Annotated in this window: 195 protein-coding genes, 10 tRNA genes and 1 riboswitch (2 of these 206 cut by a window edge); of the genes, 179 read left to right on the plus strand and 26 right to left on the minus strand. The window is 39.2% G+C overall.

The genetic code is table 11. The annotated features are described in order from the left end of the window. The 54 genes from Epro_RS01370 to Epro_RS01635 all read left to right on the plus strand — a co-directional run. Positions 1 to 2421 carry the 3' end of a hypothetical protein gene (locus Epro_RS01370; RefSeq protein WP_052569874.1) on the plus strand. The gene continues 18726 nt to the left of window position 1, outside the view, so only the last 2421 of its 21147 coding nucleotides appear in the window; its start codon lies off the left edge, out of view; the stop codon is at positions 2419 to 2421. 13 nt (positions 2422 to 2434) lie between these two features. Next, positions 2435 to 3250 carry an OmpA family protein gene (locus Epro_RS01375; RefSeq protein ID WP_052569875.1) on the plus strand — a complete coding sequence of 272 codons (816 nt, stop codon included), beginning with the start codon at positions 2435 to 2437 and terminating at the stop codon, positions 3248 to 3250. Positions 3251 to 3562: 312 nt separating this feature from the next. Then, positions 3563 to 4351, plus strand: coding sequence for a 30S ribosomal protein S2 (rpsB, locus tag Epro_RS01380; RefSeq protein ID WP_052569877.1), 789 nt, complete (start codon positions 3563 to 3565; stop codon positions 4349 to 4351). Further along, on the plus strand, positions 4351 to 4947 hold the full coding sequence (tsf, locus tag Epro_RS01385) for a translation elongation factor Ts (RefSeq protein WP_052569879.1): 597 nt from the start codon (positions 4351 to 4353) through the stop codon (positions 4945 to 4947). Before rpsB ends, tsf begins: the two co-directional genes overlap by 1 nt. Before the next feature lie 80 nt (positions 4948 to 5027). After that, a complete protein-coding gene (pyrH, locus tag Epro_RS01390; protein ID WP_052569881.1) occupies positions 5028 to 5732 on the plus strand; it encodes a UMP kinase in 705 nt (234 codons plus the stop codon). A gap of 29 nt (positions 5733 to 5761) precedes the next feature. After that, positions 5762 to 6322 carry a ribosome recycling factor gene (gene frr, locus Epro_RS01395; protein ID WP_052569882.1) on the plus strand — a complete coding sequence of 187 codons (561 nt, stop codon included), beginning with the start codon at positions 5762 to 5764 and terminating at the stop codon, positions 6320 to 6322. Between the two features lie 50 nt (positions 6323 to 6372). Further along, positions 6373 to 6546, plus strand: coding sequence for an indolepyruvate ferredoxin oxidoreductase subunit alpha (locus tag Epro_RS01400; protein WP_052569884.1), 174 nt, complete (start codon positions 6373 to 6375; stop codon positions 6544 to 6546). Between the two features lie 41 nt (positions 6547 to 6587). Then, the gene (locus Epro_RS01405) at positions 6588 to 7268 is read left to right on the plus strand and encodes an isoprenyl transferase (protein WP_082121536.1); all 681 of its coding nucleotides are present in this window, start codon (positions 6588 to 6590) and stop codon (positions 7266 to 7268) included. A 148-nt stretch (positions 7269 to 7416) separates the two neighbouring features. Further along, positions 7417 to 8208 (plus strand): phosphatidate cytidylyltransferase, encoded by a 792-nt coding sequence (locus Epro_RS01410; RefSeq protein WP_052569887.1) that lies wholly within the window; start codon positions 7417 to 7419, stop codon positions 8206 to 8208. A 26-nt stretch (positions 8209 to 8234) separates the two neighbouring features. Next, positions 8235 to 9401, plus strand: coding sequence for a 1-deoxy-D-xylulose-5-phosphate reductoisomerase (locus Epro_RS01415; RefSeq protein ID WP_052569892.1), 1167 nt, complete (start codon positions 8235 to 8237; stop codon positions 9399 to 9401). After that, the gene (locus Epro_RS01420; RefSeq protein WP_052569894.1) at positions 9398 to 10435 is read left to right on the plus strand and encodes a M50 family metallopeptidase; all 1038 of its coding nucleotides are present in this window, start codon (positions 9398 to 9400) and stop codon (positions 10433 to 10435) included. Before Epro_RS01415 ends, Epro_RS01420 begins: the two co-directional genes overlap by 4 nt. A 32-nt stretch (positions 10436 to 10467) precedes the next feature. Further along, positions 10468 to 11556 (plus strand): flavodoxin-dependent (E)-4-hydroxy-3-methylbut-2-enyl-diphosphate synthase, encoded by a 1089-nt coding sequence (ispG, locus tag Epro_RS01425; RefSeq protein ID WP_052569896.1) that lies wholly within the window; start codon positions 10468 to 10470, stop codon positions 11554 to 11556. A gap of 49 nt (positions 11557 to 11605) precedes the next feature. Beyond that, complete coding sequence (gene greA, locus Epro_RS01430) at positions 11606 to 12067, plus strand: transcription elongation factor GreA (RefSeq protein WP_052569900.1); 462 nt, start codon at positions 11606 to 11608, stop codon at positions 12065 to 12067. A gap of 273 nt (positions 12068 to 12340) precedes the next feature. Continuing rightward, complete coding sequence (locus Epro_RS01435; RefSeq protein ID WP_052569902.1) at positions 12341 to 14050, plus strand: proline--tRNA ligase; 1710 nt, start codon at positions 12341 to 12343, stop codon at positions 14048 to 14050. Positions 14051 to 14053: 3 nt separating this feature from the next. Beyond that, positions 14054 to 15469 (plus strand): NCS2 family permease, encoded by a 1416-nt coding sequence (locus Epro_RS01440; RefSeq protein ID WP_052569903.1) that lies wholly within the window; start codon positions 14054 to 14056, stop codon positions 15467 to 15469. After that, a complete protein-coding gene (locus tag Epro_RS01445; RefSeq protein ID WP_052569905.1) occupies positions 15470 to 16819 on the plus strand; it encodes a dihydrolipoyl dehydrogenase family protein in 1350 nt (449 codons plus the stop codon). It abuts the gene before it with no gap. 8 nt (positions 16820 to 16827) lie between these two features. Then, on the plus strand, positions 16828 to 17892 hold the full coding sequence (gene gcvT, locus Epro_RS01450) for a glycine cleavage system aminomethyltransferase GcvT (RefSeq protein ID WP_052569906.1): 1065 nt from the start codon (positions 16828 to 16830) through the stop codon (positions 17890 to 17892). A 16-nt stretch (positions 17893 to 17908) separates the two neighbouring features. Further along, positions 17909 to 18604, plus strand: coding sequence for a type II and III secretion system protein family protein (locus Epro_RS01455; RefSeq protein WP_052569907.1), 696 nt, complete (start codon positions 17909 to 17911; stop codon positions 18602 to 18604). Continuing rightward, complete coding sequence (locus tag Epro_RS01460) at positions 18601 to 18795, plus strand: hypothetical protein (RefSeq protein WP_052569909.1); 195 nt, start codon at positions 18601 to 18603, stop codon at positions 18793 to 18795. The genes Epro_RS01455 and Epro_RS01460 overlap by 4 nt, the downstream gene beginning before the upstream one ends. Continuing rightward, entirely contained in the window at positions 18792 to 19445 is a 654-nt protein-coding gene (locus Epro_RS01465) for a hypothetical protein (protein WP_144412021.1), read from the plus strand. Before Epro_RS01460 ends, Epro_RS01465 begins: the two co-directional genes overlap by 4 nt. Next, positions 19438 to 20541 carry a hypothetical protein gene (locus Epro_RS01470; RefSeq protein WP_052569914.1) on the plus strand — a complete coding sequence of 368 codons (1104 nt, stop codon included), beginning with the start codon at positions 19438 to 19440 and terminating at the stop codon, positions 20539 to 20541. The genes Epro_RS01465 and Epro_RS01470 overlap by 8 nt, the downstream gene beginning before the upstream one ends. 45 nt (positions 20542 to 20586) lie before the next feature. Then, positions 20587 to 21453: a glucose-1-phosphate thymidylyltransferase RfbA gene (gene rfbA, locus Epro_RS01475; protein WP_052569916.1), complete on the plus strand. Its 867-nt coding sequence runs from the start codon at positions 20587 to 20589 to the stop codon at positions 21451 to 21453. A 136-nt stretch (positions 21454 to 21589) separates the two neighbouring features. Next, positions 21590 to 21976, plus strand: a complete 387-nt coding sequence (locus tag Epro_RS07130) for a hypothetical protein (RefSeq protein WP_162488593.1) — start codon at positions 21590 to 21592, stop codon at positions 21974 to 21976. A gap of 72 nt (positions 21977 to 22048) precedes the next feature. Then, positions 22049 to 22594 (plus strand): hypothetical protein, encoded by a 546-nt coding sequence (locus Epro_RS07045; RefSeq protein ID WP_144412022.1) that lies wholly within the window; start codon positions 22049 to 22051, stop codon positions 22592 to 22594. Continuing rightward, the gene (locus tag Epro_RS01490) at positions 22591 to 32436 is read left to right on the plus strand and encodes an OmpA family protein (RefSeq protein WP_052569921.1); all 9846 of its coding nucleotides are present in this window, start codon (positions 22591 to 22593) and stop codon (positions 32434 to 32436) included. Before Epro_RS07045 ends, Epro_RS01490 begins: the two co-directional genes overlap by 4 nt. Before the next feature lie 147 nt (positions 32437 to 32583). After that, positions 32584 to 32657, plus strand: a tRNA-Ile gene (locus Epro_RS01495). 102 nt (positions 32658 to 32759) lie between these two features. Then, positions 32760 to 32831: transfer RNA gene (locus Epro_RS01500), tRNA-Val, on the plus strand. A 124-nt stretch (positions 32832 to 32955) separates the two neighbouring features. Next, positions 32956 to 33666: a zinc ribbon domain-containing protein gene (locus Epro_RS01505; RefSeq protein ID WP_052569923.1), complete on the plus strand. Its 711-nt coding sequence runs from the start codon at positions 32956 to 32958 to the stop codon at positions 33664 to 33666. Positions 33667 to 34110: 444 nt separating this feature from the next. Beyond that, positions 34111 to 34464 (plus strand): sulfite exporter TauE/SafE family protein, encoded by a 354-nt coding sequence (locus Epro_RS01510; protein WP_082121457.1) that lies wholly within the window; start codon positions 34111 to 34113, stop codon positions 34462 to 34464. A 1-nt stretch (position 34465) separates the two neighbouring features. Next, positions 34466 to 35335, plus strand: coding sequence for a 16S rRNA (cytosine(1402)-N(4))-methyltransferase RsmH (gene rsmH, locus Epro_RS01515; protein ID WP_052569928.1), 870 nt, complete (start codon positions 34466 to 34468; stop codon positions 35333 to 35335). Next, positions 35335 to 35586 (plus strand): hypothetical protein, encoded by a 252-nt coding sequence (locus tag Epro_RS01520; protein ID WP_052569930.1) that lies wholly within the window; start codon positions 35335 to 35337, stop codon positions 35584 to 35586. The genes rsmH and Epro_RS01520 overlap by 1 nt, the downstream gene beginning before the upstream one ends. A gap of 1 nt (position 35587) precedes the next feature. Then, positions 35588 to 37309 (plus strand): peptidoglycan D,D-transpeptidase FtsI family protein, encoded by a 1722-nt coding sequence (locus Epro_RS01525; RefSeq protein WP_052569932.1) that lies wholly within the window; start codon positions 35588 to 35590, stop codon positions 37307 to 37309. Next, entirely contained in the window at positions 37309 to 38838 is a 1530-nt protein-coding gene (locus Epro_RS01530) for a UDP-N-acetylmuramoyl-L-alanyl-D-glutamate--2,6-diaminopimelate ligase (RefSeq protein WP_052569934.1), read from the plus strand. The genes Epro_RS01525 and Epro_RS01530 overlap by 1 nt, the downstream gene beginning before the upstream one ends. Next, a complete protein-coding gene (locus tag Epro_RS01535) occupies positions 38838 to 40238 on the plus strand; it encodes a UDP-N-acetylmuramoyl-tripeptide--D-alanyl-D-alanine ligase (RefSeq protein ID WP_052569936.1) in 1401 nt (466 codons plus the stop codon). Before Epro_RS01530 ends, Epro_RS01535 begins: the two co-directional genes overlap by 1 nt. After that, complete coding sequence (gene mraY, locus Epro_RS01540; protein WP_052569937.1) at positions 40238 to 41323, plus strand: phospho-N-acetylmuramoyl-pentapeptide-transferase; 1086 nt, start codon at positions 40238 to 40240, stop codon at positions 41321 to 41323. The genes Epro_RS01535 and mraY overlap by 1 nt, the downstream gene beginning before the upstream one ends. Positions 41324 to 41347: 24 nt before the next feature. Next, positions 41348 to 42652 (plus strand): UDP-N-acetylmuramoyl-L-alanine--D-glutamate ligase, encoded by a 1305-nt coding sequence (gene murD / locus Epro_RS01545; protein WP_052569939.1) that lies wholly within the window; start codon positions 41348 to 41350, stop codon positions 42650 to 42652. Positions 42653 to 42656: 4 nt separating this feature from the next. After that, the gene (ftsW, locus tag Epro_RS01550; RefSeq protein WP_052569940.1) at positions 42657 to 43763 is read left to right on the plus strand and encodes a putative lipid II flippase FtsW; all 1107 of its coding nucleotides are present in this window, start codon (positions 42657 to 42659) and stop codon (positions 43761 to 43763) included. Next, positions 43760 to 44833 carry an undecaprenyldiphospho-muramoylpentapeptide beta-N-acetylglucosaminyltransferase gene (murG, locus tag Epro_RS01555; protein ID WP_052569942.1) on the plus strand — a complete coding sequence of 358 codons (1074 nt, stop codon included), beginning with the start codon at positions 43760 to 43762 and terminating at the stop codon, positions 44831 to 44833. Before ftsW ends, murG begins: the two co-directional genes overlap by 4 nt. Beyond that, complete coding sequence (surE, locus tag Epro_RS01560; RefSeq protein WP_052569943.1) at positions 44826 to 45554, plus strand: 5'/3'-nucleotidase SurE; 729 nt, start codon at positions 44826 to 44828, stop codon at positions 45552 to 45554. Before murG ends, surE begins: the two co-directional genes overlap by 8 nt. 11 nt (positions 45555 to 45565) lie before the next feature. Continuing rightward, positions 45566 to 47584, plus strand: coding sequence for an excinuclease ABC subunit UvrB (gene uvrB, locus Epro_RS01565; RefSeq protein ID WP_052569945.1), 2019 nt, complete (start codon positions 45566 to 45568; stop codon positions 47582 to 47584). 50 nt (positions 47585 to 47634) lie between these two features. Then, positions 47635 to 47985 (plus strand): hydrogenase maturation nickel metallochaperone HypA/HybF, encoded by a 351-nt coding sequence (locus Epro_RS01570; RefSeq protein ID WP_052569947.1) that lies wholly within the window; start codon positions 47635 to 47637, stop codon positions 47983 to 47985. 36 nt (positions 47986 to 48021) lie between these two features. Next, the gene (gene hypF / locus Epro_RS01575) at positions 48022 to 50262 is read left to right on the plus strand and encodes a carbamoyltransferase HypF (RefSeq protein WP_052569949.1); all 2241 of its coding nucleotides are present in this window, start codon (positions 48022 to 48024) and stop codon (positions 50260 to 50262) included. A gap of 19 nt (positions 50263 to 50281) precedes the next feature. Beyond that, positions 50282 to 50500, plus strand: a complete 219-nt coding sequence (locus tag Epro_RS01580) for a HypC/HybG/HupF family hydrogenase formation chaperone (protein ID WP_052571552.1) — start codon at positions 50282 to 50284, stop codon at positions 50498 to 50500. Continuing rightward, positions 50500 to 51054, plus strand: a complete 555-nt coding sequence (locus Epro_RS01585) for an LOG family protein (RefSeq protein ID WP_052569951.1) — start codon at positions 50500 to 50502, stop codon at positions 51052 to 51054. The genes Epro_RS01580 and Epro_RS01585 overlap by 1 nt, the downstream gene beginning before the upstream one ends. Before the next feature lie 5 nt (positions 51055 to 51059). Further along, positions 51060 to 52043, plus strand: a complete 984-nt coding sequence (gene hypD / locus Epro_RS01590) for a hydrogenase formation protein HypD (protein WP_237754518.1) — start codon at positions 51060 to 51062, stop codon at positions 52041 to 52043. A 9-nt stretch (positions 52044 to 52052) separates the two neighbouring features. Continuing rightward, positions 52053 to 53054 (plus strand): hydrogenase expression/formation protein HypE, encoded by a 1002-nt coding sequence (hypE, locus tag Epro_RS01595; protein WP_052569955.1) that lies wholly within the window; start codon positions 52053 to 52055, stop codon positions 53052 to 53054. A 74-nt stretch (positions 53055 to 53128) separates the two neighbouring features. Further along, complete coding sequence (locus tag Epro_RS01600; RefSeq protein ID WP_052569957.1) at positions 53129 to 54106, plus strand: NAD-dependent epimerase/dehydratase family protein; 978 nt, start codon at positions 53129 to 53131, stop codon at positions 54104 to 54106. Between the two features lie 26 nt (positions 54107 to 54132). After that, on the plus strand, positions 54133 to 55320 hold the full coding sequence (locus tag Epro_RS01605) for an aminotransferase class I/II-fold pyridoxal phosphate-dependent enzyme (RefSeq protein ID WP_420314975.1): 1188 nt from the start codon (positions 54133 to 54135) through the stop codon (positions 55318 to 55320). A gap of 46 nt (positions 55321 to 55366) precedes the next feature. After that, the gene (locus Epro_RS01610) at positions 55367 to 56488 is read left to right on the plus strand and encodes a hypothetical protein (protein ID WP_052569961.1); all 1122 of its coding nucleotides are present in this window, start codon (positions 55367 to 55369) and stop codon (positions 56486 to 56488) included. An 86-nt stretch (positions 56489 to 56574) separates the two neighbouring features. Beyond that, complete coding sequence (locus tag Epro_RS01615) at positions 56575 to 56985, plus strand: hypothetical protein (protein ID WP_052569963.1); 411 nt, start codon at positions 56575 to 56577, stop codon at positions 56983 to 56985. Further along, positions 56975 to 57166 carry a hypothetical protein gene (locus Epro_RS01620; protein WP_052569965.1) on the plus strand — a complete coding sequence of 64 codons (192 nt, stop codon included), beginning with the start codon at positions 56975 to 56977 and terminating at the stop codon, positions 57164 to 57166. The genes Epro_RS01615 and Epro_RS01620 overlap by 11 nt, the downstream gene beginning before the upstream one ends. A 34-nt stretch (positions 57167 to 57200) precedes the next feature. Further along, the gene (gene smc / locus Epro_RS01625) at positions 57201 to 60680 is read left to right on the plus strand and encodes a chromosome segregation protein SMC (RefSeq protein ID WP_052569967.1); all 3480 of its coding nucleotides are present in this window, start codon (positions 57201 to 57203) and stop codon (positions 60678 to 60680) included. Between the two features lie 92 nt (positions 60681 to 60772). After that, complete coding sequence (locus tag Epro_RS01630) at positions 60773 to 61903, plus strand: DUF362 domain-containing protein (RefSeq protein WP_052569968.1); 1131 nt, start codon at positions 60773 to 60775, stop codon at positions 61901 to 61903. A gap of 3 nt (positions 61904 to 61906) precedes the next feature. Next, positions 61907 to 62815, plus strand: a complete 909-nt coding sequence (locus tag Epro_RS01635; protein ID WP_052569969.1) for a lysophospholipid acyltransferase family protein — start codon at positions 61907 to 61909, stop codon at positions 62813 to 62815. Positions 62816 to 62941: 126 nt separating this feature from the next. Here Epro_RS01635 and Epro_RS01640 read toward each other — a convergent pair whose 3' ends face one another. After that, on the minus strand, positions 62942 to 63760 hold the full coding sequence (locus tag Epro_RS01640) for a transposase (protein WP_158408978.1): 819 nt from the start codon (positions 63758 to 63760) through the stop codon (positions 62942 to 62944). A 421-nt stretch (positions 63761 to 64181) separates the two neighbouring features. Here Epro_RS01640 and Epro_RS01645 point away from each other — a divergent pair, with 421 nt between their 5' ends. After that, positions 64182 to 64658: a nucleoside deaminase gene (locus Epro_RS01645; RefSeq protein ID WP_052569973.1), complete on the plus strand. Its 477-nt coding sequence runs from the start codon at positions 64182 to 64184 to the stop codon at positions 64656 to 64658. 687 nt (positions 64659 to 65345) lie between these two features. Then, positions 65346 to 71186, plus strand: a complete 5841-nt coding sequence (locus tag Epro_RS01650) for an OmpA family protein (protein ID WP_052569974.1) — start codon at positions 65346 to 65348, stop codon at positions 71184 to 71186. 272 nt (positions 71187 to 71458) lie between these two features. Here the strand turns inward: Epro_RS01650 and Epro_RS01655 are convergent, their stop codons facing one another. The 20 genes from Epro_RS01655 to Epro_RS01750 form a co-directional block, all read right to left on the minus strand. Beyond that, entirely contained in the window at positions 71459 to 72613 is a 1155-nt protein-coding gene (locus Epro_RS01655) for a glycosyltransferase family 9 protein (RefSeq protein WP_052569976.1), read from the minus strand. Next, the gene (locus Epro_RS01660) at positions 72610 to 73695 is read right to left on the minus strand and encodes a glycosyltransferase family 9 protein (protein WP_052569979.1); all 1086 of its coding nucleotides are present in this window, start codon (positions 73693 to 73695) and stop codon (positions 72610 to 72612) included. The genes Epro_RS01655 and Epro_RS01660 overlap by 4 nt, the downstream gene beginning before the upstream one ends. Beyond that, positions 73692 to 74777 (minus strand): glycosyltransferase family 9 protein, encoded by a 1086-nt coding sequence (locus Epro_RS01665; RefSeq protein WP_052569980.1) that lies wholly within the window; start codon positions 74775 to 74777, stop codon positions 73692 to 73694. Before Epro_RS01665 ends, Epro_RS01660 begins: the two co-directional genes overlap by 4 nt. Positions 74778 to 74976: 199 nt before the next feature. Then, complete coding sequence (locus tag Epro_RS01670; RefSeq protein ID WP_052569982.1) at positions 74977 to 75678, minus strand: FkbM family methyltransferase; 702 nt, start codon at positions 75676 to 75678, stop codon at positions 74977 to 74979. A 24-nt stretch (positions 75679 to 75702) separates the two neighbouring features. Next, positions 75703 to 76590 (minus strand): glycosyltransferase family 8 protein, encoded by an 888-nt coding sequence (locus tag Epro_RS01675; RefSeq protein ID WP_052569984.1) that lies wholly within the window; start codon positions 76588 to 76590, stop codon positions 75703 to 75705. Beyond that, positions 76583 to 77902 (minus strand): MATE family efflux transporter, encoded by a 1320-nt coding sequence (locus tag Epro_RS01680; RefSeq protein ID WP_144412025.1) that lies wholly within the window; start codon positions 77900 to 77902, stop codon positions 76583 to 76585. Before Epro_RS01680 ends, Epro_RS01675 begins: the two co-directional genes overlap by 8 nt. Further along, the gene (locus Epro_RS01685) at positions 77886 to 78899 is read right to left on the minus strand and encodes a glycosyltransferase family 2 protein (protein ID WP_052569988.1); all 1014 of its coding nucleotides are present in this window, start codon (positions 78897 to 78899) and stop codon (positions 77886 to 77888) included. The genes Epro_RS01680 and Epro_RS01685 overlap by 17 nt, the downstream gene beginning before the upstream one ends. Positions 78900 to 78902: 3 nt before the next feature. Then, positions 78903 to 79790, minus strand: coding sequence for an SDR family oxidoreductase (locus tag Epro_RS01690; protein WP_052569989.1), 888 nt, complete (start codon positions 79788 to 79790; stop codon positions 78903 to 78905). Beyond that, positions 79787 to 80515 carry a glycosyltransferase family 2 protein gene (locus Epro_RS01695; protein ID WP_052569990.1) on the minus strand — a complete coding sequence of 243 codons (729 nt, stop codon included), beginning with the start codon at positions 80513 to 80515 and terminating at the stop codon, positions 79787 to 79789. Before Epro_RS01695 ends, Epro_RS01690 begins: the two co-directional genes overlap by 4 nt. Beyond that, a complete protein-coding gene (locus Epro_RS01700) occupies positions 80512 to 81774 on the minus strand; it encodes a glycosyltransferase 87 family protein (protein WP_052569992.1) in 1263 nt (420 codons plus the stop codon). The genes Epro_RS01695 and Epro_RS01700 overlap by 4 nt, the downstream gene beginning before the upstream one ends. Then, on the minus strand, positions 81774 to 82802 hold the full coding sequence (locus tag Epro_RS01705) for an NAD-dependent epimerase/dehydratase family protein (protein WP_052569994.1): 1029 nt from the start codon (positions 82800 to 82802) through the stop codon (positions 81774 to 81776). The genes Epro_RS01700 and Epro_RS01705 overlap by 1 nt, the downstream gene beginning before the upstream one ends. Continuing rightward, complete coding sequence (locus Epro_RS01710) at positions 82799 to 83668, minus strand: SDR family oxidoreductase (RefSeq protein WP_052569996.1); 870 nt, start codon at positions 83666 to 83668, stop codon at positions 82799 to 82801. Before Epro_RS01710 ends, Epro_RS01705 begins: the two co-directional genes overlap by 4 nt. Continuing rightward, positions 83665 to 84555 (minus strand): NAD-dependent epimerase/dehydratase family protein, encoded by an 891-nt coding sequence (locus Epro_RS01715; protein WP_158408980.1) that lies wholly within the window; start codon positions 84553 to 84555, stop codon positions 83665 to 83667. Before Epro_RS01715 ends, Epro_RS01710 begins: the two co-directional genes overlap by 4 nt. Then, positions 84549 to 85322 carry a glucose-1-phosphate cytidylyltransferase gene (rfbF, locus tag Epro_RS01720; RefSeq protein ID WP_052569999.1) on the minus strand — a complete coding sequence of 258 codons (774 nt, stop codon included), beginning with the start codon at positions 85320 to 85322 and terminating at the stop codon, positions 84549 to 84551. Before rfbF ends, Epro_RS01715 begins: the two co-directional genes overlap by 7 nt. Before the next feature lie 186 nt (positions 85323 to 85508). Further along, positions 85509 to 85967 carry an N-acetyltransferase gene (locus Epro_RS01725; RefSeq protein ID WP_052570001.1) on the minus strand — a complete coding sequence of 153 codons (459 nt, stop codon included), beginning with the start codon at positions 85965 to 85967 and terminating at the stop codon, positions 85509 to 85511. A 43-nt stretch (positions 85968 to 86010) separates the two neighbouring features. Then, complete coding sequence (locus Epro_RS01730; RefSeq protein WP_052570003.1) at positions 86011 to 86586, minus strand: 2-oxoacid:acceptor oxidoreductase family protein; 576 nt, start codon at positions 86584 to 86586, stop codon at positions 86011 to 86013. Positions 86587 to 86646: 60 nt separating this feature from the next. Continuing rightward, the gene (locus Epro_RS01735) at positions 86647 to 86994 is read right to left on the minus strand and encodes a four helix bundle protein (RefSeq protein WP_052570005.1); all 348 of its coding nucleotides are present in this window, start codon (positions 86992 to 86994) and stop codon (positions 86647 to 86649) included. 44 nt (positions 86995 to 87038) lie between these two features. Beyond that, positions 87039 to 87782: a thiamine pyrophosphate-dependent enzyme gene (locus Epro_RS01740; protein ID WP_052570007.1), complete on the minus strand. Its 744-nt coding sequence runs from the start codon at positions 87780 to 87782 to the stop codon at positions 87039 to 87041. Between the two features lie 56 nt (positions 87783 to 87838). Continuing rightward, the gene (locus Epro_RS01745) at positions 87839 to 88894 is read right to left on the minus strand and encodes a 3-methyl-2-oxobutanoate dehydrogenase subunit VorB (protein WP_052570009.1); all 1056 of its coding nucleotides are present in this window, start codon (positions 88892 to 88894) and stop codon (positions 87839 to 87841) included. Further along, positions 88894 to 89097 carry a 4Fe-4S dicluster domain-containing protein gene (locus Epro_RS01750; protein ID WP_052570012.1) on the minus strand — a complete coding sequence of 68 codons (204 nt, stop codon included), beginning with the start codon at positions 89095 to 89097 and terminating at the stop codon, positions 88894 to 88896. Before Epro_RS01750 ends, Epro_RS01745 begins: the two co-directional genes overlap by 1 nt. A 119-nt stretch (positions 89098 to 89216) precedes the next feature. On the opposite strand from Epro_RS01750, the gene Epro_RS01755 reads away from it, so the two are divergent. The 62 genes from Epro_RS01755 to Epro_RS02060 all read left to right on the plus strand — a co-directional run bounded on the left by Epro_RS01755 (position 89217) and on the right by Epro_RS02060 (position 165552). After that, positions 89217 to 89302: transfer RNA gene (locus tag Epro_RS01755), tRNA-Leu, on the plus strand. Between the two features lie 555 nt (positions 89303 to 89857). Then, positions 89858 to 90724, plus strand: coding sequence for a DUF4032 domain-containing protein (locus tag Epro_RS01760; protein ID WP_052570014.1), 867 nt, complete (start codon positions 89858 to 89860; stop codon positions 90722 to 90724). After that, a complete protein-coding gene (locus Epro_RS01765; protein ID WP_052570016.1) occupies positions 90724 to 91452 on the plus strand; it encodes a metallophosphoesterase family protein in 729 nt (242 codons plus the stop codon). Before Epro_RS01760 ends, Epro_RS01765 begins: the two co-directional genes overlap by 1 nt. Positions 91453 to 91549: 97 nt before the next feature. Beyond that, positions 91550 to 91622, plus strand: a tRNA-Lys gene (locus tag Epro_RS01770). A 153-nt stretch (positions 91623 to 91775) separates the two neighbouring features. Then, positions 91776 to 91857 (plus strand) — tRNA-Leu (locus tag Epro_RS01775). A 182-nt stretch (positions 91858 to 92039) separates the two neighbouring features. Next, positions 92040 to 93368, plus strand: coding sequence for a trigger factor (gene tig, locus Epro_RS01780; RefSeq protein ID WP_052570018.1), 1329 nt, complete (start codon positions 92040 to 92042; stop codon positions 93366 to 93368). Positions 93369 to 93401: 33 nt separating this feature from the next. Further along, entirely contained in the window at positions 93402 to 95849 is a 2448-nt protein-coding gene (gene lon, locus Epro_RS01785) for an endopeptidase La (protein WP_202812881.1), read from the plus strand. Beyond that, complete coding sequence (locus Epro_RS01790) at positions 95846 to 96979, plus strand: pyridoxal-phosphate-dependent aminotransferase family protein (RefSeq protein ID WP_052570020.1); 1134 nt, start codon at positions 95846 to 95848, stop codon at positions 96977 to 96979. Before lon ends, Epro_RS01790 begins: the two co-directional genes overlap by 4 nt. Before the next feature lie 2 nt (positions 96980 to 96981). After that, positions 96982 to 98562, plus strand: a complete 1581-nt coding sequence (serA, locus tag Epro_RS01795) for a phosphoglycerate dehydrogenase (RefSeq protein WP_052570021.1) — start codon at positions 96982 to 96984, stop codon at positions 98560 to 98562. Positions 98563 to 98741: 179 nt separating this feature from the next. Next, positions 98742 to 99794: an isocitrate/isopropylmalate dehydrogenase family protein gene (locus tag Epro_RS01800; protein ID WP_052570024.1), complete on the plus strand. Its 1053-nt coding sequence runs from the start codon at positions 98742 to 98744 to the stop codon at positions 99792 to 99794. Positions 99795 to 99903: 109 nt separating this feature from the next. Continuing rightward, on the plus strand, positions 99904 to 101112 hold the full coding sequence (locus Epro_RS01805) for an acetate/propionate family kinase (RefSeq protein WP_052570026.1): 1209 nt from the start codon (positions 99904 to 99906) through the stop codon (positions 101110 to 101112). Between the two features lie 82 nt (positions 101113 to 101194). Next, entirely contained in the window at positions 101195 to 101668 is a 474-nt protein-coding gene (locus tag Epro_RS01810; protein WP_052570028.1) for a YceD family protein, read from the plus strand. A 21-nt stretch (positions 101669 to 101689) separates the two neighbouring features. Continuing rightward, complete coding sequence (gene rpmF, locus Epro_RS01815; RefSeq protein WP_052570030.1) at positions 101690 to 101914, plus strand: 50S ribosomal protein L32; 225 nt, start codon at positions 101690 to 101692, stop codon at positions 101912 to 101914. Continuing rightward, entirely contained in the window at positions 101914 to 102948 is a 1035-nt protein-coding gene (gene plsX, locus Epro_RS01820) for a phosphate acyltransferase PlsX (protein ID WP_052570032.1), read from the plus strand. The genes rpmF and plsX overlap by 1 nt, the downstream gene beginning before the upstream one ends. Continuing rightward, entirely contained in the window at positions 102941 to 103930 is a 990-nt protein-coding gene (locus tag Epro_RS01825; protein WP_052571556.1) for a beta-ketoacyl-ACP synthase III, read from the plus strand. The genes plsX and Epro_RS01825 overlap by 8 nt, the downstream gene beginning before the upstream one ends. Positions 103931 to 104035: 105 nt before the next feature. Beyond that, positions 104036 to 104965 carry an ACP S-malonyltransferase gene (gene fabD / locus Epro_RS01830; RefSeq protein WP_052570034.1) on the plus strand — a complete coding sequence of 310 codons (930 nt, stop codon included), beginning with the start codon at positions 104036 to 104038 and terminating at the stop codon, positions 104963 to 104965. Between the two features lie 51 nt (positions 104966 to 105016). After that, positions 105017 to 105760, plus strand: a complete 744-nt coding sequence (gene fabG / locus Epro_RS01835) for a 3-oxoacyl-[acyl-carrier-protein] reductase (protein ID WP_052570036.1) — start codon at positions 105017 to 105019, stop codon at positions 105758 to 105760. Between the two features lie 60 nt (positions 105761 to 105820). Continuing rightward, the gene (gene acpP, locus Epro_RS01840) at positions 105821 to 106060 is read left to right on the plus strand and encodes an acyl carrier protein (RefSeq protein ID WP_052570037.1); all 240 of its coding nucleotides are present in this window, start codon (positions 105821 to 105823) and stop codon (positions 106058 to 106060) included. A gap of 21 nt (positions 106061 to 106081) precedes the next feature. Further along, positions 106082 to 107323: a beta-ketoacyl-ACP synthase II gene (fabF, locus tag Epro_RS01845; protein WP_052570039.1), complete on the plus strand. Its 1242-nt coding sequence runs from the start codon at positions 106082 to 106084 to the stop codon at positions 107321 to 107323. Beyond that, positions 107313 to 108002 carry a ribonuclease III gene (rnc, locus tag Epro_RS01850; protein WP_052570041.1) on the plus strand — a complete coding sequence of 230 codons (690 nt, stop codon included), beginning with the start codon at positions 107313 to 107315 and terminating at the stop codon, positions 108000 to 108002. Before fabF ends, rnc begins: the two co-directional genes overlap by 11 nt. A gap of 67 nt (positions 108003 to 108069) precedes the next feature. Beyond that, on the plus strand, positions 108070 to 109233 hold the full coding sequence (locus tag Epro_RS01855) for an acyl-CoA dehydrogenase family protein (RefSeq protein WP_052571558.1): 1164 nt from the start codon (positions 108070 to 108072) through the stop codon (positions 109231 to 109233). Positions 109234 to 109358: 125 nt separating this feature from the next. Beyond that, entirely contained in the window at positions 109359 to 110144 is a 786-nt protein-coding gene (locus tag Epro_RS01860) for an electron transfer flavoprotein subunit beta/FixA family protein (RefSeq protein ID WP_052570043.1), read from the plus strand. A 30-nt stretch (positions 110145 to 110174) separates the two neighbouring features. Further along, positions 110175 to 111380, plus strand: a complete 1206-nt coding sequence (locus Epro_RS01865; RefSeq protein ID WP_052570045.1) for an electron transfer flavoprotein subunit alpha — start codon at positions 110175 to 110177, stop codon at positions 111378 to 111380. Positions 111381 to 111476: 96 nt separating this feature from the next. Then, positions 111477 to 112427 carry an autotransporter outer membrane beta-barrel domain-containing protein gene (locus tag Epro_RS01870; protein WP_052570047.1) on the plus strand — a complete coding sequence of 317 codons (951 nt, stop codon included), beginning with the start codon at positions 111477 to 111479 and terminating at the stop codon, positions 112425 to 112427. Positions 112428 to 112596: 169 nt separating this feature from the next. Further along, entirely contained in the window at positions 112597 to 113688 is a 1092-nt protein-coding gene (locus Epro_RS01875; protein WP_052570049.1) for a class II glutamine amidotransferase, read from the plus strand. Further along, on the plus strand, positions 113685 to 115190 hold the full coding sequence (locus tag Epro_RS01880; RefSeq protein WP_052570051.1) for a glutamate synthase-related protein: 1506 nt from the start codon (positions 113685 to 113687) through the stop codon (positions 115188 to 115190). Before Epro_RS01875 ends, Epro_RS01880 begins: the two co-directional genes overlap by 4 nt. Positions 115191 to 115195: 5 nt before the next feature. Beyond that, positions 115196 to 115657: a 4Fe-4S dicluster domain-containing protein gene (locus Epro_RS01885; protein WP_052570054.1), complete on the plus strand. Its 462-nt coding sequence runs from the start codon at positions 115196 to 115198 to the stop codon at positions 115655 to 115657. Then, positions 115654 to 116910, plus strand: a complete 1257-nt coding sequence (locus Epro_RS01890) for an NAD(P)/FAD-dependent oxidoreductase (protein ID WP_052570056.1) — start codon at positions 115654 to 115656, stop codon at positions 116908 to 116910. The genes Epro_RS01885 and Epro_RS01890 overlap by 4 nt, the downstream gene beginning before the upstream one ends. Beyond that, positions 116907 to 117641 (plus strand): GltB/FmdC/FwdC-like GXGXG domain-containing protein, encoded by a 735-nt coding sequence (locus Epro_RS01895; RefSeq protein ID WP_052570058.1) that lies wholly within the window; start codon positions 116907 to 116909, stop codon positions 117639 to 117641. The genes Epro_RS01890 and Epro_RS01895 overlap by 4 nt, the downstream gene beginning before the upstream one ends. Positions 117642 to 117908: 267 nt before the next feature. Continuing rightward, entirely contained in the window at positions 117909 to 119237 is a 1329-nt protein-coding gene (glnA, locus tag Epro_RS01900; RefSeq protein WP_052570060.1) for a type I glutamate--ammonia ligase, read from the plus strand. Between the two features lie 77 nt (positions 119238 to 119314). Further along, on the plus strand, positions 119315 to 119899 hold the full coding sequence (locus Epro_RS01905) for an ANTAR domain-containing response regulator (protein ID WP_052570062.1): 585 nt from the start codon (positions 119315 to 119317) through the stop codon (positions 119897 to 119899). 62 nt (positions 119900 to 119961) lie between these two features. Next, positions 119962 to 121113: a glutamine-hydrolyzing carbamoyl-phosphate synthase small subunit gene (carA, locus tag Epro_RS01910; RefSeq protein WP_052570064.1), complete on the plus strand. Its 1152-nt coding sequence runs from the start codon at positions 119962 to 119964 to the stop codon at positions 121111 to 121113. Positions 121114 to 121136: 23 nt separating this feature from the next. Beyond that, complete coding sequence (gene carB / locus Epro_RS01915) at positions 121137 to 124448, plus strand: carbamoyl-phosphate synthase (glutamine-hydrolyzing) large subunit (RefSeq protein ID WP_052570066.1); 3312 nt, start codon at positions 121137 to 121139, stop codon at positions 124446 to 124448. Between the two features lie 20 nt (positions 124449 to 124468). After that, the gene (purF, locus tag Epro_RS01920) at positions 124469 to 125839 is read left to right on the plus strand and encodes an amidophosphoribosyltransferase (RefSeq protein ID WP_052570068.1); all 1371 of its coding nucleotides are present in this window, start codon (positions 124469 to 124471) and stop codon (positions 125837 to 125839) included. Positions 125840 to 125910: 71 nt separating this feature from the next. Next, a complete protein-coding gene (locus tag Epro_RS01925; protein ID WP_052570070.1) occupies positions 125911 to 127500 on the plus strand; it encodes a CTP synthase in 1590 nt (529 codons plus the stop codon). A gap of 190 nt (positions 127501 to 127690) precedes the next feature. Continuing rightward, positions 127691 to 131764, plus strand: a complete 4074-nt coding sequence (locus Epro_RS01930) for an autotransporter outer membrane beta-barrel domain-containing protein (RefSeq protein WP_052570072.1) — start codon at positions 127691 to 127693, stop codon at positions 131762 to 131764. Between the two features lie 300 nt (positions 131765 to 132064). Continuing rightward, positions 132065 to 138982, plus strand: a complete 6918-nt coding sequence (locus tag Epro_RS01935) for an OmpA family protein (RefSeq protein ID WP_144412026.1) — start codon at positions 132065 to 132067, stop codon at positions 138980 to 138982. A gap of 251 nt (positions 138983 to 139233) precedes the next feature. Then, on the plus strand, positions 139234 to 140538 hold the full coding sequence (locus tag Epro_RS01940; protein ID WP_052570076.1) for a PhoH family protein: 1305 nt from the start codon (positions 139234 to 139236) through the stop codon (positions 140536 to 140538). A gap of 87 nt (positions 140539 to 140625) precedes the next feature. Next, entirely contained in the window at positions 140626 to 141480 is an 855-nt protein-coding gene (locus tag Epro_RS01945; protein ID WP_052570078.1) for a PHP domain-containing protein, read from the plus strand. After that, entirely contained in the window at positions 141477 to 142937 is a 1461-nt protein-coding gene (locus tag Epro_RS01950; RefSeq protein WP_052570080.1) for a DUF2779 domain-containing protein, read from the plus strand. The genes Epro_RS01945 and Epro_RS01950 overlap by 4 nt, the downstream gene beginning before the upstream one ends. A gap of 107 nt (positions 142938 to 143044) precedes the next feature. Next, the gene (gene recA, locus Epro_RS01955; protein ID WP_052570082.1) at positions 143045 to 144133 is read left to right on the plus strand and encodes a recombinase RecA; all 1089 of its coding nucleotides are present in this window, start codon (positions 143045 to 143047) and stop codon (positions 144131 to 144133) included. 2 nt (positions 144134 to 144135) lie between these two features. Continuing rightward, the gene (locus Epro_RS01960) at positions 144136 to 146163 is read left to right on the plus strand and encodes an LTA synthase family protein (RefSeq protein WP_052570085.1); all 2028 of its coding nucleotides are present in this window, start codon (positions 144136 to 144138) and stop codon (positions 146161 to 146163) included. After that, the gene (locus Epro_RS01965; RefSeq protein WP_052570087.1) at positions 146160 to 147098 is read left to right on the plus strand and encodes an NAD-dependent epimerase/dehydratase family protein; all 939 of its coding nucleotides are present in this window, start codon (positions 146160 to 146162) and stop codon (positions 147096 to 147098) included. Before Epro_RS01960 ends, Epro_RS01965 begins: the two co-directional genes overlap by 4 nt. Continuing rightward, the gene (locus tag Epro_RS01970; RefSeq protein WP_052570089.1) at positions 147095 to 148111 is read left to right on the plus strand and encodes a nucleotidyltransferase family protein; all 1017 of its coding nucleotides are present in this window, start codon (positions 147095 to 147097) and stop codon (positions 148109 to 148111) included. Before Epro_RS01965 ends, Epro_RS01970 begins: the two co-directional genes overlap by 4 nt. A 20-nt stretch (positions 148112 to 148131) precedes the next feature. Continuing rightward, positions 148132 to 149301: a methionine adenosyltransferase gene (gene metK, locus Epro_RS01975; RefSeq protein WP_052570091.1), complete on the plus strand. Its 1170-nt coding sequence runs from the start codon at positions 148132 to 148134 to the stop codon at positions 149299 to 149301. A 24-nt stretch (positions 149302 to 149325) separates the two neighbouring features. Further along, complete coding sequence (locus Epro_RS01980) at positions 149326 to 150489, plus strand: S-ribosylhomocysteine lyase (protein ID WP_052570093.1); 1164 nt, start codon at positions 149326 to 149328, stop codon at positions 150487 to 150489. 23 nt (positions 150490 to 150512) lie between these two features. Continuing rightward, the gene (gene gcvH, locus Epro_RS01985; RefSeq protein WP_052570095.1) at positions 150513 to 150887 is read left to right on the plus strand and encodes a glycine cleavage system protein GcvH; all 375 of its coding nucleotides are present in this window, start codon (positions 150513 to 150515) and stop codon (positions 150885 to 150887) included. 71 nt (positions 150888 to 150958) lie between these two features. After that, positions 150959 to 152290 (plus strand): aminomethyl-transferring glycine dehydrogenase subunit GcvPA, encoded by a 1332-nt coding sequence (gene gcvPA / locus Epro_RS01990; protein ID WP_052570097.1) that lies wholly within the window; start codon positions 150959 to 150961, stop codon positions 152288 to 152290. A gap of 19 nt (positions 152291 to 152309) precedes the next feature. Then, on the plus strand, positions 152310 to 152882 hold the full coding sequence (locus Epro_RS01995; protein ID WP_082121463.1) for a hypothetical protein: 573 nt from the start codon (positions 152310 to 152312) through the stop codon (positions 152880 to 152882). 57 nt (positions 152883 to 152939) lie between these two features. Further along, the gene (gene gcvPB / locus Epro_RS02000; protein ID WP_237754514.1) at positions 152940 to 154376 is read left to right on the plus strand and encodes an aminomethyl-transferring glycine dehydrogenase subunit GcvPB; all 1437 of its coding nucleotides are present in this window, start codon (positions 152940 to 152942) and stop codon (positions 154374 to 154376) included. Positions 154377 to 154463: 87 nt separating this feature from the next. Continuing rightward, positions 154464 to 155762 carry an ABC transporter substrate-binding protein gene (locus tag Epro_RS02005; protein ID WP_052570101.1) on the plus strand — a complete coding sequence of 433 codons (1299 nt, stop codon included), beginning with the start codon at positions 154464 to 154466 and terminating at the stop codon, positions 155760 to 155762. A 1-nt stretch (position 155763) separates the two neighbouring features. After that, the gene (locus Epro_RS02010) at positions 155764 to 156654 is read left to right on the plus strand and encodes a carbohydrate ABC transporter permease (protein WP_052570103.1); all 891 of its coding nucleotides are present in this window, start codon (positions 155764 to 155766) and stop codon (positions 156652 to 156654) included. Between the two features lie 19 nt (positions 156655 to 156673). Then, entirely contained in the window at positions 156674 to 157513 is an 840-nt protein-coding gene (locus Epro_RS02015) for a carbohydrate ABC transporter permease (RefSeq protein ID WP_052570105.1), read from the plus strand. A gap of 80 nt (positions 157514 to 157593) precedes the next feature. After that, positions 157594 to 158004 carry a peptide chain release factor family protein gene (locus Epro_RS02020; RefSeq protein WP_052571560.1) on the plus strand — a complete coding sequence of 137 codons (411 nt, stop codon included), beginning with the start codon at positions 157594 to 157596 and terminating at the stop codon, positions 158002 to 158004. Positions 158005 to 158090: 86 nt separating this feature from the next. After that, positions 158091 to 158780, plus strand: coding sequence for a RadC family protein (radC, locus tag Epro_RS02025; RefSeq protein WP_052570109.1), 690 nt, complete (start codon positions 158091 to 158093; stop codon positions 158778 to 158780). Between the two features lie 128 nt (positions 158781 to 158908). Beyond that, positions 158909 to 159190 carry a glutaredoxin family protein gene (locus Epro_RS02030; protein ID WP_052570111.1) on the plus strand — a complete coding sequence of 94 codons (282 nt, stop codon included), beginning with the start codon at positions 158909 to 158911 and terminating at the stop codon, positions 159188 to 159190. Beyond that, positions 159187 to 159795, plus strand: coding sequence for a rubredoxin-like domain-containing protein (locus tag Epro_RS02035; protein ID WP_052570113.1), 609 nt, complete (start codon positions 159187 to 159189; stop codon positions 159793 to 159795). The genes Epro_RS02030 and Epro_RS02035 overlap by 4 nt, the downstream gene beginning before the upstream one ends. Before the next feature lie 298 nt (positions 159796 to 160093). After that, a complete protein-coding gene (locus tag Epro_RS02040; protein ID WP_052570115.1) occupies positions 160094 to 160609 on the plus strand; it encodes a cob(I)yrinic acid a,c-diamide adenosyltransferase in 516 nt (171 codons plus the stop codon). A gap of 337 nt (positions 160610 to 160946) precedes the next feature. Beyond that, entirely contained in the window at positions 160947 to 161783 is an 837-nt protein-coding gene (locus Epro_RS02045) for an ABC transporter substrate-binding protein (RefSeq protein ID WP_052570117.1), read from the plus strand. Beyond that, positions 161773 to 162738 carry a FecCD family ABC transporter permease gene (locus tag Epro_RS02050; protein ID WP_052570119.1) on the plus strand — a complete coding sequence of 322 codons (966 nt, stop codon included), beginning with the start codon at positions 161773 to 161775 and terminating at the stop codon, positions 162736 to 162738. Before Epro_RS02045 ends, Epro_RS02050 begins: the two co-directional genes overlap by 11 nt. Continuing rightward, positions 162735 to 163532 (plus strand): ABC transporter ATP-binding protein, encoded by a 798-nt coding sequence (locus Epro_RS02055; protein ID WP_052570121.1) that lies wholly within the window; start codon positions 162735 to 162737, stop codon positions 163530 to 163532. The genes Epro_RS02050 and Epro_RS02055 overlap by 4 nt, the downstream gene beginning before the upstream one ends. A gap of 56 nt (positions 163533 to 163588) precedes the next feature. Further along, a riboswitch (adenosylcobalamin-variant (AdoCbl-variant) riboswitch) is annotated at positions 163589 to 163687 on the plus strand. A gap of 23 nt (positions 163688 to 163710) precedes the next feature. After that, complete coding sequence (locus Epro_RS02060; protein WP_052570123.1) at positions 163711 to 165552, plus strand: TonB-dependent receptor plug domain-containing protein; 1842 nt, start codon at positions 163711 to 163713, stop codon at positions 165550 to 165552. 59 nt (positions 165553 to 165611) lie between these two features. Here the strand turns inward: Epro_RS02060 and Epro_RS02065 are convergent, their stop codons facing one another. From Epro_RS02065 to Epro_RS02075, 3 genes are read right to left on the minus strand one after another with little or no spacing between them, the layout of a single operon-like run. Then, a complete protein-coding gene (locus Epro_RS02065; protein ID WP_052570126.1) occupies positions 165612 to 167741 on the minus strand; it encodes a glycosyltransferase family 39 protein in 2130 nt (709 codons plus the stop codon). A gap of 1 nt (position 167742) precedes the next feature. After that, a complete protein-coding gene (locus tag Epro_RS02070; protein ID WP_052570129.1) occupies positions 167743 to 168438 on the minus strand; it encodes a polyprenol monophosphomannose synthase in 696 nt (231 codons plus the stop codon). Beyond that, positions 168435 to 169580, minus strand: a complete 1146-nt coding sequence (locus Epro_RS02075) for a glycosyltransferase family 9 protein (RefSeq protein ID WP_082121465.1) — start codon at positions 169578 to 169580, stop codon at positions 168435 to 168437. The genes Epro_RS02070 and Epro_RS02075 overlap by 4 nt, the downstream gene beginning before the upstream one ends. Before the next feature lie 93 nt (positions 169581 to 169673). Here Epro_RS02075 and Epro_RS02080 point away from each other — a divergent pair. The 20 genes from Epro_RS02080 to Epro_RS02165 all read left to right on the plus strand — a co-directional run bounded on the left by Epro_RS02080 (position 169674) and on the right by Epro_RS02165 (position 184098). Then, positions 169674 to 169747: transfer RNA gene (locus Epro_RS02080), tRNA-Met, on the plus strand. Positions 169748 to 169813: 66 nt separating this feature from the next. Further along, complete coding sequence (locus Epro_RS06960) at positions 169814 to 170263, plus strand: NanQ anomerase/TabA/YiaL family protein (RefSeq protein ID WP_082121466.1); 450 nt, start codon at positions 169814 to 169816, stop codon at positions 170261 to 170263. Next, on the plus strand, positions 170260 to 171834 hold the full coding sequence (locus Epro_RS02085) for a PorV/PorQ family protein (RefSeq protein WP_158408982.1): 1575 nt from the start codon (positions 170260 to 170262) through the stop codon (positions 171832 to 171834). The genes Epro_RS06960 and Epro_RS02085 overlap by 4 nt, the downstream gene beginning before the upstream one ends. 63 nt (positions 171835 to 171897) lie before the next feature. Continuing rightward, positions 171898 to 172458, plus strand: coding sequence for an AAA family ATPase (locus tag Epro_RS02090; protein ID WP_052570135.1), 561 nt, complete (start codon positions 171898 to 171900; stop codon positions 172456 to 172458). Then, positions 172451 to 173680 carry a BaiN/RdsA family NAD(P)/FAD-dependent oxidoreductase gene (locus tag Epro_RS02095; protein ID WP_052570136.1) on the plus strand — a complete coding sequence of 410 codons (1230 nt, stop codon included), beginning with the start codon at positions 172451 to 172453 and terminating at the stop codon, positions 173678 to 173680. Before Epro_RS02090 ends, Epro_RS02095 begins: the two co-directional genes overlap by 8 nt. Beyond that, on the plus strand, positions 173677 to 173946 hold the full coding sequence (locus Epro_RS02100) for a hypothetical protein (RefSeq protein WP_052570139.1): 270 nt from the start codon (positions 173677 to 173679) through the stop codon (positions 173944 to 173946). Before Epro_RS02095 ends, Epro_RS02100 begins: the two co-directional genes overlap by 4 nt. Before the next feature lie 206 nt (positions 173947 to 174152). Continuing rightward, on the plus strand, positions 174153 to 174860 hold the full coding sequence (locus tag Epro_RS02105) for an outer membrane beta-barrel protein (RefSeq protein WP_052570141.1): 708 nt from the start codon (positions 174153 to 174155) through the stop codon (positions 174858 to 174860). Positions 174861 to 175003: 143 nt separating this feature from the next. Further along, entirely contained in the window at positions 175004 to 177670 is a 2667-nt protein-coding gene (locus tag Epro_RS02110; protein WP_052570142.1) for a GH36-type glycosyl hydrolase domain-containing protein, read from the plus strand. Positions 177671 to 177681: 11 nt separating this feature from the next. Then, positions 177682 to 178212 (plus strand): hypothetical protein, encoded by a 531-nt coding sequence (locus Epro_RS02115; protein ID WP_052570144.1) that lies wholly within the window; start codon positions 177682 to 177684, stop codon positions 178210 to 178212. A 12-nt stretch (positions 178213 to 178224) separates the two neighbouring features. Next, the gene (gene rfbC / locus Epro_RS02120; RefSeq protein WP_052570146.1) at positions 178225 to 178764 is read left to right on the plus strand and encodes a dTDP-4-dehydrorhamnose 3,5-epimerase; all 540 of its coding nucleotides are present in this window, start codon (positions 178225 to 178227) and stop codon (positions 178762 to 178764) included. Between the two features lie 51 nt (positions 178765 to 178815). Beyond that, positions 178816 to 178887, plus strand: a tRNA-Cys gene (locus Epro_RS02125). A 113-nt stretch (positions 178888 to 179000) separates the two neighbouring features. After that, positions 179001 to 179074, plus strand: a tRNA-Val gene (locus Epro_RS02130). Positions 179075 to 179105: 31 nt separating this feature from the next. Beyond that, complete coding sequence (locus Epro_RS06965; RefSeq protein ID WP_082121467.1) at positions 179106 to 180608, plus strand: aminotransferase class I/II-fold pyridoxal phosphate-dependent enzyme; 1503 nt, start codon at positions 179106 to 179108, stop codon at positions 180606 to 180608. Between the two features lie 23 nt (positions 180609 to 180631). Next, entirely contained in the window at positions 180632 to 180985 is a 354-nt protein-coding gene (locus tag Epro_RS02135) for a TraR/DksA family transcriptional regulator (RefSeq protein ID WP_052570149.1), read from the plus strand. A 1-nt stretch (position 180986) separates the two neighbouring features. Then, on the plus strand, positions 180987 to 182012 hold the full coding sequence (locus Epro_RS02140) for a mechanosensitive ion channel family protein (RefSeq protein WP_052570151.1): 1026 nt from the start codon (positions 180987 to 180989) through the stop codon (positions 182010 to 182012). A gap of 12 nt (positions 182013 to 182024) precedes the next feature. Further along, positions 182025 to 182375, plus strand: coding sequence for an aspartate 1-decarboxylase (gene panD, locus Epro_RS02145; RefSeq protein ID WP_052570152.1), 351 nt, complete (start codon positions 182025 to 182027; stop codon positions 182373 to 182375). 13 nt (positions 182376 to 182388) lie between these two features. After that, a tRNA-Pro gene (locus tag Epro_RS02150) sits at positions 182389 to 182462 on the plus strand. 23 nt (positions 182463 to 182485) lie between these two features. Further along, positions 182486 to 183436, plus strand: coding sequence for a sigma-70 family RNA polymerase sigma factor (locus Epro_RS02155; protein WP_052570154.1), 951 nt, complete (start codon positions 182486 to 182488; stop codon positions 183434 to 183436). 1 nt (position 183437) lies between these two features. Continuing rightward, positions 183438 to 183971, plus strand: coding sequence for an adenine phosphoribosyltransferase (gene apt, locus Epro_RS02160; protein ID WP_052570156.1), 534 nt, complete (start codon positions 183438 to 183440; stop codon positions 183969 to 183971). Positions 183972 to 184024: 53 nt separating this feature from the next. Continuing rightward, positions 184025 to 184098, plus strand: a tRNA-Arg gene (locus Epro_RS02165). Between the two features lie 83 nt (positions 184099 to 184181). Here the strand turns inward: Epro_RS02165 and Epro_RS02170 are convergent. Further along, positions 184182 to 184712, minus strand: coding sequence for a hypothetical protein (locus tag Epro_RS02170; RefSeq protein WP_052570158.1), 531 nt, complete (start codon positions 184710 to 184712; stop codon positions 184182 to 184184). 47 nt (positions 184713 to 184759) lie between these two features. On the opposite strand from Epro_RS02170, the gene Epro_RS02175 reads away from it, so the two are divergent. The 22 genes from Epro_RS02175 (at position 184760) to Epro_RS02275 (ending at position 206502) form a co-directional block, all read left to right on the plus strand. After that, positions 184760 to 186601, plus strand: a complete 1842-nt coding sequence (locus tag Epro_RS02175) for an ABC-F family ATP-binding cassette domain-containing protein (RefSeq protein ID WP_052570161.1) — start codon at positions 184760 to 184762, stop codon at positions 186599 to 186601. 45 nt (positions 186602 to 186646) lie between these two features. Further along, on the plus strand, positions 186647 to 187816 hold the full coding sequence (hisD, locus tag Epro_RS02180) for a histidinol dehydrogenase (RefSeq protein ID WP_052571562.1): 1170 nt from the start codon (positions 186647 to 186649) through the stop codon (positions 187814 to 187816). After that, on the plus strand, positions 187813 to 188397 hold the full coding sequence (gene hisB / locus Epro_RS02185; RefSeq protein WP_052570163.1) for an imidazoleglycerol-phosphate dehydratase HisB: 585 nt from the start codon (positions 187813 to 187815) through the stop codon (positions 188395 to 188397). The genes hisD and hisB overlap by 4 nt, the downstream gene beginning before the upstream one ends. A 39-nt stretch (positions 188398 to 188436) precedes the next feature. After that, positions 188437 to 189066 (plus strand): imidazole glycerol phosphate synthase subunit HisH, encoded by a 630-nt coding sequence (gene hisH / locus Epro_RS02190; protein WP_052570165.1) that lies wholly within the window; start codon positions 188437 to 188439, stop codon positions 189064 to 189066. Beyond that, positions 189067 to 189804, plus strand: coding sequence for a 1-(5-phosphoribosyl)-5-[(5-phosphoribosylamino)methylideneamino]imidazole-4-carboxamide isomerase (gene hisA, locus Epro_RS02195; RefSeq protein ID WP_052570166.1), 738 nt, complete (start codon positions 189067 to 189069; stop codon positions 189802 to 189804). 8 nt (positions 189805 to 189812) lie between these two features. After that, a complete protein-coding gene (hisF, locus tag Epro_RS02200; protein ID WP_052570168.1) occupies positions 189813 to 190613 on the plus strand; it encodes an imidazole glycerol phosphate synthase subunit HisF in 801 nt (266 codons plus the stop codon). 2 nt (positions 190614 to 190615) lie between these two features. Continuing rightward, complete coding sequence (hisI, locus tag Epro_RS02205) at positions 190616 to 191011, plus strand: phosphoribosyl-AMP cyclohydrolase (RefSeq protein WP_052570169.1); 396 nt, start codon at positions 190616 to 190618, stop codon at positions 191009 to 191011. A gap of 26 nt (positions 191012 to 191037) precedes the next feature. After that, positions 191038 to 191664, plus strand: a complete 627-nt coding sequence (locus Epro_RS02210; protein WP_052570170.1) for a phosphoribosylanthranilate isomerase — start codon at positions 191038 to 191040, stop codon at positions 191662 to 191664. A gap of 161 nt (positions 191665 to 191825) precedes the next feature. Further along, positions 191826 to 192788 (plus strand): KpsF/GutQ family sugar-phosphate isomerase, encoded by a 963-nt coding sequence (locus Epro_RS02215; protein WP_052570172.1) that lies wholly within the window; start codon positions 191826 to 191828, stop codon positions 192786 to 192788. A 21-nt stretch (positions 192789 to 192809) separates the two neighbouring features. Then, complete coding sequence (gene accD / locus Epro_RS02220; RefSeq protein WP_052570173.1) at positions 192810 to 193619, plus strand: acetyl-CoA carboxylase, carboxyltransferase subunit beta; 810 nt, start codon at positions 192810 to 192812, stop codon at positions 193617 to 193619. Further along, positions 193619 to 194851 carry a bifunctional folylpolyglutamate synthase/dihydrofolate synthase gene (locus Epro_RS02225; RefSeq protein WP_052570175.1) on the plus strand — a complete coding sequence of 411 codons (1233 nt, stop codon included), beginning with the start codon at positions 193619 to 193621 and terminating at the stop codon, positions 194849 to 194851. The genes accD and Epro_RS02225 overlap by 1 nt, the downstream gene beginning before the upstream one ends. Then, positions 194851 to 195813, plus strand: a complete 963-nt coding sequence (locus Epro_RS02230) for an ROK family protein (protein WP_052570176.1) — start codon at positions 194851 to 194853, stop codon at positions 195811 to 195813. Before Epro_RS02225 ends, Epro_RS02230 begins: the two co-directional genes overlap by 1 nt. Positions 195814 to 195820: 7 nt before the next feature. Beyond that, positions 195821 to 197905, plus strand: coding sequence for an LPS-assembly protein LptD (locus tag Epro_RS02235; protein ID WP_052570178.1), 2085 nt, complete (start codon positions 195821 to 195823; stop codon positions 197903 to 197905). Positions 197906 to 197970: 65 nt separating this feature from the next. Beyond that, positions 197971 to 198903, plus strand: a complete 933-nt coding sequence (rfbB, locus tag Epro_RS02240; protein ID WP_052570179.1) for a dTDP-glucose 4,6-dehydratase — start codon at positions 197971 to 197973, stop codon at positions 198901 to 198903. A 129-nt stretch (positions 198904 to 199032) separates the two neighbouring features. Continuing rightward, complete coding sequence (locus Epro_RS02245) at positions 199033 to 199575, plus strand: TadE family protein (RefSeq protein ID WP_052570181.1); 543 nt, start codon at positions 199033 to 199035, stop codon at positions 199573 to 199575. Between the two features lie 10 nt (positions 199576 to 199585). Next, positions 199586 to 199759 carry a Flp family type IVb pilin gene (locus Epro_RS07085; RefSeq protein ID WP_158408986.1) on the plus strand — a complete coding sequence of 58 codons (174 nt, stop codon included), beginning with the start codon at positions 199586 to 199588 and terminating at the stop codon, positions 199757 to 199759. Between the two features lie 59 nt (positions 199760 to 199818). Continuing rightward, positions 199819 to 200580, plus strand: a complete 762-nt coding sequence (locus Epro_RS02250) for a hypothetical protein (RefSeq protein ID WP_052570182.1) — start codon at positions 199819 to 199821, stop codon at positions 200578 to 200580. Positions 200581 to 200596: 16 nt separating this feature from the next. Continuing rightward, positions 200597 to 201418 carry a Flp pilus assembly protein CpaB gene (cpaB, locus tag Epro_RS02255; RefSeq protein WP_052570184.1) on the plus strand — a complete coding sequence of 274 codons (822 nt, stop codon included), beginning with the start codon at positions 200597 to 200599 and terminating at the stop codon, positions 201416 to 201418. Between the two features lie 2 nt (positions 201419 to 201420). Continuing rightward, a complete protein-coding gene (locus Epro_RS02260; protein WP_052570186.1) occupies positions 201421 to 203421 on the plus strand; it encodes a TadA family conjugal transfer-associated ATPase in 2001 nt (666 codons plus the stop codon). Continuing rightward, positions 203418 to 204260 (plus strand): type II secretion system F family protein, encoded by an 843-nt coding sequence (locus Epro_RS02265; protein WP_052570187.1) that lies wholly within the window; start codon positions 203418 to 203420, stop codon positions 204258 to 204260. The genes Epro_RS02260 and Epro_RS02265 overlap by 4 nt, the downstream gene beginning before the upstream one ends. Continuing rightward, the gene (locus Epro_RS02270) at positions 204261 to 205145 is read left to right on the plus strand and encodes a type II secretion system F family protein (protein ID WP_052570190.1); all 885 of its coding nucleotides are present in this window, start codon (positions 204261 to 204263) and stop codon (positions 205143 to 205145) included. A 58-nt stretch (positions 205146 to 205203) separates the two neighbouring features. Then, positions 205204 to 206502, plus strand: coding sequence for an OmpP1/FadL family transporter (locus Epro_RS02275; protein ID WP_052570192.1), 1299 nt, complete (start codon positions 205204 to 205206; stop codon positions 206500 to 206502). Positions 206503 to 206561: 59 nt separating this feature from the next. Here the strand turns inward: Epro_RS02275 and Epro_RS02280 are convergent, their stop codons facing one another. After that, positions 206562 to 207566, minus strand: coding sequence for a hypothetical protein (locus tag Epro_RS02280; RefSeq protein ID WP_052570194.1), 1005 nt, complete (start codon positions 207564 to 207566; stop codon positions 206562 to 206564). Positions 207567 to 207626: 60 nt separating this feature from the next. Between Epro_RS02280 and Epro_RS02285 the strand changes: the two genes are divergently transcribed. The 19 genes from Epro_RS02285 to Epro_RS02375 all read left to right on the plus strand — a co-directional run. Beyond that, a complete protein-coding gene (locus Epro_RS02285) occupies positions 207627 to 207956 on the plus strand; it encodes a DUF192 domain-containing protein (RefSeq protein ID WP_052570196.1) in 330 nt (109 codons plus the stop codon). Between the two features lie 41 nt (positions 207957 to 207997). After that, positions 207998 to 209467, plus strand: a complete 1470-nt coding sequence (gene lysS, locus Epro_RS02290) for a lysine--tRNA ligase (protein WP_052570199.1) — start codon at positions 207998 to 208000, stop codon at positions 209465 to 209467. Between the two features lie 99 nt (positions 209468 to 209566). Beyond that, entirely contained in the window at positions 209567 to 210787 is a 1221-nt protein-coding gene (locus Epro_RS02295; protein ID WP_052570200.1) for an ABC transporter permease, read from the plus strand. Positions 210788 to 210792: 5 nt separating this feature from the next. Beyond that, positions 210793 to 211464, plus strand: a complete 672-nt coding sequence (locus Epro_RS02300) for an ABC transporter ATP-binding protein (RefSeq protein ID WP_052570202.1) — start codon at positions 210793 to 210795, stop codon at positions 211462 to 211464. A 75-nt stretch (positions 211465 to 211539) separates the two neighbouring features. After that, on the plus strand, positions 211540 to 212415 hold the full coding sequence (ilvE, locus tag Epro_RS02305; RefSeq protein WP_052570206.1) for a branched-chain-amino-acid transaminase: 876 nt from the start codon (positions 211540 to 211542) through the stop codon (positions 212413 to 212415). Between the two features lie 123 nt (positions 212416 to 212538). Next, positions 212539 to 217176, plus strand: coding sequence for a translocation/assembly module TamB domain-containing protein (locus Epro_RS02310; RefSeq protein ID WP_052570208.1), 4638 nt, complete (start codon positions 212539 to 212541; stop codon positions 217174 to 217176). An 87-nt stretch (positions 217177 to 217263) separates the two neighbouring features. Continuing rightward, positions 217264 to 219522: an outer membrane protein assembly factor BamA gene (bamA, locus tag Epro_RS02315; protein ID WP_052570210.1), complete on the plus strand. Its 2259-nt coding sequence runs from the start codon at positions 217264 to 217266 to the stop codon at positions 219520 to 219522. Beyond that, positions 219512 to 220105, plus strand: coding sequence for an OmpH/Skp family outer membrane protein (locus Epro_RS02320; protein WP_052570212.1), 594 nt, complete (start codon positions 219512 to 219514; stop codon positions 220103 to 220105). Before bamA ends, Epro_RS02320 begins: the two co-directional genes overlap by 11 nt. Beyond that, positions 220106 to 221146: a UDP-3-O-(3-hydroxymyristoyl)glucosamine N-acyltransferase gene (gene lpxD, locus Epro_RS02325; RefSeq protein ID WP_052570214.1), complete on the plus strand. Its 1041-nt coding sequence runs from the start codon at positions 220106 to 220108 to the stop codon at positions 221144 to 221146. After that, complete coding sequence (locus tag Epro_RS02330) at positions 221139 to 222476, plus strand: bifunctional UDP-3-O-[3-hydroxymyristoyl] N-acetylglucosamine deacetylase/3-hydroxyacyl-ACP dehydratase (protein ID WP_052570216.1); 1338 nt, start codon at positions 221139 to 221141, stop codon at positions 222474 to 222476. Before lpxD ends, Epro_RS02330 begins: the two co-directional genes overlap by 8 nt. Before the next feature lie 4 nt (positions 222477 to 222480). Then, entirely contained in the window at positions 222481 to 223251 is a 771-nt protein-coding gene (gene lpxA, locus Epro_RS02335) for an acyl-ACP--UDP-N-acetylglucosamine O-acyltransferase (RefSeq protein ID WP_052570218.1), read from the plus strand. A gap of 1 nt (position 223252) precedes the next feature. Further along, the gene (lpxA, locus tag Epro_RS02340; protein ID WP_052570220.1) at positions 223253 to 224017 is read left to right on the plus strand and encodes an acyl-ACP--UDP-N-acetylglucosamine O-acyltransferase; all 765 of its coding nucleotides are present in this window, start codon (positions 223253 to 223255) and stop codon (positions 224015 to 224017) included. A 5-nt stretch (positions 224018 to 224022) separates the two neighbouring features. Next, entirely contained in the window at positions 224023 to 224823 is an 801-nt protein-coding gene (locus Epro_RS02345; protein ID WP_052570221.1) for an LpxI family protein, read from the plus strand. 2 nt (positions 224824 to 224825) lie between these two features. Continuing rightward, positions 224826 to 225377: a GNAT family N-acetyltransferase gene (locus Epro_RS02350; protein WP_052570224.1), complete on the plus strand. Its 552-nt coding sequence runs from the start codon at positions 224826 to 224828 to the stop codon at positions 225375 to 225377. 8 nt (positions 225378 to 225385) lie between these two features. After that, a complete protein-coding gene (locus Epro_RS02355) occupies positions 225386 to 226480 on the plus strand; it encodes a DegT/DnrJ/EryC1/StrS family aminotransferase (RefSeq protein ID WP_052570225.1) in 1095 nt (364 codons plus the stop codon). After that, the gene (locus tag Epro_RS02360) at positions 226477 to 227415 is read left to right on the plus strand and encodes a Gfo/Idh/MocA family protein (protein WP_052570227.1); all 939 of its coding nucleotides are present in this window, start codon (positions 226477 to 226479) and stop codon (positions 227413 to 227415) included. The genes Epro_RS02355 and Epro_RS02360 overlap by 4 nt, the downstream gene beginning before the upstream one ends. Continuing rightward, positions 227415 to 228503, plus strand: coding sequence for a lipid-A-disaccharide synthase (lpxB, locus tag Epro_RS02365; RefSeq protein ID WP_052570229.1), 1089 nt, complete (start codon positions 227415 to 227417; stop codon positions 228501 to 228503). Before Epro_RS02360 ends, lpxB begins: the two co-directional genes overlap by 1 nt. 4 nt (positions 228504 to 228507) lie before the next feature. After that, complete coding sequence (locus tag Epro_RS02370; RefSeq protein WP_052570230.1) at positions 228508 to 230241, plus strand: ABC transporter ATP-binding protein; 1734 nt, start codon at positions 228508 to 228510, stop codon at positions 230239 to 230241. An 8-nt stretch (positions 230242 to 230249) separates the two neighbouring features. After that, positions 230250 to 230686, plus strand: partial view of an ABC transporter ATP-binding protein gene (locus tag Epro_RS02375; protein WP_052570232.1) — the beginning only. Its footprint extends 1300 nt past the window's final position; the window shows 437 of its 1737 coding nt (coding positions 1-437); the start codon lies at positions 230250 to 230252; its stop codon lies beyond the right edge, outside the window.

Genomic DNA, 230686 nt, shown 5'->3' on the forward strand with positions numbered 1-230686 from the left:
ATAACATTTACAGCAGCGCCGGTAATATTTGATAATAACATAGCCGCAGTAAGCGGAGGAGCAATCTACAGTAACTTGGCGAACATAACATTTAACAACGGCAACGCAACGTTTACAAACAACAAAGCGTTAACGGGAAGCGGAGGAGCAATCTACGCGGTGGACGATTTGGTCTTTGACGGAGCAAACGTAGATTTCACCGGAAACGAAGCGTTAGCTGGAAACGGAGGAGCAATATTTGCCGACGACACAATACTAACAATAAAGAACGCAGTGATGACGTTCATGAATAATAAATCGTTGCTTGGCGGAGCAGTTTACGCAAGCAACAATTCAAACATAACATTGTCGGGTCGTGGAAGTTTTACAGGAAATGAGGCGAATGCCTCAGGAGCAGCGGTTTACGTAACAGGCGGCAGCACAGTAACAATAGAAGCCGCAAACGGCGATATAATATTTAGCGGCAACAAAGCCGCCGGAACGCCAAACGACATATACGCGGACAACAATAGCCGACTAAATTTAATAACCTCCGGAACCAACACAATAAGTATAGCAGGAGGAATATTAAGCAACACAGCCGGCACGGGAGTAGCAGTAAACAAAACCGGAACAGGAACGCTCTTGCTTGGCGGGGATAACGAAGTCTGGGGCAGCTTCACAGCGACAGCGGGAAAAGTAGAATTGTTAGGAGCAGCAAGCTACAAAGGAAACAGTTTAATGTTAAATAACACAATATTTAACATGACCGACGACATAGACTTTGACGGCAGCTACTTAAACACAGTAAATGTCAAAACGTTTGAAAGCGACACGCAAATGTTGATGGACGTGTTTGAAAATGGAACAAGCGACCAAGTGTTTGCCGACAGCGCCACAATAGGCGGTGACTTAACGTTGAAAGTAGAAACGGGCAACTACAATAACGATACGTATTACGATTTAATAATATCAACGGTAAACCAAATATACGGAGCGTTCACAAGCTCGCAAATAGTAACAAACGGATTAACAAACCTGCAAAGCAAAATATATTACGAACAGTTTACATCGTCGGAAGTAATAAGATTGTGGCTGAGAGGCGTGTATAATTCAAATTTTGAAAGTATTGGTAACGCAACGTTTAACCAAACGGAAGTAGCAAAAGCGTTTGACAAGTTGTCGGTAGATAACACAGTAGCGGTGCATCAGTTTATAAGCAACCTGTGGAACAGCGGCGCATATACAAACGAAGAAAAAAAGAGCATATTGTCGGAAATATCGCCGTATTTCATAACAAACGTAATAGAAAGCGCAGCGCAAGACAGCGACAATAACGAGCTGTATGACAGAATAAAAAACCACAGCAGAAGGGAACACACAAACAGCGCAATATGGGCGCAAGTAACGGGAGGAAACACAAAGTTAGGCGGCGATGAAAACAGCCTTGGCGAATACAAAGATAACCGATACGGGGTAATGGCAGGGTTTGACATATACTTTGGAAGCATGAGCAGCATAAACAAAACGATGTTGGGAATATATGTAAATTATAAAGACCACAGCATAACCCAGCAGGAAAGCAAAGCAACGCTAAATAAAATGGGATTAGGCTTCTACGGCGGATATATAGAAGAAAGCTACGAAATAAAAGCAATGATAAGCGGAAGTAAAGACAGCTACGAAACAACAAGAGCAATAAAGCTGAACGGATTTGCAGCCGACAGAACGGCAAGCGGAAAGTTTGACGGATTAACGTTAGGAGCGGACGTAGAAGGCGCATTGAAATACAAAATAGGAAACAACACAAACTTCAGACCATACGCAGGAGCAGAATTAAAGAACGTGAGCTACGACGGCTTCACAGAAACCGGAGCAAGCGAACTAAATCTAAAAGTAGAAGCAGGCAACTATTTAAGAACAACCGCAAGGTTAGGAGCGGGAGTAAACTACGACGATAAGACATGGGCAGGATATGTAAACTTGGAAGGAAAATACTTATTAACAGGAAAGAAATACGAAATAGAAAGCGTATTTGAAGGAACGGATGTGAAGTTCTTAAGCCGAGGCTACGAAGAAAACGGGTTGATATTAGGAGCAACATTAGGCGGAAGCGTGAGAATAACCGAAGGCCTAAAATTCTTCATAAACGCCAACGCCCACACAGCCGAAAAGTTCACAAACCTCTACGCCAACGCAGGCTTAAGATACAACTTCTGCGGCATAACGCACAAAGAGCCGACAAAAGTATATGTAGTAACATATAACGACAAAAACTTCTATTTCAGGGACACGCAGGCAGCGCAAGATTTCATAGCAAAAATGAATAAAGCGGGAGCGGAGATAAGCACAACGTCAATAAAAGAAAAGTTTGTAGCCGATGAAACGGTAGTGCCGGTAAGCTATAACGTGAAAGAAATAATAAAAGTAAAAACAAAATAGGAGCAGATAAATTATGACAAACGGAAAATTCGCAAGAAAAATTGTTTTAAGTCTGTGTCTTATATCTTTGTTTTGCTTGGGGAAATTGGAGTCGCAAGAACTGAACGTTATTGCAGACGAGCATGTAAAAACGGTATGGAAATTAGCCATAACATCGGGGCAAGCGCAAATAGATAAGGAACTGCAAGAGGAACACGAAATAAATCCGGGCGACAGTTTTGATGTAATAGCTTTTTCCGGACGAATATTTATGTTCAAAAACAAAGAGGTATTAAAGGAATTTGAGCAGAGATTTGCAAACGCCGGAGTAAATTTGCAAGACGAGCATAAACGTAAAATAGAAATATCGTCAAGTCTTACGGTAAGCACGCAAGACTTAAAAGAGTTAGCGTTAAACAATAAAGAGCACGCGGTAGTTTTAATAGAGTTTTACAACAAAGCCTTTGAGTTTGAGAAAGTAAAAGATTATAAGATGGATTTAAGAATACCGGCATTTCCGTTAGAAATAGCGCCGTCGTACTTTAGAACAAACAAATATAATTTGTCGGAAAAAGACAAGAAAGCCATAAAAGATTTCGCAGAAGGTTTGAAAACCAGAGAGTATAATACAATAAGAATAGAAGGACACACGGACGCAACGGGCAACGACAGAATAAACATTCCGTTAGCTAAAAACAGAGCCAAAGCGGTTTACAGCGAGCTGATAAAAAACGGCGTGCCAAAAGAGAAACTGACATATAAAGGCTATTCGTCATGGCGCCCTGTAGCCACAAACAAAACAAAAGCCGGAAGAGCAATGAACCGCAGAGCCGAAGTTTTTGTTGAGTAGTTTTAAATTTCCTTTAGTTGTTGCCGCTATCAATAGGACTATGAACGGAAAGTTTTTATCGCGCTAAAAATTCCCGCGTGTTTTAGGTCAGGGGGCGTTCCCCTGGCCTAAATTTGTTTCTGTTATTCGTTGAAAAATAGAAAAATTTTTGATATAATTTTCGCAGTCTTAAGGCTGTTAACAGCCTATAAATCACGCAGGCGGATTTGCCGGAGGTCCCTAACGAATGAGGGTTTCGGAGATAGAAGCTTGCGGGTGTCCCTTCAATCGGAGAAACCGAAAGGGTAAAAAACCAAGGAGAGTAGCAAAGAAATGGCAAACATTACCATGAAAGCTTTACTGGAAGCCGGAGTTCACTTCGGACACCAGACAAGAAGATGGAACCCGAAAATGGCGAAATATATTTTCGGCACAAGAAACAAAATTCACATCATTGACCTTCAGAAAACCCTCAAAGAACTCAAGAAAAATTATAAAGTTGTCCGTGATTACGTTGCGGAAGGCAGAGAAATAATATTTGTAGGAACAAAAAAACAGGCGCAGCAGCCTATTAAAGAAGAAGCGCAGCGCTGCGGAGCTTTTTTCGTTTCCGAAAGATGGCTCGGCGGAACCCTCACAAATTTTGAAACCCTAAAAAAATCCATAGCAAGATACAGAGAAATAGAAAAAATGAAAGAAGAAGGCGTTTTCAAACTTCTTTCTAAAAAAGAACAGTCTCAAATTGAAAAAGAGAGAATTAAACTTAACAAATCTTTGGAAGGTCTTAGAGACATGGTGAAACTTCCGGGGTTAATGTTTATTATAGATCCGCACGAAGAATCTACAGCGGTTTCGGAAGCAAGAAAACTTAATATTCCAATAGTTGCGGTTTGCGACACTAACTGCGACCCTGATGTAATTGACCACGTTATTCCCGGAAACGATGACGCTATAAGAGCCGTAAAACTTTTCTGCTCTATAGTTGCCGACGCAGTTTTGGAAGGTAAGGGCGTAACCGAGAAAAAAGAAGAAGGCGAAGACGGTGCGGCGGCTCCTGCCGCTCAAGCAGTATCTTCCGACGCAGTTCAGTCTGAAACAAAAACCGAAGGAGAAGCGAAATAATGTCACTTGAACTTATAACAAAATTAAGAGAAATGACCGGCGCCGGCATAGGCGATTGTAATAAAGCTTTAAAAGAAACAAGCAACGATTTAGACAAAGCATGTCAGTGGCTTAGAGAAAAAGGCATGGCGTCAGCGATTAAAAGAGCTGGGAAAAGCGCAAAGCAGGGCGTTGTTTATTCATACATTCACGGCAACGGCGTTCTCGGCGTTTTGGTTGAAGTAAACTGCGAAACAGACTTTGTTGCAAAAACCGACGATTTCCAATCTTTGGCAAAAGAAGTTGCAATGCAGATTGCGGCAATGTCTCCTTTATACGTTAACAGAGACGCTGTTCCCGCGGAAATTTTGGAAGCTGAAAAATCGGTTTACAAAGCGCAGCTTAAAGAAGAAGGAAAACCGGAAAAAGTTTGGGATAAAATTATTGAAGGTAAAATTGAAAAATTTTACGGCACAATTTGCTTATACGACCAGCTTTACATGAAAGACACAACCGGCAAAGTAACAATAAAAGATTTGGTTAACGAAAAAATCGGCAAGATCGGCGAGAATATAGTAATTAAGAGATTTGCAAGATTTAAACTCGGCGAAGAATAGCGTTTGGAAGTTGGGATGTTGGGAAGATGGGAAGTTGAGCAACGACAAAACAGCATAACGACATAAAAAAGGCAAATACAATGGCAATAAAGAGAGTTTTGCTTAAACTTTCCGGAGAATCTTTGTCTTACGACAAAGTTTCAATAAGCGTTGAGGCGCTCAAAAGAACTGTTTCCGAAATTAAGACTGTTGCAGGCAAAAATATTCAGCTTGCAGTAGTTATTGGAGCGGGAAATATTTGGCGCGGCTGCGGCAAATTTATTGAAAGAGTTACCGCGGATAAAATGGGTATGCTTGCGACCGTTATGAACTCTTTAGCATTAAGCGACGCTCTCAAAAAAGCAGGTTTAAAAACCAAAGTATTTTCTGCCTCGGGCGTAACCGGTTTTGCAGAAATCTTTAACAGAGACAAAGCTATAAACGCTTTAAATAAAGGTTATACGGTTGTATTTGCCGGCGGAACGGGCAATCCGTTTTTTACTACCGACACCACCGCGGCTTTAAGAGCTGCTGAAATCGGCGCGGATATTTTGCTGAAAGCTACGCAGGTTGACGGCGTTTACAGCGCAGACCCTAAAAAAGATAAAAATGCCGTCCGATATAATTCATTAACTTTTCAGGAAGCGTTAGATAAAAAATTAAAAATTATGGATCAAGAAGCTTTTTCGCTGTGCAGAGAATCTAACATATCCATATCCGTTTTTGATTTTTATAAAAACGGAAACCTGAAAAAAATTTTAAGCGGTAAAAAAATAGGAACGGTTATAACGGCAGGCGGCAAGTAAGCGGCAGACAGTAAAAGGAGAGCCTTTGTATGCAACTTCAAAATTTGTTTTCCGCGTCTGAAAACGCGATGCAAAAAACTATAGAAAAAGTAAAACACGAACTTGCTTCTGTGCGCACCGGAAGAGCAAGCAGCTCAATAGTAGAAGGTATCAAGGTTGAAAGTTACGGTTCACTTTTGCCTATTAACCAAGTTGCCGGCGTAAGCGTTCCCGACGCAAAAACTATAGAAATAAGACCTTGGGACATATCCCAGCTTGGCGCAATAGAAAAAGCCATAATAAAAGCGGATATCGGCATTACTCCGGTTAACGACGGTAAAGTTGTCCGCATTTCAGTGCCGCCTCTTACGGAAGAAAGAAGAAAAGAAATTGCTAAATCAATAGGCAAAACCGCGGAAGAATACAGGGTTGCAGTCCGAAACGAAAGAAGAATTTTAGTTGACGGCATAAAAAAAGCCGAAAAAGATAAAGTTATCACCGAAGACGACAGAAAAAAAGATGAAGCCGAAGCTCAAAAACTTACCGACGGCTACATCAAAAAAATAGACGAACTGATTGCGCAGAAAGAAAAAGAAATAATGCAAATTTAAAACGGCAATTTCTAAAGTTTAAATTTTGCCGTTAAAAACGGGGGCTTAAAATGGCTTACAAAATTGATGCTGATACTTGCGTAGGGTGCGGAGCTTGCGAAGGAACTTGTCCGGCTACTGCTATTTCTCCTAACGACGGAAAATATGTTATAGACCCGGCTGTTTGCGTAGATTGCGGAGCATGTGAAGGTTCTTGCCCGGTAAGCGCTATTTCTAAAGCGTAAATTAAAGGTTTAATAATTTGGGCAAAATAAATAATTCTAAGATGTCGGTTCCGTTGCATGTTGCAATAATTATGGACGGAAACGGCAGATGGGCTAAGCGCAGAGCCTTACCCAGAGTTTTTGGTCATAAGCAGGGGGTCAAAACCGTTAAAAATATTGTCAAAGCGGCGGACGCGCTTGGCATAAAGGTTTTGACCCTGTATGCTTTTTCAACCGAAAATTGGAAAAGACCGCAAAAAGAAATAGGCGCTCTTTTTTCTTTGCTTAAACAATTTATAAAAATAGATTTTAAAGAGTTTGCCGACGCAGGCATTCGTTTAAGAATTTTGGGAGATTTAAAAAAGTTTCCTAAAGATTTACAAAAAGAAATTATTGAAGTCGTTAAAACTACGTCGCGAAATAAAGGTTTGCAGTTAAACATAGCTTTAAATTACGGCGCAAGACAAGAGCTTGCGCGCGCTTTTAATTTGGCAATTAAAAAAGGCGTTAAGAAAGTTTCGGATAAAATAATATCGTCGTTTCTTTATACTGCGGGACAGCCCGACCCTGATTTGCTTATAAGAACTTCCGGCGAGCAGCGAATTTCAAATTTTTTGCTTTGGCAAATAGCTTACAGCGAAATTTACGTTACAAAAAAACTTTGGCCTGATTTTTCAGACAAAGATTTAAAAGAAGCCATAAAAGAGTATCAAAAAAGAGAAAGAAGATTCGGCGGAATTTAAAACGGCAAAGAATAGGTAATAAGCAAAAGATAACAAGTTTTGTCGTCATTGCAAGCCGGCAAAGTCGGCGCAGCAATCAAGAGTAGGAGTTGTTGCTCAGCTGCTCAACTTTACAGCTTCTCAACTTCTAAAATATCGGAGATATTTTATGTTATTAAAAAGAATACTTACAGCCGTCGTCGGAATTCCTATAATTTTTACTTGTATTTATTTCGGCGGGCTGCTGTTTTTTATATTGATGTTTGCGGTAAGTTTTTTCTGCGTGCTTGAATATTTAACGATATTAAAAAAATATAATCCTCATAAAATTTTGTCGCTTATAATGGGCGCGTTATTTTTTGCATTTTTGTGCTACGGGCAGTACGGCGATAAAGTTGCAATTTCGGCTTTATGCATGCTTCTAATTTTATTTGCGCTGGAAGTTTTTAAAGGTAAAGTTAACATGTGCCTTACAAGAATTTCCGTTTCTTTTTTAGGCGCGTTTTTTCTTCCGCTTTCCCTTGCATACATGTTTTATTTAAGAGAATTATATTACGGTTTGGAATTAATATTTGCAATTTTTGTAACCGTTTGGATTTTAGATACCGCTGCTTTTGCCGCAGGGAAAAATTTCGGCAAACATAAACTTTCTAAAAACGTCAGTCCCAAGAAAACCGTGGAAGGCGCAATTGCCGGAGTAGTTTTTGGAATTATAACTTTTACTGCGTGCAGATATATTTTTATGTCTTATTACTTAACCGTTTCGCAGGCGGTTGTTTTGGGCGCGGTTATTTCTGTTGTCGGTCAGTTTTCGGATCTTGCGGAATCGCTCATTAAAAGAGACGGCAAAATAAAAGATTCAGGAAAAACCATTCCGGGTCACGGCGGGTTTTTGGACAGATTTGATTCGTATATTTTCATAGCTCCTGCCGTTTATTATTGTTTATACTTTTTCAAATAAATTAAACTTTGCGCTTAACTTCTAAAATGAAAAAAATAATTGTTTTAGGCTCAAGCGGGTCAATAGGCACTCAAACTCTTGATATAGCTGCTAATATGAAAGACTCTATTTCTATAGCGGGACTTTCCGTACACTCAAATATAGAACTTTTGAAAAAGCAGATAATAAAATTTAAACCAACAGCCGTGTGCGTAGGCGAACTTTTCGGCGCGCAAAAGCTTCAGGCGTGGCTTAAAGAAAAAAACTTAAAAACAAAAGTTTTCTTTGGGCATGAAGGGCTTAATAAACTTGTCGCGATTTACGAAGCGGATACTGTCGTTGTTGCAATTGTCGGCGCTGCGGGGCTTGACTGCACAATTAAGGCAATTAAGGCAAAAAAAAATATTGCCGTTGCAAATAAAGAAACTTTAGTTGTTGCCGGGCGTGAAATAATGAAACTTGCGGTAAAGAATAAAGTTTCGGTTTTGCCAGTGGACAGCGAGCATTCCGCTATTTTTCAGTGTTTAAACTGCGGTAAAAAATCCGAAGTAAAAAGAATTTTGCTTACGGCTTCCGGCGGCCCGTTTTACAAATACAACAAAGATTTTTCAAAAATTACCGTTGAAGACGCTCTTGCCCACCCCACATGGAAAATGGGTAAAAAAATCACTATAGACAGCGCCACTCTTATGAATAAAGGTCTTGAAGCTATTGAAGCGTCTGTTCTTTTTGATGTGCCTATAGATAAAATAGAAATAGTTATACATCCTCAATCTATAGTTCATTCAATGGTAGAGTTTGCCGACGGTTCCGTTATAGCGCAGCTTTCAAACCCCGATATGAGGCTTCCTATTCAGTATGCGTTAACTTATCCCGACAGAAAAAAAACAGAAGTTAAAGCTTTAGATCTTGCGCAGACGGGAAAACTTGAATTCTTGAAACCAAATTTTAAAAAATTCCCTTGTTTAAATATTGCCTACAAAGCTGCAAAAAAAGGATTAACGTATCCCGCCGCTTTAAACGGCGCAAATGAAGAAGCCGTCGCCGCATTTTTAGATAAAAAAATAAAATTCACAGATATTGCAAAAATAGTAGAAAAAACCGTTAACGCCCACAAGCCTGCAAAAAAAGTAAGTATTGACGCATGTATAGCCGCAAACGCATGGGCAAGAGTTTATTCAAGAAATTTGATACATAAAGGAAAAAATAAATGATTATAGCGTTACAAATTTTAGCGGTTGTTTTTGGATTAGGGCTTTTAATTTTTATTCATGAATTGGGACATTTTGCGGCTGCAAGATTTTTTAAAGTAAAAGTGTTAACTTTTGCTTTCGGCTTTGGTCCGGATATAATAAAATATAAATACAAAGGGACAAAATATGCCGTTAAAGCCATACCTCTCGGCGGATTTGTTTCTATGGCGGGAGACAATCCCGATGAGGCTACGGGCGCGGCGGGCGAATATCTGTCTCTTGCGTGGTATAAAAAAATAATTATATCTTTTACCGGCCCTTTTTCAAATTATTTATTGGCGGCAGTTTTATTTGTTTTCATATTTAATGTTTGGGGAATGATTCGTCCCGTAAACATTCCAAAAATAGCGGAATTGGCGGAAAGTTATCCTGCGCAAAAAGCGGGACTGTTGCCGGGAGATGTAATAAAATCAATTGACGGCGCCAGTATAAAAACTTGGAACGAATTGTCTGAAAATATAAAAAAAAGAGCCGATAAAAAAACTTCATTTGTGGTTTTAAGAGGCACTTCCACTTTCAGAACCACGCTTACGGTAAATTCAAACGGACTTATCGGAATTTCTCCGGAGTATGTTGCCGTTAAAATCGGATTTAAAAAGTCATTAAAGCAAGGGCTGAAAGCTCCCGTTGCATATACGCTAAACACGGTTTCTTACTTGTACGGCGCGGCAAAAAATAAAGTTAAACCGGAACTTTCAGGGCCGATAGGCGTTATGAAAGTTATGGCAAGCGCGGCAAAGTCAGGGCTTCAGGACTATCTGTTTTTACTTGCGGTTATTTCCGTGGCATTAGGACTTTTTAACTTGTTTCCTATTCCGTTTGTTGACGGAGGAATGATAGTTTTATTTTTCGCGGAAGGTATAATAAGAAAAAAAATAAACACTAAAATTATTGCAATATATAATACAATAGGGCTTATAATTATCGCCGGAATTTTTATTTTTGCCACCTACAGCGATTTGGTAAGATTGGGCGTTGATAAACTTTTTAAATAGCGGAAAATGCTTTGCCGGTTGATAAATAAAATATGAAATTTTATAAAAGAAGCCAGACCAGAAAAATAAATGTCGGAAAAGTTGCAATAGGCGGCGGCGCTCCCGTAAGCGTGCAGTCTATGACAAATACCGATACGCGCGATTGGAAATCTACGGTTCGCCAGATAAAAAATCTTGAAGAAGCTGGCTGTGAAATTATAAGAGTTTCTTTGCCGGATATGGAATCCGCGCAAGTTGTAAGTAAAATTAAAAAAAATATAAAAATTCCTTTGGTGGCGGACATTCATTTTGATTACCGCATAGCTCTTGAAGCAATTAAGCAGGGCGTTGATAAATTAAGAATTAATCCGGGCAACATCGGCGCTAAAGACAGAGTTGAAGCTGTTGTTAAAGAAGCAAAAAAAGCGCATATACCTATAAGAATAGGCGTTAACGCGGGCTCATTAAAATCCGTTCATAATTTCCATGACAATATTTCGCGGGCTAAAGAACTTGTTAAAGCCGCAATGGAACACGTCAATATTTTAGAAAAACTTAAATTTTACGATATTGCCGTTTCGCTTAAAGCGTCTAATATTGCTACGACAGTTGAAGCGTATAAACTTTTTGCGTCAAAAAGAAATTATCCGCTGCACTTGGGAGTTACGGAAGCAGGTTCAATTTTTTCAGGAACCATAAAATCTTCCGCAGGTCTTGGCATAATGCTCAATGAAGGCATTGGCGATACGGTAAGAGTTTCGCTTACCGCCGACCCTGTTGAAGAAGTAAAAGTTGCCTATAGTCTTTTGCAGTCTTTAGAACTGCGAAGCGCGGGGATAGAAATAATTTCGTGCCCGACTTGTTCTCGCACTCAAGTAGATTTAATAAAAATAGTAGCGGAAGTAGAAAACGCTGCCGCTAAAATGAAAGAACTTAAAAAGTTAAAGAAACCCGTTAAGGTTGCGTTAATGGGCTGCATAGTAAACGGGCCGGGAGAAGCCAAAGATGCGGATTTTGGAATTGCCGGCGGAAAAAACGAAGGAATAGTTTTTGAAAACGGTAAAATTATAAAACGAGTCAAACCGAATATGTGGGTTGCCGCTTTGCTGCAAATGCTTAAGAAGAAAATATCAGAGAAATAAAATTTCGGGGAAATAAAATTTCAGGGAAATAAGATTTCGGGGAAATAAAATGGCTATATATTTGACAAAAGCGGGAAAAGAAAAATTGTGGGCAGAGCTTGACGCTTTGCAGAAAAGAAAACCTCTTGTTCAGGAAGAAATTGCCAGAGCCAGAGAGCACGGCGATTTGAAAGAAAACGCAGAATATCACGCGGCAAAAGAAACTCTTACAAATATTATGCGCAGAATTGAAGAGCTTGATACAAAAATTAACAGCGCAAAAATTCTTGAAGATTTGGATATTGAACCGGATAAAGTTTTTATCGGCGTAACCGTAAATTTGCAAGATGAAGACGGCGACGATTATGAATATATGATTGTTGACCTTGAAGAAGCAAACCCGGCCGAAAATAAAATTTCAGTTCAATCGCCTCTTGTTCAGGGACTATTGGGTCATAAAACCGGCGAAACGGTTGAAGTAGAGCTTCCGGCAAGGAAAGCAAAATTTAAAATTTTAAAAATAACAAGATAAAAAAGATAAAGTGAAAAGTGGAAAGTGAAAAGTGAAATTAACGGCAAAGACAACAACATATTTTAGATTTAAGCCTTAAGTGTTTACGTATGGCATGTCTGTCATTATGAACTCGTTTCAGAATCTGATATCTATGCCGTTTCCGTTAATTTCACTTTTCACTTTAAAAAATGTAATGCATACATCTAATATTTAGCAAACGTGGATCCCGGATTAAGACATTCCGGGATGACACTTCGTGTCACTTTTCACTTTGTCGTTAAAGAGGATATTATGTTTTATTCAAAATTGTATGCGCCTACGCTTCGTGAAGCTCCTTCCGATGCGGATATAATTTCCGCAAAACTTATGATACGTTCGGGCATGATACGCAAAGTTGCTTCGGGACTTTACGAATTTTTACCTTTAGGTCTGCGCGCTTTAAGGAAAGTTGAAAACATAATTCGTCGGGAAATGAATGCGGCGGGCGGTCAGGAAGTGGTTTTGCCGTTAATTTTTCCGAAAGAACTTTGGATTGAAACCGGCAGGTGGAACGTTTACGGTAAAGAGCTTTTCCGTCTTAAAGACAGAAAAGACGCGGAGTTTTGTTTGGCGCCTACCGCCGAAGAAGGCATAACGGATTTGGTGAGAAAAGACGTAAAATCTTACAAGCAGCTTCCCGTTATGTTTTATCAGTTCGGCACAAAATTCAGAGATGAAATACGCCCGAGATTCGGCATAATGCGCGCCCGAGAATTTTTAATGAAAGACGCATATTCTTTTCACGCTGACGACGCGGATTTAGAAAAATATTATAAAACAATGTTTGACGCTTACACTAATATATGCTCGCGCTGCGGATTTAAATTCCGCGCCGTTGAAGCTGCAAGCGGAGCCATCGGCGGATCTTTTTCTCACGAATTTATGGTTCTTGCGGAAGCCGGCGAAGAAGAAATTGCGCATTGCGAATGCGGCTACGGGGCTAATACCGAAAAAGCCGAATGTTTGGAAATAAAATATCCTAAAGAAACGGAAAATGCCGCGGCTGAAGTTTACACTCCGTCAATAGGTTCTGTTGAAGAAGTTTCAAAATTTTTGAAAATTTCCGCGGAAAAATTTATAAAAACGCTTATATATGTTTCAGACGGTCAGCCTGCGGCGGTTTTAGTAAGGGGAGATTTTGAAGTTAACGAAATTAAACTTCAAAGCCTGCTTGGCAGCATTGAACTTTCTCTTGCCGACGATAAAACCATAGAAGAAGCTACCGGAGCGCCGTGCGGCTTTGCAGGACCTGTAAACTTAAAGAAAAAAATTAAAGTGATAGCGGATTTGTCGGTTATAAATTTACAAAATGCCGTGGTCGGCGCAAATAAAAAAGATTATCATCTCAAAGACGTTAACGTTAACAGAGATTTTAAATACGATATTGCCGCCGATGTGCGAAAAATTATAAAAGGCGACGCTTGTCCTAAATGTAAAACAGGGAAAATAGATTTTGCTCGCGGAATAGAGATAGGTCATTGCTTTAAACTCGGAACAAAATATTCCAAGTCTATGAACGCTACTTATCTTGATACAAACGGCAAAGAAAATCTTATGGTTATGGGCTGTTACGGCATAGGCGTTACAAGAATTCTCGCCGCAACAATAGAACAATCTCACGACGACAACGGAATAATCTGGCCGGATAATATCGCGCCTTTTGAAGTTATTATAGTTCCCGTAAATTTTGCGGACGCTAAAACAAAAGAGGCAACCGAGAAAATCTACAAAGAGCTTTCATCAAAAGGCATTGACGTGTTAATAGACGACAGAGACGAACGCGCCGGCATAAAATTTAAAGACGCCGATTTAATAGGGATACCTTACAGAATAACCATAGGCGAAAAAAATCTTGCAAACGGCAACGTAGAATTTAAAGCCAGAAAAAATTCCAAAGAAGCCGTTGAACTTCTTAAGCCTCAAGAAGCCGTAAATAAAATAATCTCAATTTATAAGAGGTAGCAAATGAAAGATTTTTTTAAGCTGAAGGATAACAAAACTAATTTTTTTACCGAGCTTCTTGCGGGTGTTACTACTTTTTTTACGATGGCTTATATTATTTTTGTTAACCCTGCTATTTTATCGCTGAATGCCGGCATGGGCTGGCAGGCGGTTTTTGTGGCTACTGTTTTAGCGTGCGTCGCCGGGACTTTAATAATGGCTCTCTACGCAAACGTTCCTTTTGCTCTTGCTCCGGGCATGGGTTTAAACGCTTTCTTTACTTATACGCTGTGCAAACAGTTCGGTCTTGCGTGGCAGGAAGCTCTCGGTATTGTTGTTATATGCGGCGTGGTAGTGGTTATTGTTACAGTTACAAAATTCAGAAAAGTTATAGTGGCGGCAATTCCGCCGTTTCTTAAAGATTCAATAACGTGCGCTATAGGTTTTTTTATAGCGTATCTTGGCTTTAAAAACGCGTCTTTCTTTACTTTTCTTTTTGACTCCGGAAGTTATTCCGTTTTAGAAAACGGCAGTGCAATTTCAAACAGTTCTGCGATGCCGGCGTTGGCTGTGTTTAACGACCCCGGAGTAATTTTAGGATTACTGGGAATTATCATTATGATTATTCTTGCGGCGCGCCAAATAAAAGGCGGACTTTTTATAGGCATAGTTGTAATTACCGTTTTAGGAATACCTCTTGGCGTTGTAGATATATCAAAAATAAAATTATTAGATTTTCATGCCATCGCGTCGGTAAAAGACGTTGCTTTTGCGGCTTTCGGCAATCAGGGGTTTGAATCGCTATTTTCAGATTTTAATAAAATTATTCTTACAATTACAGCGTCGCTGGCTTTGTTTTTGTCTATAACTTTTGACGCCATAGGCACGTTTATAGGCGCCGGAAGAGTAAGCGGAATTTTTGACGAGAAAGACGCAAAAAATATGTCGCAAAAAGGCGTTAAGTCTAAGTTTGAAAAAGCTTTGTTTGCAGACGGAATAGCCTCTTGCGTAGGAGGGTTCCTCGGAACTTCCAGCGTTACAACTTACGTTGAAAGCACTGCGGGAATATCCGTAGGAGGAAGAACGGGTCTTACGGGCGTTGTTGTTGCGGTATTATTTTTGTTGTGTTTGCCTTTTGCCGGAATTGTTTCAATTGTTCCCGCGCAAGCTACGGCCCCCGTTCTTATAATAGTAGGCGTTATGATGATGTCTTCAATTACAAAAATAAAATGGACAAATTTTCAGGAAGCGGTTCCGGCATTTTTTACAATAAGCATTATGGCGTTTGCTTTTAATATCAGCTACGGAATAGCGGCAGGTTTTATACTTTACTGCATAATAAAACTTGTAACGGGAAAAGTAAAAGAAATTCACCCTGTGTTGGCGGCTGTTGCCGTTTTATTTTTAATAAACTTTGCGATTATTGCTTTAAGAGGCTAAATGAGCTTTACGAAATACGATGTTGCGGTTATCGGTTCCGGTCCCGGAGGTTTTTCTGCGGCAGTGCGCGCGGCGCAGTTAGGCGCAAAAGTTGCGCTTATTGAAAAATCTTTAATCGGCGGAACATGTTTAAACTGCGGCTGTATGCCGACGAAATTTTTGTGGCAGTCTTTGAATGCAAAACAAAAAATCCGCAAGGCGGACGCATACGGTTTTAAAGCAAATTTAGAGGTCTTTAATTTTTCGGATATTATCGCTAAAAAAGATAAAACTATAGCTAACTTGCGCAAAGGTATGGAGTTGATACTGTCTTCATATGGCATTGATATTATAAAAGGCAGCGCAACGTTTAAATCTAAAGATGCGTTAGAAGTTTTGGATGAAAATAATAAAACGGACGAAGTCCGAGCGGAAAAAATTATCATTGCCTCCGGAAGTAAGCCTGCCGTAATAAAAGGTTTTGCTTTTGACGGCAAAAAAATTATAAGTTCTACGGATGTTTTAAACCTTAAAGAATTGCCGAAAACTATTTTAATTGTAGGCGGCGGCGCTATAGGCGTTGAAATGGCTGCAATTTTTGCCGGTTTTGGAAGTCAGGTAACAATTGCGGAATATGCAGCGTGCCTTATGCCAAGCGAAGATTCGGAAATATCCGCTGAAATAAATAAAAATTTGCAAAGAGCAGGCGTTGAAGTTTTAACTGCGTGCACGGACGCTTTAAACAATATTGATAAATATGAGAAAGTTTTAATTGTAACGGGCAGAGCGCCAAACGACAGTTTAGAAATAGAAAATGCAGGAATCAAAACAGATAAAAAAGGTTTTATTAAAACCGATAGTTATTGTAAAACAAATGTTGATAATATTTATGCTGTCGGCGATATAGCCGGAAAAAACCTTTTAGCATACACGGCTCAAAGCGAAGGCGAAGTTGCAGCCGAAAATGCAGTTAAGGGAAGCTTATTGGAAAACAGCTGTGTTGCTATCCCTCAAGTTGTGTTTTCTGCGCCTCCTGCGGCTTGCGTGAAAATAAAAGATTTTGAAAGTTACAAAAATATTGTTTACGGAAAAATTCCGTTTACTGCAAGCGGCAGAGCTTTTATTGAAAATGAAAGGACAGGCTTTGTAAAATGTGCGGTTGATGCGGACAGTAAAAAAACTTTAGCTTTTTGGATTGTCGGCGCGCATGCCGACGAGCTTATAAATACGGCGGCGCAAATTATAAAAAGCGGCAAGATTCCGTCAAGAGAAGATTTTTTTCATCCGTCTTTGAGCGAAAGTTTATACAACGCTTATGAAGACGCGTTTGGAAAAAGCACGGAAACGGCAAAAATATCAGGTAACAGGTAAAAGGTAATATGAAACGGACGGTTTTATTTGACGAGCATAAAAAGTTAAATGCGAAGTTTACTGAATTTTCCGGTTGGGAAATGCCGGTTCAATATTCTTCAATTATTGACGAACATAATGCGGTTAGAAATGCTTGCGGCGTTTTTGATACGTCGCACATGGGAACTTTTTTGGTTTCAGGCGGTGAGTGTGAAAAATTTTTAAATTATGTTACTTTGGGAAATATTTCAGGACTTCCTGAAAATAAAGCCCGCTACTCAATGATTTTAAATGAAGACGGCGGAATTAAAGACGATATAATAGTTTACAAAACCGGCGGCGGATACATGGTTGTTGTAAACGCCGGAAATTTAGATAAAGATTGGCAGTGGCTAAATGTTTATAAGCCCGGCGGCGTTGAACTAAAAAATATTTCGTCAGAAATTGCGCTGCTTGCAATACAAGGTCCTAAATCTTTAGAAATTTTGCAAGGCATTTGCGAAACCGATATTAAAAACATGAAATATTTTACGGTTTCAGATTTGAAATTAAAAAATATAAACGCGAAATTTTCACGCATAGCAAGAACCGGTTACACAGGCGAAGACGGTTTTGAAATTTTTATTTCGTCGCATCATGCGGCGCAGTTGTGGAATAAACTTATAGAACTTAATGTAAAACCTTGCGGGCTCGGCTGTCGCGACACTCTTCGTCTTGAAGCGTGCATGCCTTTGCACGGTCACGAGATAGACGAAAATATTAACCCCATAGAAGCCGGATTTCATAATACAATTAATTGGGATAATAATTTTATAGGGAAAGCCGCTTTAATAAAAATTAAAGATAACCCCAAAAGAAAATCTATAGCTTTTGAGTGTTTGTCGGCAATAGCAAGAAATGCAAATATAATATATGCCGGCGAAAAAAACGCAGGATATGTTACAAGCGGAACCTTTTCTCCTACGTTAAAAAAAGCCATAGGCATGGCTCTTGTAAACGCGTCGGCAAATACGGATAATTTAGAAGCGGAAATTCACTCTAACAGGAGGAAGATAAAAGAAGTAGCGAAACCTTTTTACAAACGTAAAAAATAATATAAGAGAGCGCAAAATGAAAAAATTTCTTGCACTCGCCATTTTATTTTTTTCAACTTTGGGATACTGCGAACAAATGGTAGAGATTTCCGTAGAGATTACGGAAATAAACGAAAACAAATCTTTAGAATTAGGCGTAAAATTTCCGGACGCAATAACTGCCGTTGAAACGTCTATACCTTCCATAATAGAATCCGGCGCTTGGCAACGAGTGACTGAATTCTCCGCAACTTTGAAAGCCCTTGAAGCAAACGGCGCAGCGAAAGTTTTATCAAAGCCGAAGCTTGTAACTAAATCCGGAACCACCGCCAAGTTTATGGTAGGCGGGGAATTTCCGGTAGTGGCAACGGCTATCGGCACATCTCAAATAGAGTGGAAAGAATACGGGATAATGATGTCTATAACTCCCGTTGTAAAAGACAATAAAATAGATATTAAACTTGAAACGGAGCTTTCAAGACTTGATTACAATGCTCCCGTGGCGGGTTATCCGTCGGTGGCAAAAAGGAAAGCGTCGTCTAACCTGCAGATTAAAGACGGCGAAACAATGGTTCTTGCAGGGCTTATTGAAACCACAAAAGGAAATACCGTTGAGGGCATACCTCTTTTGTGCGACATACCTATTTTGGGCGCTTTGTTTAGCTATACAAAACATTACGAAACAAAAACAAACGTTTTAATTTTTGTGACTACAAAAATAATACAGCAATGAATAATAAAGGACAAACTTTAACCGAATTTATGTTGGTTTTTGTCGTGCTGCTTATTGCCACGACGGGCGTTTTTGCTTTATATAAAAGTTTTTGGAAAACGCGTTACGACAAAACAGCCGCAAAATCCGGCGTTGCCGCTGCGGCGGTAAATGTTGTGTCCGACAATAAATATACTTCTTACGTAAAATGAAAAATAATAGCGGACAATCTATGATAGAAGCGCTTTTTACGGTTGTTTTTACAACCGTAATAATGTTTTGCTTTTTGCAGCTTTGCATTATGATTGTTGACGACATGACTGCAAACGAAGCCGCTTTTGTGGCAATGCGTTCGGCGGCGGTTACAAAAGGGACTGCAGGCGTTGCAAATAATGAAAAAGCAAAAGAAGCCAAAGAGAGAGTGGAAAACTATATGATGTTTTTTTATCCTCTTTCAAAAGCGGGAAAGAGCGGAGGTAATCCGTCAAAGTTTGTTTATTCGGATATAAATACCGTAAAGCCGTATTTTCAAAGCTCTGACAGAGATGAAGATGCCGGTGACGGAGATGAAGATGCTGACGACGGGGAAGACGAAACCGGAGAGTCTGTAAAAATATACGTAAATAAGGATTCCGGACACAACGCAAAAGATTATTCCGGACACCGCATTCGTTCTCACACAACAAAAATTTACTATTTTACAAGAATTATGTTCGGCTCTATCGTTGCAAAAACGGTGTCTGTAAAAGATCGTTTTTTCAGCGGTTCAAAAAGATATGCTTCTGCGCGCAGCAGAATGGTTCCGTCGCCGGACGCTGCGTATTATAATAAAGCTTACCCCGGAGCGCAAAATTTTGAATAATAATCGCGGACAAACTTTATATTATTTTTTAATATTTACAATGATTCTTGTAATAAGCTGGGCTATGATGCTAAACATTGCAAAACTTATCCGCGACAGAATGGTAATGCAAAATGAAGCTGACAGCATTGCGTTAAATATTGCCACGCATAAAGCGAGAACTTACAATTTTGTAGGAAGCATGAATTATCTTATAGGCGTTGTTTTATCTCTCGGAATGGAATCCCTTGGTATTCAATTTCCATCGTATTCCACAGATCATATCGGCGGATTTCCGGATGTAGCTATGGCATTAGGCAGAGAACACCCTCTTTCCGATTTCAAACATAATACTCTTGGCGGAAAAAAAGATAACACGGTAAGCGCTATCAAAAAAACCGTTGACGTTCTTTCAGGTCTGCAGGATATAGCTATAATATCTCATAAAGCGTATCATGCCGGCATAATGGCTGAAAATTTTTCAAACAAGTATAATATAGTAACTTCGCCGCTGCTTGCTAATATGGGCATAAAACGCAACAGTAAAGGCATAAAATATTATAAAACTTTAAATGCTTGCGCTTATATAAGTTCTACTTTGCATTTTCATACTGTTTTTGAATCTGAATATGATCAAAGCCAATATTCTTGGTTTGTTGAAGATGAAGATTTATATAAACAAAAAATAAAGGTTACGTTAAGAAAAAAACCTAATTCAAATAATACTCCGTTATTTGCAAGATTATTAAATATCAAATATCCTGAAATAATAGTTTATTCAGCGGCGGCTCCTTATAACACAAAAGGTTCTTTGTTCCCTAAAACAGAAACTACTTATACAGGTAATACTCTTGCTACTTCCGCGCTAAATGAAGCTGCATTTTTAGAACAGCTTACCCTGCTTAATATTGCAGGGTTAAGAAGTATAAAATTTTCAGCAATTCTTGGTCCTGAAGCGCCTATAATTGTTGCTGCCGCAGTTGCTTTTGTGGACGTGTGTATTGCCGCGAAAAGAATAATGAATGTTAAACAAGACAACCCCATAGACGCATACGACAACGCAAAAGCCGGAGGGTGGGGCGCGCATTTGGTGCCTTACGTTACCGAACGGGAATAAATTTGATAGAATATAGCGCAAACATCTTACATCATGAGGTTTCAAATGAAAACTAAAGGAATTATTTTAGCCGGCGGAAAAGCTACAAGACTTTACCCAATAACAAAAGCCGTAAGCAAGCAGCTTTTGCCTGTTTATAACAAGCCGTTAGTGTATTATCCTCTTTCTGTTTTAATGCTTTCGGGAATAAAAGATATTCTTATAATTTCAAATGCGCAAACGCTTATCAGCCTTAAAAAATTATTTTCCGACGGAAAAAAATACGGATTAAACATAGAATACGCTCTTCAGGAACAGCCCAACGGCATAGCTGAAGCGTTTTTAATAGGCGAAAAATTTATAGGTAAAGATAACGTAGCGCTTGTTTTGGGCGATAATATTTTTTACGGACACGGATTGTCCGACGTGTTACAAAAAGCGGCGCGTAAAAAAGACGGCGCAACCGTTTTCGGATATTATGTAAAAGATCCGCATCGTTACGGAATAGTGGAAATGGGTAAAGCGGGAAAAGCTCTTTCCATAGAAGAGAAACCGAAAAATCCTAAATCAAACTGGGCTGTTACGGGATTATATTTTTACGATAACGCCGTGGTAAAAATTGCAAAAAATATAAAACCTTCAAAACGCGGCGAACTTGAAATAACCGACGTTAACGCCGTATATCTTAAAAAAAGAAAATTAAATGTTGAAATGCTCGGCAGAGGTTACAGCTGGCTTGACGCAGGCACATACGAATCTCTTCTTGACTCATCGCTGTTTATAAAAACGCTTGAAGAAAGACAAGGCGTAATGATTTCTTCCATTGAGGAAATTGCATATAAAAAAGGATACATAACAAAACAGCAGCTGCTGAACCTTGCAAAAGAGCTTCCGTCGCAATATAGCGAATATCTCGTAAGAATTTCAAAATAATAACAGAGATATACGGCAGGAAGTTTGGAAGATAAGAAGGTAAGTAAGGCAGTAGCAATAGATTTCGGTTTTCATTGCAATGGCAAAACGGGTATTCAAATTTTTAATAAAATGTTGTATAATACCAATCAACAATATGAATTATAAAAGCGACGGCTACTATTTTTCTTCTAATATAATTTGCACAAACGTGTTTGTCTGCCTGCCGGCAGACAGACAGACAGACAGACAGACAGACAGACAGACAGACAGACAGACAGACAGACAGACAGACAGACAGACAGACAGACAGACAGACAGACAGACAGACAGACAGACAGACAGACAGACAGACAGACAGACAGACGGACAGACAGACAGACAGACAGACAGACAGACAGACAGACAGACAGACAGACAGACAGACAGACAGACAGACAGACAGACAGACAGACAGACAGATACTCTTCGCATATTAACGTTTGTTATAAAGAGCGAAGTAAACAATATATTTTATTTAAAACCTGCTTGGTTATTTAATTAACCGAGCGGGTTTTTTTCGTTTGAAAATAATTAAACGCAGTAAAAGTTAATTTTCTTTAAAAAGAGGGCGAGAGTGCAACAAATAAGAAGCACAAACCACCAGCAAGCGCAAAATGCGAACGCCGCCGTTAAATTCCCCTTTTGCAAAAAGAGTGCGAGTGCGCAACAAATAAAAAACATAAGCTACCAGCAAGCACAAAACGTGAGCGCCGCCGTTAAATTTCCCTTTTGCAAAAAGAGTGCGAGTGCGCAACAAATAAAAAACATAAGCTACCAACAAGCACAAAACGTGAGCGCCGCCGTTAAATTCCCCTTTTACAAAAAGAGTGCGAGAGTGCAACAAATAAAAAACATAAGCTACCAACAAGCACAAAATGCGAGCGCCGCCGTTAAATTCCCCTTTTGCAAAAGGGGTGGCAAGGTCAACAACCTTGACGGGGTATTTTCGTTGTTGTCTTTGCCGTTAATTCCAAACTCCTCATTTCTAATTCCTAATTGTATTCCAAATTATCAATATACCTGTAATTCAAACCCTCGTAACCCTAAATACATTGCGGGGTTTTTTTATATTTCTTTACAGTTAAATAAAATACCAAACAAAACAGAGAGGAAAAAATGAAAAAACTATTTTTGTTGCTCATTCCATTGCTTGTGCTGTTGTTTACATTAAAAGCGAACGCTCAAACAAACGTTTCAAGTTTTACATATTTAAATGCCCTTATTATGCAAAACAGCGCGCAAAATATAAGATTAAATGGAACTATTCTCTCTGCCGCAGATTATGGGACTACAGGTACCGGTATAAAAAATATTGATGGAAACAATGCTACTCTTAATGGAAACGGTTTTACAGGGTTTAGGCTTGGCTTATCAAGAAATATTGCATTTACAAATAATATTACAATGCGAAACTTTGTAAGCACATCTACGTTGTATGGCGCAGCAATGGGTGTGTTCGGCAGTACAGTTACATTTACAAACAGTAATGCCAATATCAGCAGCAATACAGCAGCGCAAAGCGGCGGGGCAATATATCTTGAGGGTTCAATGCTCTCAGTTTCATTAAGTACGATAACTTTTATAAATAACAAAGCGGAAAGCTCCTATGGAGGAGCAATTTACGGCTATAATAACAGTAGCATCACGTTCATAAACAGTAATGTGCAATTTTTAAATAATACTGCCACAAATATTAACGGCGGAGCCGTACGCACTGATGCATCAAATTTAAACTTTACCGGCAGCATGGTTTTATTTTCAAGTAACCAAGCTAAATATGGCGGCGGGCTAAGCGTTATCAGAACTACAATGACAGTTGCGGGCAGCACAATAAATTTTATAAATAATACGACTTCCTTAAATGACGGAGGTTTAGACGTAAATGCTTCAAATGTAATTATTAAAAATAGCCTGCTAAACTTCACGCGCAACAGGGCAGATTTACAACAAGCAGGAGGCGCAGGGATTTATTATACTAAAATAGATGTAATAGCAAGCCAAATGATATTTTCAAGTAATACTACTGGTGGGATAGGCGGAGCATCGCTGATAGTAAACACAACAGCAAATTTTATTGACAGTACATTAGCGTTTACAAGTAATACATCTGGCGGTTATGGCAGCGCAATGGCTGTAGTTACTACCGCTACTGTAGTATTTGCAAATTCAAATGTAAAGTTTATTGATAATGCCTCATTATCATCAGATGGAGCAGAAGGCGGAGCATTGTATATTAAAAATGGTTCGCGGGTTACTTTCTCATCTGGGGCAGTAGAATTTAAAGGTAATACCGCCAATAGCAGAGGCGGCGCTCTGTTTCTTTACACAGGTAGCATGCTACAGTTTATAAATGAAGAAGTAAAATTTGAGAATAATAAAACAGTAGTTAATGGAGGAGTGTCACAGCTTGTTCAACACTCAACTATAAGTTTTAGCAATAGTAATGTAGTTGCAAGTAGTAATGTGGCAGGAGATCATGGCGGAGTATTCTCAATGGGTCTATATGGATTTCTTTCGGTTAACAACAGCACAATGGAATATGTAAATAATCAGGCTGACTTTGCTGGCGCATTAAATTTAGATACTAATGCAAGTGCGGTATTTAATAATAGCTATATAAGTTTTACAAGCAATACAGTGGCTACTTTTGGAGGCGCTATATATAATGCCTACAGCAGCGCCGGTATTACATTTACAAACAGCAAGGTAGAATATATCGGCAACAAAGCGGGAATAAACGGCGGAGCAATATACAATACAGGGTTATTAACATTAAATGCGACAGGAGCCGGCGATATAAGATTTACGTCAAACACAGCAAACGGAATATTGAATGATATATATATGACCGGCAGCAGCGCAACGTTGCGTATGTCCGCAAGCGGCGGCAGAGCAATAAAAATGGAAAGCGGGCTTGTGGCGGTTGCAGGCAGCACAGTGGCGTGGACAAGCGCGGCAAATTGGTATTTAGGCGGGGTAAATGAATTTAATAATTTAGGATATTTTAATCTTCCGCAAAACAGTTTTGTTGCAGTAGCCAACGCAACGTTCACATGGACAAATAATACAACGGTAAACAACAATTTTACTCTTACAAATTCTACGCTTAGTTTTACAAACAGCGAAGTGAATTTTAGTAACAATTTGCGCAGCAATGGAGATGGCGGAGCAATATATGCCTATGACAGCAGCGTAAATTTCATTGGCAGCAGTATAACATTTGCAAATAATATAGTTTCCGGTAATCGCTACGGTACCTTAATGATAGACTATAATTCAACCCTTAATGTTAGCAGCAGCGTCATTTTGTATTATGGTAATGAAGCTTATATCGCTTCAGGGTTATTTATATCAAGTAGTGCAATGACAATTACAGACAGCACAATGAATTTTATAAATAATGAATCTTCATACAATAGCACTTGGGATACATGGAGATCAAGTGTAAGTGTAAAAAACAGTGTGTTAAACTTTGTAAATAACAAAGCGGCAAATGTCGGCGGCGGAATTGGAGCTTTTGACTTAGCTGATAATATGATTATTAGCGACAGTCAATTAATGTTTTCAAGCAATACGGCAACTGCAGGAGGAGCAATATTTCTTGGAGGAAGTTTCTTGCCTGATATGTTAATAATTGCAAATAGTACAACAACTTTTTCAAAGAACACTTCCACCGGAGCGGAAAAAGCTATGGTGTATGTAGATGCGACAAATGGAGCAAAAATAAGTTTTACCGGCGGAACGGTAATTTTTTCCAGTCATGTAGGACAGTTTAAATTTATAAATTCAACGGCAGCGTTGGTGTGGAATCCGGACGAAGTGGATTTTATGTATAACTATAATGCAGGCACCGGCGGCGTAAATATGGTGGATATAGAGCCGCTGTTTTCTGAGAATTCAACAAGCAGCATAAATGTTAGAGCGATAGGGAATACAGCGGTAAACAGAAACGGTTTTTTAAATATCGGTAACAACAAGCATTTAGCATTTAATGGGGATGTAGAAATATCAAGTAATCAAAGCGGGGGCGCAGGCGGAGCGATAGATGTTGATTTAAACAGCACGCTATTGTTTTCAGGGGCAAAAGTAATATTTAGCGTTAACAAAAGCACGGGGTATGAAGCAGGAGCGATGAGAATACTTAACAATTCAACGGTAACATTTAACAACAATACGGAAGTAGTATTTGACGCAAATATCGCCGGCGGTACGCAAGCGGGAGCAGTGTATATATTGAGAGATTCAAAGTTAATATTTAACAACAGCGCAGTAAGTTTTACAAATAATAAGGCGCAAACAAATGGCGGAGCGGTGGTATTAAATAGCGGAGGGGAAGCAATATTTAATAATAGCAAGGTAATTTTTGCAAGTAATACGGCAAATTTAGGAGGAGCAATATCGCAAAATTATTATAATCCGCTTGGTGTAGCTTACAGCAGCGTAATATTTAACGGCAGTGAAGTTGAATTCAAATATAACAAAGCGCAAGTAGCTGGCGGCGGAGCGATATGGATTACATCGTCAGGAGCGACAATGTCCATAGCAAGCAAAGCGCTGTTTGAAGGTAATGAAGCGGTAACGGGAAACGGCGGAGCAATATACAACGAGGGGTTATTGGTTTTAGATTTAAGCGGGGGCGCAATAGTATTTAAAGGCAACAAAGCAGGCGGCTTGGGAAATGACATATATAATACAGGATTAATAAACATCACAGGAACAGGGGACATAACAATAAGCAGCGGAATAGCGGGAACGGCAACATCAACAATAACAAAAACCAGCGCAGGGCAAATGCTGATGGCAGGCGACAACAGCGGCTACACAGGCTTGTTCAAACAAAGCGCAGGAACAACAGTGGTAAGCGGAGCATACTTCACAGGAACAAGCAGCATAACGACAAGCGTAATAGAATTAGCAAACGGAACAAGCCTAAGCACAGGAAGCATACAGCTGTGGCAGTCAACAATGAACGTAACAAGCAATGGAAATTTAACATTTGCAGGCAACGTAATAGGCAACGGAAACATAAATAAAACGTCGGCATCAACAGGCGCGTTGACATTAAGCGGCAACAACAGCAATTTCACAGGCTTATTTACGCAAAGCGCCGGAAGAGTAATAGTAAGCAGCGGCTACTTCAACGGACAAAGTAATATTAACGGCGGAAAATTAATATTTGCAACCGGCACGGCAATATCGGCAAATACAAAAGTGGCGCTGGCAGCAGCCGGAAGTTTGGAAATAACAACAAACGGCGATTTAACATTTGGAAATAATTTCTTAACCGGAGCCGGCTCAACAACAAAAACAGGAACGGGAATACTAAACATAACAGGCAACAACAGCGGATACACGGGAACATTTACACAAAGCACAGGAAGCGTAATAGTAAGCAGCAACTACTTCAACGGACAAAGCAACATCAACGGCGGAAAATTAGTATTTGCAACAGGCACAGCAATATCGGCAAACACAAAAGTAACATTAGCAGCGGCAGGAAGTTTAGAAATAACAACAAACGGCGATTTAACATTTGGAAATAATTTCCTAACCGGAACAGGCTCAACAACAAAAACAGGAACAGGAATACTAAACATAACGGGCGACAATAGCGGATACACAGGAGTATTCACGCAAAGCGCAGGAAACGTAATAGTAAGCAGCAACTACTTCAACGGACAAAGCAACATCAACGGCGGAAAATTAATATTTGCAACAGGCACAGCAGTATCGGCAAATACAAAAGTGGCGTTAGCAGCGGCAGGAAGTTTAGAAATAACAACAAACGGCGACTTAACATTTGGAAATAATTTCCTAACCGGAACAGGCTCAACAACAAAAACGGGAACGGGAATACTAAACATAACAGGCAACAATAGCGGATACACGGGAACATTTACACAACAAAGCGCAGGAAGCGTAATAGTAAGCAGCAGCTACTTCAACGGACAAAGCAACATCAACGGCGGAAAATTAATATTTGCAACCGGCACAGCAGTATCGGCAAATACAAAAGTAGCGTTAGCAGCAGCCGGAAGTTTGGAAATAACAACAAACGGCGATTTAACATTTGGAAATAATTTCTTAACCGGAGCAGGCTCAACAACAAAAACAGGAACAGGCATACTAAACATAACAGGCAACAATAGCGGATACACGGGAACATTTACACAACAAAGCGCAGGAAGCGTAATAGTAAGCAGTAACTACTTCAGCGGACAAAGCAACATCAACGGCGGAAAATTAGTATTTGCAACCGGCACGTCAGTATCGGCAAATAATACAAAAGTGGCGCTTGCAGCAGCCGGAAGTTTAGACATCACAACAAACGGCACCCTGACATTTGGAAATAATTTCTTAACCGGAGCAGGCTCAACAACAAAAACGGGAACGGGAATACTAAACATAACAGGCAACAACAGCGGATACACAGGACTATTCACGCAAAGCGCAGGAAGCGTAATAGTAAGCAGTAACTACTTCAACGGACAAAGTAATATTAACGGCGGAAAATTAATATTTGCAACCGGCACAGCAATATCGGCAAATACAAAAGTAGCGTTAGCAGCAGCCGGAAGTTTGGAAATAACAACAAACGGCGACTTAACATTTGGAAATAATTTCCTAACCGGAGCCGGCTCAACAACAAAAACAGGAACAGGAATACTAAACATAACAGGCAACAACAGCGGATACGTAGGCTTGTTCAAACAAACGGCAGGAAAAACGTATGTAACCGGCAGCTACTTCGCAGGCGTGTCGTCAATAACAGGCGGGGTAGTAGAACTTTCAACAGGCTCAAGCATAAGCGGAGGAACAATAGGCTTGTGGAATTCCACGGGCACGTTAGAAATAACAACCGACGCAGATTTAGCATTTGCAGGCAGCGTAATAGGAAACGGCTACATAAATAAAGAGCTGTCGTCAACAGGAACGTTGACATTAACCGGCGACAACAGCGCATTCAACGGCAACTTCACGCAAGAAGCGGGAACAACAACGGTAACGTCGGCAGGGAAAATGTTTGCAGGAACAAATACAATAAGCAACAGCCTGTTAGAAGTATATTCAGCCGACGGAGTATATTACGATGTAAACTTAAGCAGCAACGGCGAGTTAAACCACTACGCAACCAGCCTGTCAAGCGGAAACGTAGGCAGCAATATAAAGTTTACGGCAAGCGGAGCAAACGCGGTGTTTGACAGGGACACAAGCCTTGTGCCGTTGCTTGCAAATTATAATTTGACAAACAAAATAGACAACGGACAAATTAATACGGTAACGTTTAATAATTCGTATGTGGTGCTGCAGTCAACGGACTTTGCAGGAGGCACAACATATAAGTTTAACAACGGCGTAATAGACTTAATGAGCGATGTGCCGCTGTTAACAACAATGACATTCACATTCGGCAGCCTGCAGGTAACAAACGAGGCGTTAAATTTCGCAGTAATATTTAGTTCTGGCGTTGCGCAAAGCGATATGTTAAAAGCAATAAGTTCAACAGGAACGTTAGATTTAGGATTAGTGAGAATTCGCGACGACAAAGACGCGGGGTTAAACGTAGAGCATAGAATAGAAGTGTTAGACGGAATAGAGTTCAACGGCGGCGAAAGCGAAAACATAGCGACAAGCGCGTATGAATACGTAGTAAAAGTAGCGACGGATGATTATCATTATATAGTGTTAACGGCAAGCGCGGCGGCGAACGAATATTCGTTAGACAGCATGAACGTAAAAAATGATCAAAGAGCATTTTTGTATTCGCTGTTAACGGGCACGGCAGTAGTATATCAGGCAGGAAACAGCCTGCACAAAATGAGCAGCGGAACGTTTACGGTAGCAGGATACGATAATGACGCAACAAAGAGCATATTGTCTGGAACGCTGTATTGGAGCACAAACACAACAACGGGAAGAGGAACATTCTTTAATATAGAAAATAACACAAACGTAAACTTCACATTGCAAGATTTAGCAATAGAAAACGCGCAAGCCAACGGCGATTACGCAAGCGACCCAACAATAGGAAGAACAGACACAAACGGATCAGTATTAAGAATGTTAGACGCAGCGTCAACGGCAACAATACAGAATGTAATAATAAGGAATAACCAAGCCAACGGAGCAGGAGGGGCAATATGGTTAAGCGCGGGAAAAGTAAACATGTCAAGCGTAGTAATAACAAATAACGAAGCGGCAGGAAACGGAGGAGCAATAGCGGCGTTAGGCGCAATAATAAACGCAGTCGGGAATATAAATATAACAAGCAACAAAACAACAGCAGGAAGCGGAGGAGCGCTATACGCAGGAGCAGGAAGCACAATAACGTTTAATAACGGCGTAATATTTGAATACAATGAAGCGCAAATAAACGGAGGAGCAATAAACAGCAACTTGGCGGATATAGCGTTTAACGGAAACGCAACGTTTACAAACAACAAAGCGTTAACGGGAAGCGGAGGAGCAATCTACGCAGTGGACGATTTAGTCTTTGACGGAGCAAACGTAGATTTCACCGGAAACGAAGCGTTGAGCGGAAACGGCGGAGCAATATTTGCCGACGACACAATACTAACAATAAAGAACGCAGTGATGACGTTCATGAATAATAAATCGTTGCTTGGCGGAGCAGTTTACGCAAGCAACAATTCAAACATAACATTGTCGGGTCGTGGAAGTTTTACAGGAAATGAAGCAACAACAAATGGGGCAGCGGTTTACGTAACAGGCGGCAGCACAGTAACAATAGAAGCCGCAAACGGCGATATAATATTTAGCGGCAACAAAGCCGCCGGAACGCCAAACGACATATACGCGGACAACAATAGCCGACTAAATTTAATAACCTCCGGAACCAACACAATAAGTATAGCAGGAGGAATATTAAGCAACACAGCCGGCACGGGAGTAGCAGTAAACAAAACCGGAACAGGAACGCTCTTGCTTGGCGGGGATAACGAAGTCTGGGGCAGCTTCACAGCGACAGCGGGAAAAGTAGAATTGTTAGGAGCAGCAAGCTACAAAGGAAACAGTTTAATGTTAAATAACACAATATTTAACATGACCGACGACATAGACTTTGACGGCAGCTACTTAAACACAGTAAATGTCAAAACGTTTGAAAGCGACACGCAAATGTTGATGGACGTGTTTGAAAATGGAACAAGCGACCAAGTGTTTGCCGACAGCGCCACAATAGGCGGTGACTTAACGTTGAAAGTAGAAACGGGCAACTACAATAACGATACGTATTACGATTTAATAATATCAACGGTAAACCAAATATACGGAGCGTTCACAAGCTCGCAAATAGTAACAAACGGATTAACAAACCTGCAAAGCAAAATATATTACGAACAGTTTACATCGTCGGAAGTAATAAGATTGTGGCTGAGAGGCGTGTATAATTCAAATTTTGAAAGTATTGGTAACGCAACGTTTAACCAAACGGAAGTAGCAAAAGCGTTTGACAAGTTGTCGGTAGATAACACAGTAGCGGTGCATCAGTTTATAAGCAACCTGTGGAACAGCGGCGCATATACAAACGAAGAAAAAAAGAGCATATTGTCGGAAATATCGCCGTATTTCATAACAAACGTAATAGAAAGCGCAGCGCAAGACAGCGACAATAACGAGCTGTATGACAGAATAAAAAACCACAGCAGAAGGGAACACACAAACAGCGCAATATGGGCGCAAGTAACGGGAGGAAACACAAAGTTAGGCGGCGATGAAAACAGCCTTGGCGAATACAAAGATAACCGATACGGGGTAATGGCAGGGTTTGACATATACTTTGGAAGCATGAGCAGCATAAACAAAACGATGTTGGGAATATATGTAAATTATAAAGACCACAGCATAACCCAGCAGGAAAGCAAAGCAACGCTAAATAAAATGGGATTAGGCTTCTACGGCGGATATATAGAAGAAAGCTACGAAATAAAAGCAATGATAAGCGGAAGTAAAGACAGCTACGAAACAACAAGAGCAATAAAGCTGAACGGATTTGCAGCCGACAGAACGGCAAGCGGAAAGTTTGACGGATTAACGTTAGGAGCGGACGTAGAAGGCGCATTGAAATACAAAATAGGAAACAACACAAACTTCAGACCATACGCAGGAGCAGAATTAAAGAACGTGAGCTACGACGGCTTCACAGAAACCGGAGCAAGCGAACTAAATCTAAAAGTAGAAGCAGGCAACTATTTAAGAACAACCGCAAGGTTAGGAGCGGGAGTAAACTACGACGATAAGACATGGGCAGGATATGTAAACTTGGAAGGAAAATACTTATTAACAGGAAAGAAATACGAAATAGAAAGCGTATTTGAAGGAACGGATGTGAAGTTCTTAAGCCGAGGCTACGAAGAAAACGGGTTGATATTAGGAGCAACATTAGGCGGAAGCGTGAGAATAACCGAAGGCCTAAAATTCTTCATAAACGCCAACGCCCACACAGCCGAAAAGTTCACAAACCTCTACGGAAACGCCGGCTTAAGATACAACTTCTGCGGCATAACGCACAAAGAAAAACCAGCGCCCGTCCCCGCGCCGGTGGTAGTAGAACAACAACCAAAATCGGAAATAGAAGAACAGGCGAAGCCTGCGAATAAACAAATACAGCCTTACAGAGCGCAAATAGCAAACTTTGACACAAACAAACATTTGTTGAAGACTAACCACGTAAGCAGCATAAAAGAGCACGCAGATTACATAAAACAGCACGAGTATAACAAAGTAGTAATAGAAGGACACACAGACAGCACGGGAAATGAGAAAGTAAATCAGCCGCTGTCCGAAAGAAGAGCGCAGAGCGTATATAATGAGCTGGCAAACAACGGAATACCAAAAGAGAAAATGGAAATAGTAGGACATTCGTCAAAGAACCCGGTTGATACCAACAAAACAAAAAAAGGAAGAGCCAACAACAGAAGAACAGAAATTGTTGTTGAATAACAAAAATGAAAAAGCCGCCGCGTCTTCGGGACTTTGTTCCTGCGACGCGGCAAGCTTTGTCGTTATGCCGCACAGCATTTGTTATAGTTTGACTAACTTTCTATTTTTAAGTATAATCTTTTCCGTTGCTTTCAATTGTTGTTATACGGGCCTGTAGCTCAGTTGGTTAGAGCACTCGACTCATAATCGAATGGTCGTAGGTTCAAGTCCTACCAGGCCCAAATTAAAACTTAATTTGCTGTTAACGAAACTCTTGAGAAATCAAGGGTTTTTTTATTTGCCCCATAGTATAAAAACTTGCTATAATTCAAGAAACAAAATGAGGGTATGTAGCTCAGCGGAAGAGCACTCGCCTCACACGCGAGTGGTCGTAGGTTCAAACCCTACCATACCCATTTTTGCCTCGGCTTTTGTGATTATACTTCATTGCAGCGCTTGTCATTTAGGTTTCGTCTAATCGCAAAATCTTTCGCAAAAACTTATTTTTTAGTTTTTGTTGATTTAAATATAGGAGTGTTCATGGAAAATTTAAGACAGGATTTAGAGACGTTATGTCTTGTTCAAGATTATGATATTAAAATTGTCAAAGCTAAAGAAATAATTCGGAATGCGCCTCATCTTGCGGCGTTAAAAAAGAAAGAGCTTGACGCTAAAAAAGCCGAAACGGAAGTTCAAAAGAAAAATTTTGTTGCGTTAAATTCCGCGAAAAAAGAAAAAGAAGCTTTGCTTGATTCAAAAGAAAAAGCTATAGGCAAACATTCTTCCGAACTTAATTCGGCAAAATCCAATGATATTTACAAAACGCTTCTTTTAGCAATAGAAAAAGAAAAAGCCGACATAAGCATTATTGAAGATGAAGTTTTGGAATTGCTTACAAAAATAGACGCGGAAGCCGTTGTAGTAAAATCTGCGGAAGCGGCGCTCAAAGAGTTTGAACAAAAAATAAGCGAAGAAATTTTTAAAATAAACGCTTCCGCAAAAGAACAGGAAGAAGCCGTAGAAACTTTTAAAACAGAACGCGACCGGCGCAAAGCCGGAGTAAGCAAAAATATTTTAGACCAGTATGAGAGAATCTGCGAAGGCCGCGACGGAATGGGAATAGCTCTTGTTGAAGCCGACAGTTGCGGCGGCTGCAGCATGACGTTAAGACCGCAGCTTGTAAATCAAGCGCAAAAGAGCACTGAAATAGTTTACTGCGACAATTGTTCAAGAATACTTTTTAAAAAATAAATTAACAGCGGCAGTTGCCGTTTGCAGCTGTCGTTAATTCTCAATTCTAAATTCTCAATTTTCAATTGTTGTTTTTATGGGGCGGACGCGCAATCGCTTTGCTTTATGTTTTTGCAAAGAGGAAAGTCCGGACTTTACTGTCGTAAGAGAGGCTTTGGCAAACCTTACGGCAAAAACGGTAGCAGGCAATTCCTGCAGGGCGCAAGCCTAAAGGTGCGAGCAGAGACGCCACTCTCAGAAATGAGATGGTATCCTTCGGGATAAGCTTTTACGGAAACGTAAAAGGTGAAACGGCTAAATCCTTACCGGAAAGCAAGGCGGAAGTTTCGCCGCTTGACCGTTAAAAGCGATTTTAACGGCAGAGAAATGATTGCACCCGCAAGGGAACAGAATTCGGTGTATAGTCCGCCCTTAAAAACAATAATTTCAACTTAATTTAAAATTATGGAAATAATAACTTGCATAGCCATCGGCGTTGCCGGTGGAATTTTAAGCGGTCTTATGGGCGTAGGCGGAGGGATTGTTCTAATTCCTCTTATGGTTATTTTTTTGCATATGGGTCAGCATCAGGCGCAGGGGACTTCTCTTGCCATAATAATGTTAAGCTTTGTTTCAATGTTTGTTTATTACAAAAAAGGGCACGTGAATCTTACGGTGGCGGCGCTTATAGGCATAGGTTTTATAATCGGCGGGCTTATCGGCGCGCATTTTGCTACGTCTATTCCCGAGCACGCGTTGAAGAAAATTTTTGCGGTGCTTATGATAGTTGTCGCCGTGAAAATGCTGGTTTTTAAATAAAATGTATCATATATCCGTTATGCCTTCAGAGTCGTCGCAATATCTTGTAAACAACGAAAACGGTCTGTATGTGGACTGTACTTTCGGCGGCGGCGGGCACAGTTTATATTTGCTCAAAAAACATAAAAATATAAAAATTATAGCTTTTGACTGGGACAGCGACGCTTTTGCCAGATTTCAGGAAACTCAAAAATTATTTGACGGAAGGCTTACTTTTATAAAAGATAATTTTAAAAATATAAAAGCTGCGCTTGCGGCGATAAACGTTAAAAAGGTTGACGGTATTTTAGCGGACGTCGGCGTGTCGTCAAAACAGTTTGACGATATGGACAGAGGTTTTTCTTTCAACTCTAAAGTTTTGGATATGAGAATGGACGTCAGCAATCCTCTGACGGCTAAAGAAGTAATAAACTCTTTTTCACAAGACGAACTTGCCGATATTTTTTACCGATACGGGCAGGAATACCGCTCAAGACAAATTGCGCAGGCTATTTACGAAAGAAGAAAACGCGGAGTAATAAATACGGCGTTGGAGCTTCAGGACATAATTCGCAGCGTGAAACGTCCGGAAGGAAAAATAAATCCGGCGACAAAAGTTTTTCAGGCGCTTAGAATATTTGTAAATAAAGAACTTGAAAATCTTGAAGGACTTCTTACGGATGCTTGCGAAGTTTTATCTTTCGGCGGGAGAATAGTAATAATAAGTTTTCACTCTCTTGAAGATTCCATAGTAAAGAAAAATTTTAAAGAAAATTCCGCAAACGGAATTTATAAAATTCTCACAAAGAAAGTAGTAATTGCTTCGGATGAAGAAATGCGCGGCAATCCTCGTTCGCGCAGCGCTAAAATAAGAGCGGCGGAGAGAGTTTGATGAAAAAACTCCTGTTGGTTTTGGCAATAATATTATTTAGCGTGTTTGTTTACATTTGGGAGCAGGTTTACGCGCCTATTGTGGGCGTTAAAGTTAACGAGTTAAACGACGAGCTTGATAAAGTAAGCACCGAAAATGAAAATTTAATGTTTAAAATAAATTCCATTCTCGCTCTTGAAAAACTTGATAAAATTGCCAAAGACAAAAATTTGTATAAGCCCGATGAAACTGCAATTGTGGAAGTAGATTAAAATGATAAATACAAAAAACAGACACGATAAAAGAAGAAAAGCGATTGCCGCTGCAGTCCTTTTCATTTTTTTTGCTTTATTTATAAGACTTGTTTCCATACAAATTTTTAAATCTTCGGAAATAAATTATACCGTAGAAAAAATGGTGCGCAGAGAAACGCTTGAGGCTCCAAGGCGCGGCGATATTCTTGACGCCCGAGGGAGAACTCTTGCCACAAGCGTAAAAAAGTACACTCTGTTTATAGATCCCCAGTCCGCTAAAGATTATCCGGAAATAAAAAAAGTTCTTCTCAATTACGGAATTAAAATTAAACAAAGAGCTATTGAAGAGTTTGGCGATACGGCATATTTTCCCGTGGCTTTCAATATAGACGACGAAACCATGAGAAAAATAAGAAATGAAAAACTTACGGGCATAGGGTTTAACTGGAAATACGTCCGGCAGTATCCTGAAAACAGATTGTTGGCGCATATTCTCGGCGTAACAGATTCCGACGGAATAGGGCTTGAAGGTATTGAAAAGGTTTGCGAAGGGTATCTGTCCGGAGACAAAGTTATCACAAGACAATATCGCGACGGCAAAGGCAGAATTATAAACGATAAAATTGTAGATAAAGAAAAAATTCAAGGATTGGACGTAACTCTTACAATAGATAAAAACGTTCAGTTTATCGCCGAACAGGAGCTTCGTAAAGCGTTCGGCGGATTTAAAGCTTTAAAAGCGGCGTGTATTGTGCAAAATCCTAAAACCGGCGAAATATTGGCGATGGTTTCTTTCCCTGATTTTGATATTTCCGGTAAAATAAAAAATGTCGGAGAGTTGCGAAATGCCGCTATAAGCGACGGGTTTGAGCCCGGGTCAACATTTAAAATAGTGGCTATTGCGGCGGCGCTGGAAGAAAGTAAAATAACTTTGGCGGAAAATTTTTACCTTGAAAACGGCAAGTATAAAATTTACAAGCATACCATAAACGACGATCACAAGCTGCCGGGCAGCGCAACTGCCGTAAAGATTATGGAGCAGTCGTCAAATATAGGTCTTGTAAAAATAGCGCAAAAGCTCGGCACGCCGCTTTTTTACGAATACATAAGAAAATTCGGATTTAATTCTTTAAGCGGAATAGATTTGCCGGGCGAAGCCAGAGGATTGCTCAGCGATAAAGAAAAATGGGACGGTTTGTCTTTGCCGTCTATTTCTTTCGGGCAAAGTCTTAACGTAACCGCTTTGCAGCTTGTAAATTCTTACTCCGTTATCGCAAACGGAGGCGTTCTTATGAAACCTATTTTAATTAAAAATATTGATAAAATTGACGTTAAGCAGGATTTTGAATTTGCTCCGAAAGAAGTGCGCAGAGTAATATCCGAAGAGACAGCCGCAAATTTAAGAAAAATTTTAAAAAGCGTAGTGGATAACGGAACAGGTAAAGCCGCAAAAGCCGGAGGCTACACCACAGCCGGAAAGACGGGAACCGCGCAGAAGTATGACCCGTCAATAAAAAGATATTCTTCTAAAAATTACATAGCGTCTTTTTGCGGTTTCGTTCCGGCGGAAAATCCGCAGATAACCGTTTTGGTAGTTATAGACAGTCCGAAAGGCAGCGATTATTACGCAGCGTCGGTTGCTGCGCCGGTATTTGCAAAAATTGCGCAAAGAACGGCGGAATATCTGAATATTCCAAAAGATGATTTAAGCGTTAAAAATAATGATAAGAGAGCCAAATAATGAAACTGAAAGATATTTTGCCTTTAAATAATGAAAAATTTTACGGCGACGGCGAAACTGAAATTTCAGGCGTTTCTTACGACTCAAGAAAAGTAAAAAAAGGATTTTTATTTTTTGCTCTTCCCGGACATCAAACGGACGGGAAAAAATATATCCGCGACGCTATTGCAAACGGAGCTGTTGTTATAGTCAGCGATGCTTACGATAAAGATATTAAAGTTGCGCAAATAGAATCCGGCGATGTTTTTGGTTTTATGTCTTTGTTTTGCGCAAAATTTTTTAACTATCCCGACAGAGAATTAACGATTCTGGGAATTACCGGCACAAACGGCAAAACAACCGTAACTTATATGATTGAAAGCATTCTCGCAAATCTCGGCGTTTCATGCGGCGTTATCGGAACTGTAAACTACAGATACGGCGGAAAAGTTATTGAAGCGTCAAACACTACGCCGCAGTCTTTAGACGTTTATAAAATGATGAGAGAAATGTCCGACGGCGGCGTTAAACATCTTGCTATGGAAGTTTCTTCACACGCGTTAAGTTTAGGGCGCGTAGGCGGGATAGATTTTGATACGGCTGTTTTTACAAATTTAACGCAAGATCATCTTGATTTTCATAAGACCATGGAAAATTATTTTCAAGCTAAAGCATCGTTGTTTAAAAGTCTCGGCGTCGGCAAAAAAAATAATACAAAGTTTGCTATAATTAACGTTGACGACGATTACGGAATCCGGCTTTCAAAAATGTCGTTAAATGCCGAAATAAAATCTTACTCGGCGGCGGCAGAAAATAAGTCTGATTTCCACGCTGAAAATATTTTCATATCGGCAAGCGGCAGCAAATTTGACGCGTTGTATAACGGGCAGACGCAAAATATAAGTATTAAACATATAGGCCTTCACAACGTCCACAATGCGCTTGCTTCTTTGGCTGCCGTCGTATGTCTCGGATATTCTTTTGATAAAACGGCTGCCGCTTTAAGCGCTTCAACGCAGGCGCCGGGAAGACTTGAAAGAGTGGATACTAAAAATTTAGGGTTTGAAGTCGCCGTGGATTACGCTCACACGGAAGACGCTTTAAAAAATGTTTTGGCTGCAATTAAGAATTTAAATCCTCAAAGAATTATAACGGTGTTTGGCGCAGGCGGGGACAGAGACAGAACCAAAAGACCTCTTATGGGCAAAACCGCAACGGAGATGAGCGATTTTGTTTTTGTAACTTCCGATAATCCGAGAACGGAAGACCCCGAAAAAATTATTTTAGACATTGAAGTCGGCATAAAAAAAGCCGGCAAAAAAAATTATAAAGTTGTTGTTGACAGAGAGCAGGCTATTAAGGAAGCCGTTGTAATGGCGGAAAAAGGCGACGTGGTTTTGATTGCGGGCAAAGGTCACGAAACTTATCAAATTATAGGAACCCAAAAAACGCATTTTAACGACGCGGAAATTGCGCTAAAATATATAATTGTCAAAGAAAAACAACGGTTGCAAGCCAGACAGCTTGGACAAAAGGAGTTCGGTTTTTAATGGAGTCGTTTTATCTTAAAGAACTCATCACTGCGGTAAAGGGAAAATTTCTTATAGGCGACCCTAAACTGTCGGTAAAAAATATTTCAATAGATTCCCGCACGGTAAAAAAGGGCGAAGTTTTTTTCGCTATTAAAGGCGAAAATTACGACGGACACAATTTTATCGGCGAAGCGGTATCGCGCGGAGCCTCGGCAATAGTGTGTTCGCAATACGATATTGGTCTTGTGAAACCTTTTCCGTCTTTTCCCGCTGTAGTAAAAGTGGACGATACCGTTATAGCTTTGGGGGATTTGGCAAAAGCTTACAGAAAGCGTTTCAAAGATATAAAAATTGTGGGGATTACAGGTTCAAACGGAAAAACTACGACTAAAGAAATTCTTTCTTCAATTTTAAACACGCAGGGAAAAACAGTTTCAAACAAGGGAAATTTTAATAACAGAATAGGGCTGCCTTTATCAATTTTAAATCTTACTTCAGACGTTAAATACGGAGTTTTTGAACTTGGTACGTCTGTTAAAGGCGAAATTAAAATTCTTTCGGATATTCTATGTCCGGACATAGCGATAATTACAAATATCGGCTGCTCTCATCTTGAAACTTTTGTAAATCCCGAAGGCGTATATGAAGAAAAAAAGGCGCTTCTGGACGCGATTGCCGGCTGGAGCTTTGCCGTTGTCAATAAAGACGACGAATATTTAAAAAATGCCGTTGCTGCCGGCGGAGCAAAAATAATTTCTTTTGCAATTGCAAATAATGCTGATGTTACGGCAAAAAATATATCGCTAAGATCCGGCGGTCAGCTTTTTGAACTTCATTACGGCAAAGGTTTTGTTTACGTAAATATGCCGTCAAAAGGCAAGTTTAACGTGTTAAACGCTCTTGGCGCTTCAGCTGCGGCTTTGGGTTTGGGATGTTCTCTTGAAGATGTGAAAAAGGGCATAGAAAATTTTAAAGCGCCGGCTATGAGAATGGAAACTATTGTAACAAAACGCGGAGTTACGCTTATAAACGACGCTTATAATGCAAACCCTTCTTCCGTCAGAGAATCTATTAATGCTGTTTTAGAGGCTTATCCGTCAAGCGAAATAAATCTTGTTCTGGGCGATATGCTTGAGCTTGGGGAAAATTCCGCGCTTTATCATAAAGAACTCGGAAAATTTATATCGGATAAAAAAATTAAATCCGTTTATCTTGCGGGAGAAATGAGTTTTTACACAAAAGAATCTGCAGGAAAGAAAGTTGTTTTTTATTGCGGCAAATCGTCGGATTTATTTGCGGCGCTTAAAAAATCCGGTGCAAATAAGAAATCGGTATTTTTGTTTAAAGGTTCGCGCGGCATGAAGCTTGAAAATACATATAAAAAATTCTTTGAATTCTTGGAAAATGAGGAAAAATAATGCTCTACCACATTTTTTACGCTCTTAGAGACGTGTTTACGCCGTTTAATGTTTTTCAATACATTACTTTCAGAGCCGGCGGCGCAGTGCTTACAAGTCTTATTATTTGTTTTATTATCGGCCCATACGTAATACGAAAATTAACAGAGCTTAAAGTGGGGCAAACCGTTAGAACAGACGGGCCGGCTACGCATCAGTGTAAAAGCGGAACGCCTACGATGGGCGGAGTTATCATACTTATTTCAATAGTCAGTTCTGTTTTGTTGTGGGCAAGGCTTGATAACAGATTTATACTTTGGCTTATCGCAGGCGCTTTGTGGCTTGGATTTTTAGGTTTTTGGGACGATTACCTTAAACTTAAAGGAAAAAACACAAAAGGCGTGTCCGCAAAAGGAAAACTGTTTTTTCAAACGGTGTTTGCCGCAACGCTTGCGGCTTATTTAAGCGCATTTCCGGCAAATCCGGAATATGCAACTCTTGTAAATGTTCCGTTTCTTAAAAGTTTTTTTGTAAATTTATCATTTTTATACATAGTGTTTGCCATGATAATTGTTGTAGGAAGTTCAAATGCGGTGAATTTAACCGATGGGCTTGACGGGCTTGCAATAGGCAACATAGTTATTGTGGCTTTTACGCTGGCTGTTTTTGCATATCTTGCGGGCACTGTTCCCGTGGCAAATTATCTTAAGATAATTCCCGTTTCCGGCGCGGCGGAAATATCTGTTTTTCTTGCGGCAATTGTCGGGTCCGGGCTTGGGTTTTTGTGGTATAACTCTTATCCGGCTCAAGTGTTTATGGGCGATACGGGAAGTTTGTTTCTCGGCGGAGTTTTGGGTATGTCTTCCATATTTATTAAGCAGGAGCTTATCCTTCTTCTTCTGGGCGGCGTGTTTGTGGCTGAAGCCGTGTCTGTTATGATACAAATATCATATTACAAAAGAACCAAACAAAGATTTTTTAGAATGGCTCCGCTTCACCATCATTTTGAAATGAGCGGACTTTCGGAAACCAAAGTTACAATACGGTTTTGGATTATAGGAATACTTCTTGCTATTTTGTCTTTTGCGTCTTTAAAACTCAGATAAAATTACTTTAAAGGATTGCTTAAAGTGAAAAAAATAGGAATTTTGGGCGCCGGAAAAAGCGGCATAGCGGCGGCAAATCTTGCCGTAAAATTAGGATATGAAGTTTTTATTTCCGACAGCGAAAAAAAACGTTTCGTAAAAAATTTAAACGCAAAAGTTGTAAAAGAATTCGGCGGACACAGCGATGAAATTTTAAATTCCGATATTATAATTAAAAGCCCCGGCATTTGCGGCGATATTGATATTTTGAAAAAAGCCAAGAAGAAAAAAATAAAAATTTTAAGCGATTTGGAATTTTCTTTAAACAATTCAAAGTATAAAAAAATTATAGCCATAACAGGCACAAACGGCAAAACTACCACCACGGATTTAACTGCAAAAATAATAAAATCCGCATATAAAGATTCAATAGTTACGGGAAATATCGGCTTTCCTCTTTCGGATAAAGCGTTAAAGACTACAAAAAATACAATTATAACAATGGAGCTTTCAAGTTATCAGCTTGAAGATACGCCGGAGTTTAGACCTGATATTTCCGTTTTGCTAAATGTTACTCCGGACCATTTGGAGCATCATAAAACCATGGCTAACTATATAAAAGCCAAGGAAAATGTTTTTGTAAATCAAAAGCAAAAAGATTTTGCAATTATAAATTACGACGATAAAATTTGCAGAAAACTTGCCGATAAAACAAAAGCTAAAGTTATTTTTTTTAGCAGAGGTTTTTTGAAGAAAGGCGTTTTTTATGATAATGGAAATGTTATTATAAAAATAGACAAAGAAGTAAAAATAAAACCTAAAATAAATATAGTAGGCATGCACAATGTTGAAAATATTCTTGCGGCTGCGGCTGCTGCGTATTGCGCCGGAGTTGCTCCTGCGATAATTGAAAAAGTAATATCGTCTTATAAAGGCGTAGAGCACCGCATAGAATACGTGCGCAGCGTCGGCGGAGTTGCTTATTATAACGATTCAAAATCCACAAACGTAGATTCTGCAAGAGTTGCGCTGGAATCATTTGATAAAAATATACTTCTTATAATGGGCGGACGCGATAAAGGCGCGCCTTATACTCCTTTGAAAAAACTTATTAAAGACAGAGTAAAAACCATTTATCTTGTCGGAGAGTCCGCCGGTAAAATAAGAAAAGATTTGCCTCTTTCTTGCTGCGAAAATTGCGGCGATATTCAAACCGCTGTTAAAAAAATATCCGCGGCGGCAAAAAGCGGCGATGTTGTTTTGTTTTCTCCGGCGTGCGCTTCTTTTGATCAGTTTAATAATTTTGAAGAGCGCGGACAAAAATTTAAAAAACTTGTAAAGGCTTTGTAATTTTATGCCGAGAATAGATTTTGCAAAATATGATTTTTCTCTAATTGCATTCACGTCGCTTGCGGTAATTTTCGGCGCTTTTATGGTTTTTTCGTCAAGCGCCATTATGGCGGACGCCAGAGGGGCAAGTCCGTTTATGTTTTTTCTTAAACAGCTGCTGTGGCTTGTTTTCGGGTTTGCGGCAATGTTTATTACGGCGTTTGTGATTAATTATAAGTTTTATCAGAAATACGCAAAATGGATTTATCTGGTTGCTTTTATTTTTTTAATTGCCGTTTTAATTTTCGGCGTTACAAGAGGCGGCGCTAAAAGATGGCTTCACCTCGGATTTTTTACATTTCAGCCTTCTGAACTTGCAAAATTTGCGTCTGTGGCAATTATGGCGAGCTTTATTGCCAAGAAAAAAGAGTTTATTGCGCAATGGGAAGGTCTCGTTGTGCCGATAGCTATGCTGCTTATTATGATAGTTCCTATATTTTTAGAGAAAGATTTGGGAACTCCGATTTTAATAGCTTCGGTTTGCATAGCTATGCTTGTATGCGCCGGCATTAAAATTCAGGCGATAGCCGCTTCCGCCGCAATAGGCATAGTTGCCGTGGCTGCGGCCATTATGAAAGTAGAGTATAGACGTACGCGTTTTATAGATTATCTTAATTCTTTTATAAATATTGACGCTGCTGCTTATCAGGTTAAACATGCGCTATATGCGTTCGGTTCCGGAGGATTTTTCGGAAAAGGTTTAGGAAAAAGCGAACTTAAAATGATGTATCTGCCCGAGGCGCACACGGATTTTATTTTTCCCGTTATAGGAGAAGAACTCGGCTTTTTATTTGGCGCGCTTCCTATTATGGCGTTTTTTATTTTTATTTTTTTAAAGGGCATAAAAATAAGCAAGAACGCCCCCGACGATTTTGCGCGTTATCTTGCCTTGGGGATAACTTTTCTTATAGTTTTTCAGGCTCTTATAAATATGTCGGTGGCTACCGGAAACTTTCCGGCTAAAGGTCTTCCTCTTCCGTTTATATCTTTCGGCGGAACGTCTATAGTTATAACTATGGCGGTATCTGGAATTTTGATAAACCTATCGCAGTATTCCAAAAGGAAAGTATGACAAGAATCGCATCTAAAAAAATAATCATAGCCGCAAGCGGCACAGGCGGACACATATATCCCGGAATATCTCTGGCGCGCGAATTTGAACGCAACGGTTACGACGTAACTTTTTTTATAGGAAATAATGAAACGTCGGTTAAAATTTTAACCGACAGCGGATTGAAATATATTGCGTTTAATATGTCTGGCATGCCGCGCAAGTTTTCTTTTGCATTTATTAAATTTTTATTTAAACTTGCGAAGGCTTTTTTAAAATCTTTTTGCGAAATAAAAAAGATAAATCCCGATATTGTAATAGGAACAGGGGGATATATTTCAGTTCCTGCAATAGCTGCAGCCGGAATTCTCGGCAGAAAAACGTATATACACGAGCAAAATGCTATACCCGGAGCCGCTAACAAATTATTGGCAAAAATTGCCGATAAAGTTTTTGTAAGTTTCAAAGACAGCGTAAAATATTTTAAAAATAAAAACGTCATAGTTTCAGGATATCCGGTGCGAAGAGATATCGTAAATGTTTCCAAAGACGAGGCTTTAAAAAATCTTAACGCGCAAAAAGATATTTACACCGTGTTAGTTTTCGGCGGAAGTCTTGGAGCCGTAAAGTTAAACGAAACGGCTTTTGACGCGCTTGATAAATTTTCGCTAAAAGAAAAAATTCAGGTTTTTCATATTACGGGAAGTAAAAATTTTGCGTTAATTTCAGAAAAAGCTAAAAATAAAAAAAATTATTTTGTTTTTGAATATATGCACAATATTGCCGACGCTTATGCGGTTAGCGATATTGTTATCTGCCGCTCCGGCGCCGGAGCTGTTTTTGAGTTGAAAGCTTTAAATAAGCCGGCTGTTTTGGTTCCGTATCCTTTTGCTACCGATAACCATCAGTTTTTCAACGCAAAAGAAATAGAAAAACCGCGGTTTGCGGAAGTGATAGAAGAAAAAAATCTTAACGCGCAATCTCTTTTGTCGGCGATAGAACAAATAAAATCTTCAAAAAGTTATCCGGTTGAAAGTAAATCGCTTCAACTGCCTCAAGAAACAATATTTAAGGAAATAATAAATGTATAAAATTTTAATTTCTAATGACGACGGGGTAAAAGGCGCCGGATTGCGTCCTTTAATTAAAGAGATGTCAAAAATAGGAAAAGTTTTTGTGATAGTGCCTTTCGGTCAAATGTCCGGCACCGGTCACAGCATAACTCTTTCAAAATTTAAAAAAGCTATAGAAATAGAAAAAAATTTTTACGCTATAAAAGGCGCAACGCCGGCGGATTGCGTAAAGTTCGGGCTGTTGTCTTTTAAAGACGTTGTGCCGGACATTGTAATTTCTGGCATAAACACATGTCCGAATATGGGACAAGACGTAATTTATTCCGGAACTTGCGGCGCGGCGCGAGAGGGCGCAATGAAAGGCATACCGTCGCTTGCGGTATCCGCGGCAGAAATGCATGCAAAAGAATATCGCCATTCCGCGCAGGCTACAAGAAAAATCGCTGAAAAAGTATTGAAAAATAAAAAAAAGTATCAGGGCGTTTGCCTTAACATAAATATTCCTAAAAATTATAAAGGCATAAAAGTTGTTCCGCTTGGGCTTAATGAATACAACGAAAGCGTAGAAACCGTTTTAGATAAAAACGGATACTTCCATTACAAACTTTCAGGCAGATACCATTCCGGCGGCAAAAATAAAGGTTCAGACATCGCGGCTGTAGAAAAAGGCTACATCTCCGTAACGCCGCTGCAAATAGACCAAACGAATTTTAGTTTGATGAAAAAGATTAAGTTGTAAATAAAACAAACATGGAAAAATTTAAATTAGTTTCTAAATTTAAGCCTTCGGGCGATCAGCCGGCGGCAATAGAACAGCTTGTTAAAAATTATAACGGCGGAGTGAATTCGCAGGTGCTGCTGGGCGTTACCGGTTCCGGTAAGACTTATGTAATGGCGAATGTCATTGAGAAATTGCAAAAGCCTACGCTTATAATAGAGCCGAATAAAATTTTGGCGGCGCAGACTTACGCCGAGTTTAAATCTTTTTTTCCAAATAATGCCGTGGAGTATTTTATTTCTTATTACGATTATTATCAGCCGGAAGCATATATTCCGTCCAGCGACACTTACATAGAAAAAGACTCTTCAATAAACGATCACATAGACAGACTTCGTTTGAAAGCTACCACTTCTCTGCTTGAAAGGAAGGATGTAATTGTCGTGGCGTCGGTGTCTTGCATTTATAATCTTGGTTCTCCTAAAGATTATCAAAACATGTGCGTGGAAATTATTGTCGGCGGCGAAAAGAGCAGAGATACTATTATAAAAGAGCTTGTCGCCGTGCATTACGAAAGAAATGAGATAGAATTTATCCGCGGAAAGTTTAGAGTTAAAGGCGATACCGTGGAAATTTTTCCGGCTTATCTTGAAACGGCAATCCGCGTGGATTTTTTTGGAGACGATATTGAAAGCATAAAAGAGTTTAATCCCCTTACGGGTGAAATAATCGCAAAAAAAACAAAAGCGTATATTTATCCGGCAAAACATTTTGTTACCACTCAGCCTAAAATTGATAACGCTTTGGGAACTATTAAGGCCGAACTTGACGAAAGGCTTGCGCTGTTAAACTCTCAAAAAAAACTTCTTGAAGCGCAGCGTCTTGAGCAGAGAACAAAATACGATATGGAAATGCTTCGCGAAACCGGTTTTTGCAGCGGAGTAGAAAATTATTCGCGTCATCTTTCAGGCAACCCTGCGGGAACGCGTCCGACAACTTTAATAGATTATTTTTTGCAGGATAATAACGATTTCTTGATGATTGCCGACGAGTCTCATATTTCACTCCCTCAAATAAGAGGAATGTATGAGGGCGACAGAAGCCGCAAACAGACTCTTGTGGATTTTGGTTTCAGACTGCCTTCGGCGTTAGACAACAGGCCTTTGAAATTTCCCGAATTTGAAAAGCTTATAAGAAAATTTATGATGGTTTCCGCAACCCCCGGAGCTTACGAACTTGAGCGCAGCAAAAAAAATATAACGGATTTAGTTATACGCCCTACGGGGCTTATAGACCCTGAAGTTGTAATACGCCCGATCAACGGGCAAATTCAGGATTTAATGCAGGAAATACAAAAGACTGTTGATAAAAAAGAAAGAACTCTTGTTACAACTCTTACAAAAAAAATGGCTGAAGATTTGGCGGGTTATTTGAAAGAGAAAGGTTTTAAAGTAGAGTATTTGCATTCCGAAATAGAAACTTTGGATAGAATAGAAATTCTTAAAAATTTACGTCTTGGGAAATTTGATGTTTTAGTAGGTATAAATTTGTTAAGAGAAGGTTTGGATTTGCCGGAAGTATCTCTTGTGGCGGTTTTGGACGCTGATAAAGAAGGTTTTTTGCGCTCAGAGTCAACGCTGATACAGATTTGCGGAAGAGCGGCAAGAAATGTTAACGGACACGTTCTTTTTTACGCTGATACCATGACGGGGTCTATGCAAAGGGCTCTTCAGGAAATGCGCCGCCGCCGCGACAGGCAGATTGAATATAACGTAAAAAATCGCATTACGCCAAAGTCCATAATTAAAGCCGTTCACGACCTTGACGAGTTTCAAAATATATCGCGCGCTGAAAATACTGCCGCAATGTTAAGGGAAGACGGTTTTGATTACAAAATTACTCCGAAAAATATAGATAAAGTTATAAGCGAAATTGAAGAGAGCATGAAAGAAGCCGCCGATAATTTAGATTTTGAATCCGCAACAGTTTTAAGAGACAGAATGATTGAACTAAAATCTATGAAATCTTCCAAGAAAAAAATAAAGCAGTAAGTAGGAAGGAGCACGTTTTAACGGCTACGGCAAAGACAAAGGAGTTTTACATGCATGAACATGGAATTGCGAGAGATTTATGGAAGACGGTTTTAGCTGAAGCGGAAAAAAACGGACTGAAAAAAATTACAAAACTTACTGTAGTTTTGGGAGAAGCTTCGGGAATAGAGAAAGATTTTTTAAATCACTCTTTTGTTGATCATATATTTAAAGAGGAAGAAATAGCAAAGGGCGCTGAAGTTGAGTATGTAGTTTCTCCGCTTGAAGCAGTTTGTAACGTTTGTCATAAACGTATTAAAGCTAAAGATATGGATAAACTTTTATGTCCGTATTGCGGCGCAAATAATATAAAAATAACTTCAGGCAGAGATGTGTTTATAAGCAGTATTGAAGGCGACTAAAAACTGCAATTACAAATTATAAATTACTAATTACCAATGAAAAAACATTGTGCTGTTTTGATAAAAGCTGTGGGCGTGGTGCAGGGGGTGGGGTTTAGACCTTTTGTTTTTAATTTGGCGGGGAAATTACACCTTTATGGTTTTGTCAGAAACACAGGCTTTGGCGCTGAAATTATTGTTGAAGGCAAGAAAGATGATGTTGTAAAATTTTTATCGGATTTAAAAAAATCAAAGTTTAAGGCTGAATATACCGCTCAAGAAACAGCTGCAAAAAGATATGAAAACTTTCGGATAAAAGAGAGTAAAAAAACTCCAATCTTGTCGGAATTTCCTTCCGATTTGGCAATGTGTAATGAATGCAAAAAAGAATTATTTTCAAAAAACGACAGAAGACATAACTATTCGTTTATAAATTGCGTTAACTGCGGCCCGCGATTTTCAATTATAAAAAAACTTCCATACGACAGAAAAAATACGTCTATGGCAAAGTTTAAAATGTGTCCGGCATGTCTTGCGGAATACAACAATCCTAAAAACCGCAGATTTCACGCTCAGCCTAACGCTTGCTCTGTGTGCGGCCCGCAGATTTCTTTGTTTGATAAAAATACAAAACTTATTTCCGTAAAAGAAAAAGCTTTAAAAGACGCGATAAAATTTCTTAAATCTGGAAAAATTGTCGCGGTTAAAGGTATCGGCGGATATCATTTGATGTGCGACGCGTCAAACATAAACGCTGTTAAACTTTTGAGAAAACGCAAAAATCGCCCTTATAAACCTTTTGCCGTAATGGCGGATATTAAAACCGCAAAAAAACTTTGCCGCGTAAATAAATACGAAGAGAATGAATTAACTTCTTCAAAAGCTCCTATTGTAATACTTGAAAAAAAGCGCAAAGATAAAAAATTATCGGCTTTATCTGCAAACGCAACTCTTGGCGTAATGCTTGCCTACGCGCCTATTCATCATTTAATTATTAAAGAAATCCCGTTTTTGGCTGCAACTTCCGGCAATCGCTCGGACGAACCGTTAAGCGCGCGCGAAGACGAAGCGTTTAAAAATCTTTCGCAGATAGCAGATTATTTTTTAACGCATAACAGAGAAATAGAAAACCGCTCCGACGATTCAATAGTCCGTTTTCTTCCAAATAGCGGTGAAAAAATAATAATCAGAAGAAGTAGAGGCTTCGTGCCAGAACCGTTAGATATAAATATTGCGGATTCCGTTATAGCCGCCGGCGGAGATTTAAAAAATAATTTTTGCATAACAAGAAACGCTAAAACGTATATGTCGCAATTTGTCGGAGATTTGGCTAATAAATCCAATATGGATTTTTACGCTGAAAGCATAAAGAAGATGGCATCTTTTTTAGATGTGAATCCTAAAACACAAATGTGCGACGCACATAACGGATATGCCTCTTCCCAATATTTTAAAAATAAGTTTCAAAAACCAAAGATTGTTTTTCACCATTATGCGCATATAGCTTCCGTAATTGCAGAACATAATTTAAAAGGAAATATTTTAGGTTTTGCTTTTGACGGAAACGGTTTAGGCGAAGACGGAAAAATATGGGGCGGCGAAATTGTAATATTTGACGGCAAAAATTTTTCGCGGGCTGCTCATTTAGATTATTTTAATTTGCCCGGCGGAGATTTATGCGCGCAGGAAATATGGCGCAACGCGGCGTCTTTGCTTCATAAATATAATTTTGATTCTTACATACCTAAATTTTTTGGAAAACTCAATTGGCGCGCTGCCGTAAAAATGATTGATAGTAATATAAACTCTTTTGCAACGTCAAGTATGGGAAGAGTTTTTGACGCTGTGTCGGCTATTTTAAATATTAAAACTTTTGCTGCGTTTGAAGCCGAAGGCGCAATTGCTTTGGAAGATGCCGCTTGGCGCGCTCTGCGAAAAAACAATATTGCCGCAGAATACGATTTTGAAGTTAAGAATGACGTTATAGATTTGAAAAAAACTTTTACAGGCATATTATCGGACTTGGATAATAAAATACAAAAAGATATTATCAGTTTGAAATTTCACAATACAATAATATCTGTAATTACCGCTTGTTGTAAAAAGTTCAATGCTAAAACGGTTGCATTAAGCGGCGGCGTTTTTCAAAATATGCTTTTGTTAAGCAAAACTGTTGAGAAGTTAAGAAAGAAAAAAATTAAAGTTTATTTTAACCAAAAAGTTCCCGCAAACGACGGCGGCATAGCGTTGGGGCAGGCGTATATTTCAAAATTAGCTTCTAAAAATGATAAAATATAAAACAAAAAGGTTATATACAATGTGTTTAGCGACCGTCGCAAAAATCACTAAAATATTAAATTCGGATACGGCTGTTGCCGATTTCGGAGGCATATCTTCCGAGATTAAAACCGTTCTTATAAAAGATTTGAAATTGAAAGAGTTTGTTTTGGTTCACGCAGGTTTTGCCATAAGCAAAGTATCGCAAAAAGACGCTAAAAAAATAATTGAAGCGTCTAAAGAATCGGGTCTTATATAATGAGTGAAACGGCGGCAGTTTTTTGCGGATCTTCGGAAGGGAAAAATCCTGCTTTTAAAGCGGCGGCGGAAAACCTTGCAAGAATAATGGCAAAAGAAAATATAGAGCTTGTTTACGGCGGCGGAAACGTAGGGCTTATGGGCGTTTTGGCAAGCGGCGTTTTAAAAAACGGCGGCAGAGTTACCGGAGTAATACCTGATTTTTTAAAAAATCTTGAGCTTGCCCATACAGGTTTAAGCGAACTTATAATTTCGCAAAGCATGCATGAGAGAAAACAAAAAATGTATGAGCTTGCGGATTACTTTATTGTTCTCCCCGGCGGAATAGGAACTATTGACGAGTTTGCCGAAGTGTTTACATGGTCGCAGCTTGACCTTCACAAAAAACCGTGCGCGTTAGTTAACATTGCCGGATATTTTGACGATTTGCTGAAATTTTTTAATAATTCTGTAGAAGAAACATTTTTAAAAAAAGAACATTTAAATTCCGTAATTATTGCAGATAGCGTTGAAACGGCGCTTGAAAAATGTCGCGCAAAGGCGGGCATTTTGTGAAAATAATGGAAGTGTGCGGAACGCACACAATGGCTATAGCAAAATACGGACTTCGCAACTATTTTAAAGGCGTTGATTTTATATCCGGCCCGGGCTGTCCTGTTTGCGTTACGCCGTCAAGCAGGCTTGAACAATGCGTAGAACTGGCGCGAAAAAAAAATGTAATAACGGTAACTTTCGGCGATTTGTTGAGAGTGCCGGCAGTTACATCTTCATTGCAGAACGAACTTACGCGCGGTGCGGATGTAAAAGTAATTTATTCGGTTTACGAGCCGTTAAATATTGCGCTTTCTAATCCGAAAAAAGAAGTGGTTTTTCTTGGCGCGGGCTTTGAAACAACCGCTCCTCTTGCGGCTGCGCTTATTAAATCCGCAAAGCAAAAAAAGATAAAAAATCTTTCGGTTTTTTCAATGTTTAAATCGGTATTTCCCGCGGTTGAAACTCTTTGTAAGGATAAAGAAATAAAAGTTGACGGATTTCTTTTACCGGGAAACGTAGCGGCTATAACCGGCAGCGACAATTTTAATTTTATTTCAGATAAATACGCCGTAGCGTGCGTAGTCGCAGGGTTTTTGAAAGATGAAATTACAGACGCGGCAAACGCTTTAATTGCTCTTGTAAAAAATAAAAAAACCGAAGTAATTAATAAATATTCGTATGCGGTTAGCTCTAAAGGAAACACTGCGGCTAAAATTTTGCTTAATGAAGTTTTCTTTCTTAAAAATGATATTTGGCGAGGTTTTGGCGTTATAGAAAACAGCGGTTTTGGAATTTCCGATAAATATGCAAGTTTTGACGCGGATAAAAAATTTTCTCTCAAAAAAATTGCCGAACCGAAAGACAAATGTCTTTGCGGACAAATTATGAAAGGGTTGAAAAGTCCCGCAGACTGTAAACTTTTCGGAAAAAAATGTTTTCCGCAAAATCCGGTAGGCCCATGTATGGTCTCGTCGGAAGGCGTGTGCGCGGCACACTTTAAATATAGGTAAAAGGTTAAAATGGATAAGATAACTTTGGCGCACGGGGCGGGCGGGAACGCTTCCAAAAATTTAATAAATAAAATATTTAAAAAATATTTTTCAAATAAAACGCTTGACGCTTTGGACGACGCTGCGGTTTTAAAAATAAGCGGTTTAAAAGCGGCGTTTTCTACGGATTCTTTTGTTATTAATCCGATTTTTTTTAACGGCGGAGATATCGGGAAACTTTCTGTCTGCGGAACAATTAACGATATTTCAATGATGGGCGCAACGCCTGCGGCAATGTCTGCCGCGGCTATAATAGAAGAAGGCTTTCCTCTGAAAGATTTGGAACGCATAGCAAAATCTATGTCTGTTGCGGCAAAAAACGCCGGCGTTGAAATAGTTACCGGTGACACAAAAGTAGTTAAAAAAGGCGAAGCCGACGGAATTTTTATAAATACAAGCGCAATAGGCGTAATAAAAAACGGAGTTAATTTATCAGGTAAAAATGCAAAGTCCGGCGATAAAATTATAGTAAGCGGAAATATTGCCGAGCACGGAATATCCATAATGCTTTCAAGAGATAATTTCGGTTTTAAGAATAATATAAAAAGCGACTGCGCGTGTCTTAACGGTTTAACCGGCGGCATATTAAAAGTTTGTCCGAACGTTCACGTTTTGCGCGACCCTACAAGAGGCGGCGTTGCCGCTACGCTTAACGAAATTGCCGAAAGTTCAAACGTGGGAATAATAATAGACGCAAAATCTGTTCCGGTTGCTAAAGAAGTTGCCGCAATATGCCGCGTTTTGGGTTTTGATCCGCTGTATATTGCAAACGAAGGCAAACTTCTTTCAATTCAAAGCGCCGCCGATACCGTGAAAGTTTTAAACGCGTGTCAAAAAAACAAACTCGGCAAAAATGCAAAAGTTATAGCTGAAGTTGTAAATTCTCCGAAAGGCGTTTGGGTAAAAACCGCCTCGGGCGCGCTTCGCAAAGTGTTGAATTCCGATATGGAACAGTTACCGCGAATTTGTTAGCATAGCGTTTGCCTAAATGCAAAACACTGCGCGCAAGAATTGATGTTGTGAAGATTGTTTAAGGAGAGAATGTGATGAGAATTTTACTTACCGGAGCAAATGGATTTGTAGGAAGCCATGTTGCCGAAGCGTTAGTTGAACAAAAACATGAAGTTACCGCGATAGTGAGAAAAACGTCAAATTTGGCGTGGTTAAGCTCGCTGCCGCTAATATATAAATACGGAGATTTGTCGGATAAAAGATTTCTTGAAATTTGTTCAAAGGATGCCGACGTTGTAATTCACTGCGCCGGAGTTGTGCGCGCAATGGATAAGGACGGATATTTTAAATCTAACGTAGATTACACAAAAAATTTCTGCGAAGCTGTTTTGGCGTCCAACCCGAATTTGAAAAAATTTATTTTTATTTCTTCGCAGGCGGCAATGGGTCCGAGCTTGTCTAATAAACCTAAACTTTTAACGGAGCGGGAAACGCCGGTGTCCGATTACGGTCTTAGCAAACTTGCCGCCGAGGGAGTTGTTAAAAGCGTTTTAGGCGGGAAAGTTCCTTACACCATAATAAGACCTGCTTCCGTTTACGGTCCGCGCGATAAAGATATTTTTATATTTTTTAACCTTATACATAAACATTTGCGTCCGGCGACGGTTGAAAGAAGATTAGTGCAGCTTGTTTATGTAAAAGATATAGCGCAAGGCGTTGTTAATTCTATTGAAAACGCGCAAAGCGATAATAAATTGTATTATCTCGGCAATGAAACGCCTTATACTTGGACAGAAATGGGCAAAGTTATAGCGGAATCTGTAGGCAAGAAAGCTATGCCTATTCCCGTTCCTGATTTTGTGTTTAAATTTGCGGGCGTTGCAGCGCAGTCTTTTTCTTATTTAACCAAAAAACCGGCGGTTTTAAACAGGCAGAAAATTACCGAAATGCTTCAGGAATATTGGCTTGCGGATAACAGCGCAGCCAAAACCGATTTAAAAATAGAGTTTACTCCTCTTGAAATTGCTTCTAAAATAACATACAATTGGTATTTGCGTAATCATTACTTTTAAATACAAGGGAGATACACCTAATGAGTGTGGACATTTTTGATAAATGTAAGGAATTTCACATTGCTAACGATCTTAAAAAGGCCGGCGTCTATCCGTATTTTCAAAGGGTAGAATCTGCTCAAGGTCCGGAAATAACTATTGACGGTAAAAAGAAAATAGTGGTTTGTTCCAACAATTATTTAGGACTTGCAAACCATCCGAAAGTTATAGAAGCGTCCTGCGCGGCGGCAAAACAATACGGAACAAGCGGCACAGGCTCAAGATTTTTAAACGGAACAAACGATCTCCACGAAAAAGTTGAAAGAAAATTTGCAAAACTTATAGGAAAAGAAGACGCTATTCTTTTTACCACCGGACATCAGTCTAATCTTGGCGCGTTGTCCGCTTTAATAGGCAAAGGCGAAGTTTTTATTACCGATAAGTTAGACCACGCTTCAATTATGGACGGCTGCCGTTTATCTTTAGGCGGTGAACTTGCAAGATTTCGCCACAACAATATGGGCGACCTTGAAAGACAGCTTCAAAGATACGAAGATAAGGGAAAACTGATAGTTGTTGACGGCATTTTCAGCATGGAAGGCGACATTACAAACCTTCCTGAAATTGTTAAACTTGCAAAAAAATATAACGCCAGAGTTTATGTTGACGAAGCTCACTCTTTAGGCGTTTTGGGAGAAAACGGCGCCGGCACGGGACCTCATTTCGGTTTACAAAAAGACGTTGACGTGGTTATGGCTACAGCGTCAAAATCTTTGGCGTCTATCGGCGGGTTTATAGCCGGCGATAAAGTTATTGTAGATTACATAAAACACTCCGCAAGATCTCTTATATTTACCGCAAGTCTTCCGCCTGCATGCGTAGGCGCAATAGATATGGCTATAGATTTAATGATTGCAGAACCGGAAAGAAGAAAAACGCTTCTTAAAACCTCGCAAAAAATGAAAGACGAATTCCAACGCATGGGATACGATACAAACCTTGCGCAATCTCCGATTATTCCGTTAACAATAGGCGACGATAAAATAGTTTTCCAGATGTGGAAAATGCTTTTTGACGAAGGCATATTCACATCTCCGGTAGTAACTCCCGCAGTTCCTGAAGGTCAGGCAATTATCAGAACAAGTTTTATGGCTACCCATACCGACGACCATTTAAATTTAATTCTTGAAAAATTCAGAAAAATAGGCAAAGAGCTTGGCGTTATTAAAGGTTAAGCAGCAAGCGCGAAATTAGGGGTAATTTCTTGCAAACCGGGATAATATGAAAATAATAAAAGTTGAAAATCAGAAGCAGTTCAGACAGTTTATTCGTTTTCCATGGAAAATTTATTCCGAAGAAAGTCCATGGGTGCCGCCGCTTATTTCAGACGTTATAGAAATTTTGTCGGAAGATAAAAACCCTTTCTGGCTGCACGCGAAAAAACAACTTTTTTTGGCTTACGACGACAATAACGAAACGGTAGGCAGAATTGCCGCAATTATAGACAACAATTACATAAGTTTTCAAAATGACAACTGCGGTTTCTTCGGTTTTTTTGAATCCGTTGACAACCAAAATGTTGCAAACGCGCTTTTTACCGCCGCAAAAGCGTGGTTAAATGAACAAGGCGTTCCCAAAATGATGGGGCCTATGAACCCTTCTACAAACGACGAATGCGGCTTTCTCTTGGACGGTTTTGATATTGCGCCGAGTTTAATGATGACTTACACTCCTAAATATTATTTAAAACTTGCCGAAACCGCGGGTTTAAAAAAACTTAAAGATCTTTACGCTTACGACATGGACGTTACCGGAGATTCAAGAGTCGGCAGGCTCGGCAGAATTGTTGAAATGGCAAAGAAAAAACTTCCCGCTCTTAAAGTAAGATGTTTGCAAAAATCAACTTTTGACGAAGATTTAAAAGCCGCGATATCAATTTATAACCGCGCATGGGAAAAAAACTGGGGTTTTGTTCCGTGGACAGACGAAGAGTTTGTTTCAATTGCGCAAAAACTTAAAATGCTTGTTGACCCTGAAATGATAATAATAGCCACAATTGACGATCAGCCCATAGGCATGCTTATATCCTTGCCGGATTATAATCAGGTTTTAAAAAAGCTTAACGGAAGCCTTCTTCCTTTCGGTTTGTTTAAATTTTTATATTACAAAAACAAAATTGACGCTTTAAGGCTTATGGTTATGGGCGTTGTTAAGGAATACAGGCAAAAAGGCATTGAAGCTATTATGTATGAAAAGGGTTTAACAAACGCGTTAAAAATAGGCTATAAACATTGCGAACTTTCGTGGATTTTGGAAGACAACGTAATGACAAACCGCACTGCCGAAATGATGAACGGCAAAGTGTATAAAAAATACAGAATTTACGGCGATTTTGACGTCTAAAATCTTATAAATTTACAATTGATTTAAATTTTTTTAAATGGTAGAATAAAATCATGTTAAATTTTTTCAAAAAGAAGAGTAATACTATGGCTAAAAAAACAAAAGAAAAGGCTGCTAAAACAGTCTTAAAATCAGCTGCCTCAAAAAAAGCAAAATCTGTAAAAAAAGTTTCCAAAAAAGCCAAAGAAACCAAAGAGCTTGCAAAAATTTCCGAAAACAAAGCTTTAAGCGCGGCTTTTTTGGTTATTGACTATCCGGTTGAGTCCGATGTTTTGCACGGAAGCCATTACGCTGTGCGCATTGGCGCTTCGCCTGTAGGAGCGGTTGAAGTTTCTTTCAATTCAAAAGATTGGAACCCTTGCAGATTTGCCGCAGGCTTTTGGTGGTATGATTGGACAGGTTTCTCAAAAGGTTCTCACATTATTGAAGCGAGACTTTTAGATTCTCAAAATAAAGAAGTTTTAAAAACCTCGCCAAGGAAGTTTGATGTCAAATAAAAACAACTCATCAAACATATACGAAAGTTTAGGCAAACTGTGCGTATTTTCCGCGTTTGCTTCATCGGTCATGTTTATTGCCGCGGCGTTTATTGCGCGCAACGACCAGAAAAACTATCAAAACAGGCTTAGAAAAGCTTACGAAGGGCTCTCGCCGGAAGACTGTCAGTCTATAGAATAAATTTCTAACAATTAAATTATATACGGGAAACATAATGTACTTAAAAAAAGTTGAATTATGCGGATTTAAGTCGTTTGCTGATAGAATAACTTTAAATTTTGAACCCGGAATAACGGCAATAATCGGCCCTAACGGATGCGGAAAATCCAACATTTCAGACGCTATACGCTGGTGTCTTGGCGAACAGCGCGCCAAATCCATGAGAAGTTCCCAAATGCAGGAAGTTATTTTCGGCGGCACCCAAACAAGAGCCACCACCGGCATGGCTGAAGCGTCTCTTACCTTTGACAACTCTCAAAACGTTTTACCTATAGATTATTCCGAAGTAACCGTTACAAGAAGGCTTTTTAGAAGCGGCGAAAGCGAATACTTCATCAACAAAACCCAGTGCAGATTAAAAGATATAAAAGATATGTTTTTGGATACCGGCATAGGTTACGACGGCTATTCCATAATAGAGCAGGGGAAAGTAGATTTTTTAACTACCGCAAAACCCGAGGACAGAAGGGAACTTTTTGAAGAAGCCGCGGGCGTTGCAAAATATAAAGTAAGAAGAGAAGAAACTTTAAGAAGACTTGAAAAAATAGACGCGGACATGGGGCGCTTGTCGGACTCTTTGGTAATTCACAAACAGCAAATAACCGCGCTTGACATTCAGGCAAAAAAAGCCAAACAGTATAAAAAGTTTCAGGAAGAGCTTGCAAAGTATGAAGTTGCGGCTCTTGTGCAGCAAATATCATACGGCAACGCGGAACTTGACCGCCTAAAAAAAGATTTAGATCCTAAAATAAAAGATTTTGAAGAAAATAATACGGCGTCGGCGCAAATTGACGCGCAAATTCAGGACATGCGCGTAACTCTTGACGAGAAAAACGAAGTTTACGTTAGAGTTAATCAAGAGCTCGGCGAAATTAAAGCGCAGATAGGCGTTTGCGACCAAATAATACAACATTCTCAAAGCAGAGAAACGGAAATACGCGCCGAGCAGGAAAGACTTTTATCCGAACTTGAAATAAACCGCGAAAAAGTAGCCCAATACGAGCAGCAGTTAAAAACTTTAAATACGGACGACGGCTCGCTTGCGGTTGAAACCGAAAATCTTGAAAAAGCTTACAAAGAAGCTCAAAGCCGTTACGATGAAATAAAAGCAAAACTTTCCGCGGCTCAAACAAGAGAAACGGAAATTCGCATCCGCATATCCGAGCTTGAAAGCGAGAAAGAAAGTCAGGTAAATTTAAAAGCCGAGCTTTCCGAAACAAAAATACATCTTGACGCGCAAAGCCAGTCTTTAGAGAGAATAATCGCAAGACTTCAAAGCGAAATAGAGCCTACAAATCTTGAAATAGCAAATATTGAAGCTTCTCTTTCGCAGGCGTCAAATTCTATAGGCTCTTTGCAGTCTAAACAGGAAGAAATAAGCAAGAGCGTGTCCGAGAATGAATTGAAATTAAACGCTCTTGAAAATACTCTTTCGCAAGATAAAGAATCTCTGGCGTCAACGCAGTCAAGAATAGAAACGCTTAAAGAGTTTGACCAGCAAGACCCTATTCGCTCGTCAATAAGAGCGGTTTTAAATCTTGGCGCGGCAAGAGGTCCTATAAGCAGTCTTATAGACGCCGACCCTTCTAAGAGCGAACTTATCGCGGCGGCGTTAGGCGAGAAACTCAATTATTTGGTTTGCGAAACTTCCGATAAAGCCGAGAAAGCAATTTCTTTTCTTGAAGAAAACGGGTTGAGCAGACTTTCGTTTATAGTTTCGGAAAAAATTCCTCAGGCGCAAAGTTTGCAGGCGCTCGGGCTGCCGTCCGGTTCTACGGAACTTATAAAATATTTAAATTACTCTCCGTCCGACGAAAATATAATTAAATACATATGCTCCGGCTCAATAGTTGCGGGAAATAAAGTTTACTCAAACGTCATTGTTTCCGGCGGCGGAAAATCTTCTTTTGAAAAACCAGTTTTAATTGAAGATCAGGTTAAAAAACTTGAAGAGAACGCTATTGCGATAAAAAATAAAATTGCGCTTGCTCAAGCGGAAATAGAAAAAATAAGCGACTTAAATATTTCTTTGAAGCTCCAAAAAGAAGCTCTCGGTTTTGAAGTTGTAAAAATAAAAACGCAAATTGAAAGCAAAACCGCGCAAATAGAAGAAAAAAGAAACGATATAAGAAATACCGTTGACGAAATAAATAAACATAAAGAAGAAATAAATTCGCAGTCCGGCGAGCTTTCTTCTCATAACGATAAAATTTCGGCTTTTGACCAAAAACTTGCGGAAATAGAAGAAGAAGAAAATAAGCTTTACGAAGAAATAAAAAATGCGCAAAACACTATTATTTCCGTGCGAAAAGAAGAAGAAGCCGCCGCGCCCGTAATGATGGACGCCCGCAGCGCGTGGGACAAAAAAGCGACCGAACTTGAAAATAAGCAAAAAGGTCAGCAGTATATTTTAGACAACATTACAAATATTAAACAGCAAATAGAATATGCGGTTAACAAAACCGCTCAGGACGAAGCCAAACTTTCCGAACTTTTAACTACTCAAGAAACGGAAACCGTAAAAATTCAGCAGCTTTACGAGCAGCAGGCGCAAAAAGACGGCGAAATACAGCTGTTTTTAGGCGACAGAGAAAACTTGCAAAATGAAATAGACGAAAAAACAGCCTCATGGCACGAATTAAGAAGCAGAGTTGACGCTCTTAAAAATGAAGTTGACTCAATGCAGGTTGATTTGAAAAATTTTGAGTATCAAAAAAACAATCTTGAAGCAAGACTTGTTGAAACTTACGGCAAGTCTTACGAAGAAGTAAAAGCAGAATACGACGGCGTTGAAGTAAATCACGAAGAAATTGCAAAAATAAAAAGAAAAATGGAAGCGCTGGGACCTGTAAACCAAGCTGCGCAAGAGGAATATGAAACTCTTGAACAAAGATATAATTTCCTTGTAACACAGCAGCAAGATTTGCTTAAAGCAAAAGACGACTTGCACGAAGTTATAAAAAAAATAAACGCTTCAACCGTTGAAAATTTTAAGAAAACTTTTGACGTTGTGCGCGCAAACTTTAAAGAGCTTTACCGCAAACTTTTCGGCGGCGGAGAAGCGGACTTAATGCTTACCGACGAAAACAATCTTTTGGAAAGCGGCGTGGATATTTTCGCGCAGCCGCCCGGAAAGAAACTTCAAAATATTTCTCTCTATTCCGGCGGGGAAAAAGCTTTAACCGCCGTAGCGTTATTGTTTGCATTCTTTATGGTAAAGCCTTCGCCTTTTTGTATTTTAGACGAAGTTGACGCGCCGCTTGACGACGCAAACATAGGCAGATACATTGCCATGATAAAAGAGTTTTCCGCAAAAACGCAGTTTATGGTTGTTACGCACAATAAACGCACCATGGAAATGGCGGACATTCTATACGGCGTAACAATGGAAGAACACGGCGTTTCAAAAATAATATCGGTCAGAATGAATAAGCAGGAAAACGTTAACGGCGAAGAAGAAGACACAACAAGATAATATAAGCTTTTCATTTGTCATTTGCAAACTTGTTAATGTTTGTCGTAACGCAGTGAAGACGGATAAGTTGCAGATGACAGCTACGGTAAAAAATGGCAAAGATAAGCCTTCTTAAGTGCGACGATTATAACAGAGTTAACAGCGCCGTTAAAGAATCTGTCCATCTTCTCGGCGGCATATCTTCTTTTATTAAACCCGGCGAAAAAATTCTTATTAAGCCCAACCTTTTAGCTCCTAAAGAACCGTCAAAAGCGGTTACAACCCATCCTGAAGCGGTAAAAGCGGTTATACAGCTTGTAAAAAGCGCCGGCGCAACGCCCATAGTGGGAGACAGTCCCGGCGGAGCCGTAAGAGATATAAAAAATCTTTGGAAAGTAACGGGAATGGAAGATATTTGCACGCGCGAAAAAGTTGAGCTTGTAAATTTTGAAGCCGCGGGTTCTAAAGCTTTTGACATTGGCGACAATAACGTTAAGCGGGTTAATTTTTCAAACGCGGTTTTAAACTGCGACGGCATTATAAACGTTCCTAAATTAAAAACGCATTCTCTTATGGCTTTTACGGCGGGCATAAAAAATCTTTACGGCTGCGTGCCCGGGTTAATGAAGGTTGAGTATCATAAACTTGCCTCTAAAAATAAAGATTTCGCGCATTTGCTTGCAAATATATATCTTTTCTTAAAAAACAAAATACGTTTTACAATTATAGACGGAGTTTTGGCAATGGAAGGCAACGGTCCAAGCTCCGGAGAAATAAGGCGGTTAAATGTTATCGCCGCAAGCGCCGATACCGCTTTACTTGACGCAGTTATGCTTACTTCATTGCGCCGCGACATTTCAAAGAGCGAAATATTTAAGAAATTGATGATAAGCAAAAAAGACACCGACGGCGCCGAAATAATAGGCAACGCGCGCCAAGATTTTAATTTTGAAAATTTTAAATTTCCGTCTTTAAGAAAACTTGATTTAATGCCCAAACCTTTAATTAAAATTTTAGGAAAATTTTTGTGGGTGCACCCTGAAATAAACGAAGATGTATGCGTTAAGTGCATGATGTGTAAAAAATCCTGTCCGGCAAATGCCATATATAAAATTGAAAGCGGTTACCCGCGCGTGGAAGACAAAAAATGCATAAGCTGTTTTTGCTGCCATGAAATGTGTCCGTATAAAGCCGTAGATTTTGCAAAAAGTTTTCTTGCAAAAATTTTTATCAAGGAGGATTAATAAATGGCCGTTACTTTAAGAAAAATCCAAAACTACGCCGAGTATATTCCTCTAAGAATAATTTTATTTTTTATTCTTCTTTTGCCGGTAAGCTTTGCGCAAAAAATAGGCGACAAGCTGGCGTCGTTTTTTTATTATTTTATTCCTTACAGAAAAAAGCACGTTATTAAAGAACTTACTCTTTCATTTCCGGAAAAATCTCAAAAAGACATACAAACAATAGCCAAAAATGTTTACAAAACGTTTTTCGGCATGATAGTTGACGTTGTGTTTTTTTCTAAAATGCCCGACGAAAAAATAAAAAACATGATGACTTACGACAAAACTATTATAGCTAACGCTTTTGCCAAAGGGCGCGGGGTTGTTTTAATGCCGGCGCATATGGGCAGCTGGGAATGGACGGCGCTTTCGTTTTCAAAAGATTACCCTATAAATATTACGGTTACAAAACAAAAAAACGAGCTTTTTGACAAAATGCTTAACGAATCAAGAATGAATAAAGGCTACACCAATATTTACAAAATATATAAAACGCCTATGATGTTTAGAGATTGTTTAAACGCGTTAAAATTAAACCAGTCTGTTTCTATTCTTTCAGATCAAGACGCCGGCAGAAACGGAATGTTTGTTCCGTTTTTCGGAAGGCCTGCGTCTATGCCAAGGGGGGCGGCGCTGCTTGCGTTAAAGGCGCAATGTCCCATTATTTCAGTTTTCGGCATAAGGCAAAAAGACGGTCATATGAATATGGAAATACATGATATCCCTCTTCCAAACACGGGAAATAAAGAAGAAGATATTCGCATTATAAACACAACATACTCGCACCAGCTTGAAGACGTAGTCCGCAGGCATCCCGAGCAATGGTTTTGGTTCCACCGCAAATGGAAAACGCAGCAGATGGTAAGAGGTTAGGAGGGTAGGAAGATAGGTAACGGCAAGTTGTTAAAGTAGAAAGTAGGAAGGAGTAAGGAGCAAGTAAAAAATAATAAGTAATAGGTAATAAACTGCAGTGTCGTTAATTCCCCTTTTTATAAAGGGTTAATGTTCAAAAAGTGTGGTTTTTTTGGGGTTTTTAAAGAAAAAAAACCATTTAACAAAAGCGATTTTATGTTTTTTAGTAAGCCCATTATGACGGCGTATATTTTCTTTTAATGTCTTAAATAGATTTTCTAAATAATTCGTATTGCTTGCTATTTGACGATCTTTTAAAAAATAGAAAATATCTTTTAACGAGTCTTTTAAAAAAGTATTTGCTTTGTTTATTTCTTTGTATTCATAGCTTTCATTTGGCAAAGATTTTATAAAAGGTTCATATTTCAAACGCCAGTTTGTGTAAGCATTTTCAAATTCTTCTTTATTCTTTTGGCTTTTAATTCTTGAGCAGGCAATGGCAATGCTTTTTAAGTCTTGCGCCGCTTTTGTCTTAGAGTTTTTATGCAAAAACCTGATTGTTTGGAAACTGGCATGGATCAAACATCTTTGCATTATGGCATTAGCCCAAACATCTTGAAAGACTTTCAATATTGTTTGATTCGCGTCGGAAATTAAAACTTTTGGTCTTAATCCAAATGCTTTTAATCTGTCAAAATAGTTTCTTGCTTGCTGATAGTTTTCGCTTCTAACAAATTCGCAGAAAAATATCTTTTTTGTTTTGTTATCAGCCAAAACCAAAAAGCAATTGCCTCTGTGAAAATATGTTGCATCATAAAGAACATGTGTGATTTTTGACAGCTCTTTTTCATCACAAAGATTAGGCTCTTTTGAAAGCCAGTATTTAAGTGTCCTTCTAATTGTAGATTGCGAATGCTCTGACAATTTTGATAATTGTTTTACAGTGTAGCCTTGTGTAATCCACAATTTAAACCAAACTTTCTGTTTCTTGAGTTTGTTGCTACGGTTCTTCCAAATAAATGTTCTTAAGCATTTAAGACACTTAAATCTTGTTTTGTTTTGCTTTGTTTTTCCATGAATTCTTACGGCATTGCTTTTACAATACTTACAGCGTTTTTAACACGTTTATTAAACCCTTTTGATAATCATTGTATCAATATTTCTTTTTGTCGTCGTAATCTGGTTAGAAAAATACCTCTTTTAACCACACTTTTTGAACATTAACCCTTATAAAAAGGGGGTGAGTGTGCGACGAATAAGGAGCACGAGCCACGAACGGGCGCGAGATGTGAGCGCACCGGAGTCCGCGTAGCGGACGGGGTATTTGTTTTTTGTCATTGCGGACTTGATCCGGAATCTATGTTTAAATAAAAAAGATTTTTGCCAAATGAAAAAAACTAAAAATAATTTTATTGAAATTTCTATAAAAGTTGCCGAGGGTAATGTTTTAAAAAATCTCGGCGGGCCGTTTGGCGCGGTTGTTGTTAAAAACGGAAAAGTTATTGCCGCCGCCGGAAATTCGGTTACCAAAAAAAATGATCCTACCGCTCATGCTGAAATAGAAGCCATAAGAAAAGCCGCAAAAAAACTGAAAACTTTTGACCTTTCATCTTGCGAAATTTATTCTTCGTGCAAACCTTGTCCTATGTGTTTAAGCGCTATATATTGGGCAAATATAAAAAAAATTTATTACGCGGCAAATTCAAAAGCCGCCGCGCGCGCAGGTTTTAGAGACGATTTTATTTATAAAGAATTTGCAAAACCGGCGGAAAAAAGAAAAATTAAGGAAGCACAACAAAATGCGCCGTCTAAAAACAACCCCTTTAAGTTGTGGAAAAAATCCCAACAAAAGGTTAAATATTAATATGCCAGTAAGTCAGGGGCAGTTCGTTGTTCCACGAAAGTATTTTCTTGTATATTAAATTTATTTTTTGGTATAATCATTTTATGTAATAGTGTTAATTAACTTAATCTTATTATGAAGAAGCGCTTGAGAAAAACAATGAAAACACAACACAACACAACACAACACAACACAACACAACACAACACAACACAACACAACACAACACAACACAACACAACACAACACAACACAACACAACACAACACAACACAACACAACACAACACAACACAACACAACACAACACAACACAACACAACACAACACAACACAACACAACACAACACAACACAACACAACACAACATACTCCCTTAAACGCTGCTGTAAATTTTTCATATACAACAATAGAAAGCTAGTTGCATTTTTAATGCAACCGGCTTTTTTCATTTATAAAACAAAAAGTAAAAATACAATTTGAAAGAGGAAAAAAAATGAAAAAACTTTTGCGCGCTGTTATTACATTTTTTGTATACGCCTGTCATACCGTGCTTGACACGGTATCCATGTTAAATAAAAAACGGATTCCGATTTTCATCGGAAGCAGGAAAGCCGTTACTTTCTCCTTACTCCTTGCTACTTTAACCTTGTTTTTGGCAACGCCAAAGGCTAATGCCCAAACCTCGGTCAATAACATCACAGATTTTATGGCCATAACAACCTCAACAGACAATTACAATATATCTTTAGCAGACAACATAATGTTTTACATCGGCTTTAATGTTTTAAGCGGCACAATTACCGGAAACGGATTTGCGTTAGACGGACAAAGTGCAAACCCCGGAATGAGGCTTCTTTCCGGAAACAGTTTGTTTTTTTATGGACCCATAACGTTTCAAAACTATGCAAGATCAGCGGGTGATAACGGACAGATATCGTATGGAGGAGCGTTGTTTGTAACCGGAGCGCACAATGTGCATTTAGATAGCGCAACTATAGTAAACTTTACATCGTCAACAATAAGTTTTGACTCCAATAGAGCATCTGTTGGAAACAATGGAAGCGCCGCGCGAGGCGGAGGACTATTTGTAGGAGGAGTGACCGCCGCCCAATCGGCAAGCGCCAGCAGCGCCACGGCGGTAGTAAACTTCACATCGTCAACAATAAATTTTGTGCTCAATACTATGTACTGTTCAGGCGCTAGATCCATAGTGCAAGGCGCAGGACTATTTGTGGGAGGAGCGGTTTCCGGCGGAGCATATACCGGAGTAGTTAATTACAGCAGCGGCGGCACAGCGGTAGTAAATTTCATATCGTCAATAATAAACTTCACAAGCAATAGAATATCCGGAATGGCGCCAATGCAAGGCGGAGGGCTTTTTGTGGGAGGATCGGTTTCCGGCGGATCATATAATGCCGGAGCAAAGAATTTCAGTAGTAACGGCACAGCGGTAGTAAATTTTGCATCATCAACAATAAACTTCTCAAACAATGCGTTAGATGTAAATAGAATCGCGCAAGGCGGAGGGCTATTCGTAGGCGGGGCAGTATCCGCCGGAGGATATAACTCCGGTAACGATTCCAGCAGCGGCACAGCATTAGTGACTTTCATAGATTCGGAAGTTAATATAGACAGTAACGCCGCGCAAGACGGCGGAGGAATGTTTATAGGCGGCTCAATTTCAACAGGTACATCTTATGGTAGCGTTGCATCAGCCAACGGCATAGCGCAAGTAACGTTTGCAGGGTCAACAATAACAATAACAGGCAACACCGCAAGCGCCAGCGGCGGAGGAATATATATAGCGGGCAACTATGGCAACGGCGCCAGCGGAGGGCAAGCAAGCCTAATATTTGAAAACGCAAACGTAACAATAGCAAGCAACACGGCAACAAACGGAAGCGCAATATACGCAGTAAACGGAGCAAGCGTAGTATTTAATAACACAAACATAGAATTTTTATGGAACAAAAGCGCCGGAAACGGAATAGCGCATTGGGACGCAAGCTCATATGTTGGGTTGGAGAATGTAAAAACAATAAAAGCAATAGGAAATCAAGCCAATAACGGCGGATTTTTGTATTTGGTAAATGGCGTTACAGTAACGTTTGCAGGAACGGCAACATTTGACGGCAATAAAGCAACTACAAACGGCGGAGCATTGTATATAACGGGCAATACAAGCCAGATAATTTTTGCAGATGGCAGCACAATAACATTTACAAATAACAACGCGGCGCAAGGCGGAGCAGTATATGCAACAGCCGGAGCAAACGTAGTATTTACAACCGGAGCGCATTACGTAGTAAGCAACAACACGGCAACCTACGGCGGATTTATAGCGGTAAATAATGCAACAGCAACGTTTAAATCGGGAGTAGATTTTAGCTTAAGCAATTCAAGCGCAACTTACGGCGGATTTTTATATGCAACAAATAATGCAATAGCCAATTTTGAAAATGTATATGCATCTTCAAACAGCGCGGCATTAGGCGGATTTATAGCAGCGGAAAGCGGAGCAGTAATAAACATAGGAAGCGCAGTAATAACCGGCAACGTAGCAACCAGCAGCGGAGGCGCAATATATTTGCAAACCAGCACGGCGAATTTTAACAGCGCGGGCGGCGCAATAGTATTTGCAAGCAACACGGCAAACGGAAAAGCGAATGATATTTACGCAGCGGGTTCGTTTATAAATTTCAACGCGGTAAATAATCAAATAAGTATATTTGACGGAATCTATGTCGGAAACGGCGGAAACAACACAATAAGCAAAACGGGATTAGGGGAATTGTATATAAGCGGAAATAATTATATGCAAGGCAACTTCAACGTAACGGCAGGAAGCGTGACAATAGATATGTCAACGTTTACATTTGAAAACGGAAATTGGAATGTAACAACATCGTCGGGCGTGCAAATAATAAATTCAGTAGTAACAATAGCAAATACAGTGGTATCAAGTTTTACAAACAATGCCTCTAATAACAATGGGTTATTGTATTCATATATGTCCACAATAACATGGACGGGAAGTAATGTAACGTTTGCAAACAACGCGGGGTTGAATACTTTTATTAATCTTTATTCAGAAGCAATTTTTGATGGGGTAAGGGTTGATTTTACAAGCAATACTACAGAAGGAACGAGTGCGATTCAGAATTACGGAGTTGTTAAATTTATAGGTAGCACAGTAACGTATGCGGGAAATACTCAAGGCAGTGATAGCGCTGTATTTAATCTTAGCGGTTCAACAATGAGTCATAGCGGGGGAAAAGTCAGTTATATAAGCAATAGCGGCGTGGGAAATTTTGGTGGAGGCGCAGCAATAGGAAATCAGGGAAGTTTCTTGATTTACGAAAATGAAGAAGTAACGTTTATAGATAATTTTATGAGTAATACTTCCTACGGAGGCGGCGCGCTGTATAATTATTATGGGGAAGTAAAGTTTAGTGGAAGCGAAGTATTATTTGACAGTAATAGCGTAACAGAAAACGGAGGAGCGATACTAAATTTTGGTGCGCAAATGGAATTTACAGATTCGAAAGCTATATTTAAAAATAATGCGGGATATAATGCAGGAGCGGTAGGAAGTTGGCAGAGCACAACAACGTTTAGCGATGTTGTATTTGATTCAAACGTAGCAGTATCAACCGGCGGAGCAATAGCGGCAATGCAACAAAGCTACATGTATTTTGTGGGGGTATCATCATTTATAGGAAACACAGCTACAGATGATGCAGGAGCAATAGGCATAGAAGAGAGTTATTTGGAGTTTAGCAGCAAAACATATTTTACGGGAAATAAAGCGACAGCAGGTGTAGGCGGAGCGATAGGTGTAATAAATTCCGCAGTAGCATTTAATAACGACGCAGTGTTTACTGCAAACACAGCCGGAGCAAACGGCGGAGCGTTGTATTCATATCTGTCAACAATAACATTTACGGGCGCAAACGCAATATTTACAGGAAACAAAGCGTTAACCGGAAGCGGAGGAGCAATCTACGCAGTGGATGATTTGGTCTTTGACGGAGCAAACGTAGATTTCACCGGAAACGAAGCGTTAAGCGGAAACGGAGGAGCAATATTTGCCGACGACACAATACTAACAATAAAGAACGCAGTGATGACGTTTATGAACAACAAAGCATTGCTTGGCGGAGCAGTGTACGCAAGCAACAATTCAAACATAACATTGTCGGGTCGTGGAAGTTTTACAGGAAATGAGGCGAATGCCTCAGGAGCCGCGGTTTACGTAACAGGCGGCAGCACAGTAACAATAGAAGCCGCAAACGGCGATATAATATTTAGCGGCAACAAGGTTGCCGGAACGCCAAACGATATATACGCGGACAACAATAGCCGACTAAACTTAATAACCTCCGGAACCAACACAATAAGTATAGCAGGAGGAATATTAAGCAACACAGCGGGCAGCGCAATAGAAGTAAACAAAACGGGAACAGGAACGCTCTTTATGGGCGGTGACAACGAAGTCTGGGGCAGCTTCACAGCGACAGCGGGAAAAGTAGTGCTGTTGGAAAGCGCAACGTTTAAAGCAAACAACATAATATTTAACGGAGCCGGGTTCGACATGACCGACGACATAGACTTTGACGGCAGCTACTTAAACACAGTAAACGTCAAAACGTTTGAAAGCGACACGCAAATGTTGATGGACGTGTTTGAAAATGGAACAAGCGACCAAGTGTTTGCCGACAGCGCCACAATAGGCGGTGACTTAACGTTGAAAGTAGAAACGGGCAACTACAATAACGATACGTATTACGATTTAATAATATCAACGGTAAACCAAATATACGGAGCGTTCACAAGCTCGCAAATAGTAACAAACGGATTAACAAACCTGCAAAGCAAAATATATTACGAACAGTTTACATCGTCGGAAGTAATAAGATTGTGGCTGAGAGGCGTGTATAATTCAAATTTTGAAAGTATTGGTAACGCAACGTTTAACCAAACGGAAGTAGCAAAAGCGTTTGACAAGTTGTCGGTAGATAACACAGTAGCGGTGCATCAGTTTATAAGCAACCTGTGGAACAGCGGCGCATATACAAACGAAGAAAAAAAGAGCATATTGTCGGAAATATCGCCGTATTTCATAACAAACGTAATAGAAAGCGCAGCGCAAGACAGCGACAATAACGAGTTGTATGACAGAATAAAAAACCACAGCACAAGAAACCACACAAACAGCGCAATATGGGCGCAAGTAACGGGAGGAAACACAAAGTTAGGCGGCGACGAAAACAGCCTTGGCGAATACAAAGATAATAGATACGGAGTAATGGCAGGGTTTGACATATACTTTGGAAGCATGAGCAGCATAAACAAAACGATGTTGGGAATATATGTAAATTATAAAGACCACAGCATAACCCAGCAGGAAAGCAAAGCGACGCTAAACAAAATGGGATTAGGCTTCTACGGCGGATATATAGAAGAAAGCTACGAAATAAAAGCAATGATAAGCGGAAGTAAAGACAGCTACGAAACAACAAGAGCAATAAAGCTGAACGGATTTGCAGCCGACAGAACGGCAAGCGGAAAGTTTGACGGATTAACGTTAGGAGCGGACGTAGAAGGCGCATTGAAATATGGTATAGCAAAGAACACAATATTCAGACCATACGCAGGAGCAGAATTAAAGAACGTGAGCTACGACGGCTTCACAGAAGCCGGAGCAAGCGAACTAAATCTAAAAGTAGAAGCAGGCAACTATTTAAGAACAACAGCAAGGTTAGGAGCGGGAGTAAACTACGACGACAAAACCTGGGCAGGGTATGTAAACCTTGAAGGAAAATACTTGCTGACAGGCAAGAAATACGAAATAGAAAGCGTATTTGAAGGAACAGACGTGAAGTTCTTAAGCAGAGGCTACGAAGAAAACGGATTGATATTAGGAGCAACGCTCGGTGGAAGCGTCCGAATAACAGAAGGCCTAAAATTCTTCATAAACGCCAACGCCTACACAGCCGAAAAGTTCACAAACCTCTACGCAAACGCGGGATTGAGATATAATTTCTGCGGAATAACGCACAAAGAAAAACCGGTAGTTGTAGAACAACCAAAACCGGAACCAATACCGGAACCTGCAGTAAACAAATCTGAATCAATAGATATGAGCGACGATAAAGTAGTGGAAGAACAAAAAGTTGAAGCGTTAGCCAGAAGAGAACGCCCGATGATAAAAAAGTTTGATATGAAAGCGGCAAGCTTTGCCGTAGGGAAAGCAACATTAACGCCGAGAGCAAAAGCAGATATAGAGAATATGGCAAATGAAATGAAGAAATACGAATACACATCAATAACAATAGAAGGACACACAGACAGCACAGGAAAAGCAAGCACAAACAGAACGTTGTCAAAAGCAAGAGCAAAAGCAGTGCATGACGAGTTTGTAGCCAATGGAATAAGCGCAGCAAAAATGTATTACATAGGCTTCGGTCACACAATGCCCGCCGACACAAACAAAACAGTACAAGGCCGAGCCAACAACAGAAGAGTAGAAATATTTGTAGAATAGCTATAACGGCAAAGTGAAAAGTGGAAAGTGAAAAGTGAAAATAACGGCAAAGACAATTACAAAGTTTACTAAATGTAAGATGTGTTTCTGATGGGCTGTAAAGCTAAAAGTGTAAGTAAGAATAAAAAAACCGGAAGAGTTAAAACTCTTCCGGTTTTTTTGTTTGTTGTTAATTGCACTTTACACTTTAAAAACTATAAGAAACGCATCTTATATTTAGTAAACATGGATTCCCAATGCAAGCACTTGGGGATAACGCTTCGCGTCACTTTTCACTTTGTTATTATCTTCAGCGCTGCCTCAACCACCATATCAGGCGTTATATCGTTAAGACATTTTGGTTTGTCGCCGTAGGCGCAGGGAATTCCTAAAACGGTTCTTGTGTAGTTACATGGGGAACATGACTGTTTAACATATAAAATTTCAGCTTTATGACTTACGGGAAAAGAGTTTCCATTGTTTGCGCCGTATAGGCCTATAATATTTGTATCTGTAGTTGCAGCTATATGAATTGTTCCTGTGTCAACTGAAATTAGTAAATCCGTCTGCTCAAAAACGGCTTTCAGTTCAGTTAAAGAGGTTTTCCCGCAAAGATTGTAAATACTAATAGAGTTGTTATTACGAGCCAAAGGCGCAGCACTCTGTCGTTTGTTATAGCTGTCATCCTGAGGGCAATTGCCCTTCAGGGTCTGCTTTTTAAGCCTTTCAGTCTCTTCGTATAATGTTTTTGTTCCAAGAATATAAAAATCAATTTCAAATTTGCTATTTAGAGATTTTATTATTTCAATAACATGTTCAGCGGGGTAAATTTTTTTATTTCCTTTTATTTCGTCGCCGCGTAAAGAAAAAGTTACGGCGTATTTTTTTGTTCTGTTTAAGAGAACTTTTACTTTTTCTCGCGTTTCATTTTTTGTTGTCGGCAAAACAGGCATAGTAAAATTATCGTTTTCCAAATAATTTCTGACTATTGTCTGATATCTTTCAACCATGTGCGTGTTATCGGAATCTTTTGGAAGGGGAACAATTTTTGTAAGCGTATTTAAATTTGGATTTAAAATATCTTTACCGCACCACCATGTAAGAGGTCCTACCGTGTTTTTTATTTTTATCAATGAAACGGCTTTTGCAAAAAATCTTGAGTGATCTAAAAATATACAAGTATCAAAATTAGAATTTTTTATTTTGAAGTAATTTGTAAAAAACCAGCGAAGCTGATCTAATCTTTGTTTAAGCGCGCTTTTTGTAAAAGAAAAATTTGTGTAGATTACGGAGTTAACAAAATTAAAATCAATAAAACTTTTAACTTTAATTGAAGTAATAAGCGTTATGTTTGTGTCGGGCAGAGTTTGTCTTAGCAGTTTTAAAGCTGATGTAGCCATTACAAAATCGCCTATATTGCCGTTAGTTATAACAAGAATTTTTTTCATTTTAGCGCCTTTAAAATTTCGCTTGCTTGCTCTATTACGGTTTGAGGCGTTATTTTAAGCATACATTCGGCTTCTTTTTTCGGGCATGGGTTATTTTCTATAAGTTTTCTATACATGCACGGGGAGCATTCGGTTTTTATGTATATTGTTCGCGCATTGTGCGACATAGGCATAGATTTTTGCGGCGGCGTAGGTCCGTAAAGAGCTAAAATGTTTGCGTTTTGCGTTGCCGCTAAATGAGCTATACCGGTATCTACGGTTATAAGTAAATTCACGCGGCTTAAAAAATTTGTAAGTTCTAACAATGAAGTTTTGCCGCATAAATTATATACTACGGTCGGGGGAATGGGGTATTGACCGGAAATTAGTTGCTGCGCTAATTTTGAATCTTTATTTGAGCCTGTTATATAAAAATCCGCATTAAAAGTTTTTGACAGTTCTTTAATTACTGTAGCAAAATTTTCAAGCGACCACACATTAGAAGAATCTTTTGAACCTGCTATGCAAAAAGCAATATTTATTTTATCTTTATTTTTTATGAAGTTTTGCGCGTAATCGTATTTTTTTATATTTGGAACTACAGGCAGCGCATTGTTGTAAAAATTAAAGTAAGATTTTACTATTGTCTGGAAGCGCACAGACATGTGAACGTTGTCCTGATTTTTTTGAACGTGCACGGCATGCGTGTAAAATTTTGCAAGCGGGTCTGCAATATTATTTCCCGTCCAAAACATATCGGCGCCTGCAAGGTTTGGAATGCGACATATTTTTGCAAGCATTACGGTAAGTTTTGAATGCGATAGAATTATGCAATCATCAAACTTTTTAAAATAAATTTTAGGAATGTTTCTTGCCGTCCACAATAAGTTTTTTATTTTATAAAATAAACCGGCTTTAGGATATAAAGAAAAAACGGCTTCGTCTATTACAGGGTTATTTTTTATAAGCTCTTTTAAAGCTTTTGGGGCAAGAACGGCAATGTAATACTCGGGATACGTTTGTTTCAGCGCCGCAATAGCCGACGTTGCCCAAATAAAATCCCCAATATGAAGAGATGAACAGCTGATTAAAATTTTTCTCATTTTTTTAAAGTATCCAAAATTTTTATAGCTTCTTGGGTTACGGTTTCGGGTTTTATTAACTCAAGGCATTTTGGCTGCGGATACGTTGGGCATTTGTAATCGGAGAATATTTTTTTTAAAGAACAAAGGGCGCAGTCCGTTTTTGTCCATAAAGTGACGGCTTTTGAAGACATTGGTCCCGTTGTCGCCGGAGACGTTGCGCCGTGCAGGGAAATTATATTTATATCCGTAGTTGCCGCAAGATGTATTACGCCGGTGTCTAAAGAAATAAGCAAATCGGTTAATTTGAAAAATTCTCTTAAATTCAGCAGCGTGGTTTTGCCGCATATGTTACGGACGTTTTTCAATTTAATTTGTTGCGCATAGCCGTAGTCGTTTTTTGCTCCGACTATATAGAAATCTATATTATTATATTTATCGGTTAAATAGTTTATAATTTTTTCAAAGTTTCCGATATCCCATACGTGTGAAGTGTTTTTTGAACCTTTTATGCAAAGCGCAACATTAATGTTGTTTTTGTTTTGTAAAAGTTCTTGAGCATTTTTTGCGCAATGCGAAGAGTTCGGCAAAACCGGCATTGCATTATTGTAAATTTCAAAGTAATTTTTAACTATAATTTGAAATCTTGCGGAGGCGTGTATTGCGTCCTGATCTTTCGGCAAAGCTATTATACGAGTGTAAAATTTTGAAAGCGGGTCAAGAATATCAAAACCGGCAAAAAATAAATCTCCGCCGACAATATGTTTTATACGGGCAAATTTGGCTATTAAAACGGATATTTTAGAAGAATCAAAAATTAAAATTGAATCAAAATTTTTAATAAAAATTTTAGGTATAACGGTTGCCGCCCAGAAAAGTTTTTTTACTCTTGATTTTGCGTCGTTGTTTGAAAAGGGAGAGTAAATAACTTTATCTATAACGGGATTTTTTTCTATAAGTTCTTTAATAGACTCGGGCGCAAGAACGGTAATCTCAATTTCGGGGTAAGTTTTTTTTAGTATTGCAAACGCAGAAGTAGCCCATATAAAATCTCCCATATGAGCGGTCATGCTTATTAAAATTTTTTTATTTTGTGCGTTCATAAATTCTATTTTAAGACAAGTGTAACTTTATAATTAAGATTTAATTTGCGCAGCAATTTGTTGCATTGCAATTTTAAACGCAATGGAATTAACTTTATACGAAGCCGTTTTGGAAGTAAATGATAGCAAAATCTTATAATTCCAAAAAAAAGCCGCATTCTTAATTTTTGTAAATAAGCTTTTCTTTTCCCGATTGTTTTTATCTGTTTGGGTAAGGGGGGGGGGTAACATTGAGATTAGTTAAAATTGAATTGTAATATTTACCTTTCTTATCGGCATAGTAACGGTTGCCTCCGTAAGAAAACACAAGAACATAATCATTGTCTAAAAATATGTCTTCCCACAGGTGGTGGCAGGGAATACTTGTGCCGGGATAAGTTGCTTCTATGCAAAATAAAAACGGACGATATTTTTTAAAGTCTAATCCTTCCAGAACGTTGCGCTCAAAACCTTCAACGTCAATTTTACAAAAATGAATTTCTTTGTCTTTGTTGATATGTCTGTCCAGAACGTCGGTAAGCGTTTGCACCGGGACGGTTATTTTTTTTAAAGAATCTTTATCTTTTTTATAGTTGTCGGCTATATCTTGCGAGCATGTTGTGCCGGCGCCGTCAATATAAAATTCCAGCTCGCCTTTTTTATCGGCAATTCCTATGTTTAAATTTATATCATTGGGTCTATCTTTAGATAATAATTCGTATTCTTCTTTTAAAGGCTCAATGTTTATTCCCGTCCATTGCATGTTGTAAAAGTGTTTGGTAACGCTGCCAAGTATAGGGGCATTTGCTCCTACGTCAACATAGAAGCCATTTTTAATTCCATGGAGAGCCGCGGATAAAATGATATCTTCAAGATCAACCGGACAAAATGTTATAAAATTTTCTCTGTTTTTTGAACTCATAAAAATATATCCTTTGTTTATATGTTAATATTTTTTAAATATAAAATTTTTTAATTTTGCGCGATAATTTTTCTTAAATAAAAATAACGGATTTCTTTTTATAAAATCAATATAATACGCGGCGTAATGTTTGAATTTGCTTTGTTTTGAAGGCGTTAAGGTTTCGTATTTAAAGTATAGATTTTTTAACGGATGTATGCATGTGGGCTGCCATGGTTTTGCGCCTGCAAAGTGCGCAACAATAGTTTTTGCAATTGTTTCCTGCGATGATGCAAAGCAGTGCCCTCCCGTCATATTGAATATATTATCTAAAAAATAAATTTTTTGCGTTATTAAAGAGTTTAAAATATCCTGCTCGCTAAATTCCAAACCTTCCATATTTTTTTCATTACAAACAAACTCTTTCCATTTATTGTTAAAACCAAATTCTTTTAATTTTTTTATGTTAAACATTATAACGTCGGCGTTAAAATATGTTTCCTTCCATTGCTTGTAACCATGCGAAATGTCGGCATCTTTAACGGCTGCAATATAATAGTTGTCTATGTTTGTGTCCCAAAGTTTTTGCACGTCGTCATTAAAAACTAAATCGCAGCCGAGCGTTATGGCTTTATCTATGTTTTCTGGAAGAAGGGCGGGGGTTAAAAGTCTGTATAAAGTAGCGGGGTTGCGCCCGTTTAACGGAATTTTTTCAAATTCAGGAGTATTTACGCCTATAAATGTGTAATCAAAATCTTGAATTTTTTTTAGCTTTAAAAAATTATTTTTGCTTTTTTCGGCGAGATTTCCCATAAAGAAAAAATGTATTTTATTTTCAGGAGAAGTCATTTTATGATTTGCCAAAATAGAAGCAACAGCGGTAGCGCAGTATTTTGAAAAACCGTCGCTTAAGCCGAACGCAATATTAATCATGAGAGCCTCTTAAGGTTTTTTTAAATTTTAACGGCAGTATCCATAAAGCCGTTAAAACTAACGACGCTATAAGACCTATAACTATACCTTGAGCGCCGTATTTTTTTGACATAAAATATTGCATTGCAAAATTTATAATTGTTTGAAACGGCATGTATATCCAAAATATTCTTAATGCGTTAAAACTTTGCAGCATGGACGAGAACGTGTCCGTCCAGCTTTTTACAAGCACGTAGGCGCCAAGCAAAAGTATCAGCGTTGTTGCCGGCGCAATATCAGTGTTAGGCGCTAAAAGCTGCACAATAAGTCCGGATGCAGACAATATGGCAACTGTTCCGGTTATTATAAAAAGCGTAACATAGGTAAGATATTTTTTCATCTGCGTTTTTAATTCATTATATTTCTTTTCCACATACATTTCGCTAAACATTGGCCATGAAGCTATGAGAAGCGATGAGTATATAAATGAAAAAAACATAAATACGCGCATAAATATACTGTATGTTATTATAGCTTCAGCCTGCAATGTTTGCGACATTACTATATAGTCTGCCTGAGCATAAGCCACGCCGATAACGGCTATGCCCTGAAATTTTGCAGATCTTATAATTAGAGATTTTATAGCGTCCGTATTTTTATGAAATATTTGCGTAAAGAACTTTTTAAATATTTTTATAAAAGGTATTAAAGTAAAAATAAGATTAGGCAGCGTAAAAATTATAAGCGCCGTTATTATGTCTTGGCGAACGGGAGAATATCTGTTGAGAAAAAATATCGCAGCCATTGAACATATTGCCGATATCGCCGGAATAATATTGGGAATATAACCTTTGTGCTCGGCAAAATAAACTCTGAAAACAAAATTTGATAGAACATTTACCAATGTTACTATGCCTACTATAAGCACTAACGGCATTGAACCTATGCCGTCAATACTTGAAAATTTTCTAAATAATATATCTTGAACGGGAAAAGCAAGAAAAATAATCAAGGCGGCTGCAACTATAAATAAAACTGCGGCTATTTGCAATGCGGCAAGCAGATATTTATCGTAAGATTCTTTTTTTGCACGGCATTCGGAAATAAAATTTTGCAGTGAAATTCCTACGCCGAAATCCGCAAGCACAAACCATGCGGTAAGCGAGTAGGCTATTATATAAGCCGCATAACGCTCTTCGCCAAGGTAAGACAAAAGGGTGCGTATGCTGATTATCTGCACTAAAGATACAATAATCTTGCTTGTCCACGCGCTTGCAGTAACAAGCAAGTGGCGAGGAATTTGTTTAAAGAAATTTTTAATTGTTGTTATCATTTTTAATAAACTGTTTTCTCTTGAAAGTTTTTCTGTATATAAAACGCGCAAATCTTAAAATAAAAGACGGCGTTATAATCAATGGTAAATCTTTAATCCAAAAATAAGGATAAAATTTATAGTATTTAAAACATAATGCAAAAACTTTTATTCTGTATTTTAGGTTTGCCGAGTCGCTTAATATTGCTATAAGTATATGATTGAAAACGTGATATTTTACTACGGAAGCATTTATTTGAAAATGCTCTTTTGAATGTTTTCCGAAGACAAATGCGGATATATCGTTGTATCCTACGATATCTAATTTTATTCTCGGGTAGTTTCCGTCTTGTAAAAAAGAATCGTTTGATGATCTGTAGCCTACAAGAGGGGTGGCAATTTTTAAAAGAGCGGCGCCTTTTTTAATGATTTCATAGTAAATATACGTAAGGCTGTATGCGCTGCCGATAAATCTTTTATATTTTGCAAATTCGTCCCAAAGATGTTTTTGAAATATAAAACCGCTTATGTAGCCAAACCATGCGCCGAGCTTTTTTATTATTTCCCCGGAGTTTGTATAAATTAAATCCGTTATATCCCTATTTTGCTTAACTGCCGCGCGCAGGGCGGGGTCAAACATAATTGTATTGACGGCAAAAATTCCGATATCTTTATATTTTTGTATGTATTTTAACGCAGTTGAAATTGCATCCGGAAGAAGAATATCGTCCGACGACATAAGCCATACATACTTACCGCGCGCTATTTCTTCGGCTTTTAAATAGTTGTTGTCTGCGCCCATATTTTTATTCCGGCGGAAATAAGTTATATAGGGGTGAATATTTTTAAAACTTTCAACAATTTCTTTTGTGTTATCTTCAGAAGCATTATCCGACACGCATATTTCAACTTCATCTTTTATGTTCGGCGTAATTTGGCGCGTAATACTTTCAAGCAAGTCTTTAATATAGTTTGCGCGGTTGTAAGTTGGAATGCATATTGAAAGTTTGTATTGCATATTTTATTTACCGCCTGCGGCAGAAATAATTTTTAATATACCCGCGCTGAAAGATGTTTTTGCTTTCCAATGAATATTTTTGTTTAAATGCAAATTTGCTTTTGCGTTCATTACCTCGCCGTTTCTGTAAGGGATTTTCCCAAAATTAAATTTTATTTTTGATTTTGAAATTTTTTTAATTATTTCACAAGCTTGTTTTATAGTTATTTGTTTGCCTGAACCTATTTCATATTTTGTAAACCCTGAATTTTTTTTATTTAAAATTTTAAGATACGCTTCTACGGCATCGTCAAGAAAGATAAAATCTCTTTTTTGTTCGCCTGAAGTCATATCTAAATATTTAACATTGCCGCTGCATTGTTTTATTATGTAAGGAATAAATTTTGTTTCTTCGCAGTCGCCGGCGCCGTAGAGGTGAAATATATTTGCGTCGGTAAAATTTATTTTACCGGTTTGGGCATAGTATTTGCCCCAAGATAAAAATTCTTGTTTTGTTTTTATGTAAGCGTAAAGCGGGTGATTAGCGTCCGTTATTTTTTGAAAAAACGAAGACGTGTTTATAAAGTGCGGAACTTTGTTTTTTGCGGCGTTATCTAAAAGCTCAAGCGGAAATAAGACGTTAGATTTGAAAATATCTGTAAGTTTCTCGTTTTTTTTGCCGTAGTTTGTGGCAACGTGTATTACCGCGTCTATATTTTTATTTTTCTTGAAAATTTCACAAACGTCCGTTTTGTCAACGTCTATGCTTTTTATTTTTTTAAGTAAATTTTTTATTTTTGAAACGTTTGAATGCGAACGTTTCAAAATTATAACGTTATGTTTTTTTTCAAGCAACGCCGCAAGTAGCGCGCTTCCTAAAAACCCCGTTGCGCCCGTAAGAATTATTTTCATTTTTTTGTTCCGTTTTTTCTGTTTTGAATTTTTATTTTATACAACTTAAACATTGTAAATATATAAGAAAAAATAAATTTAATAAGATTTCTTTTTGACGCACCGTTTATTCTTTTGTGAAATGTCGTCGGAATTTCTTTTATTTTAGCGTTAAATTTGTCAACAAGAAGAATTATAATCTCTTCAACTATGTCAAAGTTTGAGCATGTAAGTTTTAAACTTTTAAGTTTTACGGCGTCGTAGATTCTAAAGCTGTTTGATATGTCTTTGGCGTTTATTTTAAAAGCGACGCGATATGTAATATTTAAAATGTAAGACATAAATTTTAAAATAAACAAATTTTGTGTTTGTCCGTTTTTTACGTAACGAGAAGCTATAACTAAATCGTAAGCGTGACGGGGGGGGGTAGTTATTGCGGCGTATAAATGCAATATGTCTTTGGGGGCGTGCGAGCCGTCTGCGTCCATCATTAGAAGATATTCGTTTTTTGCAGCTTTTATTCCCGTGCGCACGGCGTCGCCGTAAGTATCGCCGTTTTCTCTGTTGACGTAAATGCAACCGGAGTTTTGGCAAACTTGTTTTGAGTTATCGTTGTCTGTTAAAGGTCCCACGGCGATAATTTCATGCGTAATGCCCGCAAGAGTTAAATATTTTTTTATTTGGGGAAGAAGAGTTTTTAAATTTTCTTCTTCTTTATATGCGGGAATTACCACGGATATGCTCACTGTAGAGTCGCCTTTGAGAAATATTTTTTACGAAGTTCGTAAAAAGATACGATAACGGAATCTGCAAATAACATAAGAAACATAGCGATAAGAGATATTCTGCGCGCAAGACCGGTTATGCTATAGCCCGCTATTTCAGGAAATTGATACGGATTTAAAAGTAATATTACAAAAAGCAAAAATATTAAATTTTTTACGGTAAGTTTTTTTTCGTTAAAAAATAAAACTATCGGCATAAGAAACAATAAAGGATAATAAACTCCCGCAGTAGAACTTAGGTAGTAAGTAGTAAATAATAAAAGAAAAATCTTTTTCCATTTAATGTTTTGAAAATATGCCGTTATAAGCGATAGCAGCGCAAATATTTTAAACATAACGACTAAAAGTTTTACTATCAGTTGAGCTCCTGCGCCGAAAGAGTGTTGAGGATATATGAAAAAAGGATACGGTATCTGCGTTTTTGAAAAAGTTTTTATGTTGTCAATACATTTAAGAACATTGTCGGCAAATCCGTGTTCTTTGGTGGTAAAAAAAAGAAACGGCGTGAAAGCCGCAATAAAAAAATAAACCGCAATTCTAAATACGGCTTTATATTCTTTATCGTATATCAAAACAATTCCAAACAGCAGCGGATATATTTTAATAGCTCCAGCCAAGGCCAAAGAAATAAACGACAGTTCTTTTATAAATTTATTTTTGTTATCGTAGGATAAAAGAAAAAATACCGATAAAACAGTTGAGACTATGGCAAAATTTCCGGTTTGATACGCGCGTATATACGCCCACGAAACAAACAAAGAAGCTACCGTTAAAAACTTTACTGCTTTGCCTCCCTGTTTTAAATCGTAAAGCGTTATAAACAGCATTAAGCTGAAAAAAATTATAAATAAATTTACGGTTATAAGATATATGTCGGAGTATCGCGCGTCTATGCCGAGTTCTAAATAATTGGCGGTTTCGGCAAAAAAATAACAAATTACGTAAACTAAAGGAAGATAGTTTTTGGGAAATGTTTCTGGAGCCGGCTGTCTGTCGTTAAAATAAACATTTTTATCGGCGGCGTAATTTGCGGGATAATAAATATCGTGAAAGTAGCCGTCATTTTTGCTTAAATCGTAAAGCCCTAACGTTTCAACTTGCAAACCTGAAGGATTTTTTGCAAGAGAGAAAATAAAACACAAACATAAAACAAGCATAGCCGATATAAAGATATGCTCTAAACGTAAATTTTGTTTTATTTTATTTATAAGCATACTCATTATTTTATCACCTGTGTCTTTGTCCACTCTAACATTTGCTTGATGCCTTCTTTGTAATTTACTTCCGGTTTCCAGCCTATAAGCTTGCGCGCTTTTTTAATGTCTGCAATAAAAACTTTTTGGTCGCTTCCGCGCGGCGGGAGTTTTGTGTAATTTAGTTTTATATCTAAAATTTTTTCAAGATAGTCAAAAAGTTCAAGGAGCGATAAACTGTTTTCAAATCCTCCTCCTATGTTAAACGCGTTGCCTTTTGCTTTGTCAATATTTTTAATACAAGAAAAATATAAACTAACCATATCTTTTGCATGTAAAACGTCTCTAACCTGTTTGCCGTTTCCGGATATTGTGAACGGCTCTTTTAAAATATCTAATTTTGTTTCCACCGCTTTTTGGCAGAACCAGCCTATCCAACCTTGATCGGCGGTTGCAAACTGTCTTCCTCCATACATGGAGCTGTGACGGAAAACGGCGGTTTTTAATCCGAACATTCTTGACCAGTCAAGCATGTATTGGTCGGCTGACCCTTTAGAACAGCCGTAAGGGGAATGAAAATCAAGCGTTACATTTTCATCAAAACCTTCCGGTTTTTCATTGCAAACGTATCTTGTTTCTTGCTGCGAGTATGTATATTGTTCCAAATCTCCGTAAACTTTATTTGTTGAAGAATAAATTATATTTGATTGAGGCGAAAATTGTCTTACGGCTTCTAAAATATTAAATGTGCCAAGCGCGTTTGTTTCAAAATCTAACCGCGGGTTTGCGATAGAGGTTGTCATTGCCACTTGCCCGGCAAGATGAAAAATTGAATCCGGCTGAAACTCTTTTACGGCTTTTGCGACGGCGTCAAAATTTTTTGTATCCTCTTTAATAAATTGAAATTTGTTTTTAGTCTGTAACCACGCAAGATTTTCTTGAGAACCTTTTCTATGCAAATTATCAAAAACAAGAACGTCGTATTTTTGTTCTAAAGCGTGCGCGGCAAGATTGCTTCCTAAAAATCCGCAGCCGCCTGTAATTAGCAGTTTCATTTCTTATATTCCTCTGAAATAAGTTTTTTTATGCCGTCTGTAAAGTTATATTTTGGTTTCCAGCCTGCGGAGTTTAGAAACGCGGGGTTTGTTTTTAAGCTCATAGGTTCTCCGTCTTTGTACTCTATGGCGCCGAAGTTTAAATTTGTTTTTGATTTGGTTAATTCTTTTATTTTTAAAGCTGCGTTTTTAAGCGAAGTTTGCAAGCCATGCCCTATTTCTACTTCTAACGGAGCATTTTGTAAATGCAGTATTTTCATATATGCGGTTACTACGTCTTCAATATAAATAAAATCTCTTAATTGTTCTCCGCCGGAAAGGTTTATTGATTCTTTATTTTCAACGCAAGCTTCTATAAGAGTGGGAAGAAATTTGGTTTTGTCGTCAAAGGGACCGTAGATATAATCTAATATTGCATTGGTAAATTGTATGTCTTGGGAATAATACTCGCCCCACTTTGCAAACTGTTGTTTTGAGAGAACGTAATTATGCATCTGTCCTTTTTTTGCAAGAGGTAAAATAGTTCCGGTGTTTATGAAAGTTTTAACTTTATTTTTTACCGAAAGTTCAAGAAGTTCAAGAGGAAACGCCGTATTTGAATAAAATATTTGGGACGCAGTTTCGTTTTTTCTTCCATAGCATGTGGCGGTGTGTATTATAGCGTCTATATTTTTGTTTTCTTCAAAAATTGACGCAAGCGATGTTTTGTCTATGTCATATTGACGGACGGCGGAAAGTTCGTTTTTAATTTTTTGCGTGTTTGAAAAGGTTCGTTTTAGAATTATTATGTTGTGATTTTCGCGCAAAAGAACTTTTAAAATTTCGCTTCCTAAAAAGCCTGTGGCGCCGGTAAGAATTGTTTTCATTTTGAATTCTCACCTTTTAAAATATTGTCAATTGCGGCTGAAAGCGCGTATTGTGTTTTGTAACCCACTTCGTTTATGAGACGCAAGTTGTCGCCTACAATAAAAGGCGGCTGGTTTGACGGTTCGTTTAATATTTTAATTAAATCTTTGCGGTTGAATTTATCGGCTATTGTTAAAGCGTAGTCTGCAAGAGAAATGCCTTTTCCCGTGCATATATTTACTGCGCCTGAAACGCCGCTGTCTAAAAATTTCGCAAACGCAGCGCCGATATCTTTTGAATACATATAATCTTTTACTAAACTTCCGGCGTTTATTATAACTTCTTTATTTTCTTTAATACTTTTTATAATGTGAGCCGTAAGGCGTTTTTCATTTTCTTTATGACCGTAAACGTAAAAAATTCTGCCCCATCCGAAATTAATATTGTTTTGTTTGCAGTAAAGTTCTGAAAGTTCGCGCAAATAATTTTTACATTTTGCATAAACGGTTTCAGGGTTTAAATCGTCGGTTTCTTTAAGCGGGGAATTTTTAAATTTATATTCAAAACAAGTGCCTGAAAAAACGGCGCGTTTGCCGCCGTTAGCGGCAAAGTGTTTTAACAGCTCAAGTCCGGCTTTTAAAAAATCAAAGTTTATATTTGAGGAAAGATAATCTCCGACGGTAGCCCATGCGAAATTTAAAAGATATTCCGGTTTTACTTTTTCAAAAACGGATTTTATTTGCGCATAGTTAAAAATATTACACTCTATCCAATTTACGCCGTTGTCGGGATTATTTTTGTCTATATTGAGCGCGTAAATGTCAAAGCCTGATTTTTTAAGAGGCTCTATAACTTCTTTGCCTATAAGTCCGGTAGCGCCGGTAAGTATTACTTTTTTAGTTACCATATTTTCCACGGGGCTTTTCCGCTTGTCCATAGTTGTTCAAGCTGGTGCTTATCTCTTTGAGTGTCCATGCACTGCCAGAAGCCGTAGTGCTTGTATGCGGCAAGCTGATTGTGTTTTGCAAGTTTTTCAAGCGGGTCGCGTTCTAAAATTGTGGAATCATCTTTTAACAGTGAAAATATTTCCGGCTCTAAAACCATAAATCCGCCGTTAACCCAGCCGCCGTCTTCTTTTTTCTTTTCTTCAAAACTTTCTATAAGATTATTGTTGTTTATGTTTAAAACGCCGAAACGTCCGCCGGGTTGAATTGCCGTAAGCGTGGCTGTTTTTTTATTTATATTGTGAAACTCTACAAGCTTGTTTATGTCTAAATCGCAAACGCCGTCGCCGTAAGTCATAAGGAAACGCTCGCCTTCTAAATATTTTTCAACTCTTTTTATTCTTCCGCCGGTCATTGTGTTAAGACCCGTATCTACAAGAGTTACTTTCCACGGCTCTGCCGCGTTGTTGTGAATTGTAATTTTATTTTTTGCGGAAAAATCAAAAGTTACGTCGGAACGGTGCAGATAGTAGTTTGAAAAATATTCTTTTATGAGAAAACTTTTATAGCCGCAGCAAATAATAAAATCGTTAAATCCGAAATGAGAGTAGTATTTCATTATGTGCACAAGTATCGGAAACTCGCCTATCTCAATCATAGGTTTTGGTTTTAAGTAGCTTTCTTCGCTTATTCTTGTTCCGTAACCGCCGGCCAGAATTACCACTTTCATATTTAACCTCTTTGGCGTTTGTCTTTTGGATTTATGCTCTTTATTTGCCGTTGTATGAAAACTTCGTCGCGGCAAACCTTGCTTAAATCCAAAGTACTGCACGCTTATATTTATTGAAATAAAAAAATAACGCCTATAATAATATAAGCGTTATTTTATCAATTTATAATGATTTTTTAAAGAGTTTTACTTGTCTAATTCTATTAAAAGAGGAACTTCGCCGCAATCCGGAAACAGGTGGCAGTTTATGCACTCGCTCCAAATTTTGTGAGGGAGAATTTCTTTGGGTATAACTTTATATCCGAGCTTTATAAAAAATTCAGGTTTAAAACTTAAAGCAAAAACTTTATTTATGCCCAAGGCTTGCGCGTTTTTTTCAAGAGTGCGCACTATTTTTTTGCCTATGCCCTGCTTTGCGTATTGAGGGCTTACCGCCAATGCTTTGACTTCCGCAAGGTCTTCCCATGAAACGTGAAGCGCGCCGCAGCCTATTATGCCGTTTTCATTTTCTACGACGATATATTCCTGAATATTTTCATATATTGCGTTTAAAGACCTGTGAAGCATTTCTTTATTGTTTGCGTAAAATTCCACAAGTTTATGAATTGATTTAACGTCTAAAACTTTCGCTGAACGGATTTTCATATTGGGCTCCAAATAAAACATATTACCTGTTATTTTTTATTTATTATTTGTCTTTAATAAAATTGTACCCGGCTTGAACCGCTTTTTTATTTACGTCTATAAGCTTTGGTTTTGCGGCAAACGCTTTTTCTACGGCTTTAAAAACGCTGTTTATGTTTAAAATTTCGCTTTCAATTCTGCATTCGCGCGATGCGCAAAGTTCAAGAGCTTTTACTAACGCTCCGACGGCAACCATGTTTGCGGTTTTAACGTTTTGTATTTCTTTATCGGCAATATCGGTAACCGGAACAAAATAAGGACGCACTCTGTATTTTTTGTTTTCGCTTATTATTGACGAGTTGGCTATTATTACGGCGTCGTCGGTCATTCTTGGCATAAATTTATCAAGCGACGGTTCGTTAAGAGCTATTAAAGCGTTAGGGTTGAAAGCAAGCGGAGAACCTATTTCTTCGCTTGAAACTACAACCGTAGAATTTGCCGTTCCGCCGCGCATTTCTGCCCCGTAAGACGGAAACCACGTAGTGTGCAGCTTTTGTTCAAGCGCCGCTTGAGCAACCAGCGTTCCCGCAAGCAACACTCCCTGCCCGCCAAACCCGGCAACTATTATTTCATTTTTCATTATACTCTCCGAGTAGAAGTTAAGAAGTTTTGAAGCTTTGAAGTTTAGCTGTTACAACTATTATTTTAGTTTTAGGAGTTTTGTCCTAAGCGCGCTAATTCTTCTGGATAAAATGTTTATTTTGTTGTAAATTTCATCAATATTTTTAAGAAATTCTAATTCTTCGCAAATATTTAAAATTGCATTTACTTCATTTAAAGAAGATACTGATAAATTCAAAAAATGAGCAAAGTCCTTGGCGGAGTGTCGGCATTTTCCTTCAGCTATATTCAAAGCAACAGAAATAACAGCGCGCCGTAATTGAGATTTAATATTATAATCTTCTTCTTTTGGCAATGAAGCGGCTATTTTGTAAATACGTTTTATCAAGTCTACAGATTCTTTCCAAATTTCTAAATTTTTATACATAATATTTAATATTTTTTTACTAAATTTCCAAACTTCTAAGCCCTCTAAACTTCTATTTTATCCTTAACAACGCCCAGGGTGAAGCTTTTTATGAAAGTGTCTTCAACCCATTTAATTGAATCAAGAGGCGTCATGCCCCAATCTACGGGACAGTTGGAAATAACTTCTACAAGTGAAAAACCTTTGCCGTCAATTTGGCATTGGAACGCTTTTTTTATGGCTTTTTTTGCGTTGATAATATTTTTAGGATTATAAATTGAAACTCTTTCTAAATATGTTGTGCCTTCAAGCGTTGCAAGAAGTTCGCAAAGTTTTATAGGGTAACCTTCTCTCTTGGGGTCTCTTCCGAAAGGCGTGGTTTCCGTAACTTGACCTATAAGCGTTGTGGGCGCCATCTGTCCGCCGGTCATGCCGTAGTTGGCGTTGTTTACAAAAATTATCGTTATGTTTTCGCCTCGGTTTGCGGCGTGGATAGTTTCCGCCATTCCTATTGCGGCTATGTCTCCGTCGCCTTGATAAGTGAAAACAAATTTATCCGGATTAGTTCTTTTTATTCCCGTGGCTACCGCCGGAGGGCGTCCGTGAGGGGCTTCCGTTACGTCAAAATTAAAATAGTCGTAAGCAAAAACCGCGCAGCCTACAGGAGCTACCGCTATTGTTTTTTCGCGAACGCCAAGCTCGTCTATGCATTCGGCGACAAGGCGATGAATTATTCCGTGCCCGCATCCGGGGCAGTATGATAAAGAGGCTTCTTTAAGCGATTCGGGTTTTGACAGTATTTTATTCATAATATAACCTTCATTTTTTTGTTTTTGCTTTTGTCTTTACCAAGCTTTCAAACTTCTCAACTTCCAAGCTTCATTTTCTTTATTTTTTCTAAAATTTCTTTTTCGTTTACTATGCCGCCGCCCGCTTTGCCGAAAAATTCAACCTGCGTTTTTCCGTTTACCGCAAGACGGACGTCTTCAACCATCTGTCCGTGACTTAATTCTACGGTTAAAAATTTTGCTTTGGAATCTGCAAGTTTTGCAATGGCTTGCGAGGGGAAAGGCCATAAAGTTTGAGGTCTTAAAAGCCCTGCCTTTACGCCTTCTTTTCTTGCAAGTTTTACCGCGGATTTTGCAATTCTTGACGATATTCCGTAAGCTACTACTACAACTTCCGCATCTCCTGTTTCGTAAGACTCGCAGCGAACTTCATTTTTTGAAATTTCAGCGTATTTTTTTTGCAGCTTTATATTATGATTTTCCAACGCGCCGTCTTTCATTAAAAGCGATTGCACCGAACGCGGCTCTCTTTGCGCGCATCCCGTAAGCGCCCAGCTTTTTTCGCCGAATTCTTTTTTATCGGGTCTGTTAAATTCTACGGGTTCCATCATTTGCCCTACTATTCCGTCGGAAAGAATCATTACGGGTATTCTGTATTTTTCGGCTAAATCAAAAGCGTCGTAAGCGGTTTCATACATTTCCTGCGCGCTGTTGGGGGCAAAAACCACTAATTTATAATCGCCGTGGCCGCCGCCTTTTACCGCCTGAAAATAATCAGCCTGAGAACCTGAAATATTTCCAAGTCCCGGTCCGCCTCTTTGAACGTTTACAATTAACGCAGGCAACTCCATACCCGCCATATAAGAAATTGCTTCTTGCTTTAAAGAAATTCCGGGAGACGATGACGATGTCATTGCTCTTTTACCGGTTACAACCGCGCCCATAACCATATTTGCCGACGCTATTTCAGATTCGCCCTGAATAAAAACTCTTCCGAGTTCAACCATTTTTCTTGAAAGGTATGCCGGGATTTCATTTTGGGGGGTAATAGGATAACCGAAATAAGCGTGAAGTCCTGCGGCAATGGCGCCTTCGCACAAAGCTATGTTTCCCTTAATAAGTTTCTTTGACATTATTTGTAAACCTCTATGCATACGTCGGGACAAACAAGATAACAAAATCCGCAGCCTATGCACGCGTCTTGTTTTTCAAACGTTGCCCAATGATAGCCCGCTTTATTGAACTCTTTTGAAAAAGCCAAACACTGCTTAGGACATGCGTTTATGCAAAGCGAGCACCCTTTGCATTTTTCGTTGTTTATTTCTACTTTTGGCATAATTTACCTTATATATATGTATTTGAATGAGGGTATTCTATGATTTTTAACGCTTTAAGTCAACTTGCGCTTAATCAATAAATATAGTATAATCCTGACAACTTATTTATATAGGTGATGGGCGGATGGCGGAACTGGCAGACGCACAGGACTTAAAATCCTGAGGCTCGCAAGAGCCGTGAGGGTTCAATTCCCTCTCCGCCCATTTTTCTTTTTGCTTCGTCTTTTGAGTTTATACTGCGTCAGAGCCTCGCTCATTTACGTTTAAGTAAACTTTACTCGGCTCTTCCTTGTCTAAACTCAAAATACTTCGCAAAAATTTGTTGGATCTTTTGAGTTTATACTGCGTCAGAGCTTCGCTCATTTACATTTGAGTAAACTTTACTCGGCTCTTCCTTGTCTAAACTTAAAATACTTCGCAAAAATTTGTTGGATCTTTTGAGTTTATACTGCGTCAGAGCCTCGCTCATTTACGTTTAAGTAAACTTTACTCGGCTCTTCCTTGTCTAAACTCAAAATACTTCGCAAAAATTTGTTGGATCTTTTGAGTTTATACTGCGTCAGAGCTTCGCTCATTTACATTTGAGTAAACTTCACTCGGCTCTTCCTTGTCTAAACTTAAAATACTTCGCAAAAATTTGCTTCGTCTTTTGAGTTTGTGCTGCGTTGCACGCCTCCTCACGTGCATTTAGCACGCTTCGTCGGCGTGCGCCTTGCCTAAACTCAAAATACTTCGCAAAAAGTTAACTTAAAGGAAGCTATGCGTAAAAATAAAAAAAGCGTTCTTGTGGATTTTAGTTCTATAGAAAAAAATCTTGAGAAATTAAAAATAAAAAATCGCGGCGTATCGCCTATTGAGACGGATAAAATAGTGGGCAGTTTAAGCCGCTATAACGATTTTTCCGAAAATTTAATACCAAACAGAGACGGCGACGGGTTAAGGTATTCAAATATTAAAAACGGAATGCTTAACGGTATAAATTTTCCGCCGATACAGGTTTATAAAGTTTTAGACAGCTACTTTATTATAGACGGGCATCACAGACTTATGGCTGCAACCGAACTCTTCAACGCAAAATATATAGATGCGGAAGTTTTGGAAGTTCAGTTTGAGTTTGATATATCGGCAAATAAAAAATATTCTTACAATACCGAAAGCGCAAAAAAGTTTTTAATAAAACTTGAAGAGCATTCTTTCGTTGAAAAAACGTATATGTCAAACGATATTTTAATTCATCCTCTTAAAGTTACCGAATTCGGCAGTTACGCCAGACTTTACAGCGAGATAGAAGATTATAAAAAGAACTGTTCCGAATGCGAGCTTCACAGAAAACCTGTTATTTTTGCTTCTTTCGGGTGGTATGAAAAACGTTTTCTTCCGGCTCTTGAGGTTATGAAAAAGGAAAACGTTCTTGCTGGTTTTCCTCACAGAACATATACCGATCTTTACGTTTGGATTTCCAACCATAAATATTTCTTAAGCCAGAAAGCCGGTTATGACGTAGGCTTTGATTTTACCGCTCATGATTTTTTTACAAAATATAAAAAAGCCGGATTTATTTCTATGGCTCCGTCAAAAATAAAAAACTTTTTTAAATTTATAAAAAAACTTGCGGGTAAAAAATAATGAAAATACTTGCGGTTGCCGATGTTGAAGATATTTCTCTTGAAAAGCGTCTTGAATCCGGCGGCAAAAAGTTTGAAGAAACCGATTGCATAATTTCCTGCGGGGACTTGCCGGTAAAGTATCTTGAATTTGTAACCGACTCCTTAAACAAGAGTTTTTTCTTTGTTTCGGGGAATCATTTTGTAAACCAGTTCTACGAAGACGTTTTTAAATCTAAAAAACTTGTTGCAAAACTTTACGGCGGCAAAGGGCAAAAACATAAATTCGGCGGCATAGACATGCACGCAAGAGTTGAGGTTTTCGGAGACTATATCCTTGCCGGCTTTGGCGGAGCCATGAGATATAATCCCGGCGCGTTTCAGTTTACCGAAAGCGAAATGACCCGCCTTGTAAAAAAAGTTATCTTTAAAATAAGAGTCTTGCGTTTTTTTGATTTTCTCTTTTTAAGAAAGCGGAAAGATATAGTAGTTCTTTCGCACGCTCCCGTTGCAGGCATACACGATAAAGAAGATAATTGCCACAAAGGCTTTGCGTGCTTTAGGGACTTTATATTTAAGATAAAGCCCGTTCTTTGGCTTCACGGACACGTTCACCCTGAAGGTCAGCGTAAAAAACCGCAGCAAACTTATCTTATAGATACTCTTGTTCTCAATGTCATACCGTCAAAAATCATTGAAATAGGTAAAAAAGGGAAGATTTTTGTCCGCCAGATTTTTAATAATGGATAACTTTTTATCAATTGCAAATATTTAAGTTGTTATAGCGATTGACTTTTTAGCGGTAGTTTGTTAAAATTCTTTTTCAAAAATATATTCGTTTTGCAGAGCGCCATTAGCTCAATTGGTAGAGCAAACGACTCTTAATCGTTAGGTTATAGGTTCAAGTCCTATATGGCGCATTTTATACTTCGTCTTTTGAGTTTATGCTGCGTTGCGCTCCTGCTCACGTGCGTTTGCACGCTTCACAGTCGTGCGCCTTGTCTAAACTCAAAATACTTCGCATAAAAACGTTTCGTTATTGTGGAGTGTTTAATCTTTTTTATTGTTGAAATGCGGCCGTGGCGGAATTGGCAGACGCGTATGGCTTAGGACCATATACCGCAAGGTGTGGGGGTTCAAGTCCCTCCGGCCGCAAAAATGCTTCGTCTTTTGAATTTTGAGCTGCGTTGCAGCGCTCGTCATTTAGGTTTTGCCTAAATTTCCTCGCGCTGCGCCTTGTCAAAATTCAAAATACTTCGCATTTTTTGTATAGTATAGTTTTTTATATAGCTATTATATATAGGTATCAAAAGAATATCATTAAAAGGGAGCTTTAAATGTCTCAGGAAAGTAAGAAGATTGATTATAAGTCAAGCGTTGTTACCAAAAAATCTTGTTCAATTACAATAGATGTTGAGGTTTCTGCGGATATTGCGGCTAAAGAAATTGAGGCGGCATACGGTTTAATACAGAAGCAGGCTAAAATTGACGGGTTTAGACACGGAAAGGCTCCTATTTCGGTAGTGAAAGAAAAGTTTTCAAAAGAAGCTAAAGACAGAGCTGTTGAAAATGTAGTTAAAGCTACAGTTTTTGACGCGCTTACAAAAGAAAATTTTACGCCTATAGATTTTCCCGTTGTTGACGAATTTGATTACGAGCTTGGGCAGGTTTTCAAATATCGTTTCAGCGCGGAATGCCACCCTGTCGTAGAAATTAAAGATTACAAAGAAATTCCGGTAAAAAAAGAAATATTTAAAGTTACCGATAAAAGTCTTGCGCAAAGCCTTGACGCGTTAAGAGACAGAAACGCGAAACTTGTTCCTTCAAAAACGGGCGTTGTTAAAGAAGACAGTTTTGTGTCCGTAGATTACGATGCTTTTGATAAAGACGGCAACGCGATACCTTCAATAAATGCAAAAAATCATCTTTTGGATTTAGGTTCGCAAGATACCGTTAAAGGTTTTCAGAAAGCTTTAAAAGGCGCGAAAATCGGCGATGAAGAAGACGCAAAAGTAGAGTATCCGGCTGATTACCCTAACAAAACGCTTGCCGGAAAAACCGTAACTTTTAAAACTAAAGTTGTAGAAATAAAAGAAAAAGAGCTTCCGGAGCTTAACGACGATTTTGCAAAAGATTTAGGCGCGGAAAACCTTGAAGATTTAAAGAAAAAAGTTACCGAAGCCGTTGAAGCGGAAGAAAAACGTCGTCAGGATATTGACGTTGAAAAGCAGGTAATGGATTATCTTTTATCAAAAAATAAATTTGACGTTCCTAAAACTCTTGTTGACGGACAGAAACAGACTTTGGTTGAAAGAATGGCGCAATACATGAAAAATCAGGGCGCTCCGCAGGAATATATAAACAAGCAGGCGGAACTCGGCGATAAAAAATTTGAAGAAGAAGCCGAAAGAACCGTCAGGCTTTCTTACATATTAAACGCAATTTACGCAAAAGAAAATCTTACGGTTACCGACGCAGATTTTGAAACCGCAAAGCAAAAAATGAAAGATGAAAATCCTCAAAGAGCGGCCGCGGTGGACAAGTATTTTGCGGAGAAAAAAGAGAACATAGGCATCTCAATAAAAGAAGAGAAGCTTTTTAAATTTCTTTTGGATAACGCTAAAATTAAAGAAGAAGTAAAAGATATGCCGCTTAAAAAAGATTAGCCTGTCTTCGTTAAATACGGGAAAGGAGTTTATGTGAGCGAATTAGACAGAATAAACAGCGATAAAAACGAAATGCCGAAAATTCCGGACACGCTTCCGCTGCTTCCGGTAAGAGAAATAATATTATACCCCGCAATGGTTTTGCCTTTAGCCGTTGGAAGGGATAAGTCTGTTAAAGCTTTGGAAGAAGCCATGGCTTCAAACAGGCTTATATTTGTTGTTACTCAAAAAAATAATCAAATAGAAGATCCGTCGCCGGACGATATTTATTCAATAGGCACGGTCTGCGAAGTGCTTCAGCTTTTAAAAATGCCCGACGGCACTCTTAAAGCGCTTGTAGAAGGAATATCAAGAGCGCAATGGACGGATTTTAAACTCAGCGACAAAGGTTTTATAGAGGTAGGCGTTAACGTTTTTGACGAGAAAATTGAAAAAACGCCCGAAGCCGAAGCTATAATGAGAAGAGCCGTTTCTCTTTTTGAACAGTATGTAAAATTAAACCCCAGAATGCCTATGGACGTTGCCGTGTCCGTGGGAAATATTTCAGACCCCGCAAGACTTGCCGACACAATAGCTTCGCATCTTTCAATAAAAAATAACGATAAACAAATAATTCTTGAACTTGTAAGCCCGGTAGAAAGGCTTGAAAAAATCGTTCAAATTTTAAATGCCGAAATAGAAATATTAAACATTGAAAGAAGAATTCAAAGCAGAGTCCGAAACCAAATAGAAAAAACGCAGAAAGAATATTATCTTACCGAGCAGATGAAGGCTATTCAAAAAGAGCTAAAACAAAAAGACGACGCTCAAAAAGATTTGGAAGAGCTTAAAGAAAAATTAAAAAATACAAAAATGCCAAAACCCGCAAGAGACGCGGCGGAAAAAGAGCTTTCACGTCTTGAAAAGATGATGCCTATGTCTCCGGAAGCTACGGTTATAAGAACGTATCTTGAGTGGATTATAGATTTGCCGTGGGAAAAATCCACGCAGGATAATCTTGATTTAAAAAGAGCCAAAGAAATTTTAGATCAGGATCATTACGGGCTTGAAAAAGTTAAAGACAGAATTTTAGAATATCTTGCCGTTTTGTCCAGAGTAAATAAAATCAAAGGGCCTATACTTTGCTTTATAGGACCTCCCGGCGTGGGAAAAACTTCAATTGCAAAATCCGTTGCAAGAAGTTTGGGCAGAAATTTTGTGAGAATTTCCATGGGCGGCGTGCGCGACGAGGCGGAAATAAGAGGCCACAGACGCACATATATAGGCGCGCTTCCGGGTAAAATTATACAGTCAATGAAAAAAGCCGGGTCAAATAATCCGGTGTTTATTCTTGACGAAATAGATAAAATGGGTTCGGATTGGAGAGGCGACCCGTCGTCGGCTTTGCTTGAAGTTTTAGATCCGGAGCAAAACTACGCGTTTGGCGACCATTATCTTGACGTAGATTTTGATTTGTCAAAAGTTATGTTTATAACTACGGCAAACTCGTTAAGCAATATTCCCACAACGCTGCTTGACCGTCTTGAACTTATAAGATTTTCCGGTTATACCGACGAAGAAAAACGCCGCATTGCCGAGCAGTTTATTCTTCCCAAACAAATAAGCGAACACGGCTTAACGCCGGAAGAAATTATTATTGAAACGGGCGCTCTTGACGCGGTAATTAAAAATTATACGCGCGAAGCGGGCGTTAGAAATTTAACGAGGGAAATTGCAAATCTCTGCAGAAAAATTGCCAAAGATTTGGCTTTTGACAAAAGCGTAAAATCAATAACCGTTACCAAAGAAAACGTAAATAAATATTTAGGCATAGCGTATTTTGAAAGAGAGCGCATTGCGGAAAACGATATAGGCGTGGTTACCGGACTTGCTTGGACGGAAGTAGGCGGGGAAACGCTTACAATAGAAGTAAATAAGATGAAAGGCAAGGGAAGTTTGTCTCTTACCGGAAAGCTCGGCGACGTTATGAAAGAGTCCGCGCAGGCGGCGTTAACGTATGTGCGCTCGTCGGCAAAAAAACTGGGCATTGACGAGAACGTTTTTAAAGAAACGGATTTTCACGTGCACGTTCCGGAAGGTGCGGTTCCTAAAGACGGGCCTAGCGCCGGCATAGCTTTGGCTACCGCTTTGGCGTCGGTGTGCATGAATAAAGCCGTTAAGAAAAAGCTCGCAATGACCGGAGAAGTTACGCTTCGCGGAAGAGTTCTTCCTATCGGGGGGCTAAAAGAAAAAGTTTTAGCGGCATACAGGGAAGGGATTACGACAATTTTATTTCCCGAAGGAAATAAAAAAGATTTAGCTGAAATTCCGGAAGATATAAAAAAGAAAATAGAGATGATACCAGTAGGGCATATGGATGAAGTTATTTCTTTGGCTGTTGAAAATTCATCCGCAAAAAATGCGCCTGTAAAAAAATCTTCATTAAAAAGCAAGTTGTTAAAAATAAAGAAAAATAAAAAAAACGGGGGCAGTAAAAAATGAAAAAACATTATCTTTTAACGCCGGGGCCTACGCCGATTCCGCCTGAAGTTGCTCTTAAAGAAGCTTTGCCGATACTACATCACAGAACAGGCGAGTTTGCCGCGATTTATAAAGACGTGGCGGAAGGTTTGAAATATGTTTTTCAAACCAAAAATGAAGTTTATACCGTTGCAGGTTCGGGAACCGCCACAATGGAAATTGCGGTTGTAAATTTACTTAGCGCAGGCGATGAAATTATAGTTGCAGGCTGCGGAAACTTCGGCGACAGATGGGCAAAAATTGCCCAGAGTTACGGCGTTAAAGTTATTTCCGCTTCCGCGCCGTGGGGAAACGTCGTTAAACCTGCGGAAATTGAAAAAGCGTTGAAAGAAAATCCTAACGTTAAAGCCGTTTACACAACTTTCACCGAAACTTCAACGGGCGTTGTAAACGATATTAAAGCTATCGGCGACATAGTGTCAAAAACTAACGCCGTTTTGGTTGTAGATACAATTTCCGGGCTTGTAGGTCAGGAGTTTAGAACCGACGAATGGAAAGTTGACGTAGCGGTTTCCGGCTCGCAGAAAGGTTTTATGCTTGCTCCGGGGCTTGCGTTTATTACGTTAAGCGAAAAAGCTTGGAAGCTTGCGGAAACTTCAAAACTTCCTAAATTTTATTTTGACATAAAAAAATATAAAAAATCTTACGCAACAAACGAAACGCCTTTTACTCCTCCGGTAACTTTGATAGTTTCTCTTCAGGAATCTATCAGACTTATAAAAGAAAGAGGAATAGAAAATTTGTGGAACGATTATAAACTTCTTGCAAAAGCCGCAAGAGCCGGCATGAAGGCTTTGGGTCTTGAGCTTTACGGCGAAGTGCCTTGCGAAGTTGTTACAAGCGCGCAGGTTCCTGAAGCGATAGGCGGAAAAATAGTTAAAACCCTTCGCGAAAAATACGGCGTTTCAATTGCCGGCGGACAGGGCGACTTGAAAGGAAAAATTATAAGATTTGCGCATATGGGCTATATCGGCAAAGCGGATTTGCTCGTAGGTTTTGCATGTCTTGAAATGGTTTTGACAGAGCTTGGATTGAATGTTGAAAAAGGCAAAGCAGTAGCCGCCGCAGAAACAGAACTTCTGAGAGGATAAGAATGTATAAAATTTTAATGACTTACGACAGCATGGAAGGGTTGGATACTTTAGTTGCTAACAAAGAGTTTAAAATTGAAGTGCACGCAAAACCTTCTGCGGAAGATTTTAAGAAACTTATAAAAGATTACGACGGGCTTTTAATTCGTTCCGAAGTAAAAGTTACCGCGGAAATTATTGAAGCCGCCGAAAAACTTAAATTTATAGGGCGCGCGGGCACCGGCGTTGACAATGTTGACAAAGCCGCGGCTACCCAGAAAGGCATAGTTGTGGCAAACGTTCCCGGCGGAAACACTATTTCCGTGGCCGAACACACAATAGGGCTTATTCTTTCCATGGCAAGAAGTTTGCCAGACGCCGTCGCTTCCATGAAAAATAAAAAATGGGAAAAGAAAAAGTTTATGGGCAATGAACTTTTCGGCAAAACTTTAGGGCTTATCGGTCTTGGAAGAATAGGCACCGAAGTTGCCAAAAGGCTTATATCTTTCGGAATGAAAGTTGTAGCTTACGATCCGTTTGCAAACGCAGATCTTGCAAAAAGCAACGGCATAGAATTAACTTCTCTTGACGACGTTTTCGCAAAAGCGGACTATCTTTCAATTCATTCTCCTCTTACCGACGACACGCGCGGCATGATAAATAACGCCAATATCGCAAAAATGAAAGACGGCGTTAGAATTGTAAACTGCGCGCGCGGAGCAATTATTAACGATAAAGATTTGTCGGAAGCATTAAAGAGCGGCAAAGTTGCAAACGCAGCTCTTGACGTTTTTGTAAAAGAGCCGCCGGAAGACTGGTCTTTAATAGAAACTCAAAACCTTTTGGCTACGCCGCATCTTGCAGCTTCAACCGAAGAAGCGCAGGTAAAAATTGCGCAGGAAATGAGCGAAGTTATTGTAGATTTCTTTACCAAAGGTTTAATAAGAAACGCGGTAAACGTGCCTACGGTAGATTGGGAAACTTACAAGAAAATGAAACCTTATATAGAGCTTGCTTCAAAAACAGGTTCTTTCCAGGGACAAATTATTGAAGGCGCAATTACGGAAATTCAGCTTGGATTTTACGGAAGTTTTTCAAACTATAACACAAACTCTCTTACAGTGGCGTATTTGGAAGGGCTTCTTACTCCTATATTAGATATAAAAGTAAATTCCGTAAACGCTCCGTCTTTGGCTAAAGAAAGAGGAATAAAAATAAAAGAAGTTATAGACCACAATATTGAAGATTATGCTGGCATTTTGGTTGCAAAAATAAAAACGGAAAAAGGCGAAAATTCTTTTGCCGCGACGCTTTTTGAAGACAACAACCCGAGAATTGTAAAAATAAACGGACTTAACGTTGACGTAATTCCCGCGGGCGGCAAACTTCTTATAACTAACGACGACAAGCCCGGCGTTATAGGAAAAGTCGCTTCATTGCTTGGAGAAGAAGGCGTAAACATTGCCGGCATGAACGTAGGAAGAAAAGAAGTTGGCGGCGAAGCGTTAACTATTATTGCCGTTGACAGCAAAGTTTCCGCGCAAACTCTTGAGAAGTTTGCAAAAATTGCAGGAGTTAAGAAAGCAAAATTTGTATCATTGTAAAAGGCTTGTTTTTTTGCGATTATGCTTCGTTGCGCGCCGGCTCATTTACCGAAAAAGTGAACTTCACCGCCACGCGGCTTGCCTATACTTGCTGCGTAGTAGAAGTGAAGCGCCGAAGACGGATGCAAAATACTGCGCCTTGTTTAATTTATTTAATAGATTTTTAATTGGAGAAGCAGATGGCTCATAAAATTACGTTAATTCCGGGAGACGGAACCGGTCCTGAAATATCGGAAGTTACGGCGAAAGTTGTGGAAGCTACCGGAGTAAAAATAGATTGGGAAATAGCTCACGCCGGCGTTGATATAATGGCAAAAGAGGGAACGCCTCTTCCTCAAAGCACTTTGGATTCCGTCAGGAAAAATAAAGTCGCTTTAAAGGGACCCGTTACAACTCCTATAGGAACAGGTTTTCGTTCGGTTAACGTTGCCATAAGAAAAGAGCTTGACTTATATTCCTGCTTAAGACCGTGCAAAACATACAAAGGCGTTAAATCAAAATACGACAATATAGATTTAGTTGTCGTTAGAGAAAACACCGAAGATTTATACGCAGGCGTTGAATTTGCCGAAGATACCGACGAATCAAAAAAAATAATTGAGCTTTCTAAAAATAAAATAAGAGAGCATTCCGCAATTTCCATAAAACCTATTTCGGCTTTCGGAAGCGAAAGAATTGTCCGATATGCGTTTGAATACGCAGTAAAAAATAACAGAAGAAAAGTTACCGCCGTTTCAAAAGCAAATATTATGAAAGCTACCGACGGACTTTTCTATAAAATTGCAAGAGAAGTTGCAAAAGATTACGAAGGCAAAATTGAATACGAAGAAAGACTTATAGATAATATGTGCATGCAGCTTGTGCAAAAGCCGGAACTTTACGACGTTATAGCGCTGCCGAATTTATACGGCGATATTTTGTCGGACTTGTGCGCAGGGCTTGTAGGCGGGCTTGGCGTTGCTCCGGGAGCAAATCTCGGAAAAGATATCGCGGTTTTTGAAGCCGTTCACGGTTCCGCGCCAAAATATAAAGGGTTAAACAAAGTTAACCCAACGGCGTTAATATTATCTGCAAAACTTATGCTTGAATATATCGGTGAAACAAGCGCCGCATACAGACTTGAAAAAGCCGTTTCCGAAGTTATCGCCGAGAAAAAACAGGTTACTTACGATTTAGGCGGATATGCAGGAACTAAAGAAATGGGCGAAGCTATTATAGCAAAGCTAAAATAGAGGGTAGGATGGCAGGAGTACAAGAAGATAGGCAAAGGCGCAAGATTTTTGGTCGTTGCATATCATCTTATCCTCATATCTTCTTACCATCTAAAATAAAGGAAATACAATGAAAGTTTTAGTTGTCAACTGCGGGTCTTCGTCTGTTAAATATACGCTTTTTGATATGGACGGAGAGAAGAAAATAGCTTGGGGAATAATAGAGTGCATAGGGCTTCCCGAAGCTTATTATAAAAGACAAACTTCAGGGACCGAAGAAAAAAAAGATTCCGTTAAGGTTACAAACCATACGGAAGCGGTAGAACTTATAATAAAAAATCTTTTAGATAAAAAAACAGGCAGCATTAACAACATAGACGAAATTTCCGTTGTCGGTCACAGAATAGTTCACGGCGGAGAAAAGTTTTCAAAACCGGTTCTTGTTACGCCGGAGGTTAAAGAAGGGCTGAAGTCGTGTTTTGCAATAGCGCCCCTTCACAACCCTGCGCATTACGCGGGAATTGTCGCCGTTGAAAAAATGCTTCCCGGAATTCCTTCCGTTTTGGTTTTTGACACGGCTTTCCATCAGACAATGCCGGACTACGCGTATATGTATGCGCTTCCTTACGAACTCTACGAAAAAGACCACATAAGAAAATACGGTTTCCACGGAACGTCTCACAATTACGTTTCACAGCGTGCGGCGGCAATGCTTGGCAAGCCTATCGGTGAACTTAATTTAATTACCGCGCATCTTGGAAACGGTTCAAGCATAACCGCAATACAAAAAGGTAAAGTTATAGACACGTCCATGGGCTTTACTCCTTTGCCCGGCGTAGTTATGGGCACCCGCTGCGGAGATATAGACCCGGCGATAATTGCATATCTTATGGACGAATATCCTCAATACAGAGACGGCGCAACTATTAATAATTTAATGAATAAAAAAAGCGGACTCTACGGAATTTCAGGGCTTTCCGGAGATATGAGAACTATCGTTAAAGCCGTAGCCGCCGGAAATAAAAAAGCCAAACTTGCTTTTGATATGCTTACATACAGCGTAAAAAAATATATAAGTTCGTATTTTGGGCTTTTAAACGGAATAGACGCGTTGGTGTTTACTGCAGGCATAGGGGAAAATTCTCCGTCAGTGCGCGAAAAAATTTGTGAAAATCTTTCCGCCTTGGGAATAGAAATGGACGTTGCCGAAAATAACGAGCCGTCAGGGGAAGAAAGAGTAGTTTCCACCGCTAAATCTAAAGTTAAAATATTGATAATTCCTACAAATGAAGAACTTATGATTGCGCGCGAGTCAAAGAAGGTTTTGTCAAACGGTTAAAATGCAATTTTTGTGCGCTTTTGTCTTTTGACAAAAGGTTCATAAACAGATACAATTTACCGTCTTTATTTAAGGTTGATTTATGAAGCAGTTTCAAATTAATATTTCGGAGTTTTCATCGCCGGATGATATCGTTGAAAAGAAAGTTGATAATTTCAGCATAGAAGGTCTGCCGAATAAACTTTCCGCCGATATTAAAGCCGTTAAAATAATAGGCGACAACAGGGCGTATGTAAGCGGAACCGTTAAAGGTTACGGCGAACTTGAATGTTCCCGCTGTTTGGAAATATATAAACATCCGATAGATTTGAAAATAGCTTCGGATATAGTTTTTGACGAGGGTGTTGCGGATGTCGGCGAAGAAATTCGCCAGCTTGTAATTCTTGAAATGCCTTCAAGACCTTTGTGTTCGGATAAATGTCTTGGAATATGCAAAGTTTGCGGAAGAATAAATAAAGAAAACGATTCCTGCTCTTGCGATAAAGAAGATAAGTCTATAAAAGAAACATGGGCAGGTTTGCTTGAAAATGCCCGCAATAAAAATAAAAAAAGTTAATAATACCGGAGGATGTAAACAATGCCAAATCCAAAAAGAAAACACACGCCCCATCGCAGAGATTCCAGAAGATCTGCAAACTCTAAACTTGATAATCCGAATTCAAGCAAGTGCTCAAATTGCGGTTCTCCTAAACTTCCGCACAGAATATGTCCGGAATGCGGGTTTTATAACGGCAAACTTATAGTTGCTAAAAAAGTAAAAAAATCTGCGGCTCAAAATCAGGAAAAAGAGGCTTCTAAATAATGATAATCGCGCTTGATGCGATGGGCGGAGACAACGCCCCGGTATCAACGGTTCACGGCGCTGTATTGGCGGCAAGAGAATCTAAACATAAAATTCTTCTTGTCGGTCAGGAAAAAGTTTTATCCGAAGAACTTTTGAAATATCATAAAAGATACGACCTTACTTCTCTCAACATTGAGATAGTAAACGCCACTGAAGTTATCGGTATGGGCGAACATCCGGCTAAAGCCGTGCGCCAAAAGAAAGATTCGTCTCTTTCTGTTTGCGCAAAACTTGTTGCGGACGGCAAAGCCGACGCTTTCGTTTCCATGGGCAACTCCGGAGCGGCAATGGCGGCGGCTCTTTTTTATTTAAAAAGAATAGAAGGCGTTTTAAGACCGGCGATATCTACAACTTTCCCGACAATAGACGGAAGCTGTCTTATTGCCGACATGGGCGCCAATGTAGATTGCGAGCCTGCGCATCTTTTGCAATTTGCGCTTATGGCTTCAATATACAGCGAAAAAGTTTTAGGCATTACAAACCCAAGAGTAGGTCTTGTTTCCATAGGCGAAGAGCCTTCCAAAGGAAACAAACTTACGCTTGCGGCGTATGAACTTATAAAAAATACAAATTTAAATTTTGTAGGAAATCTTGAAGGCAGAGATATTCCCGCATCAAAAGCAGACGTAGTTATAGCCGACGGTTTTGTAGGAAATGTAATACTTAAATTCGGCGAAGGGCTTGCCGAGATGATTTTAAAGCTTGTAAAAAAAGGATTAAAGAAGCACCCCGTAGCATGGGCGTCGCTTCCTTTTTTATGGCTTGCAATTAAAGATTTAAGAACAAAAGTAGATTATAATTCCACCGGCGGAGCTCCTCTTTTGGGAGTTAACGGCGTGTGCGTAATAGGGCACGGCAGATCCGAAAGCAAAGCGGTAAAAAATGCTATTTTTGCGGCAGCTAACGCCGCAGAGCACGACCTTACCCACGAAATTAAAGCGGCGGTTGAAAAATACAGCGTAAATGCTCAAAGTGAAAAAACAAATGAATAAAAAAATCGGCGTAAAAATATTGGCGACGGGTTCCTATTTTCCTAAAAAAGTTCTTACAAATGCGGACTTAGAAAAAATTGTTGACACTTCCGACGAATGGATAAGCACCAGAACCGGAATAAAAGAAAGACACATTTCCGAAAATAACGAGCCTACTTCCGAACTTGCTTACAAGGCTTCTTTGGAAGCTATCAAAACGGCGCAAATAAAAAATGAAGATATAGATTTAATAATTGTCGCAACCGTAACGCCGGATATGCTTTTTCCTTCAACGGCGTGTTTCTTGCAGACAAAACTCGGGCTTAATTCAGCGCCGGCGTTTGATTTATCCGCCGCTTGTTCCGGTTTTATTTACGCGCTTGCCACGGCAAAAGCTTATATAGAATCAGGGCTTTACAAAACTGTTCTTATAGCGGGCTCCGAAGAACTTTCTAAATTTACGGATTGGACGGACAGAAACACATGCGTGCTTTTCGGCGACGCTGCCGGCGCCATGATTCTTACGGCGTCGGAAGAAAATGACGACGTATTATCCGTTTGCCTCGGCGCTGACGGTTCTTATTCGGAATTGCTGAATATGCCCGCAGGCGGAACGGTTAACCCCGCGACGGTTGAAACCGTTAAAGGCAAACTTCACACAATAAAAATGGCAGGCAAAGAAGTTTTTAAAGTTGCGGTTACAAAAATGGGTATTGCCGCAGAAAAAGCGCTTGTGCTTGCAGGTAAAAAACCTGAAGAAATAACTCTTTACATTCCGCATCAGGCAAATATGAGAATTATTGAAGCCGTAGCAAAAAAAGTCGGCGTTACAATGGACAAAGTTTTTGTTAACATTCATAAAACCGGAAATACGTCTTCCGCAACAACAATTACGGCGTTAGATGAAGCCATAAAAACCGGAAAATTAAAAAAAGGCGATCTTGTAGAGCTTGTAGCTTTTGGCGGCGGCTTTACCTGGGGCGCGGCAGTAATAAGAATTTAGACTACAGGTAAAAAGTAATAGGTAATATAAATTCAGTATTCTGGCATTAAACTTACTCCTTACTACTTTCTACTTACTACTTATTTTTAAATCGGAGTTTTAACAATGAAAATCGGTTTAATATTTCCGGGGCAGGGGTCTCAGGTTGTTGGAATGGGGAAAGATTTGTATGATAAATACCCCAAAGCTAAAGAAATAATAGATTTGGCTGGCGATGAACTCAAAAAGATTATTTTTGAAGGGCCGGAAGAAACTTTAAAAATTACAAAATACACGCAGCCTGCCATTTTTACCGTAAGCATGGCGGCCTTTGAAGTTTTAAAAGAAAATATAGACGCTTCAAAATTTGAATTTGTAGCGGCAGGGCACTCTCTGGGAGAGTATTCTGCTCTTTGCGCCGCTGGTTTTTTTAGTTTTGAAAACGGGTTGTCCATGGTTAAAGCAAGAGGCGAGTTCATTCAAAAAGCTTCGCAGGAAAATCCCGGAACAATGGCTGCAATAATGGGCTTGGAAAAACAGGTTTTGGAAGACGTTTGCAAAAAAGCTTCCGAATTCGGCGTTGTTGAACCTGTAAATTTTAATTCTCCCGGGCAAATAGTTATAGCCGGAACAGTCGCGGCAGTTGAAAAAGCCGTAGAACTTGCAACTGCTGCCGGTGCGTTAAAATGCGTTGTTTTAAACGTTTCGGGGCCGTTTCATTCTTCTCTTATGTCTTCTGCCGCAGATTCAATGGCGCAAGAACTTAAAAAATATACTTTTACAGCTCCTGCGTTTGGCGTTTACACAAACTGCGATGCGCTATTGACAACAGACTCAACAATTGTTAAAGATAAGTTGTTCAAGCAAATTAAAAGCGCCGTAAAGTGGGACGAAAGCATTCAAAATGCAATTTCCGGCGGCGTTGAAACTTTCATAGAAGTGGGTCCGGGAAAAGTTTTGTCCGGTCTTTTAAGAAGAATAGACAGAAGCAAAAAAGCGTTAAACATTGAAGACGAAGCATCTTTGCAAAAAACGCTTGCGGCGCTTAACGCTTAACTACACCTATTACATATACTGTAAGTTTTAATTATAAAAGGGAGAAATAAAATGAGACTTAAAGGAAAATCTGCAGTTATAACCGGTTCGGCGCAAGGTATAGGAAGATCTATTGCCGAAACTTTTGCGGCTCAGGGCGCAAACGTAGTTATTTCGGATATTAACGCTGAACTTTCACAAAAAACAGCGGACGAAATTAAAGCTAAATACGGCGTTGAAACAGCAGCCGTAGCGTGCAACGTTGCAAAACTTGAAGAGTGCGAAAATCTTATAAAAACCTCGCTTGACAAATTCTCCAAAATTGATATACTTGTTAACAATGCCGGCATCACAAAAGACAATCTTGTTTTAAGAATGACCGAAGCGGAATGGGACGCGGTTATAGCAGTTAATCTTAAAGGCGTTTTTAATTGCATTAAAGCCGCCGCAAAACCTATGCTTAAGCAGAGAGAAGGCAGAATAATTAACATAGCTTCAGTTGTGGGGCAAATGGGTAACGCGGGACAGGTTAACTATTGCGCAACAAAAGGTGGAGTAATAGCCGTAACAAAAACTTGCGCTAAAGAGTTTGCTTCAAGAAATATTCTTGTAAATGCCATAGCGCCCGGATTTATCCGCACAGCCATGACAGATAAGCTTACCGAAGATCAGAAGAAAGCAATGTCGGACACAATTCCGCTTTCCAGACTCGGCGAAGCCCAAGACATAGCAAACGCAGCATTATTTTTCGCAAGCGACGATTCTTCATACATAACAGGACACGTTTTGGCAGTTAACGGCGGAATGTACATGTAGTTTCAGCAGTTCAAATATAAAAAACAAGTAGTAACAAACAAAAAAGGGAGGAAGTACAAAATGGCAGACTTTGAAGCTAGAGTTAAAGAAATTATTGTTGAACAGTTGGGTGTAGATCCGGCGGAAGTTGTAGTCGGCGCATCGTTCGTAAATGATTTGGGCGCAGATTCATTGGATACCGTTGAACTCGTTATGGCTTTTGAAGAAGAGTTTGGTATTGAAATTCCCGATGAAGAAGCTGAAAAAATCCAGTCAGTCGGAAATGCGATAGATTACATTAAAGCCCACGCGGCAAAATAAATTTTATTGCAAGGCATTCTAATGAAAAAGAGAATAGTTATAACCGGTATAGGGATAGTTTCCCCTATAGGAACAGGAAATAACGAGTTTCAGGCTGCTTTAAAAGCCGGAAAGTCGGGAATTTCGCCAATAGAGCATTTTGACGTCACGGATTTTCCTGCCAAAATCAGCGGATACATCAAAGATTTTGATCCTGAAAAATTTATTGACAAGAAAAAAGCTAAAAGAATGGCGAGATTTACTCAAATGGGCGCGGCTGCCGCAAAGCTTGCCGTTGAAGATTCCGGACTTGATTTATCTAAAGAAGATTTATCAAGAATCGGCGTTATCACCGGCACAGGCATGGGCGGGCTTGGCGTAATTGAAGAAGAGGAGCAAGCGCTTCTTTCAAAAGGTCCCAGAAGAGTAAGCCCTTTTCTTATTCCTATGATTATCACGAATATTCTTCCCGGAGAAATAGCCATAAGTTACGGTTTTACCGGACCTAATTACGCGGTTAGCAGCGCATGCGCTTCAGCTAATCACGCAATGGGCGACGCTTTAGGCTTACTTCGTTCGGGAGCCGCAGACGTTATGATTTCAGGCGGAGCCGAAGCTGTAATTACTCCTTTAGGGCTTGCCGGATTTTGCAATATGAAAGCGGTTTCTACAAGAAACGACGAACCGACCAAGGCTTCCAGACCTTTTGACAAAAACCGCGATGGTTTTGTTATGGGCGAGGGCGCTGGCATAGTGGTTTTGGAAACTCTTGAGCATGCATTGGCAAGAGGCGCAAAAATTTATGCCGAACTTGCGGGATACGGCGCTTCCGATGACGCTTATCATATAACTGCTCCGGATTCGCAAGCAAAAGGCGCAGTTTTGGCTTTGGAAAAAGCCATTGCCGACGCAGGAATTTCTAAAGACGAAGTAGATTACATCAACGCTCACGGAACCTCTACGGGTTTAAACGATAAAACGGAGACTTTGGCGATAAAAAAAGTTTTCGGCGAACGCGCTTACAAAATACCGGTTTCTTCCACAAAATCCATGACCGGACATCTTTTGGGAGCCGCCGCCGGAGTAGAACTTATCGCTACGGTGCTTTCAATGCAGGGCGGTTTTATTCACCCTACCGTTAATTACGAAACGCCTGATCCGGACTGTGACCTTGATTATGTTCCTAATACCGCAAGAGAAGCGCAGATTACATGCGCGCTTTCAAACTCTCTCGGTTTTGGCGGGCATAACGCAACCGTAGTAATTAAAAAATATGTTAAATAATAGTCTTGAAAAACTTCAAAAGGTTATTGAATATAAATTCAATAACCTTGAAGTTTTAATAACGGCGCTTACGCATAAATCTTACGCGTCGGACGCCGGAAGCAAAAATTGCAACGAACGTATGGAATTTTTAGGCGACAGTATTTTGTCCGCGGTTGTGGTTGAAGTTCTTTACAATACTTTTCCCGATGAGTCGGAAGGAAAATTGTCGCAGTATAAATCTCAAATTGTTTCGGCGGCAAATTTAAGCCGTTGGGCAAAGCTGATAGATTTAGGAAGTTTTATTTTTTTAGGAAAAGGCGAAGACACTCCGACGGCGCGCAACAGAGAAAGTTTGCTTTGCGACGCGTTTGAGGCAATTGTCGGAGCTTTGTATATTGACGGCGGTCTTGAAGCCGCAAAAAAGTTTGTTTCAAAATTTTTTGATTTTAATTTGGCGCAGGGCGTAGAAATAACGGATTATAAAAGCAGGTTGCAGGAAAGCGTTCAGTCTGAATACAAAAGACTTCCGCAGTATGAAATTTTAAAAGAGTTCGGGCCTGACCACAACAAACAGTTTGAAGCGGGCGTTTACGTGAAAAATAAGCTTTTAGGCACCGGCGCGGGGCGCACAAAAAAAGAAGCGCAGCAAGCCGCTGCAAAAAAAGCTATAGAAAATACAAAAAAGACAGAGAAATAAATAGTAGAGTTTAGTTAAACTTTAATATTTAATATTTGTCGTTAAAATAGGGAGTTTTTAAATGGTAATGGACTATTTTTTGTCTGAAGAAGAAAAGATGATGGTTGAGACGGCAAGAACTATCGCTATTGAAAAAATGAAACCCGTCAGAGAGCATTACGACGAAACCGAAGAGTTTCCGTGGGACATTGTAAAAGAATTCGCGCAGGCTGATTTGTGCGGAGTTTATATTCCCGAAGAATACGGCGGATTCGGAAAAGGCATAATGGGTCTTGTTTTGGTAGTGGAAGAACTTTGCAAAGTTGACGGCGGAATATCTTTGTCTCTTGCCGCAACCGCGCTTGGGACTCTTCCTATTCTTGTAGCGGGAAATGAAGCGCAGAAGAAAAAATATCTTCCCGATATAGCATCAGGCAAAAAACTTGCCGCTTTCGGTTTAACCGAAGCCGGCGCAGGTTCGGACGCAACCGGAATGTCAACAACTGCCGTTAAAGACGGAGATTATTACATATTAAACGGAACGAAATGTTTTATTACCAACGGCGGCGACGCTGAAACTTACACTATTTTTGCAAAAACAAATCCTTCAAGAGGCGCAAGAGGAATATCTTGCTTTATCGTAGAAAAAGGCACTCCGGGTTTTGAATTCGGCAAAAAAGAAAAGAAAATGGGAATAAGAGCTTCTTCCACAAGAGAATTAATATTTAACAATTGCAAAATTCACAAAGACCAGCTTCTTGGAAAAGAAGGACACGGTTTAATGATAGCTCAGGCAACGCTTGACAATTCCCGTCCGGGAGTTGCGGCGCAGGCTTTGGGTATAGCCGCCGGCGCACTTGACGAAGCGGTGGAATACGCAAGAAAAAGAGTTCAGTTCGGTCAGGCTATATCTTCTTTTCAGGGAATTCAGCACATGCTTGCCGAGATGGCTACGGAAGTTGAAGCCGCAAGAGCTCTTCTTTACGCGTCCGCAAGAATGATTGATTCCGGAACCGATAAACGCACCAGCAAAGAATCCGCAATGGCAAAACTTTATTGCTCCGAAGTTGCAATGAAAGTTACCACAAACGCAGTTCAAATTTTCGGCGGATACGGATACACAAGAGAATATCCCGTAGAAAAAATGATGAGAGACGCAAAAATAACAACATTGTATGAAGGAACAAGCCAAATTCAGAAAAACGAAATTGCGCTTAACCTTATAAAAGAATCAGCGGCGAAAGGAAAATAATAAATACGGAGGGTAAGAGGAAAAGAGGGTAAGAAGATAGGTAAAGACAAAGGCTGTGTTGCAGTTTGGTCTGTTGCGTATCATCTTATCATCTTCACATCTTATCCTCATTTATCGGAGTTATAATGAACATCATCGTTTGCATTAAGCAAGTTCCTAACACTACTAACGTGCAGATTGACGCGGAAACCGGAAGGCTTAAAAGAGAAGGCGTTGAATCTATAATTAATCCGTTTGACGAATACGCTATAGAAGAAGGCGTTCGTCTTAAAGAAAGAATCGGCGGAAAAGTTACCGTTGTTACAATGGGGCCTCCTCAGGCGGAAAGCGCTTTAAGAGAAGCAATTTCAAGAGGAGCCGACGAAGCTGTTTTGGTTAGCGACAGAGCTTTCGGCGGCGCCGACACTTTGGCAACCTCTTATGCTTTGGCGTCTGCAATAAAAACTATCGGCGATTACGGCATAATTATTTGCGGCAAGCAGGCAACCGACGGAGACACGGCGCAAGTTGGTCCCGGAATTGCCGAAATGCTTAATATCCCGCACGTGGCTTACGTTAAAAAAGTTGAGTCCGCTGATGCAAGCGCAATAAAAGTAGAAAGAATGATGGAAGACGGGTACGATTTAATAGAATCTCCGCTTCCCGTTCTTCTTACCGTTGTAAAAGAAATTAACACGCCGAGAATTCCGTCGTTAAAAGGTAAAATGGCGGCAAAAAAAGCCGTTATAAAAACGCTTTCAGCAGCCGATATAAAAGCCGATACCCAAAAGACAGGGCTTAACGGTTCTCCTACGCAGGTTATGAAAATTTTTACGCCTCCTCAGAGAAAAGGCGGAGAAAAATTTTCGGGAGAAGCCCAAGACGTTGCGAAATCTTTAACGGCAAAGTTGTCTGAAATCGGAATAATATAAGTTTACACTTCTAAAACGGGGTCTTAAAAAATGGCAAACAGTATAAAAGTTTTATCTGATAAATGCGTAGGGTGCGCAGCTTGCGTGGACGCTTGTCCGTTTGGCGCAATAAAAATGGACGGAGCTTTAGCCGCTATAGATTTGGATCAGTGCAAATATTGCGGCGCCTGCGTAAAAAATTGTCCGGCAAATGCAATTGAACTTCAAAAAGAAGAGCAGAAAGTTGCAATAAATAAAAATGACTATAAAAACGTCTGGGTTTACGCCGAGCAAAGACACGGCGAAATTTCAAGCGTTGTTTTTGAACTTTTGAACGAAGGCAGAATACTTGCCGATAAGCTTGGCGTGAAACTTGCCGCGGTTTTAATTGGCGACAACATAAAATCCAAAGCGCAGGAATTAATAAACAGGGGCGCGGATAAAGTTTACGTTTACGACGATCCCGCTTTCATAGAATTTCAAGACGACCCTTACAGCAGCGTTTTAACGCAGCTTATAACCAAAGAAAAGCCTGAAATAATTTTGATGGGCGCAACAAATATAGGGCGTTCTTTTGCGTCAAGAGTTGCCGCAAGAATTAATACCGGTCTTACGGCAGACTGCACCGCGTTAGACATAGATTTGGAAACAAGAAACCTTCAGCAGACGCGTCCGGCGTTCGGCGGAAACATAATGGCTACAATTTTAACGCCCAAACACCGCCCGCAGATGGCTACCGTTCGTCATAAAGTTTTTAAAGAAGCAAAAGTTCAGGAAGGAAGAAAGGGCGAAGTCGTAGAGTGCAAAGCCGACATTTCAACTTTGTTAAACAGAACTAAATTTTTAGGGTTTATTAAAGACGCAAGCGGCAATGTAAATATTTCCGATGCGGATATTATAGTTTCGGGCGGAAGAGGTTTGGGAAAACCGGAAGGTTTCAAGCTTATTGAAGAGCTTGCCGAACTTCTCGGCGGAGCCGTAGGCGCTTCAAGAGCGGCTGTGGACGCGGACTGGATACCGTATTCGCACCAAGTGGGGCAAACCGGCAGAACCGTGGCCCCTAAAGTTTATGTTGCCTGCGGAATTTCCGGACAAATCCAGCATATGGTGGGAATGGGTTCTTCCGACGTTATAATTGCAATAAACAAAGACGCGTCATGCCCTATGATGCAAACTGCAACTTACGCGCTTGAAGGCGATTTGTATGAAATAATTCCAAACATAATTAAAGAAATAAAAGCGTCAAGATGCGCATAGTTTAAAAATTTAAAAGCCGCGGAGCTCAACTAAATCCGCGGCTTTTTTTATTTTTTTTTAGCGAAATATTAAAATTTTAATTACACAAGAGAAAAAATGAAGAAATTGTTATTGGCTTTGGTTATTTCAATATCCTGTTTTTGCGCGGCGTATGCGCAGGTAAATAAAGGCGGCGTTTTTATAGCCAACGTTTTAACCGTGCCGTCTTTTGCAGACGCGCAAACTTCCGCGTTAAACAATTTGCATCAGTATAAAGAAGCTAATATTTCCGCCGAAGTTTCTCTCGGATCTTTCAAATACAAAAAAGAAAACGCCATAGACGCCGATTTTGACGGCAAAGAAAGAAATCTTCTTGTAGGTCTTGATATGTATAAAACAGACAGCGTTACGCTGGGAATGCTTGTAAAATATTCCGTTACGGAGCTTGACGAGTTTGGCGATTATTCAAAAATAACTGATATCGGCGTAGGCGGTTATCTTGGGTATTTTTTTGAAAAATTAGACGTAAAAGCCGTTTTAAGAACCGGTTATCAAACGTATTCCAACGAAAAAAATACAAGCGTTATAAAAACTTCAAAAGGCGAATTTACGGGAAACAGTTTTATGGCCAACGTTGAAGCAAAATATAAAATACCTGTTAACGAAGTTTTTGTGTTAAAACCGTTTGTTGCTTTTGACGCCGGCGCTAATTTTTATAAAGGCGTATCGCTTGACGGGTTCTCGCTAAAAGGCGGGTCTTACTTTAAAAGCGCAGTTGAAGGCGGGGCAGGCATTGAAGCCCAATTGTCCGGAGTATTTCTTTATTTGGATATTGGAGTAGGGTATTTGCTTAGCGGAAATAAAAACACAATAACCGCCGATGTTTTAGGCGTTGAAACCGAAATAGAAGGCACAAAACAAAGCAGAGTTGCGGCAAAAACCCGCATAGGCGCGGAAGTTGATCTTAACTCGGACGTAGCGCTGTTTTTTAACGCGGGATACAGCGAATCGTCAAGCTTTAGAAACGTATTTGCCGCTATAGGCGTAAATTGCAAAATAGGCGAATAAAACTCTTGATTTTTTCACTGTTTTTATGTAAACTTTTGTGACTCCAAAAACGAAATTCTGCAGCAATAAAATCAACAGGGCAACGGAGTCCTAAATTAACCTCTTAAAAGGGGCGTTATTTTAGGGCATTTTTTTATACATACTTTTCTATTATACATGTGGAGGAACAATGTTACGAGAAGGCGACGTTCGCATACCTTCCGGCTGTGCTATAAGCGGCATTATAGATAAAACCGGAAAAAGATTCAGCGGCGAAGACATTATAAAATCTATCGCTCTCATGCACGACCGCTCAAACGGTCTTGGCGGCGGATTTGCGGCTTACGGCATTTATCCGGAATACAAAGATTTTTACGCGCTGCACATATTTTTTGACACTTTAACCGCAAAGGTTAACGCGGAAGAATTTCTTGAAAAACATTTTGATATTGAAAGCGCCGGCGATATTCCTACCACTCCCATTGACGGCATTACAAACAAACCTTTAATATGGCGTTATTTCGTTCGTCCGAGAGTTCACATGATGCAGGACGAATTTATAGACGAAGACGAATTTACCGCAAGATGCGCAGTTAAAATAAACACGGAATTTACGGGCGCATACGTTTTTTCAAGCGGTAAAAATATGGGAGCTTTTAAAGGCGTCGGTTATCCCGAAGATATCGGCAAATTTTATATGCTTGAAACTTATAAAGCCCATTTCTGGACGGCGCACGGAAGATTTCCTACAAACACGCCGGGCTGGTGGGGCGGAGCGCATCCGTTTACTTTGCTTAATTGGTCTGTGGTTCACAACGGAGAAATTTCTTCTTACGACGCAAACAGACGCTTTGTGGAAATGTTCGGTTACAAATGCACGCTTCAAACCGATACCGAAGTTATAACTTATCTTTTTGATCTTCTCGTCAGAAAACATAAACTTTCATTAGAAAAAGCCATTCAAATAGTATGCGCTCCTTTCTGGACGGACATTGAAAGAGAAAGCGCCGAATTAAAAAAAGATCTTAAAGCTTTAAGAGCCGTTTATTCAAGCGCTCTTATCAATGGACCTTTTTCAATAATTCTCGGAAGCGAAAAAGGAATGATAGCTTTAAACGACAGAATAAAACTTCGTTCAATGGTTGCCGCCGAGAAAGGCAGCAAAACTTTTGTTGCAAGCGAAGAAAGCGCAATAAGAATAATTTGTCCTAACCCCGATAAAGTATGGTCTCCAAGAGGCGGCGAGCCTGTTGTTGCCTTTCTTGAAGGAGCAAGCAAATGAGTTTAAATTTTATTACTCCGTTATTTGAAGTTGTCCGCGATGATAAAAAATGCATACGTTGTAAAGTTTGCGTTAAGCAGTGCTCCAATCAGGTTCACTCTTACGACGAGCAGGACGATATTGTTCTTGCCGACGACATTAAATGCGTAAACTGCCACAGATGCGTTTTGCTGTGCCCCACAAGAGCGCTGCAAATAAAAAAATATCCTTTGGAATTTAGAGAAAACGCAAACTGGACGGGTCAGGCGATAAACGAAATTTACAAACAGGCCGACACGGGCGGAGTTTTGCTTACCAGTATGGGAAATCCCAAACCGTTTCCTATTTACTGGGATAAAATGCTTCTTAATGCAAGTCAGGTTACAAATCCTTCCATAGATCCTCTTCGCGAGCCTATGGAAACAAAAACCATAATAGGCAGAAAGCCCGACAAACTTGAGTTTGATAAAAAGGGAAAGCTTACAACCGAAATGCCTCCGCAGCTGGAGCTTAACGTGCCTATAATGTTTTCCGCAATGAGCTACGGCTCTATTTCAAGAAACGCGCACGAGTCTTTGGCAAGAGCCGCTACGGAGCTTGGCACGCTTTACAACACGGGCGAGGGCGGGCTCAACAGAGATTTTTATAAATACGGAGCAAACACAATAGTTCAGGTTGCTTCGGGAAGGTTCGGCGTAAGTCCGGAATATTTAAATGCGGGCGCGGCTATAGAAATTAAAATAGGTCAGGGCGCAAAACCCGGAATAGGCGGACATTTGCCCGGCAGAAAAGTTGACGAAGACGTTTCGGCTACAAGAATGATTCCCGTAGGTTCAGACGCTATTTCGCCTGCTCCTCACCACGATATTTATTCCATTGAAGATTTGAGACAGCTTATATATTCGCTTAAAGAAGCCAGCGGTTACAAGAAACCGGTTTTTGTAAAAATAGCCGCAGTTCACAACGCGGCGGCAATTGCTTCAGGAGTTGTCAGAGCCGGCGCAGACGCCGTTATTGTTGACGGGTTCAGGGGCGGCACGGGCGCAGCGCCTTTAAGAGTAAGAGACAACGTAGGTATTCCCATTGAACTTGCTCTTGCGGCGATAGATCAAAGGCTTAGAGAAGAAGGCATAAGAAATCAAGCGTCGCTTGTAGTTGCGGGTTCTATAAGAAACAGCGCCGATATTGTAAAAGCAATAGCGTTAGGCGCGGATGCGGTTTATATAGGTTCTGCGGCGTTAATAGCTTTGGGTTGTCATATGTGTCATTCCTGCTCCACGGGAAAATGCAACTGGGGAATAGCAACGCAGGAACCGGAACTTGTTAAAAGATTAAATCCGGACATTATGTATAAAAGACTCGTAAACCTTGTGTCGGCGTGGAATCACGAAATTCAAGAATTAATCGGCGGCATGGGTATAAACGCAATAGATAGTTTACGCGGCAACAGGCTTATGCTTCGCGGAGTAGGTTTGAATGAGAAAGAGCTTGAAATACTCGGCATTAAGCACGCGGGGGAATAAAATATATGAAAAGAGTTTACGCGTTTGAAAACAGATGTTTGGGCTGCGGACTTTGCGAGGTTTATTGTAAAACCGCGCATTCAAAATCTAAAGATATTATTAAAGCAAACAGAAATGAAAATATAACTTCGGCAATAGTTATAGAAGAAATTCTTCAGCCTAAAGCCGTAGCGTATTTTGCTTTGCAATGCCGTCATTGCGACGACGCAAAATGCGTTAAAGCCTGCATAGCGGGCGCAATGTATAAAGATGAAAACGGCGTTGTCAGAAACGATAAAGACAAATGCGTCGCTTGTTTGTCGTGCCTTTTGGTTTGTCCGTTCGGCGCGGTCAAAAAGACTGAAGAGGGAAAAACCGTTTCCAAATGCGACCTTTGCATAGATTTCGGCGCCCCTGCCTGCGTGGAAAACTGCCCTAACGGAGCTCTTAAACTTTTAGACGATAAAGAAGCGGAGGCGTTAAAATGAAATACGTAATCATCGGCAACAGCGCCGCCGGCGTTAACGCTGCAGACGCTATAAGAAAAAACGACAAAAAAGGTCAAATAACAATAATTTCAAACGAAGAGTTTCCGGCATACGGCAGACCGCTTATTTCTTATTATTTAAGCGGAAAAGTTAAACCGGAAAATATGTCTTACCGCGACGCAAGTTTTTATAAGTCAAGAAAAATTGACGTTTTGCTTAACACTGAAGTTACAAAGATAGATTCAAAAAATAAAAAAGTTATTACTTCCGGCGGCAAGAAAATAGATTATGACAAACTGCTTATAGCTACGGGAAGCGTTCCGTTTGTTCCGCCTACAAACGGTTTGGCAAATCAGGAAAACGTTTTTACGTTTTTAACTTACGGCGAATCAAGAAGGCTTAAAACAGCCGTAAATAAAAACTCAAAAGTTGTTATTGTCGGCGCGGGTCTTATAGGTTTGAAGGCCGCCGAAGGTTTGTTCGGGCAGGTTGCAAAAATTACCGTTTTAGATTTGGCGGACAGAGTTATGGCGTCGGTTTTAGATAAACCGGCGGCAAAATTAATTCAAAGCCATATAGAACAAAACGATATAGATTTTAAACTCGGCGTAAGCGTTGCCGAAGTTGTCGGCGAGAAAAAAGTTTCAAAAGTTGTTCTTTCAAACGGAGAGTCGCTTCTTTGCGATATTTTAATAGTTGCCGTCGGAGTTCGCCCTAACGTTGCTCTTGCAAAGGAATCCGGTATTAAAGTTAACAGAGCTATAATTGTTGACGAATATATGCAAACTTCACAGAAAGATATTTACGCCGCGGGCGACTGCGTTGAATCTTGGGATTGTCTTGCAAACGCTTGCAAAGTTTTGGCTTTGTGGCCTAACGCGTCTAATCAGGGCGAAACGGCGGGTTTTAATATGTCCGTCGGAAATAAACAAAAAGCGCCCGTTTCGTTTGCGATGAACGCAATCTCATTTTTCGGCTTGCAGTTAATATCCGCCGGAATTATAGGCGAAGCCAATAAAAATTCAATTTTTGACAGAGCCGCAAATAAACTTAGAAGATTAAATATTGTTGACGACAAACTTTTGGGATACGTTTTAATTAACGACACCCAGAGAGCCGGAATTTATACCGCATTAATCAACGATAAAACAAAACTATCGTCTCTTGAATACGATATAACAAAAAAAGATATAGGCTTAAGCGTATATCCGAAAGCGTCAAGAGTTTGCAAAATATGGGGTCAAACAAAATGAAAACAATTAACGCCGAAGGCTTATATTATCGTCAGTTAAACGAGCAAATAGACAAAGTTGTTAAGACCGATAAAAACATAATTTTAAACAACGTTTTCGGTCAAAGATATATCGGCAGAGCTCTTCCTGAAAAAGTTAAAATTAAAATTAACGGTTTTCCGGGAAACGATATGGCGGCTTACATGGACGGCGCCGAACTTGAAGTTTTCGGCAACGGTCAAGACGCCGTGGGAAATACAATGAACGGCGGGCGCATAATAGTTCACGGAAATTGCGGCGACACCACGGGCTATGCAATGCGCGGCGGCGAAATCTATGTTGAAGGTTACGTGGGTTACAGAGTCGGCATTCATATGAAAGAGTATAAAGAAATAAAACCGGTAATAGTTATAGGCAAAAAAGCCGGCGACTTTTTGGGCGAATATATGGCAGGCGGAGCAATTATAGTTTTGGGCGTAGGACTTGATAAAAATGAAGATTTAATAGGCAAATACTGCGGCACGGGTATTCACGGCGGAGCTATTTTTCTTAACGGTTCTCCTGATAAATATAAATTAGGCAAAGAAGCCGCTAAAACGGAGCTTACCGATGCCGATAAAGCGTTGCTGAAAAAACATATTGAAGCTTACGGAAAATACTTTAAAAAAGACGTCAGCAAAATAAAAGCGGAAAAATTTTCAAAATACGCTCCGCTAAGCGCCAATCCGTACAGCAAGATGTACTCTAAATAAAACAAGCGGCAACAGGCAAGATGATAAGAAGGTAGGAGGGCAAGAGGATAAGCAACGTCTTTTTGAGCCTTTACTCACCATCTTATCCTCTTATCTTCTCATCCTCTGCCTTCTGTGTCTATTTGTCGTTGACGTTAATTTGTAATTGTTAAAAAAGGTATAAAATGTTTTATAAAATGTTTCACTGCTTATTTCCTATAGTGCATAAAAATATAAACCCTGAAAATGTTTGTTTTCAGGGTTTTTCTCTATAAAAAGGAGATTAAAATGAATTACACAAAAGAACAGATTATTCAGATTGTAAAAGAAAACAATGTAAAGTTTATACGCTTACAGTTTACCGACATTTTGGGAAATTTAAAAAATGTTGCAATAACCGCAAGCCAGCTTGAAAAGGCTTTGGATAATAAGTGCATGTTTGACGGTTCTTCAATAGAAGGTTTTGTGCGCATTGAAGAAAGCGACATGTATCTTCGTCCGGATTTAGATACGTTTGTAATTTTTCCGTGGAGACCGCAGGACGGAAAGGTTGCAAGATTTATTTGCGACGTTTATACTCCCGACGGAAAACCTTTTGAAGGCTGTCCCAGATACGCTTTGAAAAAAGTTTTAAAAGAGGCCGCGGATTTAGGGTATTCTTTCAACGTAGGTCCGGAATGCGAATTTTTCTTGTTTGTTACCGACGAGAAAGGTAAACCCACAACCATAACTCAAGACGACGCCGGATATTTTGATTTGGCGCCTATAGATTTGGGCGAAAATGCCAGACGGGATATTTGTTTAACTTTAGAAAATATGGGTTTTGAAATAGAAGCGTCTCACCATGAAGTTGCAAGAGGACAGCACGAGATAGATTTTAAATATGCGGACGCTTTAAAAGCCGCCGACAATATTAACACGTTTAAAATGGTTGTAAAAATCGTCGCGCAAAAACACGGTCTTCACGCAACGTTTATGCCTAAACCTATAGCAGGAATAAACGGTTCGGGAATGCATACGAACATGTCGCTGTTTAAAGACGGAAAAAACGCGTTTTACGATGAAAAAGACGCGCTGCAGCTTTCTCAAACCGCTTACAATTATATCGGCGGGCTTATAAAAAATATGCGCTCTATGGCGGCGGTTACAAACCCGCTTGTAAACTCTTACAAAAGGCTTGTGCCGGGCTATGAAGCGCCTGTAAACATTGCGTGGTCTTGCCATAACAGAAGTCCGCTTATAAGAATTCCCGCGGCGCGCGGCGCCAGCACAAGAGTTGAACTGCGTAGCCCCGATCCGTCGTCAAATCCTTATTTGGTTTTAGCGGCGTGTTTGGCGGCAGGTCTTGACGGGGTAAAAAATAAAATAAAACCTCCAAAACCTGTGGAGCAGAATGTTTTCAAAATGACAAAAGAAGAAAAAGCTAAAGCCGGCGTAGGCGATTTGCCGTCGGAATTAAACGAAGCTTTAACGGAATTGCAAAACAGCGCGCTTATGAAAAACACGTTGGGCGAACATATTTTTGAAAATTATTTGGAAGCAAAACGCGAAGAGTGGTTTGAATATATAACTAAAGTTCATCAGTGGGAGTTAGACGAGTATCTTTCTGTCTATTAATGTTTCCTTGTTTTGTTTCTGTTTTTACGAGCGGGGAATATGCCGTTGTTATTTTAAAAACGCATAAAGGTTAATTGATGGATAAAGCTAAAATACTTATAGCTTCTTCAGATAAGTCTGTTTTAAGCTTGCTGAAAGTTCAGCTTGAAACGTCTTTATATAATGTGTTAGACGGACACTCTTCGGGAAATGAAGTTATAAGAAAAGTTAACACTCTGTTTCCCGATTTGGTTATATCCGACTATAACTTGTCTGACATGACGGGTTTGGATCTTGCAAAATCCGTGGAAGATTCGCGCACGTGCCCGATAATAGTTTTGGCAAATGCCGCGCAAAGCGAATATGTTGAAGAGCTAAAGCGCGATTCGCTTGATATATTTTGCATAACAAAACCGGTGAATGCCGCCGTGTTAAATCATATGGTTGCGCTTGTATTAAGACTTTCAAGAAAAATGCAGGAATACGAAAGTCAGGTGGACAGTTTAAAAAACCAGCTTGAAGACAGAAAAATTATAGACCGCGCAAAAGGCATTCTCATGAGTAAGTTTAACATGAGCGAAGACGCCGCCTACAAAGAGCTGCGCAAAAAAGCCATGAACGCCTCAAAAACGCTCGGACAGATAGCAAAAACAATAGTAGATATGTTTGCCGCAATGGACTAAAAAGCAAAGCTTTTTCACAATGCTAAATATTTGGTATAATATATAAAAATTCTGAGGAAAACATGAAAAAAGAGACGAATGTTCTTGGAAAAAAAATCAAAAAAGCCCGTCTTGAATTGTCAAACGGCATTGTTCTTGAAGGACGCGCTATCGGCGCTTCTGTCAGCGTAAGCGGCGAAATGGTTTTCAACACCGGAATGCTTGGCTACAGCGAAGCTATGACAGATCCGTCATATCTTGGTCAAATTTTGGTTTTCAGCTTTTGCTTAATAGGAAATTACGGTATCCCTGCCCCCAAAGGCGGGGATTTTTTTAATGCAAAAGGGCATGAAAGCAATTCCATAAAAACGCAGGGTATAATAGTTTCGGATATTTTCGGCGGATGCCATCACCACGACGGCGGAATTTCTCTTGAACAGTGGATGATAGAAAATAACGTCCCCGGAATTGCGGGAATAGACACAAGATATTTAGTGCAAATGATAAGAGAAGAAGGAAATCTTTCGGGGCGCATAATTCCCGAAGGCGCGCCGAAAACAAAAATAAACAGATTTGAATTTTTAGAGAAATTTACCGACGACGAATACGTTGACCCGTCAAAATATAATCTTATGCCGTCGGTATCCACGAAAGAAATACAAAAATTCGGCGCAGGCAAAAAGAAAGTTGCCGTTATAGACTGCGGAGCAAAATTAAATATCTCAAGAATGCTCGTTGACAGAGGATGCGAAGTTTATCTTCTTCCGTGGGATACGGATTTTTCAAAAATAGACGTTGACGGCTGGCTTATAAGCAACGGCCCGGGCGATCCGCAAAACACGGGCAATTTAGTTGAGCGGGTTAGAAAAGACGTTTTAGGCTCGGGAAAACCTGTGCTTGGAATATGTTTGGGGCATCAAATACTATCTTTGGCGTCGGGCGCAAACACAAGAAGACTTCCTCACGGGCACAGAAGCCACAATCAGCCGGTTTTCTCGCTTCCTGAAAAACGCGCGTATATGTCAAGCCAAAACCACAGATACGCGGTTGAAAAAAAGACAATACAGCCCGGGTGGGAATTGTGGTTTGTAAACGCAAACGACGATTCCGTTGAAGGCTTAAAACATAAAACAAAACCGATGATGTCGGTGCAGTTTCACCCTGAAGCGTCGTCGGGACCAAACGATACAAGCTGGATAATGGATAAATTCATAGATTTAATAAAAAATAAATAATTGACATATAAAGGGAAAAAAACATGCCGATTTTAGATTTTTTGCTTCCTAAAAACGGGAAGAAACAGAAAGTAATTTTGCTGGGTTCCGGCGCGCTGTCTATAGGGCAGGCGGGGGAATTTGATTATTCAGGGTCGCAGGCCGTTAAGGCTTTGGAAGAAGAAGGGCTTGAGGTTATTATTATCAATCCTAACATTGCTTCCGTGCAAACCAACAGCGGAGCAAACAAAAAAGTTTATCTGTATCCTATAACTCCTTTTTGGGTAGAAAAAGTTATAAAGATTGAAAAACCGGCGGCAATTATTTCATCTTTCGGCGGGCAGACGTCGCTTAACTGCGTTATAGAACTTGATAAATCGGGCGTGTTAAAAAAATACGGCGTTAAAGTTTTAGGTACGCAGGTTGACGCTTTGGAAATGTCCGAAGACAGAGATTTGTTTGCAAAACAAATGCAGTCTATAAAAGCGCCTATTGCTAAAAGCCACTCCGCTGATACCGTTGAAGACGCGTTAAAAGTTGCGGAAGAAATAGGTTACCCCGTAATTACGCGTTCCGCATTTGCTTTGGGCGGGCTTGGCTCGGGGCTTGCAAGAACTCCGGCGGAATTAAAAAAATTAACGCAGTCGGCGCTGATGTCTTCTCCGCAGGTGCTTATTGAAAAATCTCTCCACGGCTGGAAAGAAATAGAGTATGAAGTAATGCGCGACAAAAGCGGCAACTGCATAACTATTTGTAACATGGAAAATTTTGACCCCATGGGTATTCATACGGGCGATTCAATTGTTATCGCTCCGTGCCAAACAATAAATAATATTGAAAATAACATGATGCGCGATACCGCAATTAAAATTGCGCAAAGCGTCGGCATCGTCGGCGAGTGCAACGTTCAATATGCGCTAAACCCTAAAGATTACGGGTTTTACGTTATAGAAATTAACGCGCGTCTTTCGCGCTCTTCAGCGCTGGCAAGTAAAGCTACGGGTTATCCTATAGCTTACATTGCCGCAAAAATAGTTATCGGTTTTGATTTGCTTGAACTTAAAAACCCCGTAACGGGAACCACGTCGGCATTTTACGAGCCGTCGCTTGATTACGTAACGCTTAAAGTTCCCCGTTGGGATTTAAGCAAATTTTCCGGCGTTTCAAAGCTTCTCGGCACGCAGATGAAATCCGTCGGCGAAGTTATGGCTATAGGCAGAAATTTTTGCGAAGTGGTTCAGAAAGCTTTAAGAATGGTAAACGAAAACGAAGAAGGAATTACCGTAGGTATTTCCAGAAATTCTACCGATCAGGATTTGGAAAAAGAATTATTAGAGCCTACAAATTTGCGCATATTTGCGGTTTACGAATGTTTTAAGAGAGGAAAAACTCTTGAATACGTTCACGATAAAACAAAAATAGATTATTGGTTTTTAACGCACGTTCAAAATATTGCAAAAACGGAAAATGAACTTTTGGAATTTTTTGCCGTAAAAAATAAAAAAGATTTTGCCGCTAAAGAAGAAATTACAAAAGAATTTAAAAAGCTCGGCAGAGAATATATCCACCGTTTAAAATCTTGGGGATTTTCGGATTTCCAGCTTACAAAAATATTTTTGTCGGCATACACAACCGGCAAAAATAAACTTACCATAAGGGAAATAAGAAACTTATCGCTTGCCGTGCGAAAGCTGAGAAAAAATCTTAAAATACAGCCCGTGGTAAAACAAATAGACACAACTTCGTCGGAATACCCTACAAAGTCAAATTACCTCTATCTTACTTACGACGGCATTCATAGCGACGTAAACCAGAAGAAAAATAAAAACAGCATAATAACTTTGGGCAGCGGAAGCTACCGCATAGGTTCGTCGTTAGAGTTTGACTGGTGCTCGGTAATGACAAGCAGTTATTTTAAACAAAAGAAAAACGACAGTGTTATTATTAACTGTAATCCGGAAACCGTTTCAACGGATTTCTCGGCGTCGGACAGGCTTTATTTTGAAGAGCTTTCTTTTGAGCGCGTTTTAGATATTATAGATTTGGAAAAACCGAAAGGCGTTATAGCCTGCATGGGCGGGCAAAACCCTAATAATTTAATTCAGCCTTTATCTGAAGTGAAAGTAAATATTTTAGGGCACAGCCAAAAAAGCGTTGACGGCGCGGAAGACCGCGTTAAATTTTCCGCCATGCTTGATAAATTCGGCATAGATCAGCCGGATTGGACTTCCGCCACATCAAGAGAAGAAATAGAAAAATTTATTGTAAAAGTCGGCTTTCCTGTTTTAATACGCCCAAGCTTTGTATTGTCGGGAACGCTTATGAACGTTGCCAACGATCAAAAAAGTTTAGATTATTATTTATCTCTTACAAAAGATATTTCCGCGGATTTCCCTGTTGTAATTTCCCGCTTTATTCTTGACGCAAAAGAAATAGAGTGCGACGGAATAGCTAAAGACGGCGACGTAATTTTATCTCTTATAAGCGAACACGTTGAAAACGCGGGCGTGCATTCCGGCGATGCAACAATGGTGTTTCCGCCGCAGAAATTATATACGCAAACCGTAAACGTTATAAAAGACATAACCAGAAAAATTGTTAAAGGTTTAAACCTTAACGGACCTTTCAATATTCAATTTATTGCAAAAGAAAACGACGTGAAAGTTATAGAATGTAACGCGCGCGCGTCGCGATCTTTTCCGTTTATTTCAAAAGTTTCGGGCACAAACCTTGCGGAGCTTGCGTGTAAAGTTATGAACAATGAAAAAATAAAAGAAATATTAATAGATGAAAGTAAAATTCCTCACATAGGCGTTAAAGCGTCAATGTTTAGCTTTCAGCGTTTAGACGGCGCAGACCCCGTTACCGGCGTAGAAATGGCTTCAACCGGCGAAGTGGGGTGTCTCGGTAAAAACTTCAACCAGTCAATGCTATTGTCTATGGCAGCCACAAAAATTATAAAGCCGAAAAAAGGAATATTGCTTAGCACCGGCAGAGAAAAAGATAAAGTTAAGTTTATGGAAGTTATAGATAATATTTACAAACTCGGCGTTCCTGTTTATGCCACAAAAGGAACCGGAGAGTATTTGCAAAAACACGGATACGAAGTAAATATAGTGCACTGGAACAGAACTCCTCGCGCGGTTGACACAATTATTGACGGAAAAGTTGATTTTGTAATAAACATAGCCAAAAACTTAACGGTTGACGAGTTAAAAAATAATTCCGAAATAAGAAAAATTGCGGTAAAGTGCGGCTGCTCAATTCTTACGAATTTAGAAAAAGCCATAGCGTATCTGCGCGCTTACGATTCTTACGACAGCCTGCAGAATTTAGAAAATTTAATAAGCTTATAATTTTGTAAAAGGATAACATTATGTGCGGAATTATCGGCGTAGAAAACAGTAAAGACGCAGCGACTCTTGTGGCCGCGGGGCTTATGACTTTGCAGCACAGAGGCGAAGAATCCGCAGGCATAACAATTTCCGGCGACGGAAATATGAAAACTTTTCGCTCTATGGGGCTTGTGGCGCGCTTGGTTAACAGCGACGCGTTAAACAAGCACGAAGGGACTGCCGCAATAGGGCATGTTCGCTACACTACGTCCGCAAAAAGCACGCTGATAAACGCGCAGCCGTTTCAAATAGAATGCATACACGGTCAGGTTTCCGTGGTTCATAACGGAAACATTACAAATTTTATAAAACTTAGAGATATGCTCTTGAAAAAAGGGGCAATTTTCAGTCATACGTCCGACACCGAAGTTTTCCTTCATTTAATAGCTATGTCAAAAGGCAATTTTCCAAACGTCGTAGCTAAATCAATGAGCTTGGTTGAAGGCGCGTTTTCTTTGGTAGTTTTAAGAGATAAAACTTTAATCGGCGCAAGAGACGTTCACGGTTTTAGACCTTTGGTTTTGGGTAAGCTGGATAATTCTTACATTATAGCGTCGGAAAGCGCGGCGGTTGAAGTGCTCGGCGGAAAGTATATAAGAGATATTGCTCCGGGCGAAATTGTAGTTATAGAAAACGGCAAAATTGTAAAATCTTTCTTTTATAAAAAATCAAAGAAACAATCTACGTGTATTTTTGAGCAGGTTTATTTTTCAAGACCGGACAGCATAATGTTCGGGCAAACGGTAAAATCCGCGCGCATGAAAATGGGTCAGCTTTTAGCCCGTCAAATGAAAGGCGTTAAGGCGGATCTTGTTATGCCGGTTCCGGATACGGGTTATTACGCGGCGCTCGGTTTTTCAAGAGAATCGGGAATTTTGTTTGAACAAGGTTTTGTAAGAAATCATTATTTGGGACGTTCTTTTATTAAGCCGGCGCAAAATTTAAGAGATTTAACCGCAAAACTTAAACTTCGTCCGATAAGAGAAGTTGTAAGCGGCAAAGAGATAATTGTTATAGACGATTCTATTGTCAGAGGAACAACTTCCCGCAGAATGATAAACGCTCTTAAAGAAGCCGGCGCAAAAAAAATACATTTTGTTTTATCGTGTCCGCCGATAATAGGTTCGTGTTATTACGGCATAGACACTCCGACAAAAAATCATTTAATAGCCGCAAACCAAGCAACAGATCAAATAAGAAAATATTTGGGCGTAGAAACGCTTACGTTTTTAAATTTACACAACATGGTGAAAGCCTGCCGCGGCGAAAAAGACAACGTTTTCTGCACAGGCTGCTTTACCGGAAAATATCCTACAAAAATTTCTAAAGATACTTATAAAGAAGGGTGTTAGTAACGGCAATTACGAATTAGGAATTACTAATTATAAATTTTGAAAAGACATTTAAAATAGAGGCGGAGTTTATGGCGAAATTTATTTTTATTACCGGCGGGGTAGTTAGTTCGCTTGGCAAGGGAATTTCAGGGGCAAGCATAGGCAAGCTTTTGCAGCTTAGCGGGTTTAAGGTTAATATGGTTAAGTTTGACCCGTATATCAACGTTGATCCGGGAACTATGAACCCGTATCAGCACGGAGAGGTTTACGTAACCACCGACGGAGCGGAGTCGGATTTGGATTTGGGCACTTACGAAAGGTTTCTTGACATATACACCACAAAAGCCAACACAAACACCTCCGGCGATATTTATCAAACCGTAATTAATCGCGAAAGACGCGGAGATTACGACGGAGCTACCGTTCAGGTAATTCCTCATATAACGGATGAAATTAAAAGCAGATTTTTCGCCTCAAGCAAAGGCTACGACATTACTATAATTGAAATCGGCGGCACCGTGGGCGACATTGAAGGTTTGCCTTTTATGGAAGCTGTGCGCCAGTTTCAGCTTGAAAATAAAAAAGACGTGTTCAGTATTCACGTTTCATATATTCCTTACATTGCAGGCGCGCACGAGTTAAAAACAAAACCTACGCAGCATTCCGTTACAAAATTAAGAGAAATCGGAATATCTCCGGATATGATAATTTGCAGAACGGAATATTCTCTTGACGAAGGCATGAAGAAAAAACTTTCGCTTTTCTGCAACGTTAAAGAAGAAAACGTTGTGGAAGCAAAAGACGCGGCGTCAATATATTTTATACCGCAGGCTCTTTACAATCAAAACGTTGACAAAATTATTATCAAACAACTAAATATTAAACCTAAAAAGAAGTTTGACGCAACTTGGTTTAAGAAAATTAAAGAAATCGCAAAATACAAAAAAGAAGTGAAAATTGCCGTTGTCGGAAAATATGCGGATTTAAAAGACGCGTACAAATCTATAGACGAGTCTTTAAATATTGCGGCGTGGTCGCTGGGCGCAAAAGCAAAAGTTGATTATTTAGGCGCGGAAGATAAAAATTTAGCTGCAAAATTAAAAGGCTATAATGCAATTTTAGTTCCGGGCGGTTTTGGAAACAGGGGTATTGAGGGCAAAATTAAATCAATTACTTACGCGCGTCAAAACAATATTCCGTTTTTGGGAATATGTCTTGGCATGCAGTGCAGCGTTATAGAAGCGTCGCGCAATTTAGCGGGTTTTGATAACGCCAACTCAACCGAGTTTGACGAAAAAGCAAAACATCCCGTAATTAAAATTTTAGACGAACAAAGAAACGTTAAATACCGCGGCGGCACAATGCGTTTGGGCAATTATAAATCCGAAATTAAGAAGGGAACGCGCATACATTCTTTATACGGTAAAACGGAAATAGAAGAAAGACACAGGCACAGATATGAAGTAAATCCAGAATATATTTCCGCTCTTGAAAAAAAAGGATTTATTGTTACGGGATATCATAAAGGCATACTTCCGGAAACAATTGAAATTCCCAAACACCCGTTTTTTATAGGCGTGCAGTTTCATCCGGAATTCGGCTCGCGTCCTATGAAACCGCACCCTTTGTTTAAAGGTTTTGTAGAAGCTGCAATAAAAAACGCAAAATCCAAGCGGTAAATTTTTCTGCTGTATTTTTTATGCCGCAACATTGCCGTGCATTGCGTAAAACTGTAACTTTTTATATTGAATTGGCGTCAGATAACTGTATTATGCGGTAATAAATCAAAATATTAAAAAACTAATTGTGTTAAAAATGAAATTAGGCGCGTTTCGTTTGTAAAACAAACAGTTTAAAAAGGTAAAACCAATGAAAAAGTTTTTAAATTATATATCGGATGTTATTGCGGGAAAAAGCAAAGCCTTAAAAGTTGTTGCTTTTTCCTTATTTCTTTTAGTTTCAACTTTGTTTTTGGCGGCGCCAAAAACCTACGCCCAAATATATTTAGATGATATGATAGCGCAAAATTATTCATATGTAGTAGGTAGCAGCGGAATAGCTGCTCTACCTTGGTGGCATAATTTTATAGGAGCGCTTAATGTAAATAGTATAGGCGGTTACGTTCAATATTATAATTTGATAAATAAAAACATAAGTTTATTAAGCAATACGCTAACGAGCGGAGATTTCGGAACCGCGGCGCAAGGCGGCGGGTTGTTTGTAGGCGGATCGGTATCCGCCGGAGAAGATCATTCTCTTCCTCCTGCTATGTGGGAGCAATTGGTCAGCGGCGGTGAAGTGGTGGTAAACATAATATCGTCACCGTCAATAATAAACTTTACAAGCAATACGCTAACAAGCGGGGATTTCGGAACTGCAGCGCAAGGCGGCGGGTTGTTTGTAGGCGGCGCGGTGTCTGCCGGTATCAATTATACCAGCCTTGTCAGCTCTTTCGGTTTTGCCAGCAACGGTATGGCAACGGTAAACATTACATTGTCAACAGTAAACTTTACAGGTAATACGCTAACAGCAGGGGTTAATGATCAAGGAAATCCCCCTAATGGAGCTGCAGCGCAAGGCGGCGGGTTATTTGTAGGCGGCGCGGTGTCTGCCGGCAACTATTCTATTGAGGCAAACAGTTCCGCCAGCAGCTCTACGGCGGTGGTAAACTTTACATCGTCAACAGTAAACTTTACAGGTAATACGCTAACAGCGGGGAATGCTAATAACCCGTGGAATCCCGGCGAGAATAGAAGAGCAGCGCAAGGCGGAGGATTGTTCGTAGGCGGCGCGGTATCTGCCGGCTTCGGCGCCGATGCTATGGATGCGGTGAATTTTAGCAGCAGCGGTACGGCGATAGCAGCTTTCACAGATTCAATAATTAATGTAGGCAACAACTCAGCAATGCAAGGCGGGGGATTATTTGTTGGCGGTTCCGTGGCAGGAGGAAGCTCAAGGGAGGGGCGTAATTACGCAACCAATGGTATTGCGCAATTAACTTTTACAGGCTCAACGGTAACAATATACGGTAACAATGCAGGCGAAGGCGGAGGAATATACATAACAGGGAATTCAGGTGATTATGGAGCTAATTATGCCGCTGACGGATGGGCAAGTATAATATTTGAAAACTCTGCAGTATCAATATCAAACAACACAGCGCAATATGGAGCGGCAATATTTGCCGTAAACGGAGCAAGCATAACATTTGATAATAACACAAGCGTAGAATTTTTATGGAACAATTCTCTCTACGGCAATGGCGTAGTGGATTTCCAGAACGCGCCGAATTTCGGTTTGCAAAATGCAAATATAACCAAAGCAATAGGCAACCAATCCAACAACGGCGGATTTTTATATTTAGTAAATCAAGGGACATGGACGTTTACAAATGCAGAAATGTCATCAAACACAGCGCGGGGCGGTCAAGGCGGAGCTCTATATTTAAGTAATACAAACGTAGTATTTAACGAGGAAAGCACACTTAGTTATAATACGGCAACCTCTGTAGGCGGAGCGGTATTTGCCAACAACACAATATTAACAATAAAGAATGCAGTAATGACGTTTATGAATAATAAATCATTGTTAGGCGGAGCAGTTTACGCAAGCAACGGCTCAAGTATAACATTGTCGGGAAGAGGAAGTTTTATAGGCAATGAGGCGAATGCCTCCTCGGGAGCAGCAATCTACATAACAGGCGGCAGCACAGTAACAGTAGAAGCCGCAAGCGGCGATATACTATTTACGGGCAATAAAGCCGCAGGAACGCCAAACGATATATACGCAGACAACAACACGCAGCTAAACTTAATAACCTCCGGAACAAACACAATAAGCTTAGCCGGAGGAATATTAAGCAACGCAGCGGGCACAGGAATAGTTGTCAATAAAACCGGAGCAGGAACATTATTACTTGGAGGCGACAACGTAGTTTACGGCGACTTCATAGCCACGGAAGGAAAAGTAGGGCTGATAAGTAACGCAAGCTACACCGGCAATAGTTTAATATTGACAGGCGCGGAATTTGACATGACCGATGATGATGCAAGCCGCGTAAATATAGCAAGCGTAACAACGTTTACAAGTATAACAAAAGCAACAATGGGAATATTCGCCAACGGGGAAAACGACACTGTGTACGCAGGCAGCGCAACAATAGACGGAGCGTTGTATATAAAAACCGGTTTAGGCGATTACGGCACACAAAAAACATACGATTTAATAATATCAACAACGTTTGGAATAAACCAAATATACGGCGTATTTGCGTCAAGCGCAATAAGCAACACAACATTACAATATACGTTAGATTACAGCAATCCGGGAATAGTAAGATTAACTGTAGCGGGGGGAGCGGCACAAAGTAACTTTGCGGCAATAAAGCAATTAACGCCTAACCAAAGAGAAGTGGCAAAAACGTGGGACAGCTTGTCTGTAATACTGTCAAGCGGGGACTTGTTGAATGTAATGAACGGAGCATGGAATAACACAACAACGGACGAAGAAAAGAAAGGAGCGTTAAACATAGCGTCAGGCTATTTTTTAAGCAACGTAATAAAGTCGGCAGCGTTAGACAGCGACAATAACGAGTTGTATAACAGAATAAAAAGCAATGCGCAAAGCGAGAATTCCAAAGCGGCAATATGGACGCAGGCAACAGGGGCAAGCGCAAAGTTTGGCAGAGATAAAAACAGTTTAGAAGAATACACAGATGGCAGGTATGGAGCAACGGCAGGCATTGACGTTCATCTTGGAGCAGGCAATGTAATGTTGGGAATATACGCAGATTATAAAGACCATTCAATAAGCGAAAAAAACAGTAAAGCAACGCTCAACAAAATAGGCGGCGGGTTATACGGCGGATATGTATCGGATGAATGGGAAATTAAAACAATAATAAGCGCAAGCAAAGATAAGTATGAAACGTCAAGATATATAGAATTGAGCAAATATTTGCCTTTATACGCGGATAGAATAGCAAATGCAAGTTATGAAGGCATGACAATAGGGGCAGACATAGAAGGAGCATTAAAAATAAAAATAAGCAATAACACAACCTTCAAACCATATATAGGCGTGGAAGTAAAGAACGCGCAGTATGATAGCTTCAAAGAAACGGGCGCAAGCGGACTAAACTTAAATGTAGCGGCGGGCAATTATTTAAGAAGCGTCGCAAGATTAGGCTCCGGAGTAAGTTATGACAACAAAACGTGGGCAGGATATATAGATTTTGAAGGGAAGTTTTTGCTTATCGGAGCAATGACGGAAATAAAAAGCATGTTTGAAAATACTGAATTAGAGTTTACTAGCCGCGGATACAGCGAAGGAGTAGTTGCCTGCGGAGTTGGAATAGGCGGGTCTGTTAGAATAACAGAATGGTTGAAACTCTTTGTAAACGGCAATTTTTACAGGTCTAATAAGTTTACAAATTTATACGGCAACGCAGGGCTGAACTTTAGCTTTGGCAGTGTAACAAACAAGGGTTCAAATCAACCAAACTCTAAACAAGAACCTGCGCCAACGCCTGCACCTGAGCGCAGTTATAATGATGACGATTTATCCGATGAGTTACGAAACGCCCTTAGCGGTGGTGCAGCCGGCAATGTTTCAACACAGCCAACCCCTAAACCTGCGCCAACGCCTGCACCTGAGCGCAGTTATAATGATGACGATTTATCCGATGAGTTACGAAACGCCCTTAGCGGTGGTGCAACCGGCAATGTTTCAACACAGCCAACCCCTAAACCTGCGCCAACGCCTGCACCTGAACGCAGTTATAATGATGACGATTTGTCTGATGAGTTACGAAACGCTCTTAGCGGCGGTGCAACCGGCAATGTTTCAACACAGCCAACCCCTAAACCTGCGCCAACGCCTACGCCTGAACGCAGTTATAACGAGGATGATTTGTCTGATGATTTGCGAAATGCTCTTAGGTGAGAAGTTGTAAAAATAAAACTAAATATTGTATAATACCAACAATATGAGCTATAAAAGCGACAGCTACTACTTTTCTTCTAGTATAATTTGCACAAACATGCTTGCCTGCCTGCAGACAGACAGACAGACAGACAGACAGACAGACAGACGCACCCTTTAAATACTTCGTTGGTGTTGTTATCCGAAAAAAATATCCTTGCTGTCAATTCCAATAAAATAGAATGCGCTGAATGCCAAACGGCAACCGGCGTTTTTTCATTTATAAAAAAAACTAAAAATACAATTTGCAAGAGGAAGAAAATGAAAACAATTTTGCGTGCAGTCATTACATTTTTTGTATGCGTCTGTCATACCGTGCTTGACACGGTATCCATGTTAAATAAAAAACGGATTCCGATTTTCAGCGCAATGACAAATAAAAAATCTGTCATCAAAAGGTCTGTCTTGAGGGCAATTGCCCTTCAGGATCTGCTGTTGTCGTTAAAATTCCACTTTTCACTTTCCACTTTCCACATTGCCTTATTAATAGCTTTTTCCTTGTTTTTGGCAGCGCCAAAAACCAATGCCCAAACATCTGTAAATAACTTCGCAGATTTTATAGCCATAACAACCACAACAAACAATTACGACATATCTTTAACCGGCGATATCTTCTTTTCCGGCGGTAATTTTAATATTTTAAGCGGAGCAATTACAGGAAACGGATACGCGTTAGACGGACAAAATGTAAATGCCGGAGTTCTGCTTACTTCCGGAAATAATTTATTTTTTTATGGCCCCATAACATTTCAAAACTTTTCAAAAGCATCAGCTAATTATGGAAAAGCATCGCAGGGAGGAGCGTTATTTGTAGCCGGAGCATATAATGTGTATTTAGATAGCGCAACTATATTAAACTTTGCATCGTCAACAATAAACTTTGCAGGCAATACGGTAATAAGTGGAGGTGAGGGAACAGCTTCGCAAGGCGGAGGACTCTTTGTAGGCGGTGCGGTTGCAGCCGGAAGATCTTATGCCGGAGCAAACAATTCCAGTAGCGCCACAGCAGTAGTAAATTTCACATCGTCAACAGTAAACTTTGCAAGCAATACGGTAATAAGTGGAGGTGATGGAGCAGCCGCACAAGGCGGAGGGCTCTTTGTAGGCGGTGCGGTTGCAGCCGGAGCATTTGATGCCGGAGCAAACAATTCCAGCAGCGGCACAGCGGTAGTAAATTTCACATCATCAACAATAAACTTTACAAGCAATACGGTAATAAGTGGAGATTATGGAACAGCCGCACAAGGCGGAGGACTGTTTGTAGGAGGAGCGGTTTCTGCCGGGACATATTATTATGGAATCAGCAATGCCAGCAGCGGCACAGCAGTAGTAAATTTCACATCGTCAACAATAAACTTTACAAGCAATACGGTAGCAAGTGGATTGTATGGAGCAGCAGTACAAGGCGGAGGACTGTTTGTAGGCGGTGCGGTTGCAGCCGGAGCAAAAAGTAATGCAGTCAACAATTCCAGCAGCGCCACAGCAGTAGTAAACTTCACATTGTCAACAGTAAACTTTGCAAGCAATACGGTAATAAATGGAGGTTATGGAACAGCCGCACAAGGCGGAGGACTCTTTGTAGGCGGTGCGGTTGCAGTCGGAGTATATAATGATGGAGCAAACAACGCCAGCAGCGCCACAGCAGTAGTAAACTTCACATCGTCAACAATAAACTTTGCAGGCAATACGGTAATAAGTGGAGATGAGGGAACAGCTTCGCAAGGCGGAGGACTCTTTGTAGGCGGTGCGGTTGCAGCCGTAATACTTTACGGAGTAAATGATTCCAGCAGCGCCACAGCAGTAGTAAATTTCACATCGTCAACAGTAAGCTTTGCAAATAATACAGTAACGAGTGGAAATAATGGAACAGCCGCACAAGGCGGAGGACTCTTTGTAGGCGGTGCGGTTGCAGCCGTAGTAGCTGGTTCCGGAGCAAACAACGCCAGCAGCGGCACAGCAGTAGTAAACTTTACATCATCAACAATAAATTTCACAAGCAATACGGTAACGAGCGGAGGCAATGGAAGCGCATCGCAAGGCGGAGGACTGTTTGTAGGAGGAGCGGTCTCTGCCGGTGCAGTTTACGGAGCAGCTAATTACAGCAGTAGCGGCACAGCAACAGTAACTTTCACAAATTCAATAGTTAACATAGGTAACAACGTAGCGCAAGACGGCGGCGGGCTATTTGTAGGCGGCTCTGTGTCAACAGGCGCATATACTAACGGTGTAAACACAGCCACCAATGGCATAGCGCAAGCAACATTTACCGGTTCAACGGTAACAATAATAGGCAACGCTGCAAGCGCTAGTGGCGGAGGAATATATATAGCGGGCAACTATGGAGCCGGCGCCACAGACGGACAAGCAAGCCTAATATTTGAGAACACAAAAGTAACAATAGCAAGCAACACGGCGCAGCAAGGGGCGGCAATATACGCAGTAAACAGAGCAAGCGTAGTATTTAATAACACAAACATAGAATTCTTGTGGAACAAAAGCGCCGCCGGAAACGGGGTAGTGTATTGGGACACAAGTTCATATGTTGGGTTAGAGAATGCAAAAATAACAAAAGCAATAGGGAACCAAGCCAATAACGGCGGATTTTTGTATTTGGTAAATGGCGTCACAGTAACGTTTGCAGGAACGGCAACATTTGACGGCAATAAAGCAAGCGTAAACGGCGGAGCATTGTATATAACCGGCAATACAAGCCAGATAATTTTTGCAGATGGCAGCACAATAACATTTACAAATAACAACGCGGCGCAAGGCGGAGCAGTATATGCAACAGCCGGAGCAAACGTAGTATTTACAACCGGAGCGCATTACGTAGTAAGCAACAACACGGCAACCTACGGCGGATTTATAGCGGTAAATAATGCAACAGCAACGTTTAAATCGGGAGTAGATTTTAGCTTAAGCAATTCAAGCGCAACTTACGGCGGATTTTTATATGCAACAAATAATGCAATAGCCAATTTTGAAAATATATATGCATCATCAAACAGCGCAGCATTAGGCGGATTTGCAGCAGCGGAAAGCGGCGCAGTAATAAACATAGGAAGCGCAGTAATAACCGGCAACGTGGCAACAAGCAGCGGCGGAGCAATATATTTACAAACCAGCACAGCGAATTTTAACAGCGCAACCGGCGCAATAGTATTTGCAAGCAACACGGCAAACGGAAAAGCGAATGATATTTACGCAGCGGGTTCGTTTATAAATTTCAACGCAGAAAATAATCAAATAAGAATAGAAGACGGAATATACATAGGAGCCGGCGGAAATAACACAATAAGCAAAACGGGATTAGGGGAATTGTATATAAGCGGAAACAATTATATACAGGGAGCATTTAACCAAACAGCAGGAACAACGTTAATAGAGAAAGCAACGTGGACATTTGAAAACGGAAATTGGAACGTAACAACATCGTCAGGGGTAAGAATAACAAGCTCGGTAGTAACGGTAGCAAACACAGTAATAACAAGTTTTACATATAATTCGTTTGCCGCGGGTGTTTCGTCTATAACCAATGCAAATGCAAGAGCGCTAACGTTAAATGCAAGCGCGGCAGTTTTTGACGGGAATATGTATTTTTCAAGCAACACAAGCGCAATGATGGTAAACGGAGGAGCGGTTGGAATATATTCAAGCAGCGTGCAGTTTAATGGGTATGCATCGTTTGTAGGAAATACAGCGACCGGCGGAAGATTAACATTTTCAAACAATGGGGCAAACGGCGGAGCAATATATGCGCAAAACAGCGTTATAGAATTTAACGGGAAATCGAATTTTGCAGGAAACAGTGCGCAAAGAGCGACAACAGGCGCTGATGGTAACGGTAGCGGTATATATGCGTTGAATTCACAAATATACTTTAATGAAATATCATCATTTACCGGTCAACTGGGTGGAAATTCACAATATGGCGGGGCAATATATATTGAACAAAGCACGATAGTATTTAATAAGGGCGCATATTTTGAGAGCAATGTAAGCATGGGCGCAGGAATATATTCAAGCGGATCATATGTAAGTTTCCGGAATAGTCCTGTAGCATTTTTCAATAATACAGCAGGTGACTATAATCAGTCAGGAGCTCTGTATGTGCGTCAAGGGTCGTTAATTGAATTTGTCGGTGCAGATGCGAATTTTACAAATAATAAATCGCAACACGGAGGAGGAGCTATCTACCTTTTGGCAGGCTCAACAATGACGTTTAGTAATAACAATGTTGTATTTTCAAGTAATACAGATAATACGTCTGGCGGAGCAATATATAGTAATGGGCTAATATTGTTTAACGCTGCGCAAGTGTTGTTTGCAGATAATAAAGTAGCTAATGGCAGTTCAATGGCTCCGGTGAGAGGTTTGGGAGGAGCAATCATAATAAGAGCTGGCGGCGAAATAGATTTTATTGGCAGCTCTGTAGCATTTGCAAGAAACAGTGCGTATACGCTTGGCGGAGCAATATATGCTGATGCAGGAAGCACAATAACCTTTGCATCAGCGCCGGCAATATTTGATGATAATGTAGCCGAGTCAAGCGGAGGAGCAATCTACAGCAACTTGGCGAACATAACATTTAACAACGGCAACGCAACGTTTACAAACAACAAAGCGCTAACAGGAAGCGGAGGAGCAATCTACGCGGTGGATGATTTAGTCTTTGACGGAGCAAACGTAGATTTCACCGGAAACGAAGCGTTGAGCGGAAACGGAGGAGCAATATTTGCCGACGACACAATACTAACAATAAAGAACGCAGTGATGACGTTTATGAACAACAAAGCATTGCTTGGCGGAGCAGTTTACGCAAGCAACAATTCAAACATAACGTTAAGCGGGCGTGGAAGTTTTATAGGAAATGAGGCGAATGCCTCAGGAGCAGCGGTTTACGTAACAGGCGGCAGCACAGTAACGTTAGAAGCAGCAAGCGGCGATATACTATTTACAGGCAACAAAGCCGCCGGAACGCCAAACGATATATACGCGGACAACAATAGCCGACTAAATTTAATAACCGGGGGAACCAACACAATAAGTATAGCAGGAGGAATATTAAGCAACACAGCCGGCACGGCAATAGAAGTAAACAAAACCGGAACGGGAACGCTCTTTATGGGCGGGGATAACGAAATATGGGGCGACTTTACGGCGACAGCGGGAAAAGTGGTGCTGTTAGAAAGCGCAACGTTTAAAGCAAACAACATAATATTTAACGGAGCCGAGTTAGACATGACCGACGCCGACCTGTATGATAACTTGCACGTAAACGTAGCAACGGCAACAACGATGTTTGCAAGCAATACAAGCTTGTTAATGGACATATTTGAAAACGGAAACAACGACCAAATATTTGCAAGCTCTGCGCAAATAGGAGGGAATTTGCAAATAAAAGCGCACTTTGGGGTGTACAATAATCAGGAATACCATTTGATAATGTCGAGTGAAAACGCGATAAACGGAACGTTTGCAAACGCAACGTTTGTATATGTAGGAACAGGAGCATTTAGCTATCAAGTGAAGTATAACGATATAACGGATTGGACAGGCGTAGTGAGAATAATAGTAAACGGAATAAACAAAGGGGACTTCCAAAACTTGCCGAAGTTAACGTTCAACCAAAGCGAAGTGGCAAAAACGTGGGACGAATTATCAATAATTCTGCCGACAAACGACTTGAAAGAAATAATGGAAGCAACGGCAAACTTAAGCGACCAAGAAGAACAAAAGAAAGTGCTGGCAATAGCGTCAGGCTACTTCCACAGCAACGTAATAAAGTCTGCAGCGTTGGACAGCGACAATAACGAGTTGTATGACAGAATAAAAAACCACAGCACAAGGGAACACACAAACAGCGCAATATGGGCGCAAGTAACCGGAGGAAACACAAAGTTAGGCGGCGACGAAAACAGCCTTGGCGAATACAAAGATAATAGATATGGAGTAATGGCAGGGTTTGACATATACTTTGGAAGCATGAGCAGCATAAACAAAACGATGTTGGGAATATATGTAAACTATAAAGACCAAAGCATGAACCAAGAAGCAAGCAAAGCAACGCTAAATAAAATAGGCGGCGGATTATACGGCGGCTACATAGAAGAAAGCTACGAAATAAAAGCAATGATAGGCGGAAGTAAGGATAGTTACGAAACAACAAGAAATATAGCAATAAGTCAGTACCTGCCGGTACCGCCATACGCCGACAGAAACGCAAAAGCCAACTACGAAGGCTTCACGTTAGGAGCAGACGTGGAAGGCGCATTGAAATACAAAATAGGAAACAACACAAACTTCAGACCATACGCAGGAGCAGAATTAAAGAACGTGAGCTACGACGGCTTCACAGAAACCGGAGCAAACGGATTAAACCTAAAAGTAGAAGCAGGCAACTATTTAAGAACAACCGCGCGAGTAGGAGCGGGAGTAAACTACGACGATAAGACATGGGCAGGATATGTAAACTTGGAAGGAAAATACTTATTAACAGGAAAGAAATACGAAATAGAAAGCGTATTTGAAGGAACGGAAGTGAAGTTCTTAAGCCGAGGCTACGAAGAAAACGGGTTGATATTAGGAGCAACATTAGGCGGAAGCGTGAGAATAACCGAAGGTCTAAAATTCTTCATAAACGCCAACGCCCACACAGCCGAAAAGTTCACAAACCTCTACGCCAACGCGGGATTGAGATACAATTTCTGCGGAATAACACACAAAGAAAAAGAAGAACCCGTTGTAGAAAAAGCAGCCCCCGCACCGGTAGTTGTAGAGCAACCAAAACCGGAAATAGAAGAACAGGCAAAGCCTGCTGTGGAAGCAGGCAAGAAGCAGATACAGCCATACAGATCAAGGGCAGTAAACTTTGACACAAACAAATATTTGTTGAAGAGCAATCATATAAGCAGCATAAAAGAGCATGCAGATTACATAAAACAGCACGATTATAACAAAGTAGTAATAGAAGGACACACAGACAGCACGGGAAATGAGAAAGTAAATCAGCCGCTGTCCGAAAGAAGAGCGCAGAGCGTATATAATGAGCTGGCAAACAACGGAATACCAAAAGAGAAAATGGAAATAGTAGGACATTCGTCAAAGAACCCGGTTGATACCAACAAAACAAAAGAAGGAAGAGCCAACAACAGAAGAACAGAAATTGTTGTTGAATAACAAAAACGGCAAAGACAGATGATGGGAAGGTGAGATGTTGAGAGGGTGAGTAACGACAAAACTATAAAGACAAGGCAGTAGATTCAGGAACAAGTTCGGACACAAAAAAAGAACAGGCGCTGGTTTTCTATTCGCGCCTGTTCTTTTTTTTGTCCGTTTCAGATATTATCGTTATATGATTTATAGTGTCTGTGAAATCAATATGTTTTTTTGTTATAATATACAAAATTTGACCGATATAGGGAGGCTGGATGAAAAAAACCTTTGTTCTTGACACTAACGTTTTGCTGCACGATCCGGATTCAATATTTTCTTTTAAAGATAATAAAGTTGTTATTCCTATGATGGTAATTGAAGAGCTTGATACGTTTAAAAAGCTCAACGATGAAAGAGGAAGAAGCGCAAGACTTATTTCAAGAAGTCTTGACGCTTTAAGAAATATAGGCAAACTTTCCAAAGGCGTAAGCATTAAAGACAACGGTATTCTTAAAATTGAAATGACGCCAAAAAACGTTACGCTTCCCGGCGATTTTCAGGGGCATAAATCCGACAATCAAATTCTTTCAATAGCGGTAAGTTTGAAGAAAAAAGGCGAGAAAGTAATTTTTATAACTAAAGATATAAACTTAAGAATTAAAGCCGAAATTTTAAACATACCCACACAGGATTATGAAAAATCAAAAGTAAAAATAGACGAACTTTATCAGGGCTGGCGCGAAATGAAAGCGCCGGCGGCGGTAATAGACCAATTTTATAAAGAAGGAAAAGTCGCCTTGCCCGGAAGTTTTTATCCGAATGAGTTTGTCGCTTTAAAAGACGAAGCCGGCTCTTCAAAAAGCGCGCTTACAAAATATTCCGCGGCAAAAAAAGCGCTTGCGCCTATTTTTCACCAAAACTCTCTTCCGTGGGGGCTTAAACCTTTAAACATTGAACAAAAGTTTGCAATAGAACTTTTACTTTGCGACGACATAAACCTTGTAACGCTCGTTGGAATTCCCGGCGCGGGAAAAACTTTGCTTGCCTTGGCGTGCGGTTTGCAGAAAACCGTTGAAGAAAGAATTTTTAGAAAACTCTATATTGCTCGCCCTATAATTCCCATGGGAAAAGATATCGGATTTCTTCCCGGAACAAAAGAAGAAAAGCTCGGCGCGTGGATGGGCGCAATAAACGACAATTTGGAATTTTTAATGGACAAAGGTCACACCGACGTAAAAACAGAAGAGAAAATAGATTATTTGTTCGGTTCGGGACAAATAGAAATAGATTCTTTAACTTATATAAGAGGGCGTTCTTTGCCGCAGCAATACATTATTATTGACGACGCGCAAAATCTTACGCCGCATGAAGTAAAAACTATTATTTCCCGCGCCGGAAGCGGAACAAAAATAGTTTTAACCGGCGACCCGTATCAAATAGATAATCCCTATCTTGACGCGTCTTCAAACGGGCTTACGTATCTTGTTGAAAGATTTAAAGGACAGTCGCTTTTCGGGCATATAACTTTCTCAAAGAGCGAAAGAAGCAATTTGGCGGCGCTTTCTTCGGAGCTGCTTTAAACTGCAAATAATAAATAATAAGTAAAAGGTAATAGGTACGGATTTTAGCGGCAAATAACGGATAATAAATAAAAGGTAACGGGTTTAATGTCAGAGTTTTATGTGGATTTGCATATTCATACTCATTATTCCGACGGGGTTTTAACTCCTGCGGAAGTTGTTGAACGCGCTAAAAAACTTAAGCTTGCGGCTATAAGCATTACAGACCACGACAGCGTGGAAGGCATAGAAGAAGCCGTTTCGGCTGCTGCGGGAACAAATCTTGAGGTAATTGCCGGAATAGAACTTTCTTCTCAGGCGGATACTTCGCCGAAAAGCGAAATGCATATTTTGGGTTACTACATAAATTATAAATCCGAAAGTTTCAGAGCGGCTCTTGAGGTTTTCAAAAAAGCGCGCCTTGAAAGAGCTTATAAAATTTTAGAAAAGCTTAAAGAAAACGGCATAGTTTTAAAAAACGAAAGTTTTATTACCGATAATAATAAAAAATCCGTCGGCAGACTTCATTTCGCAAAAGCTTTAATTGAAGAAGGCTTTGTAGGAAGCATTCAGGAAGCCTTTCAAAGATATCTTGCCGAAGGCAAACCGGCTTATGTTCCCAAATTTCATATCAGCGCAAACGATGCGGTAAAACTTATAAAAAGCGTCGGCGGAGTTGCGGTTATGGCGCACCCGTATTACGCGCATTACAACGACAGAGCAATGCTTGACGCTTTAATAAAATCCGGTCTTGACGGTCTTGAAGCTTGGCACATAAAACATCCTGAAAGCGCCGTGAAAAAATTTTTATCTCTTACGCAGGAACTCGGTCTTATAGCCACCGGCGGTTCCGATTGTCACGGACCGTATAAAAACGAGCCTCCGATAATCGGCAGAGTGAAAGTTCCGTATTCGGTTATTGAAAATTTAGAAAAAGCAAAGGAAAGACAAAGTGTAAAATGAATTATATAAACAAAACGGTTTTTTTAAACTACTTCAGTTGTCCTACGTTGGGTTGGCTTTCCAAACGCAGAAAACTTCCGAAACTTACGGGTCTTAACAATGAAGTTTTAATTCTTGAGGGAAATAACGTTCATGAGAAATCTCATGTTTTGTTTGCCGGCGCCGTTAACGCAAAAACAGGCAAACATCAGGAGTCCGTGGAATACACAAAAAAACTTGTTGCGGACGAAAACGTTAAAAGTATTGTAGAAGCTTCTTTTGTTGCCGACGGTTTTTCCGTGCGCGTTGACGCTTTGGAACGTCTTAGCGACGGCAGCTGGCATTTTTACGAAGTAAAATCGGGAAGCAAATATAAAGTAAAATACGTTCAGGATATGTCTTTTAGCGCCATGGTTTTGGCAAAAAGCGGGCTTAAAGTTGCCAACTCCACATTGCTGCATTTGTCGCACGAATATAATCTCGGCATGGACGATTCCAAACTTTTTACGGCGCTTGACTGCACGCAAAGAGTGGCGTTAAGAGTTCCCGGATATCTTGAATACGCCCCTAAAATTTTTGAAGATATAGAATCCGAAACTATGCCGGCGCCTTCTTTTAAAAGACAGTGTAAAAACTGCCCCGTTTTTGAGGAATGTTTGGGCAAAGGCGTTAAAAACTCTATTTTTGATTTGCCTCGTCTTTCAATTCCCGCTATGGAAGAACTTGTTTTGAAAGGAATTGACACAATAGATAAAGTTCCCGAAGATTTTGAACTTACCGATATGCAGCGCATTGTGCGCAATTGCGTTATAACCGGCACAACTTATATTTCCGAAAATCTCAAAACCGAAATTGAAAATATAAAGCCGCCGTTTTACTATCTTGATTTTGAATCAGTTACAACAATAATGCCTTTGTATCCAAACGTTGCTCCGCACACGCAGCTTTTAACGCAGTTTTCAATTCATAAAAGCGAAGTTGTGGGGGAAGTCCGCGCGCATTACGAGTATATTGCAGACCACACAAAAGACTGCCGCAGAGAAATAGCCGAAAAACTTATAGAGTATCTTGGCGACGGCGGCTCCATAATAACTTACGCAAATTTTGAGCATGTGGCAATTTTAAGACTTGCCGCAATGTTTCCGGATTTATGCGAAAAATTACAAGCCGTTGCCGCAAGAATTGTAGATTTTGAACTTATAATAAGAAAAAATTATTACGATATCCGCTTTCACGGAAAATCTTCCATAAAAAAAGTTTTGCCCGTAATGATTGCCGACATGAGCTACGCGCAGCTTGAAATAGGCGAGGGTGGCGACGCGTCGGCGGCTTTTGCGTTTATGGCTATGGGGCTTTACGACAAAGAAAAAATTGAACAAACTAAAGCAAACCTTTTAAAATATTGCGCTCAGGACACTCTGGCGCTGGTAAAAATTCATCGGTTTCTTCACAATATTACTATACAGAGCAACGTCTAATTTTATATAATAAGCAAACATAACATTTGACAAACAATACATATGTATGCTATATTGCAAGCCTGACAAAAGCGAAAACTAATTAATGTTAAAAACAGGGGGCTGTTATGGCAAAAGACGAAAAACTTAAAGCTTTGGATTTGGCTCTTTCCCAAATTGAAAAAGATTTTGGAAAAGAAGCTATAATGAGACTGGGCGCAAAACACGCTAAAGAAAAAGTGGACGCTATACCTACGGGAGCGTTACCTCTTGATATAGCAATCGGCATCGGCGGAATACCCCGCGGAAGAGTAATTGAAATTTACGGACCTGAATCTTCCGGAAAAAGCACGCTTGCAATGTGCATGGTTGCAGAAACCCAAAAACTCGGCGGAATTGCAGCATATATAGACGCTGAACACGCCATGGACCCCGAGTACGCAAAAAAACTCGGCGCAGATATAGACAATTTGCTTATATCCCAGCCCGATTCCGGCGAACAGGCGCTTGAAATTGCCGATAAACTTATACGTTCCGGGGCTGTGGATATTATAGTGGTAGATTCCGTTGCCGCGCTTGTTCCTAAAGCTGAAATAGAAGGCGAAATGGGCGACTCTTTTATGGGTCTTCAGGCGCGTCTTATGAGTCAGGCTTTAAGAAAACTTACCTCAAACATTTCAAAATCTAATACTGCGATAGTTTTTATAAATCAGTTAAGGCAGAAAATCGGCGTTATGTGGGGAAATCCCGAAACTACGCCCGGCGGACTTGCGCTTAAATTTTATTCTTCCGTCAGGCTTGATATAAGAAGAATAGAATCCGTTAAGAAGGGCGATGAAATTTTAGGAAACAGAGTCCGCGTTAAAGTTGTAAAAAATAAAGTTGCCGCTCCGTTCAAACAGGCGGAGTTTGAAATAATTTTCGGCGTCGGCATAGATAAAATGGGCTATCTTATAGATATAGGCGTTAATGACGCAATTATAGATAAAGCCGGCGCATTTTTCAGCTATAAGGGAGAACGGCTCGGACAGGGAAGAGATAACGTTAAAGTTTATTTAACCGAACATCCTGAAATAGCGGCTGAAATTGAAGAAAAAATCCGCGCGAAAGCCTTTGGCGGCGCAGATGTTGAATCTGCGAATGAAGCTGTAAAAGAAGAATCTGCCGCGGAAGCTCCAAAAGAAAAAGCGGTAAAAGGTAAAAAAGCCGATAAATAAACATGAAATACATAAGTAAAGTATTATTAAAGATTGCAGTTTTAAACATTATATTTTTGTTTGTAATGTCAGGGTTTAGAACTGCATTCTTTTTATATTACGGTAAAGGCATAGATTTTACCGGTTTGGGCGCAGATATTTTCAGAGCGTTTGTTATGGGGTTAAGGCTTGACGCCTGTGTGCTTGCTTTGTTAAATATTCCTGTTGTTATTGCGTTTACAGTGTTTTTAATTTTGTCAAAGCGCGAGTATTTTAAAAAGTTTTTTTCAGGATTAAAAATTTATTATACGGCGGCTGCAGGTTTGCTGTTTGTTTTTCTTGCGTGCGATTTCGGATTTTATTCGTATTTTCAAAATCATTTTAACAGCATGATTTACGGGCTTTTTGAAGATGACACAAAAGCAATTTTGCTTACAATGTGGCATAATTACAACGTGCCGCTGCTTATTTTAGGGTTTGCCGCTGTTTTTGTTGCCGTTTATTTTATTTCCAAAGCTGTGTTGAAAACTGAAGTTTCTAAAAAACAATTAAAAATAAAAATTTGGGCAAAAATCGCATTGCCGGTTGTTCTTGCATTTTTAACTTTAATTGTTGCAAGAGGGACTTTTGCCGAGCATCCTTTAATAGTAAACTATGCGGTGTCCTCTAATGTGTTTTTAAATAAAACCGCTATAAACGGCGTATTTACTTTTCAGGACGCAGTGGCTTCTAAAACCAGTGAAAATAACGAGCCGGATTATATAGCTCTTGCGGGATACTCCAACAATATAAGACAAGCGTTTGCGGATTATCTCGAGACGGATATAAAAAATATTCCGCAGACAAATCCGGAAAGTTCTTTGAATGTAAAGTATGGCGTAAACGATAAAATAGAGAAAATAAAGCCTAACGTTATAATTATAGTTATGGAAAGTTTCGGCTCGGATTTGCTTCAATATAATTCTCCCGAGTTTAACGTTTTAGGAGAGCTTAAAAAACATTTTGACAGCGATTTGGTTTTCTATAATTATGTTCCGGCGTGGCATTCTACGCAGGAAAGCGTTGAAGGCATAATAACAAACGTTGCTATAAGACCTTTAGGATTAAGCAGGTTTCAAAGCAAGTATCAGTATGTTCATTACGATTCCGACGGGCATAAGCCGTATAAACAAAAAGGTTATCAAACGGTTTTTTTATACGGCGGCAACACGGGCTGGAGAAATATAGGAAATTACATGGCTAACTCCAGCTTTGATAAAGTAATAGGCGCAGCGGGAATGGACGCTTCTTATTCTTCAAACGAGTGGGGCGTTTACGACGAATATCTTTTTGATAAGCTTTATAAAATTTTAGACAACGGGCAAAATCAAAAATTTATTTATGCCTTAACTACTACCAATCATCCGCCGTATTCTTTGCCGGATAATTATACGCTTGTAAATTTAAATATTCCCAAAGAGCTTGACGAAAGAATTATAGGCAGAGATCTTGCATTAAAAAGATTTCAATCTTACAGATATGCAAACGAAATGCTCGGGCGTTTTTTAACGAAGTTTAAAAATTCAAAATACGCGCAAAATACCATAATAGCCGTTGTGGGAGACCATAACTTTAAAAATATTTACTCTTATTTAGATAAAGATTTTTTTAATCAGGTAAGAGTGCCTTTTTATCTTTATGCGCCTGAGCAATTAAAACCTAAAAACGCCGATGTGAATGTTTTTGCTTCTTACTTGGACATTTTACCTACTTTGTATTCGTTGTCGCTTTCAAATGTTAATGTTAAAGTTATGGGTAAAAATATTTTCTCAAAAGATGCGGAAAATAATATTATATATAGTCCGGGAAACAATTTTTTGGCGGATAAAAATTATATTGTCCGATATTTTTTTGCAAATAACGGCGCTTTGGGCTGTTTTATTTGGAGCGACAAAACGCGCGGAGAAGTTGAATTTTCTGCGCAGCGCAGCGGGCATAAGCGTTTAGTAAAATATGCCAACGCTCAAATAGCGGTTGCCGATTATATAATTAAACATACGGGGGAAAAGTGAAAATTTTGATAACCGGCGGCGCCGGGTTTATAGGTTCTAACATAGCCGACGCTTTAATTGGCGCTAAACATAAAGTGGTAATTTTTGATAATCTGTCTTCCGGAAAAAAAGTAAATATAAATCTTAAGGCAAAATTTTATTGGAGCGATATAACCGATAAAAAAGCAGTTGACGACATATTCAGAAAAGAAGCGGCGGATGTTGTTATACATCTTGCGGCGCAGATAGACGTACGCAAATCCGTTGAAGATCCAAGATACGATGCAGGTATAAATATTTTAGGCTCTTTAAACGTTCTTGACGCATGCGTTAAAAATAAAGTTAAAAAAGTAATTTTTGCTTCTTCCGGCGGAACCATTTACGGAGAGTGCGCCTCAAAAGCTCCTGATGAAAAATCATTTCCAAACCCGTTGTCGCCGTATGGTATTGCGAAATACTCCGTTGAAAACTACATAAAATTTTTCTCCGCAATTCATAATTTAAAATACACTATATTAAGATATTCAAACGTTTACGGACCTCGCCAAGATCCTAAAGGCGAAGCCGGCGTAGTGGCTATTTTTGCGGGAAAAATTCTTGCAAACGAGCCTGTTTTTGTTTATGGAGACGGCAAACAGTTAAGAGATTACGTTTTTGTTTTGGATGTTGTAAATGCAAACATTAAAGCTCTTACAAAAGGCGATAACCAAACAATAAATATAGGCACGCAAAAAACAACTTCCGTAAACGATTTAGCGAAAGTTATGTCTAAATCATCGCTAAATTATACACAAAGCCCCGTCTATAAGCCCGCAAGAGACGGCGAGCTTTTTAAAAGTTTTTTAAATATTTCCAAAGCAAAAAAAGAGCTTGGCTGGCAGCCTAAAGTAAATATTAAAGACGGAATAAAAGAAACCTTGAAATATTTTAAAAAAATTAACGCGGAGAACAAATGAAAGCTTTTGTTTTGGCGGCAGGCGTAGGCGCAAGACTGCGTCCGTTAACTTCGGAAATACCAAAACCAATGGTGCCTATTTTAGGCAAGCCCGCTTTATGCCACACTTTTGAAAACCTTAAAAAATACGGTTTTACGGACATCTGCGTAAATCTGTTTCATAAAGCTGAAAATATAACCCGGTATTTTGCAAACGCCAACACCTGCGTTAATTTGAATTATTCTCGCGAGCAAAAGCTTCTTGGCACCGCAGGCGCCGTGCGCAAAAACGCGGATTTTTTTGACGATACTTTTGTCGTTATGTCCGGCGACGGATTAAGCGATGTTAATCTAAAAAATATTTTAAATTTCCACAAAAAGAAAAAAGCGCTTGTTACCATAGCCCTTAAAAAAATAGACGCAAGATTTGATTACGGCATTACATTAACCGGTAAAGACGGTAAAGTAAAATCTTTTGTTGAAAAACCGTTTTGGAAAGACGTTTTTGCAAACACCGTAAATACGGGAATTTATGTTTGCGAGCCGGAAATTTTTGATTTTATTCCAAAAAATAAATTTTTTGATTTCGGATCGGATTTATTTCCGCTTTTGTTGAAAAATAAAAAAAATGTTTTTGGTTTTGTAATGAACGAGTATTGGACGGATATCGGAAATATTTTTGAGTATAAAAAAGGCGTTTTTGACGCTTTAGACGGGAAAGTTGCAATCAATATTTCCGGAGAGAAAAAGCGTAGCGGTTTTATTGCAAAAAATGCTAAAATAGACAAATCCGCAAAAATTAGCAGACCGTGCTTTATAGGCAACAATGTAACTGTCGGTAAAAACGCGGTTTTAAACCCATATTCTGTGTTGCTTGATAATGTTGTTGTCGGTAAAAGTGCAATTATAGGGAAATCTATAGTTTGGAGCGGCTCCGTAGTCGGCAAAAATTCAAAAATTGACAATACTGTAGCGGGGTATAATTCCGTTATACCTGACAATATAAATTTATTTGATTCTATTTTAATGGGGTAAATTAAATACGGGAGAAAGCAATGGCTATAAAAAACGGTTACTTTTTTACATCGGAATCTGTTACCGAAGGACACCCTGATAAAGTTTGCGATATCGTTTCCGATTCTATTTTAGACGCAATTTTAAAACAAGATTCTAAAGCAAGGGTAGCATGCGAAACTTTTGTTTCTCCCGGACTTCTTGTGGTTGGCGGTGAAATTACAACTTCCGCAAAAATTAATACAAAAAAAGTTATAAGAAACGCCATAAAAAACATAGGTTACGACAGACCTGAATTCGGCTTTGACTACAGACATTGCGCCATTGCCGATATTATCAACGCCCAGTCTCCCGATATTGCGCAAGGCGTAGATATCGGCGGAGCCGGCGATCAGGGTCTTATGATAGGTTTTGCCTGCAAAGAAACTCCGGAGCTTATGCCTCTTCCTGTAATTTTAGCGCATAAACTTGCAAGAAAACTCACTGAAGTCCGCAAGAAAAACATTCTTCCGTATTTAGGTCCTGACGGAAAAACGCAGGTTACTGTGGAATATGTAGATTGGAAACCCAAAAGAATAGACGCTGTTGTTCTTTCAACGCAGCATACGGAAGATATTTTGGACAAAACAGGAAACCGCATTACCGAAAAATCCAAAAAAGAAATATTTGAAAAAATAATAAAACCGGTATTGGGAAAATATATAGATAAAGAAACTAAAATCTACATTAATCCTACCGGAAAATTTGTTATCGGCGGACCGCAGGGCGATACGGGGCTTACCGGCAGAAAAATTATTGTGGACACTTACGGCGGTATGGCTGCCCACGGCGGCGGAGCATTCTCCGGAAAAGATTCCACTAAAGTTGACAGAAGCGCGTCTTACATGGCAAGACATATAGCAAAAAATATAGTTGCCGCCGGGTTTGCCGAAAAATGCACTATCCAACTTGCTTACGCAATCGGCGTTGCCGAACCGGTATCCGTTATGGTTGACACTCACCACAGCGGCAAAGTGTCCGGCACCGTTTTGGAACCAATCGTGAGAAAAGTATTTCCGCTTACGCCTAAAGGCATTACGGACTATTTACAGCTTCGCAAGCCGATATTTGCGCAAACTGCGGCATACGGACATTTCGGGCGCAGCGAAAAAGAATTTACGTGGGAAAAAGTCAATAAAGTTGCAGAACTTAAAAAATACGTCAAAATTTAACGTCTCTATATACGGGAGAACGCTTTGATACAAAAACTGTTTACGGATAAAAAACTTAAAGGCATTGTAGTTGCTATGGACGCGGAATTGTCTCCGGTTTTGGATATACTAAAGCCGTATCAAACTTTTAAATTTTTAGACAGAACTTTTTTTTATAATGATTCCGCTATCGCCGTAAAAAGCGGAATAGGCGAACTTTCTTCGGCAAGCGCCGCGGAAAGTTTAATTGCACTGCTCGGCGGAAAACAAAATTTAGACTCTATTATTAACGTAGGTCTTTGCGGAAGTTTGCACGACGGCTATAAAGTCGGCGACATTTTAATGGTCAAAGACGTTGTTCATTACGATTTTGACGTTACCGGAATAGATAATGTTCAAAAAGGGCAGTATCCCGGAGCGGAAAGCCAATTTTTAAGCGCAGACATTTCATATTTTGACTCGCTGCAAAAAATATACGAAGATAAAATAAAATTGGTTCGCTGCGCCAGCGGCGACAAGTTTATTTCCGACATAAAAATACAAAAACAAATAGTTCAAGATTTTTCCGCGGATATTTGCGAAATGGAAGCCGCGGGCGTTATTTTAACCGCAGGCAAACACGGTATTCCCGTTATAATTATTAAAGCCGTTTCAGATGTTGTTTCTTCGCAAGATTCCCTGAAAGATTTTAAAGAGTCAAAAGATACGGTTACAAAAAATTATATAGACGTGTTAAAATTAATTCTTGAAGATAAAGTTACAAGAACAATAGCGTCGTTTAATATAAACCACAACAAACTTGAAGAAGGTTTTTACACTTCGCGCGTTGACGACGATATTTACACTTACGATTTAAGATTTACAAAACCAAACAAAGGCGATTATTTAAGTTTAGAGTCTATGCACAGCGCCGAGCATTTGGTGGCCACGGCTTTAAGAAACGGAAAAGATAAAGACAAAATTATCTATTTCGGACCAATGGGCTGCAGAACCGGCTTTTATCTTCTTTTGAAAAACGCGGATTACGACGAAGCAAAAAGAATTATTGAAACCGCTCTTGAAAGCATAGCGTCAGCCAAAGAAGTCGACGGAACAAAAGAAATAGAATGCGGCAACGCGGCGTGCCACAGTTTGGAAGCCGCTCAGAAAGATTGCAAAGAATACCTCAAAAAAATAAAAGGCAAAAAATTTAAATACCCTGCATATTAAAAATATAATTAAAGAGGCGGACAATGAACATTCCTGCGGATCTTAAGTACACAAAAACACACGAGTGGGTAAAAGTTGAAGGAAATAAAGCAAAAGTAGGCATAACAGATTTTGCGCAGCACGAAATTACCGACGTTGTTCATGTTGAACTTCCTGAAATAGGAAGAACCGTTAAAAAAAATCAGCCGGCGGCGGTTGTTGAATCCGTAAAATCAGCTTTTGATATTTACACGCCCGTCAGCGGAAAAATTGCCGAAGTAAACGAAGACCTTAGCGGCGCTCCGGAGCTTATAAATAATTCTCCGTATGAAAAAGGCTATCTTTTCACCGTTGAATTTTCCGACGCCGAGGAACTTGCCAACTTATTAAGCGCCGAAGATTATAAAAAAACAATATAGTTGTTAAAAGCAATATTTAGTAAAAGCGGATTCCCTATAACGAATTTCGAAAATGACAAAACGGATATCAAATGGAATACACCTCGCAAAATAAAAAAGATTTGCAAAGTATGCTTGAGTCTTGCGGAGTTAAAAGCGTTGAAGAACTTTTTAACGTAATCCCGCAGGAGCTGCGCGCAAAACAGCTGGACATTTCCGGCGGCAAAACCGAGCAGGAACTTTTGACTCTTTTTAAAAATCTTTCGGAAAAAAATAAAACTCTCGTTTCTTTCAGAGGCGCGGGAATTTACGATCATCATATACCGTCGCTTGTCGGCGAAGTAACTTCAAGAAGCGAGTTTTGGACTGCATACACTCCTTATCAGGCGGAAGCAAGCCAAGGGACTCTTCAGGCAATTTTTGAATATCAAAGTTTTATCTGCGCTCTTACCGGTTTAGACGTTTCAAATGCGTCTCTTTACGACGGCGCCACTGCCGTTGCCGAAGCCGCGCTTCTTGCTTTAAGAGTAAGCGGCAAAAAGAAAATTTTAATTTCTAATGCGCTTAATCCTCAATACATACAAACCGTTAAAACTTACCTTGAAAATTCAGCCGCAAATATAATTTTAATAGACACTTCCGCTTCCGGCGCGGTTGAAAGTTCTGCAATAGACGCCGCTATAGACGAAAATACCGCTGCGGTAATAATACAATCTCCGAATTATTTGGGCGTTGTTGAAAACATGAGCGCTTTGTCGGCGCTGGCAAAAAATAAAAACGCGTTGTTTATTGCGGTTGTAAATCCGTTATCTCTTGCCGTTTTTCAGTCTCCGTCGGAATACGGCGCAGATATTGCCGTTGGCGAAGGTCAGCCTTTGGGCATACCTCAAAGCGCGGGCGGCGCAACTTTTGGGTTCATGTCCGTGCGTAAAGGTTTAGAATGGAAAATGCCCGGAAGAATTGTCGGGCAAACCGTAGATAAAAACGGCAAAAGAGGTTTTGTTTTAACATTGCAGTCCAGAGAGCAGCATATAAGAAGGGAAAAAGCCACTTCAAATATTTGCACAAACGCTTCTCTTAATGCGCTTGCGGCATGCGTTTATATGTCGGGCTGGGGAAACGAGAATTTTAAAAAACTTGCCGAAACGAATATTTCCAAAGCAAGATACGCGTTTAACAAAATTAAAAATTTAGACGGTTTTAAAGCAAAATTTGCCGGCGCGGTTTTTTTCAATGAGTTTGTAATTGAAACCGTAAAAGACGTGAAAAAAATTAATAAAATTCTTTTAAAAAATAAAATTTTAGGACCGCTTGATTTAGCTCAATATAATAAAAATTTTGCGGGAAATTTGTTGTTTTGCGTAACGGAACAAAGAACAAAAGCCGAAATAGATAATCTTGTAGAAATTTTGGCTAAGGCGTGAAAAAACAAGGAGGAGTAAAATGCAGAAAGCTTTAGATTTTGTAAAGAAGTATAATTTGTTTATTGAAAACGGTCATAATTTGAAAAATCCGTTTTCATGGCTTTACGGATTGATTGCGATTGTTAACGCGTTGTTTCCGCTGCTTATGCTTGTCAATGCAATAAACTATGGTGTTTTTAGAAATCCGTTTCAGTTTATTTTGTTGTTTTTGCTTCTTTGGGTTATCATTGCCGCTTTGGGCGCTTACAGCTTTTTGCTTTGGTGGGACAGAAAAGACAAAGTTGCCGAATACGCAAGCAGCAATAAAGACGAGTTTATAATTACGCCCGTCGTTTCGCACCTTATCAAAACTACAGGCGAATGGTTGGGAACTTATATAGGCGTTGCAGGCGCTATTATTTCGTTGATAGTAGTTATATTCGGCGGAAGAAACATAGTGGCCTCATTGGGTTTTACCTCTTTTGCCAACACGGGAGTTTTCGGCATAATCTTGTTTCCTATTTTTGGATTCCTTATAATAGCCGTATCAAGATTTTTTGCCGAACAGTTTAGAGCGTTGACTTCTATAGCAAACAATACAAAAAAGAGCTAATTATTAATTTATGCCGGCGCGTTTTAAAGCGCGCCGGCTTTTTAGGAAATTAAGATAATGGAAAAACTTTTGAACGAACTTTCGTCGGAAAGCGCCGCGGCTTATAACGTTGCTTGCGACGTTGAAAGCGACTGCGTTATCCCCGAAAACCTTAAAAGAAAATCTTCTCCGGGGCTTGTAAACATTCCGGAAAACGATTTGCAAAGACATTTCACAAACCTCTCAAGGCAAAATTATGCGTTAAGCACGGTTTTTTATCCTTTGGGCTCCTGCACAATGAAATATAATCCGCTTGTTAACGAGCGAATTGCAAAGTTTGATGGCTTTAATGGGCTTCACCCGCTGCAGCCCGAGGAAACTCTTCAGGGCGCGCTTGAAATAATGTATAACCTTCAAAAAGATTTGTGCGAAATTTCCGGCATGGACAGTTTTACTTTGCAGCCTGCCGCCGGAGCGCACGGGGAGTTTACAGGGCTTCTTATAATTGCAAAATATTTTAAATCCGTAAAACAAAAAAGAACAAAAATAATAGTTCCCGATTCCGCTCACGGAACAAATCCGGCGTCGGCGGCGTTTGCCGGCTTTGAAATAATTCCGTTAAAATCTGAAGCCGACGGCAGCATAAACCCTGAAAAATTAAAAGAAATTTTAACGTCTGAAGTTGCGGCAATAATGCTTACCGTGCCAAACACTTTAGGCGTTTTTGAAAAAAATATCGCGCAAATTTCAAAACTTGCCCATGAAAACGGCAGTCTTCTTTATTACGACGGAGCAAACTTAAATGCCGTTATGGGTTACGCAAGACCGGGGGATTTAGGCTTTGACGTTATGCACATAAATCTTCATAAAACTTTTTCAACGCCTCACGGCGGCGGCGGACCCGGATCCGGGCCTGTAGGCGTTAAGGCGTTTTTAGAGCCGTTTTTACCGGTTCCGCAAATTGAAATTAAAAATTCCAAATATATTTTAAACTATAAAAAACCGAAAAGCATAGGCAAGATGAAAGCTTTTTTCGGCAACTTCCCTATTATATTAAGAGCTTATGCGTATATAAAAGCTCTCGGCGCCGACGGCTTAAAAAATGCGTCGGGGCAAGCGGTGCTAAACGCAAATTATATGCTTTCAAAACTTAAAGATAAAATTTCCGTTCCGGCGGGCGGCAGATGCATGCACGAGTTTGTTTTGTCGCCAAAATCAGTTTTTCAAAACGGCGTGCACACGTTAGACGTAGCCAAAAGACTTTTAGATTACGGCTACTACGCGCCCACAATATATTTTCCCTTAATAGTTGAAGAAGCAATAATGGTAGAACCTACGGAAACCGAATCTAAAGAAACTTTAGATAAATTCATAGAAGTTTTAAGCAAAATAATTTTGGAAGAGTCTGTTTGCGATTCTCAAAAAGTAAAAGATGCGCCGGTAAATACCTCTGTTGCAAGGCTCAATGAGGTTGAAGCCGCAAGGAAACCAATATTGAAAGCAGTCGGCAATTAACGGTTTTTGCGTTGACTGTTGCGGCTTTTTTTGTTAGAATTAATAAATTATAGCATTAAAACAAATGTTTAAATTTAAGGGGGAGTAATGTCCAAGTTTAAAGTTGCAGTTTCTGCATTGATGTGTTTGTTTGTTACCGCAGGTATAATTGCAGGTTGCGGTTCTAAAGAGAAAAAAGCCAAAGCCGATGTAGTAATTTGGCATTGGATGACAGACAGGCAGGCCGCTTTTGAAACATTGGCAGAACAGTATTTTAAAGAAACAGGCGTTAAAGTATTGTTTGAAACTTACGCTCCCACAGACGTTTACAGAAACAAAATTTCCGCAGCTGCAACAGCAAATCTTTTACCGGACGTTTTCAACCCTATAGGCGACAAAAAAGAAGTTGCATCGTATATAAAAGCAGGTTTTATAGCAAACTTAAACGACTCAATGAACAAAGACGGCTGGAAGAACGTTTTCTTTAAAAAAGCAATTGAAAACAATTCTTTTGAAGCCGGCAATGAATGGGGCGTGGAGCCCGGCATATATGCCATTCCTTTAGACGTAACTTCACTTATGATTTTCTACAACAAAGACTTATTTACGCAGGCAGGTCTTGATCCTGAAAACACTCCTAAAACATGGCCGGAATTTATAAATGCAGGGAAAAAACTCAGAGCGGCCGGCATTCAGCCTTTTGTTTCAGGTTTTGGCGAAGGCTGGTTAATCGGCGCGTTTGCGCAGTCTTACCAGTGGAATTTGTTCGGCAAACAGGGAATAATAGATACTCTTGACGGAAAAATTCCTTACACAGATGCAAGATGGGTAAGAATATTTAAACTTTTCGCGGAAATGAGAGACAACAAACTTTTCGCTTCCGGAATAGTTACAATGATAAATAAAGATGCGGAAAGAAGCTTTGCAACCGGAAAATCAGCAATGGCGTTTAACGGCTCGTGGGGAGTTAACGTTTATCAGTCTATGAACCCTAAACTTAACTACGGCGTTATGTCATTGCCGTCTTTGCCGGAAGCAAAATATCCTCTTAAGATATTCGGCGGAGAAGGTTCTTCGCTTTACGTAAACGCTTCTTCTCCAAACAAAGACAAAGCTATAGAATTTTTGAAATGGATGACTCAAAAAGGTCCGCAGGCATATTTGGCGAAGGAAACTTTGAACATTCCTTCAAACCAGCAGGTAGCAAACGATTTGCCTCCGGCGCTTAAAGTTTTCTCTGAAAACATAGCTAACACTTTTGACACGCTTCCTTCAATAGAACCGTGGCAGGTTATCAATTTCATAAATATTAATTTACAATCTGTAATAATCGGCGAGAGAACTCCCGAAGCTGCGGCAAAAGAAGTTCAAGCTGAAAAAGTCAGACAAACAAAGGCAGCAAAATAAAATGAAAATAACAGCAAAAGAAAAAGCGCAAAACCTTACTTTTATATTGCCGGCGCTTCTTTTATTTACGGTTTTTAGCTTATATCCTATATTGAGAACGTTTGAATTAAGCGTATTTCAATGGAACGGAATAGATAAAGATATGGTGTTTGTGGGGCTTGCCCAATACAAACACATATTATTTGATAATCCTCAGTTTTGGAGTTCTATGGCTAATGCCGGAATAATAACTGCGCTTGCTCTTACGCTTCAAAACGGTCTTGCGCTTTTACTTGCGCTGCTTGTAACGCGAAATATTAAAGGCGAAAACATTTACAGAACAATATTCTTTTTGCCTCCGGTGCTGTCGGGTATTGTTGTAGGTTTAATATGGAAGTTTGTTTACGACGGAAATTTTGGGATTTTAAATCATTTTCTTTCCGTAATAGGCATTACCGGTTTTGCAGATTACGCATGGCTTGGAAATATTAAAACCGCGCTGTTTTCAGTTGCCGTAGTTCATATGTGGAAAGGTTTCGGTTACGGATTTATTATACTTCTTGCCGGGCTTCAAACAATTCCTGTAGAACTTTACGAAGCTGCGGAAGTTGACGGCGCCGATGCGTGGCAGCAGTTTAAAAATATCACGTTTCCTTTGCTTATTCCTATTTTTACAATCGTTACAATTCTTACTATTTTGGGTTCAATGCAGGTTTTTGACTTGATATATTCTATGACAAACGGCGGACCTGCGGGTCATACCGATGTGCCTATCACAAAAATCTACCAGTATATGAATAACGGCGAGTTTGGTTATTCTACGGCTATGGCGGTAATATTCGGCATTGTGCTTCTTATTATATCGTTTGCGCAGATATACGCATCAAAAAAATTAAATTATAACGAAAAATAAACACAGGATAAGGCGAAAAATGAATATTTACAAAGTTAAAAAAACAATTTATGACAGTTTAACGCATGTAATTCTTGCAGTTGTGGCAATTACCTGCGTGTTTCCGGTTTTTTGGATGATTTCTTCTTCGCTAAAAGACCAAACTGAAATATTTACGAAAATATCGTTGTTTCCGGAAACTTGGAATTGGGGAAATTACGTTACGGCTTTTGTGAAAGCAGATTTCGGACAGTATTTTTTCAACAGCGTTTTTTATACTATTGTAGGAGTATTTTTTATAATTCTTATAGCTTCTCTTGCGGCTTACGCTTTTGCAAGACTTGAGTTCCCGGGCAAAAACATTTTTTTCTACGTTCTTATCGCAACTCTTTTAATTCCTATTCCGGGCGTTTTTGTTCCGTTATACCTTTTGTTAAAAAGTCTCGGGCTTTTAGACAGCAGAACAGGACTTTTGCTTTGCTATATAAGCAACGGTTTGGCTTTCGGCATATTCTTGCTTAAGGGGTTCTTTGACGAACTTCCAAAAGAAGTTGAAGAAGCGGCGTTAATAGACGGCTGCTCGCGTTTCGGCATATACTGGCGCATAGCGCTTCCTCTTGCAAAACCGGCTATTGCAACTCTTGTTATAATGAACTCTCTCACAATTTGGAACGAATTTTTGCTTGCCCTTGTTGTTTTGCAGGATAAAGCAAAAATGCCCATACAAAGAGGTTTAATGGTTTTTCAGGGCACATTTATTACAGACTATCCTCTTCTTATGGCAGGTCTTACAATAGCTACAATACCTATTGTTATAGTGTATTTGTTGATGCAAAAGCACATAGTTAAGGGTATTGCCGCCGGCGCTTTAAAAGGATAGTTTTGTAAGTTGTGTAATTATATTTTCAAACTCATTACGGCGCAAGCTTTAATGAGTTTGTTTTATTTAGGATGTTTTATATGATAAATTTCGGCGTGAGCGATTCCAAACATAAAGAGCTTTATAAAAAGTTTGAAAAATTCGGCGTTAAAGAAGCCGATATTGAAGAGAAATTTATACGTTCTCCCGGGAAAGGCGGACAAAACGTTAATAAAGTTTCAACCGCGGTCTATTTAAAACATATCCCGACAGGCACGGAAGTTAAGTGTCACAGGGAAAGATTGCAGGGGCTAAACCGTTTTATTGCAAGAAAACTTTTAATTGAGAAAATAGAAGAATCCGTTTTAGGCGAACTTTCCGAAAAGCAGAAAAAAATAGAAAAAATCCGCCGCCAAAAACGGCGTCGCAATAAAAAAGCAAAAGAAAAAATGTTAGAAAATAAAAAATACAACTCCGATAAAAAAGCCAACCGCAGCAAAGTAGATTTTTAAAATTTGTTGTTGTGAAAATTTGTAATTAAATTGTTAACTTGCATCACGATATCGCTTACATTTTTTTATGGTATAAGGATGCAAAAATGCATATTGATGAAAACCAATCGCATTATTTAGGACACAGGCAACGGCTTAAAGAAAAATTTGAAAAATTCGGGCTGTCGGCTTTTGCCGATTATGAAATTTTGGAATTTGCGCTTACCTTTGTTTTGCCTCGTAAAGATGTTAAGCCTATTGCAAAAGAGCTGGTAAAAAAATTCGGCAGTCTAAAACAGGTTGTTGACGCCGATGCAAACGATTTAATAAAAATTAAAGGTCTCTCATCGCACTCTGCGGCGTTTATTTCTTTTCTAAAACAATTTGCGGTTATTTATTGCGCACTGCATATAAAAGAAAGCAAATCTTTATCATCTCCCGAAGCCGTAACGGATTATTTGAAAACGGTTCTCGGCGGGGAAAAAGTTGAAAAGCTTTACGCTGTATTTTTAAATTCGGGCAATAAAGTTATTGAGTGTAAAGAAATAGAAAGCGGCACGGTAAATAAATCCGTAGTAATTCCAAGAAAAGTTGCGCAGTATGCTCTTAAAGTAAATGCCGCCGCCGTTATTTTAGCGCATAATCATCCCGGCGGGTCGCTGAAGCCGTCTGCGCCCGACATTGCGGCAACATCGGCGGTAAAAGCTTCGCTGCAGTCAATTGATATTAATTTGCTTGACCACATAATTATCTCCAACAACGGCTATTTCAGCTTTAAAGAAAACGCCTTGCTTTAAATATTTTCGGTCAAGGGACTATGGATAACCGAAAGTTTTTTTGGTTGCAAAAATACTTTTAAAAGCGTATAATTTTTAAAGAAAAACATGCTCGGAAAATGCGGTTAAAGCTGTAAAAGGAGAATAAAATGTCCATACATCACGTTGACGGGACAAATGCGAAAAATTCTGTTTTTCTTTATGCTTTAAGTACATGTCCATGGTGCAAAAAAACCAAAGCTCTTTTGAATGAATTAAATGTGAAATACGATTATATTGACGTAGATCTTATTATAGGCGCCGAGCAGGATAAAGTTGTTGCAGATATTGAAGCGGTAAATCCTCAAGGCGGTTTTCCTACTCTTGTTATAAATAAAACAAATGTCATTGTAGGCTACAGACCGGAAGAAATAAAAGAAGCTTTAGCATGAACGTTGCAATAAATTCTGCTGCAGAACTTGCAGAAATTATAAGAAAAAACGCGCAGGAAAAAAGTTATTTTTTAAATTATGATCAAGAGCGCGTGAATGCGCTTATTGACGGACTTTTTACAAATTTAAATCGTTACGGTTATACATCGTGCCCGTGCAGATTGTCTTGCGGGAAATATCGGAAAGATGAAGATATTATTTGTCCATGCATTTACATGGAAAGCGATGTTGCAAAATACGGCGCATGTTTTTGCGGGCTTTATATTTCAAAGCAAATATTTGAAACAAAAATTCCGTATCCGCCTATACCTGAAAGCCGCCCGAGAAACAGAAATTACGCTTTACTTGATAAAGACGGCAATAAAGCCTCTGTAATAGTTTGGAAATGTAAAGTTTGCGGGTATGAATACGTAGGGGACAATCCTCCGGACAAATGCCCAAAATGCGGTTCTGCAAAAACGCTGTTTGAAAAAAAAGAAACAGAACCCGTTGTAGAAACTATTTGGGAATGCGGTCTTTGCGGATATGAACATACCGGAGATAATCCTCCCGATAAATGTCCCAAATGCGGCGCTGCAAAAGCTCTTTTTAAGAAAAAAAGTTAAATAAACATTTTTTATTAACGGTTAAAGGAAGTTCCGTAACGGCTGGTTGCCGAATTCGGACACTGCCCCGCAACGGTAAGAAACAAGAAATTTTGTTTCGTAGTCCGGTCTATAATCGTTAAAATACTTTCGTGGGAAAGAGGAATTTATAAACTCCGCTTTCAATTGAAAGCGGAGTTTTTTTTATTTTTGTACTTGTCATCCCAAACTTGGGTCATTGCCCCTTGTTTCAGGATCTGTTGCGGTAGTTGTCGTCATTGCAAGGCGCTCTGCGCCGCGGCAATTCAGGAGGTTAAGGATGTTAATAGTAAACACAGGTGAAGGTAAAGGCAAAACAACCGCTGCTATCGGTCAAATTATCCGCGCTCTCGGACAAGGTTTTTCCGTTTGTCTTATACAATTATTTAAAGGCGAAAGTTTTTACGGCGAGCAGAAAATTTTAACCAAATTAGATAATTTGGATTTTTTCTCATTTGCGAAAGAACATCCTTACTGCATAGAAAATGTAACTTTGCAAGAAGCTTCAGAAAAATGCAAAGACGCTTTCAATAAACTTTCAGAACTTTCAAACGAACCTAAGAAATATGATTTGGTAGTTTTAGAAGAATTCAATATAGCTTTAAGAGATAAGTTTATGGAAAAAAACGCCACAATAGACCTAATAAAAAAACTTTCTGAAAAATCAAATGTAATAGTAACAGGCAGAGGCGCCCCTCAAGAACTTATAGCCATAGCAGATTTAGTTACAGAAATGAAAGAAATAAAACACCCTTACAACAAAGGCGTTAAAGCGCAACGCGGCATTGAGTTTTAAAACAACAATTCATATGAGAAAGTGAAAAGTGTAATTGACGAACAGGTGCTATTTGTTACTTCCGAATGCAGTGTGTGATTTGTTGTTGTTTTTGTTGTTAATCCGTTAGCCGTTGCCGCCCTCAAGCGGTTTATGAGTGGAAAGTTTTTATCGCACTAAAAATTGCCGCATGTTTGAGCACAAACCTTAAAGTCGTTATCGTGCGAGTTCGGCAATTGCGATAAAAACTTGTAACGAATGCTTGCAGGCGGCAGAGTTTTTGCTTACTTTTTGATCGTCTGCAAAAAGTGAGGCGGGTGCAGGGCGCAGCGCTTGCGTAGTTTATAAAACTAATAAAATGAAAAAAATAATCTCAATTATCATCTTCTTATCATTATTAACAACCGCAGTTTTAGCAAAAGAATATAAACGCATAATTTCTCTTGCGCCGTCTGTTACGCAAAGCCTTTATGAGCTTGGTCTTGATAATGAAGTTGTAGGTATAACAATTTTCTGTCCTCAAGGAAAATCAAAAAAAGAAATTATCGGAACGCTTTTAGAGCCGGATTTGGAAAAGATTGTTTTGCTTAAAGCCGATTTAATAATATCCACTAAAGAAGGCAACAATAAAGCTGCCGTAGAAAAACTTACGCGTATGGGTTTAGACGTATATGTAATGGAAACCGCGGAAAATTTTTCTGAAATATGTTCGCATTATTATGATTTGGCAAAAAAAGTAAACAGAGAAAAGAACGCAAAAAAAATAATTGCCGACTCGAAAAAAACAGTTGAGAGCATATATAATAAAATTGAGGTAGTAAATATGCAGACTGTTTTTTTGGAAGTGGGGGCAAAACCTCTTTACTCCGCCGGCAAACAAAGTTTTGTAAATGATTATAACCGTTTTACAAAAACGGTTAACGTTTATAAAGAAATTAATAGGCGTTATCCGCAAATAGATATAGAAGATGTCCTAAAAAAGAATCCCGACATAATAATTCTTGTTAATATGGGCGACATAAGTTTGCAGGAAACTAAAAACTGGCTTAAATATAAAAATATAAACGCGGTAAAAAACAATAAAGTTTTTATGCTTGACGTTAACGATATATTCACGCCTACGCCTTTAACGTTTGCTATAGGCGTAGAAATAATTTCCAAAATAATTTATCCGGAGATATTTGGTGCGAAATAAAAAAAATATCTGTATTTTTATTTCTTTAACGGTCGTTCTTATAGCGGTTTTTTTGTTTTCACTGTTTGGCGGCGTTTCATTCTTTTATCCGGACGCCGATACTCTGTTGATAATACGGCAAATTCGTTTGCCGAGAGTTCTTATGGCAATAGTTACAGGGGCGGCTTTGGCGGCTTCCGGATGCGTTTTTCAGGGAATACTTAGAAATCCTTTGGCAGATCCTTTTACTCTTGGAATTTCCGGCGGGGCGGCATTTGGCGCTTCATGCGGTTTTGTTTTTGGTTTAACTTTTTTAGGCTGGTTTTTTATACCTCTTTGCGCTTTTGCGGGCGCTTTGCTTTCCGTATCAATAGTGTATTTTTTAAATTCCGGAAAAAGATTTAATTCAAATTCCATGATTTTATCCGGCGTAATAATAAGTTATATTTTTTCTTCCGCGGTCATGCTTGTTTACGTTTTGTCGTCGGCGCAGCAAATACAAAATGCGTTTATGTGGCTTATGGGCAGTTTCTCTAACTTTGACGAGCGGCTGCTTCCTTTTGTTTTTATCGTTATTATTTTAGGGACTGCAATTTTATGTTTATCCGGAAATATTATAAATGCCGTTGCTTTGGGCGGCGATAAATCCGAAACGCTTGGTATTGATACTCAAAAGACAATTAAAATAATTTTCTTAACCGCATCGCTTATAACCGCTTGCGCCGTATCGGTTTGCGGAGTAATAGGTTTTGTTGGTCTTATGATGCCGCATATAATGCGTAAAATTATCGGCTCAAATCACGCTTTGCTTATACCTGTATCGGCGCTTGCAGGCGCAGTTTTTTTGCCGCTTTGCGACAGTTTGGCAAGAATGTTGTTTGCGCCCGTTATAATTCCCGTTGGGGTTGTAACAAGCATTATCGGCGGAATATTTTTTATTTTTTTATTTATTAAATCAAACAGGACGGCGTTATGATAAATGTAAAAAATATTTTTGCAGGTTATCAAAAACACACTCCTATTTTAAAGGATGTAAGTTTTAATATTCCAAAAGGTTCTTTTGCCGGAATTATCGGGCGCAACGGCGCGGGGAAAAGCACGCTTCTTAAAACTCTGTGTAATTTGCTTAAACTTTCTTCAGGCGCTATAGAAATAAATAATAAAAATATAAATTCCGTTAAAAAATCCGAGTTTGCAAAAACCGTTGCTTTTATGCCGCAAAGTATAGATACTGTTTTTCCGTTTTCAGTTAAAGATTTTGTGCTGCTTGGAAGATATCCGTATATGAATGTATTTAAAATTCCGTCAAAAAAAGATTTAGAAGCCGTAGGCAATGTTTTGGAATTTACCGGTATAAAAGTTTTTGAGAACAGAAATATCAATGAACTTTCCGGCGGGGAAAAACAAAAAGTACTAATAGCCCAAACGCTGGCGCAGGAAACGGATATTATAGTTTTGGACGAACCCACTTCGCATCTTGACATAGGCAGCCAGAACGATATTTTGGAATTATTAAGAGTTTTAAACGAGAAACACAATAAAACAATTATTACAACGTTACACGATTTAAATGCCGCCGGCGAGTTTTGCAGCAAAATAATTCTTATGGACGGCGGAAAAATTCGTAATGCAGGCGCTCCGGAAGAAGTTTTAAATTACAAAGATATTGAAAGCGTATATAAAACAAGGGTTGTTGTAAAAACTAACCCAATGTCGGGAAAGCCGTATGTTATACCAGTGAAACGACAAAGTGAAAAGTTAAAAGTGTAAATATTGTGTTTTGCGCTTCGCGCAAAGCGCTACACATTAATTTCACTTTACGCTTTTTATTTGTTGTTGTGCGGGAGAATTGCGTGAAAATCGCAAACAGTCCGGCTACTGTGATTGGACGTTTTTTGTCCATAAGTCAGAGCGCCTGCAAAAATAAAACGCCCCATGGAGGCAAAAAATGAAAAAGTTAGCGGTTGTGTTATGCAGTTTGTTGGTGTTTTCAAACGTAGGGCTTGCTCAAGAAGTTTTCTTGAGTTTGACAAAGCAGGAAGAAGATATTAAAGATTTGCCGGCTAATGTTACGGTAATAGAAAAAAAAGCTATTGAAGAGTCCCATGCGCAAACTCTCGGCGAGCTTTTGGAAACTCAAGCAGGAGTAGATTTCAGATCTAACGGAACCGTGGGCGCAGCGCAAAGCATTTCTATTCGCGGCGCATCGTCTTTGCAGACGTTGGTTTTAATAGACGGAAGAAAAGTTAATGATGCAGGTTTAGGCAGCGCGGATTTTTCCGCCATATCCGTTTCTGTTATTGAAAAAATTGAAATAATCAGAGGAGCGGGCGCCGCAATATACGGGGCAGGGGCGTTCGGCGGAGTAATAAATATTATTACAAAAAAAGCAAAGCCCGGCTCTTTTGTTGACGTCGGTTTTTCTTACGGAAGTTTTGATACTTCCAAATTGCATCTTACGGAAGTAGCTGCCGGCGATAACGGCGGAATTCTTGTTTCTTTTGATAAAACAAAAAGTAACGGAAGTAGGGAAAATTCTAAATATGACGGCGATAATATTTTCTTTAACGGTTTGTTAAAGACGAGCAAAAATTCAGAGCTTACGCTTACCGGAAATGTTTTCTCAAGCAACTACGGCACCCCCGGCGCAACCACTTGGCTTACTGCGGACAATACTCAAAAAGATTCAAACAGATATATTAAAGCGGATTACTCTTTAAAGACGGAAGCTGTCGGGTTAAATATAAGCGGATACTCTTCCAACAACGACAGAGATTATAACGATATCGGAGGAGGAAATCCTTACGATCCTACATGGATGCTTTCCGATGCGCAATATAAATACAATTCCGAAGTTGCCGGCGGACAAATAGATTTTCATTATAAAAATCTTATTTTGTTAGGCGCGGAATTAGCTGATGAAATATATAAAGAAAAAGAAGAGCTTACGGGCTGGAGCTCATCGCATTCAAGAAAAAATTATGCGGCATATGCGCAATTAAATTTAAAGTTGTGGAAATTGTCGTTAATACCGGGAGTCAGATACGATAATAATTCGCAATTTGGAACAGCTGTTACACCGTCTGTGTCTGCCGTATTTTCAATAACCGACAATTTAAAATTTTCAGGCAACGCCGGAAAAGTTTGGAGAGCTCCCGCTTTTACGGAGCTTTATTGGGATCAGCCATCTTATGATATGTACGGCAATCCTAATCTTGTTCCCGAAAAAGGAAATTCTTTTGATTTTGGAATAGAATATTTCGGTAATAAAATTAAATTATCCGCCGATGCGTTTTATATAAAGAGTAAAGATTTGATAGCATGGGTTTTTGATCCTTCATTAGGCATGTGGGGAGAAACGCACGTTCAAAATATAAACTCCGCGGTTCAATACGGCGCTGAATTTTCTGCCGGTATTATATTAATGCCGTGGCTGTCAAATACCGTAGGTTACGCATATCTTGAAGCTAAAGATGAAGATACTAAAAAAGCGCTGCCGTATAAACCGCAGCATACGGTAAGCGACACCCTTACAATAAAACCTTTTAGGAATTTCTCTTTATCGGCTACCGCATACTTTAAAGACAAAGTTTGGACAAATGCGGCTAACACAACAAGCCTTAAAAATTTTATAACGCTTGACGTAAATGTTAATTACGATATAACAAAAGCTGTAAGTTTATGGGCGAAAGGCGTAAATGTTACGGAGACAAAATATGAAATGTCTTCCGGATATCCAATGCCCGGCGCTGCAGTTTACGGCGGAGTGAATGTGAAAATTTTGGAATAATAGAAAACAAAAAAAGCCTGCGGAATTTATTCCGCAGGCTTTTTTTTTATTGAAAGTATTTAGATTTTAGAATATTTCTTAAACAATGTTACAATCACGTAAGCGGTAACGGTTCCTACCGTGGCTCCGGCAACAACATCCGACGGAAAATGAGCGCCTACATAAATTCTTTCAAAACCCATTCCAACGGCTAAAATAATATATAAATACCAATATTTGCGCACCGTCATAAACATAAACGCGCATGCGGCAAAAACGGATTGAGTGTGCCCCGACGGGAAAGAGTTTTTGTAAAGCTTTTCATAAAAAATATTGACGTTGCCGTCGCCAAAAGTTGCAAGAGGTCTTGGTCTTTCAAAATAATGTTTTAAAAAGTATGTTATCAAAGAAGACGCAACCAAAACGCTTGCCAAAAGAGCGACGCTTGTCCAGAATTTTTCTTTTTTATTGTTCCATAAAATAACAATAGATACAATAAGAACTGATATAAACCACAGATTGAAATTTTTTGAATCTAAATATGAAAATGCGCCCATTAAATAATCTAAAGGCTTAATGTGCATATTTTGGTTTATAAATTTAAACACAGCGTGATCTAAATTTATAAGACCTTCGGATACGGTAGTTTTTTTGCCTATAATGTCTGCGGTATATCTTGCGTCAAGTTTATCCGGTTGGAAATTAGAACATTTTGTGACAAAGAAATTTTTAATTTTTCTGCCGTTTTTATAGATGGTTATAGTTTCAGGTTTTGAGTAAAAGGCGAAAGCTGCTCCGTAATTTGCAGGGTCAAAATAAAAATAGTTGTTGCTTATAAATAAAGCGTTTTTATTTTTCAGCGGTTTTAAATCTCTCTGCCATATGTCGTAAGCGTCTATTCTGTCGCTGAAACAAAATACTCTAAGTTCAGGCACCGCAAACGCTATTTGGCTTGCAAGATAACCTTTGTGCGTAAGAATAAACGGGCGCTCTTTTGCGGGGTAAGCGTCAACAATTTTTCTAAGCTCTCGCCCAAAATCTTCCCAGCCTGCTAAATCGTTTGAAATGTCCACGGTTTCGGAACGCATAATGCCGTGCTCTATGCGCTGCGCTTCGGCTTTAGGCATAAACTTTGCCAAAGGAATAATTTTATACATAATATGAAGGCATGCAAAAATAATTATAACCGCCGTAAATATCCATGAAGCTATAGAATAAATTCTAAACCATTTTATATCCCATTTTTTTACGGTGAAATGCGCCGCGTAAATTGATAAACTCAAATACCCCATTGCAGGCCAGTGGGGAAGAATATCATTAAATAAAGATACGGCGTTAAAGAAAATAAGTATAGGGAAAGAAAAACATGCCGCAAGCAAAGCTTTTTTATCTTTATTTTTAAATGCGTCTTTTAAACAAAAATAAGCCGCCGCAACAAAAACTATAAACACCGGCGGAGAAACATATCCCGCCTGCGCGCCTATTGCTCCAAAAAATCTCAATACGGAAAAATTACTGAAAGCGTTTCCTAAACCGTGGTTTAACTGAAAACCAAATGACGCCCAATTGTTTACCGAGTTCCATAAAATTACCGGCGTAAACATTATAAAAGCTATTAAAAGCGCAAGATAAGGTTCTTTCTTTTTAAACCAAAATCTGTCGGACGGAGAAAGTATAAGATATAAAGCTATGGAAACCGGCAGCATAACCGCGTTATATTTTGAAAGAAACGCAAGCCCAATAACAAAGCCCAGCAAATACCAATAATTTTTATTTTTAGTTTTTAATATAAGCAGGAATATAAAAATAGTTAAAATCCAAAACAGCGCAAGAGGAGAATCCGGCAGCGCGGTTACTCCTCCGAGAAATGAAAATACGGGAATAATATTAAGTATTATAACTGCGAAAAAAGCGGTTTTTTCGTTGTATAGTTTTTTTACGCATTGAAAAAATACTACGGACGCAAAAAAGAATATTATAACCGCTGGAAAACGCACGGCAAATTCCGTATTGCCGAAAATTAAAGTTGATATTTTTATAAGATACGCTATCAGCGGCGGATGGTCAAAATATGAGAGATCTAAAAATTTAGCGTAAACCCAATAATGCGCTTCGTCTATGGAAAGCCCTGCTTTTCCTATAAATGAAAGCCTTAATAAAGCCGTTGCGGCGTTTACAATCCAAAACCAAAGTTTATAATTCGTTTTCATTTTAACCCGCTATTTTTAATTTTAAAACTTTAAACAAATATTTTATAAGCGTTAACGGACGAAGTTTTGACTGTCCGGAAAATCTTGATAGAAACTCTATCGGATATTCTTTTATTATAAATTTATTTTTTTTAAGCCAATATATTACTTCGGTTACTATGAAAGGATCGTTTGCTTTAAGATTGTTTACAAAAGAAGCCAAAACTTCTCTTTTAAACATTCTGTATCCTGACGTAGAGTCTTTTATTTTTACGCCCAAAACAAAAGAAAGATAAACTCTTGAAAGATTGCTTATTGCGTGTCTTAAAAAGCCGCGCGCTTCGTCTTTGCCGCCCGAAACAAATCTTGAGCCTATAACAACATCGCAGCTTTTTATTGTTTTAAGAAACGCCGGAATATATTTAGGGTCGTGAGAACCGTCGCCGTCCATTTCCACAATAAAATCTGCGCCCATCTCTAAAGCTTTTTTAAAACCGTCAATGCCCGCGTAGCCTCTGCCTCTGTTTTCTTTTCTTAAAAGCAGGTGAACTTTAGAATTAGTTTTTGCAATTTCTTCAACTATTTTATATGTTCCGTCCGGGGACATGTCGTCAACAATTAAAACGTCAACGTCTGCGCCGCAGTTTATTACCGAAGCCGTCATTGTTTCAATATTAGACGCTTCATTGTATGTAGGAATCATTGCTATTATTTTCATAGTTTCACCAAGCTTTCAACGGCTTCTATTACTTGGGCGGAAGAAACTCTTTGCATGCAATTATTTTTTATGTCGCAGGTTTGCTTATAACAGCCTAAACATTCTATATCGGACTTGATTTTTATGCCGCGTCCGTAAATTTCTATTTCCGAATAGGAAGTAGGTCCGAAAATTGCAACAATATTTTTCTTAAGTCCGGCGGCGGCGTGCAAAGCCATTGTATCGGCGCAAATTACAACGTCGCATAAATTTATAAAAGCAAAAAAGTCGGGTATTGAATTTTCCGTTCCCGTGGAGTAAATATTTTTTATATTTTGATTTAATATTTCTTTTATTTCGGCTTCATCGTCTTTTGCGCCGAGAAGTAAAATTGTATAACCTTTGTTTGAAAAATATTTTGCAGTTTCAATAAATCCGTCGGTGCGATATTTTTTCATTTGCCATCTTTTGCCGGCGCCGGGGTTTATGCCTATGATTTTTTTGTTTTCTGAAATATTTAAAGATTTCAAAAAATCCTCGGCTTTTGTTATGGACGCTTCGGACAGAGGAACTATGATTTCGTAATTATCTTGAGGAAGTTCTGTTATTTTAGACATCCAATGTTGGTATGTTTTGGTATTTGCTTTTTTTAGTTCGTCGTAGGCGCTCATTTTAAGCCATTGCAGGGCAAAATCATTTGAAGAAGTTATGTTTCTGTTTTCGTCCAAAGAGTATCCGAACAATTTTGACTTGTTTGAAAGTTTTGCAAGCGCAAGGCTTTCCGGAGATAAATCTAAATTTATTACGGCGTCAAAGAAATTTTTAGCTAAAAACTCATTTGTTTTATCATCAGTCATAATAACGCTGTCTATGTATTTATTGTTTTCTAAAACCGCCGCGTTTTTAGGGCTTACAATCCACGAAATCTCACCTTTCGGATAAACTTCTTTAAGACCTTCAAGAAGAAACGTAGTTCTTAATACGTCGCCCATGGCTCCAAGTTTAATTATTAAGATTTTTGTTTTTTCGCCGGATTGAGATATCTTTATATAGTGAGAACAGTCCGCACAACGGGCATTTTCATTTTTTTGGTATGCGCATGGTCTGTCAAGGGGGAAGTTTATGCAGTCTGAATATAGGGTAAAATTCTTATTTGTATTCATAACTCAATAAAAATAGCATATTTTACATAAACGGTCAAATTGCCTTAATTTGACAAAAAATACAAATGTTTGTATAATCATCAAACACCAAATCGCGGGGTGGAGCAGCCCGGTAGCTCGTCAGGCTCATAACCTGAAGGCCGCAGGTTCAAATCCTGCCCCCGCAATTTAATAAAAATTTCAACGCGACCTTTCAAAAGGTCGTTTTTTTTTGTATAATTTTTCAATACAAAATGATAGCGGACAATATATCTAACATTGATTTTTATATTAAAAATTTTCCTAAACTTAAAGACGCTTTTGAATTTCTTAAACGCGGCGTGTTTGCGGACGGCAAAACAGAGCTGAACAGTCTTGTAAAAGCAGCCGTTGAAACTTCATATGCCAAGCCTGTTGATTTACAGAAGTTAGAAACACATGCGAAATTTATAGACATACACTATACTATAAGCGGTAAAGATGTAATAGGCTGGAAGAACGCTTCAGAGTGCAAAAATATATTTTATCCTTACGATGAAAGTAAGGATATTGCATTTTATAATGAAGCGCCGGATTTTGATATAATTTTAAGCGAAGGCAAGTTTGCCGTATTTTTTCCGGAAGATGCTCATGCCCCGTTAAAAGGGAAATTACCTGTAAAAAAATGTATAATGAAAATAAACACGGAGATATTAAAAAAATGAAAAAATTATTTTTCGCCGGACTGACTTTAATGCTTATCTGCACAAGCGTTCATGCGCAAAGTTCAAACGCAGGTACCACTGTCGCAAATTTTTTAAAGCTTGGCGCCGGCGCACCGGCAATAGGCATGGGAAATTCCCAAACGTCGGTTATTTCAAATTCCGCGGACGCAATATATTGGAACCCTGCGGCGCTTTCATCTCTTAACAAAATGGCCGTATCGTTTATGTATTCTTCATATTTTGAAGATATGGCGTACGGATGGCTTGGTTTTGGGTTGCCTACTTCCGCCGGAACTTTCGGTTTAGGCGTTCAATATTTTACTTCGGGCAGCATTGAAGGCCGCGACGAAAACGGTGATTTGCTTTCGGATTTTTCTCCTACGGATTATGCGGTTTACCTTTCTTACGCAAACAGAGTTTATTTCCCTAATTCAAGCGTGTTAAGATACGGCGCAAACGTAAAATATATAAGTTCAAAAATAGAGAACACGGCTACGGCTTTTGCCGTTGACGCGGGCGTAATTTACACGCTCTTTGACGGAATTACTTCTTTCGGCGCGGCTATACAAAACATCGGAACAAAAATGAAATTTAATGTTGAAGAAGAAGATTTGCCTTTAGCTTTTAAACTCGGCGCTTCAAGAATTTTCTTTGACAATCTTCTTGTTTCGTTGGACGCTATAATACCTTCCGATAATAATATTTTTCCTGCTATCGGCGCGCAATACACAATTCCAATTACCCCGGAAGCAAATATAGCTTTAAGAGCCGGTTATGACGGCAGACAAAAAGACGTTCCCGGTTTTGCCGGTTTTGACGCCGGTTTTGGCGCAAGCTTTAGAGATTTTTCGTTTGATTACGCTTTCTCTCCTTACGGAGATTTAGGGACGGCTCACAGAGTTTCCGTAGGCGTTAAATTCGGGGAAACGTTTGATGAAGACGCTTTAAAGAAATCTCAAACAACTGCAAACGCTTCTGTTGCTCAAGAACAGAAACAAGCTGTTTCAAAACCGGAGCAGGCATCTTTTACTCCGTCGCAAAATAAACAACAGGCTTCTAATACAACAGCACAACTGCAACAAGCAGATGAAGATCAATTAACTGATGCTGCTACAGACGACAGCTCAACCTCAACAGACGTAACTGCGTCAGCCGCAGCGCAGGCGCCCGTACAGACAAGACCTATTCAAAAATCTGCCGACGACAACAGAACATACATTGCCATTGCAGATTTTCTGTCGCAGAATATTTCAAAATCAGAACTTAACGTATATGCCACAATGTTGAAAAAAGCGTTAGATGAAAATGCGGACTATAATGCGTCTTTGTCTTCTCAAAATCTTGCAAATGCAACGCTTGTAAAATCCGAATTAGTTGCGCTTTTTGATAAAACCGGCGCAGATGAAATTATAACTTGTTCAGTAGTAAAAAATGCGGATAGAACTCTTACTTTCAATATTAATTTGTATTACAAAAATATAACTTTGAAAAAGTACGCAATTACGGCGCAGGATTCTTTCAGAGATGTTCAGTCTAAACTGAAAGGTTTTGCGGTGTCTCTTTCAAAATAAATAAACAAAAAATAATAAATCCTCAAGATAAAAAATCTTGGGGATTTATTTTTGGAGCATAAAATGATAATAGGTTTAACCGGCTCTTATTGCTCGGGAAAAGATACAGTTGCCGAATATATAGTAAAAGAACGCGGTTTTATTCATTATTCTTTATCGGACGTTATAAGAGATGAAATGAAAAAAGCGGGCGTAGAACCTACAAGGGAAAATCTTATAGTTTTCGGCACAAATTTGCGCGCCGAAAACGGCAACGGCGTTTTGGCGGCGAAAGTTTTAGAAAAAACGGAAAACTCTAAAAACTATTGCATTACTTCCATAAGACACCCTGACGAAGTTAAAGAACTGCAAAAGAAAAAAGGATTTGTTTTAATAAATATAGACGCTCCGCAGAAAACTCGTTTTGAAAGAATGCTGCAAAGAAACAGATCGGGCGACCCTCAAACTTTTGAAAAGTTTACGGAGCTTGAAAAGAAAGAATCGCAAACTTCCGGCTCGGGGCAGCAGCTTGTAAAAACCGCTCGTCTTGCCGACATAACTTTTATAAACGATTCTAACGACATACAAACTCTTAAAGTTTCCGTGGACGAAATGTTAAAACAAATAGCGCAAAACAATGGATGAAATTTTTGACGTTGCAGTTATTGGCGCCGGTCCTGCCGGCATGATTGCCGCTTTTTGCGCGGGCAGCCGCGGATTAAAAACCGTTGTGTTGGAAAAAAAAGCGCGTCCGTGCATAAAACTTTCCATAACAGGCAAAGGAAGATGTAATCTTACCTCAAACGCTTCGCTGCAGGAATTTGTATCTCTTTTTAGAAACGGTAAATTCCTTTATGCAAGTTTCCAAAACTTTTCAAATACCGACTTATTAAATTTTTTTGACACTCTCGGCGCGCCCTGCAAACTTGAGCGTGGCGGACGTTATTTTCCCGCGTCGGACAAAGCTGCGGATATTGCTTCGGCTTTAATAAAAAGCGTTAAAAATATTGCTTCTATTAAAGCTTCTTTTGATATTGTTGAAGTTCAAAAAGTAAATGATTTGTTTGAAGTGTCTTCGGAAAAAGAAAAAGTTATCTCAAGAAATGTTGTGGTGGCTACCGGCGGGCTTTCTTATCCGTCAACTGGTTCAGACGGCGCGGGTTATAAAATAGCGAAAAAATTCGGGCATACTATTTATCCGTTAACCGCCGCGCTGGTGCCGGTTATTTTGGAAAATGAATTTTTAAAAGAGCTTAAGGGGCTGAAGCTTAAAAATATAGAAGCTTCCGTTGTTGCCGGCGCCGGCGTTTTAGCAAAGGAATTCGGCGAGGCGGAATTTACCGTTTACGGCGCGGACGGGCCTGTTATTTTAACTTTAAGTTCTCTAATAGCCCAAGAGCTTCAAAAGAAACAGGATATTTTCTTATCTTTAAATTTAAAACCGGCTTTAACTTTGCAGCAGTTAAACGCACGAATTCTGCGCGAGCTTGATAAATTCGGACAGTATCAATTGCAGGAAATGCTAAAAGAGCTTCTGCCTAAACAGTTTATTAAACCATTTTCTTCTTACTGTAATTTGCAAATAACAAAAAAATGTTCTCAAATCAGCAAAATTGAGAGAGAAAAAATTTTAAACGCTCTTACGGATTTTAAATTTAAAGTTAAAGGCGTTAGAGATATTAAAGAAGCTATAGTTACAAGGGGCGGCGTAGTTTGTGACGAAATTGAGCAAAAAACCATGCAGTCTAAATTAGTTAAAGGATTATATTTTTGCGGCGAAGTTTTAGATATAGACGCGCCTACCGGCGGTTTTAATTTGCAGGCGGCGTTTTCCACAGGGCATTTAGCAGGGGAGTCTGTTCAATGAGTATTTTTGAAATAATTATGCTGTTATGTTTTGCGTTTGCGTGGCCGTTTTCAATAAGAAAATCTTTTGTGTCAAAAAGCAACGCAGGTAAAAGCGTGTGGTTTCTTATTATTGTGTTAGTCGGTTATGTTGCGGGTATAACGCACAAACTTATATACAATTACGATAATGTAATTTTCTTATATTGTTTCAACTTCGCGCTTGTATTTACCGACGCTGTTTTATACGTTAGGAATTATTTTATACAAAAATCAAATAATTGTTGACAAAAGTTTTTATATAAGTATATTATATAACTATGAAAATTTACAGACAGACAGACAGACAGACAGACAGACAGACAGACAGACAGACAGAGTCTTAAAAGACACTGTTGTTATTGATTTTTTTATATAAAACCTGTTTTTATTTGAAAAAACAAAACAGGTTTTTTCTATTTCTGCATAGTAAGTTAAAATATAAAGGAGGCAGTATGAAAAAAATTGTTTTAGTTGCAGCAGTGGTTGTAGCGTTTACAAATTTAGCGTTTGCTGAATTTGGTATTTTCGGTAACATAAGAGGCTCGGGAAACAGCAGTAACTTTAAAGATTTCGCCTCGGCGCCAGCTCCAACTTTAGTAGGTCCATCACAGAAATTTAGCAAACAATCGCCTGAAGAACATGGAATGACTCCGGGTTTTGGAGTTTTTTATGAACATTCAAAATTATTTGGTATGAGTGAAAAAAGTTACATAGGCGTTAACGTCAGCTATAATGGTATAGGTGAAGACCGTTTAGGATATAGCATAGAGGACTCTGTGTATAGTATTCAACATGCGCAGGTAACGTCTAACGGATACCAAATTCCTATAACTGTTTATTATAAGTATAAAACAAGTCCGAAGTTTGCGTTAAAAGCCGGCGCCGGAGTAACATATGTGTTTTCAAAATGGGAATTAGAATATATAGAATCGCATATTGCGGGTTCTGCTTCTAAAACAGAAACAATTCTTGCTCCTCATGTAGATTTAGGCATTGAGTGGATTCTTGGAAAAGTAGTTACTTTAGGATTTGATTTGTCTTATGCTTTAGGCGGTAAAAGCAATAACCCATACATTCTTCTCGGTTATGAAAGCGTAAAATTAAATAGAGATTTTTCCGGGCTTTACGCCGGCGCAAATTTGAGATTTTATATTCTGTAATAAAACATCTGTTTTAAAAAAATAAAAAAGCTCTCCGCTTAAGTTTTGCGGAGGGCTTTTTTATGCGTTAAATAATTTGAGAAAACAATACTAAATTGATATAATCAACCGTCAATAATTTATTATCTTTAAGGAGAAGTAAAATGTCAAAACTTTGGAGTTACAACGACGCCGGCGAATGCGCGGTTGAAAATTCAAGAAGTTTGCCGCAGCCTTTAATTCATATGCTTGCTAACAGCCCGAAATATTTTTCTATTTGCGACAATTTTTTAAGAGGTTTTTCCGGTTTTGATTATACAAGAATGTTCGGCGAATTTGACGGTCCGAATTTTCCTAAAGGTCAGGCAAGATTTTTGTGGATTCGTCCGAAAGGCGATAAGCCTTGGCTTGTAAATAATTACGATGTAACAAATACGGAAACTTCGGAACCTAAATATGAAATGGGTCTTGGCTACGTTCGCTTTAGCGGAAAGCTGAAAAAACGCGCGCTGTCGGCAAGCGCTACAATTTTTGTGCCCAATGACGAAATGGCGGAAATTTGGCTTGTAGAAATTAAAAATGAATCTTCCAAAGAGCAAACGGTTGATTTCATTCCCGCAGTGCCGATTTTCGGCGGAAACAGAGCTTACGTGGAATATCACAGAGACGTTGTTCGCCTTTACAATAAAAGCCAGGTTACAGACCATATAGAAATATTGCCCGGACTTGAGTGGGTTGAAGGTTCTACCGATTCAAGCGATATATGTTACCTTATGGGCGCCGCAACGCCCAACGGCAAAAAAGGCGACAGATTTTACTCCGATAGGGAAACGTTTCTCGGCGCAAATAATTCGTGGCTTAAACCGCAGGCAATTGTTGAAAACATACCGCCGAAAGCGCAGTGTTACGGTAAAGAAGCCGTCGGCGCAATAGAGTTTAAAAATATCGTTATTGCCGCCAGGAAATCAGTGAAATTTGCGGTTGTAAACGCTATAACGTTTGAAGGTTCTAAAGGCGCGCGGCAGCTTTTAAAAAAATACGATTATGCCGGTTCGGTTAAAGCGTTTGAAAAGTTAAATAATTTTTGGAAAGAAAGAACTTCCCGCGTTGTGATAACTACCCAAAATAAAGATTTCAATAATTTGTGGAATAACTGGTGGTGTTATCAGCTTTCAATGAGATATTGGTTTGGAAACACCGGACATCCTCAAACGGATTACGGTTCCGATTTTTCAGGCTGGAGAGATTTTTGGCAAGACATGATGGCGGCAACGGTTATAGACCCGAAAGACCTTGAAGAAAGAACCATGAAGACGCTTGAGGGTATTCGTTTAGACGGAACAAACGCCACAAGATTTTTTGCAAGAACAAAAGAGTTCGGCAGCGACGAAGTTAACGGTTTATGGTGCGACCATCCTTACTGGACTGCGCAAACCGTAATGCTGTTAATAAACTTCTTGGGCGATTACGGATTTTTATTAAAAAGCGGCATAGCATATTTTAAAGATTGCTACAGAAGCAGAGGGGAAGTAAAAGACGATACTTGGAAAAAAGGCGTTATAGATAATCAGAAAACCGCAAGCAAAACCGTATATAAAGGCACGGTTTTAGAGCATTTGCTTGTCCAGCTTTTAACCATGTTTTACGACGTCGGCAACAATAATTTGCTCAAACAGAAAAGAGCGGATTGGAACGACGCCGTAGATCAGGTAAAAGGCGAAAACGTAACTTTCACTTTTGGTCTTGCTTTAGATTGCAACGAGCTTGCAGACCTAATAGAAAAAGTAGCGCAGAAAAAGAATATTTCGGAAGTTGAAGTTTTTGAAGAGCTTGCATTGCTGATAGAAAAAAATGCGGCGCATGCGGATATTGCCGCAAAAGTCCGTCAGAAAACGCTTGAAAAATATCTTGCTAAAGTTAACGGAAATATCAGCGGCAAAAAAGTTAAAATTAAAGTTGCTGCTCTTGTTGCGGATTTAAGAAAAAAAGCCGCGCTTTCAATTGCCAACGCAAACAAAAAAGCTTTTAACGGCAGCTATTACAGCGGTTATATATTTGCCAACGGCAAACCGGTTGACGGCATATTTAAAAACGGAGCGCTGTCTAAGAAAAATCCTACTACCGATGATTTTGAAATGATGCTTATGCCTCAAACGTGGTCGTTGGTTTCAAAAGGCGCAGATAAAATAAAAGCGTCCGATAAAGTTATAAATTCCGTGTTTAAACATCTTCTTGATAAAAAAATCGGCGCGCTAAAACTTAATTATCCTCCGTATTTAAAGTTTGATAAAACTATCGGCAGAATTACCGGTTTTGCCGCCGGCACAAAAGAAAATAACGCATTGTTTTGCCATGCCAATTTATTTTTCACTTGGGCTTTATTGAGAAGAGACAGAGCTGACGATGCGTATAGAATATTTTCAGGGATTAATCCGTTAAATCAATATCAGGAAGTTTTCAGAAGCGGCCCGTGGATTCCCGAATACTATGTTTCTTCGGATAACCCTAATATTGCGGGAAGAGGCGAATATCCTATACTTACCGGCTCTGCGGCTTGGACAAGGTATTTGTTCCAGAATTTCTTTTTTGGCGTCAGAGGAGAGCTTGACGGGTTAAGAATTGACCCCAGACTTCCCGCGCATAAAGATTTCAACGGGGCAAAGCTGTCAATAGATTTTCGCGGCGCGCGTTATAACATTACATTTTTTAACGACGGCTTAAAGAAAAATACAAAAGCTTCAAAAATAGTCGTTAACGGCAAAGAAATAGAAGGAACGCTGGTAGCGCCGTTTGCAAAAGGCGTTTGCAATGTTGAAGTTTATTTAAAGTAAAAGGAAGCTTTATGAAAAAACTTATGTTTTTGTTGGCGTTACTTGTTGTTTTATGCGCTAATGTTTTTGCCGAAAGAAGCGACTATATTAAAGTAATAGAAATGGGCTCCGGCGGCAGTATTGAAATAAGAGAAATTGCCGGCGACGTAAAAACATACACGGACATTGATTCTATTCCGAATATTCTTTACGGGTCAAAAATAATTGCCGGTTCAAAGCCTGTTTCAATACAGCTTTTTAAAACTGCGGTAATAGTTCTTGAAAAAGGTCAGGGTATCGTGGTAACAAAAGACCCCGTTGCCGAAAAACTTGAAATTTCAAGACTTCAAACATCAAGCAAAGAAAACAGAATAAAAATAAATCTCTGCGACGGAACAACGGCTTATTTTGAAGGAGATTCTCTTATATCTTTCGGAGAAGATTTTCCAAGCCTCTACGTAACCGTAAAACAAGGCGGACTAAAAGTTTACAAAGGACTTTTTTATAACGAAGATTTCGTGCCGGGCAATGTGTGGGAAGCAAAACAAAATATTTTAGATTAAAGGGTAAAACTTATGCCATTTGTTTTTAAAAAACTTGAAATTGCGGAAGTGGTGCTTATAGAAACTCAAAAATTCGGCGACGCCAGAGGTTTTTTTACCGAACTTTTTAAAGAAAGCAATTTTTCTTTTTCGGGCGCCGTAAAACAAATTAATTTTTCTAAATCGTCAAAAGATATTTTGCGCGGGCTTCACTATCAGCTTGCGCCTTTTTCACAAAGCAAAATAGTCAGGGCGGTTTGCGGAAAAATTTTTGACGTTGCGGTGGACTTAAGAAAAGGTTCGCCTACTTTCGGCAAATGGGTCGGTGAAATTTTAGACAGCGAAAAAATGAACATGCTTTATATTCCCGAAGGTTTTGCGCACGGATTTGAAGTTTTGTCTGAAAGCGCCGAAGTGGAATATTTTTGCAACCGCGAATACGCTCCGCAGCACGAACGCGGCATAAAATATGATGACCCTGATATAAACGTTAAATGGAACGTAAAAAAACCGCTGGTCTCGCAGAAAGACGCGAAATACCCGTTTTTGAAAGACGCCGAGATTAATTTTTAAATTGCAAGTTGACTGAAAAATCAATATTTTATATACTCAATAACTGATTTTGGTGCGGTACCCAAGTGGTAAGGGAGCAGTCTGCAAAACTGTTATTCGCCGGTTCAATTCCGGCCCGCACCTTTCGAAAACAATTGAGAATTAAAAATTGAGAATGGAAAATCAGTTTTTTTGTTTTTGTAGTTAATTCTCAATTTTCAATTCTCAATTCTCAATTATTCATTGCAGTTGGCAGCGCCCGGTTAGCTCAGTTGGTTAGAGTACTTCCTTGACATGGAAGGGGTCAGAGGTTCAAATCCTCTATCGGGCATTTAATTTTTTTTAGCGTTTCTAATAAAAAAATGAAAAAAAAATCTAAAGTTACGGCAGCGCAAAAAGCTTTTCTTGCAAGGCAATCTAAAGCGCCTATGTTTGACGTTCTTTTAGGACACGCTAAAAGAGACGTTGTGTCTTTTCACTGTCCCGGACATAAAAACGGCAGAAGCATAGATGAAGAACTTAAAAGCTACACCGGCGAAAACGTATTCAAATTTGACGTTACGGTTTTTGACGAAGTAGATTCTCTCCACGACCCTGTAGGCCCGATAAAAAAATCTCAAGAACTTATGGCGGAAGCCTACGGCGTGCGCAACTCTATTTTTTTGCTCAATGGAACGTCTGTAGGAAATATAGCAATGTTTCTTGCGGCTTGCGACCCGGGAGATTCCGTAATAGTTTCAAGAAGTTCTCACAAATCTATAATGGCGGGCGTCGTTTTATCCGGCGTTTGGCCTATTTGGATTCAGCCGAAAATTGAACAAAATCTTGACGTAATTTTTAATTCAACATATGCTCAAATTAAGGACGCGTTAGACCGTTATCCCGAGGCTAAAGCTGTTTTTGTAACAAGCCCCACATATAACGGCGTAGTAACGGAACTGGATAAAATAGTAGATCTTTGCCACAGAAGAGGAAAAATTGTGCTTGTTGACGAAGCGCACGGTCCTCATTTAATATTTAACAATCAGCTTCCGCAGCAGTCCGCAGTTCGCGCGGGCGCAGATTTGTGCGTTCAGTCAACGCATAAAATACTGTCGGCGTTTTCACAGGGCTCTGTTCTTCATTTTAATTCCAAACTTGTAGATTTTAACAGAGTTAAAAAAGTAGTTTCAATGCTTCAAACCACAAGTCCGAATTACCTTACGCTTGCAACTCTTGATTTGGCAAGAAGGCAGGCGGTTATGGACGGCGGCAAAATGTTTGACAAAGTAATTGAAGCGGCCGAATGGGGAAGAAATTACATAAACCATAATATAGCTTCCATGAAGTGTTTCACAAGAAAAGAAATTCAGCGCGAAGGTTTTGATTTGGACGTTACAAAACTTACCGTAAACGTTACCAAAACCGGACTTTCCGGATACGAAATAGAAGACATACTTGCTAAAAAATACAACATACAGCTTGATTACGCCGACATTTTTAACTTAGTTGCAATTATGGGCATAGGGTCTAATAAGTCGGATGTGGAAGCTTTGGTCAACGCTCTTAAAGATATAGATAAAACTTATCACGGAGAACAAAAAAATTGGGCTTTGCAAATACCGTCGCTGGCTACCGAGATGGTTATGATGCCTAGAGACGTGTATTTGTCAAATAACACAAAAAGAGTGCCTTTAAATAAATCCGTCGGGCATGTTTCGGCGCAGGTGCTTACGCCGTATCCTCCGGGTATTCCCGTGTTAATTCCGGGCGAAAGAATTACTAAAGAAATCTGCGATTACCTTATGGATATGTCTTCAAAAGATATAAGAATAAGCGGACAAGAAAGCGACATGCTTAAAACCGTAAAGGTTTTTACAAACTGATAATTCAGGCAATGGGGAATAAAATGAATAAAAAAGACGCGGCAAATTTTAAAAAGATTTTAATTCAGAAAAGAACGGAGCTTTTAAATAAAGTAAACAACGCGCAAAAAGAACTTGATTCTTCTTCCGAAGAAAACGTGGGCGACGAAATAGATACGGCAAGCCAAAACAGCCAGAAAGAAATGTATTTTGAGCTTGCGGCAAACGATAAAATAACTTTAGACACAATTAACGACGCAATTGCAAAAGTTGAAAGAGGAACTTTCGGCAAATGCGAATGCTGCGGCGAAAACATAACTCTTGAAAGGCTAAAAGCAATACCGTGGTCTCGCTACTGTATTAAATGTCAGGAAGAAGCCGAAAGACCAAGAAAATAAAATGCAAACATTGTTTGGTATTTCTTTACCTGAAAATATTGTAATGTGGTCTGAAAGCGCAGCGGTTTTTGCGCTTATATTTGTTGCAGGTTTTTTATTTAAAAAATACATATTAAAATTTTTGCAAAAAATTGTAGAAAAGTCCGGACTTGTTTTAGGCGACGACATAGTAATATCTTCAAAAAATTACGTTTCGTTTTGGTTCTTTCTTACTGCGTTATATTGCTCTTATTTAATTTCGCCTTTAGAGCATAAATACGATGTAATAGATAAAGCGTTTTTTGTTTTGTTGGCTTTTTCTTTTGTGGTATTGGCGGCTTCTGTCGCAGCTAAAATATTTCAAAGAGCGGTTTCCGAAGCTATCGGCGTAAACATAATAAAGTTTGTCGTAATATTTATAGGCATAGTTCTTATTTTAAACCAAATAGGCGTTAAGTTAACGCCTATACTTACGGCGTTGGGCGTAGGTTCTTTGGCGGTGGCTCTTGCGCTTCAAGATACTTTAAGCAATTTTTTTGCCGGCGTAAATATTCTTGCAAGCGGGCAAATAATGCGCGGCGATTATATACAGCTTGACTCGGGACAGGAAGGCAGAGTAATAGAAATAAATTGGAGAACCACCCGCATAAGAGAAATTTCAAATAATGTGATAACGGTTCCGAATACTAAAATATCGTCGGCAATAGTTAAAATTGTGCACTCGTTAAACGCTGCCGAACTTACGGTGTCCGTAAAATGCGGCGTTTCTTACGACAGCGACTTGGAAAAAGTTGAAGCAGCGGCAATTGCGGCCGTAACGGAAGTTTTAAACTCTTCCGAGGGCGCCGCAAAAACTTTTAAACCTATTGTGCGTTTTGGCGAATTTGCGGATTCTTCAATAAATTTTAGCGTTATATTTCGCGTTCGCGATATGTATGTGCGCTCTGAAGTTGTGCATAATGTTATAAAAAGTATTAAGAAAAAATTTGACGCGCAACACATTGAAATACCGTTTCCGCAAAGAGTTGTTACTCTTAAAAAAGATTAAGGGAAAATATATATGAAGTTTGTTTTAAGCTCTAAAATATTTAAAGCCGTTGTTAGCGAAGCTAATCTCAATTACAAAGGCAGCATAACCATAGATAGCGATCTTATTGAAAAAGCCGGTCTTTGGGTTGGCGAAAAAGTTTTGGTTGTGTCTAACACTTCGGGAGCAAGACTTGAAACTTATGTTATACCGGGCAAAGCGGGCTCTGGCGTAATGTGTATGAACGGCGCCGCGGCTCATCTTATAAAAAAAGACGAAGAAATTATAGTAATGGGTTTTACTCTTTCCGATAAACCCGTTAACGCAAAAATAGTTTTTGTAGATAAAAACAATAAATGCGTTAAAGTTGATACGTTATATTAAAAAGAAGTAAATTCGGGGCGTGGCTCAGCTGGATAGAGCGCTCGGTTCGGGACCGTGAGGTCGCTGGTTCAAATCCAGTCGCCCCGATTTCATTTTAAAGGATTTTTAAAATGCCTTCTTCAAACTTTGACCCGCTTCAACTATACTTCAACGCTATAAGCGCAATTAAACCTCTCTCAAAACAAGAAGTTGCAATTTGCTGGAAAAAATCAAAGAAAGATAAAAAAGCGTTTCACAAGCTTGTAGAGCAAAATTATAAGCTTGTTATTCCCATTGCTAAAAGGTTTATGAAAAAAGGCATTGATTTCATGGATTTGATAGAAGAGGGAAATATGGGTTTGATAAAAGCCGTGGAAAAATTTGATACGTCTAAAAATATCGCATTTTCAACATATGCCGTTTACTGGGTAGAACAATACATGCGCAAAGCCATTGAAAACCAGACAAAAACAATAAGAATTCCGTCGCACATGTGGGACGCGTTAAATTTATGGATGAAAACATACAGCATTTTAAAAAGCAAACTCAACAGAGAACCTACCGTTGCGGAAATTGCCGAAAAACTAAAATTAAATAAAAAACAAATATCAGGCATTTTAAAAGCTTCGGCTGTCTTTAACGGCACTACTTCCATTGAAACGCCAATCGGCGACGATGAAGAAGTGTTTGTTAAAGACACTCTTGCCGACGATAAAATTAAATCTCCGGAATCCGTAACGGAAATTATAAGAACGCGCGACGATATTACTACGGCGCTAAACTATCTTCCCGTTAGGGAAAGGGAAATAGTCAGAATGCGTTTCGGGCTTGGCGGAATAAAGCCTATGTCTCTTGAAGATATAGGAAAACTTTTAAAAATTTCAAGAGAGCGCGTGCGCCAGCTTGAAATAAGATCTTTCAAAAAATTGAAAGGAATTTTTATACGTTTCGGACTTATAGACAAATTTGACGCTGGAAATATTTTACTTGATAACAGAAGAAGCAGAAAAGATAGAAGAGATTCAGGAAAGAAATATCCGAAAAATATTGACAGACGTAAAAATAAAGACAGAAGGGCTTAAAATGACAAACTTAACGGGCGAGCTTTCAGCGGCAGTACGCAACGTGGCGAATTTTCCGGTTAAAGGAGTTACCTTTAAAGATATAACTCCGATTTTTGCAAACATCAAACTTTTTAATAAAATAATAGACGCTTTTGCAGATAAATTTGCAGATTTAAAAATAGATAAAATTGCAGGCGTTGAATCGCGCGGGTTTTTGTTTGGCATGCCGCTTGCCGTAAAAATGAATATTCCGTTTGTGCTTATACGTAAAAAAGGGAAACTTCCCGGCGATACAATTTGGGCAAGTTATAATTTGGAGTATGGAACCGCGATAATAGAAACTCACAAAGATTCTTTTTCCGAAGGCGAGAAAGTTTTGCTTATAGACGATTTATTAGCCACCGGCGGCACAATTAACGCATCTGCAGAGCTTGTCCGACAACTAAAAGCAAAAACCGTCGCCGCAGCTTTTGTTGCGGAACTCGCCTTCCTGAAAGGAAGAGAAAATATTAAAGATAAAAACATAGAAATTTTTTCAATTATAAAGTATTAAATCTTTCCGTTAATTATCCATTTTCAATTCTCAATTTTAAATTGCCGTTTAAAGTCCCTGTAGCTCAACTGGATAGAGCAGATCCGTCCTAAGGATAAGGTTGGAGGTTCAACTCCTCTCAGGGACGCTCTTTAGTAAATAATATGTAAAAGGTAAAAACCTGATTGAAATATTTCAATCAGGTTTTTTTATTTGTTGTTACTTATCTTCCTAATTTCTTATCTTCTTATCATCTATCATTGCTGATTTTATAAACTTATCGGCTTTGTCTGCGTTCTTTTTTGAGTTGGGGTATATCGTAAGGATTTGCCAGAAGAAATTTTTATTTTTAATCATTAAATCTTTCACGCCGTAAACGGTTCCGTTTTTGTTGAAAGTTCCTTCAATGTAAACGCCGCTTTTTGTGTCGGTTTTTGTAAATTGAAAATTGTAGTCTTGAAACGTTTTTTTAATTGAGTTTATTGCTCTGTTAAAATTTATTTCTTCTTTATTTTTTGAGAAAGTTACAACATATTCAATGCCGCCCGAAGACGTATGGTAAAAAATTACTTCCTCTATATTATTTTTTGCGTTTTCTTTTGCTGCGTTTTCGTTGAGGACGCTTCTATTCATTAACGGAGCTTTTACCGTTATAAAAGCTTTATCAAGATGCTGCACGGACGGGCTTTGCGAATATTTATATACCGCAAAAATTATTACCAAAAAAATAAAAATAATTAAAAAAATTCTCTGTTTTTTCATCTAAATATCCTCATAGAAACGTTTATTTTGCTATAATATACAAAATTATGATAAAAATTACAGATTTAAACAAATCATTCGGCGGACGCATACTTTTTGATAATCTTAGTTTGAACATCAACGCCAAAGAAAGGGTAGGGCTTGTGGGAAGAAACGGACACGGCAAAACCACTCTTTTTAAAATTATTTTAGGCGAAATGGACTACGATTCGGGAAGCATAAACATTCCTAAAAATTACAAAATAGGATATTTGCAGCAGCATATAAAGTTTACAAAACCTACCGCTGTGGAAGAAGCCTGCCTTGCGCTGCCCGTTGGGGAAAAAGACGAAACATGGAAAGCCGAAAAAATACTTTCCGGTCTTGGTTTTTCTTCAAGCGATATGCACAAAAATCCTTTGGAATTTTCCGGCGGATATAAAATAAGAATTAATCTTGCAAAAGTTTTGCTTTCAAACGCAAATATGCTTATGCTTGACGAGCCTAATAACTATCTTGATATTGTTGCTATACGCTGGCTGTCGCAGTTTTTGCGTTCGTGGAAGGGCGAGCTTATTCTTATAACTCACGACAGAAATTTTATGGACAGCTGCATAACGCATTGCGCGTGCATACACAGAACAAAAGCCAGAAAAGTGGAAGGCAGCACGCAAAAACTTTACGAACAGATAGACAAAGAAGAAGAAATATATGAAAAAACGCGTCTTAACGCCGAGAAAAAACGCAAGCAGACGGAAATTTTTATAAGCCGTTTCCGCGCAAAAGCAAGGCTTGCGGGAATGGTTCAGTCGCGCATTAAGTCGCTTGAGAAACAAGACAGCATGGAAGGTTTAACGGAGCTTGAAGATTTGGATTTCTCTTTCTCATCGCTTCCTTTTAACGCCGCAAAAATGATGGGCGTGCATAATTTAAAATTCGGTTACACAAAAGATAATCCTTTGATACAAAATTTAAGTTTTGACGTTTTAAAAAAAGAAAGAATTTGCGTAATCGGCAAAAACGGTAAAGGTAAATCCACGCTTTTAAAACTTATTGCCGACAGGCTGGAACCTTCTGACGGAAGCATAAAAAAACATCCGGATTTAAAAACCGCGTATTTTGTGCAGTCCGACGCGGCAGATTTAAACCCGTTAAAAACGGTTTTTGAAGAAATATTAAGCACCGACGGCAAATGCCTTCCGCAGAAAGCAAGAAATATTGCCGGTTCCATGATGTTTAGCGGCAACGACGCTTTAAAAAAAATTGACATATTAAGCGGAGGAGAAAAAAGCAGAGTTTTACTTGGGAAAATTTTGGTAAACCCATGCCATATGCTGCTTTTGGACGAGCCCACAAACCATCTTGATATGGAATCCTGCGAAGGTTTAATAGACGCAATAAATGAGTTTAACGGTTCGGTAATACTTGTTACGCACAATGAGGAATTGCTTTATAATATCGCCGAAAAACTTATAATTTTTGACAGAGATAAAGTTTCTGTTTTTGAGGGAACATACAAAGATTTCCTTGAAACAAGAGGCTGGGAAGACGAAAGCGGAGACATAAAAAATAAAAACGCAAAAAGAGAAAAAGTTTTTTCAAAAGAAGAATTAAAAAAACAAAGAGCGCATCTTATTCAGGAAAAGTCAAGAATTTTAAAGCCGCTTGAAGAAAGCATTGTAAAGCTGGAAAAAGAAATAACGGCAAAAGAGAAAGAATTAAACGAAAACACCCAAAAACTTATACAAGCTTCTATGGATCAAGACGTAACTTTTTTGGTTGACGGCGCAAAAATAGATAAACAGCTTAAAAGCGAGCTTGAAACTTTGTATTTAAAGCTTGGAGACATGTCTGTTGAGTTTGAAAATAAAAACGAACATTTCAGATTAAAAATGATGGAAATAGACTAACCTTTAATATTGTCAAAAATCTTTGATTTTTGTATAATTTTCAAGATGAAAAAACAAAATTTAAGCGTCTATGTTTCAGGCATAATAGAAGATATTAAAAAAGGCGGCGATAAAGCCGTTTTTAAATATCTTAAAAAGTTTGACGGCATAGATTTGTCAAAGCAGGGTTTAAGAGTTTCCAAAAGCGAAATAGACGCGGGCGTGAAACGCGTTTCTGCTGCTTTAAAAAGAGCCATAAAATCTTCGTATTTAAACGTTTTATCTTTCCATAAAACCGAATTTTCCAACATTAAAAAAAGCTGGGGCATTACAAGAAACGGCGTTAAAACCGGACAGTTTTACACTTGCATTGAATCCGCGGGGCTTTATGTGCCCGGCGGGCTTTACCCTTATCCGTCAACGGTAATAATGACTGCAGTTGCGGCAAAAGCCGCCGGAGTTAAACGCATAGTTATGGTAACTCCGCCGAATAGATTAAGCGACGAGCTTCTTTATGCCGCCAAACTCTGCGGCGTTAGCGAAATTTACCGCGTCGGCGGAATTATGGCCGTGGCCGCTTTGGCTTACGGCACAAAAAATATAGAAAAAGTAGATATTATAGTTGGTCCCGGAAACGCTTACGTAAACGAAGCCAAAAGACAGGTTTTCGGAGCGGTCGGAATAGACTCTTTGGCAGGCCCGAGCGAAGTAGCAATTATCGCCGATAAAAATGCTCCGGCAGAGTTTATATTTGCAGATTTAATGGCTCAAGTGGAACACGGCAATAACGCAAACGCTTATTTATTTTGCGACTCAAAAGAAAAAATAGAGCAGGTAAAAAAACTTCTTCCGAAAGACGCTTTAAATCTTGTGCGGCTGGGGTTTTGTTCTTTAGACGAAGCCGTCAAAAAAGTAAATGAAATAGCTCCGGAACATTTGGAATTGCTTGTTAAAAATTATAAACCGTTATTTAAAAAAGTTAAAAACGCGGGAGCTGTTTTTGCAGGATATCAAACGCCTACGGCAGCCGGCGACTATTGGGCGGGTCCGTCGCATGTTTTGCCTACAAATGCGTCGGCAAAATATTCAAGCGGGCTTTCCGTTATGACATTTTTAAAAAGAACGTCTTACACCGTTATGAATAAAAATAATAAAAAAGGGTTCAAAGAAATAGCGAGTTTTGCCGCCGCGGAAGGCATGAAATATCATAAAAAATCCGCAGAGGTTAGAATATGAAACAAAGAAAAGCAAATGTAAAAAGAGTTACCAAAGAAACAAACGTTTTGGTAGAGCTTAATTTGGATAAATCTTCAAAACCTGAAATTTCTACGAGTATAGGTTTTTTAGATCACATGCTTGAACTTTTCGGCGCGCACAGCGGATTTACTTTAAAAGTTAAAGCTTCCGGCGATACGCATATTGACGATCATCACCTTGTTGAAGATACCGGCATAACTCTCGGGCTTGCTTTGAAAGAAGCTTTGGGCGACAAAAAAGCCATAGCAAGATACGGGCATTTTTTGCTTCCCATGGACGAAGCGTTAAGTTACGTGGCGTTAGATTTGTCCGGAAGATTTTTTTTCAGTTATGAAGCCCAAATAGAGTTTCAAAAAACCGGTTTCAACTACGATTTAATTCACGAGTTTTTTTACGCGTTAGCTTCAAGCGCAGGCATTACGCTGCACATAAAAATGATTAAAGGCAGAAACAATCATCACATAGCGGAAGCAATGTTTAAAGCTTTTGCAAAAGCTTTAGCGCAAGCTGCGGCGCGGACAAAAGGGAAAAAAATTCCGTCAACGAAAGGGATTCTTTAAACGGCAATTGATAATTGAAAATTGAGAATTAAAGACAATATGAAAAAAATAGCAATTATAGACTATGGTTTCGGCAACATTAAAAGCGTTCAAAATGCGCTGAATTTTTGCGGGGCGGAGCCTGTGGTAATAAACTCTCCCGATAAAATTTCAGATTTTAACGGCGCCATTTTGCCGGGCGTAGGCGCTTTTGCTCCTGCTGCTGAGTTTTTAGTTAAAGACGGGTTTGACTGCGCAATACGCCAATATGTTGCTTCCGGAAAAATGCTTTACGGCATTTGCCTGGGCTTTCAGCTTTTTTTTACAAAAGGTTATGAAGGCGGCCAGCATAAAGGTTTAGGACTGTTAAACGGCGAAGTTAAAAAATTTGAATTTAAAAATAATAATTTAAAAATTCCTCACATGGGTTGGAACGGCGTGAAAATAAACAATACGCCTGAAGCAAAAAAAATGTTTGCCGAAATTTCCGACGGGGAAAACTTTTATTTTGTTCACTCGTATTACGCAAAGCCCGAAAATAATATTCAGGTTTCAAGTTTTTGCAATTACGGAATAGATTTTTGTTCTTCCGCGGCTTTTGAAAACGTTTGGGGCAGTCAGTTTCACCCTGAAAAAAGCGGAGGCAAAGGTTTGCAGATTTTAAAGAATTTTCTCGGCGAGGTTAAATAAGTGATAGTTATACCTGCAATTGATATAAAAAACGGCAAATCCGTTCGTCTGAAACAGGGAAAGTTTGACGCGGCTACCGTTCACTCGGATAATCCGGTTGAAACTGCAAAACTGTGGCAGCAAAAAGGCGCAAAAAGAATTCACGTTGTGGATTTAGACGGCGCTTTAAAAGGCGAAAGAGTAAATAAAAATTTGATAAGCGAAATTTGCAGAACCGTAAATATTCCCGTTGAAATTGGCGGCGGTATAAGAAATTTAGATTCAATTAAAGAACTTTTTGATTTGGGCGCGTCTTTTGCAATACTTGGAACTGTCGCTGTTGAAAAACCCGAAATTGTAAAAGAAGCCGTAGAAAAATTCGGCGCAGATAAAATAATAGTTGCCATAGACGCAAAAAACGGTTACGTTGCCACAAAAGGCTGGGTTGACGTAACGTCCGTTAAGGTTGAAGATTTGGCGTTAAAACTTAAAAGTTTCGGATTGAAAGAAGTATTATACACGGATATTTCAAGAGACGGAATGCTTACAGGACCTGATTTTGACGGTTTAAAAACTCTTGCAAAAACAGGGCTTAAAATAATAGCCTCCGGCGGAGTAAAATCCAACGAAGACATAATAAAATTAAAAGAGCTTGAATCCGGAGGAGTTTACGCGGCAATAGTAGGCGCCGCGCTTTATACCGACAATTTTGATTTGAGCAAAGCAATTAGAACGGCAAGCGAAACAGGTAAAAGGTAACAAATTAAATGTTAGGTATACGAGTTATTCCTTGTTTGGACGTAAATAACGGTCGCGTTGTTAAGGGCACAAATTTTGTGAATTTGCGCGACGCGGGAGACCCTGTTGAAGTTGCCAAAAGATATAATCTTGAAGGCGCCGACGAAGTTGTTTTTTTGGATATAACGGCAACGTACGAAGGCAGAGACACTACCGTAGATTTAGTTAGAAGAACCGCTCAGCAGGTTTTTATTCCTCTTACCGTAGGCGGCGGCGTGAGAACGCTTGAAGACATAAGAGTTCTTTTAAATGCCGGCGCAGACAAAGTCTCTTTAAATTCTTCGGCGGTAAAAGATCCTGAAATTATAAAACGCGCAAGCGAAAGGTTTGGACGGCAGTGCATAGTGGTTGCAATAGACGCAAAAAAAGTGACGCCATCATCGTTATTGCAAGCAAACGGAGTCGGCGCGACAATTCAGTCTTCAAATAAGTGGAATGTATTTGTTCACGGCGGACGCATAGACACAGGTCTTGATGCTGTAGAATGGGCAAAAAAAGCGCAAGATTTGGGCGCCGGGGAAATACTTCTTACAAGCATGGATAAAGACGGCACAAAAGACGGATATGACAACGCTCTTTTAAAAACGGTTACTGACATTGTGCAAATTCCCGTTATAGCTTCGGGCGGAGCGGGTAAGTTGGAGCATTTTGCGTCTGCGGTAGAATCCGGCGCGTCGGCAGTTTTGGCGGCATCGCTTTTTCATTACAGAGAACTTGCTATAAAGCAAGTAAAAGATTATTTGAAGTCTAAAAATATACCGGTGAGGTAATAATGGACACAATTATTAAAAGCTTAAAGTTTGACGAAAAAGGACTTATTCCTGCGGTAGTTCAAGACTGGAAAGACAATGCGGTTTTGATGGTGGCTTACATGAACAAAGAAGCCGTCAAAAGAACGCTTAAAACAAAGAAAGCAACTTTCTGGAGCCGCTCAAGACAGTCTTTTTGGGTAAAAGGCGAAAGCTCCGGAAACATTCAGAAAGTTAAAGAGTTTTACTACGATTGTGACGGAGATTGCATTCTTATAAAAGTCCAGCAAATAGGCGGCGCAGCATGCCACACAGGCCACAGAAGCTGCTTTTTTACAAAAGTTACGTCAGCCGGAAACACCAAAACCGTAGGAAAAAAATTGTTTGACCCGGAAAAGGTTTATAAGAAAACAAAATAACACGAAATGTCATAAAGGGAAATATAATGGCGAAAGTGAAAATATGCGGGTTGGCAAATTATAACGATTCTTTAGACGCTACAAATCTTGGCGCGGATTTTTTGGGGTTTCATTTTATTAAAGAATCTCCTAAAAAAGTTTCCGAAAAAATGGTTATTGATATAGTTTCAAAACTTCCGCCTTTTGTAATACCCGTCGGGGTTTTTGCAGACGCGGATCAAAAGCTTATAGAAAAAACCATTAAAAAATGCGGATTGAAAAATGTTCAGTTTAACGGTATTGAAGCTCCCGAGTTTTGCGCGGCGGCAAAAGCGGCGCTTGGCGTAAAGGTTTTTAAATTCTTTAAACTTGAAAATGAAAGCGACGCAGAAAAATTGTCTTTATACGCGGGAAACGTTGATTATTTTGTGTTGGACGTGTCATATCTTGACGGAGAAACGGTTAAACATAATTTTGAGCTTGCAGCGAAAGCCGTAAATTTAAACGTTCCCGTTTTTGTTTCCGGTAGAATTACGCCTGAAGAAGTTAAAGAGGCTTTGGAAAAAGTTGCGCCATACGGCGTTGATGCGGACGGCGGCATAGAAAGACTCCCGAAAAGAAAAGATTACGATAAAATGAATAATCTTATACGTTATGCGCACGGACTTAAATAACAGCAATGAAACGATAAAATTTAAAGTGAAAAGTGAACGCGAAGTGTCATCCCGTAATGTCTTAATACGGGATCCATGGTTACTAAATATAAGATGTGTTTCTGATAGTTTTTAAAGTGCAAAGTTGAAATAATGATAAAAACAATTTGAGGACTTGTAAAATGGAATTTAAAATAGCAAAAGAGACGCTTGAGCTTGAAGCTAAAGCGGTTAAAGATCAGATAAAACATCTTGACGCAAACTTCGGCAAAGCTGTCAGGCTTATAAAAGACTGCAAAGGCCGCGTAATAGTTATGGGGCTTGGCAAATCCGGGCTTATAGGCAGAAAAATTTCTGCGACAATGTCTTCAATCGGCATTCCGTCAATATTTGTTCATCCGTCGGAAAGTTTGCACGGAGACTTAGGTTCTCTTATGGCGGGCGACGTTGTTATAATGCTTTCTTATTCCGGAGAGACGGAAGAAATTAAAAAAGTTTTGCCCGTTCTTAAAAATATGAAAATAAAAGTTATTGTTATGACCGGTAAAACAAAAGCTAACGTGTGGCAAAATTCTGATTGCATAATAGATTGCAGCGTTGAAAAAGAAGCGTGTCCGTATAACATGGCGCCGACATCTTCAACAACCGCCGTGCTTGCCATGGGCGACGCGCTGGCGCTTACGGTTTCCAATTTAAAAGGTTTTAAGAGGGAACATCTTGCATTGCTTCACCCGTTAGGGTCTATAGGCAAAAGATTGACCATGCATGTTTCAGATATTATGAGAAAAGGGAAACAAAACCCCGTTGTGTTTTCGGACGCTACCGTTGAAGACGCGCTTCTTGTAATGACCGGCACAAGGGTAGGCGCAACAAGCGTTGTGGATAAAAAAGGAAAAATTACAGGCTTCTTTACCGACGGAGATTTAAGAAGACGCCTTCAAAAAGACGAGAAGATTTTAAAAAAGAAAATAACGGAAGTTATGACAAAAAACCCCAGAACCGTAACGCCCGATATGATGGCTGTTGACGCCGCGCGCGTTCTTAAAGATTATAATATAGACAATATTCCGGTAGTAGATAAAAATAATAAGCCTCTCGGAATTTTAGATCAGGGAGATTTGTTATCGCAGGGTATAGCCGAATAGATAATTTGGAGGGTTCAAAATATGGAAACGCAAAAAAACCAAGCTCAGTCTGCGGATAAAATTCCGGCGGGTATGTGGACAAAATGTAAAAAATGCGAGCAAATTCTTCTTCAAAAAGATTATGAAGAAAATCTGTTGGTTTGTCCGAAATGCGGATACTACGGAAGAGTTAATCCTCGTAAAAGAATAGAATTTACCGTGGATAACGGAAGTTTTAAAGAGACCGATAAAAATTTAAAAGCCGTAGATTTTTTAAATTTTCCGGGATACGGCGAGAAAATAAAAAAGTCGCACATAAACGACGCTGTTGTTACCGGCGAAGCTAAAATAGGCGGATATCCGGTAATGCTTGCCGTTATGGATTTTGAATTCATGGGCGGCAGCATGGGCTCGGTAGTGGGCGAAAAAATAGTGCGCGCCATAGAAACGGCTATAGAAAAAAAATATCCCGTTATTATACTTTCGGCGTCGGGCGGAGCAAGAATGCAAGAGGGAATAATATCTCTTATGCAAATGGGTAAAACCAGCGCAGCGCTTGCAAGACTTGCCGAAAAAGGGCTTGCTTATATTTCGGTTTTAACAGACCCTACAACGGGCGGAGTTGCCGCAAGCTACGCAATGCTTGGAGATTTAAATATAGCGGAATCAAAAGCGCTTATAGGTTTTGCCGGTCCAAGAGTTATTGAACAAACTATAAGACAGCAGCTTCCCGAAGGCTTTCAACTTTCAGAGTTTCTTGAAAAACACGGAATGGTTGACATTGTGGCGGAAAGAAAAGATTTAAGAAACGTCTTGATAAAAGCTTTACGATTTTTTGACAAGAAGAAATAATGTTTTTTGACTCTTTAAAAGAATACGAAGGCATGACGCCCGGACTTTCAAGAATAAAAAAATTTCTTAAAGCTTTGGGCGACCCGCATAAAAAGTTAAAATGCGTTCACATCGCCGGAACAAATGCAAAAGGTTCTACGGCGGCGTTTACGGCTTCTATTTTGAAAAACAGCGGCTATAAAACGGCTTTATACACTTCGCCGCATTTAAGGCGCATAACTGAACGCATAAAAATAAACGGCAAAGATATTTCTAAAAAAACTTTTGCCGCAATTGCTGAAAAATATTTGGCTCTTGCCGAAAAATGCAAACTGTCATATTTTGAATATCTTACGGCGATAGCTTTCATATATTTTGCCGCGCAAAAAGTTGATATTGCGGTTATTGAAACGGGGCTTGGCGGGCGGTTTGACGCTACAAATGTTATAACGGATCCGCTTGTTGCAATAATTACTTCGGTAAACATAGACCATGCGGAAATTTTGGGTTCTACAATAAAGAAAATAGCTTTTGAGAAAGCCGGAATAATTAAAAATTCCAAAGTCGTTTGCGGAAAACTTTCCGCGCAGGCTTTAAAAGTAATAAAATGCAAAACAAACCCGTTGGTTTTCGGAAAAGATTTTACCGTAACATATAAAAAACAGTCTCTTCGGTTTGATTACAACGGCTTGAAAGATAATTTGAAAAATTTAAAAATATCTTTATACGGCAAACATCAAATTCAAAACGCTGCAGTTGCCGCTTGCGCAATTGAAGTTTTAAAAAGTAAAGGTTTTGTAATTAAAGATTCAAATATCAAAAAAGGTCTTGCAAAAGCTCAGTGGCCTGCAAGGTTTGATGTCCGAAAAATTAATGGGGCGCAAATTATAATAGACGGCGCGCATAACCCTGAAGCAACAGACGCTTTCATTTCGGCGCTAAAAGATTTTGACGACGGAAACATTAAAAGAACTTTCATATTTGCCGCAATGAAAGAAAAAGATTATACAACGGTTATAAAAAAAATAGTTCCTTACGCCGGAAAAGTTATACTGCCTGCTTTGCGTAACAAAAGAGCGGTTGATACGGAAAAATTAAAGCTCGTGTTTGCAAAATATATTCCGGCGCGCAATATTTTTACCGTAAAAAACGTTAAAGAAAGTTTAAACCTTATCAAAAAAAGAGAAAAAGCAGCGGCGGCAGGCTCTCTGTATTTGGCCGGAGAGTTAATACAACATATAAGAGGATTGTAATGTCAGCGAAATATTATCTTGGCATAGATATGGGCGGAACAAACATTAAAATAGCGATAGTAAACAACAAAGGTTCCATTGTTGAAGAGTCCGTTATTGCAACCGATATAAATGCCAAACCTGAAACAATAGTTAAATCTATAGTTGAAAAAGCTTCCGTTTTAAAAAATTACCGCAATACAAAAACGGCTGGCGTAGGAATTGCCGGCGATGTAGATTGTTTGAAAGGTATTGTCCGCTTTTCTCCTAATTTGCCGAAATGGAAAAAAATTAATTTGAAAGAGATGCTTGAAAAACTAACAAAGAAAAAAGTTTTTGTTGATAACGACGCAAATACGGCGGCAATAGGCGCGTTTTGTCTTGACGTTATGGAAAAATCTTCTAATCTTGTGTGCGTAACTTTGGGCACGGGCGTTGGCGGCGGAATTATTATAAATAAAAAACTTTACATAGGAGCAAGCTGCACCGCCGGAGAAATAGGGCACATTACAATAGACCCTAAAGGCTTGCGCTGCAAATGCGGCAATACCGGCTGTATAGAAACTTTTGTAGGCGCAAAATATCTTTCCGCCTATGCGGCAAAATATTTTAAAGAAAATAAATCGGCCTTAATGGATAAGCTTATTGCAAAAGACTACTCCAAAATTACTCCTAAAATTTTACATGCGGCGGCAGTTAAAGGCGACAAAGTTGCAAAAGCTGTGTGGAACTACGCCGGCGAAAAACTCGGTATTTTAATTTCCGACATTTTAAATTTTATAAACCCCGACACAATAGTTTTATGCGGGGGAATAAGCCATGCCGGAAAATATCTTTTAGACCCTCTGAAAAAAGAGATAGAAAAAAGAGCGTTTAAATCTTCCCGCAAGGCGTGTAAAATTATAGTATCCGGCTACACAAATAAGCTTGGAGTTGTGGGCGCGGCTATGCTTGCCAAACATTCTACAGCTGCAAAACAATAACTTTTCAATGAAAAATCTTTTTAAAACAATTATTATTTTATTTCTTATGTCAGCCGCTTGCCGCGGCGTTTTTTCTTATGAAATAGATATAAAAGCCGACGAGCTTGAATATATTCAGGGAGATAACGTTATAAGAGCTAACGGCAACGTTGTTATGGGCTGGCAGGGAAGGGAAGTTAAAGCCGATTACGTAATGTTTAAAGTTGAAGAAAAAACTATGCACGCAAGCGGAAACGTGCGAATTGAAGAGTCGGGAAACTCTTTTGCCGCTTCAAGCATAGATTACGATTTTGCGCAGGAAACCGGCGACATAAAAGACAGCGTAGTAAACGCTTCAATAATATTTATGCACGCAAAAGAGATGACGCGCTATAAAGACGACGCAAAAGACGCTTACGCTATAAGACACGTAACTCTTTCAAACTGCGATTTAGACGACCCTCACACGTGTTTTAGAGCCAGAACCGGTAAAATTGTTTTAGGCGAAAGAGTTACTATTTACAACCCTGTGCTGTATATAGGTAAAGTTCCTATTTTTTATCTGCCGTTTATAACAAAATCTCTCAAGGGCGGCGGCGGGTTTGAAATGGGAAATTTTAAATATACTTTTGAGCCCGGATACACAAATGAAGGCGGCTTTTCAATAAAAAATACTCTTGCATATAAATTCAGCAATGCAATTACGCTTAAAGGTTTTTACGATTATCTCGGCAGCAGAGGAAACGGTTACGGCGGAGAGTTTAATTATTTTACAAATAACGCCAAGGGAAGTATTTACGCATATAAAATTAACGACCGTTTTGCGAATATGGAACGCTGGACGGTGCGCCCATATTATTGGCAGCGCATAAATAAAGAGTGGACTATACAATCTCAGGCGGAGCTGATAAGCGACAACAGTTTTAACAATTATTACAATCAAGGCGACTGGAACAGAACTCTTAACAGATTATACTCTTACGCGGCTCTTACCAGACAAGGGCAAAGCACAAATTTACTTATTGCCTTACAGCGTCATGACAACTACAACGGAATAGAATACGTTACCGAGCAAATGTCTTTGCCTCAGGTCAATTTTACTTATTATCCGAAAAAAATATTTTTAGGAATAACGCACAGTTTTAATTTGCTTTACGACAATAATTACAGAGAATATTCCACAGGCAATCTTTTCTACAAAAATACCGCGGCGGCAAATTACAACCTTACAAAAGATTTTAGAATAGGAAAAAGGCTTACGTTAAAACCTGCTCTCACAATATCCGAAGAATGGTATGACAGAGACAATCAGGGATATTACGACCACACATTTTTAACAAAATATACAAGTTCGCTTAATTCAAGGCTTCGCGTAACAAGCTGGATGGATTGGAATTTCAACTATTCGGCAAGAATGCGCGCTGAAAAAAATTCTCTTGCAATAGATTCTTCGGCAAACGATTACGGTTTGGAAGCTAATCATCTTGCTTATACTAATTATATGTATATAGGCTCAAGAACTACCGTAAGAAACACGCTTTCGTATAATTTTATGAATTATAGAACGCCATACTCGCCGTCTGACAATAATCTTTACAGAACGCCGCAGACTTCTTCAAGATGGTCGCCGCTTGCAACTGAAATTATTTACACGCCTAAATATTATATTACCGCCTACATCAGACAAACGCAGCTTATAGATCCGCTGAAATTTCAGGCGTTGCAAGTTGATTTGCAAATAGGCTCGCTTGAAAAAATGTATTTTAATTTCGGCGTGTTTTATCAGTATTACGACGACCCCGTTATGTCTTACCGCTCAAAGGAAATAGACAATACCATAGGGTTTGGCTTATGGGTTACGCCGAAATGGAGAATAGATTATAATATACGCACAACGTCGCGCTTGGATTTAACTTATTCAAGGCTTAACGATCACGAATTTAAATTATACAGAGATTTGCATTGTTACAATTTAGGACTTACATGGAGAGTCAGAAACTCTTACAACGAAGTGTTTTTTAAATTTGACATGAAAACAAATACGCCTTTTGACAGGCGCAACCTTGAAAAAGAGATGAGCGAAGATGAAGAAATATTCTATCCGTGGCGTTAAAAGTTTTATAAATAATATGTTATAATAACAGCGGAAAATTTTAAAATTTAGGGAGATAAAAAATCATGAAATTGTTTGTTACCGGCGGCGCGGGGTTTATAGGTTCAAATTTTATAAGACACATTTTATCTAAATATCCTAACTACAAAATTATTAATTACGATAAACTGACCTACGCCGGAAATTTAAAAAATCTTAAAGACATTGCAAAAAATAAAAATTATAAATTTGTAAAAGGCGATATCTGTAATTACAAATTTGTAAACAAATACATAAAAGACGTTGACGCCATAATAAATTTTGCCGCTGAAACGCACGTTGACCGTTCTATAGCAAACGCCGACGCTTTTGTTAAAACAAACGTCAACGGCACTTTCACTCTTCTTGAAGCCGCAAAAGCAAATAAAATAAAAAAATACCTTCAAGTTTCTACCGACGAAGTTTACGGCAGCATTTTGAAAGGTTCTTTTACCGAAGAATCTTATATTTGCCCAAACAGCCCGTATTCCGCTTCTAAGGCGTCCGCAGACATGCTTTGCCGCGCGTATTTTGTAACTTACGGCTTTCCTGCCATGATTACAAGATGTTCTAACAATTACGGACCTTACCAGTACCCAGAAAAAGTTATTCCGTTATTTATTTCAAACGCGCTTAAAAATAAAAACCTTCCGCTTTACGGCGACGGGAAAAACGTCCGCGACTGGCTTTATGTTGAAGATCACTGCCGCGCAATAGACATAGTTTTGCATAAGGGCAAAGCCGGCGAGGTTTACAATATCGGCGGCGGTCAGGAACTTTCAAACATAGAACTTACAAAAAAGATTTTAAAAATTTTAGAAAAGCCCGAAACTTTAATTAAAAGAGTTGCGGACAGATTAGGTCATGACAGAAGATATTCCATAAACTACAACAAAATAAAAAAATTAGGTTATAAACCGCAGTTTACATTTGAAAAAGCCATTAAAGAAACAGTAAAATGGTATAAAGAAAATAAGTAGCAATCTATTTTTATGCGGCAGATTTCAAATATCTGCCGCTATAACGGCTTAAACACTTCAGTCTTACACATCTTTGGCTTACACATCTTAGGAAAACTGAAAGTAAACTTTTAAATTTAAAGGCTTTACTTGAAACGTTTTAAAAACTCAAAACCGGCATTACGCTCAAAAGGGCAATCTCTTGTAGAAGCGGCTTTATTTATGCCGTTAATAGTGTTTTTTCTTTTTGCAGTTGTTTGGTTTGCGCGGGTTGCGCTTACATGGCAGCAGCTTACGGGCGCCGCTCGCTACGGCACAGATTTATTAGTTTATACTCGCTACAGCGAAGACACTATAAAAGGTTTCATAATAAACTATCTTTGCCACAGCTCAAATATAGGCAGAACGCTTGACAGAGAAAAACTAAACGTAGTCGTAAAAGCTAACGATTCTCAAAAACTTGATTACTCTTTGTCATTGGATAATATAGCTAATTTTAGCCCTACGGAACTTGTAAAGCTTAAAGATTCTTTGTTGGCTGTAAATTTAAAAAAGTCATATGTAGAGCTTGTATATACTTATAAAATTCCGCCAATACTTAAATTTACAGGCAGGGAAAATATAGAAATTAAAGCGCGTTCCGAAATTTTGTCCGGTACGGGAAGTTCCAGCGAGACAAAGCGCGCAAACTAAGGAGAATGTAATGTTAAACTTCGGTTGGGTTAAAAGACACAAAGGTCAGGGAATGGTGGAGTATATTTTGATAGTGGCAGTTGTGGTAGGGATTGTGTTTGCTGTATATAAAACTTTAGGAAGCACAATTAAGGGGCAGTTTGAAAAAGCAACAGAAGTAGTTGAAACTGCAGACGTTGAGTAAGGCGGATAATTTGTAAAGAGTATAGCGTATAGCATATAATTACAAAAATGGAGAAAACAATGAAAAAGGCATTATTTGCATTGGTTTTAGTTTTTGCCGCGGCAAATGTTTTTGCAGATAATTTATATCTCAATAACGGTGAAGTGTTGGACGGCAAAATAATTCAGGAAACAGCTGATTCTTATCTTTTTCAACAGGGCTCGTCTTGGAAGCAAATTAAAAAAACGGATGTTACTTTTGCAGGTAACGTTGCGGCTAATAATTCTTCCGGCATACCTGATATTGACTTAATTTTAAAGTTAGGCACAGATTTATCAGGCAAAACATTTTTGGGAAGCAAAAACGATGTTGGAACTTTATATGACAAACCTAAACAATTTCATATTGCTCTTGAGTTGGATTTCAAAGCATTTAAGAATATTTATTTAGGCTTTGGCGCAGGAATAAATCCTTCCACTAATCTTGACGGAAAAGCAGTCTATTACACGGATATACCATATTACTTGATTGCAAAATTTAAGCAAAGCATAGGGGAAAATAAAAACGTTTACGTGTCGGGAAATATAGGTTCTCATTCTTTAACGTTTAAGGGAAGTCCGGGAGTTGATCCTGGATATGATGTAAGCAATAAAATGCCTCTTTATTATGGAATTAATGCCGGAGTTGAGTTAAGCGACCTAATATTAGAACTTGCTTTTCTTTCATCTATGGGAGAGCTTAGCTCTGAAGAGGCGAATACAGGTGGTTGGGGAGTTGTTCGCAATAGCTATGATTTCCTAAGCCAGAGCGTAGTATTTTCAATAGGTTATAAAATATTTTAAGGAACTTTAAACTAATATGAAAAAAACAGTTTTACTTGCCGCTGTTTTTGCGGTGTTTGCCGCTTTGTTTGCGTTTTTGTTTTTTAACGGTATAGAAACAAAATACAAAACTCTTGCGGAGCCCGTAAAAGTTTTAGTTGCAAATCAGAGAATAGTTCAGGGAACGGTTATCCGCGCGGATATGCTTGCCGTAAAAGCTGTTCCTAAAGAATATGTTCAGCCTAAAGCGTTTGCAAACGCCTCGTCGCTTTTTACAAAAGACGGAGCGCCCTTGTATATTGCTCTTAACGCCATTGAGTCTGGGGAACAAATCCTTTCAACAAAAGTATCCCAAACAAATTCCGACACGGGAGTTTCAAGCATAATTCCCGACGGTAAAAAAGCGCTTGTGGTAAGTTTTGACAATGACATTTCGGGAATAACTCCAGGCAGCAGAATAGACGTTTTAAGCATTATAGAGTATGCCGATACAAACAAACAATTTAACGAAGCGGCGTATGTAATAGCGCAGGATATTCTTGTTTTAGCCGTCGGAGAAAATTATCTGGGCGCGGCAAGAAAAACCGGCGAACAAGATTCTTCCAAGAAGTCTGCGGTAACGCTGTCTGTAAGTATTGAAGAGGCGCAAAGCATTCTTCTTGCCGACGAAAGGGGAAGTTTAAAGTTTGTTATAAGACCTTCCGGCGACAACGAAGTAATTCCCGTAAAAGCCGTGAAAATTTCAGATATTGTCCGCGATATTTCAAAAACGCAAAGCCAGCCTCAGAAGACACAAAATGTCAGCCGGAAAGAAACGTTAGACATATTAAATAAGTATTCAAACTCTTTAAACAGGTAAAAATGTTTTTAATATCGCCCGCAATATCTATATTTTACAGAGCGTTAATTGCAAACGGACTTTCCTGCGTTGCCTCAAACGGCAGCGCGGAAAGTATAGTTGTAGATTTTTCCGTGCCGGGCAACGAAGCGTTTTGGTCTGTTTATAAAAACGGAATAAAATACGTTGAAGATATTTTGCCTGCGCTTGCGGGAATAAATTCTAAAATGCTTAAAAGTTTTTTATGCCCCCAAGGCGCAAATTTGGTCTTGGGGTTTAAAGAAAAAACTATAAACGATATTCCGGTTGAGAGCGTTTTATATCTTATCAATGCTCTTAACGAGGAGTTTAAATATGTTTTTATAGTTTTGCCGGATGAAAATAAAACCGCGTCGCTTGAACTTGTTAAAAGAGCAAAATGCGTTTTTCTTCCGTTTATGTCCGACACGGTCTCTTCAAAAGCCGCTATGCTTTTGTCTGGTTTTTATCTTGCCAATTGCAGCTTAAAACCTCGTATTTTGCCTCTAAAACTTGATACAGGCCACAACTTCCATTCGGAAACGGTTTTAAAGACAAACGATTTATTCAAAAACTCTCTCTCGGCGGATTTTAACGCCGACATTCAGGAACAAATTATATCTCCAAGATATTCCTACAGAGATAAAAACAGTTCTCTTGCCGCGTCTTATAAAACGGCTCTTGAGTTTTGCGACAATGCTAAATATGAAGTTGAAACTTCAAAAGAAGATAAAGATAAATTTTTTCAAAATGAAAGCGTATATACAGATTTAAGAAACTCCATTCACGCAAAACTTGTGGACGAAATGAAAGCCTATGCGGACGAAACGGATTCTGAAAAATTAAAACAAACCGCAAAAACAAAAATAGATGAAATAGTCCAAAAACTAAATTTAAAAATTCCCAAAGAGATATACGAAAAACTTTTAAAAGAACTTGGCGACGATGTGGCAGGTCTTGGCGTGCTTGAAGATTTTTTAAAAGACGAAAAAATTACGGAAATAATGGTTAATGGCTATAACAGCATATACATTGAAAAAGCGGGCAAACTTACCGAAACCGGCGTAACATTTCCCGACGAAAAAAGGCTTAAAACCGTAATAGACAGAATAGTTTCGCAAATAGGAAGACACGTTGACGAAGCCTCGCCCATTGTGGACGCAAGGCTTAAAGACGGCTCAAGAGTAAACGCCGTTATAAGACCTATTTCTCTTAACGGCCCCGTTCTTACAATAAGAAAATTTCTAAAAAATAAATTATCCGCAGATTCGCTTGTAAGCTCGGGTAGCATCTCTGCCGAAATGGTAGAGTTTTTAAAAATTGCCGTTCTCTTAAAAAGAAACATAATAATTTCCGGCGGAACGGGCACGGGGAAAACTACGCTGCTTAACGCCGTGTCTTCTTTCATAGGCGCGCAGGAAAGGCTTGTTACAATAGAAGATTCCGCAGAACTTCAACTTCAGCAAAAACACGTTGTGCGCATGGAAAGCAGGCCAAAATCAACCGAAGGAACGGGCGAAGTAAGCATAAGACGCCTTGTTGTAAACGCATTAAGAATGCGCCCCGACAGAATAATAGTAGGCGAGTGCCGCTCTGGAGAAGCGTTAGACATGATTCAGGCAATGTCCACAGGGCACGAAGGCAGCATGACAACGCTTCACGCAAACTCTCCGCAAGACGCCGTTTCAAGACTTGTTACAATGGTTTTAATGTCGGGAATGGAGCTGCCGGAACGGTCTATAGTGTCGCAAATAGCGTCGGCAATAAACGTAATAGTGCAGCTTACAAGATATTCCGACGGGTCAAGAAAAATATCGTCAATATCCGTTTTAAATAAAACCGAAAACGATAAACTTTACGAAATAAAACCGGTGTTCCGGTTTGAACTTACCGGGCTTGAAAACGGCGCGCAAAAAGGGGAATTTAAAGCTTCGGGCTTTATTCCTGATTTTATAAAAGACGCGTCAAAACGCGGCGTAAAAATAGATTTGGAGATTTTTAAATGATAAAAATTTTAGCGTTAGCCGCATGCTTAGGCGCGGTTGTTTTTTGCGCGGCGCAGCTTATAATTTCAACCGTAAAATTAAAAAATAAAAAAGACGCAAAAAACGGGAAGAAACGTGAAAATATAAAAGAACAATTATCTTTTAAAAATATGGATTTTAAGAGAAAAAGAGTTGTTATTTCTCTTATAGTTTTTTTAGGAGTTTTAATACTTCTGCAAAATATTATATTCGGGTTTATAGCAGCCGGGCTTTACGTTTATTTTGACTGGTATTTAAGAGATAAAAACGCAAAAAAACTTGCAGCTCTTATAGATAAGCAGGTTATAGAGGCTCTTACGGTTATAAAAAATGCGGTTCAATCCGGACAATCTCTTCAAACCGCCATGGGCACAGCCGGAGAGGAATTAAAAGAGCCTATAAAAAGCGAGTTTGTAAAAATGTCCGACAATTTGGCTTTAGGCGTAAGCTTTGAGAAAATTTTAACGGACGCGGCGGCAAATTCTCCAAGCAAAGAATTTCGCTTGATGATAGACACAATAAAAATTTCAAAAGACACAGGCTCAAGTTTAGCGGGAATTTTTGACCGCATTATAGACGCAACTTCGCAGAGAGTTGCAATAGGGGCTAAAGTAACCGCTCTTACCGCGCAAGGCAGAATGTCCGGAAACGTGGTAAGCGTAATTCCGTTTGTGGTAATTTTAATGATGTACACAATAGAACCGGATATGATGGCTTCGCTGTTTAACACCATAGCCGGAAATATTTTATTGTTAATAGTTGTGGCTATGGTTTTGGCGGGCTCTTTTGTAATAAGAAAAATAACGGAGATAGATTTTTAAATGATTATACTATTAATAACTCTTACAATCGGCGCGGCTGCTTTTTTTACGGTTGATTATATTCTCGGCGGCATTAAACTTATGCAAACCGAAGGCAAAGTTACAAATGCCGTTCAAAAAAAGAAAACTAAAAGCTTTTTGCAACCCGTTCTTTTGCGTTTGGCGGATGATTTAGGAAAGCTGCTTACAAAAATTACTCTAAAACAATTTAAAGATTATACAAGTAAAATAGAAGTAAATTTGAAAACTCTCGGCGGGGATTGGGGGAAATTAAACGCTTACCAGTTTGTATCCGTGCAAATTTTCGCGGGTATCGGCGGTATGCTTTTTTGCGCGCTTTTTATAAGTATGGATTTATTTTTAATGTTAATTGTCGGCGCCGTAGCGTTTGTTTTGCCGCAGGTAAAAGTTAAAGAAGCCGTAAAAAAACGCAGAGAACTTATATTTAAGCAGCTTCCGGATACCGCAGATTTGCTTTCTGTTATGCTTGACGCAGGTTCGGATTTTTTTAGCGCGGCAGATAAAGTTACCGATATTTTAAAAGGACCGTTATCCGACGATTTTAAAAACGCTCTTGCAAAAATAGCTTTAGGCTACGATAAAAAAACCGCTCTTACCGAAATGGCGCGGCAATCTAACGTAGAACAGCTTGGCTTTTTTGTCCGCACAATAAATATGGCGCTTGACGCCGGCGTTGGAATGGCCGACACGTTAAAAAGGCTCGCCGTTCAAATGAGAAGCGAACGCGCGTCCGCAGCAGAAAAAAAAGCTCAGGAAGCGCCGATAAAAATGCTCATCCCGTTAGTTCTTCTTATATTTCCCACAATATTTATAGTAATATTCGGCCCCATCGTAATCAACTTCGTTAAAACCGGCGGATTTTAATTATTGTTCTATAATATGCTATAATTCTTTAGATTTAAAAAACATAAAGGAGAATGAAATGTTTTGCAAAAGACTGTTGCAGTTGTTTGTTTCCGCGATGTTTGTTTTTGTTTCTGTTTCGCTGTCTTACGCAGTTGACAGGTATGACCTTATAAAAGGTTACAGAGTAAACGGTATGGGCGGCGCGTTTACCGCTGTTGCCGACGATGAAAATGCATTTTTCTACAATCCTGCCGGAATAACTCAAAGAGACGGTTATTTGCTTCAAATTATATCCATAGACGCGCAAATTCAGGATATGAACTTTTTCACAAAGCGTTTCAAAGACATATCTAATTTTGACAATCTTCCTTTAGATGAGCAGCTTGATCTTTTAAAACAATCGCCAAGCATAAGCTTGTCGCTGCCTAATCTTTCTTTCCTTACCGCTCCTATTGCAGTTGGAAACAACTACTTGTCTTTCGGAGCCGGAATATTTGCTTCAGGGGAAGCAAGCTTTAAATTTGATTTATCGGCAACGCGCATGTATGTTGATTTTAACATAAGCGGAACGGGCTTTTTTGCAGTTCCCGTTGCGTATCAGATAACAGACCTTAGCGCAATTGACTTGCCCGGAAAACTTTCTATCGGCGCAAATTTTAAATATATTGAAAGAATTAAAGCTTCCGCATATTTTGATTCGGACGAATGGGACAATATGTCTTCAAAATATTTTTACGGCACAGGCTTTGGCGCAGACCTTGGACTTCTTTACACTTTCACTAAAGAGTTAAATTTCGGTTTGCAAGTAAAAGACGTGTGGGGAACTAAAATAAAATACGATTCTTCTTCGGCAAGCTCTACGGGCACCACAGATTACTCAAATTATGAAGAAACAATAAAGCCTATGCTTAACTTCGGCGTATCTTATGTTCCCGAAAGAATATTTAATATAGAAACAAACAATAGGCTTACTCTTGCGGCAGATATCAGAGATTTTGCAGGGTCAGACAACGAGCCCGACGGAGAATTTTATAAAAAACTTCACGTAGGCGCGGAATACAGATTCAGTCCGTTTGCGTTAAGATTAGGATTGAACTCGGGAAATATCGCATTTGGACTTGGAATTGAAACAAACGGATTCCAGCTTGCATATGCATATTTCGGCCAAGATTCGCAGTATTCAAGCGAAACAGCGTGGGTTAATCAGTTCACTTTGGCATTTAAAGTGGGTCACCAAACAGGCAGACTTTTCGGCAAAGATATAGCTGCTAAAAAAGCTTTGGAAGCGGCGAACAAACCTGCTGAAGAAGTAAACCAGAAACCTGCAGAAGCGACGGCGCCGACCTCGGAACATTCACAAGAAGAAAAGAAATAATTTAAAATAAAAAAAGCCGAACAGGAAATATTTCCTGTTCGGCTTTTTTTATTTTATGTTTAAACAACTTTTATTATAGTTCCGGATATTGATTCTTTATTTCCAATGGAAACTACCGCAACCTTATGGTTTAAAATATTATCAATTACTTCATATCCCGGTTTACCGTGCGCCATATTAACAAGTTTTAAAATTTCAGGCGCCGCAACGGCTTCAAGAATATTTGAATCTTTTGTAAAATCTTTTTTTAGAAATTCCTGCGTGCTGTCGTAAGCGTAAACTATATTGTTTGCGGAATTTAAAATTATAAACGCCAAATGCTTGCTGCCCGAAAGGCTGAAATAATATTCTATTATTTCGCTTAAGTTTTCATTATTATTTTCAAGAGCCGTTATTTGCCTGTTATATTTTTCATTTTCCGTTACAAAAATATCTGTTATCTCGTCGTATTTGCCGTCCTTTATGTCTTGCGCCGATTGTTTTTCCAAAGCTTTTTTAGTTCTGTTAAAGGGCAGCAAAACAAAAAGTTTTGCAAGCAAGTATAAAATAACGGCTATCAAAAGCGCCGCCGCAGAACCTATTGTGTAGTATCTTATTTTAAGAGTTTTTGCAATGTCTTTATCAGTTAAAACGCAAATAAGCGTATTTTCTTTTGCAAGAGGAACCGATAAAAGAGTCTCTCCGGACTGCGGCAAATTTCTTTGGAACAAAACGTCTTTGGAATCTCTCGCCGCATCGTAAGGCGCGCCTGTTTTTAGCGTGTGAATTTCGTCGGCTATATTATGTATAATAACATTGTTGTTTTTATCAAGTATAAATACCGCCGCCACGCTTTTAGTTTTTTTAAGAGTCTCCATATTATATATAAGCGCTATGTCGTCGGAATTTTCAAGGTTTTTATTTATTTGCGGCAAAACTTTATAAATTGCATTTTTAATTTTCTCGTCGGAAAGAGCTCGGGCGTCAGCCGTTTCAAACTTTATTAAAACGTTGCTCAATAAAAAAAACAATCCGGCTGTGGCCGCAAAAGTAAAAAACGTTAAGGCGAAAATATTTTTTTTCATTTTACGTTATCCTTTTGAAATAAATATATCTTTGCTTATTATACAAAATTAAAGGCGCATATGAAAAAACTTAAAATTTTGCAGGCAAAAACTTTTTTGGAAAGATTTTGCGGATTTATGTTTAAAGAAAATGCCGGCTACGCGTTGTTTTTTAAAAACTGCACGTCTGTTCACACATTTTTTATGAAATTCAATATAAATGTAGTTTTTTTAAATAAAAAAAATGAAATTATATCTATTAAAAAGAACGTTAGACCCTGGCGGCTGGTTTTACCGGTGAAAAATGCCGTTTCAATACTTGAAATTCCAACAGAAATTGCTCCAAAAAACGCTGAAAATCTAAAGAAAAGTTTAAATTTGCGTAAATTTGCAGTCAAAATGAAAAAATGATATAATTTCAAAGATTTTTAAACTTTACAAGGACACGTGAAATGGAAAATAACCAACAGCCTCAAACAGCAGCCCCAATAGAACAAATTATGCAGCAAAGAAAGCAAAAAGCGATAGATTTAGCGGCGCAGGGAATAAATCCTTATCCCGCCAAATACGCGCTTGATAAAAATATAGACATTTTGCAAAAAGAGTTTTCTTCCCTTGAAAAAGAACAAGTTTCGGATATAAAAGTAAAAGCAGCCGGCAGAGTTATGACTTATAGAAACATGGGAAAAGCCGCGTTTTTAGATTTGCGCGACGGAACGGGGAAAATTCAAATTTACATTCGCGCGGATAAAGTAGGCGCGGATAAATATAAACTTTTTAAAGATATGGTGGACTTGTCGGATATTATAGCCGTTGAAGGCGTGCCTTTTCGCACAAGAACCAACGAATTAAGCATTATGGTTGAAAGCTGGAGCATGCTTACAAAAGCCTTCAGACCTCTTCCCGAGAAATGGCACGGTCTTAAAGATACGGAAACAAGATACAGACAAAGATATCTTGATTTAATAGCAAATGCCGACGTAAAAGACGTATTTGTAAAAAGAGCGGCGATAATTTCCGCAATAAGACACAAGCTTGAAGAGTTAAACTTTATTGAAGTGGAAACGCCTACGCTTCAGTCTTTAGCCGGCGGCGCCAACGCAAGACCTTTTGTAACGCATCACAACGCGTTAGATATAAATTTATTTTTAAGAATAGCGCCGGAACTTTATTTAAAAAGATTGGTTGTCGGCGGCATAGACAGAGTTTTTGAAATCGGAAGAAATTTCAGAAATGAGGGAATAGATAAAAATCATAACCCTGAATTTACAATGTTAGAGCTTTATCAAGCATATGCCGATTATAACGACATGATGGACATAACCGAAACGCTTATAAAAACGGCGGCGGCAAAAATAGGTTCTACCGTAAATTTGGAATTTAGAAGAGCCAAAATGTTTGACTTAATAAAAGAATACACAGGGCTTGAGCTGCTTCAATACGTTGAAACGGGGAAAATGTATGAGCAGGTAAAACATTTAAATCTTGACGTGTCTCCGGAAGCTGCCGATAAAAAAGTTTTAGACCAGCTTTTTGATGAAAAAGTAATTCCGCATTTACAAACTCCGACGTTTGTTATGGATTATCCGGCGGTTTACTCGCCGTTGTCAAAAGTTAAATTTGATCAGCCCGAAATTGCTGAAAGATTTGAGCTATACATTAACGGAATGGAAATAGGCAACGCTTACTCCGAACTTAACGACCCTGAACTTCAAAGAAAAAGATTTTCAGAGCAAATGGAAGCAAAGAAAAAAGGCGACGACGAAGTTATGCCTTACGACGAAGATTTTATTTTCGCTCTTGAACAGGGACTTCCTCCCACAGGCGGGCTTGGCATAGGCATAGATAGACTTGTAATGATTTTAACAAAGACCGAATCAATAAGAGAAGTGCTAACATTTCCCGCAATGAGACCGGAATAATGTTTGAAGATATGATGTTATGATGATATGAGGATAAGCAAAAACAAGTTTTATACCTATTGTCCTAACGTCTTATCATCTTGTCTCTAAAAGGAATTTATGTCCGTAGAAACGTTTATTGCATTTAGATATTTAAAGGCGCGCAAAAAAGGTTTTTTTTCGCTGCTTACAACTTTAATAGCTGTGGGCGGAACAACTTTGGGCGTTGCGGCTCTTGTTATAACGCTTGCAATAATGAGCGGTTTTCAAAACGATATAAGAAATAAAATTTTAGGCATACAGCCGCACATAATAGTAAACAGAATAGACGGCGCGGCGTTTACAAACTACGCCGCTCTTGAAGACGTAATAAAAGAAAATAAAAACGTCGTCAGCTTTTCGCCGTTTATTTACGTAAACGGAATTATAAGAAGCCAAAATTCGCCCGCCTCCACGGGCATAGTAATAAAAGCCGTAGATTTTGCTTGCGAAGATAAAATGGTAAATCTTTCAAAGCAAATATCGGTTTCGGATTTGTCTTTTGATAAAAAAAATATCGGCGCAAGAAATATTATAATAGGCAATGAAATGGCAAAACAAATTTCCGCCACCGCCGGAGACGAAGTAATTCTTATGTTTCCAAGCGGCTTAACGAGCGTTCCTAAAATGTATAAATTTAATGTGGCGGCGGTTATACACTCGGGAATGTATGAGTTTGACTCGTATCTTGCTTTTATGGATTTAAACGAAGCTCAGAAAATGTTTAATATGCAAGGCGAAGTAAGCGGAATAAGCGTTCACACTAAAAATTTTGATAAAGCCGTTTCCACGGCGCACGCTATTGAAAAAGAAATATCCTTTCCTTACAGAGCCAAAGCGTGGATAGAGATGAATAAAAATTTATTCTCGGCGTTAAAACTTGAAAAAATAATGATGTTTTTGGTTTTAGGGCTTATAATTTTGGTGGCGGCGTTTAACATTATTTCAAATCTTTTGTTGCTGAGCGCGCAAAAATCAAAAGAGATAGGCATAATGTCCGCTATGGGGTTTTCTAAAAAATCTATAGCTAAAATTTTCTTCTACGAAGGGCTTATAGTGGGTTTTATAGGAACGGTTTTAGGGTTATTTTTCGGCGTATGCGTAAGTTTAATACTTAAATATTTTGAAATATTCAAACTTCCGCAAGGCGTATATTACGTTGACAGGCTGCCGGTTGCCATAATTCCTTCGGATATTTTACTTATAGCCGCAAGCGCGTTTTTGATAACGGTTCTTGCCGGGCTTTATCCGGCGTATCAAGTGTCAAAGTTAGATCCGCTTGAAGCAATTCGGTACGGATAGAATAAATGAATATTAAAGCTGTCAATTTAACAAAAATTTATAAAAAAAGAGACTCAAAAGACGTTCGCGTTTTGAGCGGTGTTAATCTTAATATTAAATCCGGCGAAACAATAGCTTTTACAGGTCCTTCCGGCGCGGGAAAAAGCACGCTTATACACATTTTAGGACTTATGGACAGACCGTCTTCCGGTAAAGTTTTAATAGACGCAATTGATTGCTTTAAATCAAACGACGCCTACTTGTGCAAAATGAGAAAAGATAACATAGGTTTTATTTTTCAGTTTCATTATCTTCTTTCTGATTTCACGGTTTTAGAAAATATTTTGCTTCCGGTGTGGAACATTAAAGAAACAAAAATAAAAGACGCGGAAAAAATTTTAAAAAAAGTCGGACTGTCGCACAGGGCGGCGCATTTTCCAAACGAACTTTCCGGCGGAGAACAGCAGCGCGCGGCTCTTGCCAGAGCGCTTATAAATAATCCGAAAATTATTTTTGCCGACGAGCCTACGGGAAACCTTGACAGAGCCACGGGAAAAGAAATAGAAAAACTTTTGTTTGCCACAGTGTCTGAAACAAAAGCCACTTTAATTTTGGTAACCCACAACGATAAACTTGCGTTAAAAGCCGACAGAATAATAAAAATGAGAGACGGGAAGGTAACGACAATTAAAAATTAAGAATTGAAAATGGATAATTAATAAAATTTGCAGGTAACAGCATTGTCTCAATTGTATTTTAAAGGGGAAGATGAAATGAAAATTTATCTTGACGGAAAATTAGTTGCAAAAGAAGACGCAAAAATTTCAGTTTTTGATCACGGTTTGCTCTACGGAGACGGAATTTTTGAAGGCATAAGAGCATATAACGGCAGAGTTTTCAGATTAAAAGAGCACCTTGACAGACTTTGGGCGTCTGCAAAAGCTATAAATCTTACAATTCCGTTAAGCAAAATTGATATGGAAAAAGCCGTCATTAAAACGCTTCTTGCAAACAAATTAACCGACGGTTACATAAGACTTTTAGTCACAAGAGGCTGCGGAGATTTAGGACTTGACCCGAGAAAATGCACGCAACCTCCGTCTGTTGTAATAATTACCGACGCTATTTCTTTGTACCCCGATAAACTTTATGAAGAAGGCATGGAAGTTATAACGGCGTCCACAAGAAGAAATCGTCCGGATACTTTAAGCCCTAACATAAAATCGTTGAATTATTTAAACAATATTCTTGCAAAAATGGAAGCTGTTCGCAGCGGCGTTATGGAAGCCATTATACTTAACTCCGAAGGTTACGTTGCAGAATGCACGGGCGATAACATATTTATCATTAAAGACGGAATTCTCTACACTCCTCCGGCTTCCGAGGGCGCCCTTATAGGCATAACCAGAGACGCGGTAATAGAGCTTGCAAAAAATAAACTTAAAATTCAGGTAAGAGAAGAAAAACTCACAATTTACAGCGTTTATAATTCCGATGAATGTTTCTTAACGGGCACTGCTGCGGAAATTATCCCTGTAGTAATTGCAGATTCAAGGGAAATAGGCTCGGGAAAACCCGGCAAGATAACCGTGAAATTAATTAAAGAGTTCAAAAATCTCGCAAGATCTACCGGTATTCCTATAAAATAACGTTACTGTTTGCTTGCGGCGCAGGCAATAGGTAAACACTGCGCCGCCGGCAAATATCCGCCGATCATCCAATAAAATTCTTTCTAAAAACGTTTATATATTAAGCGGTTTTACGGCATAAAAATGCGGAAACATCTAAAAAACATCATTCTAATATCCGCTGCTGCGGTTTTGTTGATAACGGCATATAACTTACGCAATATGCTGATAGTGCCTCATTTGATAAATTTTTTAAGCCGCTCCGCCGGACATGAAATAACTTTAGAAAAAATTTATATTAATCCGCTTACGGCAAGCGTAGCATTTTCGGATATCAGCATAGATAATTCAATACACGCCGATTACGCGTCTTTTAGAATAAACTTTTTCAGATTATTCGGGAATTTTAAAACCCCCGAAAAATATTTAAGCAAAATCCACGTTGATAGGCTTTCGCTGCCTTCAAATCTTTCTTTAAAAAATAAAACTGATTCTGCAGGCGCTGAAAACTCTCCAATTAAATTTTCCTTGCCGGAAAATACAATTAACCTATCCGTAGATAATTTAGTTTTGCAATCAAGCTCCGGATCTGTTTGTTTATCCGGCATAAATTTTTCGATAAACAATAAAAAAATAGAGGGGGAAGCCTCCTATTTTCTTTTAAACTCAACCGTAACTTTAAAATCTTTATTGCTTTTCTCTTCAACTGCCCAATATAATTTAAACTCGACGCTTTCTTCAAACGGGGAACTTACGGTATCGGCTAATTTTTTGGGAACCGCTAACTCCGGACTCTCTGAAGTTTTTCAAAATATAAATATTCAAAAAATAGCTTACAAAGGTTTTGAAATATCAAATGCCGCTGGTTCGCTTTCGATAAAAAATAAAAAACTTAAAGCAAACATATCAGGCGAGTTCGGAAAAATTAATTTAACTTCTGAAAATTTATCGGAATTTTTGGTAAACGGCGAAACCGAACTTGAAAAAATAAATAAAAATTTTTCCGCCAAAATCAACTACAACGGCTCTTATAAAAATTCAAAAAGCAGTATAAACGTTAAAATACAAAATCTGTCGGCATATGGTTTTTTACTTGGAAACTATAATTTAACGGCTTCAACCGGCAAAGAAGGCAAATATGAGATTTATTGCGTTTACGGTCTGCGCGAGGCGGCGGCATTTACTTATTTTAACGGCGGCTCTTACTCTTTAAAACTAATTCTTGACGGAGTTGTGTCGGGCGCGGCATCCGGAAATATTAAAGATGAAACTATTAAAGTAGATTTAAAAAATATTTCCGCAGCAAGACTTCCTGCCCTTCCTTTTATATGCAAAGACCCTTCGGGAGCCGTGTCTGTTTTAGGTTCTTTGGGTAAAACCGATGGGAATATAGATGTTGATATAAGAAACTTTCAGGCAAAAAACATTAACAGAACAGACATTAAAGGGAAACTTTCAAAAAATAACGGTTTATATAATGTCAACATCGTAAAAAGCGATAAGTCCGTGTTGTTTAACGGAACTTTTGAAAAAACAAAAGTTTTAAGTTTTGACTTTAATTTTTTAAACCTCAGCGTATATAATATTTTTAAAGCTTTAGGATATTCGCAAAATATAGTAAGCGGCACGGCAAACGGATACATTAAATATAACAGAGGCGCGGATGTAGAGTTTGATCTTTCTGCAGTCAACGGAGTATTATACGCAAATAAATTTAAATTTCTTGAAGCAAAGGGAAATGTTAATTATAAAAGCGTCCGAATATCTCGCTTTATTTTAAAATCCGACAACGCCGGAGCAGATTTGGATATAAGCGGGCTGCTTGGTTTTTCAAAAGATACTCCAGAATCTAAATTTGATATAAAAGCTAAAAATATAATTCTGTCCGGCGCCAATATCAATGCAGATCTTACTTTTAAAGGCAAACTTTCCGGCAAAAACGAAGTTAAAGGCGAGTTATCCGGAAAAAATATAAAAGCCGCGGGAATGGCAATTCAAAAACTATCCGCAGATGTAACCGTTTCCTCCCAAAGAGCAGTTGTGTCGTCGCTGCGTACGGATAACGGCATCTCCGGAAATTTTACGGCAAGCTTTGAGGAAAAAGATTTAAACGGAATGCTGTCATTTAAAAATACCGATATAAAAAATGTATATCCTCAGCTTTACGGAATTTTCAACGGCTACGTTAAGCTGTGGGGAACGTTTGCAAGCCCTTCTGTAAAAATAGAGTCCAACATAAAAAAAGGAGAATATCTTAAAGTGCCGTTTGCATTTTCCGCCGACATGCTTTATGAAAATAAAATATTAAAAGTAGAAAAAGCTTTGTTAGCGTCAAAAGAAACTAAAGCGCTTCTAAAAGGCTCTTACGGGGAAAATGAAAACATATCAGTAGAATTTGAAAACGCCTCGGAAGAAATTATAAACAAGTTTATAGGCTTTGTAAGCCCGGTAAAAGGTTTGTTTTCCGGCAGCGGATCTTTTTATAAAGTAAACGGCAAACCTTATTTAAAAATGTTTTTAGGATCAAAAAACTTTCTTATAAAAAATGCAAAAATAACAGATTTTAAATCTAACGTTATAATACACGATAAACTTATTTCTTTAAGCAGCGCGTCGGCAAAAATTTCAGACAGTGAAATTAAGGCGGAAAGCGCCGGATTTAACATTGCAAGCGGCAAGTATTTCATAGATTTGTCGCTGGTAAACGCTCATGCCGGTTTTGCCGATGTTTTCGGTCAAATTTCACTTTCGGGAGTTATGAAAAAACAAAAAGGCGGTTCAATATATTCCGGCGACATTACTTTTAATAATTTTTGGATTAACAGATATAAACTTACAAACGCTAATTTTAACTATGAAATAAAAGATAAGTCTCTGAAAATATTTAAAGACAATGCGCCCGAAGGCGTTTTAAATGCAAGCGGAACGGTAAAATTCGGCGATGCAATTACAATTGAAAACTTTACCGTTGCAAAAGACGGCGGCTTGTTTACCGTCAACGCTTCGATAAAGCAAGACAACATAAACGCTTTCGCTTTAGGAAAAAGAATCAGCTGGGAATTTCTTTCCGATGCCTTTGAGCTGCCCGTTGAAATGATTGGGGAAACCGATATAAATTTAAGTTTTACCGGACACTTGAAAAACCCGAAAGCTTCGCTTGAAATAAATTCGTCAAACGGCAGCATAATGGAAATTCCTTTTGACGCTTTTGACGTTTCAATGCTTCTGGAAAATAATATAGCTGAAATAAAAAAAGCGAGAATTTATAAAAAAAATGAAGTAAACGTTTCCGTAAGCGGGCGTTTTCCTTTGTGGCTTGACCCTTCCGTTGAAAAAGAAATGAAAAAAATGCCGTTGGAAATTTACTATTCCGTTGAAGACGCGAAAATGAGCGTTTTACAATACATTACAAACGGATATTTAATGCCGTCGTCGGGTAAATTAAATTTTAACGGTTCTCTTAAAGGCGTTTACGGCAAAATAATAAGCAACGGGCAGCTTAACATATCTAACGGCATTATCGCCGTAAAAAATTATATTGAAAAAGCTAAAGACGTTACCGCGGATATTACGCTTTCGGACAACCGCATTCAAATCAATAAATTTTCATTTAAATCCGGAGCGGGGAAAGTAAACGCCGAAGGTTCGGTTTTGCTTGAAAGTTTAAAAATAGCGGATTTTAACCTGAGAATTTTTACCGCCGACAAAAAAGGAATGAGCCTGCGCGTTTTAGAGCTGCCTATTCCAAGTTTTATAGGTTCTAAAGCAATAATGCAGGACTACTCAAAAGGCGAACCCACTTTTGATTTAACAATTACAGGCGCAGGCGAAAAACCTAAAATTGCCGGCGTGGTAGTTTTGGAAAATACAAGAATTTGCTACCCGCCTGCGTCAAGAAATCCGGGATCGTCTTCAATAATTCCAAAAGAAGCAGAGCTTGACTTAGAGCTTAGAAGCGGAAAAAACACAAAATATGAAAATTCGTTTGCCGACGCGTGGGTTAACGGAAGTTTGTTTTTAACGGGAACTTACGGCGCAGTGAAACCTTTGGGCATTTTAGATTCGCAAAAAGGCACGATAAGTTACTTCGGAATTACTTTTGATATTTTAAACGCAAAAGTTGAAATAGCAGATTCAAAAAATATTTTTATATCGGGAGAAGCGGAAACGCAGGTATATTCTCCGGCAAAAGCCGAATACGGAACTTTCGGAATGTCGGTAACAAAATCCGAAATAAAATCTTTAAACATTCGCTATTATTCTAAAGACGACCCGACTATGGACTCGCAAACAGCATTGGCAAAAATTACAGGAACGGAACAAATCGTTCGCAATGAAACCGAAGAAAACTCTTCAACAATGTCGGATTACTCCATACGCCAGCAGGCTTTGCGCCTTATAGATTCAAGCTTTGCCACGCCTTTTGCCCGCACTATTTTGAGAAGAACCGGGCTTATAGACAACGTGCGCGTTGCATATATGGCGCAAGATCAGGTTGTGGCGCCTTCAGAAGAAAATCAGGACTTTTTAAGCCTGTTATACGGTTCTAAATATTCGTTTGAAAAAAATATTACCGATAAATTATTGCTTGGATACTCTATGGTTATAGACCAAATTGAGCAGAAACTTGACCTTCGCCATGAAATAGAAATGCGATACAGGCTTACAAATAATCTATTTTTAAGCGGAAGTTATGAGCTTGAAAAAGAAGTTCAATTTCACCAACCTGACAGAAAGTTTATGCTGCAGCACCAAATAAGGTTCGGACTTCCGAAGAAATAAATAAAAATCATTGAAATTTTTATGCTTTTTTAATAAAATGTTCAACGTGCATTTTATATTAATACTATTATTTTTTAAGGAATACAAATGAAAAAATTTATCTTTGCGATTTTTGCTGCGACCATCTTAAGCGTAAACGCGTTTGCCGATACCGATAAAGTTATGCGCGTGCAAATTGAAGGGCTGCAAAATGTTAAAATCAAAACCGTCACTTCCGTTATTGAACTCAAGAAAAAAGGCATGGAGTATTCCGACGATATTGCAAGAAGCGACGTTCGCGCTATTTTAGATTTAGGTTCTTTTGAAGACGTTGAATTTAACTTCAATAAAGAAAACGGAACTCTATCTTATATAGTTACGGAAAAACCATACATAAAAAAGATAAATTTTAAAGGCAACAAACAGTTTTCTTCGGGAAAGTTAAAGAGCGAAAGCACATTAAAAGAAAAACAATATTACGACAGCGCCAAGCTTGACGAAACAAAAGCCAAAATAGCTCTTTTATACAAAGACGCCGGCTATGCCGACTGCGAAATTGAAGCGTATCCTACAACAGACGCCGAAACAAATATAATGACCGTCAATTTTCTTATTACGGAAAATAATAAAATTGTCGTAGGCGGCATAAAAATAGACGGCACTGTGGCGTTTAAAGAAAAAAAGATAGTTAAACTTATGAAAACTAAAGTTAAAAAAGTTTTCAAAGAAGATACGTTCAGAACCGACATCGGCTTAATAGAAACTTTCTATAAAAATAACGGGTATATGGAATATAAACTTTTAGATTCCACAATAACCTACAACGACGACCGCACGCAAATGCTTATAACTTTAAGCATCAGCGAAGGCGCAAACTATAAAATAGGAAACATTACTTACGGAGGAAACGAAGCGCTTACGGACAAAGAAATAACAAAATCTCTTAAAATTACAAAAGGCGCCCAGTTTCAACAGTCAAAAATTGCCGAAACGCTTCAGGGCGTTTACGACTTGTATTCAGACAGAGGTTATTTGCACGCGCAAGTTGTTCCGTCGTTTAACGGAGATGAGCAAACCGGAATAGTGGACATAGATTTTGCCATACAGGAAAACGCGGTAGTATATGTAGGCAACGTTTACATTGAAGGGCTTGTTTCAACAAAAGATAAAGTTATCAGAAGAGAAATTCTTGTAAAACACGGAGACGTTTTATCGGCCGGCAAAGTCCGCAGAAGCATTGAAAGAATTTACAACCTTGGGTTTATAGAAGGCGCAGAACCTCAAATACTGCCCACGCAGGCGCCTGACGCAATGGATTTGCTTTTTAACATAACCGAAGGCAAACCCGGTATGATTACCGCCGGCGCCGGATACTCTTCGGTAGATCAATTCGTAGGCTCCATACAGTTTCAACATATGAATCTTTTCGGCTACGGACAGAGACTTAATTTGTTATGGGAATTCGGCGCAAGAAGACAAAACTACGAAATAGATTGGACGGAACCGTGGATTTTCAATAAAAACGCAAGCTTAACCTTAAGCGCATACAACATTGAAAGAGCAAGAGATTACGCAAGCGTTACCGACGCTTACAAAGAAAGCAGAATAGGAGCCGGCGTAAAAGTAGGTCCGCGAATTAGCGAAACCGTCGGGCTTTTATTCGGATACAGTTATGAATTCGTAAAACTTTACGATATAGATTCACGAGTTTTAAGCGACATACAAAGCGCAACGGACTTATCTAAAGACAACACTTCAGCCGTGCTTGCGCAGATAGTTTTTGACAACAGAGATTACGTTTTTGACCCGTCAAGAGGCTCAAGACATCTTTTTGCGTTACAATTTGCCGGCGGACCTCTCGGCGGAAATGTAAATTATGTTAAAGGGACTGCAAAATCTACGTGGTATTTCCCGACGTTTTGGAAGTTTGTATTATCTTTCAATGTTAACGCCGCAATGATAGGCTCTTACGGCGGGCAAAAAACCGTTCCTTTGTATGAAAAGTTTTACGTAGGCGGAGCCGATACCATAAGAGGATACAAGTACAGAACTGAAATAGGCCCTGAAAACGGCGGAACCGTTATGGGGCTTGCAAATGTAGAATATAAATTCCCTATAGTTTCGGATAAAGGAAAAGCAATACTTCAAGGCGCGTTCTTCTACGACATCGGCGGAACGTGGGATAAAGTAAGCGATATAGATTTCTCTCTCGGCACGGGGACAAACAACCTGCGTTCGGGAGTAGGTTTCGGCATACGCTTTGCCACGCCGGTATTCCCGTTGCGTTTAGACTGGGGATACGGCTTAAATCATAAATCGGGAGAACCGCTGCAGCAGTTCTATTTTACAATTGGAAATGTTTTCTAAAAAATTTTTATTACCCGCTATATTTTTGTTTCTCGCTGCGTCTTCTTACGCTTTGGAGCTGCACGTTACGGGCACGCCTGAAAAAAACGTGCAAAGCAGCATAAGCGGAATAGTTTTTATAGATATGGAAAAAGCTTTTGAAAACCACCCAATGACGGCAAGATACAGAGAAGTTCTGCAAAATTTTGCAAAAGGAAGAAAAGAGCTTTTAGACAAGCTTTCTTCCGATATTAAAACCAATGAAAACAAATTAAGCGAAATAGCCGTTAAAATAAACGAAGCCCAAAACAGAAACGATCAGGCAACTATTGAAGAATACGCCAAACAATTTGACGGAGTGAAAAAAACTATTGAAAACTTGCGCAGCACCGTTTCCGAAACTTCCAAACGCACGAAAACCGAGCTGGCTATTATGGAAGAAAAGCAGTCTCTAACGGTATTAAAAGACATAGAACTTGTTTTAAAAGAAGTTGCAAAGCGCCACCGCGCCGATATTGTTTTAGACAAGCAAAGCATTCTTGTAGGCAGCCAAAATAACGAAGATGTAACCGATGAGGTTATAACAAGATTAAAAGGAAGATAAATGAAACTTACCGCATCCGAACTTGCAAAAATAGTTTCCGGAGATCTTGAAGGGAATGCAGCGGAAATAATTACCGGAGCTAACGGATTGTCTGAAGCGCGCGCCGGAGAAGTGTCGTTTTTAGGAAATTTAAAATATACAGCCGACGCTTTAAACACAAAAGCAAGCGTTCTTTTTATTGCAAAAGATACGGATTCTTCGCAATTTAAAAATAAAACCGTTATAAAAGTTAAAAATCCGCAATACGCATTTTCCGTAGTTTTAACCATTATAGATAAAGAAAGACTTGCCGTTATAGAACATAAAGTTTCTCCGTCGGCGCATATTTCGCAAAAAGCGGTTGTGGAAGAAAACGTTTACATAGGGCACAACGTCGTTATTGAAGATGGGGCGTCTGTCGGAAGCGGAACAAAAATATTTCCTAACGTTTACATAGGAAGAAATGTCAAAATAGGAAAAGACTGCATAATATATCCTAACGCGGTAATAAGAGAAAACTGTTCTCTGGGCGACAGAGTAATTTTGCAGCCGTCGGTAGTAATAGGCGGCGACGGTTTCGGTTTTGCCACAATAGACGGCGTAAACAATAAAATTCCTCAGATAGGGCGCGTAGAAATAGGTTCGGACGTGGAAATAGGCGCTCACACCACAATAGACAGAGCTACCGTTGACGCAACAAGAATAGGCGACGGCACAAAAATAGACAATCTTGTTATGATAGCGCATAATGTTCAAATAGGTAAAAATTGTATTATAGTTGCAGAATCCGGAATAGCAGGCTCCACTCAATTGGGCAACAACGTAACTATCGGCGCGCAGGTTGGCATAGTAGGTCATATAAAAATAGGAAACAATGTAACCGTAACGGCTCAATCGGGAGTTACGGCAAATTTAGAAGACGGCGCTATCGTAGGCGGAAACCCGATAACAGATCTTCAAAACAGTATAAAAATAAGAGCCACGTTAAGGCATCTTCCTCAAATGTATCACGACATAAGAAAAATAAAAAAAGATTTGGAGACTACTAAACAAAATGGCTAAACAAACTACCATAGCCGCAGAGGCTTATGTAGAGGGAGTAGGCTTACATACCGGCAAAAAAAGTAAAGTTGTTTTTAAGTCGGCTCCGGCAAATTCCGGAATTAAATTTATACGCACGGATTTGTCCGGGAAACCTGAAATTCCGGCATTGTATTCAAACGCCCTGCTTAACATGGCTGTGCGCGGAAGCGTTATAGCAAAAGGCGAAGCAAGAGTAAGCACAATAGAACATATAATGTCGTCGTGCAACGCTTTGGGCATAGATAACCTTACCATAGAAATTGATAACGAAGAACCACCTATTCTTGACGGAAGCGCAAAAGTTTTTGCCGAAACTCTGGCAAAAGCCGGCGTAAAAGAACTTGACGCGCCCAAAGAGTATTACGTAATAACGGAACCCGTTATTTTTGAATCCGGAAAAACAAAAATATCCGCATACCCGTCGGACAAACTTGAAATAGAATGCACTATAGGCTTTGACCATCCGTATTTAAAGCATCAGGAAATGAAAGTGTCCTGCGTAAATAAAGATTTTTATTTGAGCGATTTAGCTTCGGCAAAAACGTTTTGCTTTGATTATGAAATAGAAGCTCTCCAGAAAAACGGTCTTGCTTTGGGCGGCAACATGGATAACGCCATAGTTATTTCCATAGACGGCATTCACAATCCGGAGCCTTTAAGATACGCCGACGAATTTGTTCGCCATAAAATTTTAGATTTAATCGGCGATTTATATCTTGCCGGAAAACCCATAAAAGCAAAAATTACGGCGGAAAAACCCGGACATTTAAACAACATAAATTTTGTAAAAGAGTTTGTTAAAAAAGCAACAATAAAAAAAGATAATACGGAGGACGTAATGGAAAGCCCTGCGCTTAAAGAAGGGGAAAAAATATTGACGCATGAAGAAGTTTTAAAAATTATACCTCACAGATATCCGTTTGTAATGATAGATAAAATAAAAATAAATAGCGCCGAGCCGAATAAAGCCGTGGGCTACAAATGCGTAAGCGGCAACGAAGGTTTTTTTCAGGGACATTTTCCGGGAGCTCCTATAATGCCCGGCGTTTTAATAGTTGAAGCAATGGCGCAGACTTCCTGCGTAATGTTTCTTTCAAAACCGACAATGAAAAATTGTCTTGCATATTTTATGTCCATAGATAACGCAAAATTCAGAAAACCCGTAAAGCCCGGCGATTTACTTGAGCTTAGAGTAGAAACAATAAAAGACAGCGGAAGACGTGGCAAAGTAAAAGGTCAGGCTTTTGTTGACGGAAAACTTACCACCGAGGCTGAGTTTATGTTCATAATAGTTGATAAAGAGGCCTAAAAACATGATACACCAAACGGCAGTGATAGACAAAAGCGCTGTCATAGATAAGGATGTTGAAGTAGGTCCTTATACCGTGATAGGCCCCGAAACAATTATTAAAACCGGAACAAAAATTCACGGGCAATGCGTAATAGAATATGCAGAAATCGGCGCAAACTGCGAAATATTTAATTTTTCTTCAATAGGCAAAAGACCTCAGGATTTAAAATATAAAGGCGAAAAAACAAAAGTTGTAATAGGCGACGGCACAACTGTGCGCGAAGGCGTAACCGTAAACAGAGGCACCTCCGCCGCCGGACAAACAATCATCGGAAAAAACTGCCTTTTAATGGCAAGCGCGCACGTAGCGCACGATTGTATTTTGGGCAATAACGTAATTATAGGATATACCTCGGGAGTCGCCGGACATGTTGAAATAGGCGACGATGCAATTTTAAGCGGAAGCGTAGGCGTGCATCAGTTTTCTAAAATAGGAAAATCTGCAATGATAAGCGGCGGCGCAATGGTTGCAATGGACATAATTCCTTACTGCGTAGCGCAGGGCGACAGAGCCGTTTTAGCCGGTCTTAACGTAATAGGGCTTAAACGCAAACAGATGAAACTTTCGGAAATAGAAGATATAAAAAACGCTTACAGAGTTTTATTTATGTCTAAACTTCCGTTAAACGACGCGCTTGAAAAACTTGAAAGCATTGCGTCGCAATATGTTAAAGAAATAACTGATTTTATTAAATCCTCCCAGAGAGGAATTGCTCGTCCAAAGGAAAAGTAAAATGATTCACGCTTCGGCAATAATAGATAAAAGCGCCACAATAGAAGATAATGTTGAAATAGGCGCTTATTCGTGCATAGGCCCTAACGTAATTATAAAATCCGGAACCGTTATAGGAACAAATGTTTACATAGAACATTGCGAAATCGGCTCCAATTGTAAAATTTTTCACGGCGCGTCCGTTGGAACGCCTCCGCAGGATTTGGGATATAAAAACGAGCCTTCAAAAGCTTATATCGGCGACGGCACAACGTTAAGAGAGTTTGTAACAATTAACAGAGGCAGCGCTAAAACAGGCAAAACCATTATCGGCAAAAACTGTTATTTTATGACTGCTTCCCACGCGGCGCACGACACAAGAATAGGCGACAACGTAATTATGGCAAATAATACTTCCGCCGCCGGGCACGTTGAAATAGGCGACAATGCTTTTGTAAGCGGCAACGTGGGCATTCACCAGTTTTGCAGAATAGGCAAAGGTTCTATGACAGGCGTAGGCACTTCTGTAACCATGGACATAATTCCTTACGCTTTATGCGCAGGCTACAGAGCGCAGCTAAACGGATTAAATCTTGTAGGAATGAAAAGACGCAAAATGACTGCAGATGAAATTAACGACGTAAAAGACGCTTATAAAACTCTTTTTGCGTCAAAACTTTTGCTAAACGACGCGCTTGCAAAACTTTCGCAAAGCGGTTCCGTTTACGTAAAAGAAATCGTTGAATTTATAAAAACCTCTAAAAGAGGAATAGCAAGACCGGAATAATAACAATGAAAAATATAGGGCTTATCGCAGGCAACGGAAGGTTTCCTTTTTTGGCCGCTCAAGAAATAAAAAAAAGCGGCGATAAAGTTATCTGCATTGCGTTAAAAGAAGAAGCCGACCCTGCGCTTGAAAAAATTTGCGATAAAACCTATTGGTTTCATATGGGAAAATCGCAAAAAATTATAGATGCGTTAAAACGCGAAAACGTTAAAACGGTAATAATGGCAGGGCAGGTAAAGCACGTTAGAATTTATTCGCTTTTTAATTTAGATTTCCGCGCGGCAAAACTTATTGCAAGTTTGGTCAACAAAAAAACAGACACCATTTTGGGCGCAATAGCTAACGAATTTAAAAAAGATGGAATAAAACTTTTGCCGTCTCATTATTATTTAAAAAATTTTATGGCAAAAAAAGGGCTTATATCGGGTAAAAAATTAAGTTCGTCCGAGAGTAAAGACGTTGCGTTCGGTTTTAAAATAGCAAAAGGTATAGCCGGTCTTGACATAGGGCAAACCGCGGTGGTTAAAGATCGCTCTGTTTTAGCCATAGAATCTATAGAAGGAACCGACGAATGCATAAAAAGAGCGTATAAATTCGGCGGGAAAAACGCCATTGTAATAAAGGTGGCAAAACCGAAACAAGATTTTAGATTTGACGTTCCCGTAATAGGCGTGCGTACAATAGACGTGTTAAAAGAAAATAAAATTCGCGCTATGGCCGTTGAATCCGGCTCAACATTAATACTTGATAAAGACGAGTTAGTAAAAAAAGCAAATAAAGCCGGCGTAACAATTATTGCAATATAAATATGAAAGATATCGGAACGCAAACCATTGAAACAGAAAGATTTATTTTAAGACGCGTAACTTTAGACGATGCGCAGACCATGTTTGATTTTTGCAGCAACGAAGACGTGGCAAAATATATGAACTGGCCGGCGCATAAAGACATAAGCGTTACAAAAAAAGTTATTTCAGATTGGCTCAACAATTATTCAAAAGAAGATTTTTATCAGTGGGCTATAGAAGATAAATCTTCAAAACAAATGATAGGGCTTATAAGCTATCACGATATAAACAAAAGAATAGAAAGCGCTTCCATAGGCTATTGTCTGTCAAAAAAGTTTTGGAATAAAGGCGTAATGACGGAAGTTGCTCTTGCGGGAAACAATTTTATGCTAACCAAAGCCGGCTATAACAGAATTGAAGGATATCACGACGTAGAAAATCCGCCTTCCGGAAAAGTTATGCAAAAGTGCAATATGCGTTTTGAAGGGCTTCGCAGAAACGGCGGAAAATATGACGACGGAAGATTTTGTAACGTTAATGTTTATTCTATAATAAAATCCGATTTAAAATAGAGGGAAAAATGATTAACATTGCCGCTCCGGTTATAGGACAAAAAGAAAGAAAACTAATAAATGAAGTTTTAGATTCAAGAATTTTAGCCGCGGGAAAATATGTAACGCAGTTTGAACAGTCTTTTGCAAAATATTCCGGCGCAAAATTCGGCATTGCAAACGCAAACGGCACAACATCTCTTCACACGGCGCTTTTAATGTGCGGTGTTAAAGCCGGCGATAAAGTAGTTACAACGCCATTTTCTTTTATTGCCACCTCAAACTCTATTCTTTTTTGCGGCGCAAAACCTGTTTTTGCGGATATTGAACCCGAAACTTTTAACATAAGCGCCGATTCGCTTGAAAAAATTCTTAAAAAAGAAAAGAACGTTAAAGCTGTGGTAATTGTTCACCTTTACGGACTTCCTTGCGATATGGACGCAATACTTAAACTTAAGAAAAAATATAAATTTAAACTTATAGAAGACGCGTGTCAGGCTCACGGAGCTCAATATAAAAATAAGAAAGTTGGCTCTTTCGGCGACGCTGCGGCATTTTCTTTTTACGCCACTAAAAACATGATGACGGGCGAAGGCGGCATAACTCTTACCAACGATGCAAAAGCAGACAAATACGGCAGACAAATTATAAACCACGGAAGAGACGGGCATTCCACATTTACGGTTTTAGGATACAATTACAGACTTACAAATTTAGCGGCGGCAATCGGCATTGCGCAGCTTGAGCAGCTTGAAAGCTGGATAGCAAAAAGAATTTCAAACGCAAATAAATACAACGAAGCGTTTAAAGATTTAGCTTTTTTACAAACGCCGATAGTGCCTTTAAAAACAAGGCATGTGTTTCATCAATATACAATAAGAATAAATCCGGCTGAACGCGAAAAATTCATGCAATATTTAAAAGATAACGGCGTGGGCTGCGGAATTTATTACGACTGCGTTTTATATAAACAGCCTTATTATAAACAGCTCGGATATAAATCCGGGCTTTGCCCTAATGCCGAACAAGCCGCAAAAGAAGCCGTATCTTTGCCGGTTCACCCGTCATTGTCGGCAGCCGACGTTCAAAGAGTTATAGATGTTGTAAGAGGATATAAAAAATGAACATCGTTAAAACCGCAGTTATCGGCGCGGGCTCTTTAGGTCAGCACCACGCCAGAATTCTCGGTCAGCACCCCGGCTCTAAACTTGAATACGTTGTAGATACCGACGTTAAACGCGGCGAAAAAATAGCCAAAGCCAACAACGCGCAGCACATAACGGATTTTAATTTTCTTATAGGAAAAGTTGACGCTGCGGTTATTTCAGCGCCCACGCAGTTTCATTATGCAATTGCAAAACCTCTTTTGGAAAGCGGAGTTCACTGCCTTGTTGAAAAACCGTTTACATTAGATGTCGCGCAGGCGGAAGAACTTATAGAAATAGCTCAAAAGAAAAATTTAGTTTTGCAGGTGGGACATGTTGAAAGATTTAACCCTGCAATAATAGCGGCGGCGCCGTTTGTCAACAATCCTAAATTTATTGAAATAAACAGACTGGGGCCTTATGACCCCAGAACCGCGCATATCGGCGTTGTTTTAGATTTAATGGTTCACGATTTAGATATGCTGTTTTATCTTGTTAAAGATAAAGTTGTTTCTCTTGAAGCGCACGGCGCAAAAGTTTTGTCAGACACCGAAGACATTGCAAAGGTGCGTTTAAAATTTGCAAACGGCTGCGTTGCGGACGTTTCCGCAAGCAGAATTACAATAGACAGATACAGAAAAATAAGAATTTTCCAGCCGGACGCTTACATATCGGTAGATTATGCCGGAAAGAGCGTAAAAATATACAAGCAAAAAGAAGGCGTCCAAAAAATGACTTCTCTTTTAGACATAGAAATCAAAAAACCTAAAATTCCTTCCAATGAACCGTTATTTTACGAGCTTGACAACTTCCTTACAAGTATTATAGACGGTAAAAAACCAGCCGTTGCCGGCGAACAGGGCAGAGACGCCGTAGAGCTTGCGTTAAATATTTTAAAGCACATGGTATTTTAATGCCAAACAACAGAATATTTATATCAGCGGGAGATTTGTCCGGCGAAATACATGCCGCAAATTTAATTCGCGAAATAAAAAAAATTGCTCCTTCCTGTTTTATTGAGTCTGCCGGAGGGGATAATTTAAAATCCGTTTCCGACAGCTTCATTGAAGACATAGTAAACATAAACGCTTTCGGATTTTTTGTTGTAAACCAAATTTTTTTCTTAAAAAAAGTTTTAAAAAAAATTGAAAACAGCTTTAAAGAAAATAAACCCGACAAAGTAATTCTTGTGGATTATTACGGTTTCAATATATTTGTAGGCCGTCTTGCAAAGAAATTTAATATTCCGGTATATTATTACGTTAGTCCGCAGGTGTGGGCGTCGCGCGCGGGAAGAATAAAAAAACTCAAAGAAGTTGTTCGTAAAATGTTTGTAATTTTTCCGTTTGAAGAGAAATTATACAAAGATAACGGCGTGGATGCGGTTTTTGTGGGAAATCCTTTAATAGATAAAATATCCGCCAAAGATAATTTTGAAATTTCAAACCCGCCGGTTGTAGGTTTGTTTCCGGGAAGCAGAAAAAGCGTTGTAAAAAAGCACATTCCTATTCTTTTGGAAACGGCAAAAATTTTAAGAGAAAAACTTAATGCAAACTTTATAATATTTAGCGCCGGCAAAAATTTTGAATTTTCAAACAAAGTTTTGCCGGATTACATACAGCTTGTTTCGGACAACAATCAAGAGAAAAGAAAATCTGTAAATATTGCAGTTTGCCCGTCCGGAACGGTAAGCCTTGAAAACGCGCTTTTTGGCATTCCCATGGTTGTAATGTATAAGCTGGCTTACTTTAATTATTTTATTATGCGGCTTATCGCAAAAGTAAAATATATAACTATAGTAAACATTTTAGCGAACAAAGAAATAGTTCCGGAGTTTATTCAACATGCGGCGCGTGCGGAAAATATAGCAAATGCGGTTATAGAGCAGTTAAATCCAAATAACTATCGTCAAAAAGTGAGCGAACTTCTTTCGTTTAGACAAGCGCTTGGAGCGCCCGGCGTTTCAAAAAGAACAGCCGAACTTATTGCGACCGACAAATAAATTTATGAAAAAGAAAACAAAAATAAAAAAACTGTATGAATATCTAAAACCGTATAAAGGCAGATTTATTGCCGCCTTAATTTTTATGATATTATACGCGTTTTTTGACTGGTTCGTTTTAACAAAGTTGAAAGATTTCATAAACGTTATATTTGAAAGAAGCGATTCCGTTCAAATGCTTTTGAAAATAGCACTTCTTATTCCGCTTATATTTGCTTTTACAAGCATTTGTGATTACGGACGTTCTTATCTGTTAAGTTACGTCGGCGAAAACGTAATAAAAGATTTAAGGCTTAAACTTCACAATAAACTTATGTCTTTATCCCACGATTTTTATGTGCGCAACTCTTCGGCAAAAATGATGTCAAGAGTTACAAACGATTTAAGCATTGTTTCAGGCGCAATCGTAGGCGTTCCGTCGTCGCTTGTAAAAGAGCTTCTTACATTTATATTTATGGCTGTTTATGTTTTTTATCTTAACTGGCAATTTTCTCTTCTTGTGCTTGTGGGGCTGCCGCTTGTGGCTGTGCCGCTTTACGTTTTTGGAAAAAGATTGAGAAAAGCTTCAAAAGCCGGACAGCAGCAAACGGCGGAAATATACTCTTCAATACACCAAATGCTAAACGGTTTTTCGGTTATTAAAGCGTTTAATACTGAAAAGCATGAAGTTGCGCGTTTCCAAAATGAAAACGATAAAGCTTACGGCATATCAATGGGCATAGTTAGGGTAGATGCGCGGCAGTCTCCTTTTGTAGAGTTTATAGGCGGGCTTGCCGGCGCGCTTCTTTTGCTTCTTGGCGGCAAAGACGTAATCTCGGGCGTGTGGTCTCCCGGCGCTTTTATGGTTTTTTTCTATGCGGTAACTAAAATGTATAAACCTATCAAAAATCTTGCCGGAGTAAATTCGCAAATACAAAACGCAATATCGGCATCCGAAAGAGTATTTGAAGTTTTAGACGAAGTTCCGTCAATTAAAGACGCGCCCGGCGCGGCAGAATTAAAACCTTTCCGCAACTCAATAATATATAAAGACGTAACTTTCGGCTACACTCTTGAAAAAGATACAATTAAAAACCTTAATGTTGAAATTAAATACGGACACACCGTTGCCTTTGTAGGTCATTCCGGCTCGGGCAAAACCACTCTTGCAAATCTTTTGCTCAGGTTTTACGACCCTAAAAACGGAGAGATAATAATTGACGGTATAAATATTAAAAACGTAACGCTTGATTCCTTAAGAAAGCAGATAGGCATAGTAACGCAGGATGTTACTCTTTTTGACAATACCGTTAAATACAATATATCTTACGGAAGTTTTAACGCGTCCATGGACGAAATTATCGCCGCCGCAAAAAATGCGAATGCGCACAGTTTTATATCAAAACTTCCAAACGGTTACGATACTTTAGTAGGCGAGCGCGGAGCAAAATTATCGGGCGGGGAAAAACAAAGAATTTCAATAGCCAGAGCAATGCTGAAAAACCCTCCTATTTTAGTTTTGGACGAAGCTACCAGCGCTCTTGATTCAACGTCCGAAAAATTGGTGCAGACAGCCATTGACGATTTAATGAAAAACAGAACCGTAGTTTTAATAGCCCACAGGCTTGCAACTGTCCGAAACGCAAATAAGATTGTTGTTATGGACGCGGGTAAAATAGTGGAATCCGGAACTCACGAAGAGTTAATTAAGCTTGAAAACGGCGTATATAGAAAACTAAATCAGATGCAAAGTTTATAGGAAATATTATGGCTGAAAAGAAAAAAATAAACTTTAAAAAATTATATTCATATCTTAAGCCTTATCTTCTAAGGCTTATAATAGCCGTTGTATTTATGAGCGCCTTCGCCGGCGTTACAATGTCTTTGCTTGCCGTTTTGGTAAAAGCTATAGACGGAATTTTTGTAAATAAAAATTCCACAATGCTTGTTTTTGCCGCAATTGCAGTGCCCGCAATTTTTGCGCTTAAGGGGTTATTTGATTACGGAAGAAGTTATCTTTTAAGTTATGTGGGGCAAAATGTAATCAGAAATTTAAGAATGGATATGTATAAAAAATTTATTTATCTTTCTCACGATTTTTACGTTCAAAACTCGTCTCCTAAAATGATGTCAAGAATTACAAACGACTTGGGCGCGCTTCAAAACGCAATAGTTACCATTCCCGTGGCTCTTATAAGAGACTC

It is taken from the genome of Endomicrobium proavitum (genome assembly GCF_001027545.1).
In the GTDB taxonomy this organism is placed as follows: Bacteria; Elusimicrobiota; Endomicrobiia; order Endomicrobiales; family Endomicrobiaceae; genus Endomicrobium; species Endomicrobium proavitum.

What these genes read in the sequence shown, in the direction of transcription:
- Epro_RS01375 (WP_052569875.1), top strand. Translation starts at nt 2,435, where the DNA reads ATGACAAACGGAAAATTCGCAAGAAAAATTGTTTTAAGTCTGTGTCTT.
- rpsB (WP_052569877.1), top strand. Translation starts at nt 3,563, where the DNA reads ATGGCAAACATTACCATGAAAGCTTTACTGGAAGCCGGAGTTCACTTC.
- tsf (WP_052569879.1), top strand. Translation starts at nt 4,351, where the DNA reads ATGTCACTTGAACTTATAACAAAATTAAGAGAAATGACCGGCGCCGGC.
- pyrH (WP_052569881.1), top strand. Translation starts at nt 5,028, where the DNA reads ATGGCAATAAAGAGAGTTTTGCTTAAACTTTCCGGAGAATCTTTGTCT.
- frr (WP_052569882.1), top strand. Translation starts at nt 5,762, where the DNA reads ATGCAACTTCAAAATTTGTTTTCCGCGTCTGAAAACGCGATGCAAAAA.
- Epro_RS01400 (WP_052569884.1), top strand. Translation starts at nt 6,373, where the DNA reads ATGGCTTACAAAATTGATGCTGATACTTGCGTAGGGTGCGGAGCTTGC.
- Epro_RS01405 (WP_082121536.1), top strand. Translation starts at nt 6,588, where the DNA reads ATGTCGGTTCCGTTGCATGTTGCAATAATTATGGACGGAAACGGCAGA.
- Epro_RS01410 (WP_052569887.1), top strand. Translation starts at nt 7,417, where the DNA reads ATGTTATTAAAAAGAATACTTACAGCCGTCGTCGGAATTCCTATAATT.
- Epro_RS01415 (WP_052569892.1), top strand. Translation starts at nt 8,235, where the DNA reads ATGAAAAAAATAATTGTTTTAGGCTCAAGCGGGTCAATAGGCACTCAA.
- Epro_RS01420 (WP_052569894.1), top strand. Translation starts at nt 9,398, where the DNA reads ATGATTATAGCGTTACAAATTTTAGCGGTTGTTTTTGGATTAGGGCTT.
- ispG (WP_052569896.1), top strand. Translation starts at nt 10,468, where the DNA reads ATGAAATTTTATAAAAGAAGCCAGACCAGAAAAATAAATGTCGGAAAA.
- greA (WP_052569900.1), top strand. Translation starts at nt 11,606, where the DNA reads ATGGCTATATATTTGACAAAAGCGGGAAAAGAAAAATTGTGGGCAGAG.
- Epro_RS01435 (WP_052569902.1), top strand. Translation starts at nt 12,341, where the DNA reads ATGTTTTATTCAAAATTGTATGCGCCTACGCTTCGTGAAGCTCCTTCC.
- Epro_RS01440 (WP_052569903.1), top strand. Translation starts at nt 14,054, where the DNA reads ATGAAAGATTTTTTTAAGCTGAAGGATAACAAAACTAATTTTTTTACC.
- Epro_RS01445 (WP_052569905.1), top strand. Translation starts at nt 15,470, where the DNA reads ATGAGCTTTACGAAATACGATGTTGCGGTTATCGGTTCCGGTCCCGGA.
- gcvT (WP_052569906.1), top strand. Translation starts at nt 16,828, where the DNA reads ATGAAACGGACGGTTTTATTTGACGAGCATAAAAAGTTAAATGCGAAG.
- Epro_RS01455 (WP_052569907.1), top strand. Translation starts at nt 17,909, where the DNA reads ATGAAAAAATTTCTTGCACTCGCCATTTTATTTTTTTCAACTTTGGGA.
- Epro_RS01460 (WP_052569909.1), top strand. Translation starts at nt 18,601, where the DNA reads ATGAATAATAAAGGACAAACTTTAACCGAATTTATGTTGGTTTTTGTC.
- Epro_RS01465 (WP_144412021.1), top strand. Translation starts at nt 18,792, where the DNA reads ATGAAAAATAATAGCGGACAATCTATGATAGAAGCGCTTTTTACGGTT.
- rfbA (WP_052569916.1), top strand. Translation starts at nt 20,587, where the DNA reads ATGAAAACTAAAGGAATTATTTTAGCCGGCGGAAAAGCTACAAGACTT.
- Epro_RS07130 (WP_162488593.1), top strand. Translation starts at nt 21,590, where the DNA reads ATGAATTATAAAAGCGACGGCTACTATTTTTCTTCTAATATAATTTGC.
- Epro_RS01490 (WP_052569921.1), top strand. Translation starts at nt 22,591, where the DNA reads ATGAAAAAACTATTTTTGTTGCTCATTCCATTGCTTGTGCTGTTGTTT.
- Epro_RS01505 (WP_052569923.1), top strand. Translation starts at nt 32,956, where the DNA reads ATGGAAAATTTAAGACAGGATTTAGAGACGTTATGTCTTGTTCAAGAT.
- Epro_RS01510 (WP_082121457.1), top strand. Translation starts at nt 34,111, where the DNA reads ATGGAAATAATAACTTGCATAGCCATCGGCGTTGCCGGTGGAATTTTA.
- rsmH (WP_052569928.1), top strand. Translation starts at nt 34,466, where the DNA reads ATGTATCATATATCCGTTATGCCTTCAGAGTCGTCGCAATATCTTGTA.
- Epro_RS01520 (WP_052569930.1), top strand. Translation starts at nt 35,335, where the DNA reads ATGAAAAAACTCCTGTTGGTTTTGGCAATAATATTATTTAGCGTGTTT.
- Epro_RS01525 (WP_052569932.1), top strand. Translation starts at nt 35,588, where the DNA reads ATGATAAATACAAAAAACAGACACGATAAAAGAAGAAAAGCGATTGCC.
- Epro_RS01530 (WP_052569934.1), top strand. Translation starts at nt 37,309, where the DNA reads ATGAAACTGAAAGATATTTTGCCTTTAAATAATGAAAAATTTTACGGC.
- Epro_RS01535 (WP_052569936.1), top strand. Translation starts at nt 38,838, where the DNA reads ATGGAGTCGTTTTATCTTAAAGAACTCATCACTGCGGTAAAGGGAAAA.
- mraY (WP_052569937.1), top strand. Translation starts at nt 40,238, where the DNA reads ATGCTCTACCACATTTTTTACGCTCTTAGAGACGTGTTTACGCCGTTT.
- ftsW (WP_052569940.1), top strand. Translation starts at nt 42,657, where the DNA reads ATGCCGAGAATAGATTTTGCAAAATATGATTTTTCTCTAATTGCATTC.
- murG (WP_052569942.1), top strand. Translation starts at nt 43,760, where the DNA reads ATGACAAGAATCGCATCTAAAAAAATAATCATAGCCGCAAGCGGCACA.
- surE (WP_052569943.1), top strand. Translation starts at nt 44,826, where the DNA reads ATGTATAAAATTTTAATTTCTAATGACGACGGGGTAAAAGGCGCCGGA.
- uvrB (WP_052569945.1), top strand. Translation starts at nt 45,566, where the DNA reads ATGGAAAAATTTAAATTAGTTTCTAAATTTAAGCCTTCGGGCGATCAG.
- Epro_RS01570 (WP_052569947.1), top strand. Translation starts at nt 47,635, where the DNA reads ATGCATGAACATGGAATTGCGAGAGATTTATGGAAGACGGTTTTAGCT.
- hypF (WP_052569949.1), top strand. Translation starts at nt 48,022, where the DNA reads ATGAAAAAACATTGTGCTGTTTTGATAAAAGCTGTGGGCGTGGTGCAG.
- Epro_RS01580 (WP_052571552.1), top strand. Translation starts at nt 50,282, where the DNA reads ATGTGTTTAGCGACCGTCGCAAAAATCACTAAAATATTAAATTCGGAT.
- Epro_RS01585 (WP_052569951.1), top strand. Translation starts at nt 50,500, where the DNA reads ATGAGTGAAACGGCGGCAGTTTTTTGCGGATCTTCGGAAGGGAAAAAT.
- hypD (WP_237754518.1), top strand. Translation starts at nt 51,060, where the DNA reads ATGGAAGTGTGCGGAACGCACACAATGGCTATAGCAAAATACGGACTT.
- hypE (WP_052569955.1), top strand. Translation starts at nt 52,053, where the DNA reads ATGGATAAGATAACTTTGGCGCACGGGGCGGGCGGGAACGCTTCCAAA.
- Epro_RS01600 (WP_052569957.1), top strand. Translation starts at nt 53,129, where the DNA reads ATGAGAATTTTACTTACCGGAGCAAATGGATTTGTAGGAAGCCATGTT.
- Epro_RS01610 (WP_052569961.1), top strand. Translation starts at nt 55,367, where the DNA reads ATGAAAATAATAAAAGTTGAAAATCAGAAGCAGTTCAGACAGTTTATT.
- Epro_RS01615 (WP_052569963.1), top strand. Translation starts at nt 56,575, where the DNA reads ATGGCTAAAAAAACAAAAGAAAAGGCTGCTAAAACAGTCTTAAAATCA.
- Epro_RS01620 (WP_052569965.1), top strand. Translation starts at nt 56,975, where the DNA reads ATGTCAAATAAAAACAACTCATCAAACATATACGAAAGTTTAGGCAAA.
- smc (WP_052569967.1), top strand. Translation starts at nt 57,201, where the DNA reads ATGTACTTAAAAAAAGTTGAATTATGCGGATTTAAGTCGTTTGCTGAT.
- Epro_RS01630 (WP_052569968.1), top strand. Translation starts at nt 60,773, where the DNA reads ATGGCAAAGATAAGCCTTCTTAAGTGCGACGATTATAACAGAGTTAAC.
- Epro_RS01635 (WP_052569969.1), top strand. Translation starts at nt 61,907, where the DNA reads ATGGCCGTTACTTTAAGAAAAATCCAAAACTACGCCGAGTATATTCCT.
- Epro_RS01645 (WP_052569973.1), top strand. Translation starts at nt 64,182, where the DNA reads ATGAAAAAAACTAAAAATAATTTTATTGAAATTTCTATAAAAGTTGCC.
- Epro_RS01650 (WP_052569974.1), top strand. Translation starts at nt 65,346, where the DNA reads ATGGCCATAACAACCTCAACAGACAATTACAATATATCTTTAGCAGAC.
- Epro_RS01655 (WP_052569976.1), bottom strand. Translation starts at nt 72,613, where the DNA reads ATGAAAAAAATTCTTGTTATAACTAACGGCAATATAGGCGATTTTGTA.
- Epro_RS01660 (WP_052569979.1), bottom strand. Translation starts at nt 73,695, where the DNA reads ATGAGAAAAATTTTAATCAGCTGTTCATCTCTTCATATTGGGGATTTT.
- Epro_RS01665 (WP_052569980.1), bottom strand. Translation starts at nt 74,777, where the DNA reads ATGAACGCACAAAATAAAAAAATTTTAATAAGCATGACCGCTCATATG.
- Epro_RS01670 (WP_052569982.1), bottom strand. Translation starts at nt 75,678, where the DNA reads ATGAGTTCAAAAAACAGAGAAAATTTTATAACATTTTGTCCGGTTGAT.
- Epro_RS01675 (WP_052569984.1), bottom strand. Translation starts at nt 76,590, where the DNA reads ATGATTAATATTGCGTTCGGCTTAAGCGACGGTTTTTCAAAATACTGC.
- Epro_RS01680 (WP_144412025.1), bottom strand. Translation starts at nt 77,902, where the DNA reads ATGATAACAACAATTAAAAATTTCTTTAAACAAATTCCTCGCCACTTG.
- Epro_RS01685 (WP_052569988.1), bottom strand. Translation starts at nt 78,899, where the DNA reads ATGCAATACAAACTTTCAATATGCATTCCAACTTACAACCGCGCAAAC.
- Epro_RS01690 (WP_052569989.1), bottom strand. Translation starts at nt 79,790, where the DNA reads ATGAAAATAATTCTTACGGGCGCAACGGGGTTTTTAGGAAGCGCGCTA.
- Epro_RS01700 (WP_052569992.1), bottom strand. Translation starts at nt 81,774, where the DNA reads ATGAGTATGCTTATAAATAAAATAAAACAAAATTTACGTTTAGAGCAT.
- Epro_RS01705 (WP_052569994.1), bottom strand. Translation starts at nt 82,802, where the DNA reads ATGAAACTGCTAATTACAGGCGGCTGCGGATTTTTAGGAAGCAATCTT.
- Epro_RS01710 (WP_052569996.1), bottom strand. Translation starts at nt 83,668, where the DNA reads ATGAAAACAATTCTTACCGGCGCCACAGGCTTTTTAGGAAGCGAAATT.
- Epro_RS01715 (WP_158408980.1), bottom strand. Translation starts at nt 84,555, where the DNA reads ATGGTAACTAAAAAAGTAATACTTACCGGCGCTACCGGACTTATAGGC.
- rfbF (WP_052569999.1), bottom strand. Translation starts at nt 85,322, where the DNA reads ATGAAAGTGGTAATTCTGGCCGGCGGTTACGGAACAAGAATAAGCGAA.
- Epro_RS01725 (WP_052570001.1), bottom strand. Translation starts at nt 85,967, where the DNA reads ATGAAAATCCGTTCAGCGAAAGTTTTAGACGTTAAATCAATTCATAAA.
- Epro_RS01730 (WP_052570003.1), bottom strand. Translation starts at nt 86,586, where the DNA reads ATGAAAAATGAAATAATAGTTGCCGGGTTTGGCGGGCAGGGAGTGTTG.
- Epro_RS01735 (WP_052570005.1), bottom strand. Translation starts at nt 86,994, where the DNA reads ATGTATAAAAATTTAGAAATTTGGAAAGAATCTGTAGACTTGATAAAA.
- Epro_RS01740 (WP_052570007.1), bottom strand. Translation starts at nt 87,782, where the DNA reads ATGAATAAAATACTGTCAAAACCCGAATCGCTTAAAGAAGCCTCTTTA.
- Epro_RS01745 (WP_052570009.1), bottom strand. Translation starts at nt 88,894, where the DNA reads ATGTCAAAGAAACTTATTAAGGGAAACATAGCTTTGTGCGAAGGCGCC.
- Epro_RS01750 (WP_052570012.1), bottom strand. Translation starts at nt 89,097, where the DNA reads ATGCCAAAAGTAGAAATAAACAACGAAAAATGCAAAGGGTGCTCGCTT.
- Epro_RS01760 (WP_052570014.1), top strand. Translation starts at nt 89,858, where the DNA reads ATGCGTAAAAATAAAAAAAGCGTTCTTGTGGATTTTAGTTCTATAGAA.
- Epro_RS01765 (WP_052570016.1), top strand. Translation starts at nt 90,724, where the DNA reads ATGAAAATACTTGCGGTTGCCGATGTTGAAGATATTTCTCTTGAAAAG.
- tig (WP_052570018.1), top strand. Translation starts at nt 92,040, where the DNA reads ATGTCTCAGGAAAGTAAGAAGATTGATTATAAGTCAAGCGTTGTTACC.
- Epro_RS01790 (WP_052570020.1), top strand. Translation starts at nt 95,846, where the DNA reads ATGAAAAAACATTATCTTTTAACGCCGGGGCCTACGCCGATTCCGCCT.
- serA (WP_052570021.1), top strand. Translation starts at nt 96,982, where the DNA reads ATGTATAAAATTTTAATGACTTACGACAGCATGGAAGGGTTGGATACT.
- Epro_RS01800 (WP_052570024.1), top strand. Translation starts at nt 98,742, where the DNA reads ATGGCTCATAAAATTACGTTAATTCCGGGAGACGGAACCGGTCCTGAA.
- Epro_RS01805 (WP_052570026.1), top strand. Translation starts at nt 99,904, where the DNA reads ATGAAAGTTTTAGTTGTCAACTGCGGGTCTTCGTCTGTTAAATATACG.
- Epro_RS01810 (WP_052570028.1), top strand. Translation starts at nt 101,195, where the DNA reads ATGAAGCAGTTTCAAATTAATATTTCGGAGTTTTCATCGCCGGATGAT.
- rpmF (WP_052570030.1), top strand. Translation starts at nt 101,690, where the DNA reads ATGCCAAATCCAAAAAGAAAACACACGCCCCATCGCAGAGATTCCAGA.
- plsX (WP_052570032.1), top strand. Translation starts at nt 101,914, where the DNA reads ATGATAATCGCGCTTGATGCGATGGGCGGAGACAACGCCCCGGTATCA.
- Epro_RS01825 (WP_052571556.1), top strand. Translation starts at nt 102,941, where the DNA reads ATGAATAAAAAAATCGGCGTAAAAATATTGGCGACGGGTTCCTATTTT.
- fabD (WP_052570034.1), top strand. Translation starts at nt 104,036, where the DNA reads ATGAAAATCGGTTTAATATTTCCGGGGCAGGGGTCTCAGGTTGTTGGA.
- fabG (WP_052570036.1), top strand. Translation starts at nt 105,017, where the DNA reads ATGAGACTTAAAGGAAAATCTGCAGTTATAACCGGTTCGGCGCAAGGT.
- acpP (WP_052570037.1), top strand. Translation starts at nt 105,821, where the DNA reads ATGGCAGACTTTGAAGCTAGAGTTAAAGAAATTATTGTTGAACAGTTG.
- fabF (WP_052570039.1), top strand. Translation starts at nt 106,082, where the DNA reads ATGAAAAAGAGAATAGTTATAACCGGTATAGGGATAGTTTCCCCTATA.
- rnc (WP_052570041.1), top strand. Translation starts at nt 107,313, where the DNA reads ATGTTAAATAATAGTCTTGAAAAACTTCAAAAGGTTATTGAATATAAA.
- Epro_RS01855 (WP_052571558.1), top strand. Translation starts at nt 108,070, where the DNA reads ATGGACTATTTTTTGTCTGAAGAAGAAAAGATGATGGTTGAGACGGCA.
- Epro_RS01860 (WP_052570043.1), top strand. Translation starts at nt 109,359, where the DNA reads ATGAACATCATCGTTTGCATTAAGCAAGTTCCTAACACTACTAACGTG.
- Epro_RS01865 (WP_052570045.1), top strand. Translation starts at nt 110,175, where the DNA reads ATGGCAAACAGTATAAAAGTTTTATCTGATAAATGCGTAGGGTGCGCA.
- Epro_RS01870 (WP_052570047.1), top strand. Translation starts at nt 111,477, where the DNA reads ATGAAGAAATTGTTATTGGCTTTGGTTATTTCAATATCCTGTTTTTGC.
- Epro_RS01875 (WP_052570049.1), top strand. Translation starts at nt 112,597, where the DNA reads ATGTTACGAGAAGGCGACGTTCGCATACCTTCCGGCTGTGCTATAAGC.
- Epro_RS01880 (WP_052570051.1), top strand. Translation starts at nt 113,685, where the DNA reads ATGAGTTTAAATTTTATTACTCCGTTATTTGAAGTTGTCCGCGATGAT.
- Epro_RS01885 (WP_052570054.1), top strand. Translation starts at nt 115,196, where the DNA reads ATGAAAAGAGTTTACGCGTTTGAAAACAGATGTTTGGGCTGCGGACTT.
- Epro_RS01890 (WP_052570056.1), top strand. Translation starts at nt 115,654, where the DNA reads ATGAAATACGTAATCATCGGCAACAGCGCCGCCGGCGTTAACGCTGCA.
- Epro_RS01895 (WP_052570058.1), top strand. Translation starts at nt 116,907, where the DNA reads ATGAAAACAATTAACGCCGAAGGCTTATATTATCGTCAGTTAAACGAG.
- glnA (WP_052570060.1), top strand. Translation starts at nt 117,909, where the DNA reads ATGAATTACACAAAAGAACAGATTATTCAGATTGTAAAAGAAAACAAT.
- Epro_RS01905 (WP_052570062.1), top strand. Translation starts at nt 119,315, where the DNA reads ATGGATAAAGCTAAAATACTTATAGCTTCTTCAGATAAGTCTGTTTTA.
- carA (WP_052570064.1), top strand. Translation starts at nt 119,962, where the DNA reads ATGAAAAAAGAGACGAATGTTCTTGGAAAAAAAATCAAAAAAGCCCGT.
- carB (WP_052570066.1), top strand. Translation starts at nt 121,137, where the DNA reads ATGCCGATTTTAGATTTTTTGCTTCCTAAAAACGGGAAGAAACAGAAA.
- purF (WP_052570068.1), top strand. Translation starts at nt 124,469, where the DNA reads ATGTGCGGAATTATCGGCGTAGAAAACAGTAAAGACGCAGCGACTCTT.
- Epro_RS01925 (WP_052570070.1), top strand. Translation starts at nt 125,911, where the DNA reads ATGGCGAAATTTATTTTTATTACCGGCGGGGTAGTTAGTTCGCTTGGC.
- Epro_RS01930 (WP_052570072.1), top strand. Translation starts at nt 127,691, where the DNA reads ATGAAAAAGTTTTTAAATTATATATCGGATGTTATTGCGGGAAAAAGC.
- Epro_RS01935 (WP_144412026.1), top strand. Translation starts at nt 132,065, where the DNA reads ATGAAAACAATTTTGCGTGCAGTCATTACATTTTTTGTATGCGTCTGT.
- Epro_RS01940 (WP_052570076.1), top strand. Translation starts at nt 139,234, where the DNA reads ATGAAAAAAACCTTTGTTCTTGACACTAACGTTTTGCTGCACGATCCG.
- Epro_RS01945 (WP_052570078.1), top strand. Translation starts at nt 140,626, where the DNA reads ATGTCAGAGTTTTATGTGGATTTGCATATTCATACTCATTATTCCGAC.
- Epro_RS01950 (WP_052570080.1), top strand. Translation starts at nt 141,477, where the DNA reads ATGAATTATATAAACAAAACGGTTTTTTTAAACTACTTCAGTTGTCCT.
- recA (WP_052570082.1), top strand. Translation starts at nt 143,045, where the DNA reads ATGGCAAAAGACGAAAAACTTAAAGCTTTGGATTTGGCTCTTTCCCAA.
- Epro_RS01960 (WP_052570085.1), top strand. Translation starts at nt 144,136, where the DNA reads ATGAAATACATAAGTAAAGTATTATTAAAGATTGCAGTTTTAAACATT.
- Epro_RS01970 (WP_052570089.1), top strand. Translation starts at nt 147,095, where the DNA reads ATGAAAGCTTTTGTTTTGGCGGCAGGCGTAGGCGCAAGACTGCGTCCG.
- metK (WP_052570091.1), top strand. Translation starts at nt 148,132, where the DNA reads ATGGCTATAAAAAACGGTTACTTTTTTACATCGGAATCTGTTACCGAA.
- gcvH (WP_052570095.1), top strand. Translation starts at nt 150,513, where the DNA reads ATGAACATTCCTGCGGATCTTAAGTACACAAAAACACACGAGTGGGTA.
- gcvPA (WP_052570097.1), top strand. Translation starts at nt 150,959, where the DNA reads ATGGAATACACCTCGCAAAATAAAAAAGATTTGCAAAGTATGCTTGAG.
- Epro_RS01995 (WP_082121463.1), top strand. Translation starts at nt 152,310, where the DNA reads ATGCAGAAAGCTTTAGATTTTGTAAAGAAGTATAATTTGTTTATTGAA.
- gcvPB (WP_237754514.1), top strand. Translation starts at nt 152,940, where the DNA reads ATGGAAAAACTTTTGAACGAACTTTCGTCGGAAAGCGCCGCGGCTTAT.
- Epro_RS02005 (WP_052570101.1), top strand. Translation starts at nt 154,464, where the DNA reads ATGTCCAAGTTTAAAGTTGCAGTTTCTGCATTGATGTGTTTGTTTGTT.
- Epro_RS02010 (WP_052570103.1), top strand. Translation starts at nt 155,764, where the DNA reads ATGAAAATAACAGCAAAAGAAAAAGCGCAAAACCTTACTTTTATATTG.
- Epro_RS02015 (WP_052570105.1), top strand. Translation starts at nt 156,674, where the DNA reads ATGAATATTTACAAAGTTAAAAAAACAATTTATGACAGTTTAACGCAT.
- Epro_RS02020 (WP_052571560.1), top strand. Translation starts at nt 157,594, where the DNA reads ATGATAAATTTCGGCGTGAGCGATTCCAAACATAAAGAGCTTTATAAA.
- radC (WP_052570109.1), top strand. Translation starts at nt 158,091, where the DNA reads ATGCATATTGATGAAAACCAATCGCATTATTTAGGACACAGGCAACGG.
- Epro_RS02030 (WP_052570111.1), top strand. Translation starts at nt 158,909, where the DNA reads ATGTCCATACATCACGTTGACGGGACAAATGCGAAAAATTCTGTTTTT.
- Epro_RS02035 (WP_052570113.1), top strand. Translation starts at nt 159,187, where the DNA reads ATGAACGTTGCAATAAATTCTGCTGCAGAACTTGCAGAAATTATAAGA.
- Epro_RS02040 (WP_052570115.1), top strand. Translation starts at nt 160,094, where the DNA reads ATGTTAATAGTAAACACAGGTGAAGGTAAAGGCAAAACAACCGCTGCT.
- Epro_RS02045 (WP_052570117.1), top strand. Translation starts at nt 160,947, where the DNA reads ATGAAAAAAATAATCTCAATTATCATCTTCTTATCATTATTAACAACC.
- Epro_RS02055 (WP_052570121.1), top strand. Translation starts at nt 162,735, where the DNA reads ATGATAAATGTAAAAAATATTTTTGCAGGTTATCAAAAACACACTCCT.
- Epro_RS02060 (WP_052570123.1), top strand. Translation starts at nt 163,711, where the DNA reads ATGAAAAAGTTAGCGGTTGTGTTATGCAGTTTGTTGGTGTTTTCAAAC.
- Epro_RS02065 (WP_052570126.1), bottom strand. Translation starts at nt 167,741, where the DNA reads ATGAAAACGAATTATAAACTTTGGTTTTGGATTGTAAACGCCGCAACG.
- Epro_RS02070 (WP_052570129.1), bottom strand. Translation starts at nt 168,438, where the DNA reads ATGAAAATAATAGCAATGATTCCTACATACAATGAAGCGTCTAATATT.
- Epro_RS02075 (WP_082121465.1), bottom strand. Translation starts at nt 169,580, where the DNA reads ATGAATACAAATAAGAATTTTACCCTATATTCAGACTGCATAAACTTC.
- Epro_RS06960 (WP_082121466.1), top strand. Translation starts at nt 169,814, where the DNA reads ATGATAGCGGACAATATATCTAACATTGATTTTTATATTAAAAATTTT.
- Epro_RS02085 (WP_158408982.1), top strand. Translation starts at nt 170,260, where the DNA reads ATGAAAAAATTATTTTTCGCCGGACTGACTTTAATGCTTATCTGCACA.
- Epro_RS02090 (WP_052570135.1), top strand. Translation starts at nt 171,898, where the DNA reads ATGATAATAGGTTTAACCGGCTCTTATTGCTCGGGAAAAGATACAGTT.
- Epro_RS02095 (WP_052570136.1), top strand. Translation starts at nt 172,451, where the DNA reads ATGGATGAAATTTTTGACGTTGCAGTTATTGGCGCCGGTCCTGCCGGC.
- Epro_RS02100 (WP_052570139.1), top strand. Translation starts at nt 173,677, where the DNA reads ATGAGTATTTTTGAAATAATTATGCTGTTATGTTTTGCGTTTGCGTGG.
- Epro_RS02105 (WP_052570141.1), top strand. Translation starts at nt 174,153, where the DNA reads ATGAAAAAAATTGTTTTAGTTGCAGCAGTGGTTGTAGCGTTTACAAAT.
- Epro_RS02110 (WP_052570142.1), top strand. Translation starts at nt 175,004, where the DNA reads ATGTCAAAACTTTGGAGTTACAACGACGCCGGCGAATGCGCGGTTGAA.
- Epro_RS02115 (WP_052570144.1), top strand. Translation starts at nt 177,682, where the DNA reads ATGAAAAAACTTATGTTTTTGTTGGCGTTACTTGTTGTTTTATGCGCT.
- rfbC (WP_052570146.1), top strand. Translation starts at nt 178,225, where the DNA reads ATGCCATTTGTTTTTAAAAAACTTGAAATTGCGGAAGTGGTGCTTATA.
- Epro_RS06965 (WP_082121467.1), top strand. Translation starts at nt 179,106, where the DNA reads ATGAAAAAAAAATCTAAAGTTACGGCAGCGCAAAAAGCTTTTCTTGCA.
- Epro_RS02135 (WP_052570149.1), top strand. Translation starts at nt 180,632, where the DNA reads ATGAATAAAAAAGACGCGGCAAATTTTAAAAAGATTTTAATTCAGAAA.
- Epro_RS02140 (WP_052570151.1), top strand. Translation starts at nt 180,987, where the DNA reads ATGCAAACATTGTTTGGTATTTCTTTACCTGAAAATATTGTAATGTGG.
- panD (WP_052570152.1), top strand. Translation starts at nt 182,025, where the DNA reads ATGAAGTTTGTTTTAAGCTCTAAAATATTTAAAGCCGTTGTTAGCGAA.
- Epro_RS02155 (WP_052570154.1), top strand. Translation starts at nt 182,486, where the DNA reads ATGCCTTCTTCAAACTTTGACCCGCTTCAACTATACTTCAACGCTATA.
- apt (WP_052570156.1), top strand. Translation starts at nt 183,438, where the DNA reads ATGACAAACTTAACGGGCGAGCTTTCAGCGGCAGTACGCAACGTGGCG.
- Epro_RS02170 (WP_052570158.1), bottom strand. Translation starts at nt 184,712, where the DNA reads ATGAAAAAACAGAGAATTTTTTTAATTATTTTTATTTTTTTGGTAATA.
- Epro_RS02175 (WP_052570161.1), top strand. Translation starts at nt 184,760, where the DNA reads ATGATAAAAATTACAGATTTAAACAAATCATTCGGCGGACGCATACTT.
- hisD (WP_052571562.1), top strand. Translation starts at nt 186,647, where the DNA reads ATGAAAAAACAAAATTTAAGCGTCTATGTTTCAGGCATAATAGAAGAT.
- hisB (WP_052570163.1), top strand. Translation starts at nt 187,813, where the DNA reads ATGAAACAAAGAAAAGCAAATGTAAAAAGAGTTACCAAAGAAACAAAC.
- hisH (WP_052570165.1), top strand. Translation starts at nt 188,437, where the DNA reads ATGAAAAAAATAGCAATTATAGACTATGGTTTCGGCAACATTAAAAGC.
- hisF (WP_052570168.1), top strand. Translation starts at nt 189,813, where the DNA reads ATGTTAGGTATACGAGTTATTCCTTGTTTGGACGTAAATAACGGTCGC.
- hisI (WP_052570169.1), top strand. Translation starts at nt 190,616, where the DNA reads ATGGACACAATTATTAAAAGCTTAAAGTTTGACGAAAAAGGACTTATT.
- Epro_RS02210 (WP_052570170.1), top strand. Translation starts at nt 191,038, where the DNA reads ATGGCGAAAGTGAAAATATGCGGGTTGGCAAATTATAACGATTCTTTA.
- Epro_RS02215 (WP_052570172.1), top strand. Translation starts at nt 191,826, where the DNA reads ATGGAATTTAAAATAGCAAAAGAGACGCTTGAGCTTGAAGCTAAAGCG.
- accD (WP_052570173.1), top strand. Translation starts at nt 192,810, where the DNA reads ATGGAAACGCAAAAAAACCAAGCTCAGTCTGCGGATAAAATTCCGGCG.
- Epro_RS02225 (WP_052570175.1), top strand. Translation starts at nt 193,619, where the DNA reads ATGTTTTTTGACTCTTTAAAAGAATACGAAGGCATGACGCCCGGACTT.
- Epro_RS02230 (WP_052570176.1), top strand. Translation starts at nt 194,851, where the DNA reads ATGTCAGCGAAATATTATCTTGGCATAGATATGGGCGGAACAAACATT.
- Epro_RS02235 (WP_052570178.1), top strand. Translation starts at nt 195,821, where the DNA reads ATGAAAAATCTTTTTAAAACAATTATTATTTTATTTCTTATGTCAGCC.
- rfbB (WP_052570179.1), top strand. Translation starts at nt 197,971, where the DNA reads ATGAAATTGTTTGTTACCGGCGGCGCGGGGTTTATAGGTTCAAATTTT.
- Epro_RS07085 (WP_158408986.1), top strand. Translation starts at nt 199,586, where the DNA reads ATGTTAAACTTCGGTTGGGTTAAAAGACACAAAGGTCAGGGAATGGTG.
- Epro_RS02250 (WP_052570182.1), top strand. Translation starts at nt 199,819, where the DNA reads ATGAAAAAGGCATTATTTGCATTGGTTTTAGTTTTTGCCGCGGCAAAT.
- cpaB (WP_052570184.1), top strand. Translation starts at nt 200,597, where the DNA reads ATGAAAAAAACAGTTTTACTTGCCGCTGTTTTTGCGGTGTTTGCCGCT.
- Epro_RS02260 (WP_052570186.1), top strand. Translation starts at nt 201,421, where the DNA reads ATGTTTTTAATATCGCCCGCAATATCTATATTTTACAGAGCGTTAATT.
- Epro_RS02265 (WP_052570187.1), top strand. Translation starts at nt 203,418, where the DNA reads ATGATAAAAATTTTAGCGTTAGCCGCATGCTTAGGCGCGGTTGTTTTT.
- Epro_RS02270 (WP_052570190.1), top strand. Translation starts at nt 204,261, where the DNA reads ATGATTATACTATTAATAACTCTTACAATCGGCGCGGCTGCTTTTTTT.
- Epro_RS02275 (WP_052570192.1), top strand. Translation starts at nt 205,204, where the DNA reads ATGTTTTGCAAAAGACTGTTGCAGTTGTTTGTTTCCGCGATGTTTGTT.
- Epro_RS02280 (WP_052570194.1), bottom strand. Translation starts at nt 207,566, where the DNA reads ATGAAAAAAAATATTTTCGCCTTAACGTTTTTTACTTTTGCGGCCACA.
- Epro_RS02285 (WP_052570196.1), top strand. Translation starts at nt 207,627, where the DNA reads ATGAAAAAACTTAAAATTTTGCAGGCAAAAACTTTTTTGGAAAGATTT.
- lysS (WP_052570199.1), top strand. Translation starts at nt 207,998, where the DNA reads ATGGAAAATAACCAACAGCCTCAAACAGCAGCCCCAATAGAACAAATT.
- Epro_RS02295 (WP_052570200.1), top strand. Translation starts at nt 209,567, where the DNA reads ATGTCCGTAGAAACGTTTATTGCATTTAGATATTTAAAGGCGCGCAAA.
- Epro_RS02300 (WP_052570202.1), top strand. Translation starts at nt 210,793, where the DNA reads ATGAATATTAAAGCTGTCAATTTAACAAAAATTTATAAAAAAAGAGAC.
- ilvE (WP_052570206.1), top strand. Translation starts at nt 211,540, where the DNA reads ATGAAAATTTATCTTGACGGAAAATTAGTTGCAAAAGAAGACGCAAAA.
- Epro_RS02310 (WP_052570208.1), top strand. Translation starts at nt 212,539, where the DNA reads ATGCGGAAACATCTAAAAAACATCATTCTAATATCCGCTGCTGCGGTT.
- bamA (WP_052570210.1), top strand. Translation starts at nt 217,264, where the DNA reads ATGAAAAAATTTATCTTTGCGATTTTTGCTGCGACCATCTTAAGCGTA.
- Epro_RS02320 (WP_052570212.1), top strand. Translation starts at nt 219,512, where the DNA reads ATGTTTTCTAAAAAATTTTTATTACCCGCTATATTTTTGTTTCTCGCT.
- lpxD (WP_052570214.1), top strand. Translation starts at nt 220,106, where the DNA reads ATGAAACTTACCGCATCCGAACTTGCAAAAATAGTTTCCGGAGATCTT.
- Epro_RS02330 (WP_052570216.1), top strand. Translation starts at nt 221,139, where the DNA reads ATGGCTAAACAAACTACCATAGCCGCAGAGGCTTATGTAGAGGGAGTA.
- lpxA (WP_052570218.1), top strand. Translation starts at nt 222,481, where the DNA reads ATGATACACCAAACGGCAGTGATAGACAAAAGCGCTGTCATAGATAAG.
- lpxA (WP_052570220.1), top strand. Translation starts at nt 223,253, where the DNA reads ATGATTCACGCTTCGGCAATAATAGATAAAAGCGCCACAATAGAAGAT.
- Epro_RS02345 (WP_052570221.1), top strand. Translation starts at nt 224,023, where the DNA reads ATGAAAAATATAGGGCTTATCGCAGGCAACGGAAGGTTTCCTTTTTTG.
- Epro_RS02350 (WP_052570224.1), top strand. Translation starts at nt 224,826, where the DNA reads ATGAAAGATATCGGAACGCAAACCATTGAAACAGAAAGATTTATTTTA.
- Epro_RS02355 (WP_052570225.1), top strand. Translation starts at nt 225,386, where the DNA reads ATGATTAACATTGCCGCTCCGGTTATAGGACAAAAAGAAAGAAAACTA.
- Epro_RS02360 (WP_052570227.1), top strand. Translation starts at nt 226,477, where the DNA reads ATGAACATCGTTAAAACCGCAGTTATCGGCGCGGGCTCTTTAGGTCAG.
- lpxB (WP_052570229.1), top strand. Translation starts at nt 227,415, where the DNA reads ATGCCAAACAACAGAATATTTATATCAGCGGGAGATTTGTCCGGCGAA.
- Epro_RS02370 (WP_052570230.1), top strand. Translation starts at nt 228,508, where the DNA reads ATGAAAAAGAAAACAAAAATAAAAAAACTGTATGAATATCTAAAACCG.